Here is a 223317-nt window from a genome sequence, read left to right as displayed (position 1 = left end):
CGTGCCGAGTTGCCCGGGGTGGACGGTGCGTGACCTGGTGATCCACACGGGCGCCGCGAACCGATGGGCCACCATGTTCCTGCAGGCGGGTGCCGATTCCACGGATCGATTCGTGCCGGACGTCTCCGACGCACCCGACGGTGCTGCCGTGCTCGGCTGGTACGCGGGAGTGGTCGCGGCTCTGCTCGACGAGCTGCGCAGGCACGATCCCGACGAGCCGGCCCGGGCCTTCGTCGGGCGGACGAAGGCCAGGTTCTGGATGCGCCGCATGACGCAGGAGGTATCCGTGCATCGCTGGGATCTGCAGAACTCCCTGCCCGACGGGGCGGAGGCCATCGCTCCGGCGGTCGCCGCCGACGGCATCACCGAACTCACGCAGATGCAGATGCCGCTGATTCTCGGGAGGCAGGGGCTCGCGCCCGAGCTGGCGGGCAGGGTGATCGCGATCGTGGCCACCGACACCGGCGACGAGTGGGTCGTGCGGCTGCGTGCGGACGGCGTCGATGTACTCGGCGGTGAGGACGCTCTCGCGCCCGCCGACCTCACTCTGCGCGGCACCGCCTCGGATCTGGAGCTGGTGCTGTGGCGTCGATTGCCCCTCGACACGGTCGAGGTGCGTGGCGAGCGCGCCGTGATCGAAGGCCTGCTGGCGACCCTGGTGATCTGACCGGGGCGGTGGTGGGACGTGCCGCGACACGCCGAACAGGCTCGATGACACAACACCTTGCGTTGCCGGGAACTGTCAGACCCAAGGGGTAGTGTCATGCACGTTGAAATCCAGATCTGCGAAAACAGAGGTGTCATGTCTGAAACCGCCGCTCACAGCCCCGCCGACGGCGCGCCCATCAAGCTCGTCAGCCGGGTGTCGGCGATCAACTGGAACCGGGTTCCGGATGAGAAGGACGCCGAGGTCTGGGATCGCCTGACGGGCAACTTCTGGCTGCCCGAGAAGGTGCCGGTCAGCAACGACATCCCCTCGTGGGGCACGCTCACCGACTACGAGAAGCAGCTCACCATGCGGGTCTTCACGGGCCTCACGCTGCTCGACACGATCCAGGGCACCGTCGGCGCCGTCAGCCTGATCCCCGACGCCACCACTCCGCACGAGGAGGCGGTGCTCACCAACATCGCGTTCATGGAGTCGGTGCACGCCAAGAGCTACAGCTCGATCTTCTCCACGCTGTGCAGCACGCGCGAGATCGACGACGCCTTCCGTTGGTCGGAGGAGAACGAGCAACTGCAGCGCAAGGCGCAGATCGTCATGGACTTCTACCGGGGCGACGATCCGCTCAAGCGCAAGGTGGCCTCCACCCTGCTCGAGTCCTTCCTGTTCTACAGCGGCTTCTACCTGCCGATGTACTGGAGCTCGCGCGCCAAGCTCACCAACACGGCCGACATGATCCGCCTGATCATCCGCGACGAGGCCGTGCACGGTTACTACATCGGGTACAAGTACCAGCGCGGCCTGGAGACACAGAGCCCGCAGCGCCGCGAGGAGCTCAAGGACTACACCTTCGAGCTGCTCATGGAGCTATACTCCAACGAGGAGGACTACACCGAGTCGCTGTACGACGAGGTGGGTCTCTCGGAGGATGTCAAGAAGTTCCTGCGCTACAACGCCAACAAGGCCCTGATGAACCTGGGCTACGAGGCGCTGTTCCCCAAGGACGCCACCGACGTGAATCCGGCTATCCTGTCGGCTCTTTCGCCCAACGCAGACGAGAACCACGACTTCTTCTCCGGCTCCGGCTCGTCGTACGTGATCGGCAAGGCCGTCAACACCGAAGACGAGGACTGGGACTTCTGAGTCCTTTCGTAGCGAAGCAGCGGCTCACCATCGGTGTGCTGCTGCTTTACTTCGTCGTCGTCCCACTGGCGGCATTCGTCGCGCTCGCCATGATCGGATCACCCGATTCCGAGATCCGTGGGCCGTTCTCCGCGCCGGTGATGGGGTGGATCGTTCTGGTCTTCTGCGCGGTGTGCTTCGTCTTCGTTCTGGCGACGTTGACTGTGCGCCGCACCGCGCTGATCGTCGACGAGCAGGGGATCCGTTCGCCCAGAAGTGGGTTCGCGTTCGCATGGTCAGGCGTGGAGGCCATCTACGTCGGCAGCTACCAGGGCGGACGATTCGGCCCCACGATCCACGTGCTGGGGGTGAAGGGTGTGCCGGTGAAGCCCGGATTGCCCCGACTGCCTCTCGCCGGCCTGAACGCTGCCTCGATGGGGCTGCCGTCCACGGCCCGGCGCTACCGCGTGACCTGGCAGATCGGGACGCGCCCCAAGTTCGACGAGGCACTCCGAGCCATCCGCCGAGCATCGCCCGGCACGCCGATCTTCTAATGGCCACAGGACGCGGGGACGACAGCACAGTTTCTGCCCTGATTCGACGGCCGCCGGTCGCGATCGGAATCGCCGCATTCCTCACGTTCTGCTTCCTGGTCGCGCCACGGCAGATCGTCGGGACGGGCTTCGATGCGCGAGCGGGACGCGAGTTCCCGCCGTACATCGCCGGAGGCACCGCGGATCTCACGCCGGGCCTGCGAGCACTCGTGGACGACTGGTCGCGCTATCACCTCGTCAAGGCGGTCTTCGCGGGACTGCTCGTGGTGCTCGCACTGTACCTCGGACATCGTGCGCTAGCGCTCATCCCGGCCGTGCTCCTCATCGCCAACGTGCAGGGATCGCTCGCACCGCTGTCGTCGGCGTTCTCGCTGCTCGGCAGTCGCGTCTCCGAGTCCGACGGTCCGCTCGCGGAAGCCCTTGGCCTGATGCGGCGCCAGCTCACGGCAGGCGAGTTGTCTCCCCCGATCGACGCCCTCGTGAATGACTTCGCCTGGTACCACCTCGTATTGGTGATCATGGCCGGCGCGCTGACGATCGTGGTGCTCACCTGCGCGGTGCGCGATTGGCGACAGGATCGACGGGGCTGGGCGCTCGCGACGCTGGTCGTGGCAGTCGGGGCGGGGATCGTCGCCGCAGCCAACGTCTCCACGGCGCTGGAACCCGCCCGGGGCCTGCTCGATTTCCTCGGGGTGCCCTAATCCGTCGCGGGTACTGCGGTTTCGGAGACGACACGCCGGGGTTTCGCCGCCGAAACCCGAGGACTCTGGGGCGGCATTGAACGAGGACGGCCGCTAGCCGGCGGCGACCTCGTGCAGGCGTCCCGTGGCGACGTCGAAGACGAAACCGCGGAGTGACGTGGTCGCCGGGATGAACCGACTGGACGAGATCCGCTTGATGGACTGCCGCACATCGGCTTCCAGATCGTCGAAGGCCTCGGCGGCCCAGGCGGGCTTGATGCCGGTATCGGCCAGGATGTCGGCCTTGAACTGATCATCTGTGAAGGTGAGCATCCCGCAGTCGGTGTGATGGATCAGGATGATCTCGGTGGTCCCCAGTAGTCTCTGGCTGATCGCCAGCGACCGGATCTGGTCCTCGGTGATCACGCCGCCCGCGTTGCGGATCACGTGCGCCTCACCTTCTTTCAGGCCGAGGGCGCGGTAGACGTCCAGTCGCGCGTCCATGCACGCGACGACGGCGACGTGCTTGGCCGGAGGTAGTGGAAGCGGCCCCGAGAAACTCGCGGCGTAGGCGGCGTTGTTCGCAAGCAGTTCGTCGGTGACGGTCATGCACTCATGCTCGGCTCCGCATGAGCTGCTGCCCACCGTTCCGATCGGGTTGATCGCAGCCGCCGCGCGTCAGTGGCCAGCAGTACCGGTCAACGGGCACCGGTTCTCGTGCCGCGAGTGCCGCTGTGCGGCGGCGCGTGCGTTACGCGAGGACACCGATCACGTTGGGAGTCGGGGTCTCGTTGACGCCGAGCGGATGCGGTCCGTCGACCTTCGCGCCGGTCTTCGTGTCCCACGATTCGACCATCAGATGCTGGCGCATATACGCGACATAGAGATCGAAGGTCTTGCCTGTCAGCTCGGGTTGCAGGGCTACGGCGGCGCTGCACTTCAGGTACAGGGTGAAGCTCACGGAGACGTCGTTCCCGTTGCGGGTGCGCGGCGTGAACGTAGGGCCCTGATCCGTGTCCACAGTGCCGGGTTCACAGCGTCGTGCCGGCTCGTCGCCCTGCTTGCGGACGTGCTCCTCTGTTCGGGCGGTCCAGACTCGATAGGTGACGTCGGGTACGCACCGGCCGTAGATGCGGATCGGGCTCGTCGAATGGAATCCGGCGTCGCACGGAAACAGCCCCTGCTCCCACGTGGCCTCGGTGACGATCTGATCGGGAATGAAGCCGCCATTCACGGTGCAGCCGTCGCACAGTCCCGTGGCCTCCGCGATCGGCAGGCCGTTCGGTACGCGATCAGCGGGGCGATGGGTAGCCCATACGGCACCGGTCACCGCGAGGACGACGGCGCCGCACGCGAGAATCGACACCGCCTTCCGCGATCTTGGCCTGAACACACTGTGAGTTTACTGAAACAATGCGCGCAGCGCTGTCCCTACTCGTCCGGGAGACCATCGCGGTCGGCCCATGCGATCAGGGTGTCCAGTGAGAACGCCTCGTCATCGATCTCGGCGTGCAGGTCGCCGAGCTCGGCGAAGCGGGCGGGGAGCGTGCGGAGGGTGAAGTCGTCGGGGTGCACGTCCGGCACCTCGTCCCACGTGATCGGGGCGGAGGCGGTGGCGATCGGGGTGCCGCGCAGCGAGTACGCGCACGCGATGGTGTGATCGCGGGCGTTCTGGTTGTAGTCCACGAACACCGCCGCGGGATCGCGTTCCTTGCGCCACCACGCCGTCGTCACATCGTCCGGAGCGCGGCGTTCCACCTCCTGTGCGAAGGCCAGCGCGGCACGGCGCACCTGCGAGAACGTCCACAAAGGCGAGATCCGCACGTACACATGCAGGCCCGAACCGCCCGAGGTCTTGGGGAAGCCGCGGATGCCCAGTTCATCGAGCACCTCGTGAACGACGCCGGCCACGCGCTGCACGCGCTCCCACGGGCAGTCCGGCATCGGGTCCAGATCGATCCGCCATTCGTCCGGGCAGTCCAGATCGGTGCGCCGGCAGTTCCACGGATGGAACTCCACGGTGGACATCTGCGCCGCCCAGATCACGGAGCCGAGCTCGGTGACCACCACCTCGTCGGCGGTCCGGCCGAACCGCGGGAAGTAGATCTCCACGGTCTCGAGCCAATCGGGCGCACCCGCGGGAATCCGCTTCTGATGGACCTTCGGCCCGTCGACGCCCTTCGGATACCGGTGCAGCATCGTCGGACGATCACGCAGCGCGCGAACGATTCCCGGGCCCACGGCCTCGTAGTACCGCACCACGTCGAGCTTCGTCGCCCCGATCTGCGGGTAGTACACCCGATCCGGGCTGGAGATCCGCACGGTGCGATCACCGACGGTCACGTCCACCGGTTCGCCGTGCTCGGAGCGGGAAGCCACGGCCCGAAGACTACGCGCCCAGGAAGCGGCCCAGGGTGCGCTTGCGCTTGCCCGCCGGGCGGCCCTTGACGACCCCGCTCATCACGTCTTCCGCGAACTTCTCCACCGTCTCCTGCGAGTCGGTCTTGTTCGTACCGATGAAACCGTTGGGACCGCGCTTGATCCAGCCCGTCACGTATACGCCGGGCAGCGGCGCACCGTCGTCCCCGAGCACCCGGCCGGCCTCGTTCGGCAGCACCGCGCGGCGCTCGTCGAAGGGCAATCCCTCGACCGGCACACCGCGGTAGCCCACCGAGGTGAACACCATGCCGACGGGCAACTCGATCGCCTCGCCGGTCTCGGTGTGCTTGGCGTGCAGCACCAGGCCGTCGCCCGTGTCCTCGATCGACTCGGGCGTGGTGAGGAACCGGAACCGGATGCGGCGCGGCGCTTCCGACTGGGTCTCCATCGACTCCAGCAGCTGCAGCTTGTGCGAGACCAGCTCCGAATCACTCCCCGCGACCAGGGTCTCGGCGACATCCGGATCCGGGTGCACGATCACGGTGCGCTCGTCCGCGAGGCCCAGCGCCTCGGGCAGCGTGAAGGCGGCGTGCTCGGGGCCGCGACGGGCCACGATCACCACCTCCTCGACCTTCGAGTTCTTCAGTGCGGCCAGCGCCGCGGGGGAGATGGTGGTGCCCTCCAACTCCTCCGGCTCGGCGGTGAGGATGCGGGCGGCGTCCAACGCCACGTTGCCGTTGCCGATGATCACGATGCGGTCGTGCGACAGGTCCACGTCGTCGCCGCGATGCTCGGGGTGGCCGTTGTACCAGGCCACGAAGTCGGTGGCGCTGCGCACGTTCGGCAGGTCCTCGCCCTCGATGCCCAGCTTCTTATCGGTGCTCGCCCCGACCGCCACGATGATCGCGTCGTGCCGGCGGCGCAGCTCCTCCAGGGAGACGTACTCGCGCGCGGCGTTCGCGGCGCTCCCGGTGCCGGGCCGGCCCACCTCGGTGTTCAGGTGGATCGTGAAGTTGGGATCGGCCGCGACCTTGTCGAACAGGCCGGAGACCTTGCGGGTGCGGGTGTGATCCGGAGCCACGCCGAACCGGGCCAGGCCGTAGGGCGTCGACAGCTTCTCGTAGACGTCGACGGTGACGCCCTCCCAGCGCAGCAGCTCATCGGCCGCGTACATCGCGGCCGGGCCGCTGCCGATCACGCCCACGCTCACGACGGTGCCATCGGGGATGGGGAGCTGCTTCGGGGGCACGGTGTGCGCCATCGGAGGCCGGCTGCGCTCCTGCGGGTTCGGCCCGCCGAGCGACGAGTTCGCCGGATCCGCCGCGGCCAACGAGCGGTTGATCTCGATGTAGACCTTGTGCTCCTCGGGAAGGCGGTGCGCGGGTCCGATCGCGTCCACCGGGCACGCCGTCACGCAGGCGCCGCAATCCACGCACGTCGTCGGGTCGACGTACAGCATCTCGGCCGTCGCGAAGCCCGGCTCATCGGGCGTCGGATGGATGCAGTTCACCGGGCACGCGAAGGTGCACGCCGCATCGCTACAGCAGGACTGGGTGATCACGTGGGGCATGGTTCGCCTCTCCGGTTTTCTCCGGTCATACGGGTCCGGCTCGGCGGATGACCGCCGAGCCGGATTGTTGGGGCTGAGTCGGGCTACTGAGCAGCGTAGGACGGCTCGCTACGGAAACGCGAGGACCGACCGTTGATGCCCAGTACGCGCCACAGCACACGCGAGACCGGATTCATCAGGCCCGTGCGATCCGCGAGCATCCGAACGTCGCCGAAGACCTCCCGCTTGAGGTTCTTCGACTCGGGCGAACGCCAGAAGATGTCCTTCTTCACCGAGCGCGGGATGTCGAAGGTGTCCCAGAACTGCCTCGGCGGCACCATGATGGCGCCGAGCAGGATGCGCATCACCAGCGGCAGCGCCAGCGAGAGCAGGAAGCGGGGGATGGGGCCGCGGGTGGGGATCTTGTGCTCGAGCAGCTGGTGCGCGAAGCCGATGTGCCGGGCCTCCTCGGCCACGTGGATCTGCATCACCGAGGTCATCACCGGGTGCTGCGTATCCGCGGAGCGCAGGAACTGCTTCTGCAGGTGGTCGATCGGCTCCTCGCCGGCGAGCACGCCCATGTAGAAGATGTTCGGGAAGGTGGTGGCCGCCAGCGGGATGATGGGCGAGAGGCGGCGGAACCACCACGCGCCACCGGGGACGTCCATGCCCACGCGGTTGACGAACTCCTGGAACATCAGCGTGTGCTGGCACTCCTCCTTCGCCTCGTGCGTGGCGTACCGGAACTCGGGCGAGTTGTTCGGCTGCACGGCGGTGTACTGCATGATTCCGCGGATCAGGATCGACTCGAACTGGAGGCCGACCTTGGCGACATTGGCCTGGCGCCACATGCCGATCTCGATCTGCTTCTCCAGCGGCTGCGCCTGGTACCAGGGGTGCCGGCCGATCGGATCGAAGCGCGGGTTGCACACCCAGCGCGGATCGTTCGGGGTGATCGCCAGCTCGGGATCGTCCCAATCGATGTCGACGTACGGGTCGAAGTTGCGCCGTACCGACGCCTCCGACAGGTCGTTGAGCGTCTGCTCGTACTCGGTCTGACCCGGGAACGAGCGGCCACGCATACGGGCCATGTGGGTAACTCGCGGCATGTTCAGCAGAGCCATGATCGGTCCTTTCCGATACACGCGGGCGGCCGTTGACCTGCGCTTCCCTTCGATCCCTGTGGGAAATGCCACAAGAGTTTCTGCAGGTAGAAGCCGTGCGTGAGATTGAACTGCCCTCAGGCTATCACTTGCGACAAGCATGAATGAAGGGTCTTGCGCGCCGAATCCGTGAACAGGTGTACACCGAGCGTCGGGCCAGGGGTTTTAGCGCACCCGTGTGAGGCGCGTCACGGTGAAAGTGTGACGAGTCGCGGCGTCAGGACGACGCTTTGATGGTGTTCGTGACGTCGTGCACCACGATCCCGGCGGCCACCGGGCCGCCGGCCGAGAACCAGGACGAGTCCTCGACGAGCAGCTGCCGCTTCGCGGTCACCGCGCGCAGGTCCTTCCAGCTCGACGAGGTCATCGCCGACATACCGAAGTCGCGTCCCTGGTCGCCCTGGTAGCCCACGTAGATGAGGTCGCCCTCGGCGGCCGAGTAGTCACCGTCGCGCATGAGGACGGGTTCGGCCTTGCGCTGCGGTTCGGGCCGCGCGACCTGGAGCTCCGCCAGGACCTGCGCCGCCAGCGGCGCCGTCCCCTCGGCGAGAGCCCGCTTGTCGGCCGTGAACCGCACCAGCGAGACCACGTTGTGGATGCCGTCGACCTTCGGCACGGCCTCGGCCACGTCCTTCTGATAGCGGTCCAGCACGCCCCGCGCCTCCGCGGGCAGGCGCACCGCGTCCGCGAGCGCGAGGAAGCTGCGCCGCCAATCGGCGCCGGGGGAGGGCACGATCACCGGGCGGCCCGCCCGACGGTTAGCGTCCGCCGAGCGATCGGTGCCGATCACGAGATCGGCCTGCGCGCCGTCACCCAGCTGCGGGACCTTAGCCAGGGCGCCGCCCAGGTACGACGGGACCGCGCCGCCGACCGCCTTCACGCGGTTCTGCAGGCCGAGGGCGCACAGCCCGTCCAGGAGGTCGGGGTCGGTGACCACGATCGTGGCCGGGGCCGCGGTGCCCGCCAGCGGCGCCGCGCACGCCTGGTCGGGCTTGCGGTCGAGGCCGATGATGTTGGCCGAAGCGAGCCGGGTGGTGGTCGTCGCGATCGACGCGAAGGGCTGCTGGATCGGCTCGTTGCCGCCGCACGCGGTCAGTCCGGCCACCGCGACCGCCGCGATCGCGACCATCCGCATCGAACTACTCGCCCTGCTCACGGCACCGTCCTCACCTGTCGTCCCGAATCAGCGCCACGCTAGCAGGAGCAGGCCGGTTCCCCCGTCCCGCGACGCGAGTACGACGCAGAGTAGGACCGCGGGGACAAGTGCGGGGGCGAGGGGCTACGCTTACCCACGAAGCGTGGCGTCCGCCGTGAGCGAACGTCCCGCGATAGACCTGAATGAAGAGGCTTCAGGCCGGTACCGACAGCCGCGGTGCCGACCGGCCCAGGGCAGGAGGATTTGTGACCGCGCAAGCGCATCGTCCGGCAGTCGAGGTGACCGCCGAGCGTCCGTATCCGCAGCGGACCGGGCCCAAGGGGTCGTTCATCTACAAGCTGGTGACGACGACCGATCACAAGACGCTGGGCATCATGTACATCGTCACGTGCTTCGCGTTCTTCCTCATCGGTGGCCTCATGGCCCTGCTGATGCGCGCCGAGCTCGCCGCGCCCGGCCTGCAGTTCCTCTCCACCGAGCAGTTCAACCAGCTGTTCACCATGCACGGCACCGTGATGCTGCTGCTGTACGCGACGCCGATCGTGATCGGCTTCGCCAACTTCGTGCTGCCGCTGCAGATCGGCGCGCCCGACGTGGCCTTCCCGCGTCTCAACGCGTTCGGCTACTGGCTGTTCGTGTTCGGCGCGATCATGGTGATCTCCGGCTTCATCACCCCGGGTGGCGCCGCCGACTTCGGCTGGACCGCGTACACCCCGCTGACCGATGCGCTGCACTCGCCCGGCCCCGGTGCCGACCTGTGGATCATGGGCCTCGCCGTCGGTGGTCTCGGCACCATCCTCGGCGCCGTCAACATGGTGACCACCGTGGTCTGCATGCGCGCCCCCGGCATGACGATGTTCCGCATGCCGATCTTCACCTGGAACATCCTGGTGACCTCGATCCTGATCCTGCTGGCCTTCCCGCTGCTGACCGCGGCGCTGATGGGCCTGGAGGCCGACCGCCAGTTCGGTGCGCACATCTACGACCCCGCCAACGGCGGCGTCATCCTGTGGCAGCACCTGTTCTGGTTCTTCGGTCACCCCGAGGTGTACATCATCGCGCTGCCCTTCTTCGGCATCGTCTCGGAGATCTTCCCGGTGTTCAGCCGCAAGCCGATCTTCGGCTACAGCGGCCTGGTGCTGGCCACGCTCGCGATCGCCGCCCTGTCCGTGGCCGTGTGGGCCCACCACATGTACGCCACCGGCGCCGTGCTGCTGCCCTTCTTCAGCTTCATGACCTTCCTCATCGCCGTGCCAACGGGCGTGAAATTCTTCAACTGGATTTTCACGATGTGGAAGGGGCAGATAACGTTCGAATCGCCGATGCTCTTCTCGATCGGCTTCGTCGTGACCTTCCTCTTCGGTGGTCTGACCGGTGTGCTGCTGGCCTCGCCGCCGCTCGACTTCGCGGTGTCCGACACCTACTTCGTGGTGGCGCACTTCCACTACGTGCTCTTCGGCACCATCGTTTTCGCGACCTACGCCGGTATCTACTTCTGGTTCCCGAAGATGACGGGCCGCCTGCTGGACGAGGGCCTCGGCCGCTGGCACTTCTGGCTCACCTTCATCGGCTTCCACATGACCTTCCTGGTGCAGCACTGGCTGGGCGCCGAGGGCATGCCGCGCCGCTACGCCGACTACCTGGCCAGCGACGGTTTCACCACGCTGAACCAGATCTCGACGGTGGGCGCGTTCATCCTGGGCGCCTCGACGCTGCCCTTCGTGTGGAACGTGTTCAAGAGCTACCGCTACGGCGAGGTCGTCACGGTCGACGACCCGTGGGGCTTCGGCAACAGCCTCGAGTGGGCCACCAGCTGCCCGCCGCCGCGGCACAACTTCACCGAGCTGCCCCGGATCCGTTCGGAGCGCCCGGCGTTCGAGCTGCACTACCCGCACATGATCGAGCGGATGCGCTCCGAGGCCCACATGGGCCCGGGCCACTCGTCCGAGGTCGACACCGAGCGTGTCAGCAGCGGCAAGGGCGACATCTAGCCCCACGCACTCGACGAACGGCGTCTCCCGCGAGGGAGGCGCCGTTCGGCGTTTCCGCGGACGCCACCCACGTGTCACCCGGTGCCGCTAGCGTCCGCATCGTGCGCATGCAGAAGCTTCTCGCCGTCCTCGCCGTCACGTCCCTGGTCGCCGCCTGCGGCTCCGGTTCCGACGGTGCCGCCGGCGCACCGTCGTCGTCCGCGAGCGCGCGCAGCGACGGCACGGTGCGGATCGCGACCTTCAACGCCAGCCTGAACCGCACCAAGCCCGGCGAGCTGCGCAGCGACCTGAGCACCCCGGGCAATCGGCAGGCCCAGGTGATCGCCGAGATCATCCAGCGCACCAACCCCGACGTGCTGTTGATCAACGAATTCGACTACTACGCCGACAACGCCGCGGCCGACCTGTTCCGCAGCAACTACCTGCAGGTGGCGCAGAACGGGCAGCGCGCCGTCGAGTACCCGTACGCCTGGTCGCCCCCGGTCAACACCGGCGTACCGTCGGGCCGCGACCTGAACGGCGACGGCCGGACCGACGGGCCCGACGACGCCTACGGCTTCGGCCAGTTCCCCGGACAGTACGGCCTGCTGGTGCTCTCGAAGTTCCCCATCGACACCCCGTCGATCCGCACCTTCCAGAACTTCCTCTGGAAGGACCAGCCCGGCAGCATGCTGCCCCGCGACTACTACGGTGCCAACGCCGACATCCTGCGGCTGTCCTCCAAGACGCACGCCGACGTGCCGATCACCGTTGACGGGAAGACGATCCACCTGTGGGTCTCGCACCCCACGCCACCGTCCTTCGACGGTCCCGAGGACCGCAACGGCCGCCGCAACTTCGACGAGATCCGGCTGTCCGCCGACTACCTCGCCGGCGGCGACCGCGCCTCCTACCTCTACGACGACAAGGGGCAGCGCGGCGGCCTCCCGGCGGGCGAGTCCTTCGTGCTGCTGGGTGATCAGAACAGCGACCCCGACGACGGCGATTCGGTGCCCGGTGCGATCGCGCAGGTACTGAGCCTCACCCAGGACCCCCGGCCCACCTCCGAGGGCGCGGAGAAGGCCGGGGAGGGCTCGAACCACCGGACCCCGTCGCGGTACGACACCGCCGACTTCAGCAAGCCCACGCCCGGCAACCTGCGCGTGGACTACGTGCTCCCGTCGAAGGACCTCACGGTGGCCGGGACCGGCGTCTTCTGGCCCGCACCCGGACAGCCCGCCGCCGAGCTGATGCCGCCCAAGACGAGCTCCGATCACCGGCTCGTATGGCTGGACCTGAAGACCTCGTGAGCGTCGTCCTCGACGGCGCCGTCTACGCTTCTCGCGTGCACGATTCCACGGCTCCCACGATCCTCATCACCGTGACCGGCGGCGACAAGCCCGGCGTGAGCTCCGTCCTGTTCGGGGTCCTGGCCCGAAACGCGGTCAGCATCCTGGACGTGGAGCAGACGGTGATCCGCGGCCGGTTGACCCTGGGCGTCCTGGCGTCCGTCGACGGCGACCCCGAGCACGTGCAGGAACTGGTCGAGCAGTCCATGGCCACCGTCGGCATGGACGTGGCGGTCGAGATCTCCGGCGAGCAGCCCCCGCGCCCGCGGGTGGCGACCCACGCCGTGGTGCTGCTCGGCGCGCCGATCACCGCCCGGGCCCTGTCCGCGGTGGCCTCGACGCTGGCCGCGGGCAATGTGAACATCGAGTCCATCTCCGGGATCGCGGACTACCCGGTGACGGCGCTGGAGCTGCTGGTCACGGTTCCCGACGAGGCCACCGGCGACACCCGTCTGCGTGCCGATCTCGCCGCGGTCTCGAAGGAGCAGGGCGTCGACATCGCCATCTCGCGCGCGGGCATCGCGCGCCGCTCGAAGCGGCTGATCTGCTTCGACGTCGATTCCACGCTGGTGCAGGGCGAGGTGATCGAGATGCTCGCCGCCCGCGCCGGCAAGGAGGCCGAGGTGGCCGCCGTGACCGAGGCGGCGATGCGCGGTGAACTCGATTTCGAGCAGTCGCTGCACGCCCGAGTGAAGGCCCTGGAGGGGCTGCCGGCCTCGGTGATCGATGAGGTGGCGGCTGAGCTGCAGCTCACTCCCGGTGCCCGCACCACCATCCGGACCCTCAAGCGGCTCGGCTATCGCTGCGGCGTGGTCTCCGGCGGCTTCACCGCGGTGATCGAGCCGCTCGCGGCGGAACTCGAACTCGACTTCGTGCGCGCGAACACGCTGGAGATCGTCGACGGGGTGCTCACCGGCCGCGTGATCGGCGAGGTCGTCGACCGCCCCGGCAAGGCGCGCGCGCTCGGTGAGTTCGCCGCGGCCTTCGGCGTGCCGGTCGACCAGACCGTCGCGGTGGGCGACGGCGCCAACGACATCGACATGCTGGCCGCCGCCGGACTGGGCGTGGCCTTCAACGCCAAGCCCGCGCTCCGCGAGGTGGCCGACACCGCGCTCTCGCACCCGTACCTGGATGCGGTGCTGTTCGTGCTCGGCGTGACCCGCGACGAGATCGAGGCGGCCGACGCCGTCGACGGCCACGTGCGGCGCGTCCCCCTGGCCTAGCGGCAGGGCCCGCTGCCCGTTAGGCCTCCTGGAAGACCAGCACCGTCGGGCCGGTGAGCGTGACCTCGGCGCGTGCCCCGAACCGGGATTCGCCGGACGGTTCTCCGGTCGGCTGGGTGCTGTCCACGACCAGTTCCCAGCCGTGTGCGCACGATGCGGGCGCGCCGAGCGTGACCGTGGTGGTCTCGTCGCCGGAGTGCCACACGATGAGCGCGTCCTTGTCGGGGATCGCGCGGTCATGGCTGGGGGAGCGGACATCGGAGCCGTCCACCCAGGCCTGCAGCGTGCGCACGTCGGGCGACTGCCAGGCGTCACCGGCCATCTGCGCACCGTCGGCACCGAACCACGCGAGGTCGGGTTCGCCGCTGCGCGTGAGCCTTCCATCGAAGAACTCGTGCTGCCGCAGCACCGGCGTGGCCCGGCGGACCGCCGCCGCCCGCGTCACGAAGGCGGTCAGATCGGTATCGGCGGAGTCCCAGTCCAGCGCGTAGGCATCGGCCGCGGCGGCGTCCTCGGGCACGCAGTAGGCGTTGTTGTTGCCGTACTGGGTGTGCCCCATCTCGTCGCCGCCGAGCAGCATGGGGGTGCCCGTGGACAGCAGCAGCGTGGCCAGCAGGGCGCGCACGTGCCGGGCCCGCGCCGCGAGGATCACCGGATCGGTGGTGCCGCCCTCGAAGCCGTGGTTCACCGAGTGGTTGTTGTCGGTGCCGTCGCGGTCGTTCTCGCCGTTCGCCTCGTTGTGCTTGCGCTCGTAGGAGACCAGATCGCGGGCGGTGAAACCGTCGTGGGCGGTGACGAAGTTTATCGACGAGAAGGGCGTGCGGCCGGGCGCCCCGAACAGATCCTGGCTGCCGGACACCCGCGACGCGAGATCGCCCACGGTGGCACCGCCGGCGAAGAAGGCGCGCACCGTGTCCCGGTAGCGGTCGTTCCACTCCGCCCACACCGGCGGGAAGCCGCCCACCCGGTAGCCCTCGCCGGTGGCGTCCCAGGGCTCGGCGATCAGTTTGCGCGTGGCCAGCACCGGATCGGCGGCGATCGCGGACAGCAGCGGCGCGCGGTGATCGAACGGGATCGCCGGACCCTGCGGCCCCGTCGCCGTGCGGCCCCGGCCCAGCACGCTGGCGAGATCGAACCGGAAACCGTCCACGCCCAACGACTCCGACCAGTACCGGAGGCTGTCGAGCACCATCCGCAGTGCGGGCGGGGAGGCGCAGTCCACGGTGTTGCCGCAGCCGGTGTAGTCGAGGTCCTCGCCGCTGTCCAGCAGGTAGTACCCGGGGGCGTCGAGGCCGCGCCAGGACAGCGACGGGCCGTCGGCCGAGGACTCGGCCGTGTGGTTGTAGACCACGTCCAGCAGCACCTCGAGGCCGGCCGCGTGCACTGCGGAGACCATGGCCGCGAACTCCTCGACCTCCCGGCCCGGTTCGGCGGCGAACCGCGGATCCGGGGCGAAGTAGGCGCCCGTCGAGTAACCCCAGTGGTTGCGCATGCCCCGTGCCCGGACGCCGGGCTCGGTGAGGCAGGCCTGGACCGGCAGCAGCTCGAGGGCGGTCACGCCGATCCGCCGGAGGTGATCGAGCACCGCGGGCTGGGCGAGGCCGAGGTAGGTGCCGCGCAACTCCTCGGGGACGCCCGGGTGCCGTGCGGTGTACGAGCCCACGTGCACCTCGCAGATCACGGTCCGGTCCCAGGGCACGCGCGGTCCACCCTCGGGCGGCGTCGGGGTGCCCGTGACCACGGATCGCGGGATGTCGGGCAGCGAGTCGACCTTCGACGGTGCGCCGTCCGCATCGTGGGGGAGCAGCGCCGCGGCGTCACCGAGCGGGCCGCTGATCCGGCGGGCGTACGGATCGATGAGCGCCTTGTGCTCGTTGAATCGCCGTCCGTGTTCGGGCTCCCACGGTCCGGCCGCGCGCAGGCAGTACTGCGCGCCCTCGCCGATGCCCGCGACGAAACCGTGGTGGATGCCCGCGGTCTGCGCGGGGAGGCGCAGGCGCTGTTCGGCACCGTCGTCGTCGATCAGGCAGACCCAGACGTCGGTGGCGTCGGGTGCGTGGACGGCGAAGTTCACGCCGCCGGGCTGCGGGGTGGCGCCCAGCGGGGTGTGCGCGCCGGGGGACGGGTGTTGGTCGGTGGACACGGCACCATCCTGCCCGTCCGGGGCGGCGGCCGTGGGGCAGGATGGAGATGTGTCCGACCCCACCGCATTCGCCGCCACCGCCGCAGACTCCGTTCCCGATCAGGACCTGCTGATCGACTTCACCGATGTCTCGCTCACGCGAGACGGCCGCACGCTGGTGGGGCCGATCGACTGGCGCGTCGAACTCGACGAGCGCTGGGTGGTGATCGGGCCCAACGGCGCCGGCAAGACCTCCCTGATGCGGCTCGCGTCGGCGCAGGTCTTCCCGACCGCGGGCACCGCGCACATCCTCGGCGAGGTGCTGGGCAAGACGGTGGTGCAGGACCTCACCGCCCGGATCGGCGTGTGCTCGGCCGCGCTCGCGCAGCGCGTCCCCGACGACGAGCTGGTGACCGACCTCGTGGTCTCCGCCGGGTACGCCGTCCTCGGACGCTGGCGGGAGAAGTACGACGAGGTCGACATCGGCCGCGCCGTCGACGTCCTGGAATCGATGGGCGCCGAGCACCTGGCGAACCGGCGGTTCGGGACGCTGTCCGAGGGGGAGCGCAAGCGGGTGCTCATCGCCCGCGCGCTGATGACCGACCCCGAACTCATGCTGCTCGACGAGCCGGCCGCCGGACTCGACCTCGGTGGCCGTGAGGAGCTGGTGGCCCGGCTCGACACGCTCGCGCACGATCCCGACGCCCCGGCCACCGTGCTGGTGACGCACCACGTGGAGGAGATCCCGCCGGGCTTCACACACGCACTGTTGCTCAAGGAGGGCGGCGTGGTGGCGCAGGGACTGCTGGAGGACGTGCTCACGGCGGAGGTGCTCTCGGAGACCTTCAGCCAGCGCATCCTGTTGGACGAGGTGGACGGCCGGTACTTCGCGCGCCGGGCCTCGCGTCCCGGTCGGCGGAGGCTGCAGGCATGAGCGGCAACGGGGCCGACCACCGGCGCGATCTTCCCGATGTGCCGATCCGGCCGGCGGCCACCGTCGTGCTGCTGCGCACCGCACCGTCGGGCCTGGAGGTCTTCCTGCAGCGCCGCGCCAGCGGGATGGAGTTCGCGCCGGACGTGACAGTGTTCCCCGGCGGCGGTATCGAACCCGGTGACGACGGCGACCTCACGGTGACCGCGGCGCGCGAGACGCAGGAGGAGTGCGGTGTGCGTCTCGACCCGGACGCCTTGGTGCCGCTGTCGCGGTGGGTCACACCGCCCGGTCGGCCCCGCCGGTACGACACGATGTTCTACCTCGCGGCCCTGCCCGCGGGGCAGGAGGCGGACTGCCGCACCACGGAGGCGGTCTCGGCCGGCTGGTCGAGCCCGCGCGCCGCGATCGAGGCGTGGTCGGCGGGCGAGCACAAGCTGATGGCGCCCACCTATTCGCAGCTGTTCCAGTTGCTGCCCTTCGATACCGCGGAGGACGCGCTCGGGTGGGCCGCGGAGGGCGCTGACCTGACCCCCGTCGAGATGATCAAGGGACGCCCGGACGACCGCAGGTTCCCGGGCTGGGCCGAGTACGCGGCTGGCTCCACCCACTATTGAGCGGCACGGTAACGTCCGGTGCATGACTGAATTCGTGACCCTGGACACCAGCGACGAGCACCCCGGCATCGGCACCATCCGGCTCAACCGGCCGCCGATGAACGCGATCAACTCGCAGGTGCAGGACGAGCTCATCGCGCTCGCCGCCGAGGTCAACAAGCGCGACGACATCAAGGCCGTCGTGGTGTACGGCGGTCCCAAGGTGTTCGCCGCCGGCGCCGACATCAAGGAGATGCAGGCGATGGGCTACACCGATATGAGCGAGGCCATCGCCCGCCTACAGGGCGGCCTCTCGGCGATCGCGTCGATCACCAAGCCCACCGTCGCGGCCATCACCGGCTACGCGCTCGGCGGCGGCCTGGAGGTGGCGCTCGGCGCCGATCGCCGCATCGTGGGCGACAACGCCAAGGTGGGCGTCCCGGAGATCCTGCTCGGCGTGATCCCGGGCGGCGGCGGCACCCAGCGCCTGGCGCGCCTGGTGGGCCCCGCGAAGGCCAAGGACATGGTCTTCACCGGCCGCTTCGTGGACGCGGAGGAGGCGCTGCAGATCGGCCTGGTCGATCAGGTGGTGGCGCCCGATGACGTCTACAACGCCGCCCTGACCTGGGCGAAGCAGTTCACCGGGGCCGCCTCGCAGGCGCTGCGCGCCGCCAAGCAGGCCATCGATCAGGGCCTGGACACGGATCTGAACACCGGCCTGGCCATCGAGCGGCACCTGTTCGCCGGCCTGTTCGCCACGGAGGACCGCACCATCGGCATGACCTCCTTCGTCGAGAACGGGCCGGGTAAGGCGAAGTTCGTCGGTAAGTAGCGGGGGAGGACCGCCCGGCGGAACGGTTTGGGCCGTACCTGACCGGGCGGTAACCTTGCCTGGAAATTCTTCGAAAGGCTCGTATGACCGACCAGCAGCCGGCCCCGAACCCGCACGCCACGGCGGACGAGGTTCAAGCCGCATTCTCCGATACGAAGCTCGCCCAGGTGCTGTACCACGACTGGGAGGCCGAGACCTACGACGAGAAGTGGCACATCAGCTTCGACGAGCGGTGCATCGACTACGCCCGTGAGCGCTTCGAGGCGGCCACCGGCGGGGAGAACGAGAAGCCCTACGGCCGCGCCCTGGAGCTGGGCTGCGGCACCGGCTTCTTCCTGCTCAACCTGATGTCGGCGGGCGTGGCCGAGACCGGTTCGGTGACCGACCTCTCGCCCGGCATGGTGAAGGTGGCGCTCCGCAACGGCGAGGCCCTGGGGCACCAGGTGGACGGCCGCGTGGCCGACGCCGAGACCATCCCGTACGAGGACGACACCTTCGACCTCGTGGTGGGCCACGCGGTGCTGCACCACATCCCCGATGTGGAGCAGTCGCTGCGCGAGGTGCTGCGCGTGCTCAAGCCCGGCGGCCGGTTCGTCTTCGCAGGCGAGCCCACCACCATCGGCGATTTCTACGCACGCTGGCTGGGACGCCTCACCTGGGCGGCCACCACCAACCTCACGAAGCTGCCCTTCCTCGCCGATTGGCGCCGCCCGCAGGCCGAGCTCGACGAGTCCTCGCGCGCCGCGGCGCTCGAGGCCGTGGTCGATATCCACACCTTCGACCCGGACGAGATGGAGGCCATGGCGGCCCGCGCCGGCGCAGTGAACGTGGAGGCCACCACCGACGAGTTCACCGCCGCCTTCCTGGGCTGGCCGGTGCGCACCTTCGAGGCGGCCGTGCCGCCGGAGAAGCTGGGCTTCGGCTGGGCCGGGTTCGCCTTCGGCGGCTGGAAGAAGCTGTCGGCGTTGGATGAGAACGTGCTGCGCCGCGTGGTGCCGCGCAAGTTCTTCTACAACCTGGCGATCACGGGTACCAAGCCCGAGTAGGTGGACAGGGCGGGCCTCGACTTCCTGCGCACGCCGGACGGTGCCGCAGCGCTCGCGGCGGCGGACCGCCTGGCTCTCTCGGATGCCTCGCTGATCGGGGATGTGGCCACGGTCCGCGGTATCGCGGGCGAGCACGCCCCGGCGGTGATCGAGCAGGTCCGCGCGCGCCGCCGCGCCGCGGCCAAGCTCGGCGATGTGGCGGGCTGGCTACTCACCGATGAGGCGGTGCAGCAGGCCACGCCGTCGGCGGTGGCCGAGCATCGCGCGCGCCGCTTGGCGTGGCTGTCGGTGCACGATGTCACGTGCTCGATCGGCACCGAGCTGCACGCGCTGGTGCAGGTGTGCCCCCGGGTGGTGGGCAGTGATCTCGACCCGTTGCGGGCACGGATGGCGCAGCACAACGTGCCGCGCGCCCTGGTCTTCGTGGCCGATGCGCTCACCCCGTCCTCGACCGCCGATGTGGTGATCGCCGATCCGGCACGGCGCGCGGGCGGCCGGCGGATCGTGGATCCGGAGCAGATGTCGCCGGCGCTCTCGGAGCTGCGCGCGGCGTACGCGGGCCGGTCACTGGCGGTGAAGACGGCGCCCGGGATCGACTACGAGGGATTGCGCCGCAAGGGTTTCGACGGCGAGGTGGAGATCGTCTCGCTCGACGGCGGTGTCCGCGAGGCCTGCCTGTGGTCGGGTCCGGTCGCGGTCCCCGGGCTCACCCGTGCGACGGTGCTCCGCGGTTCCGGCGGCTTCGAGGTCTTCTCCAACGACCCGCACGATGTGGATCCGGGGGAGCCCGGGCGGTTCCTCATCGAGCCCGACGGTGCGGTGATCCGGGCCGGCCTGGTGCGGCACTACGCGGCCAAACACGATCTGTGGCAGATCGATCCGCACATCGCCTATCTCACCGGCGATGCGGTGCCCGACGGTGAGCGGGGCTTCGAGATCCTCGACCGGCTCAAGTTCACCGAGAAATCGCTGCGCGCCGAGCTGCGGGCGCGCGATGTGGGCGCCGTCGAGATCCTCACCCGCGGAGCGGGAGTCGATCCCGATGTGCTGCGCAAGAAGCTCAAACTCGAGGGATCGCAGTCGATCACGGTGGTGATCACGCGGATCGGCCGCGAGGTGGTCGCGTTCCTGACCCGGCCGACGCGTTAGAGCACGCGGAGCTGCGGGAAGGCGAGCATATCGTCGAAGATGTTCATCGCCACCGGATCCACTGTGACGGTCGCCGCGTCGCCGGTGAACAGCTCCAGGACCTTCTTCTCGAGCGCCTGGGACTCGGCATTCTCGTCGGCGGCCTGCTCGACCAGCCGATAGCCCAGGGTCGAGTGAAAGGTGTACGTGTCGAAGCCCTTCGTCGACATCTGCAGCAGGTCCTGCATGCGGCGCCGGAAGTCGCGCAGAGCGGTCTCGGTGGCGGCGTCGACGCTCGCGAGTTTGAGGCCGAAGCCCTTGGAGAGCGGCTGGACGAGGCCGTCCACGCGCATCGTGATCGGCCGCGGCGCAGTGATGTTCGCGCGGGAGACCGCGTCGAGAACCGCGAGGTGCGCCGCCTGCATGTCTTTTCCGGCGAGCCATGCGGGCCAGTCGGGCGTACCCAGCTGGCTCTGGTTGACGCCCTCGAACACCGTCATGTGCATGCTGTTGTGCGGTAGCAGCGCGAAGTGGTCGCGGAAGCGGGATTCGCGGACGAGGCGCTGCGCCTGGTTCTCGGCGCGGAAGAAGGCGGAGTTCTGCGGGATCGGGCTGACGAAGGTGTTGCCCGTGAACCGCTGGGCATTGCCCTCGATGTCCCATTTCTTGCCGGGACCGGCGGCCAGCGGGGTGCGCCCGTCCACGGGGTACGGGGCCTCCGAGGCGGCGGAGGGGGTCGATTCCTTGCCGCCGCCGCAGCCGGCGAGGGTCGCTCCGGCGCCGGCGACGAGGAGCCCCGCGAGCGCTGTTCGTCGGTCGATTCCAGGCGTATGGGTCCGCATGCGATCGCACACTACGACCTTTCGATGTGGCGCGTGCCAATACGTGGGGCCGCCCAGGTGAAGTGTGAGTGCCGGGCGGAGGTCCGAAGAACAGCCGGGGATGCCACGATGGACCGCATGCACGAGTCGCGCCGCTCCGATGTCGAGATGTTCCACGTCATGGACGTGCTGGCCGCAGCGGCACGGCGGCGGGAGACCCACGGCGATGTGATCTCGCTGGCGGCGGGACAGCCCAGTGCGGGCGCGCCGAAGCCGGTGCTCGCAGCCGCGCATGCCGCGCTCGACGCCGGATCGCTCGGCTACACCGAGTCGATGGGTATCGCGCCGCTGCGGGAGACCATCGCCGCGCACTACGGGCGCACCTACGGCGTGGACGTGGCGCCGGAGGCGGTGGCCGTGACCACCGGATCGTCGGGCGCCTTCACGCTGGTCTTCCTCGCGGCCTTCGACGCGGGCGACACCGTGGTGATGGCGCGGCCGGGCTACCCCGCCTACCGGAACACGTTGAAGGCCTTGGGCTGCACCGTGGTCGAGCTCGATTGCGGCGCGGATACGCGCTATCAGCCCACCGTCGCGATGCTGGAGGCCCTGCCCGAGCCGCCGAAGGGGCTCATCGTGGCCAGCCCCGCGAACCCGACCGGGACGATCCTGGCACCGTCGGAACTGGCCGATCTGGCGCGCTGGTGCGAGGCGCACGGCACCCTGCTCATCTCCGATGAGATCTACCACGGCATCAGCTACGGCCGGCCCACCTCGTGCGCGTGGGAGACCTCGCGCGAGCAGGTGGTGATGGGGTCGGTGTCGAAGTACTTCGCGATGACCGGGTGGCGGCTGGGCTGGATGCTGCTGCCCGAGTATCTGCGCCGGCCGGTCGAACGGCTCACCGCGAACATGACCATCTGCCCGCCCGCGATCAGCCAGTACGCGGCAGTGGCGGCCTTCTCCGACGAGTCGCGAGCCGAACTCGACGCACATGTGGCCGGGTACGCGCGCAACCGGGAACTGGTGCTCGCCGGGCTCGCGGACCTCGGTGTCACCGAGCTCGCGCCCCCCGACGGTGCGTTCTACGCCTACGCCGACATCGGCCACCTCACGGACGATTCCCTCGCGTGGTGCGCGGCCGTGCTCGACGAGACGGGGGTGGCGATCACCCCGGGCCTGGATTTCGATACGGCCCGGGGTGATCGCACCATCCGGCTCAGCTTCGCCGGTGCGACTTCCGAGATCGAAGAGGCACTGCGCCGGCTGCAGCCGGTGTTCCGGCGCTGAGCGCGATTACGCCGTGAGCGCGCGGCGCAGGGCGAGCACAGCGAGATCGATGCCCGCCTGGGCGCCGTGGGTGGGACGGAGGTCGTTGAGCATCAGGAAGTCGTGGATGACGCCGCCCACGCGCACGGCGGTCACCTCGTTGCCGGCCTCACGGAGCTTGGCGGCGTAGGCCTCGCCACCGTCGCGCAGCACATCGGCCTCGGCGGTGATGACGGTGGCCGGCGGCAGGCCGGTGAGCTGCTCGATCGTCGCGTTCAGCGGTGAGGCGAAGATCTCGGCGCGCTGGGCCTCGTCGGTCGTGTACTGATCCCAGAACCACTGCATGGCATCCCGGCGCAGGAAGTAGCCCTCCGCGAACTCGTGATACGACGCGGTCTCGAAGTTCGCGTCCACCACCGGGTACAGCAGCACCTGTGCGGCCAGCTTCACGTCACCGCGGGCCTTGGCCTGCAGGGCGAGCACGGCGGACATGTCGCCGCCCACCGAATCGCCGGCCACGGCGATCCGCGTGCCGTCGAGGTTCTTCTCGGCACCGGAGTTCACGACCCACTGCGCCACCGCGTAGTTCTGCTCGATCGCGATCGGGTACCGCGCCTCGGGGGAGAGGTCGTACTCCGGGAAGACCGCGGCCGCTCCGGTTCCCACGACGAGCTCGCGAACGAGGCGGTCGTGCGTGTGGGCGTTGCCGAACACCCAGCCGGCGCCGTGGATGAAGAAGATCACCGGCAGTACACCGGTCGCGCCCTTCGGACGCACGATGCGGGTACGCACCTCGCCGGTGGGGCCGCCGGACACGGTGATCCACTCCTCGTCGACCTCGGGGAGGACGACGCCCTCACCGGACTGCACCTGGTCGACGGTCGCGCGGCCCTCGACGGGGCCCAGGTCGAACAGGTAGGGCGGGTTGGCCGTGGCCTCGGAGAAGGCGCGGGCGGCGGGCTCGAGGGTGACGCTCATGGTGGGTCCTCCTTGTCGGTGACGTTGAGAACGATCGTTCTCAGCGATGTCTGCTACTGTAGGGGAACGATCGTTCTCGCGCAAGGGGTGGATACGAATGGACGCGCAACTGCAGCGTGACGCCGTTCTGGAGGCGGCGGAGAAGCTGTTCTACGGCAAGGGAATACAGGCCGTGGGCATGGACGAGATCCGCACCGCCGCAGGCGTCTCCCTCAAGGCGATCTACAAGCTCTTCCCCTCGAAGGACGTGCTCGTGGCAGAGGTGCTCGCCATCCGCGATCGGCGGTGGACCGACGGCCTGCACAAGTACGTCGCCCGTGCGTCCGACTCCGAGGCGAAGGTGCTCGCCGTCTTCGACTGGCTCGACGAGATGTTCGCCGAGAACGACTTCCGCGGGTGCTCGTTCATCAACAGCTACGGCGAGCTCGGTGCCACGTCACCGACGGTGGCCCAGGCGGCGCAGCACAACAAATCCTGCTACCAGGACGAGGTCAACGCATTGGTCGCCGATGCCGGACTGCCGCGCAGCGTCGCGGTGCAGATCGGCCTGCTCACCGAGGGTGCGCTGGCCACCGCCGCCATCCTCGGGCCGGACGGCGTGGCCGACGGTGCGCGGCAGGCCGCGAAGGTGTTGATCGACGCGCAGCGCTGACTATCCCAGCGTGTAGTCCTGGAAGTCGCCCTTCGATCCGACGGTGGCCACCGTGAACCGGGAGGCGCCGTTCGGGTCCCGCACCGGAGTGTGCAGCGTGACGCCGACGGTCCGCGTCTGGGTCCCGCCGCTCGCGCAGTCGGGCTCGCAGGTCTTCGTCGTGAGCGTGCCGGAACCGGTGGCGGTGTCGTTGGCCCAGCTGTCCCAGGTGATCCCCGAGACGACGGCGCCCGCGTCCGCGCAGGCGAGGACGAGTTCGCTCGGCCGCACGGCCGGGCTGCCGTCGCAGGTCTTGATCGACGTGGTCTGAGGCGCGGGGGCCGCGCCGCCCGTCGCGCCGCCCGTCGCGCCGCCCGCCGCGGTGGCCGTCCCGGGCTTCGCCGTGCCCGTGCTCGCCTGGGTCGCCTGCGACGAGGTGGCGTTCGCCGGGGTGCTATCGCCGGCTGAGGAGTCCTTGTTCGAGCATCCGGCCACGATGAACAGTGCGGTGATCAGGCAGAGAATTCGTCGCGACATCGGCAGCCTCCTGATGGCTCGGATCGCGGCCCGGGCGGGACGCATTGCGGGCCACGGTATCGCGGGATTGCACACCCGCTATGCCCTCAGCGGCCTTCCTTACCGTGTTGCGGCCATTGCGACAAAGCGGTGGCTAAGCCGGGGCGGTGAGGATGCGCGGACCGTCTTCGGTGATGGCCACGGTGTGCTCGCTGTGCGCCGCGCGGGAACCATCGGCGGAACGCAGCGTCCAGCCGTCCGCATCGAACTTGATCTGATCGGTGGTGGCGCAGAACCAGGGCTCCAGCGCCAGGGTGGTGCCGGTCTGCAGCAGCATCCCCTTGCGCGGCTTGCCGACGTTCGGCACGTGCGGGTCCTCGTGCATGGTGCGCCCCAGGCCGTGCCCGCCGAACTGGGTGTTCACCGGGTAGCCGTACTTCTTGGCCACCTGCCCGATGGCGGCGGAGACGGTGCCGAGCCTGGTGCCCGGGCGCATCTCGTCGATCGCCGCGTCGAGCGCCACCCGGGTGGCCTCGATCAGCCGCGTGTCCTCCTCGCGGGCGGTGCCCACGCTCACGCTGCGGGCGGCATCGGCCACCCAGCCGTCGATCGACACGGCGATGTCCACGGTGAGCAGATCTCCGTCCTCGAAGACGTACTCGTGCGGAAGGCCGTGCAGGCAGGCGTCATTGACCGACAGGCAGGTGACGTTGCGGAACGGGCCGCTGCCGAACGACGGTGCGTAGTCCCAGTAGCAGGACTGTGCGCCGCGGTCGTCGATCATCTTCCGGGCCCGGTACTCCAGCTCCATGAGATTCATGCCGGGTTCGGCCATCGTGGTGAGCTGCTCCAGCAGTTCCGCGATGAATGCGCCCGTGGTGCGCATCTTCTCGATCTCGGCCGGGGTCTTGAGCTCCATCATGGTATTAAAATACCACGGGTTATCCGGTGCGGCCGAACCGCTCCGCGCCCACGTACTCCTCCGCCAGCGCGGCGAGCGGCTCGTCCAGCACTGCGGCGAGCGCGACCACGGTGCCGAAGGCGGGGGTGGCCATCCGGCCGGTCTCGATCTTGCGCAGCGTCTCCGGGGAGATCCCGGCAGCGCCGGCCACCTCGTCGAGCCGACGAGCACCACGCGCCTCCCGCAGCCGCGCCCCGAGGCGCCGACCTGCGGCGATCTGTTCGGGGGTGAGGGGCTGCCGGACCATGTGTCCAGCTTAAACCCCCGTGGGCGGATCAGTTCTTGGCGACGCTGTCGCCGGTGCGGCGACCGGAGGTGAAGGCGTACACCTCGCCCTGATTGCCGACCGTCACCAGCTCACCGTCGGGCCCGATCGAGACGCCGGAGGTGGACTTGACGCCGTCCGGCAGATCGAAGGTGCGCAGCGTGGTGCCGGTGTCGGTGCGGAACTCGACGAGCTTGGTCTGCACGCCCGCCCACGAGCGGGTCACCGCGTAGCCAATGCCGCCGCGGATCTGCGTGACCGGAGAGACCATCGCGACATCGGTGCGCTTGAACACTTCACGCACACCGTCGCCCTGGTCCTGGAGCGCCACGAAGGGGGTGCGCTGCAGGCCGGGGGCCGCGGGGATGATGGTGCCGTCGGGGGAGACCGAGGGTGGCACCGAGGTCTGATACCCCAGATCGTGCGTCCACTTGGTGGCACCGGTCTGCGCGTCCAGCGCGGCGAGCTTCTTCGAGCGCAGATTCACGTACAGGGTCTTACGGTCCGCGGACAGCGCGGGGGAGCCGATCACGCCGTCGGCGATGTCCTTGCGCTCCCAGGCGTAGCGCAGATCGTGCCGGGAGCCGCCGTCCTTGCCGTAATCGACCGCCATCACCTTCGACGGTGCGCCCGCGGGCGAGACCACGATGTAGGCGCGCTGGGCGGCGGTGTCCACGGCGGGCGGCCCGGAGACCGGGCAGCCGGGGCCACTCGTCGGGCAGTCGGCGAGCCCGCCGCCGTTGTCGTCGGCCGAGACCTTCGGGACCAGGCCGATCGAGGCGCCGGCGGCGACACCGTCGTGCGAGTTCACCAGCACCATCTGGCCGAGGTGGGTCACGGCCAGCACCGTGTTGTCGCCGGCCAGCTTGATCCACAGCGGGGTGCCCGCGGTGGGATAACGCCAGCGCACCTGGTTGTCGGGGTTGAAGGTGTACAGCCAGCCGGGGACACCGAGGTAGGTGTACTCGAACTGATCGACCACCGGCGTCTGCAGATCGGCACCCGGGGCGTCACGGCGGCAGTAGGTCTTGCGGCCCACGGTCAGTTCCAGGCTGAACGTGGTGCACCCGGTCTCGGGCCGGGCAGTCACCGAGACCACGCCGCGGTTCGAGATGGCGGCCTGCGCGAGGTTCGGCCCGGCGAGCGGACGGTTCCACGCCGGGACCAGGCTCTCCGCGGCGGAGCGATCGGCGTAGGAGTTGTTCCGGGAATCGCCGTACATGCCCGGCCACGCGGCCGAATCGTCGGCGAAGACCCAGGTGTTGTCGGGTGCGCAGGACGCGAGGACCGCGGTGGCAGCCACCGTCGCGCCCAGCATCAGGGCGCGCCTACCCAACCGCATGTCTCTCCTTCTCGCCGGCGTCTCGCCGACCGTGGCACCGTCAATCGCCCCACAGACTATCGCGGTGGCCGTGCGGGACCGCCGGGACGCACCGCCCGATAGGCTTCCCCGTTATGACGAGCATGTGGAACGCCCCGTATCGGACGCGCTGGCGGCACGCGCGATCGGCCGACACGCAGGCACGGTTCCTGACCCTCGCCTCGCTGCGCTGGGTGTTGAAGAACAAGGCGTACACCCCCTGGTACCTGGTGCGCTACCTCCGCCTCGCGAAGTTCCGGATCGCGAACCCGCACATCATCCTCAAGGGCATGGTCTTCCTCGGCAAGAACGTGGAGATCCATGCCACGCCGGGCCTCGGCCGGATGGAGATCGGCCGCTGGGTGCACATCGGCGATTCCAACAAGATCCGCTGCCACGAGGGTTCGCTGCGGATCGGCGACAAGTCGGTGTTCGGCCGCGACAACGTGGTCAACTGCTACCTCGACATCGAATTCGGCCCCGCCTCACTGGTGGCCGACTGGTGCTACATCTGCGATTTCGACCACAAGATGGACGACATCCACATCCCGATCAAGGACCAGGGCATCATCAAGGGCCCGGTGCGGATCGGCGGCGACACCTGGGTGGGGACGAAGGTCACCGTGACCCGCAACACCCTGATCGGCCACGGCAGCGTGCTCGGCGCGCACGCCGTGGTGCGCGGGGAGATTCCGCCCTACTCGATCGCCGTCGGTTCGCCGGCCAAGGTGGTCAAGAACCGCAAGGAGATGTGGGACGCGAGCGTGGCCGAGCGAGCGGAGCTCGAGCGCGCCTTGGCCGATATCGAGCGGAAGAAGGCCGAGGCCCGCGGCCTGCCCCAGGACGACTAGAGCTCGTAAAAGGGCTGCGCGTAGCGGAACTCGCCGGTGAGGTCGTGCGAGTACGCCGTGAGGGCGCGCGCCATGAACGCCTCGCCCGCCCACTCGGCCACATCCGGCCGGATGCCCAGCCCCTCGGCGGGAACGAAGCCGAACCGCGGGTAGTAGTCCGCGTGCCCGAGCAGCACCACGAGGGCCTCGCCGAGCGCATCGGCGGCCCCGAGCGCGGCGTGCATGAGCGCCGAACCGGTGCCGCTCGCCTGGACGTCGGCGCGCACACCCAGGGGGCCGAGCGCCAGCACGGGACGCCCGTCGACGGTGCCGCGGGTGAGGCAGACGTGCCCGGTGACGGCGCCGTCGGCCTCCGCGACGAGTGAGAGTTCCGGGATCCATGCGGTCGAATCCCGCAGTGCGGCGACCAGTCCCACCTCGACCGGCTCGGCGGAGCCGGCGGGAGCCATCGATGCGAAGGCGCTGCGGTGGACATCGCCGATCGCGCTGATATCGCCGGGCAGCTCCTGCCGGATCAGCACGCGATCACGCCTCGTCGACGATGGCCCGGATGCGCGGCGAGACCGGCGCGAAGACATCGAGCACACCGATGGCGCGCAACTGAGGAACCGCCTCGGACAGTGCCTGCTTCAGCTCGGCAGCCTCCGGCGCGTCGTCCGGGAGCTCGTCGAAGCGCTGCGCGTTCCGCACGAACGCGGCGACGGTGCCCTTGCGGAGCGCCATACCGCCGAAATCGGCCGTGTTCTGATCATCGGGGAGAACGTCTTCCGGGCGAACACTCATGCCGCCCACGCTACACCGGGTTGGTGGGGTCCCGTTCCGGCAGCGGACGCTCGTCGATCACGCGGCGGCCCAAGGGGTTCCGGGGCCGGCGCTTCGCGGCGAGGTAGACCTGCGCGGTCTCGGAGGCGACCGCCTCCCAGGTGAGGGCCTCCACCTCGGTGCGTGCCGCCGCGGCCCAGCGATGCGCCGACAACGGATCGTCGAGCACCCCGCGGATGGCGGCGGTGAGACCGGCCACGTCGGCGGGGTCGACGGAGACGCCCGTCTCGCCCGGCCGGATGAAATCGGCCAGGCCGCCCGCGGTGGTGGCGATGATCGGAATGCCCGTCGCGGCGCCCTCCAGCGCGACGATGCCGAAGGGCTCGTACCGCGAGGGGATCACCAGCGCATCGGCCGAATGCAGCTGTGCGACCAGCTCATCGTGGTCGAGCGCACCGGTGAACTGCACGGCCCGCATCACCTTCTGCTCACGCGCCACCTCGCGCAGCCACTCGGCCTGGGTACCGTCGCCCGCGATGGTGAGGGTGGTGCCGGGGTGCGTGCGCCGCACCCGCGCCAGCGCGGCGACCAGGTCCTGCACGCCCTTCTCGTACTCCAGCCGGCCCACGTACAGCAGCCGCGGCGGACCGGGCCGGGCGGCGATCGTGGCGCGGTCGCGGTACGGCCACAGCTCCACGTCGATGCCGTTGGCGATGGTGTGCAGCTGCGCGATCCCGGGGCCGAACAGGCGGTTCACCTCGTCGGACATCGACCGCGAGCAGGTGATCACGGCGTCGGCCTCGTTGGCGAGCCACCACTCCGTGGAGTGCACCTGACGGTTCACCGGCCCCGATACCCAGCCGCTGTGCCGGCCGGCCTCGGTGGCGTGGATGGTGGCGACCAGCGGCGCGTCGAAGGCCTCGGCGAGCCCGACCGCGGCGTGCGCGGCGAGCCAGTCGTGCGCGTGCACCACGTCGGGCACCCAGGGACGCCCGACGGTGCCCGCGCCGTGCCCGGCGTCTTCGCCCGCAGTGGGATTGAACCCGGCCAGGCGGAGCCCGGCGCGCAGCATCGAGTGCCCCATCGAGAGCACCCACGGCATCATGTCGGTGCCGAACTCCAGCGCGAGCGGGTCCTCGGCGGCCATGATCACGCGGATCCCGTCGAGGCGCTGATCAGTGGTCGGGTTGCTGCGCGGGTCGGTGCCGGTGGGCTGGCGCGAGAGCACCACCACGTCGTGGCCCTGGTCGCGCAGTTGCAGCGCGAGGTGGTGCACGTGGCGGCCGAGGCCGCCGACCACCACGGGCGGGTACTCCCAGGAGACGAGCAGGACACGCATCAGAATCCTCCCAGCGGCGCCGGGAGGCGCCGGGCGTCGAGGCCGGGGAACGGATCGTCGGCCTGTCGCCAGCCCCGGGCCAGCGATTCGGCGCGCGCCTCGTCGCCGCGCTCGGCGGCCTCGGCGATCTCACGCAGGGCGTGCGCGTGCTTGTAGGCCCGATCACGGGCGTAACCGGCCGCCGTGTCCTTGGAGACCATGAAGGGCCAGTCGGACTGCAGGCACATCAGGGCCTCGGTGAGCACCTGATCGCTGACTCGGTCGCGCTGGCGGCCCGCGCGCTTGTCCAGGACCCGCAGCGTGGTGGTGGTGATGTCCTCGTTGAGCTCGACGAACTCACGGACCTGCGGGCCCTCCCAGACCCGCCAGTCCTTACCGGAACCCCACGAGCTGGCGGCGATCTCACGGGGCTCGCCCACGTAGCCCGCCGCCATGGCCGAACGCAACGTGCCCACCCGCACGCCCGCCTCGGGCAGGGCCCGTAGGACGCGCTCCAGCCAGATCGGGCCCTCGTACCACCAGTGCCCGAACAGCTCGGTGTCGAAGGCGGCCACCACCAGCGCGTCGCGCCCGATGCGCCCGCTCTCGGTGCGCAGCCGGGCGACCACGGTGTCCACGAAATCGGCGACGTGCTTGTCGATCGCGGCGTCCGCGAGCTCCGGGTCGTACGGCGCCTTGTCCTTCTCCGCCACGTTCTTCCCGGTCACCCGGCTCGGCTTGAGACCCGTCGAGTGGTCGTGCGCGTAGAAATCGCGGTAGGCGGCGTGACCGGGATAGCCGGACTTGGGCGACCACACCCGGTAGCTCACCGGCAGATCGCGCCCGAAGGCCAGCACCGTGGAATCGCCGACCGGACGGGCGAGAGCGGTATCGCCGCCCAGCGTGGGCCCGTCGACCATGAAGTGGGTAACGCCCGCAGCCTGGTATCCCCGTTCCATACCGGGCGCGTACGCGCATTCGGGCGCCCAGATGCCGCCGGGCTCCTGGCCCAGCCGCGACCGGCCGTACGCCAGGCCCTCGCGGAGCGAGAGCTCGCGCAGGCGCGGGTGCAGCAGGGGCTGGAACGGGTGCGCCAGGGGACCGCCGAGCAGTTCGACGGTGCCCGCGTCGGCCAGGCGGCGCAGCACCGGGGTGCCGCCGTGCCGCCACTGCGTCTCGAACAGCTCCAGCGCGTGCGCGGAGTTGCGGTGTTCGCGCGCACCGAGTTCCGCTGCTGCGGGCCGGCCCGAGAGCGCGGCCTCGTGCGAGCGCAACTGCCAATCGCCGAGCCACTGGTGCATGGCGTGCAGGCAATAGGGATCGTCGAGCTGGGCGGCCAGGATCGGGGTGATGCCCAGGGTGAGCTGGTCGGTGCGTCCCTCCGCGGCGAGACGGTCGAGCACCTCGGCGACCCGCAGATAGGACGCCGCCCAGGACTGGTACAGCCATTCCTCGCCCACCGGCCACGCGCCGTGGTGCGCGAGCCAGGGCAGGTGCGAATGCAGGACGAAGGCGATCATCCCGGGTTCGCGGCTGCTGGTCACGGCGTGGGCTTCCGGGCGTAGAAGAACAGGTCGAGGCTGTCGGGGGCGTCGGCGCGCAGGTCGAAGTCGGTGGCCGCCACCGCGGCCACATCGCGCGAGAGCTCCTCGGGCCAGGGCTCGCCCGCCAGCGACCGCTCGATCTGGGCGTCGATGAAGCTGCCGCCGTGGCGGCGGTCCAGTTCGGCCAGCCGCTCGCCGTGGTACACGCCGAGCTTCTCGGTGACCTCGAGGCCCGCGTCCTCCAGCAGCTCGACGAGCTCGGCGGAGTTCAGTTCCCGGGTGTGGAAGGGGTTGAGCGGGGTGTCGCGGCCGGGGGAGAAGGTGACCCGGTTCGGCGTGGAGATCGCGAGCTCGCCTCCGGGGCGCAGGATGCGGGTCACCTCGCGGAGGAACTGCGGCTGGTCCCAGAGGTGTTCGATCACCTGGAAGTTGACCACCGCGTCGACGGAGGCATCGTCCAGCGGGAGCTCGGCGAGATTGCCGTGCAGCATCGTCACCTGCGGGTAGTTCGAGCGCACGTGCGCGACGGCCGCCTCGTCGTAGTCGAGTGCGGTGACCGTGGCGCCGGCGTCGGCGAGCATCGCGGCGCCATAGCCCTCGCCGCTCCCGGCCTCGAACACGGTGCGGTCCGCGTACCGGTCGGCGATCGCCAGGTACGCGATCTCGTGCCGGCGGAACCAGTAGTTCTCCTCGGGGATGCCGGGAACCGTCCGCTCGCCGGTCAAGGGCAGCGCGTCACACATTCTGTCGAGCCTAGTCTTCTTCGTCGGGTGGGCCAGCCCACATGGACAGTTACTGTCCGGTAACTTACTCTGGCGTTAAACAGTGCCGTGAGGCGGTGCTAAGTTCGAGTGGCTTAGCCTGCGGTGGGGCGAGGTTCTGATGCCCCGACGGCAGTGTGAGAATGTGCCCTACGAGTATCCGATGATCCAGGAGGTCGACGAAGACCAATGACGAACGTAGTCGTACTGATCAAGCAGGTCCCTGACACCTACTCCGAGCGCAAGCTCACCGACGGTGATTACACCCTCGATCGCGAGTCGGCCGACGCCGTCCTCGACGAGATCAACGAGCGCGCCGTTGAGCAGGCGCTCCAGATCAAGGAGGCCGACGGCGGCGAGGTGACCGTGCTCTCGCTCGGCCCCGCCAGCGCGACCGACGCGATCCGCAAGGCGCTGTCGATGGGTGCCGATAAGGCCGTTCACGTGCAGGACGACGCCGCGCACGGCTCGGACGCCATCCAGACCGCGTGGATCCTGGCCCGCGCGCTCGGCACCATCGAGGGCGTCGAGCTCGTCATCGCCGGCAACGAGGCCACCGACGGCCGCGTCGGCGCCGTGCCCGCGATCCTGGCCGAGTACCTCGGCCTGCCGCAGCTCACCCACCTGCGCAGCCTGACCGTCGACGGTCAGAGCCTCAAGGGTGAGCGCGAGACCGACGAGGGCGTCTTCGAGGTCGAGTCCTCGCTGCCCGCCATCGTCTCGGTGAACGAGAAGATCAACGAGCCCCGCTTCCCCTCCTTCAAGGGCATCATGGCCGCGAAGAAGAAGGAAGTGAACGTGCTCACCCTCGCCGAGATCGGCGTGGAGAACGACGAGGTGGGCGGCGCCAACGCCGGCAGCCAGGTTTCGGGTGTCACCCCGAAGCCGCCGAAGGCCGCGGGCGAGAAGGTCACCGACGAGGGCGACGGCGGAAGCAAGGTCGCGCAGTTCCTCATCGGCCAGAAGATCATCTAAGACCCCCTCACACTAAGGAGAGAATCCGATATGGCAGACGTACTCGTTCTCGTCGAGCAGGCTGAGGGCAAGATCAAGAAGGTCACGGCCGAGCTGCTGACCGCCGCCAAGGCGCTGGGTGAGCCCGCCGCCGTCGTCGTGGGCGCCCCCGGCACCACCGACGCGATCGCCGACCAGCTCAAGGCCGCCGGCGCCGCCAAGATCTACCGCGCGGAGTCGGCCGACGCCGACAACTACCTCGTGACCCCCAAGGTCGATGTGCTCGCCGCACTGGCCGAGAACGGCGCCGCAGCCGTGCTCACCGCCGCGACCTTCGAGGGCAAGGAGGTGTCGGGCCGCCTCGCCGCGCGCCTCGGCTCCGGCCTGCTGGTCGACGTCATCGAGGTCAAGCCCGCCGGTGCCGGCGTCCACTCGATCTTCGGTGGTGCCTTCACCGTCGAGGCTCAGGCCGGCGGCGACGTCCCGGTGTACTCGGTGCGCCCCGGCGCCATCGAGGCCGACGGCCAGGCCGGTGCCGGTGAGATCGTCGACGCGGAGGTTCCGGCCCCCGCCGAGAACGCCGTGAAGATCACCGCCAAGCACCCCGTGACCGGCGGCAGCCGCCCGGAGCTCACCGAGGCCTCGATCGTGGTTTCCGGTGGCCGTGGTGTGGGCTCGGCCGACAAGTTCTCGGTCGTCGAGGAGCTCGCCGACGCGCTCGGTGCCGCCGTGGGCGCCTCGCGTGCCGCGGTCGACTCGGGCTACTACCCGGGCCAGTTCCAGGTCGGCCAGACCGGCAAGACCGTGTCGCCGCAGCTGTACATCGCCCTGGGCATCTCGGGCGCCATCCAGCACCGCGCCGGCATGCAGACCTCGAAGACCATCGTGGCCGTCAACAAGGACGAAGAGGCCCCGATCTTCGAGATCGCCGACTACGGCATCGTGGGCGACCTGTTCGACGTCGCCCCGCAGCTCACCGAGGCCGTCAAGGCTCACAAGGGCTGACACCCGCTGCACGTCGACGAGCCCCGTCCGGTACGCCGGACGGGGCTCGTTCGTGCCGTGCCCCCACCGATCGGCCGGGGTATTGCATCCGATCGGGTCCGAGTCGTCGCTCCCCGACGGATGCGGCTGCACGCCGCGGGCAACCAGGATTGATCGCATCACCGACATCGGTTCGGTGGGCGACTTCCGATTGGGGCTGACGATGCACGCAGAGGACTCCGACCTACACGGCACTCCCGGTGGACCGGACCGCCGGGACCGACGCGGCGTGGACCGTCGCCGCTTCCTCCTCGGCCTGGGCGTCGTGGCTGGCGCCGGCGCGCTCGCCGCATGTGGGGCCTCGGGAACGTCCGGCGGACCGTCGACCGCGCGGAAGCCGTACAGCGCGCTGACCGGGCCGGACATGTCGGGATCCGCGCCGGGCGTGCGTGCGCAGGACGATCTCTTCCGCCACGTCAACGGCGGGTGGTACGACCGCTATCAGCTTCCCGCGGACAAGGTTTCGACCGGCGCCATGGAGGAGTTGGGGGACAAGGTCGAGCAGCAGCTCAAGGAGATCATCGAGTCGATCCGCGACCCCAAATCGGGCAGCGAGGAGGCGAAGATCCGCGACGTCTACCGCGCGTTCATGGACGTCGGCGCGATCGACTCGGCGGGGATCGAGCCGATCCGGCCGATGCTGGCGGCGATCGACTCCGCCGCAGACAAGACGGCGCTGTTCGATGTCGTCGGAGCGCAACAGCGGACCGACGGCGGGTGGGGTGTGGTCACGCTCATGATCGGGCCGGACTCGAAGAACTCGTCACGGAACATCGTCACAGTGGCTCCCGGTGGGGGCGGGCTGGAAAAGGTGCAGTACACCGATCCGAACAGTCAGAAGGTCCGCGACGACTACCGCGCCTACCTCCGCAAGATCGCCGAGTTGGCGGGGCTGCCCGATCCCGAGGGCGCGGCCAACCGCGTGTTCGCCTTCGAGACCAGGATGGCCGCCGCGCTCTGGGACAACGAGAAGTACCGCGACGTGGACGCCACGTACAACGTGTACCAGTGGCCGCAGCTCACGGACCTGGCACCGGGCTTCGACTGGGCCCGCTGGCGTGATCTCCAGGGCGTCAAACCGGAGGCGTCGAAGGATCTCGTGGTGATGCAGCCCAGCTATCTCACCGCGGCGGCGCAGGCCTGGGCGGAGACGGATATCGCGACGCTCAAGGACTGTGCGCGGATCGGCATCGTCGGCTCGTACAGCGTGGTCCTGCCGCAGACCTTCGGCGATGCCCGGTTCGAGTTCACCAAAACCCTCCAGGGCACCGAGAAGCAGCCGGATCGGTGGAAGACCGCCGTGTCCATGGTCGATCAGATGGTCGGCGATGCGCTCGGCAAGCAGTACGTGAAGAAGCACTTCTCCGCCGATGCCAAGCGGCAGGTGGAGAAGCTGGTCGAGAATCTCAAGGCCGCGTATCGGGCGAGCCTCGAACGATCGACGTGGATGACACCGCCCACCCGCAGCGCGGCGATCGCCAAGCTGGACCAGATCACCACCAAGCTCGGTTACCCGGACAAGTGGGAGGACTACTCCGCGCTCCAGACCGATGGGAAGTCGGCGGCGGCCAACCTCCGGGCCGGAAGGAACTTCTACACCGCGCAGGATCTGGACTCCCTGACCAAGCCCGTCGACCGCTCCAAATGGGGCATGCTGCCGCAGACCGTGAACGCCTCGTACAACCCCACGAACAATGAGATCTGTTTTCCCGCAGCGATTCTGCAGGTGCCCTTCTTCTCTGCCGACAATCAGGCGGCCGTCAACTACGGCGCCATCGGCGCGATCATCGGTCACGAGATCGGCCACGCCTTCGACGACCAGGGATCGAAGTACGACGGGCAGGGCAACGTGAAGGACTGGTGGGCCCCCGCCGATCGCGCCGAATTCGATAAGCGCACCCAGGCCTTGATCGCCCAGTACAGCCAGCTGGTGCCGATCGGGCTCAGTCCGGAGAACAAGGTCAACGGGGCGATGACCGTCGGCGAGAACCTGTCCGATCTCGGTGGTCTGTCCATCGCCATCGACGCCTTCCGGATCGCGGTGCGCAATCGCGATGAGGGAACGGAGTTCGCGGACGCCACCAGCACCGCACCGTCGTCGGGCGCACCGTCGGGCGCGCCGTCGCCGGAGCCCTCCCTGGCTCCCTTGTTCCTCAGCTACGCCCGGTCCTGGCAGGGCAAGACCCGGCCCGAGGCGGCCAAGGAGTCGCTCACCTCGGCCGTGCACTCCCCGCCCGAGTTCCGGACCAACCAGGTGGTGAAGAACATCGACGCCTTCGCCGACACCTTCGGCGTCAAACCGGGCGACGGCGAGTGGCTTGACCCGAAGGACCGCGTCAAGCTCTGGTAGCCGCGGAATCGGTTGCGGCGCGGGCGAGGAGACTGCGCAGTGCCGCGGCCTCGTCGACGGACAACCGGGTACTGAGGTAGTCGTCCTCGGCGGTGCGGACCGCGAGCCGCACGCGGCGCTGGACGTCTTCGCCCGCCGCGGTGAGTGTGACAATCCGCCGGCGCGCATCGGCGGACTGCTCCCTGGCGACCAGCTCGCGGGCCTCCAAATCGCCGAGGTGCTTGCCGAGTCGGGTGGTGTCGCGGCCCGTCCGTCGCGATAGTTCCACCTGCGATACCGCGCCCCCGCGGGCGAGGGTGGTGAGGATCGCGTACTCCCACATCGATACCCCCGCCTCGCGCAGGATCGGCTCCTCGATGGCCATCAGCCGTCGGCCGAATAGCCCGGTGGACTCCGCGAGGTCCGGCTCGGGCGCGGTCTCCTCGGCTGCCATGAATCCTCCAGTTCGTCTACCGTGGTGCATTAAAATGCTCTACCGTGGTGCATGATGGTGTGCGGAACGCCGCACCGTCGGAACTCGAACCTACGGGGGTGTGCCATGGAATCGTCGGAACTGCAGCGTGCAGCGCAGGAATTCGCGGCGGTGGTATCGGAGGCGACCGATGCGGACCTCGCTGTTCGGGTGGGGGATCGCACGATCGGGGAGCTGCTTGAGCGCCTGTCCGACCGATCGGAGGCGCTCGCCGCGGAACTCGGTGCCCACGTGCCGCCGTCGGGTGGTGCCGTCGCGCCAGACCATTTCTACGGCGGCGGCCACGAGCGTCGATACCGGAGGGCAGCGCGACTGCTCGAGTCCGCGGCTGCGCACGCGGGCGCCGAGGGCGGAGAGAAGACCGCCGAGCTCGCCCGGGAGACGGCGTGCACCGCGGCCGCGGTGGCGAGCGCACTCGGACTGGGGGACTGACGCGGGACCGGGCGAACCGGACACCGGCGGAAGAGGTTCGGATACGGTAACCGGATGGTCTCGAACATCGAATCACCCACGGCCCCGCCGCAGCCCAAGGATGCCGCCACCGTCGTCCTGGTCCGCGACGGCGCGGACGGGATCGAGGTCTTCCTGCAGCGCCGGGTGCAGCAGATGGCCTTCGCGGGTGGGATGACGGTGTTCCCCGGCGGCGGTGTCGACGCCCGCGACGGCGACGCCGATATCGCCTGGGAAGGACCCGATGCCGGGTGGTGGGCCGAGCGCTTCGGTGCCACGGAGCGCGAGGCACGCCAGCTCGTGTGCGCCGCGGTGCGGGAGACCTTCGAGGAGTGCGGCGTCCTCCTCGCCTCGAAGGCCGACGGGGGCGCACTCGACGTGCAGGCCCTCACCCCGGCCCGCGCCGCGCTGGAGGCCCGCGACCTCGGCCTCGCCGAGTTCCTGCGCGCCGAAGGGCTCGTGCTGCGCGCCGACCTGCTGCGGCCGCTCGCGCACTGGATCACCCCGGAGAATGAGAAGCGCCGCTACGACACCCGCTTCTTCCTCGCCGCGCTGCCGGACGGACAGCGGGCCGACGACCGCACCAGCGAGGTCGACGAGGCGTTCTGGCGCACCGCATCCGGGGCCATGGCGGACTGGTCCGCGGGCGAGTGTTTCCTGCTGCCGCCCACGTGGTCGCAGTTGCGGGCGGTGGCGGCCGCCGCCACCGTGGACGAGCTGCTCGCCGCCGAACGCGTCATCGAGCCGATCCAGCCCGATCTGCCGGCCGGCGGTGGAATCGAGTCGCTGACCTTCGGCGACGCCGCCGAGTACTTCGCCTCCATGCCGTCGAACGTGCCTCGCCCCAATCTGTAGCCCGTTATTCATCCTCGTTCCTAAAGGGTTCACCAACGTGCTCAGGCGGGGTTCACCGGCGAGTCGCCTGACGGGCGGACCGTGAGCCCCATGAGTACACCGGGAACACTGGTCACAGGCCGCCACCCCGCAATCGAGACACTCATCCACGGCGACGAGTACGAGGTCGTCCTCACCACGCGGGCCGAGGACATCGACACCGTCCAGCGCCTGCGCTACGAGGTCTTCGGCACCGAACCCGGCTTCGAGGCATCGATGGCCGCCGTCACCGACGGTCGCGACGCCGACGAATTCGACGGCTGCTGCGACCATCTGGTGATCCGGCACAAGCCCAGCGACCGCATCGTCGGCTGCTACCGGATCCTGCCGCCGCCCGGCGCCATCGCCGCCGGCGGGCTGTACCTGGCCACCGAGTTCGAGCTCGGCGAGCTCGACCACCTGCGCCCGCACATGCTCGAGATGGGTCGCGCCTGCGTGCACGCCGACCACCGCACCGGCGGCGTCCTGTGCCTGATGTGGGCGGGCCTGCTGGCCTACAGCGATCTGCGCGGCATCCGTTACGCGGTGGGCGCCGTCAGCGTGCCGATGCAGTACGAGGGCCACGACCGCGGCGCGACGGTGCGCGCGGTGCGCGAACTCGTCGATGCCAAGCACCGCGCCCCCTGGACGGTGAGCCCGCGCAACCCGGTGGAGGAGATCACCGCCGAGCCCGCCTCGCGGCGCACCTTCCCGCCGCTGGTCACCGGCTACCTGCGGATGAACGCGCAGATCCTCGGCGCCCCGAGTTTCGATCCGGTCTTCGATGTGGCCGACTTCCCGATGATCATCGACCGCACCAAGTTCAACGTGCGGTACCTGGAGCGGTTGCAGCAGGCCGCGGGGGCGGTGGACTGACGATGATCCCCGTCGGCACGCTGCCGCGGCACGACTGGCAGCAGCAGTCCGCGTGCGACGCGGTGTGTTCTGTGGACGAGCCGCAGACCACCGCGCGCTGGCTGCGGATCGTCCGGTGGACCGCGTTCGTCGTGGTGGCGCTCAGCGGAATCCTGGCACTGGCACTGGTGTATCCGTTCGGGGCCCGCGCTCGCCGCGTGGTGATACGGGGCGGCGCCCGCTCGCTGCTGTTCGCGCTCGGCGTCCGCGTGGAGCCGGTCGGGAACGTGCCGCTGCGCGCCCTGGTGGTGGCCAACCACCAGTCGCTGCTCGACATCGTGGCCATCGCCTCGATCGCTCCGGCCGCCTTCGTGGCCAAGGCCGACATCTTCGACGCCCGCGCCGTTGCCCTCCTGATGCGCGCCTTCGGCGCCATCCCGCTGCGCCGGGAACGGCTGCACGAGCTGCCCGCCCGGGTGGACGACGTGGCCGAGCGGCTTCGCCGCGGCCACACCGTGGCGGTCTTCCCCGAGGGCACCACCTACTGCGGATTCCACCGCGGCGACTTCCGGCCGGCGTTCTTCCAGGCCGCGATCGACGCCCGGGTGGACGTGGTCCCCGTCTCGCTGCGCTACTCGATGCGGCTCCCGGGGCCGGTACGCGGCGCCCGGCAGAGTGCCGTGGCCGCCTACGTGGGGGCCGACACCGAGCTCGACACCCTGGCCCGCGTGGTCGGAGCCCGCGGCGTCGCCGTCCGCGTGCACGCCACGGAGACCATCGCCGCGCAGGAGTGGGCGCGCGCGGGCCGCAGGGCACTCGCCGCACGGGCGGAGGCCGCCGTCTTCGCGGACAGCGAGTTCCTCGCCGAGCAGGTCGGGCTGCCGCTCGCCGCCTGACGGTCCGCGGATCGGCGGACGCCCCGGCCGGGCGTATCCTTGGGACGCGATGAGTCCTGACCGTGAGAACCCCGTCTACCTCGACCACGCCGCGGACACCCCCATGGTGCCCGAAGCGTTGGCCGCGATGGCGCAGGCCTCCGCACGTCCCGGGAACGCCGCGTCGCTGCACGGCTCGGGCCGCCGCGCCCGCCGCATCCTCGAGGAGTCCCGCGAATCGATCGCGCGCGACCTGGGGGCACGGCCGTCGGAGGTGGTGTTCACCGGCGGCGGCACCGAATCGGTGAACCTCGCGGTCAAGGGCATCTTCTGGGCGCGCCGCGAGGCCGATCCGGCCGCGACCACCGTGATCGCCTCCGCCGTCGAACACCACGCCGTCCTCGACGCCGTGAACTGGCTGGGCGAGCACGAGGGCGCGACCGTGGTCCTACTGCCCGTCGACGCCCTGGGCCGCGTCGATCCGGCCGACCTGCGCGCCGCCCTCGACGAGGCCGCAGGCACCGTCGCCCTGGTCACCGTGATGTGGGCCAACAACGAGGTGGGCACCCTGGAGCCCATCGCCGACCTGGTCGCCGAGTGCGCCCGCGACGGCGTGCCCCTGCACTCCGACGCCACCCAGGCGGCCGGCCACGTGCCGGTCGACTTCGACGGCAGCGGCCTGGCCGCCCTCACCGTGGCCGCCCACAAGTTCGGCGGGCCGCAGGGAGTGGGCGCCCTGCTGATCGGGCGGAACGTGGCCTGCGTGCCGATGGCGCACGGCGGCGGACACGAGCGCGACCTCCGCTCCGGCACCCCGAACGTGGCCGGCGCCGCGGGCATGGCGGCCGCGCTCACCGTGGCCACCGCGCGGATGGACGAGGAGTCCGTCCGCCGCGCAGCGCTGCGCGATCGGCTGATCGAGGGCGTCCGCGGCATCGAGGGCGCCGTCGTCAACGGCGGCGCCGGACACGGGGCGCCAGCGCTCCCCGGCATCGCGCACGTCTCCTTCGTCGGCTGCGAGGGCGATTCGCTGCTCATGCTGCTGGACGCGCGCGGCATCGAGGCCGCCACCGGGTCCGCGTGCAGCGCCGGTGTGGCCCGGCCCAGCCACGTCCTGGAGGCCATGGGCACCGCGCCCGACGCCGCTCGCGGCTCGCTGCGCTTCTCGTTCGGACCGGAATCCACCGAGGCCGACGTCGACACCGTGCTGGACGCCCTGGGCCAGGTGGTCGAGCGCGCCCGCGCCGCCGGACTCGCCTCGTCGGGGGCCCGCTGATGCGCGTCCTGGCCGCGATGAGCGGCGGTGTCGACTCGGCCGTGGCCGCCGCCCGCGCCGTGGAGGCCGGACACGACGTGGTGGGCGTGCACCTGGCGCTCTCCGAGGCACCGGGCACGCTGCGCACCGGCTCGCGCGGCTGCTGCTCCAAGGAGGATGCCGGCGATGCCCGCCGCGCCGCCGATGTGCTCGGCATCCCGTTCTACGTGTGGGACTTCGCCGAACGGTTCCGCGAGGACGTGATCGACGATTTCGTCGCCGCCTACGCCGCGGGCGAGACCCCGAACCCGTGCCTGCGGTGCAACGAGAAGATCAAGTTCTCCGCGCTCGCCGAACGCGCCTACGCCCTCGGTTTCGACGCCGTCGCCACCGGCCACTACGCGCGCCTGTCCGGCGGCGAGCTGCGCCGCGCCGTCGACGCCGATAAGGACCAGTCCTACGTGCTGGCCGTGCTCACCGCGGATCAGTTGTCCCGGGCCATGTTCCCCGTCGGCGACACCCCGAAGCCCGCCATCCGCGAGGAAGCCGCCCGGCGTGGCCTGGCCGTGGCCGACAAGCCCGACAGCCACGACATCTGCTTCATCCCCACCGGCGACACCCAGGCCTTCCTCGGCGCGCGCATCGGCGTGCGGCCGGGGGCGGTGGTCGACGCCGAGACCGGCGAACGCCTCGGCGAGCACTCCGGCGTGCACGAATTCACCATCGGCCAGCGCAAGGGCCTGGGCCTTCCCGGACCGGGACCCGACGGTGCGCCCCGCTACGTGACCGGCATCGACGCCGCGACCGGCGAGGTCCGGGTGGGACGCGGCGAGCAGCTCGACGTCACCCGGATCGTGGCCGACAGTGCCGTGTGGACCTCCGGCGCCGCGCCCGCCGGGCCCGTCGAGGCCATGGTCCAGGTGCGTGCGCACGGCGGGCTCGCCCCCGTGACCGCCCGGGCCGAGGGCGAGACCATCGTGATGGATCTCGCCGAGCCGCTGCGGGGCGTTGCGCCCGGCCAGGCCGCGGTGCTCTACGCACCCGACGCCACCCGCGGGGACTTGGTGCTGGGCTCCGGCACCATCCGTTCCACCGCGCACGCCCCGGCGAATGTCTGAGGCCCTCGCGCCGCTCGCCGGATCCGTGACGGGCATCGGCTCGCACCCCGGGACCGATCCGCGCGAGGCGTCCGCCACCGTCGTCGGCGAACTGAGCGTCCCGTACCTCCCCGAACTGCCGAACCGCGGCCTCGGCGCCGACATGATCGGGCGGTCGGCCGGAATGCTGGTGGGCATCGGCGTGGACGTCTCCACCACCGGATACCGCATCGGCGTGCCCGACGGCCGGGCGGCGCGGTTGATCGACGACTACCTGCAGCGCGACCTCGACGCCTTCGAGGAGGCCTACGAGGTGGCGGGCCGCCGCGGGTCCGGCGTGGTGAAGACCCAGGCCGCGGGGCCGCTCACGCTGGCCGCCGGGCTGGAGCTGCCGAACGGCCACCGGGTGCCCCGCGACCGCGGCGCGCTGCGCGACATCGCCGACTCGCTCGCCGAAGGACTGGCCCAGCACGTCGCGGATCTGCGCCGCCGCTGCGGCGCCGAGGTGATCGTGCAACTCGACGAGCCGTCGATGTCGGCGGTCGTGGGTGGCACCGTTCCCGCGCTCACCCGCCTCGACCCCATCCGAGGGGTGCCGGCGCCGGAGGCCGCGGAGCTGCTGGCGCGGGTGTGTGCGGCCGTCGACGCTCCGGTGCTGCTGCACCTGTGCGGTCCGATCGAGTGGGACGTGGTGCGCCGCGTGCCGATCGACGGGGCGCTGCTCGACGTGACCCGGCTCGGCGTGGCCGACTACGAGGGCTTCGGGACGCTGGCGGAGGCGAGCACCGTTGTCGGACTCGGTCTCGTGCCCGCCACCGGGACGCAGCGGCTCGATCCCGAATCACTTGCGCGAATAGCGATCCGGCTCTACGACGAGATCGGCCTGCCGCGCCGCGCCCTGGCCGGTGCGACGGTGACCCCGGAGTGCGGCCTGTCCGGGGCACCCGACGACCGGGTGCGCCCGATCCTCGGCGCCTGCAAGACGATTGCGGGTGTCCTGGGGGAGGCCTCGGAGGAGTAGGGCGGTCGCCGCTCGAAGTCGAGCGATGAGCGTCGGACGGGCGTAATGTCCGCAATATGACCGTTTTCCTTCGTCATTGCACAGTCGCCGTCGCGGTGCTGATCATGGGCGGCGCCGCCGCGGGCTGCTCCAGCGGATCGGACAGCGGCTCGAGCGCCGGTACGGTCGCGACCACGGCCGCAGTGTCCTCCGCGCCCGCCGGGTCCTCCGCCGCGTCGGCGGCGGCAGCGCCGATCCCGGCGAACGTCCCGGGCACCTACAGCAACGGCGACTGGGTGGTGCGGCTCAAGGCCGACGGGACGTGGGAGGAGGACCTCAACGGCCGCACGAACGCCTACGGCGGCAACTACACCGTGGACGGCGGCACCATCGTGCTGCGCGATCGCGGCGGGTCCAGCGAGACCGCCACTCTCAGCGGCGACGAGCTGAAGCTCCCGTCGATCACCCTGCGCCGCCAGTAGCGGCGTCGAGGGCCGCGATCGCCCGCTTCGGGGCGATCCGGCGGTAGCTCGCGTCCAGGAGCTCGCGCACCTCGTCCCAATCGACGGTGCCGATCGTGAGATCGAGCCCCAGCCATCCTGCGCCGGCCAGGTATGCGGGCAGGTAGATCCGTTCGTCCTGGACGAGCGCCTCACGGTCGGACGGGTCGGCGATGAACAGCACGCTGGTGTTGATCTGACGGTGCGGCTGCGTGGCGGTCTTCTTGGTGCCGCCGCCGTACATGCCGAACATCTTGCCGCAGCGGAAGGTCGGGCGGCCGTGGGCGATCTGCTCGGTGGCCTCGGGGAACGCGAGCGCCACGTCGCGCAGCCGTGCGAGCACCGGATCGTCGTCGGAGAACATGATCGGATGAGGCATGCCGCCGAGCCTAACGCTCGGCGGCATGCCTCATCGGGGTGTTCGCGACCGCTACGCGGCGCCCTTGTCCGTGGTGCTCGCGGAATCGGCGGACTCCGTCTTCTCCGTGGTCGACGATGCTCCCGAGGTGGAGCTCGACGTGGACGAGGATTCGGCCTTCGGCTCGGGCGTGGTCTCGGTCTTCGACTCCGTCGCCGGGGTCTGCGAGGTGGTCTCCTCCGCGGGCTTCTGCGGCTCCGGCGTCGACGTGGTGGTCGTCTCGGCCTTCGGCGCCGTCGTCTTCTCCTCGACCGGCGCGTCGGGCACCGACCGGGCCGAGCGTGCGGCGCGCGGCTCGGAGGCGACGGCGGCCACGTCGGACGCGGAGGTTCCGGCCGTCACGGCGGTGACCGGCACGGCACCGTCGGTCTCGGGCTTGGGGGCCGGGGCCTTCGGCAGCGCGGCCGTGACCGCGGGCAGCGCCTCGCGGATGCGGTTCACGTCGTCCTTGAGCGTGATGCTCTTGGTCCACGAGCTGAACGCGCCCAGCGGATCGAAGGGCAGGATCGGCAGCGTGCCGAGGCCGAACGGGTTGTCCAGCTCGATGAGCCCGACCTTGGGCAGCAGGCTCGGCGTGCCGTCCGTGATCTTGGTGATCGTGGGCAGGCCGAAGTAGTTCGGCCGCACGGTGCCGTTGACCTCCACCGACGGGAACACGGTGAGGCGGTAGCCCAACCAGTCCAGCGTGATCGGCGACCGCAGGCCGTAGTCACTGGTCAGCAGGTAGTTGGTCTTCGAGGTCGACGAGGTCTGGAACTTCGGCTTGCCGTTCTCGTCGAGCACGGCGTTGCCGTTCTCGTCGATCACCGGGTGCTGGGTCTCGGTGGTCTTGACGTCCTTGGTGAACCGGACGAAGTCCTTGGTCAGCTTGAGGCGCTTGTCCTCGGAGAGCAGCGCGGCGATCGCGTCCTTGACGAAGGGGTTCTCCATCAGGCCGGTGAGCTCGTTGAACGGGACCTTGCTGAGGTCACCGCCGGCGACCGCGGTGAGCAGCTGCAGCACGCCGGGGGTGAGCACCTGGCCGAGCGCGTTGCCCTGGCCGAGGAACAGCGACGTGGGATCCGTGAGGCCCCACTGGGTCTGGCGGCTCTGGCCGTCCTTGGCGGTGCGCAGATCCTTGTAATAGTCGAACAGGCCGAGGGTGTTGCCGCACTCGCCGAGGCCGGACGAGGATGCCGAGGTGCCCACGCCGAGGCAGCTGACCTCCTTGACGTCGGGCAGCTTCAGGGTGTCGATCGTGTCCATGAACTTGTTGATCGACGCCGGGTCCAGGCTCATACCGGCCGGCAGCATGTTGAAGTTCTTCGCCAGCTTGAGGACCTTCTCGATCACCTGCGAGTCCTGGAGCTTGTCGAAGCTCAGCGGCGAACCGAACCAGTCGAGGCCCACCTTGCTGGTGTTCATGTTCAGCGCCAGGGCCAGGCCGAGGTTCGCGTGCGCCTTGGAGACCACGTCGGACCCGTCCGCTCCGGCGATCGCGAGGGCGAGCTTGCTCGCCGTCTGGGCGAGGGAGGTACCGCCGTTCATGGCGAGCGCGAAGTTGTACCCGTCGCCGAGGATCGTCGACTTGCCGTTGAGGGTCGGCAGGGCGGCGTCGATCACCGTCGGCTTCGTGTAGTCGTAGGTCTTGCCGGTGAGAAGGCTCGCGATCTTCAGCGCCTCGGTGCGCGCCGCCAGGTTCTTGTCCTTCTTGATGAGCCAGCCCTCGATGACCACGGGCAGGGCCGCCGCGGCTTTGAGCTGGTCCAGCGTCTGGTAGCGGCCCATGGCGAGCGGGTCGATATCACTGAGACCGAAGGCGCCGAGGGCCAGGTTCAGGGGGAATCCGGGCGTCGCGCCGAGCACGCTGAGCAGTCCGAACGGAGTCTGCTGGCCCATCGGGACGTAGATGCCCAGTATTCCGACGCGCGGGCCGAGGTTGATGGTCACCTGATCGGCGATGCCGGCGAGGTCGATGCGGCCGGGGAGGATCACCGCGGCGCCGGTGCCGGTGGCTCCGCCGCAATCCACGTTCGCGCCGCCGCCGCCCGCACCGAGGGCGCCGGTGCGGCAGGATTCGACGATCTTGGCGACGGCGGGATTGTCGAGGAGGCCGAGCACCTTCTGGAAGTCGATGCCGCTGAGGTCGGGGTTGGCGAGGTCGAGCTTGGTGATGTCGATACCCAGATCGCGGAGGTTCGTGCCGCCGATGGTGATGTCACCGAACTTGCCCGCGGTATCCGCCGCCGAGGCCATCGGGGCGGCGGCGGTGCCCACCAGCGCCGCGGTGGCGGCGAGGGACACGAGCCCCGTGCGCCACGCGGTCGACGTGCGGCGGGTGGTGCGACGGGGTGTCCGTGCTTGGCGGCGCGCGGCCCGGTTCGCGGGCGCGGAGGACGACGGCGACGGCTCGAATTCGATCGGCATAGTGGGGTTTCCTTGACTCGACGTACCCAGGGGATATGCAGTGACAGCGCGCGCTGTCGAATTTGCGATCGAAGAGTATCATGTGATCTTCATCACGGTGAATCTTTGCGATCGATTTACTGCGATCGGATTTACCGAAGTGGGACGCACCTCTGAAACATGTTCTACTTTGGGGTGGTGGACCATGGCGTGAGCATTGGAATAGTGCAGTTCACCTCCGATCGCGGGCTCGCACCGCAGCGGCTGGCACCGCTGATCGAACGGGCGGGGTTCGCCTCCTACTTCGTGCCCGAGCACGGCCACATCCCCACGCGCCGCGATGCCGCACACCCCGGAACGGGCACCGCGGAGCTGCCCGACGACCGCTACCTCCGCACGCTCGATCCCTGGACTGCGTTGGCCGCCGCAGCGGCCGTCACCGAGAAGATCGAGCTCGCCACCGCCGTCGCGCTGCCGGTGCAGGCCGATCCGATCACCCTCGCCAAGACGATCGCCACCGTCGACCACCTCTCCGGCGGCCGGGTCGCACTCGGGGTGGGATTCGGCTGGAATCTTGACGAACTCGCCGACCACGGCGTTCCGGCGGGGAGGCGGCGCACGATGCTGCGCGAGTACCTCGAGGCGATGCGCGCGCTCTGGCGCGACGAGGAAGCCGAATACCAGGGCGAGTTCGTCTCCTTCGGGCCCAGCTGGGCCTGGCCGAAACCGCCGGGAACGGTGCCCGTCCTCGTGGGCGCGGGCGGAACCGAGAAGAACTTCACGTGGGTCGCGCGGCACGCCGACGGGTGGATCACCACGCCGCAGGATCGGGGGATCGCGGAGGCGGCGGGCCGGCTCACGCAGGTGTGGCGTGAGCACGGGCGCGACGGTGCGCCGCGCATCGTCGCGCTGGACGGCCGCCCCGACCCGGACCGGTTGGCCCGCTGGGGGGCGGCGGGGGTGACGGATGTGCTGTATCCCGCGGTCGATTCCAGCGAACAGGCGGCCGCCGAGTATCTGGAAGGGCTGGCCGGAGTCCTTAGCGTGCGTTAGATTCGGTTCATGAATCGGAAATTCTGGTCAGTGGCCGTGGCGGTCGCAGTGGCGATCGGCGGTTCCGGGCTCGCCTCGGCCGAACCGTCGCCGAGTCCGACTCCGAAGCCGCCCGTCGCCGACCAGCCGATCACCGTGGCCCCGGGGGTCACCATCAGTCCGAAGGAACTGGAGGAGGCTCGCAACCGGACCACCACGGTGTACGTGGAGAACCTGACGGGGAAGTCCGTCGCCGATACCCGCCGCGCGCTTCGGATCGGGGTGCGGACGCCGGCCCTGCTCGATGGCAACCCGCCGATCCGGCTGCGCGTGCTACCGAAGTATCCCGGCAGCGAGCAGGTGAATCCCGCGGCCGTTCCACCGGAGGACCTGGTGGTGGTCACGTCGGTGGTGTATCGCGGCACCCTCGAACTCGCCGTCGTCCCGCGCTCAGCCGTGCCGCAGGTCCGGTACCTCGCCGAGGCGGTCGAGGCGTCCCGCAGCGTGCCACTCGATGTGCAGCTCACGATGGCCGACGACAAGTACAGCGCGGCCTACTTCGCCCTGTATCGCGCGGCGGGCGAGGGCTATCGCCCGCTCTACGACGCCGTGGGCATCCGCTTCGACGCGCGGGGCGTCCCGCAGATCCCAGAGGGAATGGTCGTCGGCATCGCGGTGGAGAAGAACTGAGTCGGTAGCGTCGCGGTATGACTGAGTTCGGCGGACCGGCGATTCCGGTACTGCGGATGTTCGAGCGTGATCAGGCGCTTGCCTTCTACACCGGCTACCTGGGTTTCACCGTCGAGTGGGAGCACCGATTCGAACCCGAGCTTCCCGCGTACGTGGAGGTCCGGCCGGGCGATGTCGTGTTGCACCTGTCCGAGCACTTCGGCGACGGCAGCCCGAATTCGGTGGCCTGGATACCGATTCGGGACGTGGCCGCCTTCCATGCGGAGCTCGCGGCGCACCGTCATCCCCGGTCCCGGCCCGGCCTCGATCCGGATGGGCCCGGCGGTCCCACCGTGACGGTGACCGATCCGTCGGGCAACCAACTGAGGTTCGCTCAGGCTATGTGAACGGAATACGAAGAATTACTTCGCTTTCTCGAATTTTGCGATTGAACATGGCAGGCTCGTCACATGAATTTCACAAGCACTCGTAACGTACTCAAGACCGCCGGCGTGACCTTGGCGGCCGGTGCGTTGGTGTTCGTCGGGGGATGCGGCGGCGGTGACAAGGCATCGACCACGTCGACGTCGTCGAGCGCCAGTGCGGCGGCCGTCACTCCCGTGGCCGGCACCACCGCCCAGCAGCGTGGCACCACCGTCACGGTGACCCCGAAGCCGACCAACGCGCAGACTCCGGCCAAGACTCCGGCGAAGACTCCGGCCCCGGCGCCGAAGCCCGCGAGCCCCGGCTGCTACGACAAGGACGGCCACGGCCCCGACGGTGCGAACCGCCCGTGCGAGCCGACGCAGGCCCCGGCGCCCGCGCCGGCCACCGATGCACCCTGCACCGATGAGAACGGCTCCGGCCCCGACGGCGCCACCGGCCCCTGCCCCGGAGTCATCCCGCGCCCGTAGTCGTCATCGCTCGTCAGTGCCTCCGACTAATCTGAGCGCATGTCGAAGGAGCTGACCGAAGACGATCGCAGGGCGTGGCAGGAGCTCGCGGAGGAGGTCCGCGGGCACCAGTTCCGCTACTACGTGCAGGATGCGCCGGTCCTCTCGGACGGCGAGTTCGACGCACTGCTCAAGCGGCTCCAGGCGATGGAGGACGCGTTTCCGGAACTGGCGGTTCCGGATTCGCCCACCAAGCTGGTCGGCGGCGGTTTCTCCACGGAGTTCACCGCCGTCGACCACCTGGAGCGCATGTACTCGCTCGACAACGTCTTCGACGAGGGCGAGTTGCGCGAGTGGATCGCCCGCGTCCAGCGCGATGTGGGGGAGTCCGTCACCTTCCTCACCGAGCTCAAGATCGACGGTGTCGCGCTGAACCTCGTCTACGAGGACGGCGTGCTGGTGCGGGGCGCCACCCGCGGCGATGGTCGCACCGGCGAGGACGTGACGCTCAACGCGCGCACGCTGCGCGATATCCCGCACCGGCTCACCCCGTCGGACGAGTTCCCGATCCCCGCCGTGCTCGAGGTGCGGGGCGAGGTCTTCTTCCGCCTCGCCGATTTCGAGGAACTCAACGCGGGGCTGGTGGCGGAGGGCAAGCCGCCCTTCGCGAATCCGCGTAACTCCGCCGCGGGCTCACTGCGGCAGAAGAATCCCCAGATCACCTCGCGGCGTAGGCTCGGCATGATCTGCCACGGCCTCGGGCGCATCGAGGGCGGCTGGTCGCCGTCGTCGCTGCACGACGCGTACCGCGCGCTGGCGGCCTGGGGGTTGTCGGTCTCCGACCACACCAAGCAGGTGGTGGGTGCCGACGCCGTGGTCGATCGCGTCTTCTACTGGGGCGAGCACCGGCACGATCCCGAGCACGAGATCGACGGCCTGGTGGTGAAAGTCGACGAGATCGCGCTGCAACGTCGCCTCGGCGCCACCTCGCGCGCTCCGCGCTGGGCGATCGCCTACAAGTACCCGCCCGAGGAGGTCACCACCAAGCTCCTCGACATCCGCGTCAACGTGGGGCGCACCGGCCGGGTTACGCCCTACGCGTACATGGCGCCGGTCACCGTGGCGGGGTCCACCGTCGAATTCGCCACGCTGCACAACGCTTCCGAGGTGCAGCGCAAGGGCGTGCTGATCGGCGACACCGTCACCATCCGCAAAGCCGGCGATGTGATCCCCGAGGTGCTCGGCCCCGTGGTCGATCTGCGGGACGGCACTGAGACGCCCTTCGTCATGCCCACGCAGTGCCCGGAATGCGGTGCGGAACTGGCTCCCTCGAAGGAGGGCGACGCCGATATCCGGTGCCCCAACACCGAGACCTGCCCCGCGCAGTTGCGCGAGCGCCTGTTCTATCTCGCGGGCCGCACGTGTTTCGACATCGAGGGCCTGGGCTACGAGGCGGCGTCGGCGCTCACCGCTTCGCCGGTGCTGCACAACGAGGGCGATGTCTTCTCGCTCACCGAGGAGCAGCTCGCGCAGGTGCCGCTGTTCACCAACGACGGCGGCGCGCTGTCGGCGAACGCGCAGCGATTGCTGACGAATCTGCAGGTGGCCAAGAACAAGCCGCTGTGGCGGGTGCTGGTGGCACTGTCGATCCGGCACGTGGGACCGTCGGCCGCGCGGGCGCTCGCACAGGAACTCGGCAGCCTGGATGCCATCGAGGCCGCGGACGTCGAGCAACTCGCCGAGGTCGACGGTGTGGGCCGCGTGATCGCCGAGGCCGTGGTCGAGTGGTTCACCGTGGACTGGCACCGCGAGATCGTCGCGAAGTGGCGCGCCGCGGATGTCACGATGGAGGACGAGCGCGACGAATCGGTGCCGCGCAATCTCGAGGGCCTGTCGATCGTGGTCACCGGTTCGCTGCAGAACTTCTCGCGTGACGGCGCCAAGGAGGCCATCCTGATCCGCGGCGGCAAGGCAGCCAGCAGCGTGTCGAAGAAGACGGCCTTCGTGGTGATCGGCGAAGCACCCGGTTCCAAGGCCGACAAGGCCGAGCAACTCGGCGTGCCGATCCTCGACGAGGCCGGATTCGAGAAGCTGCTCGCTGAAGGCCCGGAGGCGTTCGCCGCGCCCGACGCTACTTGACGAGTACCGTCGCCACGATGCCGGCGAGGTAGCCCAGGCGGGCCACCTCGGACGGACGGAAGTCGGGGCCGCCGGGCCGCCCGACCACCACCACCTTGCCGATGGCCCCGAGCGGTGCGCCCGCGAGCTTGGTGTCGAGCTGCTGCCAGGTGTCCGGCACCCACTGCGCCTCCGCGTCGAGGGCCACGGGGCCGCTGAGCGGCAGGAAGCCGAGGTCCGCCGGCGCCGTCTCCGGCAGTCCCGAGGAGCCGAACACCGGCCACGGCGAATCCGGGGTGTTCGAGAGCACTGCGCACCAGCCCACCCGCAGCACGCGCGGCACCTGATCGACCAGCATCTGCAACTGGTCGTGGCCCGCGCCCGCCACGTGATCGATGAGTTCGAGCTCGCGATGCGTGTCGAGGACCCCCGAGTACGGGCGGATCGAATCGACCTTGATCCCCTCCAGGGCCTCGGCCGCGGTGATCAGGGTGTCGGGGAGGGACTGCGGTCCGAGATCGACCACCAGATCGTCGACGGCGTAGCCCTCTCCGCGCTCCACGACGTCGAGCGACAGGATGTCGGCACCCACCGTGCCCAGAGCCACGGCGAGGGAGCCCAGGCTGCCGGGCCGGTCCGTCAGGCGTACACGCAGGAGATAAGACACGCACCGATTGTGGCACCAGGCCCCGGCGGGTGCAGATCGCGGTGCGCCGACCGTGACGAAGCCGTGAAGACTTTGCAGCCGCACTGGCGGAGGGGTCGCTTCTTCGGAGAATGGAGCGGGTGCCCATCCGGGCGATGGATGAACTGCTGGAAGGCGGAAACGACATGACCATTTCAGGATCTGCTCGCGTGATCGGGCTCCTCGTGGCAGCCACGGCCCTCACCGCCCCCGCCGTCGCGACTGCGGCGCCCGGCAAGCCCGCACCGAAGTCGCCGGTGATCCGCAACTGCCTCAGTGAGCCCACCGTCAAGCCGAAGACCATTGATCTGTCGTGTGCCGACGCGAACTCGCGGATCGTGGGGATCACCTGGGATGAGGCGTGGGGCCCGGAGATGGCGACCGGTGTCGGCACCATCGAGGAGAACACCTGCAAGCCCGACTGCGCGCGCGGGAAGCAGACCGCCCGCAAGGTGACGATCAACGTGCACACGCCGGTCGGCAAGGGCGCCGACCGTCGGTTCACCAAGGTGACCTACGGCTCCTCGGGCTCGTGGGGCAACAACTTCAAGGATGCGGAGCTGCCCCGCTGATCCGACGTCGGCAAGATCACACCGCCCCGGTTGGTGCGACGGGACATCGGCGCCGACACTGGTACGCATGCCTCACACCGACACCCGGGCGGAGGCAGGAGCGGCCCACAAGGCCTCGCTGACCTCCGTCGCCCGACGTATCGAGCCCGGCCGCGAACACGACTTCGTCGCCTGGACCGATGCGGGAATCGCCCTGGCTCGCACCTACCCGGGATTCCTGGGCGGCGGATGGGTGCGATCCGCCCACCAGGCCGACGAGTACTTCGTGATCTACCGGTTCGCCTCCGAGGAGCACCTCGCGGAATGGCAGCAGTCGCGGGTGCGCAAGCACTGGCTCGAACGCGGCGAGGGGATGGCGGTGGAGACCGCCACGCACCGGCTCTCGGGGATCGAGGGCTGGTTCGATCCACAGCCGCACGGCACCGGACCGGTCGCCGCGCCGGTGGTGAAGGTGCCGCCGCGGTGGAAGCAGGCCGTGGCCATCTGGCTCGGTTTCTTCCCGCTGTCGCTGCTGATCAACTTCCTGGTGCTGCCGCACCTGAACTTCCTGCCCGCGCACGGCTGGGGCCTGGTGGGCCGCACCCTCATCGCGACCCTGATCAACACCCCGCTGATGGTCTTCCTCGTGCTGCCGTGGATCACCGCGCGGCTCAAGCCGTGGTTGGAGCGGCGCTGATCGTCGGCTGAGCAAGAACGGTCAAGCGGGACGGGGCGGTTGCGATCGATACTGATCGCATGCCCGAACCGCTCGACCCGCTCCGCCGCCTCCTCGAGGCGGTCCTCGCGGAACGCCACGGCAGCCTCGACGAGATGGCTGCGGGCGCGTACAGCTCGCCCTTCCACTTCGCCCGGCAGGTGAGTGCCGGTGCCGGGGAATCACCCGTGGCACTACGCCGCCGGATACTCCTGGAACGAGCCGCCTGGCACCTGCAGCGCGGATCGACGGTGACCGATGCGGCCTTCGCCGCCGGGTACGAGTCGGTGGAGGGGTTCAGTCGGGCCTTCACCCGCGCCTACGGGCACGCGCCCTCGGCGCTGCCGCGCGCCGTCGGGCATTGGCTGCCCGCACCCAACGGCCTGCACTTCCATTCGCCCACTGTGCTGTACGTCGATGCGGCGGAAGGGCGAGCCGGCCATGAGGAGTCGGCGGGCAACGTGGTGGCGCTGCAGGTGCAGCACGACGCGGCGGACACGGTGGCTCTGCTGGACGCCGTCGCGGAGCTGCCGGCCGAGGAGTACCGCAAGGTCCGGCTGCCCGGCTCGCATCCCCGCCGGTGGGACGGTCCGGACGAATCGCTGTCGCAGATCATGTGGCATCTGGTGCACAGCACGGAGCCCTGGCGCGCGACCATCGCCGGTGAACCCGAACCGAACCGCGATCCCGACTCCGATCCCGCGGTGCTCCGCGCGCACCACGCGGCGAACTCGTCGCGGTGGCTGGCGATGGTCCGCGACATCGATCGTCGCGGCGCGTGGGCCGACCGGGTGATCGACGCCCTGTGCGATCCGCCCGAGTCCTTCCTGCTGTCCCAGATCGTGGCCCACGAACTGACCTTCGCGGCGCACCGTCGGCTGCTGGCGCGATGGATGCTCGCCGATGCCGGAGTCGACACCACCGCAACCGAACTCGATCCCGACCCCATCATCTGGCACCGACGCATCACCGGAGGAACCCGTGACTGACTACCGCTACTACACCGCGTCCACGCTCGACGGCTTCCTCGCCGACGAGAACGACAGTCTGGACTGGCTGCTCAGCCAGCCGATCGATCAGGAAGGGCCGCAGAACATCACGGAGCTGATGAAGCGGACCGGCGCGATCGTCATGGGCTACACCACCTATCAATGGGTGGTCGACCACATCGCCGAGACCGGCGATCCGTGGATGTACGCCGAGTGGCCCACCTTCGTGTTCACCCATCGCGACATCGCCCCGGTGCACGAATCGGTGTCCGTCGTTGCGGGATCGCCCGCGGAGCACCGCGCGAGACTGGAGAGCGCCGCGGGGGACAAGGGCGTGTGGGTGGTGGGCGGAGGCGACCTCGCCACCCAGTTCGCGTCGGACGGGATGCTGGACGAGCTGATCGTCAGTTACGCGCCGGTCACCGTCGGCGCCGGCCGGCCGCTGTTCACCGGCCCGTTCGACTTCGAACTCATCGAGTGGGCCCGCAATCGGGCCTTCCTCATCGGCCGCTACCGGGTGGTGGGCCCGCGTACGTGAGCGCCGCCTAGGATTGGGGGCATGTCTGCCATCTCTCGTGATGAGGTCGCCCATCTGGCGCGACTGTCGCGCCTCGCCGTGACCGACGACGAGCTCGACGTGTTCGCCACGCAGCTCGATTCGATTCTCGAGCACGTCAAGGTGGTGACCGAGGTGGGTGACGCCGACGTCGCGCCGCTGACGCTGCCCGTGGGCAATGTGAACGTCAATCGCGCGGATCAGCCGGTCCCGAGCCTCACTCCCGAACAGGCGCTGTCCGGTGCCCCGAACCGCGAGGGCGACCGCTTCGCGGTGCCGCGCATCCTGGGGGAGGAGTGACCGTGACCGATCTGCGCGCATCCACCGAGATCACCGGTGCCTCCGCCGCCGACCTGGCCGCGAAGATCGCCTCGGGTGAGCTGAGCTCCGTCGAAGTCACCCAGGCCCACCTGGACCGGATCGCCGAGGTCGACGGCGAGCTGGGGGCCTTCCTGCACGTCTCCGGCGAGCAGGCACTGTCCGCGGCGCGCGCCGTCGACGAGGCCCGCGCCCGCGGGGAGCAACCGGCGTCGGCCCTGGCCGGCGTGCCCTTGGCGCTCAAGGACGTCTTCACCACCACCGACGCGCCGACCACCTGCGGATCGAAGATCCTCGAGGGCTGGACCGCGCCCTACGACGCGACTGTCACCACGAAGCTGCGTGCCGCGGGCATCCCGATCCTCGGCAAGACCAACATGGACGAGTTCGCCATGGGCTCGTCCACCGAGAACTCGGCCTACGGCGTGACCCGCAACCCCTGGGCGCCCGACCGCACCCCGGGTGGATCCGGCGGCGGCAGCGCCGCGGCGTTGGCCTCCTACGAGGCGCCGCTGGCGATCGGCACCGACACGGGCGGTTCGATCCGCCAGCCCGCCTCGCTGACCGCCACCGTCGGCGTCCGGCCGACCTACGGCGCCGTGAGCCGTTACGGCCTCGTCGCCTGCGCCTCGTCGCTGGACCAGGGCGGGCCGTGCGCACGCACCGTCCTCGACACCGCGCTCCTGCACGAGGTGATCGCCGGGCACGACCCGCGCGACTCCACCTCGCTCGACGCCGCGGTGCCCGATGTGGTGGCCGCGGCCCGCGCCGGTGCCACGGGTGACCTGAAGGGCGTGAAGATCGGCCTGGTCAAGGAGTTCGGCGCCGACGGCACCGAGCCGGGCGTGCAGGCCTCCTTCGAGAAGGCGGTGCAGCAGCTGCGCGATCTGGGCGCGGAGACCGTCGAGGTCTCGCTGCCCACGCTGCAGTACTCGCTGGCGGCGTACTACCTGATCCTCCCGTCGGAGGTCTCCTCCAACCTCGCGCGGTTCGACGCCATGCGGTACGGCCTGCGCACGGGCGACGACGGCTCGCACTCCGCCGAGGAGGTCATGGCACTCACCCGCGAGGCAGGCTTCGGCGCAGAGGTCAAGCGGCGCATCATGATCGGCACCTACGCGCTGAGCTCCGGCTACTACGACGCCTACTACGGCAGCGCGCAGAAGGTGCGTACGCTGCTGGCGCAGGACTTCGCCAAGGCCTACGAGCAGGTCGACGTGATCGTCTCGCCCACCACTCCCACCACGGCGTTCAAGCTGGGGGAGAAGGTGGACGATCCGCTAGCGATGTACCTGTTCGACCTGTTCACGCTGCCGACGAACCTCGCCGGTCACTGCGGCATGTCGGTGCCCTCCGGCCTGTCCACGGACGACGGGCTCCCCGTCGGCCTGCAGATCCTGGCGCCCGCCCAGGGCGACGACCGGCTGTACCGGGTGGGCGCCGCCTACGAGGCCGCCCGCGGCCCCGTCGTCGCCTGATTCCCTGACTTAACTGCGTTAGCCCACACTGTTTCCCCAGGAAGCGGTGTGGGCTAACGCTGTTAAGTCGAAGCGGGAGGCTATGCGGCGGGGTGCAGGTGGGTGGTGATGCCCAGCATGTTCCAGGTGTTGATGGTGCCGACGGCGATCAGCAGATCGGTGCGGCGCTCTTCGCCGAGCAGGCGACCGGCCTCGTCCCACAGCTCGTCGTCGATCGCGTCGATCCCACCGGTGAGGCGCTCGGCGAAGGCGAGGCCCACGCGCTGCGTCTCGTCGAAGAACGGGCTCTCCTCCCAGGCCGCAACGCCGTAGATGGTGCGGGTGGGGACGCCGCGCTTCTCCAGGTCGGTGCTGTGCATGTCGACGCAGAAGGCGCAGCCGTTGATCTGCGAGGCGCGCAGCTTCACCAGGTCGTAGAGCACGTGGCCGAGGGACTTGCCCAGGCGCCCGTCCAGGGCGATCAGGGCCTTGTAGGTCTCGGGCGACGACGTGGCTCCGTTGGTGCGGGTCATGATGGTTCCTCTCAATAGTTGGATATTCAATGTCCAGGTTTTGGTCTGTTTTCGCGACGCGCCGGTGGATCAGGCTCCGCGGAAGTGTCTGCGCGCCGCCTCGGCCACGTGCCGCGGCGTGCTCGCCGCGAGATCGGCGATCGACGTCGCGGCCAGCTCGCGCCGCCAGCTCAGCTCGGCGCCCCGCATCGCGTGCGCGATACCGCAGGGCTTGGTGAAATCGCTCGCCGGATTCTCCGAGTTCATTCCGCGCTGGCGGATCTCGGTGCACGCGAAGGCCTCCGACGGCCCCTCGATCGCCGCCACCACGTCCATCAGGGTGATGTCGCCGGTCGAGCGTGCGAGCCGGATGCCGCCGCGCCGCCCGGGGAGCGACTCGGTGATACCCGCACGCGCCAGGGCTTGCAGCTGCTTGCCGAGGTAGGCGGGAGGCAGGTCGTAGGACTCGGCCAGGCGGGAGGCGGGAACCGGGGTGAGATCGCCCTCGTCGAGCCAGTGCAGCAGCACGCACACGTGCGCCGCCCACTCGACACCCTCGTTCATCCGCACGGCCGCCTCCTTAACCTGGACACAATGTATCCGGTTAAATTCGGGTCCGCAAGCCGGCGTCCCGCACCAGATCCGAGCCCTGGTGCTCGTCGTAGCGGTGGCCGAGCCCGGGCGGTGGTGCGGTCGCTCCGAGCAGATCGACCGTCGCCTGCAGGAACCCGACCACCGGCAGCCAGGGCGGCCGAGGCGTCGCGCGTCCCGGAGTCGTGGCGGCGCGGTCGGGCGGCGCGACCAGCAGTCGCGGCGACCAGATCCCCACCGGATCGGAGGCGTTCAACAGGGCCGGGCCGGTCACCGGAACATCAGCGGGGGTGCCCGATTGGAGGGTGTTCACCGGTGGCCGTCCGAACGCGATCGCGCGTCGCTGCGCCGCCACCACTCCGACGGTGCCCAGGCTCTGCCCGTAGAGGTACACCCGCGCCGACGGTGCCCGGCGGTGCAGCACCTCGATCAGGGCCACGGTGCTCTCGGCGGCCGCATCGCGGTGGAACAGGAAGGACTGCCAGCTCGGCTGCTCCGTGTACTGCGTCACCACGATCGCGCTGTCGCCGCCCAACTCCGACTCGACGCCGCGCACGAAATGCGGGTCCACCCAGCCCGATCCGGTGGGCACCGCGATCACCACCGCGCGCCGGTCCAGGCCGCCCGCGGTGAGCAGCCGGTCGACGGCGATCTCGGCGCGCACCGCGGGCGACGAACCGTCGGAGAGCGCCGAATACACCCGCAGCCCCGGTGTGGGGGAGTCGATCCCGAGGAAGCGGGCCTGATAGGACTGCTGCGCGGCGGCATCGGCCGTGGTCACCGGCAGCGCCAGAGCCGACGCCGCCACCACTACCGCCAGCGCCGCCGCGCGCGCCCCCACGCGAAGAGTCCGCACCACGGCGACGACATACGGAGCGCCGATCGTCGCGATCGCCAGCACCGCGAACTCCGCCGGCGACACCGCGGCCACATCCGCCGCGTCCCGCACGGCGCCCTGCCACAGCAACCACACCGCCAGCGCCACCGCCGTGACCTGACCCGTCACCCGGCACACCGCGCCCGACGGTGCCCCGCCTCCCGCGAAACGCTGGGCCGCCAGCGCGCCGAGAAGGGCCCCGAACAGACCGAAGACGGCGATCACCGCCAGCTGCATCGGTACCGAGCGCGGGAGCAGGTTGGGGTACAGCGCCAGAACGACGCCGGCGGTGTAGCCGACGAGCGGGCCCGCGGCCGGGCGCGCCGCGATCACAGCCGGCCCCCGGCGCTGATCCAGCTGGCCGCGAGCTCCGTACCCGACTCGGCCCGAGGCGGACCGTCGTGCTGGCGCCAGGTGTTCGCGCGCACCGCGAGCATCGCGATCGTGGCCACCTGGCCGCATTCGCGCCGTTGCGCCGCGGGCCGGTGCGCGCACACGGCCCCCAATCGGTCCGCGAGGGTCTCGTCGATCCGCAGCCGCGCCCACCCGCCCAGCGGTCGCCCGGCCGAATCGGCCAGCCGCAGAACGTCGTACCCGAGGTCGTGCGCCTGGCACGGCGCGGTGAAGTCCGCGGGCAGGCGCACCAGCGAGGAGCAGTCACCGTGCGGGTTCAGCGCGTAGCCCGGGCCGGCCGCCGCGCGATAGTTCAGCCCCGCGGGGACCGCCGCGAGCTGCCGCGACGACGAGGCCGACGGATCGGTCAGAGTGCGCACCGCGGCGGCCGAAGCGGAGTCCTCGACCGGTGCGACGGTCCGGGCGGATTCGACGGTGACGGCGGGGGCCGGAGCGGCGGTGGCGGGGATCGCCATCGCCAGGGGGAGCGCGATCGCCGTGGCGGCGAGGAGGGTTCGGCGGTTCATGAGGGCGACGCTATGAACCGGTCGCGCGGCGCCGGATCGGCCGCGCGAGTGGACCGATATCACTCGAAAGTATGAGGACAGTGCGCGCGCAGCACCCCTAGCGTTCACTGCATGTCGAAGACCAGCAAGATCGAGCGGTTCGGCCGGGCGACGGTACGCGCCGGCCGCTACCTCGACCAGCAGAGCGCGCTGCACATCCAGGACCCGAACGGCACCCTGCACGACACCCCGCTGGGGGTGTACCTCTCGCGCAAGGCGAACTGGCTGTTCCTGTTCGTCGCCCTGATCATGTGGGCGGTGGCCTGGCCCACGCTCAATGAGCAGTTCACCGTTCCGGCCGCGCTGCTGCCCATCATCAGCGGGTTCTCGGTGCTGCCGCTGGCCATCGCCTGGGCGCACCCGAGGGCCGCCTGGGGCATCATCGCCGCGACCGCCGCGATCTTCCCGCTCCTGTGGTTCGACGCCAAACAGGACTGGCAGTGGAACTGGCAGGTGTCCCTGATCATCGCCATGCTCGTGTCCACCGTGCTGGTGTACCTGCGCGGCAAGCCGCTCGACGCCATCGCGGTGGCCGCCGCATCGTCGATCCTGTTCTGGGTCAACGCCCAGGAGGGCACCGGCGGCGGCTGGGTGGCCGGACTCCTGGTGACCCTCGCCGTGTGCCTGCTGCTGCGCCTCGCGCTGCAGTCCCGCACCCGCCTCGAGGAGCAGACCGAGGTCAGCGAACTCGAACGCGGCCGGCGCGCCATCCTCGAGGAGCGCACCCGCATCGCCCGCGACCTGCACGACATAGTGGCCCACCGGATGTCGCTGGTGGTGGTGCAGGCGCAGACCGCGCAGTACCGGGTGCCCGATGTCTCCGAACGCGCCCGCGCCGAATTCGACGGCATCGCCGTCTCGGCCCGCGAGGCGCTCAACGAGGTCCGCGCCCTGCTCGGCGTGCTGCGGCTCGACGACGCCTCCGCCGACCTCGCGCCCGCCCCCGGCCTCGGCGGCGTCGACGAGCTCATCGACGGCGCCCGCGCCGCGGGTGTCACCGTGGACTATCTGCCACTGTCCGATCCGACGGCGGTGGGCGAGACCACCGCGCTCGTCGCCTATCGGATCGTGCAGGAATCGATCGCCAATGCCACCCGGCACGCGCAGGGCGCGGCGATCACCGTCGCCCTCACCCTGGAGACCGGAACCCTGAACCTGCGCGTGGAGAACGGACCCCGCACCTCCGACGCCGACCTCGGCGGACCCGGACTCGGACAGGGCATCCCCGGAATGATGGAGCGCGCCCGCACCGTCGGCGGTTCGCTCGCGGCGACCCCCGTGGCCGGCGGCGGATTCGCGGTGCGTGCGTCGCTGCCCGCCCGCACTGACGCCGCGGCCTAGGCTGGAGCGGTGCCGATCACCGTCTTCATCGCCGACGATCAGGCCATGGTGCGCCAGGGCTTCGGCGCCCTGCTCGGCGCCCAGCCCGACATCTCCGTGATCGGCGATGCGCCCGACGGCAGGGCCGCCGTCGCGGAGGTCGCCCGGCTGCTGCCCGATGTGGTGCTCATGGACGTCCGCATGCCCGAGATGAACGGGTTGCAGGCCGCGGAGGAGATCCTGCGCCGCCACGACGGTGTGCGGGTGCTCATGCTCACCACCTTCGACATCGACGACTACGTTTACGAGGCGCTGCGCGTGGGTGCTTCCGGATTCATGCTCAAGGACGCCCCCGCGGAGGAACTCGTGCGCGCCGTCCGCGTGGTGCACGAGGGCCAATCGCTGCTCGCACCGTCGGTCACCCGGCGGATGATCGCCGAGGTCACCGCCGCCCGCTCCCGCCGTCGCCCGGCCCCCGCCGAGCTGAGCACCCTGACCCCGCGCGAACGGGAGGTGCTCGAGGCGGTGGCCGCCGGACGGTCCAACGCCGAGATCGCCGAGGCCCTGTTCGTCTCCGAGCAGACGGTGAAGACCCACGTCAGCAAGGTCCTGCAGAAGCTGGCGCTGCGCGATCGCGCGCAGGCCGTGGTCTACGCCTACGAGACCGGAGTCGTCACGCCCGGGTGAACGCGGGTGAACTCCTCGTGAGTTGTCATGACAGGTTGGGGTCGGCCCGGGAAGAATGGACCCCATGAGTCTGCGAATCGGAGTCCTGACCGGCGGTGGCGATTGCCCCGGCCTCAACGCGGTGATCCGCGCCGTGGTGCGCACGTGCGATTCCCGCTACGGTTCCTCGGTCGTCGGCTTCCAGGACGGATGGCGCGGCCTGCTGGAGAACCGGCGCATCCACCTCGCCAACGACGACCGCAACGATCGCCTGCTCACCAAGGGCGGCACCATGCTCGGCACCGCCCGCACCCATCCGGACGTCCTGCGCAACGGGCTCGACAAGATCACGGAGACCCTCGACGACAACGGGATCGACGTGCTGATACCGATCGGCGGCGAGGGCACGCTCACCGCCGCGTCCTGGCTCGCCGACGAGGGGGTGCCGGTGGTCGGCGTCCCCAAGACCATCGACAACGACATCGACTGCACGGATGTCACTTTCGGCTTCGACACCGCGCTGACCATCGCCACCGACGCGATCGACCGGCTGCACTCCACCGCCGAATCCCACCAGCGCGTGATGCTGGTGGAGGTGATGGGCCGGCACGCCGGCTGGATCGCCCTGAACTCGGGCCTGGCCTCCGGTGCGCACATGATCCTGATCCCCGAGGTGCCCTTCGACGTCGAAGAGCTCTGCGCGATGATCAAGCGCCGGTTCCAGCGCGGCCACTCCAGCTTCATCGTGGTGGTCGCCGAGGGTGCCAAGCCCGCCGAGGGAACCATGGAACTGCGGGTGGGCGGGCTCGACGAGTTCGGCCACGAGCGGTTCACCGGCGTCGCGCACCAACTGGGCGTGGAGATCGAGAAGCGGATCAACAAGGAGGTCCGCACCACGGTGCTCGGCCACGTGCAGCGCGGCGGCACCCCCACCCCGCACGACCGGGTGCTGGCCACCCGCTACGGCGTGAACGCCGCCGACGCCGCACACGCGGGCAAGGTGGGCAACATGGTCTCGCTGCGCGGCACCACCGTCGGGCTGGTGCCCCTCGCGGACGCGGTTCAACAGCTCAAGCGCGTGCCCCGCGAACGCTACGACGATGCCGCGGAGTTCTTCGGCTGACCCCGCCGGATCGGCACTGGCCGTCCAGAAGCGACCGTTAAGCGCCCGGCCGCACGCTGATCGGCATGAACCAGAATCCTCCCTCGAACCCGGGCTTCCCGGGAGCGGACCCGTACAACCCCAACGAATCGACCCAGCTGCGTCCCACCTGGCAGTCGGGCGAGACCCCGCAGTACGCGCTGCAGCCGCCGTACGGCGCCCCGGCACAGATGCCGCCGCAGTACCCGATGCCGGGACCCGCCGCACCCAAGGCACCGCGCCCGCGCTGGCTCCTGCCCAGCCTCCTCGGTGGCGGCGCCGTGCTGCTGGTGATCATCCTCATCGCGGGTGTGGCGATCGTGCGGAGCGCCAGCGGCTCGTCCGATTCGCCCGGCGATACGGTCAAGGCCTACTTCGCGGCGCTGCAGGCCGGGGACGCGAAGAAGGCGTTGAGCTACGGCAAGGAGGCGCCCGCCACCACCGATCTGCTCACCGACGAGGTGCTCCGCAAGCAGACCGCGCTGGCCCCGATCAAGGACGTCACCATTGTCAGCTCGTCGGCCGACACCTTCGGCAAGGTGCACCTCACCGTGACCATCGGCGAGGTCGCCTACGACGAGGAACTCATGATGGAGAAGGCCGGCAGCGATTGGAAGCTCAAGACCGCCGCCGTGAAGATCGAGCCCTCCGTCTCCTCCGACGCCGATAAGAAGGCCCTCACCATCCTCGGCAAGCCGTTGCCCGCGTCCGGCGTCGCCTACGTCTTCCCGGGCGCGCTCGACCTCGGCACGTCGAACAAGAACCTGCAGGCGCAGTCGTCGAAGTACAGCATCGACGGCGGCACCGGGCAGGCCTCGGTCAAGGGACTCTCGGCGTTCTCCATCGGCGGCTCCGTGCGGATCGCGTTCGGGCTCAGCGAGGCCGGCAAGAACTCCGCCCGGCAGCAGATCGCCGCCACGTACGCCGGGTGCGCCGCCTCGAAGGACGGGATGCCGGCGGGCTGCCCGCAGTCCGACTTCTTCGGCGCCGACGGCTCCTACACCTGGACCGCCCCGAACGCCGACGGGATCGACCTCAGCGACGAGGTCAGCAACGGCACGATGACCTTCCGCGACAACCGGCCCTGGGCGTACACCGCCACCTCCCGCGACGGTCGCCCGCTGACCGGCACCGACACGGCCTTCACCACCGGCACCATCACGGTGACCCCGGACGCGGTGGCCGTCTCCGTGCGATGACCGGCGGACGATTAGGCTGAAGGGCATGAGTGCCCAGCTTTCCGAGATCGACCTTCCCGAGTACGCGGACGTGGTGGACCGCTACGAGCCCGTGATGGGCATGGAGGTCCACGTCGAGCTCGGCACCGCCACCAAGATGTTCTGCGGTTGCCGCACCGAGTTCGGTGCCGAGCCCAACACGCAGGTGTGCCCCACGTGCCTCGGGATGCCGGGCGCGCTGCCCGTGGTCAACGAGGAGGCGGTGCGCTCGGCGATTCGCATCGGCCTGGCCCTGAACTGCTCGATCCGGCCCTCGTCGCTGTTCGCCCGGAAGAACTACTTCTATCCGGACCAGCCGAAGAACTACCAGATCAGCCAGTACGACGACCCGATCGCGCACGACGGCTACGTGGACGTCCCGCTCGAGGACGGCACCGTCTGGCGGGTCGAGGTCGAGCGCGCCCACATGGAGGAGGACACCGGTAAGTCGACGCACATCGGCTCGGCCACCGGCCGCATCCACGGCGCCTCGCACTCCCTGCTCGACTTCAACCGCGCCGGCGTCCCGCTGGTCGAGATCGTCACCAAACCCATCGAGGGCGCGGGGGAGCGGGCACCCGAGATCGCGCGTGCCTACGTCACCGCGCTGCGCGACCTGCTGGCCGGGCTCGACGTCTCCGACGTCCGCATGGATCAGGGCTCGATGCGCTGCGACGCCAATGTCTCGCTGAAGCCGAAGGGCACCACCGAGTTCGGCACCCGCACCGAGACCAAGAACGTCAACTCGCTCAAGTCGGTCGAGGTCGCCGTGCGGTACGAGATGCGCCGCCAGGCCGCGGTGCTCGACGCCGGCGGCGAGGTCACCCTCGAGACCCGCCACTTCCAGGAGGGCGACGGCACCACCACTCCCGGCCGCCCCAAGGAGAGCGCCGAGGACTACCGCTACTTCCCGGACCCGGATCTCGCGCCCGTGGCGCCTGCCGCCGAGCTGGTCGAGGAGCTGCGCGGCACCATCGGCGAACTGCCCTGGCTGCGCCGTGCCCGGATCCAGGCCGACTGGAACCTGTCCGACGAGGTGATGCGCGACCTGGTGAACCTGGGCGCGATCGACAAGATCATCGCCACCGTCGACGCGGGCGCCACCCCCGATGCGGCGCGCTCGTGGTGGGGCAGCTTCCTGCCGCAGCAGGCCAATACGCGTGAGGTCGAGCTCGAGGCGCTGGCCATCTCGCCCGCCCAGGTGGCCCGCGTGATCGCCCTCGTCGAGGAGGGCAAGCTCACCAGCAAGCTGGCGCAGCAGGTGATCGTGGGCGTGCTCGACGGTGAGGGCGAGCCCGACGAGGTGGTCGCCGCCCGTGGCCTCGAGGTGGTCCGCGACGACGGTGCGCTGCAGAAGGCCGTCGACGAGGCGCTCGCCGCCAACCCCGACATCGTGGACAAGATCAAGTCCGGCAAGGTGGCTGCCGCCGGCAAGATCGTGGGCGATGTCATGAAGGCCACCCGCGGCCAGGCCGATGCGGCCCGAGTCCGCGAGCTGGTGCTCGCCGCCTGCGAGTAGCCCGTCAGTCCTCGCCGCCGGTGGCATCGCCACCGGGGAGCGGGAGCAGCACGATCCGGTCGTCCGTCGGCGCGACCGGTCCGGTGACCTTGTTGGTCGTGAGCCCCTGCGGCAGTCCCTTCGGTCCCGTCGCGAGGCGGCCGAAGACCCCGTAGCGCTTGCGGTCGAGCATCGGGATCGGTTCGCGATCCGCGGCGGTGGCGCCCTTCGGCAGCAGCACCAGTTCGACCTTCCCGGCCCGGCTCTCACTGACCACCACGCCACCGTCGACCGCGGCGCAGCCCTCCAGGCCCGGCCGGTCGGGCCAGGACCAGGCCACCGTGGCGGGGGAGCCCGGCGTCACCACGCGCAACCGGTCCTGCGTGACGCCCTGGTCGGCCACGAAGACCGGGCCGCCCTCCGGATTCCGGCACAGCGATGCGCGGACCCCGCCGTCGGTGGCGAGCACCTTGGGCGGCACCGGCGTGCCCGGGGTCGGCGAGGGGAGCAGGAGCACCTTGCCGGCCAGCGACTGCGGGTCGCGCGCGGCGTTCGGATCGCCCGCGTTGCCGGTGGCCACCACCAGATCGCGGCCCACGAACAGGAGAGAACCGGCATTGCCGATGGGGCCCTTGGGGATCCCGGCCAGGATCACCTTCGGCTCGTCGCCCGGCGTCACCCGCACCACCCGGTTATCGGTGGGCGTGCTGACGTACGCGAACATCAGGCGGTCCTCGGCGTAGGTGGGCGAGAGGACGAGCGAGGTGAGCCCGCCATCGCCCGCGGTGTCCACGCCGATCCGCAGGACCTCGCGGTTGGGCATGTCGGTGGTCGTGTACTGGACCGCCCCGCCCCGCTCGGCGACGTACCCGTTCTCCAGCTCGTCCGTGGGGATCACCGCGGTGGGATCGGTGAGGCAGGTGGCCAGCACCAGCGGGTCCTGATCGATGCACGGGCCGGGCGGCTTCGGTGGCCGGCTCGTGGGGAGCGCCTGCGGTGTGGTCGTCTGGGCGCCGCCGGTGGGCAGGCCGGTGAACGGCGCCGACTCGCTCCCGCTGAAATCGGCGCACGCCGAGACCAGCAGCACCGCGGCGACCGACGCGGCCAGCGTGGCGCGCGCCGCCCGGGACCCCTCACTCATGCCGCCACCCTACCGATCGGGGGTGAGCGCGGTTCGCTCCCGGCTCGGACGGCCCGCGCACTCTACGCTGGGTGACGTGAGCGACAAGGACGGAACCGAGAAAGAGTCGACCGACGCCCCGCAGGCCCCGTTGGACACCTCGTCCACCGGCGATCTGCCGCGGTTCGGTGAGCGACACCCGACCGGTGGGTTCGTGCTCGACCCCCACGACGATTCGGATACCGGCATCGGCCCGGTGCTGCCGCGGTACCGCGACGAGCCGACGGCCGCCGGGGACGACAGCGCGCCGCCGACTGCGGCCGCCGCCGTGACCCCACCCGCCGCCGTGACCCCGCCCGCCGGGGACACCCCCGCGGTGCCGGACACGAGCGACCTCGCCGCGGCCATCGCGGCGGCGAACGCCGCCACCGAGGCCATCTCCACCAGCGGCACGACGCCGGCCGACGGCGCCGCGCTGTCCAGTGAGGAGCGCGACGAGTTCGGCAAGCGGTACAACCGCCGCGCCGGCCGCGAGCGCGCGGCGCAGGCGCGAGCCGAGGCCGAGGGCGTCCCGGTCGAGGCCGCCGCCACCGATGTCATCGAGCCGCCGCGCGGCCGCCGCTTCGGCAAGCCCGTGGGCGACGAGAGCGAGGAGCTGCGGGCGGCCAAGCAGGCCGCCAAGCGCGGCACCACCGACCTCGGCCTGCTCGTGCTGCGGGTGGCCGTCGGCGTGATCCTCGCGGCGCACGGCGCGCAGAAGCTGTTCGGCATCTGGGGCGGCCCGGACATCGACGGCTTCGCGAAGTACCTGCAGAACAGCCCCGACCCGTCGCTCGGCTTCGAACGGTTCACCAAGGTGATCGCCGTCGCCACCGGCGTGGTCGAACTGGGTGGCGGCGCCATGCTGGTGCTCGGCCTGCTCACGCCGATCGCCGCCGCCGGCGCCGTGGGCGTCATGCTCTCGGCCACGCTGTTCAAGCTCACCACCCTGGGACAGGGCATCGTCTTCTTCGCCCCGAAGGGCGTGGAGTACGAGCTGCTGCTCATGTTCGCCTCGGTCGCGATCCTGCTCACCGGGCCGGGCAAGCTCTCGCTCGACTTCAACCGCGGCTGGGCGCGCCGCCCCTACATCGGGTCGGTGGTGTGGCTGATCATCGCGATCGCCGCGGCCGTCACGGTGTGGATCCTGCTCAACGGCGCCAACCCACTGGTCAAGCGCTGACCCCACGCAACGAAGAAGCCCCGGTCCACGAGGACCGGGGCTTCTTTCGACTATCGGGTCACGGCACGTGCCGCACCGCACCCTTGTCGGCCGAGGTGGCCAGGGCGGCGTAGGCGCGCAGCGCGGTGGTCACGGTGCGCTGCCGGTCCTTCGGCTGCCACGGGCGTTCCGAGGCCTCCATCTTGGCGCGGCGCCGCTCCAGCTCGTCGTCGTCCACCAGCACCTCGAGGGCGCGGGTGTGCACGTCGATGCGGATCCGGTCGCCGTCCTCGACCAGGCCGATCACGCCCCCGGCCGCGGCCTCGGGGGAGATGTGCCCGATCGACAGGCCCGATGTGCCGCCGGAGAAGCGGCCGTCGGTGATCAGCGCGCACACCTTGCCCAGTCCCCGGCCCTTGAGGAAGGACGTGGGGTGCAGCATCTCCTGCATGCCGGGGCCGCCCTTGGGGCCCTCGTACCGCACCACGATCACGTCGCCCGGCGTGATCTGCTTGCCCAGAATCTTCGAGACCGCCTCCTCCTGCGACTCGACCACCACGGCCGGGCCCTCGAAGGTGAACAGGTCCTCGTCGATGCCCGCGGTCTTGAGGATCGCGCCGTCCACGGCGATGTTGCCGCGCAGCACGCACAGCCCGCCCTCCACGGTGTAGGCGTGCTCGATGTCGCGGATGCAGCCGCCCGCCTGATCGGTGTCGAGGCTCTCCCACTGGTTCTTGGTGGAGAAGGGCTCGGTGGTGCGCACTCCGCCGGGTGCCGCGTGGAACAACTCGAGCGCCTCGTCGGTGGCCTTGCCGGAGCGGATGTCCCAGTCGTCGAGCCACTTGTCGAAGGACTGCTCGTGCACGGTGTGCACGTCGGTCTCCAGCAGGCCGCCGCGGCGCAGCTCGCCCAGGATGGCGGGGATTCCGCCGGCCCGGTGCACGTCTTCCATGTGGTAGTCGCTGTTCGGCGACACCTTGGACAGGCAGGGCACCTTGCGGCTGATCGCGTCGATGGTCTCCAGGTCGAAGTCGACCTCGCCCTCCTGCGCGGCGGCCAGCGTGTGCAGCACGGTGTTGGTGGAACCGCCCATCGCCACGTCCAGCGCCATCGCGTTGCGGAAGGCGGCCGGGGTGGCGACGTTGCGGGGGAGCACCGACTCGTCGCCGTCGCGGTAGTAGCGCGTGGCGGCCTCGACCACCACGGTGCCCGCGCGCTCGAACAGGGCGCGGCGCGCGGCGTGGGTGGCGAGTGTGGAGCCGTTGCCCGGCAGGGCCAGGCCGAGGGCCTCGGTGAGGCAGTTCATCGAGTTCGCGGTGAACATGCCCGAGCAGGAACCGCAGGTGGGGCAGGCGGACCGCTCGACCTCGCTGAGCCCTTCCTCGTCGATCGCGTCGTTCGCGGACGCCGAGATGGCGGTGATGAGGTCGGTGGGCGCCTTGGCGATCCCGTCGACGATCACGGCCTTGCCGGCCTCCATCGGCCCGCCGGAGACGAAGACGGTGGGGATGTTCAGCCGCATCGCGGCGTTGAGCATGCCCGGGGTGATCTTGTCGCAGTTGGAGATGCACACCAGCGCGTCGGCCGTGTGGGCGTTCGCCATGTACTCCACGGAGTCGGCGATGATCTCGCGGCTGGGCAGGCTGTAGAGCATGCCGCCGTGGCCCATGGCGATGCCGTCGTCGACGGCGATGGTGTGGAACTCGCGGGCCACGCCGCCGGCGGCGCGGACCGATTCGGCGACGATCTCGCCCATGTCCTTGAGGTGCACGTGACCGGGGACGAACTGGGTGTACGAGTTGGCGATCGCCACGATGGGCTTGCCGAAGTCGCTGTCGGTGAGGCCGGTGGCGCGCCAGAGCGAGCGAGCGCCCGCGGCGTTGCGGCCGACGGTGGTGGTGCGTGAGCGGAGCGGTGGCATTGGACGTGAGCCTCGGATCTTGAACTAGTGGCTGAGAAACGGATTCCCTCTACAGGAATGAGCCTGCGCGAGGGTGATTTATTCCCCGGTGATGTCCGGAATGCGTCCCCCGGAGGCGGTTGCGACGCGGGGGAGCTGGCTCAGGGTCACGGCGGGTAGGCGCACCTCGGAGCCGTCGGTGCGGACTGCGTAGACCGCACCGTTGTTCCCCAGTCTAATCCCCGACAGGTCGTCCCAGTCGATGGAGTCGCTGCTCGTGACGCGCACCGAGCGGATCCCGCTGGGGCCGATCACGGTGCGTACGCGCAGGATCCAGAGCGCGGCCAGGATCGGAAGCAGCAGCAGTAGCCAGCCCAGGACCTGCAGGCCCACGCTCGCCGCGCCCCCGTCCATCGCGCGGCCCACGGTCCACGGTCCGACGATGGGCGCCAGGCACACCGCGAACAGTGCGACGCCGAGCAGGGCGATGCCGGGGTGCTTGAAGACCACACGATCGCCCGCGTTGATCGGCACCTCGGTGTCCGAGGTGTGATCGGTGGTCACGATGCGGGTCGAGTCCTTGGTGGCGGGGCTGTCGCTCATAACATGCATTGTCGCATGCGGCAGCAACATCCCAGAATGTGAGACGCACTGACTCGCCGGTTTGACTCAGGCGCACGTGGAGGCCTACTTTCACTGTTGTGAAGCACAGCTACCAGCTCCTCGTAATCGGTCGGCGCGTCGCCGCCTGAACCGGTTACATCCGTTTCACACCAGCATCGACGCGCCACCCTCGCTCAGCTACCGCTGACGGGGGTTTTTTGTTGCCCGGATGGACTTCCGGACAGCGCCGCGCGTCGAACCGTCCATAACGCAGAAGATCTCCACGAGCACGAGAAGGTCAAGCCGTGAGTGCACCTACCGCTCGGCCCCACCCAGGGCAGAAGCCCGGGGCCCGCAAGCCCGGCGCCGGAATCCCCGGCGCGCACCCCGCCGCCTCGAAGTCGAACGTCGCCGACGTCGCGCACAGCACCCTCGACGGTGCCCGCACCGTAGCGCCCGAGCGCGTCACGGGCGCGCAGTCCGTGGTCCGGTCGCTCGAGGAGATCGGTGTGGACACGGTCTTCGGCATTCCCGGCGGCTGCATCCTCCCGGTCTACGACCCGCTGCTCGACTCCAAGAAGGTGCGCCACGTCCTGGTGCGGCACGAGCAGGGCGCCGGCCACGCCGCCACCGGCTACGCCCAGGCCACCGGCAAGGTCGGCGTGTGCATGGCCACCTCCGGTCCCGGCGCCACCAACCTGGTGACCCCGCTCGCGGACGCCCAGATGGACTCGGTCCCGATCGTCGCGATCACCGGCCAGGTGGGTCGCCCCCTGATCGGCACCGACGCCTTCCAGGAGGCCGACATCTCGGGCATCACGATGCCCGTCACCAAGCACAACTTCCTGGTGTACGACGCCGCCGACATCCCGCGCGTGATCGCCGAGGCCTTCTACCTGGCGCAGAGCGGACGCCCGGGCGCGGTGCTCGTCGACATCCCGAAGGACGTGCTGCAGGAGGACACCGTCTTCTCCTGGCCGCCGCAGATCGACCTGCCCGGCTACCGCCCCGTGACCAAGCCGCACGGCAAGCAGATCCGGGAGGCCGCGCGCCTCATCGCCGCGGCGAAGTCGCCCGTGCTCTACGTGGGCGGCGGCGTGCTCAAGGCCGAGGCCTCCGAGGAGCTGCTGAAGCTGGCCGAGCTCACCGGGATTCCGGTGGTCACCACCCTGATGGCCCGGGGCGTGTTCCCGGACAGCCACCCGCAGCACATGGGCATGCCCGGCATGCACGGCACCGTCGGTGCCGTGGCCGCCCTGCAGCGCTCCGACCTGCTGGTCACGCTCGGCGCGCGGTTCGACGACCGGGTCACCGGCAAGCTCGACTCCTTCGCGCCGGATGCCAAGGTGATCCACGCCGATATCGACCCGGCGGAGATCGGTAAGAACCGGTTCGCGGACGTCCCGATCGTGGGCGACTGCAAGGAGGTCATCACCGAGCTGATCGCGGCGATCTCCGAGGACCGCGCCACCATCGCGGCCCCCGACCTCGCCACCTGGTGGAGCTACCTGGACGGGATCCGCGAGACCTACCCGCTGGCGTACAACAAGCCCTCCGACGGTGCGCTGAGCCCCGAGTTCGTGATCGAGCGCCTCGGCGCCGCAGCGGGTCCCGACGCGATCTACTGCGCCGGCGTGGGCCAGCACCAGATGTGGGCGGCGCAGTTCGTCAAGTACGAGAAGCCGCGCACCTGGCTGAACTCGGGCGGCCTCGGCACCATGGGCTACGCGGTTCCCGCGGCCCTCGGCGCCAAGATGGGCGCTCCCGAGAAGGAGGTCTGGGCGATCGACGGTGACGGCTGCTTCCAGATGACCAATCAGGAGCTCGCCACCGCCGCTATCGAGGGCGCACCGATCAAGGTGGCCATCATCAACAACGGCAACCTGGGCATGGTGCGGCAGTGGCAGACGCTCTTCTACGAGCAGCGCTACTCCAGCACCGACCTGTCCACGCACTCGATGCGCATCCCCGATTTCGTCAAGCTCGGCGAGGCCCTGGGCTGCGTCTCCTTCCGCTGCGAGCGCGAGGAGGACGTCGACGCGATCATCGCGCAGGCCCGCGAGATCAACGACCGCCCGGTGGTCATCGACTTCATCGTGGGCGCCGACGCCCAGGTGTGGCCGATGGTGGCCGCCGGCACCAGCAACGACGAGATCATGGCGGCGCGGGACATCCGTCCGCTGTTCGACGAGGACGACGCGGCCGACGAGCCGGCCGTCATCCACGCCGTGATGGAGCGTTCGGAGGAGCAGAAGTGAGCACCACGCACACGCTGAGCGTTCTGGTCGAGGACCGTCCGGGCGTGCTCGCCCGCGTCTCGTCCCTGTTCTCCCGCCGGGGATTCAACATCGAATCCCTCGCGGTGGGCGGTACCGAGCTCAAGGGCGTCAGCCGCATGACGATCGTCGTGACGGTCGACGAGCTGCCCCTGGAGCAGGTCACCAAGCAGCTGAACAAGCTGGTCTCCGTTCTCAAGATCGTCGAACAGGATTCGACGACCTCGGTGGCGCGCGAGCTCATGCTCATCAAGGTGCGCGCCGACGCCACCACCCGTGGCCAGGTCACCGACACCGTCGACCTGTTCCGGGCCAAGATCGTCGATGTCTCACCGGATTCGGTGACCATCGAGGCCACCGGCACGCCGGACAAGTTGGATGCGCTGCTGGCCGTGCTGGACCCGTTCGGAATCCGGGAGATCGCCCAATCGGGTGTGATCGCCCTGGGCCGGGGTCCGAAGTCGATCACGGCAACGCGATAATCATCACAAGTTTCTAGGAACCGAAGGGATACCGAACCAAGTGGCAGTCGAAATGTTCTACGACGAGGACGCCGACCTCTCGATCATCCAGGGCCGGAAGGTGGCCGTGATCGGCTACGGCTCGCAGGGCCACGCGCACTCGCTGAGCCTGCGTGACTCGGGCGTCGACGTGCGGATCGGCCTGCAGGAGGGCTCGAAGTCGCGCGCCAAGGCCGAGGAGCAGGGCCTCACCGTGGACACCCCGGCACACGTCGCCGAGTGGGCCGACGTGATCATGGTGCTCGCACCCGACACCGCGCAGGCGTCGATCTACACCAATGACATCGAGCCCAACCTCAAGGACGGCGACGCGCTGTTCTTCGGCCACGGCCTCAACATCCACTTCGACCTGATCAAGCCGCCGGCGAACATCACCGTCGCCATGGTCGCGCCGAAGGGCCCGGGCCACCTGGTCCGCCGTCAGTTCGTCGACGGCAAGGGCGTTCCCGCGCTCATCGCCGTGGACCAGGACCCGAAGGGCGAGGGCCAGGCCCTCGCGCTGAGCTACGCCGCCGCCATCGGTGGTGCGCGCGCCGGCGTCATCAAGACCACCTTCAAGGAGGAGACCGAGACGGATCTCTTCGGTGAGCAGGCCGTGCTGTGCGGCGGCACCGAGGAGCTCGTCAAGACCGGTTTCGAGGTCATGGTCGAGGCCGGGTACGCGCCGGAGATGGCCTACTTCGAGGTGCTGCACGAGCTGAAGCTGATCGTCGACCTCATGTACGAGGGCGGCATCGCGCGCATGAACTACTCGGTGTCCGACACCGCGGAGTTCGGCGGCTACCTCTCGGGCCCGCGCGTCATCGACGCCGGCACCAAGGAGCGCATGAAGGAGATCCTGTCCGACATTCAGGACGGCACCTTCGTCAAGCAGCTCGTCGCGAACGTCGAGGGCGGCAACAAGCAGCTCGAGGCGCTCCGCAAGGAGAACGCCGAGCACCCGATCGAGGTCACCGGCAAGAAGCTGCGCGACCTGATGAGCTGGGTCGACCGGCCGATCACCGAGACCGCGTAACCGGGTCTCCCCACACGCCGGAGCCCCGTCGAACCGCTGAGGTTCGACGGGGCTCTTGTGTGTCCGGGCGAGAAGGAATACCGTACTGAACATGTTCAGTGAACGTGTTCAGTCGCGGTCCGAGGCGAAGGCCGACACCCGGGCCCGGGTGCTCGCGGCGGCGGATCGGTCGTTCCGGGCGCACGGTTTCACCGGGACGACGGTGCGCGCCATCGCCGCGGACGCCGGCGTCAGCGTGGGGACCGTGATGGCGGTCGGTGACAAGGATGCGCTGCTCATCGCGATCGTCGACGACTGGATCGCGGCGGTGCACGCCGAACGCCCCGGGGGTGAGCCGCTGCCCGCGCTGTCGGTCGACGAGGCCGTCGCCCGGCTGGTGGGCAGCGTCGCGCCCTTCGTCACCTACTTCAACGCCGACGGTGACCTCTCGCGCGAGTACGCCGCCGTGCTCGCTCGGGGCGTTCATCGCTCGCGGACCTTCGGCGATCTGGCGGACGAGCTCCGCGGGGACTTCGCGCGGATCTTCGCGGCTGCGGGGCATCGCGATCCCGAGGCCGCGGCCCGCACCCTCTACTTCGTCTACATCGGCCTGTTGTTCACCACGTCCGGGGTCGCGATCACGCGGGAGAAAGCCGGTGCGGGTCTCATTGAAGCCATCGAACAGATTCTCGGACAAGGAGTTCCGCAATGACCACCGGATACATCGATACCCCGCACTGGCCCTGGCTCACGGTGGCGCTCGCCGTCGTCCTCCTCGGCGACGCCCTGCTCTCGATCCGGCCGCCGCAACTCATCCAGGACTGCCTCGACGGGGTGCGGTTCCCGCGTGACTGGTGGTGGACGCTCATCGTGATCAAGGTGTGCGCCGGTGCCGGGCTCCTCGCAGGGCTGCAGTTCCCGGGCGTCGGCGTCGCGGCGAACGCCGGCGTGGTCGTCTACTTCGTCTGTGCGGCCGTGGCGCACGTGCGCGCGAACTTCATGGGCTCGACCTTCTGGGTGAACTGCCTGGGGATGCTCGCCTTCTCGACGATCGTGCTGATCGCGTCCTACGTCTAACGCGTCTCGAAAGAAACCAGCGCTGCTGATTGATAGTGATAGTCTAGGGCCAATCGGCTATCACCAGGGTGGGGCCGCGGACGAAAGCGAGACGTGAGATGCGACTGGCACTGACGCACATGAGCCGGACCATGAACGACCCGTTCCCGGGACAGGCGGAGTACGAGGAGACGCTCCAGGATCTCTCGGAGGCGTCGGTGCGGCGCAACTTCGACCCGTACATCGACATCGACTGGGACAACCCGGAGCTGGCCATCGTCCCGGACGATCCGCGCTGGGTGTGCGATCCCCGCTTCGATCCGATCGGTCGGCACCCCTGGTACCAGGCGCAGCCCCTGGCGAAGCAGATCGAGATCGGCATGTGGCGCCAGGCCAATGTCGCCAAGGTCGGCCTGCAGTTCGAGTCCATGCTGATCCGCGGTATCATGCAGTACACCGCCGCGCTGCCCAACAACTCGCCGGAGTTCCGGTACGCCACGCACGAGGCGAAGGAGGAGTGCCAGCACACGCTGATGTTCCAGGAGTTCGTCAACCGCGTGGGCGTGGACGTCCCCGGCGGCAGCTGGTTCCTGCGCCGCATCTCGCCGATCGTGCCGCTGTCCGCCACGATCACGCCGCTGTACTTCTACATGATGGTGCTGGGCGGTGAGGAGCCGATCGATCACCTGCAGAAGCAGTTCCTGCGCTCGGGTTCCGAGCAACATCCCGCGATGAGCTCGATCATGCAGATCCACGTGGCCGAGGAGGCCCGGCACATCGGCTTCGCGCATCAGTTGCTGGAGCACCGCATTCCGGCTCGCGGATGGTTCCCGCGCCTGGTGCTCTCGTTGATGCTGCCGATCACCATGCGGGTGATGGTCACGATGATCATGATGCCGCCCAAGCAGTTCTGGGAGACCTTCGACATCCCGCGGTCGGTGAAGAAGGACATCTTCTGGCGTTCGCCCGAATCGCAGCAGATGAAGCGCGACGTCTTCGGCGATGTGCGGATGATGGCCGAGAAGGCCGGCCTGTGGAATCCGCTGGCCCGGCTGATGTGGCGGATCTGCGGTATCGACGGCCGCGTCTCGCGCTTCCGCAGCGAGCCCGCTTACGCCGCGCAGTAATCTCTCTGTCATGGGTGAGGACAATCGAGTTCCGGGTCCGGCGTGGGAAGGACGTGCGCTGAGGTTGCCCGCCGCGCCGGTGGCCGCGAACGCTGCAGAACTCGCGGTCGTCGCGGTCGACGCGGCGCGGTCCGTGGCAGGACTGGAGCTCGACTACACGCCGGGCTCGCTGCGAGCAGTGGACGAGGTCCTCGACGGCTTTCGTGAGCCGGGGTCCGACGCGATGGCGGAGACGATCTTCGTCTTCGGCTGCTACGTCGGCGAGGTGCTGGTGCGGCACGCGGGCTACCGATGGATCGACACTCCGAATGACGGAGTGCAGTTCGTGGGGCCGCTGAGCGTGGTGTCCGGTGGACAGTACGCGTCACCGATCAACAAGGCCTTCAAACGTGTGGACGAGGGCGAAGTCGACAGCGTCGCCCATTTTTACGAGGTGTTCAGCGCCCCGAACTCCTGAGCCGGATCACAGTCGCGCGATCGCCCGGGTCGCGGCGTGGAAGCCGCACATACCGTGCGCGGCCGGACCGGGCGGCGTCGCGGCGGAGCAGATGTACATCCCCGGCACGCCGAGGTCGTAGGGCTGCAGCGTGATCCGCGGGCCGAACACCAGCTGCATGGGGTCCTTGGCGCCGGTGTTGATATCGCCGCCCACGAAGTTCGCGTTGTAGCGGGACATCTCGGTGGTCGAGCACACCGCGGTGCCCACGATCCGGTCGCGAAACCCGGGGGCGAAGCGCTCGATCTGCGCGATGATCGCCGCCGTGGCGTCGCCGGTGAAACCCGCCGGGACGTGCGCGTACGACCACACCGGATGCACATCGCCCGAACTGCGCGAGGGGTCGGCCAGGTACTGCTGGCCCACCAGCACGAAGGGCCGCTCGGGCATCCGTCCGGCCGCGATCTCCCGCTCGGTGGCGGCGACCTCGGCGAACTCGCCGCCGAGGTGCACCGTGCCGGACCGTCGCGCATCGGGATTGGTCCAGGGCACCCCGCCCTGCACCGCGAAATCCACCTTGAACGCGCCGGGACCGTGCCGGAACCGGCTCAGCGCACGCCCGATCCGCCGCGGGAGGCGGTCGCCGAGGATCGCCGCGACCTGCCCCGGATCCAGGTCGAACAGTGTGACATCGGACGCGGGTAGGTTCGCCGCGCTCACCCGGGCCCCGGTCTCGATCTTCCCGCCCAGATCCTCGAACTCGGCGGCCAGCGCGGCGGCGATGCTGCCCGATCCGCCCTCGGCCACCTGCCAGCCGTACCGGTGGCCGGCGGTGATGAGTCCCAGGCCGATGGCCGAGGTCATCGGGCGATGCAGCGGCTGGAAGGTGTGCGCCGCGATGCCCGCCCACAGGCCGCGGGCCTGCGGGGTGCGGAAGGCACGCCCCAGCGCCGCAGCGGGGAGCGGCGTCGGCATCCCGAACTCCGCCAGCGCCACCGGATGCCGCGGCACCCGCAGCATCGGCCCCATCATGGTGGGGGAGATCGCGTCGAAGTGCCGCACCGACCGGTCGAACAGCCGGCGCCACACCGCGCCGTCGGGCCCCAACCCGGCGGCCGTCTCGGCCACACCGCGGTGCAGCACGCCGCCACTACCGCCGTCGAGGGGGTGCACGCAATCCAGCTCCGCCGAGCGCCACCGCAGCCCGCGCCGCTCGATGTCGATCGAGGCCAGGAACGGCGAGCCCACCGCCATGGGATGGATCGCCGCGCAGTGGTCGTGGATCAGGCCGGGGGCCAGCGCCTCGAAGGAGCGCACGCCGCCGCCCACGGTGTCGGCCGCTTCCAGCAGCGTGGTCTCGATCCCCGCGCGGGCCAGGGTGATCGCCGCGGCGAGCCCGTTGGGTCCGCCGCCGACGACGGTGCCGGTTGTCATACCGACGAGCCTACGGGGAACCGCACCGGGTCGGTCGTCCACGTGATCTCGCAGGAGACCGGACCGTCGGGCAGCCAGGGCTGGCTGTTCACGCAGTCGATCACGCTCCACCGTCCCCGCGAGATCACGCCGAGGGCGGCGTCGATGATCTTGAAGTCCTGGCTCATCCGGGTGATCGGCTGCGATTCCGCCCACACCACGATCACCTCGCCGGGCTCGAACCGCGCCTGCTCCTGCACCGCGGCGATCAGCCGCTCGTCGTGCAGGTGCCCGTCGCCGAAGTTGAAGCCGATCAGGGTGTTGCACACCAACTCGCCCTCGCGCAGCGTGCGCTGCTCCACATCGGGCACGTGCCGCAACATCATCGAGAACAGGCCCCGACCGTTGCTGTGCAGCGCCCGCCAGCCGAGCCCCTTCTCCAGCAGCACCTCCGCCCACTTCCGATCGATGCCGAAGGCCACGAACTGATCGACGGTGTTGTGCACCGGCCGCTGCACCCGATTCAGCTTCTCCTCGGCGCCCGGCGCGAAGGCCCACATGCCCGTCGCCCAGTTACCGGCGTACTGCCGCAGGGAGGGTAGGAACGAGACCTTATCGGGCCGGATGTTGCCGAGCACCGGGAAGAAGGCGAGCGCGGCCAGTGTGGGCAGCACCAGCCAGGCCGGCGACATGTCCAGCACCGAGAACCCCTCCTGTGCGGGGAATCCCACGAACAGGAAGACGGCGGTGTACGCGAACAGCAGGTTCCACTCCAGCGGCACCGCCAGCGGGAAGGTGGAGATGATGAACAAGTGGTAGCACACCATGAACACGGCGCACACCACGGTGAGCGTCCGGTTGGTGGAGAAGAGCAGCACCAGGGGAGCGGCGATCTCCACGAACGTGCCCAGCCCCTCGGCCATGAACCGCGACAACTTCGAGGGCAGCAGATCGTGGGGCGCGTTGCGGTAGTGCGCCCGCCGCAGTCCCTTGAACGGCATGCACGGCGAATTGGACACCATCACCGGGATCACCATGATGAAGTGCCGGCCGATCTTGGACAGTCCGGCGCCCACCCACACCGACACGATCAGCAGCTTGAGCCCCACGATCAGGGTGGCGAAGGAGAGCAGCGGGAACAGCGCGAACATGATCAGGGCGGGTAGGTACTGCTCGCCGCGCGCGCCGAGGAAGATCGTCTTGTCGCGCAGGCCGATCAGGATCAGCAGTGCGATCGGCGCGAGCATCGACACCGGCGGCAGCAGCGGCCACGGCGAATCGCCCACCGCGCCGCCGGGCAGCGCGATACCGACGACCAGACTCGCGAGCAGGGCGAGGTACAGCGCCACGTCGAGACCGGTGCGCCGGTTGCCGGCCGTGAACGGCACCCAGGTGTATGGGCGCAGTCGAATGGTCCCGGTGCGGGCCCAGAACCGGATCCCGCCCGTCATCGGCTTGATCTTGAAGGTCAACGGTCCCCACGCGCCCGCGATCCCGATGGCCTCGAGCAGCACGGTCCACAGCACCAGCTTCTGGTAGACGATCGGCTTGTTCCACCACTGGCCGACATCCCAGAAGTGCAGGCCCGATGTGGCCGTGGCGGCGAGCACTCCACCGAAGGCGAACAGCACCGCGAGTTTCGCGATGTACACCAGGTAGATGCCCCAGGCGCTGCCGAAACCGTTGTCCACCCAGTGCTGCGTGGCGAACTTGGTGCGCTCGCGAATGGGGCGGGCGAGGAATTCGTCGGGGTCGACGGGCGGGAAGGCGGGTTGCAGGAATCCCATGGCGGTCTTCTTCTCTCTTCGCTTCGGGACGGAGGTCAGTGGGCGGCGTCGAGGCGGCGCAGGGCGGGCTTGTCGATCTTGCCGACGGGGTTCTTGGGCAGCTGATCGACGATCGTGACGGCGGTGGGCTGCTTGTACTTCGCGAGATGCTCGCCGGTGTGGGCCAGGACCCGCTCGGCCGCGAGCGAGGCGCCGGGGGCGGCCACCAGGTAGAGCACGGGCACCTCTCCGTACTTCTCGTCCGGGCGGCCGATCACGGCGGCCTCGGCCACCCCGTCCAGCGCGTACACCGCGGTCTCGATCTCCTTGGGGTAGATGTTCTCCCCGCCGCGGATGATCATGTCCTTCGCGCGGTCCACCAGGACGAGGTAGCCGTCCGCATCGAGGAATCCCACATCGCCGGTGTGCAGCCAGCCGTCGACCAGTGTCTTCGCCGTCTCCTCCGGCCGATTCAGGTAGCCGCGCATGATGTTCGGTCCCGCGAGCAGCACCTCGCCGGCCTCGCCCGCGGGCAACTCGGCACCGTGGGCGTCGACGATCCTGATCCGCTGCTCCGGGAGCGGCAGGCCCACGGTGCCCACCTTGCGGACACCGTCGAGCGGGTTGCAGGTGGCGGCGCAGGTGCACTCGGACAGGCCGTAGCCCTCGATGAGCGGGAAGCCGTACCGCGCCTCGAAGCCCGTCAGCAGCTCGCGGCTCGCCGGTGCGGCGCCGCACACCGCGAACCGCACCCGCGAGGTGTCGGGGCGCACCTCGGGCGGCAGGCCCGCCAGCATGGTGTAGATGGTCGGCACGGCCGAGAAGTACGTGGCCCCGGTGCGTTCGACGATGTCGAAGAAGGTGCGCGGATCGAATCGGCCCACGATGGTCACCCGGCCGCCGGCCCGCAGCGGGTTGAGGGTGGAGACCACGATCGCGTTCACATGGAACAGGGGCAGGATCAGCAGGCTGTGCTCGCCGGGCTCGAACTCGAAGGCCGCACTCGACATCTCGCTCATCGCGATCAGGTTCGCGTGATCGAGCATGACGCCCTTCGGCCGCCCCGTGGTCCCGGAGGTGTAGATCAACAGCGCCAGGTCCGACGGTGCCGCCACCGCCGCGCCGTCGTCGGGCGCGTTCTCCAGCAGGGACTCCGGGCGCAGGACCGTCACTCCGGCGGGGGCCGCGTCGTCGGCCGCGATGAGCACGCGCGCCCCGGCGTCGCTGATCTGATAGCCCGATTCGTTCGGTGTGAGATAGGGATTGATCGGGGTGGCGGCGGCGCCGAGCCGCCACGCCGCGAACAGGCCGACCACCAGGTGTGCGGTGTTGGGCAGCCGGATCGCCACCACATCGCCGCGTCCGACTCCCGCCGCCCGCAGCCCTGCGGTGGTGCGCCGTACCGCGTCGAGGAAGGCGGTGTTGTCGAGATCGAGCGCGTCGTCGGCGACGGCCAGATCGTGCGGCGCGGCCCCGGCGCGGGTGTCGGGGACGGTGGCGAAGGTGAGGTCGGTGGACACGGCGACTCCTATTCGTTCGGTGAGGAGAACCCTAGGCGTGATGTGATGCCGGTCACTCCGTCCCGCGGCGACCAAATCGGCGCGGGATTTCGTCGTGGGAAGACAAAGGAATCGCCTCACGAGACGTCGGCGGAGCCCTAGCCTGACCTCATGAGACAGTCGTCGGGCAGTCCCGAACTCGGCTCCGATCCCATCGGGTCCACCGTGGCCGGCGTGCTGACCTCGTTGGAACCGCACACGGTTGCCGATCGGATGACCGCGCTGATGCTGGCCGAGATCCCGGAGCTGCGCGGTGATCACGCCCTCGAACTCGCCCTGGCCGCGAGTGTCGCGGGCAACGTCGACACCGTGCTGCACGCCATGGTGCTCGGCGTCGATCCGGCCTCCATCGAGGCGCCGCTCGCCGCGATGGAGTACCCGCGGCGGCTCGCCCAACGCGGCCTGCCGGTGACCGCGCTGGTGCGCGCCTACCGTCTCGGCCAGGCGAGCATGGTGCGGCAGATGCACGACGCCGTTCGCGCCACCGGCCTCGCCGCGGAACAGAAACTCGCCGCGCACGAATGGATCACCGACTGGTCCTTCGCGTACTCCGACACCGTGATCGAGACCGTCATCACCGCCTACCAGCGCGAGCGCGACCGGTGGATGCAGGCCCGGTCCGGGGCCCGGGTGGCGCGCGTGCGCGAGCTGCTCGCGCACGACGGCCCCGTCGACATCGACGCCGCCTCGCTCGCCCTCGGCTATCCACTGCGCCGCCACCACCTCGCGCTGATCGCCTCGTACCCCGACGAGACCGACCGCGTGGAGCGGCTCGAGTCCTACGTTCGTGAGCTCGCCACCGCCGTCGGCCCCGTGGAGGCGCCGCTGCTGCTGGCCGCCGATCAGCGCACCGTCTGGGGCTGGCTGCCGGTGGCCGACCCGGTCGAGGCGATCGACCGGGCGCGGGCCTTCGCCGCACCGTCGGGCGACGGTCCGCGGGTGGCCTTCGGAGCCGTGCGCCCCGGCGTGGAGGGCTTCCGCCGGTCGTACGCCGAGGCCGCCGCGGTGCGGCGCAGCGCGGGGGAGCGTCCCGTGGTCTTCGCGGGCGACCCCGGGGTGATGGTGGCGGCGCTCATCGGTGCGGACCCGGCCGCGGCGGGGCGATGGGCGCGGGACGTCCTGGGACCGCTGGCCGACGACACCGAATCCGACGCCCGCCTACGCGGCACCCTCGCGGTGTACCTGCGGCACGGCGGAGGGTTCAAGGCCGCGGCCGCGGAACTGAACCTGCACCCGAACTCGGTGAAGTACCGGGTGCAGCGCGCCCTGGAGCGGCGTGGCCGCGGCATCGGTGCCGATCGCCTCGATGTGGAGGTCGCGCTGCTCGTGTGCGACCCGGCGGCAGGTGGGCGCCCCGCAGGTCACTAAGCTTCAGGCCACAACCGGCACCCTGATTGAGGAGCGCAAGTGAGCCGTCCCGTGGTATTGATCGCCGACAAGCTGGCACCGTCGACAGTGGAGGCGCTCGGCGACGGCGTCGAGGTGAAGTGGGTCGACGGTCCGGACCGTCCCGCACTGCTGGCCGCGGTCCCCGAGGCCGATGCGCTGCTGGTGCGCTCGGCGACCACCGTCGACGCCGAGGTCCTCGCGGCCGCCACCAAGCTGAAGATCGTGGCCCGCGCCGGCGTCGGCCTGGACAACGTCGACGTTCCCGCCGCCACCGAGCGCGGCGTTCTCGTGGTCAACGCGCCCACGTCGAACATCCACACCGCCGCCGAGCACGCCGTCGCGCTGCTGCTGGCCACCGCCCGGCAGATCCCCGCCGCCGACGCCACGCTGCGCGAGCACGAGTGGAAGCGCAGCAAGTTCAACGGTGTCGAGATCTTCGGCAAGACCGTCGGCGTGGTGGGCATGGGCCGCATCGGCCAGCTCGTCGCGCAGCGCCTGGCCGCGTTCGAGACCAAGATCATCGCCTACGACCCCTACGTGAGCCCGGCCCGCGCCGCGCAGCTCGGCATCGAGCTGGTGACCCTCGACGAGCTCGTCGAGCGCGCCGACCTGATCACCGTGCACCTGCCGAAGACCCCGGAGACCAAGGGCCTCATCGGTCGCGAGCTGCTGGCCAAGACCAAGAAGGGCGTCATCATCGTCAACGCCGCCCGCGGCGGCCTCGTCGACGAGCAGGCGCTCGCCGACGCCATCACCTCGGGCCACGTCTTCGGTGCCGGACTCGACGTCTTCGAGACCGAGCCCTGCACCGACAGCCCGCTGTTCGAGCTGCCGCAGGTCGTGGTGACCCCGCACCTGGGCGCCTCGACCTCGGAGGCCCAGGACCGCGCCGGCACCGATGTCGCCAAGAGCGTGCAGCTGGCGCTCGCCGGCGAGTTCGTTCCCGACGCCGTGAACGTCAAGGGCGGCGCCGTCGACGAGGAGGTCGCGCCCTGGCTCGAGCTCACCCGCAAGCTCGGTGTGGTGCTGGGCGGCCTGCCCGGCCCGCTGCCCGAGAAGGTCGGCGTCACCGTGCGCGGCGAGCTGGCCAGCGAGAACGTCGAGATCCTGCAGCTCTCGGCCCTGCGCGGCCTGTTCTCGGCCGTCATCGAGGACGCCGTCACCTTCGTCAACGCCCCCGCCCTCGCGGAGGAGCGCGGCGTGAGCGCCGAGCTGGAGAAGCTCTCCGAGAGCCCCAACCACCGCAGCCTCGTGGACGTGCGCGCCGTGTACGGCGACGGCACCGTGCACAATGTCTCCGGCACCCTGTCGGGCCTGGGCCAGGTGCAGAAGGTCACCAACATCAACGGCCGCAACTTCGACCTGCGTGCCGAGGGCCTGAACCTGTACGTCGCGTACCCGGATCAGCCGGGCTCGCTGGGCAAGCTGGGCACCGTGCTCGGTGACGCCGGCATCGACATCCAGGCCGCGGCGCTCAGCCAGGACGCCGAGGGCGACGGTGCCACCGTGCTGCTGCGCGTGAGCCAGCCGGTGCCGGCCGATGTGCAGCAGAAGATCAGCGACGCCGTCTCGGCCACCACCGTGGTGCAGGTGGACCTGTCGTGAAGCTCGCGGTGATCGGCGGGGACGGTATCGGCCCCAAGGTGGTGGCGGAAGCCCTCAAGGTGCTCCGCGTGGTGGTCGGCGAGTTCGAGACCACCGACTACGACCTGGGTTCGCGTCGCTATGAGCGCAATGGCGAGCTGCTGACCGACGAGGATCTGGCGTCGCTGCGCGAGCACGACGCGATCCTGCTCGGCGCCATCGGCGATCCGCGCAAGGTGCCGCCGGGCGTGCTGGAGCGCGGCCTGCTGCTGAAGATGCGGTTCGCGCTCGACCATCACGTGAACCTGCGGCCCTCCAAGCTGTTCCCCGGCGTCGAATCGCCCCTGAAGAACCCGGGCGAGATCGATTTCGTGGTGGTCCGCGAGGGCACCGAGGGCGCGTACACCGGCAACGGCGGCGCGATCCGCGTGGGCACCCCGCACGAGGTGGCCAACGAGACCTCGGTGAACACCCGCTTCGGCGCGGAGCGCGTGGTGCGCTACGCCTTCGCGCTCGCGCAGACCCGCCGCAAGAAGCTCACGCTGGTGCACAAGACCAACGTGCTCGTCTACGGCGGCGGCCTGTGGCAGCGCACCGTCGACGAGGTGGCGCGCGAGTTCCCCGATGTCGCCGTGGATTACAGCCACATCGACGCGGCCACCATCTACCTGGTGACCGACCCGTCGCGGTTCGACGTGATCGTCACCGACAACCTGTTCGGCGACATCCTCACCGATGAGGCCGGCGCGGTCTCGGGCGGCATCGGCCTGGCCGCATCGGGCAACATCGATGCGACGGGCACCAACCCGTCGATGTTCGAGCCCGTGCACGGCAGCGCCCCCGACATCGTGGGCCAGGGCATCGCGGACCCCACCGCGGCCATCCTGTCCGCGGCGATGCTGCTGCGTCACCTCGGCAACGAGGAGGGCGCGCAGCGGATCGAGACCGCCGTCGCGGCCGATCTCGAGGCCCGTGGCGACGCCCCGATCCGCACCGTCGAGGTCGGCGACCGCATTGCCGCCGCCCTCCGCTAGGCCCCGTTCTCTGACTTAACGTCGTTAGCCCACGCTGTTTCCCCAGGAAGCGGTGTGGGCTAACGCTGTTAAGTCAGGAGGGGGTGGTCGACGGTGCCGGCTCCCGTTCCCGTTCCCGCGGTTGCGCATCGCGGGGGACGAGGGGGTAGGCGAGCAGCGGGGCCAGGGCGACGATGCCGAACGCGGCGGCGAAACCGGTGGCGTGGATCAGCGTTCCGAGGATCGGTCCCGCCGCCGTGGTCACGATGAACTGGCCGGTGTTCTGGATGCCGAGGGCGCGCCCGCTGTAGTACGGGCCGGCCTTCTCGGCGATGGCGGTGAAGGCCAGGCCGTTGTCGGCGACGGTGACGACCGAGGCGATCAGGAAGACCGCCACCGCGACCGGTGATCCGATGGCGGTGAGCGCGCCGAGTGCGCCCATCGACGCGGCGGCGCCCAGGGCGATCCACTTGATGGGCGCGGTGCGCGACCCGAGCCGGTCCGACCAGGCGCCCGCGGCGATCCGCCCCAGCGCGCCGCAGAGCTGGCTGGCGGAGACCAGCAGGCCTGCGGTGGCGGGCGTCCAGTGCAAGCCGATGATCAGCCAGGTGATGCCCCACGTCCACACCGCGCCCTGCGGCAGCACCAGCAGCAGGGAGACCGCGTGGATGCGGGCCAGGAAGGAATCCTCGCGGTACGGATTGGCGCGGGCCTCCGCGGCGGCGGGACCGCTCTCGGGCCGCGGCGGGTCGATGATGAACGCCCACACCAGGATCAGGGAGATCGCGGCCACGGTGAGCGGGACCAGCATGGCGGCGGTCAGGCCCACCCGGTTCGCGAGCAGCGGCATCGTGAGTGAGAGCAGGGCGATGCCCAGCGGCTGCGAGGTCTGGCGGATGCCCATCGCGGTACCGCGACTGGAGGCGGGGAACCAGCCCACCACGATCCGTCCGCTGGCGCCGTTCCCGCTCGCCGCCATCGCCGACGACATGAACAGACCGATCGCGACCACCGGCAGCGGTGCGTGCGCGGCGAAGGCGACGACGGTGCCCGCGAGACCGGCGGTGGCACCGGCGAGGCTCACCAGGAGCACGTGCCGCTCGCCGTAGCGATCGATCATCGCACCCCACAGGATGGTGGTCAGCAGGAGTCCGGCGGGCGCAGCGGCGGCGAACAGTCCCGCGCGCTGCGGGCTGAGACCGTCCTGGATGAGCTGGGGGAGGAGGAAGGCGGTGCAGTTCACAGTGGCGGTGGTGGTGATCGCGGCGGTCATGGAGACCGCCAGGATCCACCAGCGGCGGGCGGCGGACATCTCCATCGCGACTCCCAACTAGTGAGATTGCATGCTTAACATCTGAGACGAAGCCTAGCGGATCGAAGTAACCCGGCCAAACGGTAGGCTCGCGGCATGCGCCTTGCACGAATCGCCAGCAGTGACGGAGTCGCGTTCGCGGCCATCGAGGGAGACCCGGACGACGGTGCGCGGGCACGCGAGATCTCCGAACACCCCTTCGGCACACCGGAGTTCACCGGGCGCAGCTGGGCTCTCGACGATGTGCGGCTGCTCGCGCCGATCCTCGCCAGCAAGGTGATCTGCATCGGCAAGAACTACGCGGCGCACGCCGCGGAGATGGGTGGCGAGGCACCCAAGGATCCGGTGATCTTCATCAAGCCCAACACCTCGATCGTGGGCCCGCTCGCGCCGATCAAGCTGCCCCGGAACTCACAGCAGGTGGACTACGAGGGCGAGCTCGCCGTGGTGATCGGCCAGCCGTGCCGCGATGTGGCCGCCGCACGCGCCAAGGACGTCATCCTCGGCTACACCGTGGCCAACGACGTGACCGCCCGCGATCAGCAGGCGCACGACGGCCAGTGGACCCGCGCCAAGAGCTACGACAGCTTCTGCCCGCTGGGCCCCTGGATCGAGACCGATTTCGACCCCTCGGACGCCCGGATCTACACCGAACTCGACGGCGAGATCAAGCAGGACTCCCGCACCTCGCTGATGATCCACTCGATCGGCGACATCGTGGAGTGGATCTCCTCGGTGATGACCCTGCTCCCCGGCGATGTGATCCTCACCGGCACCCCCGAGGGCGTCGGACCGATCCGCGCCGGACAGCACGTGGCCGTCACCGTCGAGGGCATCGGCACGCTCACCAGCCTCGCCGAGGACCGCTGATTACTCCCGGTCGATGATGCGCACCGTCCCCGGCTCGCCGGGGCGGTACGCCTCCCACGCGGGGTGCGCGGGGCGTCCCGTGGCCACGAATCCCGCGACGGCGCGGCGGATCCGCTGTGCCAGCGCGCGCGCTGCAAACGTCCGACTGTCGTCACTGAAGGTCCGGCGCCGAGCGCTCGAACCTCCGCGTGTGCACGGCGACTACGCTGGTAGCCGTGACTGAGCTCTCCTCGAACCCCGCCGTCCGCGTGCGCTTCTGCCCGTCGCCCACTGGTATCCCGCACGTGGGCATGGTGCGCACCGCGCTGTTCAACTTCGCGCACGCCCGCCATACCGGCGGCACCTTCGTCTTCCGCATCGAGGACACCGATGCCGCCCGCGACAGCGAGGAGAGCTACGCCGCGATCCTGGAATCGCTGCGCTGGCTGGGCCTGAACTGGGACGAGGGCCCCGAGGTGGGCGGCCCCTACGGCCCCTACCGGCAGTCCGAGCGCAAGGACCTGCACCTGGACGTGGTGCGCAAGCTGCTGGACGCGGGCCTGGCCTACGAGGCCTTCTCCACCCCCGAGGAGGTGGAGGCGCGGCACGTGGCCGCCGGCCGCAACCCGAAGCTGGGCTACGACAACTTCGATCGCGACCTCACGCAGGAGCAGCGGGCGGCGTTCGTCGCCGAGGGTCGCAGCCCCGTGGTGCGGCTGCGGATGCCCGATCGCGATCTCGCGTGGAACGACATGGTGCGCGGTGAGACCAGTTTCGCCGCGGGCAGCGTGCCCGATTTCGCGCTCACCCGCGCGAACGGCGACCCGCTGTACACCCTGGTCAACCCCGTCGACGACGCGCTGATGAAGATCACCCACGTGCTGCGCGGTGAGGACCTGCTCAGCTCCACCCCGCGGCAGATCGCCCTGTACGAGGCGCTGCAGCAGATCGGTGTGGCCGATTTCACCCCCGAGTTCGGGCACCTGCCGTTCGTGATGGGCGAGGGCAACAAGAAGCTCTCCAAGCGGGATCCGGAGTCGAACCTCTTCCACCACCGCGACCGCGGCTTCATCCCCGAGGGACTGCTCAACTACCTCGCGCTGCTCGGCTGGGGCATCTCCGCCGACATCGACGTCTTCAGCCTCGACGAGATGATCGCCGCCTTCGACGTGCACCGGGTGAACTCGAATCCCGCCCGCTTCGACCAGAAGAAGGCCGATGCGATCAACGCCGAGCACATCCGCCTGCTCACCGCCGAGGACTTCGCCGCCCGCCTGCGCGCCTTCCTCATCGAGCGCGGGCACGTCACCGATGCGCAGCTGGGACCGGAGTTCGCCACGGCGGCCGATCTGGTGCAGACCCGCATCGTGGTGCTGGGCGACGCCTGGGACCTGCTGAAGTTCCTCTACGTGGACGAGGCCGAGTTCACGGTCGATCCCGCCGCGGCCGCGAAGAACATCAAGGCCGATGCCGGCCAGGTGCTCGACGCCGCCTCCGAGGCGCTCGCCGGACTCGACGCGTGGACCACCGAGGCCATCGAGGCGGCGCTCAAGGGCAAGCTGATCGACGAGCTGGAGCTCAAGCCCCGCAAGGCCTACGCCCCGATCCGCGTGGGCGTCACCGGCTCGCCCGTGAGCCCCCCGCTGTTCGAATCGCTGGAGCTGCTGGGGCGCGAGCGCACCCTGGGCCGGCTGGCCTCGGCGCGTGCGCTGGTGCCCGCCGACGGTGCCGCGGGCCAGTAGGGGTTGACCAGCCGATTTGGCGTATCCGTTTCCGGTGGGTACGCTGAATCGCGGCTCAAAACGGGGTTGGAAACATCCCCGAGGCGAGTCATTGGCCTATGGTGTAATTGGCAACACAGCTGATTCTGGTTCAGCCATTCTAGGTTCGAGTCCTGGTAGGCCAGCGTGACAACGCTTCTGCGCGAGTGGAAGCGTGTCCTAGCCCCCGTCGTCTAGCGGCCTAGGACGCCGCCCTCTCACGGCGGTAGCGTGGGTTCGAATCCCATCGGGGGTACGTTCGATGTCGGTTGTGCTACCTTCATCGGCAGTTCTAGCCCCCGTCGTCTAGCGGCCTAGGACGCCGCCCTCTCACGGCGGTAGCGTGGGTTCGAATCCCATCGGGGGTACGCAGACGGATGGCCCGGACCACACGGTCCGGGCCTTCCGCGTTCTCCAGGAGTGCTCATGGCCGACACCGACTTCTTCGCCGCACTCGACGGCCTGCTCGCCTCGAGCACGGTGGTGATCGACCGCCCGCGCGGTACGGGGCACCCGCGATACCCGGCGATCGTCTACCCCGTGGACTACGGCTACCTCAACGGCACTGTGTCGGGCGACGGGCAGGGCATCGACCTGTTCCGCGGCACCGCCTCCGGACGGGGCGTGGTGGGCGCCTTCGTCATCGTCGATCCCGGCAAGCGGGACACCGAGATCAAGCTCCTCGTGGACTGCTCCGCCGCCGAGATCGATGCCGTGGACGGCCTTCTCGGCCGGCTCTTGCTGCCCCGGGCGTACCTCGCCCGGTGAGATCAGCGGTCGCGCAGCCGCTGCACCGCGGGGGCCATCGCATCCATCAGCTCCGAGCTCACCGTGAAACAGGAGATGCCGAACCGGTCACGGCGCTCGATCAGCTTGGCGCACAGGTCGTCGGGGTCGCCGGGGAGCCAGGCGAGGGAGTCGCGTTCGGCCAGACCGTCGGCGTGCGGGCCGAGGAAGTGTCGCGCGAAGGGCGGAACGTCGTCGCCGATCGCGAAGATCGACGAGGCGATCTCGACCCGGTCGGGCAGCGCCGAGGTGATCGCCTCGGCCTCGTCCGGCGTGGCCCCGGGGCTGATCGCCAGGGCGATGGTGTCGGCGCGGTCGGCGGCCAGGCGCAGGGCCTTGGGCCCGCCCGCCGCGACGAGAACCGGTGTGTGCGGCCCGGAGCCGTCCGCGGCGTCGAGGGCGTCGAGGGTGGCCGCCACCCGGGCCAGGCGCTCCGAGCCGGTGCCGAAGGGCACGCCGAGCGCCTCGGCATCCGCCGCCACATCCGGTCGTCCGGTGCCGATGCCGAATCGGAAGCGCCCGCCCGAGGTGGTCGCGAGGGAGTGCGCCTGCCAGGCCACATGCCGGGGATCGTGGAGCGGGGAAGCCAGCACGAAGGTGCCCACCTCCAGGGTGACGGTGGCGCCCAATGCCACCCCCGCGGAGGTCATCCCGTCGGGCAGCGGGTGGTTCTCGGGGAGGAACAGGCGGTGGAACCCCGCGGCCTCCACCGCGCGGGCCACATCGGGCCACGGGCCCTGGCCGGGAACGGGCATGGCGGTGACGCCGAAACGGAACGGATGCGGCATGAGGAGACCTCCGGGGCGGACGAATGTGCTCGCGTTCCACGCTACGCCCGCGGGACCGCTCCGCGCCGGTGGTCAGAGCCTGCGCTGCAGCGCTTCCGCGGCCTGGAGGAGGTCGGCCGCCCAGCGGGCGCCGGGGCGCCGTCCCATGCGGTCGATCGGCCCCGAAACGGAGATCGCGGCGATCACCTCGCCGCGGGCGTCCCGTACGGGGGCCGAGACACTCGCGACGCCCGCCTCCCGCTCGCCGGCGCTCTGCGCCCAGCCGCGCTTGCGGACCTCGGCGAGGGTGCGGTCGCTGAACGGCGCCTCGGTGGTGTCCGTCCACGCCGTGAGCACCTTCGCGCCGGATCCGGCGGTCATCGGCAGGCGGGTGCCCACGGGGACGGTGTCGCGCAGACCCGACGGAGGTTCCGCCGCCGCCACGCACACGCGGTGGTCGCCCTCGCGTCGGTACAACTGCACCGATTCGCCGGTGATCTCGCGCAACCGCGGCAGCACCATCACGGCGGCGTCGACGAGGGTGTCCGTGGTGCTGGCGGCCAACTCCCGCAGGGCGGTTCCGGGGCGCCAGAGCCCGTCTCCGTCGCGTGCGAGCAGGCCGTGCAGCTCCAGTCCCACCGCCAGACGGTGCGCCGTGGCCCGGGGGAGTCCGGTGCGCGCGCAGAGATCGGCGAGGCTCGCGGGCTCCTCGGCGGCGGCTCGCAGTACGGCCACCGACTTGTCGAGCACTCCGATGCCGCTCACCGGGGCGTGAGCCGGACTTTCGGTAGCGTCGGCCAGTGAGCTATTCTGTCCCATAGTTCGATACTAAGCTCTCGCATGGTGGGATTCAACGCGCAGCCCGCGTCCACCGGCGGAGCCCGATCGTAGGAGCAGGTGGAACCATGCAGCCGCGCACCATGGCCGAGAAGGTCTGGGACCAGCACGTCGTCGTCAAGGGAACGGGCGAGGGTGCCTCGCGTGAACCCGATCTCATCTACATCGACCTGCACCTCGTGCACGAGGTCACCAGCCCCCAGGCCTTCGACGGACTGCGCCTGGCCGGGCGGAAGGTGCGCCGGCCGGACCTCACCATCGCCACCGAGGACCACAACGTGCCCACCGACACGCTGGTCCAGCCCATCGCGGACGAGGTCTCCCGCACCCAGGTCGAGACCCTGCGCCGCAACTGCGCCGAATTCGGCGTGCGCCTGCACTCGATGGGCGACGGCGAACAGGGCATCGTGCACGTGATGGGACCGCAGCTGGGACTCACCCAGCCGGGAATGACGGTGGTGTGCGGCGACAGCCACACCTCCACCCACGGCGCCTTCGGCGCGATCGCCATGGGTATCGGCACCTCCGAGGTCGAGCACGTGCTCGCCACGCAGACGCTGCCGCTCAAGCCCTTCAAGACGATGGCGATCAACGTGACCGGCGAGCTGCAGCCCGGTGTCACCTCCAAGGACCTGATCCTGGCGATCATCGCGAAGATCGGCACCGGCGGTGGTCAGGGCTACGTCTTGGAGTACCGCGGCAGCGCCATCGAGAAGCTCTCGATGGAGGCCCGGATGACCATCTGCAACATGTCGATCGAGGCCGGTGCTCGCGCGGGACTGATCGCCCCGGATCAGATCACCTACGACTACATCCAGGGCCGCGAGCACGCGCCCAAGGGGGAGCTGTGGGACGAGGCCGTCGCGGCGTGGGACGCCCTGCGTACCGATGAGGGCGCCGTTTTCGACGCCGAGGTCGACATCGACGGCAGCGCGCTCACCCCGTTCGTCACCTGGGGCACCAACCCCGGTCAGGGCCTGCCGCTGAGCGGTTCGGTGCCCGATCCGGAATCCTTCGGGTCCGACGGTGAGCGGGAGACCGCCGCGAAGGCACTGCAGTACATGGGGCTCGAGCCCGGCACGCCGCTGCGCGAGATCGCCGTGGACACCGTGTTCGTGGGATCGTGCACCAACGGCCGGATCGAGGATCTGCGCGCCGTGGCCGAGATCCTGCGTGGGCGCACCATCGCCGAGGGCGTCCGAATGCTGGTGGTACCGGGTTCGATGCGCGTGCGCGCACAGGCCGAAGAGGAGGGCCTGGGGCAGATCTTCCTCGACGCGGGCGCCGAGTGGCGCCAGGCCGGATGCTCGATGTGCTTGGGAATGAACCCCGATCAGCTGGCACCGGGGGAGCGCTCCGCGTCCACCTCGAACCGCAATTTCGAGGGGCGGCAGGGCAAGGGCAGCCGCACGCACCTCGTCTCACCCGCGGTGGCCGCGGCCACCGCCGTGCGCGGCACCCTCTCCGCGCCCGCCGATCTGGCCCCCCTCGACCTCGCGGCCGCCGGCGCCTGACCGCCGCCACCGCCCGAGACCTCAGTCGTACCTAGGAGACACCCCCGATGGAAGCCATCGTCACCCACACCGGAATCGGCGTCCCCCTGCGCCGTACCAACGTCGATACCGACCAGATCATCCCCGCCGTGTACCTGAAGCGGGTCACGCGCACCGGATTCGAGGACGGCCTGTTCTCGGCCTGGCGCACCGATCCGAACTTCATCCTCAACACCGCTCCCTACGACCGCGGCTCCGTCCTCGTGGCAGGGCCGGATTTCGGCACCGGCAGCTCCCGCGAGCACGCCGTGTGGGCCCTGATGGACTACGGCTTCCGCGTGGTCATCTCATCCCGCTTCGCCGATATCTTCCGCGGTAACTCGGGCAAAGCCGGTCTGGTGGCCGCTCTGGTCGAGCAGGAGAACGTGGAACTGCTCTGGAAAGCCCTCGAGAACGAGCCCGGTTTGGAGGTCACAGTGGACCTCGAGGACCGCACGGTGACCGCTGGGGACCTTGTGGTCCCGTTCACCATCGACGATCCGGTTCGCCATCGGCTGATGGCCGGATTGGACGATATCGGCATCACTTTGCAGCAGGTCGACGCCATCACGGAATACGAAAACCACAGGCCTGCATATAAACCCGTCACTATTTAGTGTGACTCAATTGCGTGCGGCGGCCCCGGATCGAACCGGTGCCGCCGCACGCGATTCCGACACACCCTGGATCAAATATGGCGTGGCACTTGGATTGAATGCAATCCTGCGTTTACGGTATCCGTAGTTGGCTCAGCGGTGAGCCACCGACTGCAGAGGAAAAGCGTTCATGAACAAGGCAGAACTCATTGAGGAGCTCACCGAGAAGCTGGGCACCGACCGACGCACCGCCGGTGCCGCCGTCGAGGCGATCGTGGACACCATCGTCCGCGCGGTCCACGCCGGTGACTCGGTGACCATCACCGGTTTCGGCGTCTTCGAGCAGCGCAAGCGCGCCGCTCGGGTGGCTCGTAACCCGCGTACCGGCGAGACCGTCAAGGTCAAGCCCACGTCCGTGCCCGCCTTCCGGCCGGGTGCGCAGTTCAAGGCCGTGATCTCGGGTGCCGCCAAGCTCCCGGCCTCCGGCCCGGCCGTGCGCCGCAGCTCCGCCACCGCGACCCCCACGAAGGCCGCGAAGAAGACGGCGGCGAAGAAGGCTCCCGCCAAGAAGGCCGCACCGGCGAAGAAGACCGCCGCCAAGAAGGCCGCTCCCGCGAAGAAGGCTCCGGCCAAGAAGGCTCCCGCCAAGAAGGTCGTGCCCGCGAAGAAGGCTCCGGCCAAGAAGACCGTGACCAAGGCCGCACCCGCGAAGAAGGCTCCGGCCAAGAAGACCGTGACCAAGGCCGCGCCCGCGAAGAAGGCTCCGGCCAAGAAGGCTCCCGCCAAGAAGGCCGCGCCCGCGAAGAAGGCTCCGGCCAAGAAGGCCGCGACCAAGGCTCCGGCCAAGAAGGCGCCTGCCAAGAAGGCTCCCGCCAAGAAGGGCAAGAAGTAACGATTCCCGCCCACTGCCCCTGGACGCCTCAGTGCTCCAGGGGCAGTGGCGTGTCTATGTGATCCGCGGTGAGCAGCACGCCGTCGGCCGTGGTCACCACCCAGACGCTGGCCTTACGGTTGCGGGCGGCGGGCAGGCGCACATCGTCGGCTCCCGCCCACCAGGCGGTGAGGTCCGGGATCACCCCGCCCTGGCTGCACACCACGGGCACGATCCCCGAACGCTCGCCCTCCCGGGCGATCTCACGGATGCGTCGGTGCGCCGCGGCCGGATCCCGTGCATAGGCCTGTTCGGAGACGGTGGGCTCCTCGACGATCGGCAGGACCGATTCCTCAGCGAGCGGCTCGAGCGTCTGCTGGCACCGCACCGGCGGGGCCGACAGCAGCCTCCCGGGGCCGAAGGCGCCGCACAGGTCCACCAGGGCCTCGGCCTGGGCCCGCCCGTGCCGATCCAGCGGTCGCGCGAGATCGTCGCCCTGGTAACCCTGTTTGCGGCCCGCCTTGGCGTGCCGCACGATCAGCATCGTCGCCGTCGACGACGGTTGCTTGCCGAACTCCCGCAGGATGCGTTGGTCCATCGAGTAGGTGAGCAGCTTGCCGCCCTCCTTCACCGAGACCCAGCGCAGCTCGTCGGTCTCCTCGTTCGGGACGAACTCACCCGTGCCCGCCAGAGCGGACCAGTACACGACCCGCTTGCGCGCGGTGGCGCCGCTGCCGCCGTGCCGCTTGCGCCGGGGCACGTCGTAGGCCACCTTGCCCACGGCGCGCACGAACCGGGCCCGGAAACCGGTCTCCTCGACCACCTCCCGCAGCCCACCCACGACGGGATGCTCGTCGGCCTCCACGTGCCCCTTGGGCAGCGACCAGTCGTCGTAACGCGGACGATGCACCAGGGCCACCTCGGGCCCCGCCGGGCCGGGGCGCCACAGCACGCCCCCGGCCGCGTGCACCACCGGGCGGGTGTCCTTGCCGCGACCGCTCATCGGCGGCCGGCGCGGTGTGCGCGCATGAGCTCCCGCTGATGATCTCGCACGGGGTCGCCCGGGGTGGGGGAGGCGTTCCAGTTGCCGTCGGCGTCCAGCACCCAGCACCGGGTCGCGGGATCCAGTGCGGAGTCGAAGATGTCACCGAGTTGCTGGGTGAGGCGCGGATCCTTGACCTGGGCCATCACCTCGATGCGCCGGTCCAGGTTGCGGTGCATCATGTCGGCACTGCCGATCCAGAACTCGCCCGCGCCACGGAAGTGCAGGATCCGCGAATGCTCCAGGAACTGCCCCAGAATCGACCGTACGGTGATGTTCTCACTCACCCCCGGCATACCCGGCCGCAGCGCACAGATCCCGCGCACCACCACCTGCACGGGCACGCCCGCCTGGCTGGCGCGGTAGAGCGCATCGATCACCTGCTCGTCGACCAGAGCGTTGGCCTTGAGCCGGATTCCGGATTCCTTACCCGCCCGGTGCAGCTCGATCTCGTCGTCGATCCGGTCGATGATCCCGGACCGCACACCGTGTGGTGCAACCAACAGGTTCCGGTACTCCTCCTTGCGGGAGTAGCCGGTGAGCCGGTTGAACAGGTCCGTGAGATCGGCGCCCAGATCGGGATCGGCCGTCAGCAGGCCGACGTCCTCGTAGAGCCGCGCCGTCTTCGGGTTGTAGTTGCCCGTACCGATGTGGCAGTACCGGCGGATGTGCGATCCCTCGCGGCGCACCACCAGGCAGGTCTTGCAGTGCGTCTTGAGGCCGACCAGACCGTAGACCACGTGCACGCCCGCCTGTTCCAGCTTCCGGGCCCACTTGATGTTGGCCTGCTCGTCGAACCGCGCCTTGATCTCCACCAGCGCCACCACCTGCTTACCGGCCTCGGCGGCGTCGATCAGCGCATCGACGATCGGCGAGTCGCCCGAGGTGCGGTACAGGGTCTGCTTGATGGCCAGCACCTGCGGATCGGCGGCGGCCTGTTCGATGAAGCGCTGCACGCTCGTCGAGAACGAGTCGTACGGATGGTGCACCAGGACATCGCCTTCCCGGAGTGTGGAGAACACGCTCTTCGGCGTCTCCCGCTCGCCGAAGGCGGGGTGCGTGACCGGGACGAAGGGGGCGTCCTTGAGCGCCGGACGATCCACGCCGTACAGCTGGAACATGCAATTGAGATCCAGCAGTCCCGGCACGGTGATCACATCGGCGGGGTCCACGTCCAATTCGCGCAGCAGCAGCTCCAACATGTGCTCGGACATGTCCTCGGCCACCTCGAGGCGCACGGGCGAACCGAACCGGCGGCGTGCCAGTTCCCGCTCCAGGGCCTGCAGCAGGTCCTCGTCGCGGTCCTCCTCGACCTCGAAATCCGCGTTGCGCGTGATGCGGAAGACGTGATGCTCGACCACGGTCATCCCGGGGAACAGCACATCGAGATGTGCGGCGATGAGGTCCTCCATCGGGAGCACCGCGTTGTCCATCCGGTCGGCCCGCACGGTCACGAGCCGATCGACGTTGTCCGGCACCTTGATGCGGGCGAAGTGCTCGCCGCCAGACGTGGCATCGCGCACCGCCACCGCCAGATTCAGCGACAGTCCGCTGATGTACGGGAAGGGATGCGCAGGATCGACCGCGAGGGGAGTCAGCACCGGGAAGACCTGCGTGTGGAAGTACTCCGCGAGCCGCTCGCGTTCCTCCGCCGACAGATCGTCCCACCGCAGCACCGAGATGCCCTGCGCCGCCAGCTCCGGGCGCACGGCGTCGCTGAAGACCAGGGCGTGCTTGCGGGAGAGCTCCTGCGTGCGCTGCGAGATGAGCCGCAGCTGCTCGCGCGGCGACATGCCGTCGGCCGACCGCACCGACAGCCCCATCTGGTCGCGCCGCTTGAGCCCGGCCACGCGCACCATGAAGAACTCGTCCAGGTTCGAGGCGAAGATCGCCAGGAACTTCGCGCGCTCCAGCAGTGGCTGCGAGGCGTCCTCGGCCATCGCGAGCACGCGGGCGTTGAAGTCGAGCCAGCTGAGTTCGCGGTTGAGGTACCGGTCCTCGGGAAGATCACTGGCGGCCTCCGTGGGGGCCGCCGGCGGCGCCGCGGGGATGGCGGTGATCCGCCCGGGCAGAACCGAGGCCGGCTCGGATTGCGGCGCCGGTTCGGGCGCGGGATCGGGGGACTGCGGCTCGTTGGTCACCGCCCCATTCTGTCGTATCAGCAGCGCGAGTTCGACGCGATGCCGGGATCGCACGCGGCGATCGCCGCGGTGGTGTGAACTCCCAGCGCCGTGGGGGCCTTCAGATCGGCCGGGGTGTCGATGTCGGTGCGCAGGCCGGGCCACGGTCCGGCGAGGGCGAGTGCCCCGCCACCGGCGTGCGCGGACGCGGAATCCGGTCCGAACGCGGGGCGCAGCGCGTCGCCGGCGGGACTGAACAGCGCGGCCGTCCCGGTCCCGGCACGGTCGGGAACGAAGGCTCGGCGGCCACCGGCCGCCGCGAGGAAGGCCCGCAGCTCGTCGACGCTGACGCCCGGCAGGTCGGGCTGCAGGGCCAGCACGGCCACCTCGCCCTCCGCCCGCGCCGCCGCCGCCCCCGCGGACAGGGCGGCGTTCAGCCCGCCCGGAGAGGGCTCGGGCACCGAGCGGGCACCCGCGTCGTCGGCGGCGGCCCGCACCGCGGGATCGGGCGAGACCACGTACGCGGCAGTGATCTCCGGCACGGCGAGCGCCGCGGCGAGCACATCGCGCAGCATCGCCAGCACCAGCCCCGGCACCGCCTCGCGGTGGCCGTCGCCGGGCGCGGCGAACCGCGATTTCGCGGTGTCCAGCGCCTTGACGGCGGTGACGACCACGAGGGCGGGAGGCGCATCGGCGCCACGCGGTGCGGTCATGACCACCAATCTAGGCGGGCCGAACCCGGCCTGCCGACTGCGGGCGGGAGATACGCTCAACGTCGGGCTTCCGTCGCGGCAGGGCGGGATGCGGAACGTGATGCGAGAAGGGTGGGCCGAATGGTCGACGTTGCAGTGATGGGCGCCGGATCCTTCGGCACCGCGATGGCGAAGGTCTTCGCCGAGGCCACCCGTCCGGAACCGCACCGCGTCACCATGTGGTGCCGCCGCCAGGAGGTCGCCGATCAGATCAACGCGACCCGCATCAACGCGCAGTACCTGCCGGAGGGCGTGCTCCCCGAGAACCTCACCGCCACCCACGATCCCGAGGAGGCGATGCGCGGCGCGGGGCTGGTGGTGCTCGCCGTGCCCTCGCAGACCTTGCGCGCCAACCTCGCGGACTGGGGCCACCTGATCCCGCCGGACGTCACGGTGCTCAATCTCGCGAAGGGCATCGAGATCGGCACGCTGAACCGGATGAGTGAGGTGGTCGCGGAGGCGGCCGACATCGACCGCGATCGGATCGCCGTGCTCACGGGACCGAATTTCGCGAAGGAGATCGCCAAGCGCCAGCCGACGCTGGCCGTGATCGCCTCCACCAACGAGCGGCGCGCCCAGCACACCCAGTACCTCGTGCGCACCGACTACTTCCGGCCGTACACCAACGACGACGTGATCGGTTGCGAGATCGGCGGCGCCACCAAGAACGTGATCGCCCTGGTGTGCGGCATCGCCTCGGGCATCAACCTCGGCGAGAACTCGCGCGCGGCCATCATCACCCGCGGCCTGGCCGAGACGCTGCGGCTCGGCACCGCCCTGGGCGCGCAGCCGCTCACCCTCGCGGGGCTCGCGGGTGTGGGCGATCTGGTGGCCACCTGCAGCTCACCGCAGTCCCGCAACTTCAGCTTCGGCGCGCGGCTCGGCCAGGGGATGACCGTCGACCAGGCGCAGGCGGCCGCGCACGGCCAGGTGGCCGAGGGTGCCAAATCCTGTATCTCCATCGCCGATCTCGCACGCAAGGTGGGCGTCGAGATGCCGCTCACGGAGGCGGTGCGCGCGGTCTGTTACGACGGTGTGCCCGTCTCCCGTGCCATCGACGACCTGCTCAATCGCGATGTCGGTGGGGAGTGGCATCACCCGACCAGTGCGTAACCACGTGGCCCCGGCCGGGGCGCACCCGTAAGGTGGTCTGCCGTGACGGACTCGCGGATCAAGGTGGCAGTGGTTTTCGGCGGACGCAGCAGCGAGCACGCTGTCTCGTGCGTCTCGGCGGGCAGCATCCTCGGTCACCTCGATCCCGAGCGCTACGAGGTGGTGCCGGTGGGCATCACCTCGTCCGGTTCGTGGGTGCTCTCCGATGCCGACGCGCAGAGCCTGCGGTTCGCCGACCGCGCGCTGCCGAGCGTGCCCGAGGGGCCGACCGATCTGGCCCTGCTCCCCGGCGCCGAGCTGGTCTCCGTCTCGTCCGATGCGGCCGGCTCCGTGCTCGGTTCGGTCGATGTGGTCTTCCCTGTGCTGCACGGCCCGTACGGCGAGGACGGCACCCTGCAGGGGCTGTTGGAGATGGTGGGCGTGCCCTACGTGGGGGCCGGTGTGCTGGCCTCCGCGGCGGGCATGGACAAGGAGTTCGCGAAGAAACTCCTCGCCGCCGACGGCTTGCCGGTGGGCGACTTCCACGTGCTGCGCCAGCGCGACACCGAGGTGCCCGCCGACGTCCTGCATCGGCTCGGCCTGCCGCTGTTCGTCAAGCCCGCGCGGGGAGGATCGTCGATCGGCATCACCCGGGTCACCGATCTGGCGGCGTTGCCCGCCGCGATCGCCGAGGCCCGCCGGTGGGATCCGAAGGTGATCATCGAGGCCGCCGTGATCGGCCGTGAGGTGGAGATCGGTGTGCTGGAGCGCCCCGACGGCACCGTGCACGCGTCCGCGATCGCCGAGATCGAGATGGCCGCCGACGCGGAGCACTCGTTCTACGACTTCGAGACCAAGTACCTCGACGACCGGGCGCAGTACACCGTGCCCGCGAATCTCACCGACGACGAGGCCGCCGCGATCGGCGACCTGGCGGTGCGGGCCTTCCACGCCTTCGACGGCCAGGGCCTGGCCCGCGTGGACTTCTTCCAGACCGCTGACGGTCCGGTGATCAACGAGGTCAACACCATGCCGGGATTCACCTCCACCTCGATGTACCCGCGGATGTGGGCCGAATCGGGTGTGGGCTACGCCGAGCTGCTGAGCCTGCTGATCGACACGGCGCTCGCCCGCGGCACCGGCCTGCGCTGACTAGCGGCCCAGGTCGAGCGACGCGGCCTGGAGGTTCGCCCGGATCGCATCGGAGACGGCCTGGATCGCGGCGGTACCGGCGCTGTCCGGCACCCAGAGCGCCACGTAGGGCCGGTGATCCACCGCGACCCAGTAGGCGCCGCCGTTCGGGGCGGGCGCGCCCGCGGGCGTCGACTGCAGCCATTGGACCCCGTTGACCACCTGCAGCTTCGAGGTGTTGGTCAGGTCGGCCGGGCGATCGGTACCGCAGCGCACCTCGACGGCGCCGGCCTTATCGCTGGTCCAGCGGGCGAAGCCCGTGGGTTCGGTGGTGTCGTCGCGGCGGAAGACGCCCAGCTCCGCGGGGATCGCCGCGAGCAGTTTCCCGCACGCGGGTTCGCCGGCGGCGGGAGCCGAGACCGACTTCAGGTGGCCCGCCTCGGCGGTCGCGCGCAACTCGCCCTCCTTCTGCTGGGCGAGCACGAGGAAGACGGCGAAGCAGACGATCACCGCCACGGGGAGTGCCACGACCGTCGCCAGGAGGGCGGGGCTGCGGCGCTGGCGGGGCTCGGGGGCCTTGGTCTCGTCTGCGTTGTCCACGTTCGATACGGTAGCCGCGATGACATCTACGGGCCCGGGCCGGGCCGGGCAGCCGCCCGCGCGCACCGTCGCCGAACTGGGCGAGGAGGGCGTGATCGCGCTCGCCACGGCGCCGATCGGTCCCGATCCCCGGGTGCTCCTCGGCCCCGGTGACGATGCGGCCGTCGTGGCCGCCCCGGACGGCCGAGTGGTGATCTCCTCCGACGCCCTCGTCGAGGGGCGACACTTCCGGTTCGAGTTGACCACGGCGGAGCACGTGGGGCGCCGCGCGATCGCGCAGAACGCGGCCGATATCGCGGCCATGGGCGCGGTGTGCACCGGCTTCACGGTGACGCTGGGCTGCCCGCCCGCGACTCCCGAGCACGTCGTGGCCGGCATCTCGCGGGGGATCGCGCGCGGCGCCCGCGATGCCGGCGGCGCGGTGGCGGGCGGAGACGTGGTGCGCACCGAGCAGGTGCTGCTGGCGATCACCGCGCTGGGCGATCTGCAGGGCCGCGCGCCGGTGCTGCTGTCGGGTGCCCGCGCCGGCGATGTGGTGGCGGTGTGCGGAACCCTGGGGCGATCGGCCGCCGGCCTGGCCGCCCTGGATGCCGGGCGCGCGGACGATTTCCCGGAGATCGTCGAGATCTACCGCTGCCCGGTGCCGCCGCTCGCCGCGGGGCCGGGCGCCGCCGAGGCGGGGGCCACCGCGATGACCGACGTCTCCGACGGGCTGCTCCGGGACGCCCGCGCCCTGGCCGCGGCGAGCGGCGTCCGGATCGAGCTCGACGGTGCCGCCCTGCGCCCGGACCCACTGCTGCTGGCCTGCGCGTCCGCGCTCGGCGCGGACGCCGACCACTGGATTCGCACCGGCGGCGAGGATCACGCCCTGCTGGCGACCTTCCCGCCCGCGACGGTGCCGGACGGGTGGCGCGAGATCGGTACCGTCCGGGACGCCGACGGTGCGTCGGGCACCGTCACCGTCGACGGTGCGGCCGGGCCCGAGCGGGGCGGCTGGAACACCTTCGACAGCGACACCGAGGACGGCGGAGAGGGACTGTGATGACGGCGAGACCACTGGCGGAGACCGTCGAGGCGGGCTGGGCCCGGGCGTTGGAGCCGGTCGCCGGCGACATCGCGGCGATGGGGGAGTTCCTCCGGGCCGAGATCGCCGCGGGCCGCAGCTACCTGCCCGCGGGCGAGAACGTGCTGCGCGCCTTCACCCAGCCCTTCGAAGAGGTGCGGGTGCTCATCGTGGGCCAGGATCCGTACCCCACGCCGGGACACGCTGTGGGCCTGTCTTTCTCGGTCGATCCCGCGGTGCGGCCGGTGCCCCGCAGTCTGCAGAACATCTATCAGGAGTACACGGCCGATCTCGGCCTGCCCGCGCCGGCGAACGGCGATCTCTCGCCGTGGGCGCAGCAGGGTGTGCTGCTGTTGAACAGGGTGCTGACGGTGCGCCCGGGCGAGCCCGCCTCCCATCGGAAGAAGGGATGGGAGAAGGTGACCGAGTGCGCCATCGATGCGCTCGTGGCGCGGGACGCGCCGCTCGTCGCGATCCTGTGGGGCCGTGACGCCGCTTCGCTGGGGCCGCGGCTGGGCGACACCCCGCGGATCGAGTCGGTGCATCCGTCGCCGTTGTCGGCCTCGCGTGGGTTCTTCGGCTCGCGCCCGTTCTCCCGGGCCAACGAGGCGCTCGCCGGACTGGGCGCCGAGCCCGTCGACTGGCGCCTACCGCACCTCGCCGAGGTGCGCTGAAACGAGAAAGAGGGCCCGCGACCGGTTGGTCGCGGGCCCTCTGTCAGTCTTGTCGCGGAATCAGCCGCGGACGACCTTGCCGGCCTTGATGCACGAGGTGCACACGTTCAGGCGCTTGGTCTGACCGGGCGCCACCTGGGCACGCACGGTCTGGATGTTCGGGTTCCACCGGCGATTGGTACGCCGATGCGAGTGCGACACCGACTTACCGAAGCCGGGGCCCTTGTCGCAGACGTCGCAGACGGCAGCCATGTCGTGTACTCCTCGCAATAGATGTATCTGTCGTTCCGCCTCGGTGGTCGGGTCTCGATGGACACGCCCGGACGCGAGGCAACCCTGCAATCATAGACCCATAACGGTCCACGCGACAAACCGCTCCGGCAGCCCTCGGCTGTGGGACGGCCCACTAGGCTGGGAGCCGTGACGGGACCGATGGAGCCGGACGGCCGCGTGGTGGTGGCCTGGCTGCGGCGCGCGGTGCTCGGACTCGAGCGTTCCGTCGACGAGATCAACGCTCTCAACGTCTTCCCCGTGGCTGATGCCGATACCGGTACGAACATGCTGGTCACGCTCCGTGCCGCTGCCCGCGCGGCGGAGGAGGCCGACCGCTCGGAGGGGCCCCATGCGGTGGCCCGTGCCACCGTTGCCGGCGCCGTCTCCGGTGCCCGCGGCAACTCCGGGGTCATCGTCTCGCAGATCATGCGCGGCGTGGTGGGAGAGCTGGGGCCGGAGGCCGATCTCACCGCGGCGGGCCTCGCGGCGGGCCTGCGCACCGCCACCGACCTGGTGACCTCCGCGGTCGCTGCACCCGTCGAGGGCACCATCCTCTCGGTGCTCCGCGGGGCCGCCGACGGTGCGGGAGCCGCCCTCGCCGCCGGTGGCGATCTTCCCGTGTGCGTGCGCGCGTCCGCCGACGCCGCCTTCGACGCCCTGCTGCGCACCCGCGACCAACTCGATGACAACGCCCGGGCCGGTGTGGTGGACGCGGGCGGCCGCGGCCTGCTGGTACTGCTCGACGCCTTGGTCGAGGTGACCGCGGGTGCGCCGCCCGAACGTCCCCGCTTCACCCGGCAGGTGGCACCGCACGTGCAGGTCCAGGTGGAACCCGGGGGCGCCGCCCACGGCCACGATCACGACGATCCGCCGCGCGGCCCGCACGTGGACTACGAGGTGATGTACCTCCTGCCGGAGGCGACCGAGGCGTCCGCGAACCGGCTCCGGGACGAGCTGCAGACCTTCGGTGATTCCGTGGTCGTGGTCGCCGCGTCCGACCCCGATCCGGTGGCCACCTGGTCGGTGCACACGCACACCACCGAGCCCGGACGGGCCATTCAGGCCGGACTCGCGCTGGGCAAGCTCCGCGGCATCGCGGTGAACGTGCTCCAGGAGGCCGGCCACGGCGAGACCCCGCTGCAGGCGCTGCTCGACGCGCCGCGCGCCATCGTCGCCCTGGTCTCGGGTGAGGGGGCGGCCGAGCTCTTCGCCGCCGAGGGGGCCGAGGTGATCCGCTGCGACGAGGGCATCACCCACGCCGCGCTGCTCGCGGCGCTGCACCGGTTCGAGGGCCGCGAGGTGCTGCTCATGCCGAACGGAGCGCTGCCCACCCCGGAGCTGCTGGCCGTGGCCGCCCGCTCCCGGGAATCCGGGGTGCTGGTGACGCTGCTCCCCACCTCGTCGATGGTGCAGGCCATCGCCGCCCTCGCAGTGCACGATCCGCGCGGCCACGCCGCGGACGACACCTTCTCCATGGCCGAGGCCGCCGCCGGCGCGCGCTGCGGCTCCGTGGTCGCGGTCACCGAGGACGCACTGACGATCCTCGGCCCGTGCGGGCCCGGGGACTACCTCGGCATGGTCGGCGGTGAGGTGGTGGTGCTGGAGGAGGATCAGTACTCCGCCGGTGAAGCGCTGGCGGAGCTCTTGCTCGCGACCGGAGGCGATATGGTGACCGTCTTGCTCGGTGACGCCGGCGACGGCGACTTCCCGGACCGGGTGGGCGCGGCGCTGCGGCCCGACCGGCCGGAGGTCGAGGTGGTCGGTTACCGCGGAGGGCAGACCGGCAGCGTGATGGAGATCGGCGTCGAATGAGCCCAGCCGCGGACCTCACACTGCAGACTCCGCTGGTCGATGCGATCGATCCCGAGATCGCCGATCAGATGACCTCCGAACTGGGGCTGATCACCGTCGGTGATCTGCTGCGGCACTTCCCGTTCCGGTACGAGGGCGGCGCCTCGATCGACGAGGGGACGCGGGCCACCGAACCCAAGATCGGCGACGACGTGGTGGTGATCGGCACCGTCACCGCGGTGACACCGCCCCGGGCCCACCACCGCGGCAAGAAGATGTTCAAGGTGCAGGTGGTCAACAAGGTTCGCGCCTACGACGTGACCTTCTTCAACTACCTGCCCAAGCCGATCCAACCCGGCCGGCAGATGCTGCTGATCGGCCGGCTCGGCGAGTTCAATCACAAACTGCAGCTGACCCATCCGGACTGGCTGGTGCTCCCGGACGACGATATGAACTCCGCGCAGGCCCTGGCGGCCAACGAGACCGGCGCCACGAAGGCGGGCTCCAAGCGTCTCAAGCTGGCCAATCTCGCGCTGCTCACCGGTCCGGTGGTGCCGATCTACCACGGCACCAAGAACATGCCCACCTGGCTGATCGCCTCGATCGTCGACGCCGTGCTGGGCCGGCTGGCTCCCGTCCCCGAGTCCTTGCCCGCCGAGTTCCGGACGCTGCACGGGCTCCTCGACCTCGACCAGGCGCTGCGAGTCGCACACTTCCCGAAGCGGCGCACCGAGGCCGACGCCGCCCGGCGGCGCCTGGCCTTCGACGAGGCGGTGGCCATCGAGACCGCGCTCGCCCGGCGGGCGCACGACGTGGGCACGGTGCCCGCACCCTCGCTCGCCGCGCCGGACGGTCCGCTGCAGACCGGTCTGCGGGAGCGGCTTCCGTTCCAGCTCACCGACGGTCAGGAGGAGGTGCTCGCCGAGATCCTCGGTGACCTGTCCCGTGACCATCCGATGACCAGGTTGCTGCAGGGCGAGGTGGGCTCGGGTAAGACGCTCGTGGCGCTGCTGGCGATGCTGGCCGCGGTCGATGCGGGCTACCAGGCCGTGCTGCTCGCGCCCACCGAGGTGCTCGCCACCCAGCACATGCTCTCGATCACGAAGATGCTCGGCGACCTGGGGGAGGCGGGCCAGCTCGGTGCGGCGGAGGCCGCCACCACCGTCACCCTGCTCACCGGTTCGATGAACACCAAGGCCCGCCGGGCGGCGCTGCTGCGCATCGTGACCGGCGAGGCGGGGATCGTGATCGGTACGCACGCGCTGCTGGAGGACACGGTCGACTTCTTCCGGCTCGGCCTCGTGGTGGTCGACGAGCAGCACCGGTTCGGTGTGGAGCAGCGGGACCGGTTGCGACGCAAGGGGCCCGACGATATGACGCCGCACCTGTTGGTGATGACGGCGACGCCGATCCCGCGCACCGTCGCGCTCGCGCAGTTCGGCGACATGTCCACCTCGGTGCTGCGCGAACTGCCCCGTGGCCGGCAGCCGATCCAGACCTCGGTGGTGCCGCAATCGCGTCCCGGTTGGATCGAGCGCGCCTGGGCGCGGGTCGACGAGGAGGTCCGGGCCGGGCGGCAGGTGTACGTGGTGTGCCCGCGGATCGGCGACGATCCGACCGGCGAGCAGGCGAAGTCCTCGTTCACCGATGAGGACTACCAGTTCGAGCAGGTCGCGGCGCCGTCGCGGGGGAAGTCGGCCCGGGCGGAGGTCGCCGAGGAGACTGAGCCGCAGGACGATCAGCCCCGGATGACCTCCGCGATCGACATGTACGCGCAGTTGGTCGGCGGCGAGCTGGCGGAGCACCGGATCGCGCTGCTGCACGGCCGGCTGCCCGCGGAGGAGAAGTCCGAAATCATGGCGGAGTTCGCCGCGGGTGACGTGGACGTCCTGGTGGCCACCACCGTGATCGAGGTGGGTGTCGATGTGGCGAACGCGACCACCATGGTGGTGATGGACGCCGAGCGATTCGGCATCAGCCAGTTGCACCAGCTGCGTGGTCGTGTCGGACGAGGCGGCCTACCCGGGCTGTGCCTCCTGGTCACCGACACCCCGTCGCCCCGCACGATGGAACGGCTGGAGGCGGTTGCGGGCACGGTCGACGGCTTCGCCCTCGCGCAGCTCGACCTCGAACACCGCGGCTTCGGCGACATCCTCGGCGTGGACCAGTCCGGCCTGGCGCGGCGCCTGAGCTTCCTCGATCTGGCCAACGACGGCGACGTTCTGGACGCCGCGCGGGCCCTCGCCTTCGAGGTGATCGATGCCGATCCGGAGCTGGAAGATCATGTGGCGCTGCGCGAGATGAACGCGGTGATCCTCGGCGGCAGCCGCGAGGACTACCTCGACAAGGCCTGACTAGCGCGCGGCGGCGAGGGCGGCGAGTTGCGCGCCCCAGAACTCGACGACCTGCTCGCGGCGCTCGGTGTCATCGGACAGCAGGTCCGCGAGCCCCAATCCGCGCGCCAGATCCAGGGTGGCCTGCACGGCGCGACGGCCCTGCTCGTCGTCGCGATCGAAGCCCAGCAGTGTCATCGCGAGCCCGAAGACCTCACGGGAGTGCCGATTCTCGAAGGGCAGCATGCGCTCCCGCAGCGCATCGTCGCTCGCGGCCGCCGTCCACACGTGGAGCGCCGCCTTGAACAGATCGTCGGTGTAGTACTCGACGATCAGCCGCGCCACCGCGTAGGGGCGCTCCGGGCCGTCGGGGACCGCGGCGCCGGCCTGCCGGGCGTGCTCGATCCGCTGCTCGCCCATGTACTCCAGCGCGGCGGTGATGAGGTCCTCGCGGGTGGGGAAGTGGTGCTGGGCGGCCCCGCGGGAGACCCCCGCCTGCCGCGCGACACTGCCGACGGTGGTCGCCCCCCAGCCGCGGGCGGCCAGGGAGGCGATCGTCGTCTCCAGCAACCGCTGCCGGGTCTCCCGGCTGCGGGACTGCTGCGGCGCCCGGATGGGCGGTCGGAGGGCACTCATTCGGGCCAGCTTAGTGCGCGGCCACGGGCTCGGCCCAGCTCGGCGCGCGTTTCTGCAGGAATGCGGTGATCCCCTCCACCGACTCCGGTGAACCGAACAGCCGGGCCGACTGGTCGGCAAGCGCCTCGGCGCGGGTGTCGAACGAGGCGAGCACGTCGTGCCACAGGATCTGCTTCGTCTCGCGCAGGCCCTGCGGGCTGCACAGCCGCAGCTCCGCGAGCTGCGCCGCCACCGCGGCTTCGGGATCGTCGACGGCAGCGGTGATCAATCCGTGGCCCGCCGCCTCGGCCGCGTCGAACTTCCTACCGGTCAGCAGGAGTGACGAGGCCACGCGCGAGGGCAGGTGCGGCAGCAGCACGAGCGAGACCATCGCCGGTGCCACGCCGATCCGGGTCTCGGTGACGGCGAAGGTCGACTCCGGTCCGGCGAAGACGAAATCGCAGGAACCGATGAGGCCGAAGCCGCCGGCCCGGACGTGGCCGTTCACCTGTGCGATCACCGGCTTGGGGGATTCGATGACGCCCCGCATCGCCTCGATCATCGCGAGCGTGCGCGACTTCGGGTCCGCTCCCGCACCGTCCGCCGCCGCTTCCTTGAGATCGGCACCGGCACAGAAGGTGCCGCCGGTGTGGGTGATCACCACGGCGCGGACGGTGTCGTCGATCCCCGCGCGATCGATCCCGGCCCGCAGGTCGGTCAGTAGCCGCTGTGAGATCGCGTTGCGGTTGTGCGGGCTGTCGATCGTGAGGTGGGCGGCACCGTCGCGGGCCTCGTACCGCACCAGGGGCGCGCCCTCGGATCGCTCGGTCACGATGCCTCCTAGTAGCTCTTGGGCAGGCCGAGCGTGTGCTCGGAGATGAAGTTGAGCACCATCTCCCGGCTCACCGGGGCGATGCGGAACAGGCGCGAGGCCACCAGCATCTGGGCCAGCCCGTACTCGGTGGTGAGCCCGTTGCCGCCGAGCGTGTGGATCGCCCGGTCGACCGACTTCGCGCCGGCCTCGCCGCCGGCGAACTTCGCCATGTTCGCAGCCTCGGCCGCGGCGAACTCCTGGCCGGCGTCGTACAGCGTGGCGGCCTTCTGCAGCATCAGCTTCGCCAGCTCGGTCTCCACCTTGAGCTCGGCGAGGGGATGGGCGATCGCCTGGTGCGCACCGATCGGGACCTTGAAGACGGTGCGGCCCTTGGCGTAGTCGACGGCCCGGTCCAGGGCGAACCGCGCCGAGCCGACGGATCCGGCGGCGGCCATGATCCGCTCCGGGTTCAGGCCGGCGAAGAGCTGCGCGATGGCGGCGTCGGGCTCGCCGACGAGGGCGTCGGAGGGGAGCCGCACATCGTCGAAGAACAACGTCCACTGCGACTCGGGAAGCCCCACCTCCATGGGGATCTTGGTCTTCTGCAGGCCCGGTGAATCGGTGGGCATCAGGAACAGCGCGGGGCGCAGCTTGCCCGATTTGGCGTCCTCGGTGCGCGAGACCACCAGGATCACGTCGGCCAGCTCGATACCGGAGATGAAGGTCTTCTGCCCCGAGATGATCCAGTCGTCGCCGTCCCGGCGCGCGGTGGTGGTGATCCGGTGGCTGTTGGAGCCGGCGTCGGGTTCGGTGATGGCGAACGCGGCGATGGTCTTGCCGGACGCGATCCCGGGAAGCCAGCGCTGCTTCTGCTCGTCGGAGCCGAACTTGGAGATGATGGTGCCGTTGATCGCCGGCGAGACCACCAACATCAGCAGCGACGAGCCGACCGCGGCCAGCTCCTCGCCGACGATGCCCAGTTCGTACATCCCGGCTCCGCCGCCGCCGTACTGCTCGGCGATGTTCACGCCGATCAGGCCGAGGTCGCCCGCGGCCTTCCACAGTTCGGTGGGGCCCTCGCCCGAGGCGATCTTCTCGCGCATGTACTCGGGCCCGAACTTCTTGCCGAGCTCGGACACGGTCCGGCGGAGGGCGATGCGCTCCTCCGACTCGATGACGTCCATCGATACGGTCATGGCTACTCCTGCTCCTCCAGCACGGCGACCACTGCGCCGGCGTCGATGTTCTGGCCCACCTCGACCGCGATCGTGGTGAGGACTCCTTCTGCGGGGGCGCTGATGGCGTGTTCCATCTTCATGGCCTCCATCCACAGCACCGGCTGCCCGGCGGTCACGGTGTCGCCCACCGCCGCGCCGATGCGGGTGATCACGCCGGGCATCGGCGCCAGCAGCGATCCCGCCGCCGCGGCCGCCTCACCCGAGGGCAGCGGGTCGATCAGGGCGAGCGTGGCACCGCCACGGGCGGAATCGATCTCGACCACGGTCCTATCGCCGGGGTAGGCGGTCACCACGACGGTGCGCCGTACACCGTCGCGTTCCACGGCCACCGTGGCCGTGGAACCGTCGTCGCTCACGGTCGCGACGGCGCCGGAGTCGGCGGTGAACCGCTTCTCGGCGGCGTCCTCGAACTCGGGGACCAGCGTGCGGGCACCCACGTTGCGCCAGCCGGGCGCCACGTGCGGCAGCGGGCTCGCGGCCGCGGCCCGGCGATCGAGCACGGCTCCGGCGGCGTCCGCCGCCACCGCGAGATCGTCGTCGTCGAGCAGGGGCGCAGCGAGCCGATCGAGGCGGTCACCGGTGAGGAAGTCGGTGGCGAAATCGCCCGCCTTGAAGTCGGCGTCGGCCAGGATGCGCACCAGCAGATCGCGGTTGGTGGTGAGGCCGTGGATCGTGGCCTTGCGCAGCGCCGCCTCGGTGATGGCGAGCGCCTGCGCCCGGGTGGGGGCGTAGCCGATCACCTTGGCGAGCATCGGATCGTAGAACACCTCGACCACGCTGTCGGTGGGCCACAGCGCGCTGTCGAGCCGGATGCCCGGGCGATCCGGGCCGGCGAACTCGCTGACCACACCGGGGACCTCGAACTTGCGGACGGTGCCGGCGGCGGGCCGCCAATCGTTCGCGGGATCCTCGGCGTACAGCCGGGCCTCGATGGCCCAGCCACGCGTCGCGGGAGGCTCCGGCGAGGGCAGCGGCAGCCCCGCCGCCACGTCGAACTGCAGCCCCACCAGGTCGAGGCCGGTGGTGGCCTCGGTGACCGGGTGCTCCACCTGGAGTCGGGTGTTCACCTCCAGGAAGAAGAACTCGCCCGCGTCGGTGGCGAGGAACTCCACGGTGCCGGCGCCGGTGTAGCCGATGGCCTTGGCCGCGTTGGCGGCCGCCTCGTACAGGGCGGTGCGCATGGCCGGATGCCGCTCCACGAGCGGCGACGGTGCCTCCTCCAGGACCTTCTGGTGCCGGCGCTGGATGGAGCACTCGCGCTCGCCCACGGCCCACACGGTGCCCTGGGAGTCGGCCATCACCTGGACCTCGATGTGCCGTCCGCGTTCGAGGTAGCGCTCGCAGAAGACGGTGCCGTCACCGAATGCGGACTTCGCCTCGCGCTCGGCGGCGTCCAGGTTGTCCTGGAGCTCGGCGCGGGTGCGGACCACGCGCATGCCGCGGCCGCCGCCGCCCGCGGAGGCCTTCACCAGCACGGGGAAGTCGCTGTCGGAGACCTGGTCCGGGGTGAGGTTGGTGAGCATCGGGACGCCGGCCTCGGCGAGGCGCGCCTTCGCGGCGACCTTCGAGCCCATCGCGGTGATGGCCTCGGGGGACGGCCCGATCCAGACGATGCCGGCGGCCTGCACGGCGGCGGCGAAATCGGCGTTCTCGGAGAGGAAGCCGTAGCCGGGGTGGATGGCCTGGGCGCCGGTGGCCTTGGCTGCGGCGATGATCTTCTCGCCCTGCAGATAGGTGTCGGCGGGGCTCTCGCCGGGCAGCCGCACCGCGTCGTCGGCCTCGGCGACGTGCGGGGCGTTCGCGTCGGGGTCGGAGAACACCGCCACGGCGCGCAGGCCGCGGGCGTGGGCCGCGGCGATCACGCGCCGGGCGATCTCGCCGCGGTTCGCGACGAGGACGGAATCGAAGGGGGTCGATGCAGAGTCGGTCACGTCTGTTCCTTACATCCGGAAGACGCCGAAGGCGTCGGTGCCGTGGACGGGGCCGTTGTGGATGGCCGAGAGGGCCATGCCGAGCACGGTGCGGGTGTCGCGCGGGTCGATGATGCCGTCGTCGTAGAGCATTCCCGACATGAAGGCGGGCAGTGACTCCTTGTCGATCTGCGTCTCGATGGCGGTGCGCATGCCGTCGACGAAGGCGGGGTCCATCGCCTGGCCGCGGGAGGCGGCGGAGGCGGCGGCCACCTCGGTGACCACATCGGCGAGCTGCTTGGCGCCCATCACCGCCGACCGCGCGCTGGGCCAGGTGAACACGAACCGCGGGTCGAAGGCGCGGCCCGCCATGCCGTAGTGGCCGGCGCCGTACGAGGCGCCCGCGATCAGCGAGAGGTGCGGCACCTCGGAGTTGGAGACGGCGTTGATCATCATCGAGCCGTGTTTGATCATGCCGCCGCGCTCGTACTCCGCGCCCACCATGTAGCCGGTGGTGTTGTGGATGAACAGCAACGGCGTGTTGTAACGGTTGGCCAACTGGATGAACTGCGTGGCCTTCTGCGCCTCCTCGGAGAACAGCACGCCGCGGGCGTTGGCGAGGATGCCGATGGGGTAGCCGTGCAGGTTCGCCCAGCCGGTGGTCAGCGAGCCGCCGTAGAGCGGCTTGAACTCGTCGTAGTCCGAATCGTCCACGATGTGCGCGATGATCTCGCGGGGATCGAAGGGGATCTTCAGATCGTCGGGCACGATGTCGAGCAGGCCCTCGGCGTCGTACCGCGGGGGCAGGACGGTGGCTGCCGGCACCGGCCCCTGCTTGCGCCAGTTCAGTCGTTTGACGATGGAGCGCGCGATCCGCGCGGCGTCCAGCTCGTCGTTCGCAAGGTAGTCGCCGAGACCGGAGGTGCGCGAGTGCATCTCGGCGCCGCCGAGAGTCTCGTCGTCGGAGATCTCGCCGGTCGCGGCCTTGACCAGGGGAGGTCCGGCGAGGAAGACCTTGGAGCGCTCCTTGATCATCACCACGTGATCACTCATGCCGGGGATGTAGGCGCCGCCCGCGGTCGAGTTTCCGTACACCACGGAGATGGTGGGGATTCCGGCCTTCGACAGCTGCGTGAGGTTGCGGAACATCGCGCCGCCGGGGACGAAGACCTCCTTCTGCGTGGGGAGGTCGGCGCCGCCGGATTCCACCAGGGAGAGCACCGGAAGCCGGTTCTCCCGAGCGATGTCGTTGAGGCGCAGCGATTTGCGCAGCGTCCACGGGTTCGAGGTGCCGCCCTTGACGGTGGGGTCGTTCGCCACCACCATCACCTCGACGCCCTCCACGACACCGATGCCGCCGACGAGGGAGGCACCCACCTGGAAGTCACTGCCCCAGGCTGCCAGCGGCATCAGTTCCAGAAACGGGGATGCGGGGTCGAGCACGCTGTCGATCCGCTCCCGCGCGGTCAGCTTGCCGCGTCCCCGATGCCGCGCCACGTACTTCTCGCCGCCGCCGGCGAGGGCCTTGTCGAACTCGGCGGTGAGATCGCCGAGCTTGCCGATCATCGCCTCGCGGTACGCGGGCGCGTCGGGTGAGGGGGTGCTGCGGAGCACCGTCATGGTCGTGTTCCTTTGCCTTCGTGGGTTCCGGAGTGGGGGATCACTTGTAGCCGAGGCGATTGGCCGCGAGCGTGGTGAGGATCTGGTTGGTGCCGCCGCCGATGCCGAGGATGCGCACATCACGGTAGTGCCGCGATACCTCGTACTCGGACATGTACCCGTGGCCACCGAACAGTTGGACCGCCTCGTTCGCGACCCATTCGGCGCATTCGACCGCGGTGTTCTTCGCGAAGCAGGCCTGCGGCACCAGCTCGGCCGCGGCCGCGGGACCGCCGGTCTCGAGGGCGACGGTGTACTGGTCGGCCACGTGCCGGCTGTACACGCGGGCGACCTCGATCCTGCGCCGCATCTCGGTCACGGTGTTCTGCACGGCCTGACGTTTGATCAGGGGCTGGCCGAAGGTCTCCCGCTGGCGCACCCAGTCGAGCGTCAGGTCCAGGCAGCGCTGCGCATGCGAGTACCCCTGCACGGCGAGGGCCAGGCGCTCGGTGACGAAGGCGGCGCCGATCAGCAGGAAGCCGCTGCCCTCCGGGCCGATCAGGTTCTCCGCCGGAACGCGGACGTCGGTGAACGAGAGTTCGGCGGTGTCGGAGGCGTGCCAGCCCATCTTCTTCAGCGGTGCGCTCACCTCGAAGCCCGGCAGCCCCTTGGGGATCACCAGCAGGCTGATGCCGGAGGCGCCCTCGCCTCCGGTGCGGACCGCCGTGACCACCCAATCGGCGCGGATGCCGGAGGTGATGAAGGTCTTGGCGCCGTTGACGATGTAGCTGTCGCCGTCCTTGCGCGCGGTGGTCTTCAAGTGCCCGACATCCGAGCCGCCGCTGGGTTCGGTGATGCCCAGCGAGCTGATCTTCTCGCCCGCGAGCACCGGTGCGACCCACTGCGCCTTCTGCTCATCGGTGCCCGCGAGGATGATGTGCGGCACCGAGATCCCGCAGGTGAACAGGGATGCGAACAGGCCGCCGGAGCCGCCCGCCTCGTGCATCGCCTCGCACACCACGAGCGCGTCGCGGGGATCGCCGCCCCCGCCGCCCACCGATTCGGGGAAGGAGACGCCGAGCAGGCCGAGGTCGCCCGCCTTGCGGTGCAGATCGCGGGGGAGCAGGCCCTCGGCCTCCCACTGATCGAGATGCGGCAGGATCTCCCGCTCGGTGAAGGCGACCACGGTCTCGTGCAGCGCGCGGCGCTCCTCGGTGTCCCAGGCGGTGATGGTCATGCGTTCTCCTCGGGCTGGGCGGGCAGCAGTGCGGTGGGCAGGTCGACGGTGCGGGCGCGCAGCCATTCGCCCAGGCCCTTCGCCTGCGGATCGAAACGGTAGCCGTGCGCGACGCCCTTGCCCAGGAGGTCCTCGATGACGAAGTTCACCGCACGCAGGTTCGGCAGTTCGTACCGGCGAACGGGGAGGTTCGCGGTCTCCGGGAGCAGTGCGCGCAGCAGGGCCTCGGTGAGGTTCGTGCGGAGCCAGGCGTAGGCCTCATCGGTCTCCGCCCACACGCCGATGTTGGCGCTGCCGCCCTTATCGCCGCTGCGCGCGCCGAACAGGGCGCCCAACGGCACGGAGGCGGTCGCGCCCTGCGCGGGCGCCGGCGTACCCGGCTGTGAGGGATCGGCCGGAAGTTCCTGCGTCACCGTCGGGGGCGCGATGTCGACGACGGTGCCGTCCGGGCGGTGCGCGCGGTGCGGCACGTCGGCGTTGGGCACGTACACGGCCTGGTAGACGCCGTAGGGCCCGCCCTTGCCGGGGGGTGCCATCGGCGAGGCGCCGGGGTAGGTGGCGAGTGCGAGTTCCACGGCGGCGGAACTGAAGGCGCGGCCCACCCGGTTCGGGTCCGAATCCCAGGCGACGGCGGTCAGGGTCGCCGATGCGGCGGCCTCGGTATCGGCATTGGGATGGTCGGTGCGGGCCAGCCGGAACTGCAGGTCCGACGGTGCCGGATCCAGCGCGGCCCGCAGCTGGGCCTCCAGGAGGGCGGCCTTGCGCTCGATGTCGAGGCCGGTGAGCAGGAAGGCGATCTCGTTGCGGAACCCGCCGAGTGTGGTGGTGGCCACCTTGGTGGTGGTGGGCGGCGCCTCGCCGCGCACGCCCGTCACCGCCACGCGATCGTCGCCGTCCTGGGCGAGCGACATCGAGTCGAGCCGCAGGGTGACATCGGGATTGGCGTACCGCTGCCCCGTGACCTCGTAGAGCAACTGCGCGGTGACGGTCCCCACCTCGACCACGCCGCCGGTGCCCGGTTGCTTGGTGATGACGAAGGAACCGTCGGCCGCGATCTCGGCGATGGGGAAGCCCGGGTGCAGCAGCTTCTCGATCGGATGCCGGTCGAAGAAGGCGTAGTTGCCGCCGGTGGCCTGGGTGCCGCATTCGATGATGTGCCCGGCGGCGACGGCGCCGGCGAGCGCGTCGAAGTCGGTGCGCTGCCAGCCGAACTCGGCGATGGCCGGGCCGAGGATCACCGAGGCGTCCGTGACGCGGCCGGTGATCACGATGTCGGCTCCGGCGGTGAGGCAGTCGGCGATGCCGAACGCGCCGAGGTAGGCGTTGGCGGTCACGGCGTTCGGGACGCCCAGATCGCCTGCCCGCGCGAGCAGATCGTCACCGTCGACCCAGCCCACCCGGAGGCTCCGGCCCCGGCCGTCGGTGTTCTCGATCTCCTTCTGCACCGCGGCCGCGAGGCCCTGCGGGTTGAGGCCGCCCGCATTGACGACCACCTTGGTGCCGCGGTCCGCGAGGGTGTTCAGGTGCGGGGTGAGGTGGCGCAGGAAGGTCTTCGCGTAGCCGAGGTCGGCGTCCCGGAGCCGGTCGCGGCCCAGGATCAACATGGTGAGCTCGGCCAGGTAGTCGCCGGTGATGTAGTCCACCCGCGGCCCGTCGAGGATCTCGCCGAGGGCGGCCGCGCGATCACCGTAGAAGCCGGATATGTTCGCGATGCGGATGCTGCGGTTCTCGGTCACTTCGACGATTCCTCCTGCGGCGCACGGCCGCTGCCGGGTGCGCCGGCGAAACATTGTGCGATGGTCAGCCAGTGGGTGGCATCGTCGCCGGTGGCCACGAGGTCGGTGTCGGCCACGTTCACACGCTGGGTGGCGAGGCGGCAGAAGTCGACGAGCGAGCCGGTCACGCGCTGGGTGGCGTCGCCCGGGCCGAAGGAGATCACCTCGCCGTCGGGCGCGGTGAGCACCACGTCGAAGGGCTCGGCGGGCGGTGTCTCGCCGTTCACCGTGTAGGCGAAATCGCGGGTCTTGTAGGCGATCTTGGCCACATGCGGCAGGGCGGCCGGAACGTCGAAGGCGATGCCCGCCGCGTCGGCGATGTCGAGGCCGTGCGCCCAGGTCTCCATGAGTCGGGCGTTCGCCATGGTGGCCGGCCGCATCGGCGGGCCGAACCAGGGGAGCGGGGTGCCGGGATCGGCGGCGCGCAGCGCCTGGGCGAGGGCGACCCTGCTCCGGTCCCAGCGGGCGCGCAGGTCCGGATCGGCGGCCAGCTCCTCGGCGCCGGCGTCGACGAATCCCATCGGGTCCTGCATCGCCTCCTGCAGGATTGCGGTGAAGCCGTCGGGATCGGTCGCGGCGACGAGGGAAACCTCGTCGGTCCACGCCAGGTGGGCGACCTGATGGGCCACCGTCCAGCCCTGCGCGGGGGTGGGCAACGACCAGTCCGGGAGCGAGTCCGCGATCTCGGCGACCGCGTTCGAGGTGGCTTCGAGCGCGTCGAAGACGGGGGCTGAGGTGGGCACGGCCCCACTCTGGCATTCGGCGGCGAAAAAAACAAGCAGCAATGCTTGTTTAAGGGCTCGGGCGTCGGAGTGAAACGCCCGCGCTGTCCTGCTGGGCCCACGCGGCCGCTTCGCTCAGGCGCTCACCGCGCCCCGAATCGCTTCCAGGCGGACAGTCCCGCGGTGAGTGCAGGTGCCCAGAACCGCCACGGAATCCCCGCCGGCGGATAGAAGTTGAGCCGGGCCTGGTGGGCGATCGTCTGCGCCTCGGTGTACTTCAGGAGCCCGTCCACCCCGTGGCGCCGTCCGAGGCCCGAATCGCCCATGCCGCCCATCGGGGAGTCGATGCTGCCCCAGGCTGCGGCGAAGGCATCGTTGATGTTCACCGTTCCCGAATGCAGCCGCGCCGCCACCTCCCGCGCGCGCTTGGTGTCCGAGCCCCAGACGCTGCTGTTCAGGCCGTACACCGTGTCGTTGGCCCGACGCACGGCCTCCTCGTCGTCGGCCACCGGGTAGATCGAGACGACCGGTCCGAAGGTCTCATGCGCGTAGAGGGTCATCTCGGGCGTGACGCCGGTCAGGATCGTGGGCTCGTAGAACAGGGGGCCTATATCGGGGCGGGCGCGGCCGCCCGCCAACACGGTCGCGCCCTTGCTGACCGCGTCCTCCACGTGTGCCGTCACCGTCCGCAACTGCTTCGCCGTGGTGAGGCTTCCGACCTCCGGGCGGTAGTCGAACGCCGCCCCCACATTCAGGGCTCGCGTCCGCTCGACGAACTTCGCCACGAACTCATCGCGCACCGACTCCGCGACGTACATGCGCTCGATCGAGACGCACAGCTGACCCGCGGACGGGAACGCCGCGGCGACGGCTCCGGTGGCGGCGCGGTCGATATCGGCGTCGTCGAGGACGAGCATTGCGTTCTTCCCGCCGAGCTCGAGCGACGCGCCGATGAGGCGCTCGCCCGCATCGCGGGCGATCTGTCGACCGGTGGCGGTGGAACCGGTGAACATCATGTAGTCGGCGCCCTGCATGAGGGCATCGCCGATGGAGCTGCCGCGGCCGATAACCATCTGCCACACGTCCTTCGGCAGGCCGGCCTGATACATCAGGTCCATGGCCCACAGTGCGGTGAGGGCGGTTTGTGTATCCGGCTTCTGCACGACAGCGTTGCCCGCCATGAGTGCGGCGATCGCGTCGGTGGCGGCCATCGACAGAGGGTAGTTCCACGGCGAGATGATGGCCACGACACCCTTGGGGTGGTGCAGTTGCGTCGTGTGGGTGAGGAACGGGAGTGCCCCGCGCCGGCGCTCCGGGGCGAGAAGCTTCGGGCCGGTGCGGGCGTAGTAGCGCGCAGCGATCACGGCATCGGCGATCTCGAAGAAGGCGTCACGGCGGGTCTTGCCGTTCTCGGCCTGCATGAGGTCCAGCCCCGTGTCCTGGTTCTTCAGTACCAGATCGTGAAAGCGCAGCAGGATCTTCGCCCGCTCGGCCGCGGGCGTTGCAGCCCACCCGGCCTGCGCCCGACGGGCCCGGTCGAAGGCGAAGTCGACTGCGTCCGGGGTCGAGACGGGGAAGTCGCCGAGGGGCTCGCCCGTGTACGGCGCGGTGGTGGCGGACCGGTCCGCGTCGGTGGTAGCGGTCACCCGTCCGGCGAGCCGGCGCAGCAGCGCGGGGGTCAGGGACGCCGGAAGTGCGGCGTCGACGCCGACGGTGGCTGTGGTGGGAGTGTCTGTGGTGATGGTCATTTCGGCGTCCTTCAGCGAACTGAGAAGGGGACCGGCATGTGCAGCGCGGCCTGGGCGGAGGTGTTGACGTCGAACGAGATCGCCCGGATCGTCTTGAGCGAGCGCAGGTCGTCGGCCATGCGCCCCTCACCGAGCTGGAGGTCGAGGCCGCGCGGGAGGACGGAGCTGCCGCTCGCGAGGATGTTGGTCTGGTTGAGCGTGGAGTGCCACGCACCCTCTCGCTTCGTGTACGAGGTGAGGGCCGAGACCTTCTCCCCGCTCGCGAAGCGGCGCTGCTTCGGGGTGGCGGCGGAGAGGGCGACGTCGATCCCGCCGTCGGCGTTCGCGATCCGTGCGCTGGTGCTGGTCTCGTCGATGTCGACGTCGAGTCCGGTGACCCACTTGGGGAAGCCGTAGCCGTCGTGGCCGCGGACCTGGGCGATCTCGGTGTTCACCGGCAGCGAGAGCACGTACGAGTGCAGGTGGTCGTCACCGAGGGCGGAGACGGCATCGGCGACCGCCGTGCGCCGGCCGCCGTTGCGGGCGGGTCGCACCGCGACGCCCACGGCCGCCTCCGTGTAGAAATCGATGTCGCACACGTCGTACCGGAAGAGCATCAGCGAGACCACGCCGACTCCCGGAGCGATCTCCAGGGGCGAGAGCTCCTCGGGGAGTCGCTTGCGGATCGCGCTGCTCGGGGCCAACAGGGTGAGTCGCGCCGAGGACATCGCGTAGTAGAAGTTGGGCGTGCGCGTCGAGCCGATCGGCGACTGCACCTCCGTCTTCGGGAGGGTGCGGAAGAAGTCGACGCCCGGCACCCGCGGGTCGGCGGCCACCTCGTCGAGGGGGACGTCCATCCGATACCGGTCGAACAGGCCGGCTTTCGGGACCGAGACGGTCCGTCCGCCCAGGTCGACAGTGACAGTTGCTGCGGTCCCAGTGCTCATGTGCGTGATCCTCACTCAATGTATGCGTTGCTTACATGTCGACAGTAGGCTCGCGGTGTAAGCACTGTCAACATGTGTGAGCCACCTCGCAGGATGTCGGCTCCGAGGCGTTGTTGACACTGCTTACATCGACGCCTACTGTGGAACTGCCGCGGCGGTCGTCGCAAGCTTCACGACAACGAAAGGTCCTCAGGTGCAAACGATCCTCGGCGCGAACGGCCAGATCGGGACCGAGCTCGCTCGGGAACTCCACGCTCGATACACCACCGACATCCGCCTCGTCAGCCGCAATCCCAAGCCACTGCATCCGACAGACGAGCTGGTGGCGGCGAACCTGCTCAGCGCCGAGGAGACGGACGCCGCCGTCGCCGGCAGCGAGATCGCCTACCTGACCGTCGGCCTGCCGCCGGACTCGCAGATGTGGGCGGATCAGCTCCCGGTGATGATGCGCAACACCATCGAGGCGTGCGCCAAGCACGGCACGAAGCTGGTGTTCTTCGACAACACCTACATGTATCCGATGACGGACGTGCCGCAGACCGAGGACGCGCCGTTCCGGCCCGCCGGTAGCAAGGGGCGGACCCGGGCGCAGATCACGACCATGCTGCTGGAAGCCATGGCAGCCGGGCGCGTGGAGGCCGTCATCTGCCGCGCCCCCGAGTTCTACGGCCCCGGCAAGACCCAGGGCTTCACCAACACGATGGTCTTCGATGCGATCGCCGCCGGTAAGAAGGCACGCGTCCCGCTCCGTGATGATGTCCGCCGCAGCCTGATCTGGACGCCGGACGCCAGCCGCGCCATGGCACTGATCGGCAACACCCCCGCGGCGTACGGGCAGACCTGGCACCTGCCCGTCGACGACGCACGGCCGACGTACGCCGAGCTCATCAGCATCGCCTCGGCGGCCTGGGGTCGGGAGATCGACTACTCGGTCGTGCCGAAGGCCGCCTTCTTCGTGGCCCGGCTCTCCAACAAGGGCGTTCGCGAACTGTGGGAGCTGCTGCCGCGCTACGAGGTGGACAACATCTTCGTCTCGGACAAGTTCAAGGCAGCGTTCCCCGAATTCCGCGTGACCACCTTCCAGGAGGGGGTGGCCACCATCCACCACGAGCACGACGCCTGACCAGATGAACGAACTCGACCACCCAGAAGGGGGCACCATGTCCAAGCGCATCCTCACCGTCGTCACCAATGTCGGTCACTACGACGACCCGTCGCACAAGACCGGCCTGTGGCTCTCCGAGCTCACCCACGCCTGGCACGTCTTCGAGGAGGCGGGGTTCGAGCAGGTGCTCGTGAGCCCGAGCGGCGGCCCTGTGCCGCTCGAGCCGCGGTCGCTGAAGTTTCCCAACTACGACAAGACGGCCAAGGCCTGGCGTGCGGACCCCGCGCGGATGGCCCTGCTGGAGACCACGAAGAGCCCGGACGAGATCGACTCCGCCGAGTTCGACGCGATCTTCTTCACCGGCGGACACGCCGTGATGTACGACTTCCCGGACAGTGAAGGCCTGCAGCGGATCAGCCGCGAGATCTTCGAGCGGGGCGGCATAGTCTCGTCGGTGTGCCACGGGTACTGCGGCCTGCTCAACACGCGCCTCTCGAGCGGCGAATATCTGGTCGCGGGCCGCAAGGTCACCGGCTTCGCCTGGCAGGAGGAGGTTCTGGCGCGGGTGGACAAGCTCGTGCCGTATAACGCCGAGGCGGAGATGAAGAAGCGAGGCGCACGGTACGAGAAGGCGAAACTGCCGTTCGTCTCATACGCCGTCGTCGACGGGAACCTCGTCACCGGGCAGAACCCGGGCTCGGCGAAGGAGACAGCGAAGAAGGTCGCCGCACTCCTGTGACGCGGCGCGACAGCTAGTCGCAGGTCGACGCCGCCCGGTCGATGACCGCCGCTGACGCCCGATCCACCGACACTCCGTACTCCCGGGCCACGAAGGCGAACTGCCGCGCGTACTGGCAGTGGAACCGCTCGTTCGACGGCATCCACCGGCCGGGCGGGCTGTCGCTCTTGTTCTCGTTCGCCGGACCGTCGACCGCCACCAGGTTGCGCGGATCGTTGGCGAACCGGGTGCGCTTGTCGTCGTCCCACGACCACGCGCCCATGTCCCAGGCGTAGGCGAGCGGAATCATGTGGTCGATCTGCACCTTCGCCGAGGTCTTGGCGCCCCGCTCGAACCGGACGGTGCTGCCGCTGTACGGATCGGCGAGCGTGCCGGTGGCGACGGCCCTCGGGCAGGCGGAGGTGCGGGCATAGGTCTTGTCGATCAGATCGCGGTCCAGCACGTCGTTGCGGGTATCGCACCCGTTGTGGCCCAGGGGCGCTGCCTGATCGTCGGTCCAGGCCTTGCCGAAGGAGGCACGCCGATAGGGCTGCGGAGCCCGCACTCGGGACTCCACGATCGTCACCCCGGCCAGCGGAGCACCGTCGGCAACCGTGCCCGGTGCGGGGGAGGGGGCGGCACCGTCGGACCGATCCCGGACCGCGCCGACCGCCACGACGATGGCCGTGAGCGCCGCGAGGACGAGCGCCACCCACATGCGCCGCGACAGGCGCCGGCTCCTCCCCCGAGTAGTCACCGCCGGAACGTAACACCGCGCCCTGACACACAGGGCCGGACACGTATTCTCGGGTGATGAGCACGCCCACCACGCAGGACGCCGATCTCACCGCCGCGACCGAGGCGGTCCAGGACGCGGCCCGCGCTGCGCGCGCCGCGTCCAAGCAGCTGGTCACCCTGACCACCGAGCAGAAGAACGCGGCGCTGCACGCCGCGGCCGACGCCCTGCTCGCGAACAAGGACCGCATCCTGGCCGCCAACGCGGAGGACGTGGAACGCGCCCGCGCCGCCGGCACCGAGGAGTCGCTCGTCGACCGGCTCGCGCTCAACGCCTCCCGCGTCGACGGCATCGCCTCCGGTCTGCGCCAGGTGGCCGGCCTGCCCGATCCGATCGGCACCGTCCTGCGCGGTTCCACCCTCCCCAACGGTCTCGAGCTGCGACAGGTCGCCGTGCCGCTCGGCGTGGTGGGCATCGTCTATGAGGCCCGGCCCAACGTCACCGTCGACGCCTTCGGCCTCACCCTCAAGTCCGGCAACGCCGTGCTGCTGCGGGGCTCCAGCTCGGCCGCGTCCAGCAACGCCGCGCTGGTCGCCGTGCTGCGCGAATCGCTCGCCGCGAGCGGCATCACCGAGGACGCCGTCGCGCTGCTCTCCGCCGAATCCCGCGCCAGCGTCACCGCCCTGATCCGCGCCCGCGGCCTCGTCGACGTGGTGATCCCGCGCGGCGGCGCGGGACTCATCGCCGCCGTGGTCCGCGACGCCACCGTGCCCACCATCGAGACCGGCGTGGGCAACTGCCACATCTACGTGCACTCCGCCGCCGACCTCGACATGGCCGAGCGGCTCGTGGTCAACGCCAAGACCCGGCGCCCCAGCGTGTGCAATACCGTCGAGACCGTGCTCGTCGATGCGGCGCTCCGCGACACCTTCCTGCCCCGCCTGCTCGGAACCTTCCAGGCCGAGGGCGTCGTCGTGCACGGCGACGAGGCCGAGATGGTGCCCGCCACCGAGACCGACTGGGCCGACGAGTACCTGAGCCTGGACGTCGCGGTGAAGGTGGTCGACGGGCTCGACGCCGCGATCGAGCACATCGACCGCTACGGCACCGGGCACACCGAGGCCATCGTGACCGGAGAGCTCGCCGCCGCCCGCGAGTTCAGCACCCGCGTGGACGCGGCCGCCGTCATGGTCAACGCCTCCACCGCCTTCACCGACGGTGAGCAGTTCGGCTTCGGCGCCGAGATCGGCATCTCCACCCAGAAGCTGCACGCCCGCGGCCCGATGGGTCTCCCGGAGCTCACCTCCACCAAGTGGGTGGCCTGGGGTGACGGACATGTCCGACCCCGCTAACAGGCGGCCTCCGCGGAGGTAGGTTGTCGCCATGGCTATCAACGAGTCCCTCGAATTCGACATCGACGCCCCGGTCTCACTGGTGTTGGACACGCTGGCCGATGTCGACGCCCTGCCGAACTGGTCGTCGGCGCACAGCAACGTCACCGTCGTCGAGCGCGACGCGAACGGCCGGCCCAGCGTGGTGGATGCCTCCGTGGGCCTGCTCATGTTCAGCGACGATCTGACCTTCGACTACGTCTTCACCGACACCAGCTGCAAGTGGGACACCCGCAACGAGGGCACCGCCGTCCGCAGTCAGGGCGGCATCTACGAGCTGTCCCCGAAGGGCGACGATCAGACGCACGTCAAGGTCACCATGTACCTCGACCCCAAGGTCAAGGCGCCCGGCTTCGTGGTCAAGAAGGGCATCAAGATCGCGATGGACATCATCAAGAACGGCCTGACCAAAGAGGTCATGGCACGCAAGGCCGCCGCCTGACCTACCTCTTTCGGTGCACGCGGCGCGGCTACCCGTGAACGGGTTCTCGGAGCGGGGGTAGGTTGGCGCCATGACAATCAACGAGAAGGTCGAGTTCGAGATCGACGCGCCCGCCTCGCTCGCCTACGCGACGCTGCTGGATGTCGAGTCGCTCCCCGAGTGGTCGTCCTCGCACAAGAGCGTGGAGGTGGTCGAGCGCGACGCCTCCGGCAACCCCAGCCTGGTCAAGGTCGAGGCCGGCCTCATGGGCATCAGCGACAGCCTCACCTTCCGCTACGAGTTCACCCCCGAGACGAAGGTGGCCTGGCAGTCCGAGGGCGAGGGCCTGGCGGTGAAGTCGCAGGGCGGCTACTACCAGCTGACCCCGATCGGCGACGACAAGGTGCACGTCCTTGTCGACATGAACATCGACCTCAAGGTCAAGCTGCCCGGCTTCGTGGTGAAGAAGGGCGTGAAGATGTCGGCCGAGATCGCGTCGAAGGGCTTCACCAAGGAGGTCCTCAAGCGGAAGGCCGCGCAGTGACCAGTGCCGTCGCGCCGGCTCCCACTGCCCTGTTCAGCAGCGTGGACGATGTCGCCGCCGCGCTGCGGGAGACGGGCTACATCCCCTCGACCGCGACCGCCACGGCCGTCTTCCTCGCCGACCGGCTCGGTAAGCCGCTGCTGGTCGAGGGACCGGCGGGCGTCGGTAAGACCGAGCTCGCCCGCGCCTGCGCCCAGGCGCGGGAGGCCCGCTTCGTCCGCCTGCAGTGCTACGAGGGCATCGACGAGGCCCGCGCCCTCTACGAGTGGAACCACGCCAAGCAGATCCTGCGGATCCAGTCCAGCGGGAACGACGGCGACTGGGACGACACCAAACAGGACGTCTTCTCCGAGGAGTTCCTGCTGCCCCGCCCGCTGCTGCAGGCGGTCCGGGAGAGCGGACCGTCGGTCCTGCTGATCGACGAGGCCGACAAGGCCGACCTCGAGTTCGAGGGCCTGCTGCTCGAGGTCCTCTCCGACTACGCGGTCACGGTGCCCGAGCTGGGCACCATCGTCGCGCAGCGCAAGCCGCTGGTGTTCCTCACCAGCAACGCCACCCGCGAGCTGTCGGAGGCGCTCAAGCGGCGCTGCCTGTACCTGCACATCGACTTCCCGGACGCCGAGCTGGAGCTGTCGATCATCCGCAGCCGGGTGCCGGAGCTCTCGTCCGAGGTGGCGCAGCAACTGCTCCGCGTGATCGCCACCCTGCGCGGGCTCGACCTGAAGAAGAAGCCCTCGGTCTCGGAGACGCTGGACTGGTGCCGCACCCTGCTCGCGCTGGGCATCACCGGATCGGCCAACGGCTCCATTGACAAGGCCGCGCTCGCCGCCACGCTCGGTGTGGTGCTCAAGCACCAGGCCGATATCGAAACCGCCTCGGCCGCACTGGGACTGTAGCGATGACAGCGCCCACCGGGACCCCGCTCGACGGCCACCTGCACGCCTTCGTCCGCGCACTGCGCGGCAAGGGCATGTCGATCGGGCCCGGCGAGGCGATCACCGCCGCCGAGGTGCTGACGGTGCTCGACCTCACCGATCGCAGCCAGCTCCGCGAGGGGCTCGCAGCGGTACTGCTGCGGGAACAGATGCACCGCAAGTCCTTCGACGTGATCTTCGATCTCTACTTCCCGGTGCGCGGCGGCCTGGGCCTGCCCGGATCCTCGTCGGGCAGTGGGACCGGTGGATCCGGCGGCTGCCAGGGCGTGCCCGGCGAGGTCGACCCGCTCACGATGCCCGCCGCCGACACCCCGCCGGACCCCGATGCGGCGCGCGAGGCCCTGCGCCAGGAGGCCGTCGCCGCGCTCGTCGCCGGCGGCGACCACGACGGCATCGCCAGCCAGATCGTCGAGCAGCTCGGCGAGTACAACTCCGCCACCGGCACCGCCTTCTCCTCGTACCAGGCGCTCAAGGCCCTCAACCCGCAGACGCTCATCGCCGCGATCGCCAACGGCCTGCTCTCCGCCGCCGGCGAGGACGGGGCGCAGCCCGGCAGCTTCGAATACGAATCGGCGCGCCGCGTCGCGCGGGCACGGGTGGCCGAGCTCAGCGAGCGGGTCCGGGAGCTCACCTCCGTCGCGATGGCGGCCCGGCGGGGCCCCGAGGCCGTCGTCGAGTACGCCGCACCGCAGTTGCCGGAGAACGTGGCCTTCTTCGCCGCCACCCGCAGCGAACTGCATCGGATGGAGCAGACCGTGCGGCCCCTGGCCCGCCAGCTCTCCACCCGGCTGCTGGTGCGCCGTCGCCGCGCCCGCCGCGGACCCATCGATCTGCGCCGCACGCTGCGCAAGTCGATGTCCACGGGCGGCGTCCCGATCGATCTGGCGCACCGTCGGCCCCGGCCCACCAAGCCCGAACTCGTGCTCCTGTGCGACCTGTCCGGTTCGGTCGCGGGCTTCTCGAACTTCACGTTGCTTCTCACGCACGCGCTGCGGGCCGAGTTCTCCAAGATCCGCGTCTTCGGCTTCGTCGATTCGGTGGACGAGATCACCGACTACATCGACACCAGCCGCACGCTCACCGTGGACACGGTGGTCGACATGTTCGACCGGGTGATCCGGGAGACCAAGGTCGCCCGGTTCGGCGGCTCCGACTACGGCAACATGCTGCGCACCTTCCTGCGCGACTTCCCCGACGCCGTCACCCACCGCGGCACCCTGCTGATCCTGGGTGACGCCCGCAGCAACCACACCGATCCCGCGCTGGCCGAACTGAACGAACTCGTCGAGAGCGCGCGGCACGCGTTCTGGCTCAACCCCGAGCGGAAGGTCTCGTGGGGAACGGGCGACTCGGTGGCCGACAAGTACCGCCGGGTGATCGACATGTACGAGTGCCGCACCGCCGGGCAGCTCGCCGATGTGATCGGGCGACTGCTGCCGGTCTGACCCGGCGCGCACGCACACCATAGGATCAACTCCCATGCCCACCGCACGCGAGTCCCGCGCCGCCGGCCGCAGCCGCGCCAGTGACACTGGACGCGGCCGCATCGGTAACACCAGACGCCGCCGCGTCGGCGTCATGGGCGGGACCTTCGATCCGATCCACAACGGTCACCTGGTGGCCGCCAGCGAGGTGGCCGACCGGTTCGACCTCGACGAGGTGGTCTTCGTCCCCACCGGCAAGCCCTGGCAGAAGAGCGGCGTCACCCCCGCCGAGGACCGGTACCTGATGACGGTGATCGCCACCGCCTCGAACCCGCGGTTCTCCGTGAGCCGCGTCGACATCGACCGCGGCGGCGACACCTACACCGTGGACACCCTGCGCGACCTGCGCGCGCAGGCCCCCGACACCGACCTGTACTTCATCACCGGCGCCGATGCGCTGGCCTCGATCCTGAGCTGGCAGGACTGGGAGGAGCTGTTCGGCCTCGCCACCTTCGTCGGCGTCTCCCGGCCGGGGTATCAGCTCGCCGCCGATCACCTGACGAACGTGCCGCGGGATAGATTGTTCCTCGTGGAGGTGCCCGCCCTGGCCATCTCGTCGACCGAGTGCCGCGCGCGGGCCGATGCCGGACGTCCTGTCTGGTACCTCGTCCCCGACGGCGTCGTGCAGTACATCGCCAAGCGCCGGCTGTACGAGAGCCACCCGGAGACCCCGGGCAGCACCCTGAACCCAGGAGGATCATGACCGCATCCGAGAACGCCCGCCGACTGGCCACCGTCGCCGCGCTGGCCGCCGACGACAAGCTCGCGACCGACGTCGTGGTGCTCGACGTGTCCGAGCAGTTGGTGCTCACCGAGGCCTTCGTGATCGCCTCGGCGAGCAACGAGCGCCAGGTGAACGCCATCGTCGAGGAGATCGAGGACAAGCTCCGCGAGATCGGCGTCAAGCCCACCCGTCGCGAGGGCACCCGCGAGGGCCGCTGGGCACTGATCGACTTTCTGGACATCGTGGTGCACGTCTTCCACCAGGAGGAGCGCGAGTTCTACGCGCTCGAGAAGCTGTGGAAGGACTGCCCGCACATCGAGGTCGAGGGACTCGGCGAACGCTCCGCTGACGGGGACGCCGGAGACACGCCCGAGGGCGAGTGATGCGGGTCGAGGACGGGCTCGACTCGTCGGTCGAGCGGCTCACCCCGACGGTGCGCCGGCTGATCCTGCTGCGGCACGGCCAGACCGCGTCGAACGCCGAGGGCCGGATGCAGGGGCAGCTCGACACCGACCTCACCGACCTCGGCCGCCGGCAGGCGCTGGCCGCCGCCGATGCGCTCGCCGACCGGGAGCCCCTGGCGATCCTCAGCTCGGATCTGCGGCGCGCCCGCGATACCGCGGAGGCGCTGAGCGTGGCGACGGGCGTGCCGGTGGAGACCGACCCGCGGCTGCGCGAGACGATGCTGGGCGACTGGCAGGGCCTGACCCATACCGAGGTCGACGCGTACATGCCCGGCGCCCGCCTGCGCTGGCGCGACGCACCGGAGTGGGCACCGCCCGGCGGTGAGGCCCGGGTCGATGTGGCCGCCCGCTCCTATCCCGTGGTCACGGAGCTGATCGACCGCTTGCCCGAATGGGGCGATGCGGAACGGCCCGTGGTGCTGGTGGCCCACGGCGGCCTGGTCGCCGCGTTGACGGCCCGCCTGCTCGACCTGCCGGTGTCCTCGTGGCCGGTGCTCGGCGGCCTCGGCAATTGCAGCTGGGTGCAGCTCAGCGGTCACGGCGATGCGCCCCGCTGGCGCCTGGACGTGTGGAACGCCTCCGCGGACGTGGCCCCCGAGGTCCAATGACGGAACCGACGTCGACGCTGCTCGTGCTCAGCGATTCGCTGGGCTTCTACGGTCCCGAGGGCGCGCTGCCCACCTCCGATCCGCGGATCTGGCCCAATCTCGTGGCCGCCGCGCTCGGTCAGCGCTGCGAGCTGTTCGGCCGCGTCGGCTGGACCACGCGCGACGGGTGGTGGTGCGTGAGCCAGGATCCGCGGGTCTGGGCGACGATCCCGAACGTCGACGCCGTGGTGCTCGCGCTCGGCGGCATGGATTCGCTGCCCTCGCCCGTGCCCACCGCGCTGCGTGAGCAGATCCGGTACCTGCGGCCGGCATCGCTGCGAGCGCGGGCCCGCGACGGCTACGCGGTGCTGCAGCGGGTCTTCGCACCCGTCGGCTGGCCGATGGCGCTGCCCCCCGCGGTGACCCGGGACTACCTCGATCGCACCCACGCCTCGATCGCGGCGCTGCGGCCGCACGCGGCGACCGCCGTGCTCGGACCCGCGGTGCACCGCACGCGGGCGTACGCCTTCGCGCAGCCCGGCTGGGCCAGGACCGACGCCGCCATGCGCGGCTGGGCCGAGGAGGCCGGGGTGCCCTACGTGCCGGTCCGTGACCTGTGCGAGTGGTCGTTCGACCTGGGGATCAATAACATCGACGGGATCCACTGGTCGTTCGAGATGCACGAGCAGGTCGCGCAGCGCGTGCTGCGCGCCCTGCGCGCGGAGGGGAGGTAGTCGTGAGCGTGGTCGTGGTGACCGATGCCTCGGCGGCGATCGCGCCGGAACGCGTGCGGGAGGCGGGGATCCGCATCCTGCCGTTGCACGTGCTCTCGGCCGACGGCGAGTTCATCGATCGCGGTACCGGCTACGAGGCCGAGCGCTTCGTCAAGGAGGGCGTGACCACCTCGGGCCCCTCGGTCGGGGAGGTCCGCGAGGTGCTGGAGGCGGCGGTCGCCGAGGCGGACGGTGACGGGGTCGTGGTGATCACCATGAGCTCGCACCTGAGCTCCACCTACTCGACCGCGGTCTCGCAGGCGGCCCTGATCGACGACTCCATCCGGGTGATCGACTCGCGCTGCATCGATATGGCGATGGGCTTCGGCGTGCTGGAGGCTGCGCGCCTGGCTGCGGCCGGTGCCACCGCGGACGAGGTGGCCGAGGCCGCGCACGAGGTGCTGGGCTCCGCGGAGGGCTTCTTCTGCGTGGCCAAGCTTGACCACCTGCGTGCCGGAGGCAGGGTGAGCGCGCTGGCCGCACTGCTCGGTGGGGCCCTGCAGATCGTGCCGGTGCTGCGTCTGGCGGATGGCCGGATCGTCTCCGAGCGGAAGACCCGGACGGTGAGCCGTGCGCGGGATCAGTTGGCGCCCTTGGCCTCGGAGCATCTGGGTGACCGTCCGGCCCGGGTCGCCGTACATCATGTGGAGGCCCCCGAGGCGGCGGCGAAGGTGGCCGAGCAGGTGCGCGCGGCGTTCCCGCAGCTGGTGGAGCTGGTGATCGGCCCGTTCGGTGGCACCATCGCCGCGCACCTCGGTCCCGGCGCGGTCGGCGTCGCCGTGGCCCCGGCGCTCGGCGACTAGCACGCGCCGCTGACGGGCTGCCCCGCTGGCGGGCGGTTCTCCACAGGTTCGGGGTTATCCACAGGCACGCCGTATCCGCGGTTCTCCGCGGCTTCCGCGCCGGATCGCGGGCCTAGCGTGCGGGCATGGACGGCACACGGAATTCCCGCGACGACCGCGACGACGGCGCTCGCGACCAGGCGTACGCGCGACCCGAGTGGCTCGACGACTTCGCCGAGCCGCCGCGCGGGTCCCGCGCCGACGACGAACTCTGGGATCGGGAACCGACGGGGTGGCGCTCCACGGTCGACCGCGTGCGCACCACGCCGCGGGCGGCGGTCGCGCTGTGCGCCGTCGGGGTGATCGCGGCGATCGTGGCCGCCGTGGCGATCTTCGGATCGTCCGGCTCCAACGACGCGGGGCAGTACCCGGTGGTGAACTTCGCCGGGACATCCTCCACCGCTTCGGCATCCACGTCCGCGGGTGCTGTGTCGTCCAGCCCGGCCGTGCCGCGGGAGTTGGTGGTGGCCGTGGTGGGCCTGGTCCGCGCCCCTGGTCTGCATCGGCTCGCCCCCGGATCGCGGGTCGCTGATGCCCTGACCGCCGCCCGCGGCACCCTCGGCGGCGCCGACACCGCCGGTCTCAATCTGGCGCAGCCCCTGCGCGACGGCGACCAGGTGGTGGTGGGTGTGGCCGAGGGGAAGTCGGCGGTGAAGCTGCGCAGCTCGGTGGTCTCGGCGGGGCCGGGAGCCGCCGGCGCCTCCGGGGCCGCGAGTGGTTCCTCGGCCGTGCCCGGGGCGCAGGTGAACCTCAACACCGCGGGAGCCTCGGAGCTCGACCGGTTACCCGGCGTGGGCGCGGCGACCGCTGCCGCGATCATCTCGTACCGGGAACAGAACGGGCCCTTCAAGACCGTCGAGGATCTGGGCAAGGTCGCGGGGATCGGCGACGCGAAGCTCGCCAAGATCAAGCCTATGGCCACGGTGTGAGATGCAGGAGCGCGTCGATCTGCGGTTGCTCCCGGCGGCTGCCGTGGCGTGGGCGGCCACCGCCCTCGCGCTGCGCTCCGCGGCCGCCGCGTGGTCGATCGCTGCCGTGCTGATCCTGGTGGCCGTCGCCGCCACCAGGATCGGCGGATCGTCGCCGACGGTACGGGCCGTGAGCATCGCGCTGGCCGCGGCGGCGGGCCTCGGAGCCGGAGTCGCCGTCTCGGTGGCCGTGCGTGTGCACGACAGGGAACGCGCACCGATCGCCGATTTCGAGGGTGCCGGCCGCGTGCTGGTGGTGCTGGAGGTGAACGAATGGCCGCGTCAGCGCAGCGGCGACCCGGGTGGCCACCTCGACGCCTCGCGGGTGCTGGTGCCGGCCACGGCACTGGCGGTGCAGGCAGTGGAGACGGTTCCCGCACACGGCTCGGTGCTGCTGCTCGGCTCCACCTTCGATCTGGGTTCGGTGGTGCCGGGGGAGCGGATCGCGATGCGCGCCACCGTGCTCCGCAGCACCCGCCCCGGCCTCGTCGCGGCGGTCCTCGTCGGATCGGGCGATCCCACGGTGCTCGAACGCGCACCGCCGCACTTCCGTGCCGCCGCACAGGTCCGCCGGTCGTTCGCGGCGGTGTCCGCGGACGCCCTGCCCGTCGACGCCGCGGGGCTGCTCCCCGCACTGGTGCTGGGCGACGAATCGCACACGCTCCCGACGGTGCGCGGCGACTTCCAGGACTCCGGACTCACCCACCTGACGGCCGTCTCCGGCGCCAACTTCGCCATCGTGGCGCTGTGCGTGCTGGGGCTGTGTGCGGCGCTAGGTTTGTCGATCACGGCGCGGGCGGTGGTGACGGCGGTGGCGATCATCGCCTTCGTCGGGCTGGTGGGTCCGACGGGGTCGGTGGTGCGGGCGGCGGTGATGGGCCTGCTCGGTGTGGGGGCGCTGGCGCTGCGACGCGGGCGGCAGCCCTTCTCGGCGTTGCTGGCGGCGATCGTGGTGTTACTGGTCGTGCGGCCGCAGTTGGCGCTGGACCTCGGATTCGCCCTATCGGTGGCGGCCACGGCGGGACTGATCCTGTGGGCACCGGTGGTGCGGGATCGGTTGGTGATGCGGAGGGTTCCGGACACGCTGGCGGGGCTGCTGGCCGTCACGGTGGTGGCGCAGGTGGTCACGCTGCCCTTGGTGGTGGCGCTGTCGGGTCGAGTGCCGTTGGGTGCCCTGCCGGCGAATCTGTTGGCGGGGCCGGTGATTCCCGTGATCACGGTCGTGGGAACGCTGGCGGCGATGTCTTCGCCGGTGGCGCCCGTGCTCGCGGAGGTGGGGGCGCGGGCGACGGGGCCGGAGTTGTGGTGGGTGCTGATGGTGGCGCGGTGGTGTGCGCGGCTGCCGGTGCTGGTGGTGCCGGGCGGTTCGGTGGCGGGGCTGTTGCTGGTCGCGGTGTGCGTCGTCGTGTTCTTTCTCAGATCGTCGGCGCGACACCGTGGCTCTACTCCTTGCGTACGAACGCGTCGCTGACCTGCTCTGGTGATCTGCTTTCAGCGAACCGGAAGTAGGCGACAGCGTCTTCCCCTTCCAACTGCGCGACGGCATAGCCCTTGCTGGCTTCCCATCGTGCAGGTCCTCCAGGTACTGAAGACATCGGGCGCCATTCGAAAGTGCTCTCGTCGTGTGCGGGCGGAACGAGGTGTGCTTGCGGCGTGGAACGTGCCGCCACAGCCGCGAGGAGCCATCGCTCGGCGAGCGGTAGCGGGCGGATCGAAGCGAGTGAAACGTCGTCGACGTAGATGCCGAACATCGAATCGTTTCGTTTGAAGACCCACCGGTGACCGAGTAGTTCGAATCGGAGTAGCCGGTCGTTGTGGAGATCGATGCTCGCGCCGAGCCTTTCGAAGGCCGTAACGTAATCGCTACTGACGCATCGCTCTTCGATGTCGAATTCTCGTCGACGTTCCTCACGTTCTTGCTTGGCCCGCCCTATGGACTTGTACTCATCGTGGAGGTGCTTCAAATTTGCCGACGCTCCGCCGGAGAGTCTTCCATGCAACCAGGCCGGGTCGATCTGCTGGCAATACACCCAGTACACGCTCTTCGGTGCAGTGCGTCGGGTGATCGGATAGTCCTCGACGAGTAGTTGAACTCCGTGATCGATCGACCACACGGCGGTGACCACGTCATCGACGCGCGCCAACCACGACCACCCGGTGGAGCCGACGTCAGGGTTCGCCGCAGCCAGGAATGCGCTGAGCCTCGTTCCGGGTTCAACCTTCTCGGTCGATGCGTGACTATGGACGTCGTCGCCCATGCATACGCTGCTCCGATCGACCGCCACTGGAATGCGTCGCGTCACGTAGCCCATCCTAGAAGGGCGCACTCGCCGGCGGGGGCATCCGCGCTCGCCGTGGCTCAGCGGGGTCGTCGGTGGGATCTGGCAGCATGTGGGGTGTGGCAGAGAGCGCGCGGGTACACGTGGTGGTGGGGACCGAGGACCTCCTGGTGGAGCGGGCCGTCTCCGCGATCGTGGAGGACGCGCGGGCGAACGCCGGTGACGCGAGCGCGCTGGGCGGTGAAGCGGTACCGGTGACTCGCTTGCGCGCGGGCGACGTCGACCAGTCCGAGCTCGCCGAACTGCTGAGTCCGTCGCTGTTCGCGGAGGAGCGGATCGTGGTGCTGGAGTCGGCGGCCGAGGCAGGGAAAGCGCCCGTCGACCTCATCGTCGAGGCGGCGCAGAACCCGCCGGACGGCATCACGCTGGTGATCGAGCACAGCGGTGGCGGCCGCGCGAAGTCGATGGTGGCCGCGCTTAAGAAGGCCGGCGCCGCTGTGGTCGAGGTGCCCACCATCAGCAACGCGCGCGACCGCACCGATTTCGCGAAGTCCGAGTTCCGGGCGCAGAAGGTGCGGGTCTCCGACGAGCTGGTCGAGCTCCTGGTGGATTCGGTCGGCAAGGATCTGCGCGAGCTGGCCGCGGCCATCGCGCAGCTGGTGGCCGATACCGGCGGCCGGGTGGATCTGGCCGCCGTGAACCGCTACTACGCGGGCCGTGCCGAGGTCACCGGATTCGAGATCGCCGATAAGGCCGTCGCCGGACAGGTCGCCGCTGCGCTGGAGTCCCTGCGCTGGGCCCAGCACCGCGGTACGCCGCACGTGCTCATCGCCGACGCGCTGGCCGACGCTGTGCACTCGGTGGCCCGCATCCGTGGCCTGGGACGTACCCCCGATCAGTACCGGGATGCGGGGGAGCTGGGAATGGCGCCGTGGAAGGTCAAGAAGATGACCCAGGTGGCCCGCCGTTGGCGCGCCGAGAACGTGGCGCTGGCGCTGGCCGCTGTGGCCGCGGCGAACGCCGACGTGAAGGGCCAGGCGGCCGATCCGGACTACGCGCTCGAACTCGCTGTCCGGAAGGTCGCCACGCTCGCGAGCTGACGGCCTCGGCCGCACCCGGATACGCGAAAACCGCGCCGATCCGGTTCCGGCTCGCGTGGTGCCGGGGGACGGTTCGGCGCGGTGATACGCGCGTCTAGCGGAGGATCAGAGCTTGTTCAGCGCCAGGGCCAGGGCCGACTTCTTGTTGGCAGCCTGGTTGGTGTGGATGATGCCCTTGCTCGCGGCCTTGTCCAGCTGCTGGCTGGTGCTGGCGAGGAGGGTGGTGGCCTTGTCCTTGTCGCCCGCATCCACGGCCTCGCGGAAGTGGCGGATGGCGGTACGCAGCGACGACTTCGCCGACTGGTTGCGCAGGCGGTTGCGCTCGTTGGTCTTGATCCGCTTCATCTGGGACTTGATGTTGGCCACGCGTCAAACTCTCTTGTCACTCGAAAGGCATAAGAACAGTCGGTACTGACTGCCGACGTACCAGGTTACCAGCGCGGCGGGGACAACCCAAATCGCAGTGCTGCCCGGGCGAACATCACCTGGCCCACACCTTGCCACCGCCTGAACGAGTGCGCTGCCGAATCGCGGCCGGTACGGCACGATATAGCGAGTGACCCCGCAGAAACAGGCCAAGTCCCACACCCGGCGGCCGGCCGTTCCCCGACTGTCCGACGATGCGCGGCTGTTCGCGGGATACGACGACGCCCCGTCGTTCGGTGCCGCCTACGACGAGATGTTCGCCGAGGACGGCACGGTCCGCTCCCCGTACAAGCGGGTCTTCGAGGCGCTCTCCTCGGCCGACGAATCCGATCTCGCCGCGCGCGTCGACGCGCTCGGCGCCGCCTTCATCGACCAGGGCGTGACCTTCTCGCTGGAGGGCCGCGAGCGGCCCTTCCCCCTCGACCTGGTGCCGCGCGTGATCGCCGCAGGCGAGTGGAACCGACTCGAGAAGGGCATCAAGCAGCGGGTCCAGGCGCTCGAACTGTTCCTCGACGACATCTACTCCGAACAGGAGATCCTGCGCGATCAGGTGGTGCCCAAGCGCCTGGTCACCTCGTGCGCGCACTTCCACCGCCAGGCGGCCGGCATCCGCCCGCCCAACGGCGTGCGCATCCACGTGGCCGGTATCGACCTGATCCGCGACGCCGAGGGCACCTTCCGCGTGCTGGAGGACAACCTGCGCTCCCCGTCGGGTGTGAGCTACGTGATGGAGAACCGCCGGACCATGGCGCAGGTCTTCCCCGACCTGTTCCTGCGCCACCGCGTGCGGGCCGTGGGCGACTACAGCTCGCACCTGCTGCGGGCGCTGCGCCGGTCGGCCGCCTCCAACGAGGCCGACCCCACCGTCGTGGTGCTCACACCGGGCATGGCGAACTCCGCGTACTTCGAGCACTCGCTGCTCGCCCGCCAGATGGGCGTCGAACTGGTCGAGGGCCGCGACCTGTTCTGCCGCGACAACGTGGTCTACATGCGCACCACCGGTGGTGAGCAGCAAGTGGACGTGATCTACCGCCGCATCGACGACGACTTCCTCGACCCCATGCAGTTCCGGCCCGATTCGGTGCTCGGCGTGGCCGGGCTGCTCAACGCCGCCCGCGCCGGCAACGTGGTGATCAGCTCGGCGGTGGGTAACGGCGTGGGCGACGATAAACTCACCTACACCTACGTGCCCGAGATCATCGACTACTACCTCGGCGAGAAGCCCCTGCTGCAGAACGTGGACACCCTGCGCTGCTGGCTCGACGAGGAGTGCGAGGAGGTGCTCGACCGGATCGACGAGCTGGTGATCAAGCCGGTCGAGGGGTCGGGCGGCTACGGCATCGTCTTCGGGCCCGACGCCAGCGAGAAGGAGCTCGCGGCCATACGCCGCAAGGTCGCCGCCGATCCCCGCGGCTGGATCGCGCAGCCGGTGGTGCAGCTCTCGACAGTGCCCACCAAGATCGGCGAGAGCGCCCGTCCGCGGCACGTGGACCTGCGTCCCTTCGCGGTCAACGACGGTGACGACGTGTGGGTGCTGCCCGGCGGCCTCACCCGCGTCGCGCTGCCGGAGGGCTCGCTCGTGGTGAACTCCTCGCAGGGCGGCGGCTCCAAGGACACCTGGGTGCTCGCGGCACGATCCTCCGTCGCGGAGGCCGAACTGGAGGGCGAGGCGCTGGTGCCCTCGCGCGATCTGGCGGAGCAGCCCCAGGTGGAACTGGGGCCCGATCTGAGCCAACAGGATCAGCAACAGCAACAGGCGACCTGGACGGAGGCACCGCATGCTCGCGCGTAACGCCGAGGCGCTGTACTGGATCGGCCGGTACTCCGAACGCGCCGACGACACCGCCCGGATGCTCGACGTGACGGCCCACCAGTTCCTGGAGGACGCCACCGTCGACGAGGACCGCGTCTCGCGACAGCTGGTGCGGGTCTTGGGCATTCCGGAACCGCCCGCCGATCAGCCGCTCGACCTGCGGTCGGTAACCGAGGTGGTGGCCTACAACCGGGATCCCGGCAGCGGTTCGATCGCGGCCACCATCTACGCGGCGCGGGAGAACGCCCGCGGTGCCCGCGAGGTGACCTCGTCGGAGATGTGGGAGTGCCTCAACTCCACGTACAACGGCCTCGCCGAACGCGAGCGCGCGGCGCGCCGCCTCGGCCCGCACGAGTTCCTCAACTACATCAAGAACCGGGCGGCGATGTTCTCCGGCCTCACCGATTCCACGCTGTCGCGGGACGAGGGCTACCGGTTCCTGTTGCTGGGCCGCTCGATCGAGCGGATGGACATGTCCATCCGATTGCTGCTCTCCCGCGCCGGCGATCGGGCGAGCTCGCCCACCTGGGTCACGGTGCTGCGCGCGACCGGCGCGCACGACACCTACCTGCGTACCTACCGCGGTGTGCTCGACGCCGCCCGCGTGGTCGAATTCATCCTCGTCGACCGGCTCTTTCCGCGGTCGGTGATCCACGCGCTCACCACCGCCGAGGACTGCCTGAACGCGATCGAGGGTGGTCGCGAGGGCCGCCTCGGCACCCGCACGGAGGCGCAGCGCCTGCTGGGCCGCGCCCGTGGCGAGCTCGAATTCCTTGCTCCCGGTGAGCTGCTCGACGATCTGCAGCGCCGCCTGGTCGCGCTGCAGGAGCTGGGACACGAGGCGGGCGAGGCCATCACCGCCCGCTACTTCCACGTGACGCCCTACGTCGCCTGGACCGATGCCCGCGCCCGCGGCGATATCGACACCATCCTGGAGGGGGAGCTGTGAGCTGGCGTCTTCGAGTCGTGCACTCCACCGGATTCGGCTACAACGCGCCGGTCACCTCGTCGTACAACGAGGCCCGGCTCACGCCCCGCAGTGACCAGCGGCAGAACGTGATCCTCAACCGCGTCGAGACCGTCCCGGCCACCCGTGCATACCGGTACACCGACTACTGGGGCACCGCGGTCACCGCTTTCGACCTGCACGCGCCGCACACCGCACTCGAGGTGACCGGTGCCTCGGTCGTCGAGACCGAGGCTTCCGAGCCTCCGGAGGAGATCGTGAGCTGGGAGGAGCTCGACTCGGCGCGCGTGCGCGACCGCTACGACGAGCTCCTGGGTTTCACCGATTACGTTCCGCGGCACCGCAAGCTGGGTTCGCAGGCGAAGAAGCTCGTCAAGGACCTCGGTCCCGACGAAGCGGTGCTCGAGTTGTGCCGCTGGGTGCACGGCGAGTTGGACTACGTGCCCGGCACCACCGGCGTGCATTCGTCCGCGATCGACGCGTGGGACGAGCGCAAGGGCGTCTGCCAGGACTACGCGCATCTCACGCTGCTGATGCTGCGCAGCGTGGGCATCCCGGCCCGATACGTCTCCGGGTATCTGCATCCGCAGCGTGACGCCGAGATCGGCTCGACGGTGGCGGGCGAGTCGCACGCCTGGATCGAGGCGTGGACCGGCCACTGGAACGGCTACGACCCCACCAACGACGTGCCGATCGGTGAGCGGCACGTGTCCGTGGGCGTGGGCCGCGATTACGCCGATGTGCCCCCGCTCAAGGGGATCATCGCGGGCGGCGGGGCCTCCGATCTCGACGTGGTGGTGGAGATCACCCGCCTCGCATGACATTCGACGTCCCGCTGCAGATCGCCGTCCGGGGTGCCCGGGTGCACAACCTCCGGGACGTCGACGTCGATGTGCCGCTGCGTCGTCTGGTGGCCATCGCGGGCGTCTCGGGTTCGGGTAAGTCCTCGCTCGCGATGGGGGTGCTGTATGCGGAGGGCTCGCGCCGTTACCTGGAGGCGCTGTCCACCTACACCCGGCGGCGGATGGCGCAGGCGCCGCGGGCCGCGGTCGATTCGGTGGAGCACGTGCCCGCGGCGCTCGCCCTGCGCCAGCGCCCCGGTGTCCCCGGTGTGCGCAGTACCTTCGGCACATCCACGGAGCTGTTGAACGTGGTGCGGCTCATGTTCTCCCGGCTCGCGTCGCACCGCTGTCCGAACGGGCATTACCTGGCCCCGACGATCGACGTCGCGGCCGGGATGGACCTCACCTGCCCGGAGTGCGGAGCAGGTTTCACCCCGCCCGGCGCGGAATCGCTCGCGTTCAACTCCGACGGCGCCTGCCCCACCTGCGCGGGCACCGGCATCGTCCGCGAGATCGACGGTGCCACACTGATCCCCGACCCGTCGAAGACGATCGCCGACGGCGCCGTCGCACCCTGGTCGATGTTCGGCTTCTCCTTCATGCCCCAGGTCGTGGCCGACCTCGGCGTCCGCATCGACGTGCCCTTCGCCGAGCTCACCGACGCCGAGCGGGAGATCGTGCTGCACGGCCCCGCGGAGAAGCGGAATGTCGCGGTCTCCAGCAAGAGCGGCAAGCTGTTCGAGGTCAATTTCACGTATCGGAGCGCGAACGCCGCCGTGCAGGAGGCACTCGACAAGGCCACGACCGAGGCGGGACTGGGGCGGGTCAACCGATTCGTGCGCTCGGGGCCCTGTTCCGACTGCGGTGGCACGCGCTTGAGCCCGCAGGCGCGGGCGCCCCGGATCGGTGATCTCGGGCTCGCCGAGGTGACGGCGATGCCGCTCGACGAGGTGGTCGCCTGGGCGCCCGGCACCGTTGAACCGCTCCCGGCGGACATGCGCGAGATGGCGGCGATCCTCATCGACTCGCTCCTGTCCATCGCGCGGCGGTTGCGGGAACTCGGGCTCGGCTACCTCGGTCTCGATCGGGCGGCCGGCACGCTGTCCACCGGTGAGCGGCAGCGGGTTCAGCTCGCCCGCGCGGTCCGCAATCGCACCACCGGCGTGCTGTACGTGCTCGACGAACCGTCGGTCGGCCTGCACCCGGCGAACGTCGAGGGCCTGGTCGGCGTGATGCGCGATCTCCTCGCCGACGGCAACTCCGTCGTGGTCGTCGATCACGACCTGGACGTGCTGCGCGAGGCCGAGTACCTGATCGAGATCGGCCCCGGCTCGGGCGGCGAGGGCGGTCGCGTGATCGCGACGGGGACCGTGGCCGAGTTGGAGTCCGATGCGGCGTCGCTGCTCGGCGGATTTCTGGCCGGTCGGGAAGCGGTCCGCGTGCGCCCGCGTCTCGCCCCCGACGAGGTCTTCGCGCCGGGCCGGATCCACCTGGAGACGGCGCCGCTGCACACCGTGCAGGCGCTCACCGTCGACGTCCCCGTCGGCCGGATGACCGCCGTCACCGGCGTCTCCGGCTCGGGCAAGACGACGCTGGTGCTCGAATCCCTCGTGCCGGCGATCTCGGCGCACGCCGCGGGAGAGCCGCTGCCGGAGCACGTCAGCGTGCTGGAGGCCCCGTCCATCGGGCGCGTGAACCTGGTGGACGCAACACCGATCGGGATCAACGTGCGCTCCACCGTCGCCACCTACAGCGGCGTGCTCGACGACCTGCGGCGTGAGTACGCCAAGACCGATGCGGCGAAGGTCCGCGGCTACAAGACGGCCGACTTCTCCTACAACACCGGATCGCTGCGCTGCCCCCGCTGCGACGGCACCGGACAGGTATCGCTCGACGTGCAGTTCCTCCCGGACGTCGACATCGAATGCCCGGCGTGCGGCGGACGCCGGTACGCCCCCGCGGCGGCGGACGTGCGCTGGCCGGAACCCGACGGCCTCGCGCTCCCCGAACTGCTCGCCCTCACCGTCCGCGAGGCGGCGGACCGGATCGCCTTGCCGCGCATCGCGAAGAAGCTGCGCACCCTGGTGGACCTCGGGCTCGGGTACCTCACCCTCGGTGAATCCACCCCCGCGCTCTCCGGCGGCGAGGCGCAGCGGCTCAAGCTGGGCAACGAGCTCGGGCGCGACCAGTCCGACGCGGTGTTCGTGCTGGACGAGCCCTCGGTGGGCCTGCACCCGAAGGACGTCCGCGTGCTGCTGGACGTGGTGCAGCGGCTCGTGGATCGCGGCGCCACGGTGATCGTGGTCGAACACGATCTGGACATGATCGCCAATGCCGACCACGTGATCGACCTCGGTCCCGGAGGCGGCGCCGCGGGCGGAACCGTCGTCGCCACGGGCACACCCGAACAGGTGGCCGCAGCCGCCGGGAGTGTCACCGGGCGCTACCTGCGTCCGCATCTGGAGGCGTGACGGCGCTGCCGACGAGGAGATGAAGAAGCGGGGTGCCGCTTCCAGAAGGCCGAGCTCCTCTGACCCGCCTGCCGTGTGCCACGCTGAGGGCATGCCGAGTCGGGTCGAACTGATCAGGACGGCGGCCCTGAGCGGCGTCGCCGAATACGCCTACGCCGCGACGGCGCCGAAGGAGGCGCGGCTGATCTTCCTCGCCGGATCCTGCCCGCTGGAACTGGACGGCAGCACCGCCGCCTGCGGCGACTACGCGGGCCAGGCGGCGAAGTGCGTCGAGAACCTGCGGATCGCGCTCGGCGCCGCCGGGGCTACGATGGCTGATGTGATCTCCACCCGCGTGCTGGTCGCATCGTCGCGCCAGGCGGACCTCGTCACCGCGTGGGAGGTGGTGCGCGCCGCCTTCGGCGAGCACGACGCGCCCAGCACCCTGTTCGGCGTCACGGTGCTCGGCTACGACGATCAACTCGTCGAGATCGAGGCCGTGGCCGCCGTCGTCGACTGAATCAGCTCCAGCCGTAATCCGCGCGGAGCCGCGCGGCCACGAGCTCGAACCGAGCACGGTCGAGCACCGAGCCCTCGCGGCGGATGCCGTCCTCCGGCACATCGAGTACCCGGTCCAGGCGCACCCAGGACGGGCGGCGGTCCTCGTCCCAGGTTCCGGCCCCGATCGCCAGCCACTCGCGGTCACCGTCGTGCTTGGCCTGGCTGGACAGCATCAGTCCCAGTAGCGCCGCACCGGACCGCCCCACCACGAGCACCGGACGGTCCTTGCCCTGTCCGGCGTTCGGGCCGGTGGTCTCCTCGAACTCCACCCAGGTCCACACCACCTCGCCCGGATCGGCCCGGCCGTCGAGCTGCGGGGCGTAGGCGATGGCGCGCGCCATCAGTTCCGTGCGGGTCGACGTCCGGGTGACCGGGCGGCCCGGTGTGAACTCCTTGGCCGGTGCGGCGGGTTGTTCCAGGCCCAGTGCCTGCGTCACCGTCTGCGTCACGACCTGGGTGAGCGCCTCGCGTCCGGCCCGTACGGGCGCGGAGTCGAGGACCTGGCCCGCGAGCCGGGGCCCGTGCTCGCGCGCGAGCTTGCGGGCCACGGCCGCGAACCGCGTGAAATCGTTCGCCATGTTCCCCAGGATAGGACCAATCAGCCCGCGGTGATCAGCTCCGCACACCGCTCGCCCACCAGCATCACGGTGATGTTCGGGTTCACCGTGGTGTGTTCCGGGAACACGGAGGCGTCCGCCACGCGCAGCCCGGCGGTGCCCTTCACCCGGAGTTCGGGGTCGAGCGGCGACATCGGATCGTCGACCGCACCCATCCGCACCGTGCCGACCGGGTGGTAGACGGTGTTGTGCGTACGGCGGATGTAATCGGCCAGCTCGGCATCGGTCTGGGCGGCGGGACCGGGGTACAGCTCCCGCGCGACCCACTCGGTGAGCGGAGCCGCGGCGGCGATCTCCCGCGCCTTCCGGATTCCGGCGATCATGACGCGCAGGTCGTGGCCCTCGGCGTCCGTGAAATAGCGCGGGTCCACCTTGGGCTTGTCCCGGAAGTCCCGGGAACGCAGCCGGACGGTGCCGCGCGAACGTGCGTGCGTCACGTTGGGCGTGAGGCAGAAGGTGTTCTCCGCCGTGGGATAGCCCTGCCGCACCGTGTGCATGTCGAACGGGACGCTGCCGTAATGCATCATCAGGTCGGGGCGGTCCAGGCCCTCCTCGGTGGTGGTGAAGATGCCGATCTCCCACCACTGGGTGGACTCGCGGACCATCGGCATGGTGGTCTCGAAGCCGATCACGCCCTCGGGGTGGTCCTGCAGGTGCTCACCGACGCCGGGGGAGTCGACCAGGACGTCGATGCCGTGCTCGCGCAAGTGGTCCGCCGGCCCGATCCCGGAGAGCATCAGCAGTTTCGGGGAGTCGATCGCGCCCGCACTGAGTACCACCTCGCGGGTCGCGGTGATGCGGGTGGTGCGGCCGAAGGCGTTGTCGGTGATGTCGACTCCGACGGCCCGGGGTTCCTCGCCCGTGGTGTCGAAGACCACCTGCTTGGCCCAGGCCCCGGTGCGGATCGTGAGATTGGGCCGGTCCATCACCGGATGCAGGTAGCTCACCGACGATGACGACCGCGTGCCGTCGGCGCGGCGGTTGATCTGGAAGAAGTTGGCGCCGTTGATCACCGTGTGGTCGTCGTTGAAGGTGGTGCGCGGAATGCCCACCCGTTCACAGGCGTCCAGCAGGGCGACACCGCACGGATCGTTCGGCGGCACCGTCATGATGTGCACCGGGCCCGAGCGGCCGTGGTGCTCGCCCGGCGCGTCGTTGGTCTCGATCTCCGGGTACAGCCGGTACACCGAATCCGAGCCCCAGCCGGAGGCGCCGTGGTCGTGCTCCCACGAATCGAGATCCTCACGCGGGGCCCAGAAGGCGATGCAGCTGTTGTGGGAGCTGCAGCCGCCCAACACCTTCGCGCGGGCGTGCCGCATGAACGAGTTGCCGTTCTCCTGCGGCTCGATGGGGTAGTCCCAGTCGTAACCCGATTCGAGGAGTTCCATCCACCGGTCCAGCCGCAGGATCGCGTCGTCGCCCACATCGGAGGGGCCGGCCTCCAGCAGGCACACGGTGACCGTCGGGTCCTCCGACAGGCGGGAGGCCACTGCGGCGCCGGCCGATCCGGCGCCCACCACCACGTAGTCGTAGGTCTCGTTGTCGGCGGTCGAGCTCACTGATCATCCTTCCGATCGGCGAACCATCCGGTCACGGACGGTCGCAGGTTCTCGTACACGTGCTTGGCCTCGAGGTACTCCCCGAGGCCCGTGGGGCCCAGCTCCCGGCCGATGCCCGAGGCGCCGAAGCCGCCCCACTCGGCCTGCGGCAGATAGGGGCCGAAGTCGTTGATCCACACGGTGCCGTGGCGCAGCCGGCGCGCCACCCGGCGGGCCCGGCCGCCGTCGGCGGACCACACCGCCCCGGCGAGGCCGTACTCGGTGTCGTTGCCGATGGCCACCGCCTCGTCCTCGGTGCGGAAGGTCTCAACGGTGACGGTGGGTCCGAAGGCCTCGTCGTGCACGCAGGCCATCGACGGATCGCACCGATCGAGCACCGTCGGCAGGTAGAAGAAGCCGTCGTCGAGCGAACCGGAGCCCTGGTCGCCGGTGGCGAAGGCGCCGCCCGTACGGACCACCGCGCCATCGGCACGGGCCTGCTCGACATAGGCGTGCACCTTGTCGCGGTGCGCCGCCGAGATCAACGGGCCGGTCTCGGTGCCCTCCGCGAAGGGCAGTCCCTGCCGGATGCCCTCGGCGCGGCGCACCAGCTCGTCGACGAAGACGTCGTGCACCGACTCCTCGACCACCAGACGCGCACCCGCGGAACAGACCTGACCCGAGTGCAGGAAGGCGGCGTTGAGTGCATTGTCGACCGCGGCGGCGAGACCCTCCGGCGTCGCGCAGGCGTCGGCGAAGATCACGTTCGGGTTCTTGCCACCCAGCTCCAGCGCGACCTTCTTCACCGTGGTCGAGGCGTTGGCCGCGATGAGGCGGCCGGTGATCAGGCCGCCGGTGAACGAGACCAGGTCGACATCGGGGTGGGTGGACAGCGGGGCGCCCGCTCCGGCACCCGCGCCGAGCACCAGGTTCGCCACGCCGTCGGGCAGGCCCACCGCCTGCAGGACCTGCATCAGCAGGATCGAGGTGTGCGGGGTGAGCTCCGAGGGCTTGAGCACGAAGGTGTCGCCGGCGGCCAGCGCGGGCGCCACCTTCCACGCGGCCTGCAGCAGCGGGTAGTTCCACGGTGTGATGAGCCCGCACACGCCCACGGGCTCGTACACGATCTGCGAGCTCACATCGGCCGATCCGGCGTCGACCACCCGACCGGCGTCCTGCGCCGCGAGCTTGCCGAAGTAGCGGAAACAGGCGGCGATATCGGCCATGTCGATCTCCGACTCGGACAGCCGCTTGCCGGTGTCCAGCGTCTCCGCGCGAGCGAAATCATCCTGCCGGCGGTCGATCTCGTCGGCGACCCGGAGCAGCAGATCGCCGCGTTCCGCGGCCGGTGTGTGCGGCCACGGGCCGGTGTCGAAGGCGCGCCGGGCGGCCGCGATCGCGGCCTCGGTATCGGCGGCGGTGGCCTCGTCGACGACGGCGACCGCGGTGCCGTCGGCGGGGCAGACGATGGTGCGGGTGCCGCCCTCGGCGGCGTTGCGCCATCGTCCGTCGATGAAGAGGGTCGGTTCGGTCATGCGGGTGTCCCTTCCGGTTCGGTGGATGCCTCGGGGGTGGATTCGGGGTGTGCGTGATCGGCGGCCGAACGGCGCAGGTGAAGGTAGCCGAGGTGCCGCTCGTACTGGTCGAGGATGTCGCCGATGATCTGCTCACGGGTGTATCCGTTGAGCGTGTAGCCCTGCGAGCCCTCGGCGAGGTACACCTCGCAGCGGAAGTACCGATCGCCCGACCGCTGCGCGAGAACCGCGTAGCTCGGCGCCGGCGCCGAGACGGGCCACACGCAGTACTCGAAGTGCGGCTCGCCGGCGAGATCCACCCGGAGCGTCGGCGAGGGCAGGGATTCACTGCGGCCGGATTCGTCGACGGTGGCCGTCATCCCCTCCGAGGCGAACACCGCCGACACCTCGCGCATCGCGGGGGCGACCGTGTTCTCCAAGAACCGTTGGGTGGCGGCGCGACCCGGGTAGTGGATCGTCGAGAGCAACCGCCGGCGCCAACTGCCCGGCTCGGTGGGACCGCGGCCGGCGGCCAGCGATTTCGGCAGTGCCGCACGGTAACTGTCGAGCTTGTACGACTCCGTGTGCAGTGCCCGCAGGAGCGACAGACCCACCAGGCCCAGCACGAAGGAGAAGGGCAGACCCATGATGATCGTCGCCTTCTGCAGCGTGACGATCGAACCCTCGTTGCCCGCGAACAACATCGAGAGCGTGAGCAGGCCGATGGCGAAGGACCAGAAGATGCGGATGCTGCGAACGCAATCGGCCATCGGATCGGGCAGCTTCGAGGTGAAGTTGCCCATCACCAGCGAGCCGGAATCGGCACTGGTGACATAGAACAGCAGGCCGGTGAACGTGGCGATCGCCAGCAGGATCGGTGCGCCCGGGTACTTCTCGAGCAGCGAATAGAAGCCGATCTCCGGGGCCGATGCGGTGGCCTCCGCGAAGGCCTTGTCGCCGCGGGCCACCTCGAGTGCGCTGTTGCCGAACACCGAGATCCACACCAGGATGAAGCTGAAGGGCACCACCATCACACCGAAGATGAACTGGCGCAGGGTGCGCCCGCGGGAGATGCGGGCCAGGAAGAGCCCGACGAACGGGGCCCACGCCACCCACCAGGCCCAGAAGAACAGTGTCCACGAATCGAGCCAGCCGCTGGGATCGCTTCCGGGAGTCTCGGTGTGGGTCTGTTCCCAGGCGAAGGTGTCCATCGTGCGATCGAGGAAGGTGGCCAGGTAGTCGCCGGTGTTCTGCACGACGCCGTTGAGCAGGAAGTCCGTGCGCCCCGCCACCAGGATGTACACCAGCATCGCGATCGCCATGATCACGTTCAGCTCGCTGAGCCGCCGGATGCCCTTATCGACGCCCGTCGTGGCGGAGATGGTGGTGATGATCACCGACAGGACGATCAGCCCGATCTGCGCGGCCTTGCCCTGGGGGATGCCGAAGAGTTGGTGCAGGCCGTAATTGAGCTGCACGATGCCGATGCCCAGCGAGGTGGCGATGCCGAAGATCGTGCCGAGCACGGCAGCCACGTCGACCGCGTCGCCGAAGCGGCCGTGCACCCGCTTGCCGAGGATCGGGTACAGCGCCGCGCGAATGGTGAGCGGAAGGTTGTGGCGGAACGCGAAGTACGCCAGGGCGCCTCCCATGAGCGCGTACATCGCCCAGCCGGTGAGGCCGTAGTGGAAGACCGTCCAGGTGACCGCCTCGCGGGCTGCGTGATTGGTCTCGCCGGGGCCGACCGGCGGCGTGAGGTAGTTGCTCACCGGCTCGGCGACGGAGAAGAACATCAGGTCGATCCCGATGCCCGCGGCGAAGAGCATCGCGGTCCAGGTGAACAGGTTGTATTCGGGGCGTGATTCCTCGGGGCCCAGGCGGTATCGGCCGTACCGGCTCACCGCGATGAACACCACCACGCCCACGATCACCGTGGCCAGCAGGAAGTACCACCAACCGAACCAGGTGGTGATGAATTCGACCACGCCGCTGATCACGCCCTCCGCGGTCGCCGGGGAGGCGAGCGCCCACAGGGCGAAGGCCAGAACCGAGCCCGCGGCGGCGAAGAAGACTCGGCGGTTCAAGGAGCTCGTCGGTGTCGAATCGTCGTCTACTGGTTTCGATATTTGTGAGGATTCAGAATCACTCATGTCGTTCAACGCTACCGTGGTTGTCGTGCAGCCGTACCCGGTCGGGGGTTCTCCCCACAGTTCAGGCGGCGAGTCGTGACCGAGATCCGCAGCTACCGCGAATCCGATCGCGACGCCCTCCGGGAGCTCTTCGAACGCGCCGGTGAGGGCTCACCGTCGGGGGAGTTGTGGGGCCACCCGCAGTCCGAGCGCGCGGTCTACCTCGACCCGTACATCGAGCACTGCCCGGCGAGTCTGTTCGTGGCGGAAACCGGCGGTGAGCTGGTGGGTTACCTCACCGGATGCCCGCCGGGATCCTCGTTGCCCTCCGAGGACGACCGGATCGTCCGCGCCCTGTCCAGGCCCTCCGTGCTGGTGCGTCCGGCCACGTGGCGGTTCGTCGGCCGCGCGGCGATCGACACCGTCCGGGCGCGCGCGGAGACCGGATCGTCCGGCGAGCTGCGGGACCCGAGGTGGCCCGCGCATCTGCACATCGACGTGGCGCCGCAGGCGCGCGGCACCGGCGCCGCGGACGGGCTGATGGACGCCTGGCTCTCCCGGCTCGACGGTGCCGGGTGCTACCTGCAGACGCTGGTCGAGAACCCGCGGGCGATCCGGTTCTTCGAGCGATTCGGTTTCCTGCCGCACGGACCCACGCCGACGGTGCCGGGGGTGCGGTACCGCGGCGGACGCGTGCACCAGCTCACCATGGTGCGGCCTTTGCGCGCGGCATGAGAAACTGGAGGGTGACGTGTGCCGGGACCCCGGCCAGCCGCCCGAGGAGTGAGACCGATTCCCAGCTTCGCCGACACCACCTTCACGGATCCCTCACGGATCCGTAACTTCTGCATCATCGCGCACATCGACCACGGGAAGTCCACCCTGGCCGACCGGATGCTGCAGCTCACGGGTGTGGTCGAGGAGCGCGCGATGCGGGCCCAGTACCTCGACCGGATGGACATCGAGCGCGAACGCGGCATCACCATCAAGGCGCAGAACGTGCGGCTCCCGTGGACGATCAAGGGCGAGGACGGCTCCGACGAGGAGTACGTCCTGCACATGATCGACACCCCCGGTCACGTGGACTTCACCTACGAGGTCTCACGCGCGCTGGAGGCCTGCGAGGGGGCGATCCTGCTGGTGGACGCCGCCCAGGGCATCGAGGCGCAGACGCTCGCCAACCTCTACCTCGCGATGGACAAGGACCTGGAGATCATCCCGGTCCTCAACAAGATCGACCTCCCCGCCGCCGATCCCGATCGGTACGCCGAGGAGATCGCGCACATCACCGGCTGTGAGCCGGAGGACGTGCTGCGGGTCTCGGGTAAGACCGGCGTGGGTGTGGACGCCCTGCTCGACCGCGTGATCGAGAAGGTCCCGCCGCCCGTCGGCGACGCGGACGCGCCGGCTCGCGCCATGATCTTCGACTCGGTCTACGACACCTACCGTGGCGTGGTCACCTACATCCGCGTGGTGGACGGCAAGATCGTGCCGCGCGAGAAGATCCAGATGATGTCCACCGGCGCCACCCACGAGCTGCTGGAGGTGGGCATCGTCTCGCCCGAGCCGAAGCCCTCGAAGGGCCTCGGCGTGGGCGAGGTCGGCTATCTGATCACCGGTGTGAAGGACGTGCGCCAGTCGAAGGTGGGCGACACCGTGACCACCGCGCGCAAGGGCGCTGAGGAGCCGCTCACCGGCTACGAGGAGCCCCGCCCGATGGTGTACTCCGGCCTCTACCCGGTGGACGGCTCGGACTACCCGGACCTGCGCGAGGCGCTCGACAAGCTGCAGCTCAACGACGCCGCGCTCACGTACGAGCCCGAGACCTCGGTGGCGCTGGGCTTCGGCTTCCGCTGTGGCTTCCTGGGCCTGCTGCACATGGAGATCACCCGCGAGCGGCTGCAGCGCGAGTTCGGCCTCGACCTGATCTCGACCGCGCCGAACGTGGTGTACCGCGTGGTCGGCGAGGACGGCAAGGAACAGATCGTCACCAACCCGTCCGATTGGCCCGAGGGCAAGCTGCGCGAGACCTACGAGCCGATCGTGAAGACCACCGTGATCGCGCCCAGCGAGTTCGTGGGCACGATCATGGAGCTGTGCCAGTCGCGGCGCGGCGAGCTCGGCGGCATGGACTACCTCTCGGAGAGCCGCGTGGAGCTGCGCTACACGCTGCCGATGGCCGAGATCATCTTCGACTTCTTCGATTCGCTGAAGTCGCGCACGCGCGGCTACGCCTCGCTCGATTACGAGGAGGCCGGCGAGCAGCTGGCCGATCTCGTCAAGGTCGACATCCTGCTGCAGGGCGAGGCCGTGGACGCCTTCAGCGCCATCGTGCACCGCGACGGCGCCCAGGCCTACGGCAACAAGATGACGGTCAAGCTCAAGGAGCTGATCCCGCGCCAGCAGTTCGAGGTGCCGGTGCAGGCCGCGATCGGCTCGAAGATCATTGCCCGCGAGAACATTCGCGCGATCCGCAAGGACGTGCTGGCCAAGTGTTACGGCGGCGACATCAGCCGAAAGCGCAAGCTGCTCGAGAAGCAGAAGGAGGGCAAGAAGCGGATGAAGACGATCGGTCGGGTCGATGTTCCGCAGGAGGCCTTCGTGGCCGCGCTCTCGTCCGACGCGTCCGGCGATAAGCCGAAGGGCAAGTAGCTCGCCGGGAGGCCGTTCGCCCTCCCGATGAACCTCAGGACTGCAAACCATTCCTCATGTTTGCAGTCGTAACGATCCGTTCTCGCTGTGCGACAAGGAGATCAGCGTCACACGACGCGGGTCGCCGTACTTCGGCGGCCGTCCGAGATCGACGGGAACGGGGAGTCATCATGAGGAAGATTGCATTGGCGGCAGCATCGCTCGCGGTTGCGGGTGCCGCATCGCTGGTCACCACGCCCACGGCGGGTGCGTTCGTGTCCTTCGTCGACCTGCAGGTGACGGGCGGGATCTCGTGCAGCGGACCGCTGCCCGGCCGCGCGGAGACCAACTCGCAGACCGATCACGGCTACGTTCGCAACAACGGCAACGTGCCCGCGCAGAACGTGTGGTTGGGTTTCGGCGGCGGAGGCGGCGAGGGGCGCGCGACGCTCGCACCCGGCCAGGGCTTCGCCGTCACCCGAACGGTGCCCACCTGGGGTTGTCCGTTCCGGGTCACCTGGGTGCACACCGCCACCAGCTCGTTCGACATCAACTACACGAACAACTTCTTCGTGGCGCGGAACTGACGTCTCAGCCGAAGTATTGGAATCCGCAGGTCGGGCGCGGCTGGCTGACCAGAGCGACCAGCATCTCGCCCATCATGATGATGCAGGTCAGTTCCGCGTCTCCGCCATCGGCGGTGAACTGCGTCGGCATCCTGTCGCGGACCTCGAAGGTCTGCTCCCCCAGGGCGTCGTCGCGGTCACCGTCTGCTCGGGTCCGCCGTTGATCCGGAACCGGATGGTGACGGCCCCGGCCCCGCCGATCAGTCGCATGACGGCGGTGCCGACCACCGCCCCCGGCGGTGGAGCGCTCGTTGTGGTGCCCGGCGCCGGGACGGTGTCCGTGGAGGTGGGTATCGCTGTCGCAGAAAGTGTTTCGGGAGCAGTCGCCGTACCGGAGACGGTCTCGGAGCAACCTGTGATCGCCAGGCACGCGGCAAGGGCGACGGTGACGGGCAGCACGGGCCTCATGGCCGAACGGTAGCGAGCCCGGACCGGTTCCGGAGGCGAATGCGGAAACACCGCGGAGCCGGCTAGGACAAGGTCGCGTCGAGGCCGAGGAATGTTCCGTACGCGCGCGCCGCCCTGCCCAGCCGCCGGGTGTTCGCCACGGTGATCTTCGTGAAGGGCTCGATCGTGACCGCCACCTGCTTGGCGGTCGCCTTGCGGCTCCAGGTGCCCACGATCTCGCCGTCGACCACCACGATCGGCTTGAAGACGCCGTTGCGGCCCGGCACGATCCGGCTGAAGAAGGTCTCGTCGAGTTGCGGAGACCGCGAGCCGTATCCGATCACGTACTCGTCGAACGCGGGGAGCAGCAGGGGCGTCGCGAGCGCCTCGTCCACCTCGGCCGCGGTGATATCGGACGACCCGGCCGCCACCAGATAGGTGGTGCCGGCGAGCGTGATCGTCTCCAGCGCCGGCCCGGCCGCTTCGAGCCCGGCGTCCACGCTGCCCATCGCCAGGTAGCACCACTTGCCGATGTCCTGGCGGGTGACCGGGCCCCGTCCCGCGACGAATCGCGATACCGCCTCGCCCAGAGTGTGTTCCGGTTCGCGGCGGTCGGCGATCCACTCATCGGCCAGGGCGAAGGAGTCGGCCTTCGAGCGCGGATCCGCGAAGACGATCGCCATCAGCTCAGTGAGGTCGCGCAGCACATGGCCCGTCTGCGTCCCGTCGAGCGCGATGCCCGCGGCGGCGCAGGCCTCGACCAGCTCGGGCCGGGTGCGGCTGCGGCCCCCGATGAGTTCGGCGCGGATCGCCCGCTCGGCGTCCGCCATCATCGCCTCGGTGATGCCGAGATCCGGGCGTCGCTTCGCGGCCTCGGCGCGGGACCGCTCGGTGAGGAGGGCGCTGAGCCAGTGCAGATCCTCGGGCGCCGCCACCTGGAGCGTGCCGCGGGCGGGCCGGTTGCGCACGATCCGCCGCTCCGCGAGATCGCTGAGCACCGCCGCCTCGTCGGGATGCTCGGCGGCGCGGAGCGACAGCGCGAACCGCACGGCGGCAGCGTCCTGGGCCTGCATCGCGAGCATGCCCCGCGCCACATCGGGTGCGGTGCGCCAGTCCCGGACGCCGGGCACGAGGCCCTGTGCGCGCAGCCGCAGGGCGCGGATCAACCGGATCTCGGGGTCGACGGTGGCCATGGGTCCGGATCATGCCACGGCGCCGGCCGGGCGTAGCGTGATCTGTGTGTGGAACACCTGGCTGACGCGCACGCTGAACATCGACCTGCCGATCCTCGGAGCCCCGATGGGCGGACGGGCCGGCGGAGAACTCGCGGGGCAGGTGACCGCCGCCGGAGGCCTCGGCATGATCGGCGCCGCGCGGTACGCGACGCCCGAATGGATCGACGAACAGCTGCGGGTGATCCGCGCAGCGGCCGGTGCCGACGCTCCGTTGGCATTCGGGCTGCAGACCTGGTCGCTCGGCGACGGCGAACTGCTCGATGCGGTGCTGGCGGCGAAGCCGAAGCTGGTCTCGCTGTCCTTCGGTGATCCGGCTCCGTACGTGCAGCGCGTGAAGGACGCCGGGTCGGTGGTGATCTCGCAGATCAACTCGATCGAGGATCTCCGCGAGGTGGAGGCCGCGGGCGTCGACGCGGTGGTCGCTCAGGGCGGCGAGGCGGGCGGGCACACCGGCCGGATCGCCACGCTCCCGCTGTTGCAGGAGGTGCTGCGCGCCACGGACCTTCCGGTGCTCGCCGCGGGCGGCATCGGCACCGGTGCTGGCCTCGCCGCGGTGCTCGCGGCGGGCGCGCAGGGAGCCTTGATCGGCACCGCGCTGCTGGCATCGCCCGAGACCGTCGGGCCCGATTACGCGATCAAGGTGCTCCTCGAGGCGCGCAGCACCGACACGGTGTACACCGACGTCTTCGACAAGGCGCGACATCAACCCTGGCCCACCCGGTGGTTCGGGCGAGCACTCACCAACGACTTCACCGACCGATGGCACGACGGCGACGGGGTCGAGGCCTCGTCCGGCACCGAGCAGGAGATCAGCGCCAGCTACGACGGTGACGATCCCCGCGGCGGTGTCGTCTACGCCGGTCAGGTTGCGGGGCTGGTCGACTCGGTGCGGCCCGCACGCGAGGTGGTCGAGTCGATCGCCGCCGACGCCGAGGTCCGGCTGCGGGCCACCGCTGGATTGTTCGACGCGTGATCAAGCTGGTGGCGCCGAAGGTGCCCGCGTTGAAGCTGGCGGCACTCGACGACGGCGATGCCGCGGATCTGGTTCCGGGGGAGACCTACGACCGATTGCGGTTCGCGGACGCCGTGGTCGAGGACCGCGATCTCGGCGGGATCACCTTCAGCGAGTGCGAGCTCGCCGACTGGGAGCTGCGCGAGACCGCGCTCGCCGACGCGGCGCTGTTGGAGACGCGCATCGCGCGGATGTTCGCGACCGGCTTCTCGGCGCCGCGGGCATCGTTGCGGCAGGTGGAGTTCGACGGTGCGCGAATCGGCGCGATGGAATTGTTCGATGCCAAGATCCGGTCGGTCACGGTGCGGGACAGCCGACTCGGATTCGTGAACCTGCGCGGCGCCGACATCCGCGATGTGCGGTTCGTCGACTGCGTGCTGGACGGGCTCGATCTCGGCGACGCCACCGCGATCCGGGTGGCCTTCGACGGCTGCTCGGTGGGCGACCTGGACGTGACCCGGGCGAAGCTGCAGCACGTGGATCTGCGCGGTCTGCGGATCGAACGGATCCGCGGCGTGGAGGGCATCGCCGGTGCCACGATGTCGCAGATGCAGGTGATGGGGCTCGCCGAATCCTTCGCCGCCCACCTCGGCATCGCAGTCACGGATTGAGCCCTACGCCGATGCGCCACGCTGCGAGCTCCGCGAGCGTGGCCCCAGCGAGGATGATCACGGGGCGAGGGCCACGTGCGGGTCCGGCCAGGAAGCCGACGGTGCCCGCGGCGACCGCCGCCACCGGACCCAGCCCGAGCAGCACCGTGCCGCCGAGCGCGCGCCGAAGCTGCCGCTGCGTGTAGTGCGGCGCGGCATCGGCGGTGATGATCACGGCGCCGCCGAAGTGGCTGAGCGACTGTCGCAGCAGGGTCAGCTGGGTGCGCTGGAGACCGACGGCGAGGATAGCGAGACCGCGCTGCCGGCAGCGGTCGATGAATCAGTTCATGGCAGCAGCCTCCCGCGGATCGGGCGCAGCGGGATCCGTGGAACTACTCACCTCGGCCCGGGTACTTTCGAAGGGTGACCGTCGATGCCGTTCTCGCCCCCAGCACCCTTCCGTTCGCGCTCCCGGACTTCGCGGCGTTCGCGGACGTCGACTACGAAGCCGCCTTCTCCGAGGGCTTCGCGCGGCACCGCGCGGAGATCGACGCGATCGCGCAGAACCCCGAACCAGCGACCTTCGCGAACACGGTCGAGGCGATGGAACGTGCGGGACAGGATCTGGGACGGGTTGCGGCCGTGTTCTTCTCGATCACATCGACCGACCGCACCGATGCCCTCGAAGAGATCCAGGCGAATGTCTCGCCGGCCTGGTCCGCGCACTACGACGCGATCCTCATGGACGCCGCGCTGTTCGGCCGCATCGACGCGCTGCACGCGAGCCGCGACACCCTGGGCCTCGATGCCGAATCGCTGCGTCTGCTGGAGCGCTACCACCTGCGCTTCACCCGCGCCGGTGCCGCTCTCGACGCATCGGCCCAGGATCGGCTCAAGCAGATCAATACCGAGTTGGCCGAGCTCACCACTGAATTCTCCCGCCGCACACTCGCCGACACCAACGCTTCTGCCGTCCACTTCGATTCCGCGGAGGAGCTCGACGGCCTGGACGCCGACGCTGTGGCCGCCGCTCGGACCGCGGCCGAGTCGGCCGGACGGGACGGTTACCTCCTCGCGCTCGGGTACCCGCTCAATCAGCCCAATCTCGCCCGCCTGACCGACCGGGCCTCTCGGCGACGCGTGTACGAGGCATCGTCGGCCCGCAACACCCGCGGAGGCGCTAGCGACACCCGTGCACTGATCACCCGGATCGCCGGACTGCGCGCCGAGCGCGCCGCCCTCTTCGGCTACCCGCACCACGCCGCGTACCAGATCGCCGATCAGACCGCCGGGACCGCGGAAACCGCGCAGGCGATGCTCCGCGACCTCGCGGCGCCCGCCGCCCGCAACGCCGCCGCCGAGCGCGCGGAGCTGCAGACCCTCGCCGGCCACGACATCGAGGCCTGGGACTGGCCCTTCTACGCCCGCATCGCCGAACAGCGCGCACAGGCGGGAGACGGCGATGCCGGTGCCCTCAGCGACTACCTCGCACTCGACGCCGTGATCAGCGACGGCGTCTTCGAGGCCGCGCACCGCATGTACGGACTCACCTTCACCGAGCGCACCGACCTCGCGCTGCACAATCCGGCCGCGCGTGCCTGGCAGGTGGACGGGCCCGACGGTGCGCCGGTCGGCCTGTTCGTGGGCGACTACTTCGCTCGGCCCAGCAAGCGCGGCGGCGCGTGGATGACCAGCTTCGTCGATCAATCGCACCTGCTGGACGCGCTGCCCGTGGTGATCAATGTGTGCAACTTCGTCGCCCCGCCCGCCGGCCGTCCGGCTTTGCTCAGCCGCGACGAGGTGCGCACCGTCTTCCACGAGTTCGGCCACGCCCTGCACGGCCTGCTCTCGGACGTGACCTACCCGTACTTCTCGGGCACCAGCGTGCCCCGCGACTTCGTCGAATTCCCCTCGCAGTTCAACGAGATGTTCGCGGCCTGGCCCACCGTGCTCGACGGCTACGCCCGGCATCACGAGACCGGAGCGCCGCTGCCGCAACAGCTCCGGGAATCGATTCTCGAACCGGGCACCCGCGGTGAGGGATTCGGCACCGTCGAATACCTCGGCGCCGCCATCATCGACCTCGCCTGGCACACCCTCGCGCCCGGCACCGTGATCGACGACGTCGCCGCCTTCGAAGCGGCAGCGCTCGCCGACGCGGGACTCGATGTGCCCGGCGTGCCGCCCCGCTACCGCGGCCCGTTCTTCAACCACATCTTCTCGGGCGGCTACAGCGCCGGCTACTACAGCTACATCTGGTCCGAGGTGCTCGACGCCGACGCCGCGGCCTGGTTCACGGCGCACGACGGTCCCACGCGGGAGAACGGCGAGCGCCTACGCGCCGCCGTCCTGTCCCGCGGCGGTAGCGTGGACGCCTCCCAGGCCTACCGCGACTTCCGGGGCGCCGATCCGGAGATCGGGCCGCTGCTGGAGCGGCGCGGACTCACCGGATAGCCCCTCCGCTACGGCGTGTGGTGCGCCGGGAGGAAGGCCGACGCGTCGTGCTCGGACTCCTCCGCCCGGATCACGTGCACCACGGCGTTGATCAGCGCCAGGTGCGTGAACGCCTGTGGGAAGTTGCCCAGGTGCTTACCCGACTTGGGATCGATCTCCTCGGCGTACAGCTTCAGCGGCGACGAGTAGGCCAGCAGTCGCTCGCACAGCGCCCGTCCGCGTGCCACCTCGCCGATCTCCACGAGCGCGGACACCAGCCAGAACGAACAGATCGTGAAGGTGCCCTCCTCGCCGGACAGGCCGTCGTCGGTCTCGTCGACGCGGTACCGCAGCACGAGGCCGTCCTCGGTGAGCTCGTCGGCGATGGCGATCACCGTGGCCCGCACCCGCGGATCGTCGGACGGCAGGAACCGCAGCAGCGGCACCAGCAGGAGTGAGGCGTCGAGCGAATCGCTGCCGTAGCGCTGGGTGAACACGCCGCGCTCGTCCACACCGTGCTCGAGGATGTCGGCCTTGATCACGTCGGCCTGCTCGGCCCACTTCGCGGCGTAATCGTCCTCGCCGTGCATCGCGGCCAGTTTCGCGCCGCGATCGAGGGCCACCCAGCACATCACCTTCGAGGAGGTGAAGTGCTGCGGCTCGCCGCGCACCTCCCAGATGCCGCGGTCGGGCTCGCGCCAGTACTTCAATGTCTCCTCGACCTGCTCCTTGAGCACCGGCCACAACGTCTCCGGGATGCGCTCGCTGGACTTGGTGTTCAGGTACACCGAGTCCAGCATCGTGCCCCAGATGTCGTGCTGGCGCTGGTTGTAGGCGCCGTTGCCGATCCGGACCGGCCGCGCACCGTCGTACCCCGACAGGTGGCCCAGCTCCTCCTCGATCAACGTGCGCTCACCACCCACGCCGTACATCACCTGGAGCGGGTGCCGCTCGCCGTTGTTCGCGCCGGAGACGTCCGCGATGAACGAGAAGAAGTCCTCGGCCTCCCGGTCCAGGCCCAGCGTGTACAGACCCCACAGCGCGAAGGTGGAGTCGCGCACCCACGCGTACCGGTAGTCCCAGTTCCGCTCGCCGTGCGGAGTCTCCGGGAGCGAGGTGGTGGACGCCGCGAGCAGCGCGCCGGTCGGCGAGTACGTGAGTCCCTTGAGCGTGAGCGCGGAACGCTGTAGGTAGGAGCGCCACGGATGGTCCGGGAACTGGCCGCGGTTGATCCACTGCCGCCACGACTCCGCCGTCGACCACATCTTCTTCGCGGCCTCGGCGAAGGTCTGCGGGACCGGGTGCTTGCTCCACGACAGCGCGACGAAGACCTCGTCGCCCTCCTGCATACGGGTGTGCGCGCGGGCCTCGCGCCCCTCCAGCCCCAGCCGCATGTTGGTGGTCAGCTTGAGCTCGGGGTGCAGGTCCGTCTCCGACCGCGCCTTGGCGACCGCCTCGCCGTACCCGTCCGACGAGTACTCCCACTTCGCGCCCGCCCGGTTGTAGTCGAAGGCCGGCTCGCAGTTCAACTGCAGCTCGACGGTGCCCGAGACGCAGCGCACGGTGCGCAGCAGGATGTGCTCGGCGTCCCAGTCGGTGGGGGTCCGACGGTGCGTGCGCGAGCGGGTCTGCGTGTCGTGCCACGGGCCCATCACCAGCGCGTCCCGCACGATCATCCAGCCCGTGGACGTCTGCCAGGTGGTCTCGAGCATCAGGCTGCCCGGCAGGTACCGACGGTCCACCGGCACCCGCACGCCGTACGGCGCGAGCCGGAACGAGCCGGCCCCACGATCGAGGATCGCGCCGAAGACGCTGGGGGAATCCGGGCGGGGGATGCACATCCACTCCACGCTGCCGTCGCGGGCGATCAGGCAGGTGTTCTCGCAGTCGGAGAGGAAGGCGTAATCGTGGATCGGCGGGAAGGCGCTATCGCTGACGGCCGCCGCCGAGACTTCGGCCGCCGCGGCCGCCACCACGGCATCAGTCGGCTCCACTGCTGGGTTCTGCTTCGAGGCCATGCAGACCATGATGAGGCACGACCACGGTGATGTGCGCGCTGGGCGCTAGGCTGGCGTGGTGAACGTGCTGGCGCAATGGGTCGATGCGGTGGAGCTGTGGCTCACCGGTCTGCCCTTCGTCCTGCAGGTTTCGCTGGTGCTGGTTGTACTCTCGATGATCGCAATGCTGGTGGTTCGCGTGCTCACCGCGCTCATCAATCGGGTGGCCGACGCGCTGCACGGCCCGCTGGAAACGGCGGACGATGAGGAAGACGCAGGTCAGGTCCCTGCGGAAGAGGAGCGAAGTGGTGTCTGACAGCGGTGGCGGGTGGCGCGCCTACGTGCCCAAATCGAAGGTCACTCTCGCGCTGATCGGGCTGCTCATCCTGTTGGTCGTCGTCTGGGCATTCACGCGCTGACCTGACTCCGTACGATTCTCGCCTGTCCAGCCCGACGACGAGAACGGCGAGCATGATCGACAAGACCCGCCGCGGCACTGCCGCGAGGTCGCATCGCGGCCGTGCCTCGAGCATCGTCGTGATCGCCCTGAGCCTGCTGCTGGCGGCGTGTGGGGGCGGCTCCACGGACGTCCCCAACGGTGCCGACATCTCCAGCGGCCGCTACCAGGTGAATCTGGTCGGCTTCGCCGCCGCCAAGCCGGCCTTCGACGTGGCCATCCCGCTGTTCCGCAAGACCAACCCCGACGTGGGGTTCTCGCAGTCTTACGGCGCCTCGGGCGACCAGAGCCGCAAGGTGGCCCGGCACGTGCCCGCCGACGTGGTGAACTTCTCGGTGCAGCCCGATGTGACCCGCGACGTCAAGGCGGGCGTGATCGACAAGACCTGGGAGAAGACCTACCCCTACGATTCCGTGCCCTTCACCTCGCTCGTGGCAGTGGTGGTGCGCCCCGGCAATCCGAAGAACATCCGGGACTGGAACGACCTGCTCAAGCCGGGCGTGGAGGTGGTCACCCCGAACCCCGCCAGCTCCGGCTCCGCGAAATGGAACCTGCTCGCCCCGTACGCCGCGCTCTCGGACGGCGGGAAGAACCCGAAGCAGGGCCTCGACTTCGTCAAGGAACTGATCCGCGATCACACCACGGTGAGCCCGGGATCCGGCCGCGACGCCACCGCCGCCTTCGACTCCGGGCAGGGCGACGTGCTGCTGAGCTACGAGAGCGAGGCCGTGCTCATGCAGCGGCAGAACAAGGCCGATGGGAAGCCGCCGGTCGAGTACTTCTTCCCGCCGCAGACCTTCCGCATCGAGCTGCCGGTGGCCGTGGTGAACACCGCGCAGGACCCCGAGGCCGCCGAGCGCTTCGTGAAGTTCCTGTTCTCGCCGGAGGCGCAGCGCGCTCTCCCGGACTCCGGCTTCCGCGCCTCCGACCCGACCGTGGCCGCCGAGACCACGGGGCTCTTCAGCGCCCAGCCGCAGCAGGTGTGGACCATCAAGCAGCTCGGCGCCGAGCTTGGCAAGGGTACCGCCGCCAAGAACAACGGCAAGGACCTCGCCGGATGGTCGGCTGTGGACGCGGCACTGTTCGGCGACAAGGGCACCATCGCGGCCGCGTACAAGACGGGGGGCAAGTGATGCGCACGATCAATCCGCTGCGCATCGGCGTGGCCTGGCTGTGGGTCTCCCTGATCGTGCTGCTGCCCATCGCGGCGATCACCGCCACCGCCTTCGACGACGGCTGGTCCGGATTCTGGGCCGCGCTCACCGCCAAGAACGCGGTCTCCACGCTGGGGATCACCATCTGGGTATCGCTGATCGTCACGCTGATCAACGTGGTGATGGGCACGATCATCGCCTGGGTGCTGGTGCGGGACGACTTCCCCGGCAAGGGCGTGGTCAATGCACTCATCGACCTGCCCTTCGCGCTGCCCACCATCGTCGCGTCCATCGTGCTGCTCTCGCTGTACGGTCCGGACAGCCCGATCGGACTGACGCTCAACGCGACCCAACCCGCCCTGGTGATCGCGCTGGCCTTCGTGACGCTGCCCTTCGTGGTGCGGCAGGTGCAGCCGGTGCTCATCGAACTCGACCGCGAGGTGGAGGAGGCGGCCGCCTCGCTGGGCGCCCCGAACCGGGTGATCGTCCGCAAGATCATCATCCCCACCCTGCTGCCCGCGATCCTGTCCGGAGCGGGACTCGCATTCACCCGCGCGATCGGCGAATTCGGCTCCGTCGTGCTGGTGGGCGGCAACATCCCGGGCGAGACGCAGGTGGCCTCGCAGTACATCCAGCAGCAGCTCGAGGTCGACAATCAGACTGCGGCGTCGGCCGTCTCGGTGGCGCTGCTCGCCATCGCCTTCGTGCTGCTGGCCGTGATGCGGTTCTTCGGCGGGCGCAGCGCCAAGCGGGAGGAGACGGCCGAATGAGACTGTCCAGGAAGTCCGTCCTGAGCCTGCGCACGGTGGCGCTGGTGTACCTGTTCCTGCTCCTGGTGCTCCCGATCGCGATCATCCTGTACCGCTCCTTCGAGCGCGGCTTCGGCCAGTTCTGGGACTGGATCACCACCCCCGCGGCGATCTCGGCGCTGCAACTGTCGCTGCTGATCGTGGCGATCGTGGTGCCGCTCAACGTGATCTTCGGCGTGTTCACCGCCCTGGCCCTGGCGCGCGGGAAGTTCCGCGGCAAGGCGGCGCTGCAGGCCGCGGTCGATCTGCCCTTCGCGGTCTCGCCGGTGGTCGTGGGCGTTGCGCTGATCATGCTGTGGGGCGTCGGCGGGTGGTTCGGCGGCATCGAATCACTCGGCTTCCGAGTGATCTTCGGTCTCCCCGGCATGGTCCTGGCCACCGTCTTCGTGACGCTGCCCTTCGTGGTGCGCGAGGTGGAGCCCGTGCTGCACGAGATCGGCACCGAACAGGAGCAGGCCGCGGCCACTCTCGGCGCGAACGGCTGGCAGACCTTCTGGCGGATCACGCTGCCCGCCATCCGTTGGGGCCTGACCTACGGCGTGGTGCTCACCGTGGCCCGCGCGCTCGGCGAATACGGTGCGGTGCTCATGGTGTCGTCCAACTTCCCCGGCATCTCCCAGACGCTCACCCTGCTGGTGAGCTCGCGCAACCACGACGACTACAACACCTTCGGCGCGTACGCGGCGGCGACGCTGCTGATGGGCCTCGCGCTCATCACGCTCGTGGTGATGACCCTGCTCGAAGCGACCCGGCGGAGGAACCGAGATGACGATTAACGTGCGGGGCGCGAACAAGCACTACGGTGACTTCGCCGCGCTCGACGATGTGACCCTGGAGATCCCCGACGGTTCGTTGACCGCTCTGCTCGGCCCGTCGGGGTCCGGCAAGTCGACGCTGCTGCGGTCCATCGCGGGCCTGGATCGGCTCGATTCCGGGCGGGTGGAGATCAACGGTGTCGACGTGACCGATTCATCGCCGCAGCAGCGCGACATCGGCTTCGTCTTCCAGCACTACGCCGCCTTCAAGCACATGACGGTGCGGGAGAACGTGGCCTTCGGCCTGAAGATCCGCAAGCGTCCCGCCGCCGAGGTCAAGGCCAAGGTCGACGAGCTACTCGAGGTGGTGGGCCTGGCCGGCTTCCAGCAGCGGTACCCCGCCCAGCTCTCGGGCGGTCAGCGGCAGCGCATGGCGCTCGCTCGCGCGCTCGCCGTCGACCCGCAGGTGCTGCTCCTCGACGAGCCCTTCGGCGCGCTCGACGCGAAGGTGCGCGACGAGCTGCGGGCCTGGCTGCGGCGCCTGCACGACGAGGTGCACGTGACCACCGTGATCGTGACCCACGACCAGCAGGAGGCGCTCGACATCGCCGACCGCATCGCCGTGCTCAACCAGGGCCGGATCGAGCAGGTGGGTACCCCGGAGGACGTCTACGACCGTCCCGAGACGCCCTTCGTGATGTCCTTCCTCGGATCGGTCGCCAGGCTCAACGGGGTGCTGGTGCGCCCCCACGACATCCGCGTGGGCCGTACCCCCGAGCTGGCCCGGCAGGGGGAGCAGACCTCCGAGGAGGCCGGCGTGTTGCGCGCTGAGGTCGAGCGCGTGGTGTACCTCGGCTTCGAGGTACGCGTTGAGCTGAAGAACTCGGCCACGGGGGAGCGGTTCCACGCGCAGATCACCCGCGGTGACGCCTCCGCCCTGGACCTCTCCGAGGGCGACATCGTGTACGTCCGCGCCACCCACGTCCCGGAGATCTCCTCCGCCTCGTAACCGCCGAAATCCGTTTGCGGGCGCAGGTAACGTGGGCGGTATGACCGGATCCAATGCCATCGAGTTCCAGCGTGTGACCACCCGTGAGCAGCTCGAGGGGTTCCAGCAGTGCGCTTCGATCGGCTTCCAGGCCCGGCTGCCGGACGCCGAGCAGTGGCTGGAAACGGTCTCGGGACAGCTCGATTCGCTCGATCACCGGATCGCGATCGACGGCGGCCGCACCGTGGGCACCTTTCTCTCCTTCGATCAGGAGCTGACCGCCGTGGGCGGCGCGACGGTGCCGGTCCGGGCCGTCTCCGCCGTCACCGTGCTGCCGACGCACCGGCGCCGCGGCATCCTCGGCACCCACATGCGCGGCTGCCTCGACGAGGCCCGCGCCAACGGTGCCGCCGCCGCAACTCTCATCGCGGCCGAGTACGCGATCTACGGCCGCTACGGCTTCGGGCAGAGCACTGAGACCGTCGACTACCGGATCTCCGTGGACCGCGCCACGCTCCCGCAGCCGCCCGTCGATCAGGTGCGATACGTGGACAGCGCGGAGTACCTGGAGGCCTCCACCCGCATCCGCGAGCTGATCGACTTTCCCGGCCGCGTCTCCAAACTCGACATCAATCTGCGTCGCACCGCGGGAGTCATCTCCGGCGGTGGCCCCGATGAGACGCTGCGCGTGGTGCTCCGCCGCGGCGGAGCCGTTGCCGGAGTCCTGGCGTACACGATGGCACCGAAATGGACGGACAGCCGGCCGGAGTCGACCCTGAAGGTGACCGAGCTCCTCGGTATCGACGCCGCGGCCGAGCGCGATCTGTGGGCCTTCGCGATGAGCATCGACTGGGTGATGTGGGTCGAGGCACCGCAACGCCCGCTCGACGATCTGGTGACCACCGTGCCCGCCGATCCCCGAGCGGCGCAGGTATCCAATCGCACCGACTTCCTGTGGATCCGGCCCTTCGATGTGCCCGGGCTGTTCTCCGCGCGCACGTACGCGACGCTCGATCAACTGGTGCTGGACGTGACCGACCCCGGATACGACGGTGCCGGACCCGGCCCGGCGCACGGCCGCTTCCTCATCGACGGCGCCACCGGGGAATGCACGCCCACCGACGATCCCGCGGACCTCGCCGTGGACATCGCCGACCTCGGCCGCCTCTGGCTCTCCGACGAGCCGGTGTCCCGGCGCGTGGCCATCGGTGCGATTCGTGAGCTGACCGACGGTGCGGCCGCTCGCGCCGACCGTCTGCTGGTGAGCCCGCGCCGCCCGTGGGCGGTCGAGATGTTCTGATGCGTGATCCGTCGACCTCGCCGGAGTACCTGCGAGTGGAGCGTGACATGCACGTGAGCGGGCTTCACTACGAATTCGCATCGCCGAGCGCTGACCGTCTGCCATGGAAATCGATGCTCGCCGAGGATTTCCCGGCCGGCGATCTATGGCTGTCACTGAAGGGAGCGGGATCCGTAGCGATCCGCTTCGCGGACGCCGGCGACGAGGAGGAGCGGACCCACCTGGTCGCGGACCAGGTTCAGGACGCCGTCCTCGACTCCGCGCAGGTCGTCAGACCCGCCCGCACGTGGCCTCGTGCCGAGCGCGGCGGGAGCCCGTTGTGGGCACGGCTGCGTGACGGCATGGCCGTGTGGGAGAGCGTGGATGGCAGCGAGATTCACCGGGTGGGAGAGCTGCCCGCGGGACGGTAGCGGGACACTCGGGACGGGACGTGAGGCTCACGTCGTTGGTGCCGCCGTGGCGCTCGGGCCGGCCACCTCTCCCTCGACGAAGTCCGTCCGCGTCCCGAGCCGGTTCCACGCGAGAAGCACCGTGCCGGCGGCGATCACCGCGCACACGACGAAGGCCGCGGACACCGGCCAGGGGTCACCGCCCGTCGAGGCGACGAGTGCGGCCGCGACGGCGGGCGCAGGGCCCGCGATCAGGGCGGCGGTGGGCTCCCGGACGAGGATCACGCCGCTGAGGCGGTGCTGGGGTTCGAACAGGGTGGTGAGAATGGCGCCCTGCGTGGCGTAGAGGGTGGCGAGGCCGACCGAGATGCCCAGCACCATCACGGCGACGATCACGAACTCGTTCCCGGTTCCCAGGGCGGGGAAGACGAGGAGGCCGAACACCGCGAATACGGCGCATCCCACGAGCCACACCTGCCTGCGCCCGTACCGGTCGCCCAGATGCCCCGCGAGGGGCGTCATCCCGATCGCGCCGGTGGAAGCGACCAGATTGGCCAGCAGGCCGAAGCTGGCCGGGAGATGCAGCGTCTTGGTGATGTAGGAGAGCAGGAAGACCTGGGTGAGCGAGGAGAACGCGAGATACGGCCCGTTGATGCCGAAGCCGACGAGGATCTCCCGCCACTGGGTGCGCAGGGCCTCGACCACCGGGAAGCGGGTGATCCGGCCCTCGTCCTTGAGCTCCCGGAACTCCTCGGTCTCCATGACACCCGTGCGGATCCAGAGGCCGACGCCCAACGTGACCACACTCATCAGGAAGGGCAGGCGCCAGCCCCAGCTCATCAGCTGATCGTCGGGGAGCAGCGAGATGAGGGCGAAGACCGCAGTGGCGATCACGATGCCCGCGAAGACGCCCATGCCGGGGAGGGAAACGCGCAGGCCGAGGCGACGCTTATCGCCGTTCTCCGCCATCATCACCAGAGATCCGACGTATTCGGCGCCGGCGCCCATGCCTTGGAGCACCCGGCAGGCGGCGAGCAGGATTGGCGCTGCTATCCCGATCGACTCGTACGTGGGCAGCAGGCCGATGGCCAACGTGGCGACGCCCATGACCAAGAGGGTGATCACCAGCATCGGCTTACGTCCGACGCGGTCGCCGAAGTGGCTGAATAGCAGCCCGCCGATGGGGCGGCCGAAGTAGCCGATGGCGAAGGTCAGGAGAGAGCTGATGACCTGCGTCGTCGGGTCAGCGGACGGGAAGAACAGCGGCCCGAAGACCAGCGCCGCGGCGAGCCCGAACAACGTGAAATCGTAGTACTCGACGACGCTGCCGATGATGCCCGCCCAGGCGGTGCGGGTGATGTTTCGCTGACGCGACTGGCCGGATCCGGGCATGGGTGAACTCCTGCAAACGAGACGAGCTCCGGTGGACGACCGGGGCGACGCGAGGTGATCCGACAGGGGAATCGGACCTGCGATCTGCGCCACACCAGTTAAACATCCGATGTATAGATCGTCGTAGGAATTCACGAAAAAGCCCGCCGCCTCCGAGCGGGAGGCGGCGGGCTCGTTGTCCGAGTGATCAGACCAGATGCGCCAGCGCGTCGCCCACCAGGCCGGCGGCGAGCGTGTTGCCGCTCTGCGGGTCGATCAGCAGGAAGCTGCCCATCTCCCGGTTCTTGTCGTAGTCGTCGGCGACGATCGGCTCCGCTGTCTGCACCGAGATCCGGCCGATCTGGTTGAGCTCCAGACCGTCTCCCGGAGCGACCGTGAGGTTCTGCTCGTCGAAGACCGCGTCGACGCCGCCGATGATGGCCTGCGTGGTCCTCGTGCCGTGCTTGAGCAACAGGCGCGCACCGATGCGCAGCGGCTTCTCCGCCAGCCAGCACACGGTGGCCTCGAACTGCTGCCGCGGCTCGGGAGCATCTGCGGCCGAGACGATCACATCGCCGCGGGAGACGTCCACATCGTCGGCGAGGATCACCGTGACGCTGCGCCCGGTGTGGGCGGAAGCGAGCTCACCGTCGGGCGTATCGATCCGCTCGACCCGGCTGCGCGTTCCCGCGGGGAGCACCAGCACCTCGTCGCCCACGTCCACGGTGCCCGCGGCCACCTGTCCGGCGTACCCGCGGTAGTCGGGGTACTCGGGCGTGCGCGGCCGGATCACGTACTGCACCGGGAACCGGAACCCGATGGGCTTGATGTCCGGATCGGTCGGGATCGACTCCAGGTGCTCGATCAGCGACGGACCGTCGTAGTACGGCGTCTGGTCCGATCGGGAGGCCACGTTGTCGCCGTGCAGCGCCGACACCGGAATCGCGTGGACCGCATCGTCGGCCCAGCCCAACGAGCCGGTCAGCGCGCGGAACTCGGCCGAGATCTCCTGGAAGACCGCGGCCGGGTCTTCGACGAGGTCGATCTTGTTCACCGCCAGAACCAGGCGCGGCACGCCCAGCAGCGACAGCACGGCGGCGTGCCGACGGGTCTGCTCGATGACGCCCTTGCGCGCATCGGTCAGCAGGATGACGACCTGCGCGGTGGACGCGCCGGACACGGTGTTGCGGGTGTACTGCACGTGCCCGGGGGTGTCGGCCAGGATGAAGGACCGGTTGGGCGTCGCGAAGTAGCGGTAGGCCACGTCGATGGTGATGCCCTGCTCGCGCTCGGCGCGCAGGCCGTCGACCAGCAGCGACAGATCAGGAGTGTCGAGACCCTTGTCGACCGACGCGCGCGTCACGGCGTCGATCTGGTCGGCCAGCACCGACTTCGTGTCGTACAGCAGGCGGCCCACCAGCGTGGACTTGCCGTCGTCGACCGAACCGGCGGTGGCCAGGCGGAGGAGTGCGGGGGCGCTGCTCATCAGAAGTAGCCCTCTTTCTTGCGGTCTTCCATCGCGGCCTCGGAGACCCGGTCGTCGCCGCGGGTGGCGCCGCGCTCGGTGAGCCGCGACGCCGCGACCTCGGCCATGATCTGCTCGTTGTTCGCCGCGGTCGAGAGGATCGCGCCGGTGGTGGAACCGTCACCCACCGTGCGGTACCGCACCGACAGGGTCTGGACGTCCTCGCCCTCGCGGGGGCCGCCCCACACGCCCGAGGTCATCCACATGCCGTCGCGGTCGTACACCTCGCGCTGGTGTGCGTAGTAGATCGAAGCCAGCTCGATGTCCTCACGGGCGATGTAGCGCCAGATGTCGAGCTCGGTGAAATTGCTGATCGGGAACACCCGCACGTGCTCGCCCGGTGCGTGCCGGCCGTTGTACAGATTCCACAGCTCGGGACGCTGACGCTTCGGATCCCACTGGCCGAAGGCGTTGCGCAGGCTGAAGATCCGCTCCTTGGCGCGGGCCCGCTCCTCGTCGCGGCGGCCACCGCCGAAGACGGCATCGAACTTGTTCTCGGTGATCGCATCGAGCAGCGGCACCGTCTGCAGCGGGTTGCGGATGCCGTCGGCCCGCTCCTCCAGCCGGCCGTCGGCCAGGTAGTCCTCGACCTTGGCCACGTGCAGGCGCAGGTTGTACTTCTCGACCATGCGGTCGCGGAAGTCCAACACCTCGGGCAGGTTGTGGCCGGTGTCCACGTGCAGCAGAGCGAAGGGCAGCGGCGCCGGCCAGAAGGCCTTGACCGCGAGGTGCAGCAGCACCGTCGAATCCTTGCCGCCGGAGAACAGGATCACCGGGCGCTCGAACTCGCCCGCTACCTCGCGGAAGATGTGAATGGCCTCGGACTCGAGCGCGTCGAGGGTGCTGAACTCCGCAGTGGTGGCCGGAGGGTTCTCGGAAATGGTCATGAGGCGTGGAGTCCGCATTCTGTCTTGGTCGAACCGGCCCAGCGGCCGCTTCGAGGATCGGAACCGGGGGCTGGCTTCTTCGTGCAGGGCTGGCAGCCGATCGACGGGTAGCCCTCATCGACCAGGGGGTTCACCAGAACGCCGTTCTCGGCGATGAACCGCTCCATGTCCTCATCGGACCAGTCGACGATCGGATTCACCTTGAGCAGGCCGAAGCCCTCGTCGAAGGAGATGAACGGAGCGTTCGCGCGCGTCGGCGACTCCACCCGGCGGATTCCGGTGACCCACGCGCGGTAGCCGCTCAGCGTCTCCCGCAGCGGCACCACCTTGCGCAGGTTGCAGCACTGCGCGGGATCGGAGGCGAACAGGTCCTTCCCGAGCAGCGCATCCTGCTCGCCCACGCTGTGCTCGGGCGTCACGTTCAGCAGCTCCACGTCGTAGATCGCCTCGACCGCATCGCGCATGCCGATGGTCTCGGGGAAGTGGTAGCCGGTGTCCAGGAACAGCACCTTCGGCCGGTCCTGGACCTGCTTCGCCAGGTGCACCAGCACGCCGTCCTGCATGTTGGAGGCCACCACGAAGTCCTCGCCGAAGGTGTCCAGTGTCCATCGCAGCAGGGTGAGCGCGTCGGCGCCCTCCAGTTCCTTCGAGGCGCGCTCCGCGAGCTCGCGCAGTTCGTCGGCGGTCGCGCCGGTCAAGGGATTCGACGGGGCAGTCATCGCAGGTCCTCCTCAGCGGCCCGGAGCGTCCACTGCGCGAAGCGCTCATCGCCCTCACGCTGTGCCAAGAAGTTCCGCACCACTCGCTCGATGTAGTCCCCGAGCTCCGTCGACAGCACCTTGTGCTGGCGCAGCTTGCGGCCGAACCCGCTGTCGAGCCCGAGGCTTCCACCAAGGTGAACCTGAAAGCCCTCGACTTGATTCCCCTCGTGATCGTCCACGAGCTGTCCCTTGAAGCCGATATCGGCGATCTGGGACCGCCCGCACGAGTTCGGGCAGCCGTTGATGTTCACCGTGATCGGGACGTCCAGCTGGGCGTTGATATCGGCCAGCCGCTCCTCCAGATCGGGCACCAGCACCTGCGACCGCTTGCGGGTCTCGACGAAGGACAGCTTGCAGAACTCGATACCACTGCAGGCCAACAGGTTCCGTCGCCACTGCGAGGGGCGGCCGTGCAGTCCCAACGGCTTCAGCTCATCGATCAGCGAATCGACCTGATCATCGGGGACGTCCAGCACGATGAGCTTCTGGTACGGCGTGAACGAGGCCCGGTCCGAGCCCACCCGCTCCATCGCCGCGGAGACCTTGGTCAGCACCGATCCCGAAACACGGCCCGCGATCGGGGTGAAGCCGACGGCGTTGAGCCCGTTGCGCAGCTTCTGCACCCCGATGTGGTCGATCGGGCGCTCGGGCTTCTCGGGGGCGGGACCGTCGATCAGCTTGCGGCCCAGGTACTCGGTTTCGAGGACCTCACGGAACTTCTCGATGCCCCAGTCCTTGATGAGGAACTTCAGCCGCGCCTTCGCGCGGAGCCGGCGGTAGCCGTAGTCGCGGAAGATCGAGACCACGCCCTCCCACACATCGGGCACCTCGTCGAGGGGGATCCAGGCGCCCACGCGCTGGGCGAGCATGGGGTTCGTGGAAAGGCCGCCGCCCACCCACAGGTCCAGACCGGGGCCGTGCTCCGGATGCACGACGCCCACGAAGGCCACATCGTTGATCTCGTGCACCACGTCCTGCTGGCCCGAGATGGCGGTCTTGAACTTGCGCGGCAGGTTGGAGTACTTCGGGTCGCCGATGTAGCGGCGCACGATCTCGTCGATCGCGGGCGACGGGTCGAGCACCTCGCCGAAGGACTCGCCGGCCAAGGGTGAACCGAGCACCACGCGCGGGCAATCGCCGCAGGCCTCGGTGGTCTTCAGGCCCACCGCTTCGAGTCGCTTCCAGATCTCGGGAACGTTCTCGATCTCGATCCAGTGGTACTGCACGTTCTCCCGGTCGGAGAGATCGGCCGTATCGCGCGCGAACTCGGTGGAGATCTCGCCGAGCGTCCGCATCTGCTCGGCATTGAGCTTCCCGCCGTCGCACCGCACCCGCATCATGAAGTACGGGGCCTCGAGCAGGTCGATGTTCTCGTCACCGGTGTAGGTGCCGTCGTAACCCTGCTCGCGCTGCGTGTACAGGCCCCACCAGCGCATCCGGCCGCGCAGATCCGACTTGTCGATCGAGTCGAAACCCTGCTTGGAGTAGATGTTCTCGATCCGGGCCCGCACGTTGAGCGGGTTGTCGTCCTTCTTGGTCTGCTCGTTCGCATTCAGCGGTTCGCGGTAGCCCAGCTTCCACTGGCCCTCGGACTTCCGCTGTACCGGGCGCTTGCGAGCGGGCCGCGCGGCAGCGGCCTCAGCGGAGGAAACGGGGGCGTCGGCAGTCGACGTCATGGAGACTCCTGGGATTCACGAAGATGGCGCGCCGGGCTGTGGCGCAAGAGCGGTGCGGCGCGCAGAAACGCCGGAATCAGGCCTGACAGCTGCTGCTGCAGACCCGCAGGTAATCAATGTGCCGGCGCGAAGCCAGCAGCTCACCCTGTCCATCCATCGAGATCATTGTGCCACCGGCTGGGCGAAAGTTGGAATCGGGGTGGTTCGAACCACATCGCGGTTCCCGCCGCCGACCGGTTCGGACCCGGCAGCCGCGACTGCCAGACTGGAGGAGTGACACAGTCCCTCGCCGCCCCCGCCCTGCCCTCACTGGAGGGCGGCTCCGCGCCGTTCGGGCTGTACCTGCACGTCCCGTTCTGCGCCACACGCTGCGGATACTGCGATTTCAACACCTACACCGCCGGTGAGCTGGGCGGATCGTCGTCCCCGCAGGCGTGGGCCGAGGCGATCGATGGTGAGCTGGCCCTGGCGCGCGCCACCGTCGGCGATGTGCCCGTGCGGACCGTGTTCGTGGGCGGCGGGACACCGTCGCTGCTGGGTGGCGACGGTCTGGCAGCCCTCCTCGACACCGCCCGGCGGCACTTCCGGTTCGCCGACGACGCCGAGATCACCACCGAATCGAACCCCGAATCCACCTCACCCGAGTTCTTCGGGCGGTTGCGTGACGCCGGATTCACCCGCGTCTCACTGGGCATGCAGTCGGCCGCCGCACACGTGCTCAAGGTGCTCGACCGCACGCACACCCCTGGCCGGGCGGTGGCCGCGGCGAAGGAGGCCCGCGCCGCGGGCTTCGAGCATGTGAACCTGGATCTGATCTACGGCACGCCGGGGGAGACCGACGCCGATCTCGCGGCCTCGCTCGACGCGGTGCTCGACGCCGGCGTCGACCACGTCTCCGCGTACGCGCTCATCGTCGAGGACGGCACGGCGCTGGCGCGCCGCATCCGCCGCGGCGAACTCCCCGACACCGACGACGACGTGCTGGCCCGCCGCTACGAGCAGGTGGACGCCGCGCTGCGCGGCGCCGGCTTCGACTGGTACGAGGTGTCGAACTGGGCGCGCAGCGGCGCCGGACGGTGCCACCACAACGAGCTGTACTGGGAGGGCGCGAACTGGTGGGGCGCCGGCCCGGGCGCCCACGGGCACATCGCCGGGACCCGCGTGTGGAACATCAAGCACCCCGCCCGCTACGCCGATGCCGTCGGCCGCGGCGAACTGCCGTTGGCCGGGCACGAGACACTCACCGCGGAGGAACAGCACGTCGAGGACGTGATGCTGCGGGTGCGGATGCGCTCGGGCCTGCCGCTCACGGTGCTCGGTCCGGATGAGCGTGCGCGCGCCGACGCCGAGGTCGCCGAAGGCAACCTCGTCCGCGACGGGGCGGCCTACGTGCTCACCGACGCGGGGCGGCTCCTCGCCGACGGCGTGGTGCGCCGCATCCTCGACTGACGATCAGGCCAGCGACCACACCACGGTGACGGTCACACTCAGCGACTGCTCGCCGGATTCGATCGGGACCGGCGCCGCGGCCGCGCCCTGGACGCCTCCCGGTGCCGAGAAGTCCCGGGTGCTCGGCGTGCGCGCCGACGGGACCTCGCTCACCGTCCGGACCTCGCCGAGCTTCCCGCCCGCCAGCTTCGCGTACTGCTCCGCGCGGGTCTTCGCCGCGGCGAAGGCCTTATCGCGGGCGGTGGCCTTGAGGGCGTCGTCGTTCTCGATGTCGAAACCCACCGAGTTGATGCGGGTGCCGTTCCCGCCCGCGGTGGCGAGATCGCCGAGCAGCTTCGACGCGGAGTCGAGCTTGCGCACCTTGATCGTGAGCGACTGCGTCGCCTCGTAGGAGGTGATCGACTGGTCCGGGCCCGTGCGCGCGGAGACGTCGACGTTCGCGGTGGCGATGTCCTTGCGGTCCACGCCGTTCGCGGCGGCCGCATCGATCACCTTCTGCGCGCCCGACGACGACTGGTTCAGTGCCGTGCTCACGTCCGCGGCCTGTTGCTGCACCGCCATCTTCACGGTGAGCACATCGGGTTTGCCGGAGGCCTCACCGGTGCCGACCGCCGTGATCTCACGCGGAGAACCGTTGGGATCGGACGAGGAGCAGGCGGACAGCGCTCCCACGGCGAGCGCGGCGGCCGCCAGTGCGCCGGCGGCCCGCCGGCGCAGCGGAGTGGACTTCGGCTTCGTCATGCCCCGATGGTGCCAGCGTCGGAAGGCCGCCGGGCCGAATCGGTCGTTACCTCAACGCACCTTTCAGTGCGACAACTCCCATTCCACCGTCACCTGCGCACTCACCGAGCGCTCGCCGACGGCCATCGCGGGACCGCTGTCGCTCTGCTTCGAGGCGAACATCACGCCCGGCATCGGGCCGGGACCCGCGGGTTCGTCGGCGATCGACCGCACCGGACCCAGCGCGGCGCCGGCCAGGCGCGCGTACTGCTCCGCCCGGCGCCGCGCATCGGCGAACGCGGCCTCCCGGGCCCGTTCGAGCGGACCGTCACCGTCGGACACCGCGAAGGTGACCGACTCGATCCGGGCGGCGTCGCCCGCGGCGGCCGCCGCGGCCTGCAGCACCGCCGCCGCTCGACCGGTGTCGCGGACGGTGACGGTGAGCGACTCCGACGCCGCGTACCCCTCCAGTCGCCGGTCCTCCCACGGCCCGGTCTCGACGGCCTGCAAGCCGACGTCGGTGGTGGCGATGTCCCCGTCGGCGACGCCCGCCGCGCGGACGGCCGCCACGACCGCGTGTGCCGCGGCCGAGGCGCCGGTGAACGCCGCGGCCACATCGCTCGCGCGGGTCTGCACGCCGATCCGCGCGATCACCACATCGGGGACCGCGGGGGCGGAACCGGTACCGGTCTGGCGGATGGTCGAGGTCATGAGGAGTCCCTTTCAGTCACGCCGCGCGTGTTTGCCCTGCCTGACCGAGGATGCCGCACGCGGCGGGGTACCGGGGGCGAGCGCATGCACCCGGCAGTGCAGGACCTGCCGCCCGCGGAGTGCGGAGCGCACGGCGCGGTGCAGGCCGTCCTCGAGGTACAGGTCGCCGTTCCACTGCACGGCGTGCGGGAACAGGTCACCGAAGAAGGTGGAGTCCTCCGAGAGCAGCCGGTCGAGGGCGAGGACCGCGGTGGTGGTGATGAGCTGGTCCAGGCGCACCTGCTGCGGCGGGATCTTGGACCACTCCCGATGGGTGAGGCCGTGATCGGGGTACGGCTTTTCGTCGAGAACGCCCTTGAAGATCACCGTTCGACTCTAGCCCGCGTAAACTGGACCTTCGAGGATGAACCAGGCCGATCGGAGGTGACGCGCTCGATGTCGAGCACCGAGGACCGTCGTTTCGAGGTACTGCGGGCGATCGTGGCCGACTACGTCGAGACGCAGGAGCCCGTGGGGTCGAAGGCGCTCGTGGACCGGCACCAGCTCGGAGTGTCCAGCGCCACCGTCCGCAACGATATGGCGGTGCTGGAGGCCGAGGGCTACATCACCCAGCAGCACACCAGCTCCGGGCGTATCCCCACGGAGAAGGGCTACCGGCAGTTCGTCGACCGGATCGCGCAGGTCAAGCCGCTGTCGACGGCGGAGCGCCGGGCGATCCTCCAGTTCCTGGAGACCGGCGTCGATCTCGACGATGTGCTGCAGCGCTCCGTCCGGCTGCTCGCCCAGCTCACCCGTCAGGTCGCGGTGATCCAGTACCCGGTGATCAGCTCGGCGCGGGTGCGGCACCTCGAAGTGGTGGCGCTGGCCCCCACGCGGCTGCTCCTCGTGGTGATCCTGGACTCCGGGCGCGTGGAGCAGCGGCTCGTCGAGCTGGGCGGCCCCGCGTCCGACGAGGAGCTCTCACGGTTGCGTGAGCTGTTCGGCGCGGCCGTGCACGGCAAACTGATCCCCGACGCCTCGATGGCCGTGGCCGATCTCGCGCCGCTCGCGCCGCGGGACATGCGCGACGCGGTCATCCGCATCTCGACGGTGCTGGTCGAGACCCTCGTCGAGCGGGCGGACGACCGCCTGGTGCTCGGCGGCACCGCGAACCTCACCCGCAACGCCGGAGATTTCGACGCCGTCTCCGGATCGCTGCGCAGCGTCCTGGAGACGCTGGAGGAGCAGGTGGTGGTGCTCAAACTGCTCACCGCGCGACAGCACCCGGGCACCGTCTCGGTGGCCATCGGCTCGGAGACGCAGGACGAGAACCTGCGCGGTGCCTCGGTCGTGTCCACCGGCTACGGCTCGTCGGGCGCGGTCTTCGGCGGCGTCGGCGTGCTGGGCCCCACCCGGATGGACTATCCGGGGACGATCGCGTCCGTCGCCGCGGTCGCCCGCTATGTCGGCGAGGTGTTGGGGGCTCGCTGACCAGGCCGAATGGCCGCATCGCCATACGTGGTGGAATCATGAGTTGAGCGGAGCGCTATCAGGTCTCCGCGCCCGAAGTTCGAGTACCGAGTTCGTTGTGAGGAATTAGCTGCTGTGGCCCGTGACTACTACCGCATCCTGGGCGTCGATTCGAAGGCCTCCGATCAGGAGATCAAGCGTGCCTACCGGAAGCTGGCCCGCGAGCTGCACCCGGATGTGAACCCCGACGATGCGGCCCAGGAGAAGTTCCGCGACGTCTCCGACGCCTACGAGGTGCTCAGCGATCCGGACAAGCGCCGCATCGTCGATATGGGCGGCGATCCGCTCGACAGCTCGCCCGGCGGCTTCGGCGGCGGCGGGTTCGGCGGCGCGAGCGGCTTCACCGGCGGCCTGGGCGATGTCTTCGAGGCCTTCTTCGGCGGCGGCATGGGCGGCGGGGGCGGTCGAGGCCCGCGCGGCCGCGTGCGCCCCGGCAACGACGCGTTGATCCGCATGGAGCTCGATCTCGAGGAGTGCGCCACCGGCGTGAGCCGGGAGATCACGGTCGATACGGCGGTGCTGTGCGACAAGTGCCAGGGAGCCGGGACCGAGGGCGATTCCAAGCCCACCACCTGCCCCACCTGCCAGGGTGCGGGCGAGGTGCAGTCCGTGCAGCGCTCCTTCCTCGGCCAGGTCATGACCTCGCGACCCTGCCCCACCTGCTCGGGGGCCGGCGAGGTCATCCAGAACCCCTGCACCAAGTGCGCCGGCGACGGCCGCGTGCGCACCCGCCGCACGCTCACGGTGAAGATCCCCGCCGGTGTCGGTGACGGCATGCGGGTGCGGCTCGCCGGACAGGGCGAGGTGGGCCCCGGTGGCGGTCCCGCCGGCGACCTGTACGTGGAGGTCAGCGAGCGCGAGCACGAGGTCCTGGTGCGCGACGGCAACACGCTGCACGTGACCGCCCGGGTCCCGATGTTCGACGCCGCGCTCGGCGCCTCGGTCACCGTGCCCACCGTGATCGACGGTGAGCTCACGGTCGAGATCCCGGCGGGTACCCAGCCGGGTGACACCAAGGTGCTCCGCGGCCACGGCATGCCCCAGGTCAACTCGCAGAACCGCGGCAACCTGGTGGTGCACTTCGACGTGGTGGTCCCCTCGCGGCTGGACAAGAAGCAGGCCGAGAAGCTGCGCGAGTTCAAGGCGCTGTTCCCGGGCGAGGAGCCGCAGGTCGCCGGTCGCGGCGGAGCGGACCAGTCCAGCGGGCTGTTCTCGCGCCTGCGCGACACGTTCGCCGGGCGGTAACCGCAGGTGGCGGCCACCGTCTTCCTCGCGGAGTCGTTGCCCGCGCCCGGCGCGGAGTACCTGCTCGACGGTGACGAGGGCCGGCACGCGGCGGCGGTGCGACGGATCCGGGTGGGGGAGGAGCTCGTGCTCTCCGACGGTGCGGGCGGTTTCGCCCGGTGCACGGCCGAGTCGGTCGGCAAGTCCGATGTCACGCTGCGCTGCACGCAGACGTGGACGGTGCCGGAGCCCTCGCCCCGGGTGATCGTGGTGCAGGCGCTGCCGAAGTCGGATCGCGCGGAGCTGGCGGTGGAGCTCGCGACCGAGGCCGGCGCCGACGAGATCGTGCCCTGGCAGGCCGCGCGGTGCGTGTCGCGGTGGGACGGTGCGAAGGGCAAGGCCGACAAGGGCGTCGCCCGGTGGCGTGCGGTGGCACGGTCGGCCGCGAAACAGGCTCGCCGAGCGTATGTTCCGCGTGTGCACGATCTGGTGACGACGCGGGAACTCATACCGCTACTCACCAGTATGGATGCGAATGTAGTTGTCTTGCATGAAGGTTCAGCGGTGCCGATCGGGCAAGTTGACTTCTCAGTAACAACAACCGTCGTTATTGTAGTGGGACCGGAGGGTGGAATCAGCCCCGAGGAACTGGATGCCCTGGTCACCATGGGTGCGCAGCCCGCGCTCCTCGGTCCCACGGTGTTGCGGACGTCGACGGCGGCGGCCGTGGCGCTCGGGGCCCTCGGCGTCCTGACCGACAGGTGGGAGCAGACCCCACCGGCTTAGTGCCCGACTGGGAAGGCTTCAACACGATGGCGCGTCGCATCTTCTACGGCAGCGAGGAATCGCAGCACGGGCACTTCTACCCGGGTGACGACTCGAAGCCGCTGATCACCCTGGTACACGGCGGATACTGGCGGAACCTGTACTCGATGAGCATGGAGTCGAAGGTCGCCAAGGACCTCAACGACCGCGGCTACCCGGTGTGGAACGTGGAGTACCGCCGGGTCGGCGAGCCCGACGTGAAGTGGCCGATCCCGGGTGACGACGTGCTCGCCGCGATCGACTACGGCACGGAGAAGCTCGCCAATAACGGGCATATCGTGGCGGCGCACAGCGCCGGGGCCACGCTCGCGGTCTGGGCCGCGGCGCAGCGTCCCGACCTGCTGGGTGTGATCTCCCGCGGCGGCGTACTCGACCTGATCGAGCGCGGCGACGGCGATCAGTCGATGCGGCTGCTCTTCGACCTGGGACCGAACGCCAATCTGCGGCTGATCAAGCGCACCTTCGCGCAGGCCAGCCCGGTGGCCCAGATGCCCTTCAAGACGCCCGTCCGCGCGCTCCACGGCCGCTTGGACGAGCAGGTTCCCTACCAGCTCTCGGAGTGGTTCCTCTCGCAGGCGCAGGAGAACGGGATGGATGCCGAGCTCACCATGATCGAGGGCGAGGGTCACGACGACTTCCTCGAACCGGGCTCGAAGGGGCACGCGGCCACTCTCGCCGCCATCGAGGAACTGTCTGTGCGCTGAGTAACCAATCTGAGGTGGGCGGCGATTTATCGATCGTGAATCTTCCGCACGACAGATTGGAGAGCACGATGAACACCCGCACTCGCACCCTCCTCGGAGCCGCTGCTGCAGGAGCGATCGGACTGGGAGCCCTCACCGCAGGAGCGGGCGCCGCCGGCGCCGCCCCGGGAGCGACCCCGCAGATCTGCTCGCAGGGCGCTGACCTCGTGGTTTTCGGAGGCAACCAGGCCGGACAGTATCCCAACATCGACCAGCGCGTTCCGGGCGTCGGGTACGCCCTCGCCAATCTGCCGGCCGGCGCCAAGGACTGGACCGGAAGGCTGCAGTGGCGCGATGTGGTGACCGGGAAGTCCGGATCCGCCGGCCCCGTCGCACAGCCCTGGATCGGTACGAACACCATCCAGTTCTCGCAGCTGCGCACGGGTCCGGGGACCAAGGCCGTCACGATCACGGTGAAGGGACCGGAGGGCCAGACGCTGAGCTGTTCGGGCCGATTGGTCGTCACCTAGGCCGGACACCGGAATCTCAGAGGCGGTACCACCCTCCGGGGGACTAAACTGGAGATATCCACCCCGGGAGGGATGGTGCCCCACCTCTTCGACGAAGGATCGACGCACCGCGTGCCAGACCGCAACAGTTCCGAAAACCGCGCCCAGGCAGTGACCCCGGCGCGGTCCACCATCGAGATTCCCATCGAGCTGACCTTCGGACTCCTCGGCCCCGCGGACGCCAACCTGCGCGCCCTCGAAGGAGCGCTCGACGCCGACATCCACGCCCGCGGCAACGTCCTCACGCTGTCCGGTGCGCCGGCCGACGTGGCGCTCGCGGAGCGGGTGCTGGCCGAGCTGCTGGCCGCCGTGCGCAGCGGCGTGGCGGTGAGCCCCGAGGAGGTGCGCCGTTCGGTCGGCATGATGACCGACGGTTCCGGCGAGTCGCCCGCCGAGGTGCTCACGCTGGACATCATCTCGCGCCGCGGTAAGACGGTGCGCCCGAAGACCGTCAACCAGAAGAAGTACGTCGACGCGATCGACCAGCACACCATCGTCTTCGGTGTGGGCCCCGCCGGTACCGGCAAGACCTACCTCGCGATGGCCAAGGCCGTGCAGGCCCTGCAGTCCAAGCAGGTCAGTCGCATCATCCTGACCCGTCCCGCCGTCGAGGCCGGTGAGCGCCTGGGCTTCCTGCCCGGCACGCTCAACGACAAGATCGACCCGTACCTGCGGCCGCTGTACGACGCGCTGCACGACATGATGGACCCGGAGGCGATCCCGAAGCTGATGGCCGCGGGCGTCATCGAGGTGGCGCCGCTGGCCTACATGCGCGGCCGCACCCTCAACGACGCGTTCATCATCCTCGACGAGGCGCAGAACACCACCGCCGAGCAGATGAAGATGTTCCTCACCCGCCTGGGCTTCGGTTCGAAGATCGTGGTGACCGGCGATGCGACCCAGGTCGATCTGCCCGGTGGCGCCACCAGCGGGCTGCGGGCCGCGGTGAACATCCTGCGCGGTATCGACGACATCCACATCGCCGAACTGTCGAGCGCCGATGTGGTGCGGCACCGCCTGGTGGCCGAGATCGTGGACGCCTACTCCGAGTTCGAGGAGCAGCTCGCCTCCAGCAAGGTCCGCCCCACCTCGGGTGCGCGCCGGATGCCGGGCCGCCGATGAGCATCGAATTCGCCAACGAGTCGGGGTTCGACGTCGACGAGTCCGAGTTGGTCGCGGTGGCGGCCTTCGCCATCGCCGCGATGGACGTGCACCCGGGTGCCGAGCTGAACATGCTCGCCGTCGATCTGGACACCATGGCCGACCTGCACGTGAAGTGGATGGACCTGCCCGGCCCCACTGATGTGATGAGCTTCCCGATGGACGAGCTCACGCCCGGCGGGCGCCCCGACATGCCCGAGGCGGGCCCCGCCACGCTCGGCGACATCGTTCTGTGCCCCCAGTTCGCGGCCGAACAGGCCGAGGCTGCGGGACATTCCACCGCGCACGAGCTGAACGTGCTCACCGTGCACGGCGTGCTGCACCTGCTCGGCTTCGATCACGCTGAGCCGGAGGAGGAGCGCGAGATGTTCGGCCTGCAGGACAGCATCCTCGCCGAGTACTACGCCGAGCTGCGCGAGAACGAGCGCCGCGCCAAGCAGGCCGCCCGCGACGAGAAGCTGCTGGGCCGCACCGGATTCCTCGGCCGGCGGGACTGATCCGTGAGCTCGTCGATCCTGCTGGTCGTCGGCGTCGTGGCACTCGTCCTGCTGGGTGGGCTGTTCGCCGCAGTCGACGCCGCTCTGCTCACCGTCTCGCCCGCCCGAGTCGAGGATCTCGTCGAGGACAACCGGCCGGGCGCGAAGCGGCTGCAACGCGTGCTGCAGAACCGTCCGCTCTACGTCAACCTCGCGGTGCTGCTGCGCACCGCCTGCGAGATCTCCGCCACCGTGCTCATGTTCATGGTGATGGACCGCTACCTCTCCACGGCGTGGACGGCCGTGATCACCGCCGTCACGATGACCGTGGTCAGCTACGTCCTGATCGGTGTGGGGCCACGCACCCTCGGCCGCCAGCACGCCTACTCACTGGGTTGCGCTGCGGCGCTGCCGATGCAGGTGATCGCCACCCTGATGGGGCCGATCACCCGCTTGCTCATCCTGCTCGGTAACGCCGTCACACCCGGCCGCGGCTTCCGCAACGGCCCTTTCGCGACGGAGGTCGAGCTGCGCGAGCTCGTGGACATGGCGCAGCAGCGCGGCGTGGTCGACGAGGACGAGGGCAAGATGATCCAGTCGGTCTTCGAACTCGGCGACACCGCTGCCCGCGAGGTAATGGTGCCGCGGCCCGAGATCGTGTGGATCGAATCGGATAAGACGGTGTCCCAGGCGATCCGGCTCGCCGTGCGCTCCGGTCATTCACGCATCCCCGTGATCGGCGAGAACGTCGACGATGTGCAGGGCGTGGTGTACCTCAAGGACCTCGTGGCGCTGCCCGACGGCGTGGACACGCACGCGATCGAGGTGGGTACGCTCGCCCGCGCCGCGGTCTTCGTGCCCGATTCCAAGCCCGTGGACGCCTTGCTCCGCGAGATGCAGCTCACCAACAACCACATGGCCGTGCTGGTGAACGAGTACGGCTCCATCGCAGGCTTGGTGACCATCGAGGATGTGCTGGAGGAGATCGTCGGCGAGATCACCGACGAGTACGACGCCGACGAGATCGCGCCGGTCGAGGACCTCGGCGACGGGATCTACCGCGTGTCCGCGCGCCTGGACCTCGAATCGCTGGGAGAGCTGTACGACGAGGACATCGAGGAGGACGAGGTCGACACCGTCGGCGGTCTGCTCGGACTGTCGCTCGGGCGTGTGCCGCTGCCCGGCAGTGAGGCGCGCGCGCACGGCCTGCTGCTGGAGGCTGAGGGATCCACGGATCGCCGTGGGAGGATGCGGATAACCACCGTCGTGGTGCGCCGCGCCGACGACGACAACGAGACCACCGCCGCCGAGGCGGACGAGAAGGAGACCGTGTGAGCGACCTCAGCGAGGAGGACCGCAAGCTCGTCACGCTGGCGCGCGGCGCCATGGGCCGGGCGGGTGCCGATCACGGCGCCGCGGTGCGGGATGCGGACGGCCGGAGCTACGCCGGTGCGCCCGTGGCCCTGTCGTCGCTGTCGCTCACCGCCCTGCAGGTGGCGGTGGCCTCCGCGGTCAGCTCCGGCGCGCAGGGGTTCGAGGCAGCGGTGCTGATCGGCGAGGTCGACGGTGCCGACCCCGGCGTGGCCGCCCTGCGCGAGGTGACGCCGCAGGCGCACGTTCTACTGGTGGACGCGGCCGGGGAGGTCCGACGATGACCGACGCTCCTGATGCGGTCGAGCAGGAAGACGGCGACGAGACGGAATTCCGTTCGGGGTTCGTCTGTTTCGTGGGACGGCCGAACACCGGCAAGTCGACGCTGACGAACGCGCTCGTGGGGACCAAGGTGGCGATCACCAGCTCGCGGCCGCAGACGACGCGTTCCACCATCCGCGGCATCGTCAACCGCCCGAACTGCCAGCTGGTGCTGGTGGACACGCCCGGTCTGCACCGGCCCCGCACGCTGCTGGGGCAGCGGCTCAACGATCTGGTGCGTGACACCTACTCCGAGGTCGACATCATCTGCCTCACGATTCCCGCGGACGAGAAGATCGGTCCCGGTGACAAGTACATCCTCGATCAGGTGCGGCACATGGCGCCGCGCACGCCGCTGCTGGGCGTGGTCACGAAGATCGACAAGGTGGGCCGCGACAAGGTGGCCGAGCAGCTGCTGGCGGTCTCGAAGTTCCTCGGCGAGGGCAGCGATGTGATCCCGGTGTCGGCCGCATCGGGGGAGCAGGTCGAGGACCTGGTCCAGTTGCTGGCGTCGAAGATGCAGCCCGGTCCGGCGTTCTACCCGGACGACGAGGTGACCGACACCGACGACGACACCATGATGGCCGAGCTGATCCGCGAGGCCGCACTGGAGGGCGTGCGCGACGAGCTCCCGCACTCGCTGGCGGTGGTGATCGAGGAGGTGCTCGAGCGCGAGAAGACCGACGCGCAGGAGAAGTCCGGCAAGCCGGGGATGCTCGATGTGCACGCGCTGCTCTACGTGGAGCGGCCCTCGCAGAAGGCCATCATCATCGGCAAGGGCGGCTCGCGCCTGAAGGCCGTGGGCACCGAGGCGCGCACGGAGATCGAGAAGCTGCTGGGCCGCAAGGTGTTCCTATCGCTGCATGTGAAGGTCGCCAAGGACTGGCAGCGCGACCCGAAGCAGCTGGGCCGCCTGGGCTTCTAGCGGGCGAGCATCTGGGCGACGGGGATCTCGACGAGCTCCGAGTAGCCGGTTCCGCTCCAGCGGTAGAGGGCAGAGACGGTCGCCACGAGGAAGTCGTCGCCGTGGCGCGCCACCGTCGGATGCTGGAAGGGAACGGGCGCGATCGCGACGGGCTGGAGCGTTTCGGGGTGCAGCCGGACGAGGAGTCGGGCGTCCTCGTCCTCGGGGTGCGGGCACGGCTCATCGAACTCCCACCACTGGCTCCGATCTCGGTCGCCGGGCACCCAAACGACGGTCCATGGCTCGCCATCGAGTGCTGCGTAAGTGCGCGGTGGTTGCGGCTCGCCGCTGATGAGCTGCACCGTGAGATCGCGCTGAACCTCGTAGCCGTCGACCCATTGCACACGTGGGGATCCATCGCGGTCCTCGACAGCCGCGAGCCCCGCATGGGAGCCGTTGATCCGTACCGGCCGCCCGGAGAGGCCGCCGGGGTTGGGGCCGAGCTCGTGCAGGACGGGGCCGACATCGACGGACCCGCTGGCGCCGACCCGGACGAGCCGATGATTCCGGTCCTCGGGGTCCGTCGCGCCGTTCGACATCAGCAGCAGGAAGCCGTCGGCGGCAGTGATCGCCGATTCCATCCATCCGCCCTCGAAGAGGAAGGGAGGCAGCTCATCTGCGCCATCAGGAAGCAGGTGCAGGCGTGAACTCTCCCTCCGGTTGATCACCAGGAGTCGCCCGCCGTGCCCGCGCAACACCTGATCCGGTGGCTCGTCGCAGACCTTTCGCACGTCGTCGCCGGCGATCCGATAGAGGCCGGTGGGCCTGCCGATCCAGCAGGTGCGGCCGTCGCACCAGATCGGCGGCGCGCCGCTGAAGCCGCCGACCGGTTCGGGGAGGACGTACTCGCGGATGTCGTTCGTGCTCAGGTCCAACCGCACGACGATCGGGCGTGACCAGTCGGCGATCCATGCGACGTCACCGTCGACCGCTACGGCCCCCGGTAGAAGCCTGGGGGTCAGGTCCGGCGGGGGCACGGCGAGGTCGAGGTCGACGATGGCTGCCCACTCCTCCCGAGCCTCGTCCGGGCCGGTCGTCTCGCGCCCGCCGAACCACTGCGGGCAGGTTTCCACGTCCCTGTACTCGTACGTTCCCGGGATCGCCTCCCACCGACCCAGTTCGTGGTTCACCCGCATCAGAACCGATTCGATCTGAACGCGAAGGATCCTGCCGCGCACGGATTTCGGTTTCCCGTAGTAGACGTGGTCCGCGTAGACGGAGCCGCGTACACGTTCGACGCCGCCGGGCGGTCGCGGCGACATCCAGGAGACCTCCCACCCGGGTCCCTGCAGCGTCGTCGGCCAGCACAACTTCTTCGTCTCGCCCCGGCGGCCGAACGGGGTGGGTTCACCCTCTGATGTCGCGGTGCCGATGAGTTCGCTCACGGCGGCGTCACTGGGGTCGTGATCGGCCTCCTCGCGGAAGCCGATCCGGTATTCGCCGATCTCCCCGACGACGGGCGGCTCGGGGGAGCCGTCGCCGAGCATCCAGCTCGCGATGCTGAGCCGCAGGGGGAGTGCCGCGTGCGGGCGGTCGTGGGGGCTGATCACGCCGACTCCGGCGCGTCGACCTTTCCGTTCGAGTTCGTCATGTCGTATCTCCTCGTGACGTTCCACCGCCCAGTCTGCCATGGGCGCCGCGACACGAGCGGCACACGGGACCGATGTCGGTCCGAGGTGGGATGATGGAGGGTATGAGGTCGTACCGGGACAGCGCTGTGGTGCTGCGGCAGCACAAGCTGGGGGAGGCCGACTACATCCTCACGCTGCTGACCCGGGAGAACGGCCTGGTCCGGGCGGTCGCCAAGGGGGTGCGCCGTCCGCGGTCGCGGTTCGGTGCCCGCCTGGAGCTGTTCGCCCACGTCGATCTGCAGCTCTACCCCGGGCGCAGCCTGGACACGGTGACGCAGGTGCATTCCATCGCCGCCTACTCGGGTGATCTGGCCGGCGACTACGGGCGGTACACCACGGCGTGCGCCGTGATCGAGACCGCGGAACGGCTCGCGGGTGAGGAGCGCGCCCCGGCACCGGAGCTGCACCGGCTCACCGTCGGTGCACTGCGGGCGATCGCCGGGGGCATGCGCGACCGCGAGCTGATCCTCATCTCCTTCCTGCTCCGCGCGATGGACGCCGCGGGCTGGGCCCCGGCGCTCACCCTGTGCGCCCGCTGCGGCGACGACGGCCCGCACCGCGCCTTCCACGTGGCGGCCGGCGGCGCGGTGTGCGTGCACTGCCGCCCCGCGGGGTCGGCGGTTCTGGCGCAGGGCGTGCTGGACCTGTTGGTGGCTCTGGCCAGGGCAGATTTCGATTTCGCCGAGACCACGGGGGATCGGGTGCGTCGCCAGGCGAACGGTCTGGCCGCGGCGCACCTACAGTGGCATGTAGGACGGCAGTTGCGATCGCTGCCCATGATCGAGCGGCATGCGCCGCACAGTTCGGCCTCGGCGACGGGAGCCGGGGGAACGGAGGTAGACGGTGCCGGGATTGCGACGGGCTAAGGCCAAGGCCGCCCCCACCGCCACGTCGAGCACCGTCCGGCCGCCGGACCCGCATCCTTCGGGTGCCACACCCCCGGAGATCCCCGCGGAGCTGGTGCCCAACCACGTGGCACTGGTGATGGACGGCAACGGCCGCTGGGCGCAGGACCGCGGTCTGCCGCGCACCAAGGGGCACGAGCAGGGCGAGGCGGTGCTCATGGACACCGTGTGCGGGTGCATCGAGCTGGGGGTGAAGAACCTCTCGGCGTACGCCTTCTCGACCGAGAACTGGTCGCGCAGTCCCGACGAGGTGCGCTTCCTCATGGGCTTCAACCGCGATGTGATCCGCCGCCGCCGCGATGAGATGAACGAGATGGGCGTGCGCGTGAAATGGGCCGGACGCCGTCCGCGCCTGTGGCGCAGCGTGATCAAGGAGCTCGAGGTCGCGGAGGAGCTCACCAAGAACAACACCGTGATGACGCTCACGATGTGCGTCAACTACGGCGGCCGCGCCGAGATCGTCGACGCCACGCGTGAGATCGCCCGCCGTGCGGCGGCGGGGGAGATCAAGCCGGAGGGCATCACCGAGCAGACCTTCGCTCACTACCTGTACCAGCCGGACATGCCCGATGTGGACCTGTTCCTGCGGCCGTCGGGCGAGAAGCGGTCGTCGAACTTCCTGCTGTGGGAGAGCGCCTACGCCGAGTACGTGTACCAGGACACGCTGTTCCCCGATTTCGATCGCCGCAACCTCTGGGAGGCGTGCCTCGAGTACGCCAAGCGGGACCGGCGATTCGGCGGCACCAAGTGACGGACCCCACCGCGCGCTTCGACGTATTGCGCCGGCGGCTGGAGGCGGCCCTCGGGACCGTCGTCCCCCTCCGCCGGGACGCCGAGGGGACCATCCGCATCGAATTCGGCGAAGCACCGGCCTCCGTGCAGGTCGACGAGTTGTCGGAGGGGCTGGACTTCTACTCCGTGACCCAGGTGATCGCTTTGGACCTGCCGCTGTCCGACCGGTTGGTCGCCGATGTGGAGGCGGCAGGTGAGTCGATTCAATTCGGGACGCTGCGGTTGATGCGGCGCGAGGTCTCGGCCGATCTGGTGCTCCAGTACTCGTTCCCGGCAAGCGAACTCGGCGGCGATGCGCTCCGAGACTTCGTGGCCTTCCTGCTGTCGCAGGGTTTGAACACCCGCAAGCGCCTCCTCGGCTGAGTCAGGGCAGGCGCGCTGCAGTGGTCACGATCAACTGCGGCGCCACGTGCACGGCGGGATCGTCCGCGGCGGTGAAGAACTCGTCGAGATCCGCGCCCGCCACGCCGCCCTCGCGCAGCCGGTCGGCGACCGGCCGGATGAGCGCCGCCCAGCGGTCCACACCCGGCCCGCCGCCGAACCGCGAAATCCGGGTCTCGACGGTGATGTCCGTGCCGCCGGCCGCTGCGATGAGTCCGGCTGCGGCGGTGGCGAAGCTGAGCGACATGCCACCGCGCTCCGCCCAGGAGTGATAGCCGTCGAACACCCGCCGCACCGCCTGCGGTGTCACCGGGTCCAGGTGCAGGGCCAGCGGTTCGGTGATCACGATGTGTCCGTGCGGTCGTACCCAGGAGCAGATCCGCGCGAGCGCCGCAGCGGGATCGGGCAGGTGGGCGAGCACGTACCGCGCATGCACCACGTCGTAGGCGATGCCCTCGGTGGGCGACCAGGTCGACAGATCGGCAGTCACCACGGCGAGGCCGCCGGTGTCGGCGCCGATCGCGGAAACGTCCCGGTCGAGGGCGGTGACGGTGCCCTCGGGCACCACCTCTCGTGCCAGGCGGCGGGCGAGATCGCCCGTGCCGCAGCCCACATCGAGGATCGATCCGTTCGACGGTGGGCACAGCCGGGCGATCGTCGCCACGGAGAAATCGTCCGACGAGGCGCCGATCGCCGCCAAGCGGGAACGGTCACCGGCGCCGCCTTGGCCGAGAGTCACGGGCGGAGCAGGATCTTGCCCGAGCGCCCGGGGCGCCCGTTCGCGGTCGCCGCGTCGGCGATCCGGTCGAAGTCGTAGATCCCGTCCACGGGCAGCTTCAGGGTGCCTGCGGCGGCGCCGCGCACGATCTCCTCGACCAGTTCGCGACGTTTCGCGGGCGCCATCTCCTGGCTCACCGTGCGGCCCCAGAAGCCCTTGATGGTGAGCTCCTTGAAGATCACGTCGTTCACGGGGATCTCCAGCAGTGCGGTCTGTCCCGCGCCGGCCGCGCTCATGGCGCCGAAGGAGACGAGGGTGCCGCGCTGTCCGAGCAGCCGGGCCAGGTCGGTGCTCGCGGAGCCGCCCACCGAGTCGACCGCGGCGGCGTATCCCGTGTCGCCCGGGAGGGCGGCGGCGCGCTCGCGCCAGTCGGGGGTGTCGGTGGCGATCACGTTGGAGATGCCGAGCGCTGCGAGTTCCTCGACCGCCGCCGACCGCCGGACCAGACCAGTCACGTTCACGCCGCGGGCCGCGGCGAGCTGCGCGAGGAGGCCGCCGACCATACCGTTGGCGGCGTTCTGCACGATCCACCCGCCGGGCTGCACCTGGAGGTACTCCAGCAGCGATGCGGCGCTGAAGGGCATCGCGAACAGTTGGGCCGCAGCCTCGTCGGGGATGGCGTCGGGAACGGGCAGCACGGTGTCGGCGTTGGCCACGAAGTACTCGGCCCAGGTGCCGAACGCGCCGCCGGTCATCACCCGCTGGCCCACGGACAATCCGGTGACGCCCTCGCCGAGCGCCTCGATCACGCCGACGGCCTCGGAGCCGCTGCGGGCGGGGAGGGTGGGCTTGTAGCCGTAGTCGCCCTTCACGGTCCACAGGTCATGGTTGTGGATGGAGGCGAGCAGGGTACGGATCAGTACCTGACCCGGACGGGGCTCGGGCGCCGGGATCTCCTTGACGCTGAGCACGGTTGCGGGATCGCCGAATTCGTCGTGCATGAGTGCGCGCATGATGGTCTCCTCAGAGGGTTTCGAAGGTCAGTCGTCGGCGACGGTCACGGTGACGTCGACATTGCCGCGGACGGCATTGGAGTAGGGGCACACCTGGTGCGCGGCATCGGCGAGCTCTTGCGCGGTGGCCGTATCCAGCTCGGGAATGATCACTTCGAGCGTCACGACGAGCGCGAATCCGCCGTCACCGTTCGGGCCGATGCCCACGCGCGCACCGACACTCGATCCGTCGATCGCGACCTTGCGGGTACGTGCCACGAGCTGCAGTGCGGAGTGGAAGCAGGCGGCGTAGCCGGATGCGAAGAGCTGCTCGGGGTTCGAGCCTTCGCCGCTGCCGCCCATGCCGACGGGGATCGCGAGATCCAGGTCGACCCGGCCGTCGTCGGTGCGGACGTGGCCGTCGCGGCCGGCGCCCGTGGCGATCGCCTCGGCGGTGTACTTGACGTCGATCATGCTGTGACTCCTCGTGATGGGGGATGAATGAGATCAGTCGTGGACCGCGCAGAAGCGCTTGGCGAGGTCGCGGAGGGTCTTCGCTTCGTCGGGGGACAGGTTGAAGCGTTCGCGCACCTCGCGCTGCACCGCCGCAACCCGGGGCTGCATCGCGCGCCCGGAATCGGTGACGTGCACGGTGACCATTCGCTCGTCCTCCTGGTCGCGGCGCCGCTCCACCAGCTCCATCGCCTCCAGTCGGCGCAGGAGGGGCGACAGTGTTCCGCTGTCCAACCGCAGGCGCTCGCCCAGGGCGGAGACGGTGATGCCGTCCTGCTCCCAGAGCGCCAGCAGCGTGACGTACTGGGTGTAGGTCAGGCCCAAGGTCGACAGTCCCTCGCGGTACGCGTTGGCGGCGACTTTCGAGGCCGAGTACAACGCGAAGCAGACCTGTGAGTCCAGCAGCTCCTCGTGTTCCACTCCTCGAATATTGCACACAACTGGATTGTGCGCAATCGAAATCGGCCGATGTTCGCGGTCGCTCCACGCTCGCCGACCAGCGACTTTACAAATCAGCGAGATATGTCCACGAATTGCTTGACAAACGACTCTAATGTGTCAAATACTGAGCGCAGAGCTTATGACCTCAGTCACAGCCCCGCGAGGGGCGATCAGTAAGGAGGGCACCGTGAAGGGCCTCGCTTATATCGACGCCGACGGCAAAGAGGCCGTCTGGACGGACCACAAGAAGCGACTGTGGCTGTGGGGACTCTTCGTTCCCACCGCGCTGTTCTTCGCCGTGGGCCTGATGTGGCTGCTCGGCCTCGGGCAGACCCCGCTGATATACCTGGCCCCGGTGCTCTGGTGGATCGGGCCGCTCCTGCTGTACGTGATCCTCCCGATCGTCGACATCAAGGCCGGTGACGATGGCGAGAACCCGCCGGAGGAGGTGATGGAGGCCCTGGAGGATTCCAAGTACTACCGCTGGCTCACCTACATCTTCCTGCCCTTCCAGCTCGCCTCCCTGGTGGCCATGTGCTACTTCCTCACGGCCGACAACCTCACCTGGCTCGGCGGCGTCTACGCCGCCGGCGGCGGGCTCAGCCTGATCAGCAAGATCGGCCTCACCCTCAGCCTGGGAGTCGTTGCCGGTATCGGCATCAACACCGGCCACGAGCTCGGCCACAAGAAGCCCGAGAACGAGCGCTGGATCGCCAAGCTCACCCTGGCGCCGGCCATGTACGGCCACTTCTTCATCGAGCACAACCGCGGCCACCACGTGCGCGTCGCCACCCCCGAGGATCCGGCCAGCGGCCGGTTCGGCGAGACCTTCTGGGAGTTCCTGCCGCGCAGCGTGTGGGGCAGCCTGAAGTCCTCGTGGGAGCTGGAGAAGACCCGCCTGAAGCGGCTCGACAAGAGCCCGTGGACGCTGAAGAACGATGTGCTCAACGCTTGGCTCATGACCGTGGTCCTCTACGGAGTGCTCACCGCGATCTTCGGCTGGTACGTGCTGCCCTTCCTGATCATCCAGGGCGTCTACGGCTTCAGCCTGCTCGAGTCGGTCAACTACCTGGAGCACTACGGCCTCATGCGGCAGAAGCTGGCCTCCGGCCGCTACGAGCGCTGCGCCCCGCGGCACTCGTGGAACTCGGACCGCATCATCACCAACGTCTTCCTGTACCACCTGCAGCGGCACAGTGATCACCACGCCAACCCCACGCGTCGGTACCAGACGCTGCGCTCCTTCGAGGAGGCACCGTCGCTGCCGCAGGGCTACGCCACGCTCATCGGTCTCACCTACTTCCCGCCGCTGTGGCGCCGGATGATGGACCACCGCGTGCTGGAGCACTACGACGGCGACATCACCAAGGTGAACATCCACCCCCGTGTCCGCGACAAGGTGCTCGCGCAGTACGGCGCCACCGCCACGGGAGAGCAGGCCGCCGCATGAGCGCCTTCAAGTGCCCCATCTGCGACTACGTGTACGACGAGGCCGCCGGCGCACCTCGGGAGGGATGGCCGGCGGGCACCGCCTGGGCCGATATCCCGGACGACTGGAACTGCCCCGACTGCGGGGTCCGCGACAAGATCGACTTCGAGCCCGTCTAGAGCGGGGGATTGGAACCATCATGAGCGACGCACCCTTCAAGCTGTTCCGTTGCCTGCAGTGCGGATTCGAGTACGACGAGGCCGAGGGCTGGCCCGAGGACGGCATCGAGCCCGGTACCCGCTGGGACGACATCCCCGACGACTGGTCCTGTCCCGACTGCGGTGCCGCTAAAGCCGACTTCGAGATGGTCGAGGTGGCGCGGGGATGAGCGACGGCGTGGTGATCGTCGGCACGGGCGTCGCGGGCGCCACCGCGGCCCTGGCGCTGCGGTCCGGCGGATACGACGGAGCGGTCACGCTCGTCGGGCGCGAACCGCACCTCCCGTACCGGCGTCCCACGCTCAGCAAGGACGTTCTCCTGGCCGGCATGGAGGTCGAGAAGGCCCTGCTGAAGCCGGCAACGCACTGGGACGAGGCCGGCATCGCCGTGCGGACCGGAGTCACCGTGACCGGCGGGGACACCGGGTCCCACACCCTGGAGCTGTCCGACGGTGCCGCCCTCGGCTACGACTCGCTGGTGCTGGCCACCGGCGGCGCGGCGCGCCACCTCCCCGGCCTGGAACCGGGACCGCGCGTGAAGTACCTGCGCGACTACGCGGACGCGGTCGGACTGCGCGACGAGCTCGGCCGGGCCGGCTCCGTGATCGTCCTCGGTGCCGGACTGATCGGCTCCGAGGTCGCCTCCGCCGCAGCCAAACTGGGGGCCACGGTCACCGTGATCGAGCGGGCGCCGCTGCCGCTCGCCCGGGTGGTCCCGCCGGCGATCGGCCGGCGGCTGGGCGCGCTGCAGCGCGGCGCCGGGGTCGACCTGCTACTCGGTGTGCGGCCCGGGGCGATCACCGTCGATCCCGACCAGGTGGCCGTCACGCTGCCCGACGGTGCAGCGGTGGTCGCGGACCTGCTGGTGGTCGCGGTCGGCAGCGCACCCGACACGGGACTGGCCGAGCGCCTGGCCCTGCGGGTGGACGACGGTATCCTGGTCGATGAGCGGTACCGCAGTTCCGCCGAGGACGTCTACGCCATCGGCGACTGCGCGCGGGTGCCCAACCCGATCGAGGGCGGCACCTACCGCGCCGAGAACTGGTCGGCGGCACAGGATCAGGGCACGGCGGTGGCGCAGGTCCTCCTCGGTGGAGCGCCGGCGCCCACGGTGCCCTGGGGCTGGTCGAACCAGTTCGGGGCGGTACTGCAGTTCGCGGGATGGCCCGCGGCAGACGACGCGCTGGAGGTGGACGGAACCGTGGAAGCGGCTGAGGGCGGCACCTTCGTGGCGCGATGCAGCAGGGACGGCGCCCTCGTGGGCGCGGTGGCGATGGGCCGCCCGAAGGAACTGCGCGCCGTCCGCGGCGAGCTCGCCGAGAAGATCACGGGGGCGAGGGTGCCATGACCGCCGTCGCGACCGGGAACGATCTGCCCGCCGCCGCCAAGCCCACCGTGCGCGATCAAGCGCTCGACGCGGTGAGCACGGTGCTGCGCGGTAAGGACTGGTCGGCGGTCACCATGGCCGCGGTCGCACGGCAGGCCGGCGTCAGCCGGCAGACGCTGTACAACGAGTTCGGGTCCCGCAAGGGACTGGCGGTCGCGTACGTGACCCGGTTCGTCGACGGGCTGCTGGCGTTCGTCCAGCAGCGCGTCGACGCGCACCCGGGCGATATCGACGCCGCGATCGAGGACGCCATGCGCGGCGTCTTCGAGATCGGAATGGGAGACCCGGTGGTGGTCAACATCGCCGGTCCGAACCCGCACCGCGACCTCGTGGGAATCGTCACCGTGGACGGCACCCCGATCCTCAAGCGCGCCTCCGCAGGCCTCGCCGAGATCCTCGCCCTGAGCTGGGCGCAGGTCCGCCGGGCCGATGCTCAGGTGGCCGCCGGTGTGCTGGTGCGCCTGGCCTTCAGCCACCTCACCATGCCGCTGGAGGGGCCGGAGGAGGCCGCCACCGAGGTGGCCACCGCGCTCTCGCCCTTCTTCGACCGGGCCCTGCGCGACTGAGCCGGGGTCAGCCGCGGCAGTCGGCGCAGCGCCCGAAGATCTCCAGTGTGTGCGTGACATCGCTGAAGCCGTGGGCAGCAGCGGTTTTCGCGGACCACGATTCCACCGCGCGGTCGGTGACCTCCACCGTGCGGCCGCACTCGCGGCATACCAGATGGTGATGGTGATGCTCGCCCGAGCAGAGCCGGAACAGCGCCTCGCCACTATCGGTGCGCAGGGTGTCGACCGCGCCGGCCTCCGCCATCGCCTGCAGGTTCCGGTACACCGTGGTGAGCCCGATCGACTCCCCGTTGGTGCGCAACTGCTCATGCAGTTCCTGGGCCGACTTGAATTCCGAGACCGAGCGCAGCGCCTGCGTGATGGCGCCGCGCTGTTTGGTGGCGCGCACCCCCGTCGCCTTCGCGGTGTTGCCCGTCATCGTCATGCCCCCTGCCGTTCCGTGGCGTGCGCCACGGCGTCGACCACGATGTGGGCGAGGTGGTCGTCCACGAGCCGGTAGGTGATCTCGCGGCCGTTGCGCTCGCCGCGGACCACTCCCGCGGATTTGAGGACCCGCAGATGCTGGCTCACGAGGGGCTGGGTGACGCCGAGCATGTCGACGAGCTGATGTACGCACAGGTCGGTGCGCATGAGTTCGAGCACGATCGAGATCCGCACCGGCGCCGCGAGGGCGCGAAGCAGGTCTCCGGTGGCGGCGAGGATCTCGGGCTCGGGTTGTGCGCTCGCCTCGTCGACCGAGCAGTCCGCGATGTCGGTAGGAATGGGGACACCTCCTGTTATCGCCAACCATTTTCATATGCGAAGTCGGCTACGTCAAGCCGCCCTGGTGGAGGCCTCCCATCGCGGCATTGCGGGCCGGTCGACCGGTAGAGTCGACACGTTCGTACCTGCCTGTCGAGACGTCGGAGATGAAGCGCGCCGTGGCCAAAGCAACCAAAGTCGATACCGTCGCCAACCTGTGCAAGCGCAGGGGACTGGTCTTCCAGTCGGGTGAGATCTACGGCGGCACGAAGTCGGCGTGGGACTACGGGCCGCTGGGCGTGGAGCTCAAGGAGAACATCAAGAAGCAGTGGTGGCGCAACATGATCACCTCGCGCGACGACGTGGTGGGTCTGGACAGCGCGATCATCCTGCCCCGACAGGTGTGGGTCGCGTCCGGCCACGTCTCGGTGTTCAACGATCCGCTCGTCGAGTGCCTGAACTGCCACAAGCGGCACCGTCAGGACCACTTGCAGGAGGCCTTCGCCGAGAAGCGTGCCGCCAAGGGTGAGGAGATCAACCCCGACGACGTGCCGATGACGGAGATCGTGTGCCCCGACTGCGGCACCAAGGGCCAGTGGACCGAGCCCCGCGACTTCAACATGATGCTCAAGACCTACCTCGGCCCGATCGAGTCGGAGGAGGGCCTGCACTACCTGCGGCCCGAGACCGCACAGGGCATCTTCGTGAACTTCAAGAACGTGATGACCACCGCGCGCAAGAAGCCGCCCTTCGGCATCGGCCAGATCGGCAAGAGCTTCCGCAACGAGATCACGCCCGGCAACTTCATCTTCCGGACCCGCGAGTTCGAGCAGATGGAGATGGAGTTCTTCGTCAAGCCCGGTGACGACGACGAGTGGCACCAGTACTGGATCGACTACCGCCTCAAGTGGTACACGGATCTGGGTATCGATCCGGAGAACCTGCGCCTGTTCACGCACCCGCAGGAGAAGCTGAGCCACTACTCCAAGGGCACCGTCGACATCGAGTACCGCTTCGAGTTCACGGGCAGCGAGTGGGGCGAGCTCGAGGGCATCGCCAACCGCACCGACTTCGACCTCAGCACCCATACGAAGCACTCGGGCGAGTCGCTGGAGTTCTTCGACCAGCAGTCGGGCGAGCGGTACACGCCCTACGTCATCGAGCCCGCAGCCGGCCTCACCCGCTCGCTGATGGCCTTCCTCGTGGACGCGTACACCGAGGAGGAGGTGCCGAAGGCCAACGGCGGCACCGACACCCGCGTGGTGCTCAAGCTCGACCGCCGCCTGGCGCCGGTCAAGGTGGCCGTGCTGCCGCTCTCGCGCGACGAGAAGCTCTCGCCGAAGGCTCGTGAGCTGGCCGCCGAGCTGCGTCAGTTCTGGAACGTCGACTTCGACGACGCGCAGGGCATCGGCAAGCGCTACCGTCGCCAGGACGAGATCGGCACGCCGTTCTGCATCACCGTGGACTTCGACACGCTCGAGGACGATTCGGTGACGGTGCGCGAGCGCGACACCATGGCGCAGGAGCGTGTGCCGCTGGCGCAGGTGCGCGAGTACCTCGCCGCCCGCCTGCTGGGCTGCTGAGCCCTACCGGCCGGTCGCCAGTGCGGCGCTGATCAATTCGGGCGAGGGTCTCGCCTAGGGGGTTTGTCGGCGGTGGTCTCATGGCGCCATTCGCCGATCACCCCGGGGCCCACGAGCGGGTTGGTGCCGATGATCTCCTCCCCGTTGGTCCGATTGACCAGGTAGCCCGGTGTCCGGTGCCGTCCGTCGCCGGCGCCGCGCTGACCGCCCGCCGCGCCGGGCGTTCCGCCGAGGGGCGTGGAAGTCGCACGCGCACCCGAGGCGGACGGCCCGGACACCGCTGCGGTGGATGTGGCGGACCGCAGCGCTGAGCCCTCCGACCGCAGCCCGAGCGGCGATGGGCCGCCTCCGGCGCGCAGGCCGCCGGCGCCGCCGCCAGGTGAACGGCCCCCGCCTATCGCGGCGCTCGCGGCCGGCGAGAACAGTGGAGTCAGATTCGAGCCACCGCCGTCATAGCGGTCGGTCCGTACGGTGCCGTTCTCACCGGCGGCCGGGATACCGTCGGTCGATCCGGCGGACTCGGGCGTCCAGGCGGGGCTGGTCCCGGGAGGCTGCCCGGTTCCCGAGGTCGACGGTGCGCCAGGGGCTCCTGCAGCGCTGTTCGTCTCGTCCGCAGTGACGCCGTCGGCCGTGACGCCGTCGGCGGAGGGGTCGGACGGAGTCGACGCGGCCGTGTCCGTGCCGGCCCCGCCGGACGACGGCCCGCTCGCCGGGGTTCCGCCGGACGCGGATCCGCCGGGTGCGCTGATCGGTGCCGGCCCCTGCGGGCCGGAGGTGCCGGTGTCCCCGTCGAACGTCGGCTTCTTCACCTCGTCGCCCAGCGGGAGCGTCGAGGCATCGGCCTGTACGGGCGAGGTGTAGATGGAGCGGAGCTGCGCCGCCAGTTCCCCACCGACGCCGCCGGAATCGGTGTCCCGCACAGAGCAATCGCGGAACTGCTCGTTGGTCCTCGTGGCCGTGTCGGAGAGGCCGTTGACCTGATTGATCACTCCGGCCGCCGATACGGCCGATTCATAGGAGGCCGTCACATAGTTGCCGACCACCTCGAACGAGCGCGGAGCCGGGTCACCCAGCCACTTGGACGTCTGTGAGGCGACATCGCGTTCCAGCTCGGCGATGCTGTCCATCTGGGCGAGGGAGGCGGCGAGGATCGCCTCCTTATCGGCGGCGATCCCGGCCCCCGACAGGCTTTGGGCGAACAGGCGGATCTGGAACCGCGACCACCCGTCGAAAGGAGTTGCACCTACCGTTTGGAAGTCCGCCATATTGATTGGACGCATGTGCGCGTCGATCGGTTCCCGATCTCCGCCCGGACGCTACGGCGCTTTCGAGATCGCGAGGGTGGCGAACGCGATGGCGGCGTCACACTCACGCGTCAGCCCGGGGGACGCACGGAGAGGGAGCGCGCCGGTGATGACGACAGCCGCCTCAGAGAGGAAGACGGCGGTGCAGTCGGTGGGCGTGGTCGCGACCGCCAGGCGGCGGCCCTGCACCATCCGGTCTGGCTGCCAGGAGCGGAAGTTCTGATCGCGCTTGTAACCATCCAGGGTGTCCTGATTGCCGACGATCTGCGAGAAGTTCAGGTATTCGCGATCGCTAGTGCTCGACCTGACGCCACTCCAATGGCATCCGCGAAAGTTGGGCGATCGAGATTTGCCAGCATCTCTGATCGTGGTCGGATCAATGTTGAGGACGCGGAGTTCCTGCGAGGTGTAAGCGATGCACGGTTCGAATCGAGTCCCGTCGTTGCGCTCGTTGGTCCGGCCCTCGACAGTAGTCGCGAACGGCAGTGGTGCCGTCGGCGCTGCCGTTCGGCTTGGAGTTGCTGGTGCGGCCGTCACCTGGACTTGACTGTGTCGACCGGCGCTCACGGGATTGCCCGGAACGGACGTCGTGCAGCCGCTGAGCGCGAGCGTGCACGCGATGCCGACAGCAGGAATCCAGCGCCTAGTGCTGGTGTCAGCGCACCTGCGATTCCGGCGCAATGCATGGCCCGCCCGGTTACCGTCTGCCACGGTGTTCTACGGGGCTTTCGAGATTGCGAGGGTCGCGAAGGCGACCGCTGCATCGCACTCTCGTACCAGCCCAGATGAAGGGTACGGCGTGATTGTTCCGGTGATGACCACGGCGGCCTCGGAAATGAAGGCGGCTGTGCAGTCGTACTTCGTCGGTGCGACAGCTAGTCGCCGCCTCATGACGATACGGTCGGGCTGCCATGGTCGGAAGCTCTGCTCGCGCTTGTAGGCCTCCAGGGTGATCCGCTTGCCCACGATCTGGGAGTAGTTGAGGTAGTTCCGGTCGGTCGGGTTCGCCTTGACGCTGATCCAGTGGCAGCCGCGGAAGTTCGGTGAATTCGAGATGGCAGCGTCTTTGACCGAAGCGGGGTCAATGTTGAGTGCACGTATCTCTTGAGATGTGTAGGCGGTGCAGGGCTCGAAGCTGGATCCGTCGTTGCGTTCGTTCGTTCGGCCCTGGATCGCCGGTGTGAACGGCAGTGGTGCCGTGGGCGGGCCTGTCTGGCTCATCGTTGGCGGCGCATCTGTCTCTTCAGCTTGGCTGTCTCGATCGGCGCTCACGGGTGCGCCCGGAACGGAGGTCGTGCAGCCGCTGAGCGCGAGCGTGCACGCGATGCCGACAGCAGGAATCCAGCGCCAAATGCTGGTGTCAGCGCACCTGCGGTTCGGACGCAATGCATGGCCCGCCCGGTTGCCGTCTGCCACGGTGTTCTACGGGGCTTTCGAGATTGCGAGGGTCGCGAAGGCGACCGCAGCATCGCATTCACGTGTTAGTCCAGGTGATGGGGAGAGGGCTATTGCCCCGGTGGTCACGACCGCGGATTCGGATATGAATGCGGCGGTGCAGTCGTATTTCATTGGTGCGACGGCGAGGCGTCGTCCCATGACGACTCGGTCAGGCTGCCAAGCGCGGAAGTTCTGTTCGCGTTTGTAGGCGTCGAGAGAGATCCTCTTGCCGACGACCTGCGAATAGTCGAGGTAGGTCCGGTCAGCAGGGCCAGCCTTGATGCTTGTCCAGTGGCAGCCGCGGAAGTTCGGTGAATTGGACTTAGCGGCGTCCTGCAGCGAGGCTGGCTCGATGTTGAGGTCGCGGAGCTCCTGCGCTGAGTATGCGGTGCAGGGTTCGAAGCTGGACCCGTCGTTGCGTTCGTTAGTTCGACCCTGGATCGTCGGCGTGAAGGGCAAAGGCATTCTCGGCACTCCGGTCAGGACCTGTGCTGATGGCACCGCTGTCGCCGTGTTTCGGCTGTCGCCGCTGGCGCTCACGGCTTCGCCGCGCAGGGATGTCGTGCAGCCCGTGATTGTTAGGACAAGCACGACGCCTGCGGCATAGCTTCTGCGCATTCAGCCGCCCGCCTGTTGAGCGACCTGGCTTATGTTGTCGGTCCCCTCACTCTCGCGCCTCTCCAGATCGCGCCGGAGTCGTCGCATTCCGTCGGCCATTCCCTCTGCGGCGCTAGCCTGCGCCATCATTCGGTTGTAGATCGAGTGTTCGTGCGTCACCACAGCCACGCGGACGTTGTTGGTCGCCGCAACGCCTTCGACTGTGTCGCCCAGGTAGTTGTGGGTGCCCACGTCGTACACATCTCTCGCAGCAGTTCGTAGGCGCTCGGCATGCCGTTCGAGAGCCCTCGCGATCTCTTCCTGCGGGTTTCCGTCGACCACCATCATCGGGCGAGCCTTGGCCCGCTCGCGGGCGATCGCGATCATCGCTTCCATCTCCGGGTCCACGCACGCCTCCGCCAGTCGAGTCCTCATGTATTGGACGCGCCAGCTCAGCGATCGGTTCCCGATCGGTTGGTCATAGTCAGCTACAGGTGACCTCGACGCGGAACTTCTTGGTGCTCAGGTCTGCGGCACGTGCTTCGCCGGTGATCGTGTAGCGGTTGCCGGCCCGCGAGGTGGTGGCCGAACCGATTTGTCCGAGGGGCGTGTTCGTCACCGTCATCACGTTGCCGCCGGTCGCGATGAACAGAGTGTTCACCCGCGGCGGGTTGCCGTCGGTGATCATCGCGCCCACGCCCCGCGCGGTCTGCACGCTGCCCGAGCCGATCGAGATCGAATCGCCCACCCGCTGGCATCCCGCGTTCACGTACTCGGCGGCGTCCTGCCGCTTCCCGTCGACCTCGACCACCGTGCTGGAGTCGATGTTGGGGGAGGTGCACGCCGATGCGGCGACGAGGGCGCCGGCGATGGTGGCGCAGGCCGCCGCGCGGGCGGTCAGGGGACGGATTCGCATGGACACAAGGTACCCGTGGGATACTCATTCCCATGACGAGCGGCAAGGTTGTTCATTTCGACACGCAGCGTGGCTTCGGCTTCCTCGCCCCGGCGGACGGCGGCGAGGATGTCTTCCTCCACGTCAACGACATCGACTTCGACGAGTCGGCGCTCCGTCCCGGTACCGAGGTGACCTTCGAGGTGGAGAAGGGCGATAAGGGCCTCAAGGCCGTGAACGTGGCCGTGGTCGGCGGCGCGCCCGCCGCCGCTCCCCGTCGGGACCACCGCGACTCGCGCGATCACCGCGACTCCCGCAACGACCGGGGCGATCGGCCCGAGCGCCGGGAGGCTCCGCGCCGCGAGGCCGCGCCGCGCGCCGCCGCTGCCGGGGCGCTGGGCATGCAGGCCTTCCTGGACGAGATCACCGAGCAGCTGCTCGACTCCTCCGATGACCTGACCGCCGGCCAGATCATCGCGATCCGGCAGCGCTTCGCGGACTTCGCGTTCGTGCGCGGCTGGGTCACCGAGTAGCCGGTGCCGCTGCTACCCGGCCCCGCCGCGTACCAGCCCGCAGACGTCGAGCGCATCGTCTCCGAAGCGCCGAAGACGGCGGGCCTGGAGACGGATTCGGAACCCACGCTGTTCTCCGGCCCGCAATGGGAGGCGCCGCGGTGGGAGGGGCACAGTTCCGCCTTCGCCCGCGACCGGGCCCGCGTACTGCACTCGGCGGCGCTCCGCAGGCTCGCGGACAAGACCCAAGTGGTGGGTCCACGCGAGGGCGATACGCCGCGCACCCGTCTCACCCACTCGCTGGAGGTCAGCCAGATCGGCCGCGGCATCGCCCTCGGCATCGGCTGCGACCCCGACCTCGTGGACCTCGCCGGACTGGCGCACGACATCGGCCACCCGCCGTACGGGCACAACGGCGAGCGCGCCCTCGACGAGCTGGCCACCGACATCGGCGGCTTCGAGGGCAATGCGCAGAACCTGCGCATCCTCACCCGGCTCGAACCGAAGGTGCTCGACGCGAACGGCGAGTCCGTCGGCCTGAACCTGACCCGCGCCGCACTCGACTCGGCCACCAAGTACCCGTGGCTGCGCCGGGAGCCGGGCGGAAAGTTCGGCGTCTACGACGACGACGCCCACATCCTGGACTGGATGCGCGGTGGTGAGGACGGACCGCACGGCCGGCGCCAGTGCCTCGAATCCCAGGTCATGGACTGGTCGGACGATGTGGCCTACTCGGTGCACGACGTGGAGGACGGTGTGCTGTCGGGCCGCCTGGATCTGCGCGCACTGGCCTCCGCCGAGGAGGTCCGCAACCTGTCCGGGTTCGGCGCCACCAGCTTCCGCGGCGTGGACGCCGCCGAGCTGGAGGAGGCGGGAGCGCGGTTGGCGGCCTTCGACGTGGTCGCCGACGCCACCCGCTACGACGGCAGCCTCGCCTCGTCGGTCGCGCTCAAGCGGATGACCAGTGAGCTGGTCGGGCGGTTCGCCTCCGCGGCGATCAACGCCACGCGCACCGCCACCGGCGACCGACCGGTGTGCCGTTACCAGGCCGATCTCGAAGTGCCGCGCACCGTCCGTGCCGAGGTGGTGCTGCTCAAGACGATGGCGCTGCAGTACATCTACTCCAACCAGAAGCACCTCGCGATTCAGCAGGGGCAGCGGATGCGGATCCACCGCGTGGCCGATTGGCTGATGGGGGCGTCACCGTCGAACATCGACCCGCTGTACTCGCCCGCCTACCTGGCCGCGGACACCGACGCCGCCCGGCTGCGCGTGGTGGTCGATCAGATCGCCTCGATGACGGAGACGCGCCTCGAGCGCATCGACGAGGCCATCGACTGAACCGGTCCGGACTCCGAACGACTAGACTCGTCTCGTGGTCGGCAGAATCCCGGAGCGTGACATCGCGGCGATCCGCGACCGCGCGCGCATCGAGGACGTGGTCGGCGAGTACGTAGCACTGCGCCCCGCCGGCGTGGGGTCGATGAAGGGCCTGTGCCCGTTCCACGACGAGAAGACCCCCAGCTTCCACGTGCGCCCCACGCAGGGCTTCTTCCACTGCTTCGGCTGCGGCGAGGGCGGCGACGTCATCTCCTTCCTGCAGAAGATCGAGCACGTGCCCTTCGTGGAGGCCGTGGAGCAGCTCGCCGACAAGGTGGGCATCCAGATCAGCTACGAGGGCGGCACCCCCGGACCGAAGCAGGACCGTGGCACCCGGATGCGGCTCGTGGCCGCCAACGCCGCCGCGCAGAAGTTCTACGCCGAGCAGCTCCGCAGCCCCGAGGCGGAGATCGCCCGCACCTACCTCAAGGACCGCGATTTCTCCGAGGAGGACGCGGCGTTCTACGGCTGCGGCTACGCGCCCTCGGGCTGGGACACCATGACGAAGGCGTTGCTGCGCCAGGGATTCGACGTCAAGGAGCTGGAAGCCGCCGGCCTGTCGAAGCAGGGACAGCGGGGTCCGATCGACCGCTTCCACCGCAGGCTGCTGTGGCCGATCAAGAACCTCGGCGGCGACGTGATCGGCTTCGGAGCGCGCAAGCTGTTCGACGACGACAACCTCGGCAAGTACATGAACACGCCGGAAACCATGCTGTACAAGAAGTCTCAGGTGCTGTTCGGTCTCGACCACGCCAAGAAGCACATCGCCAAGGGGCATCAGGTGGTGGTGGTCGAGGGCTACACCGATGTGATGGCCATGCACGCCTCGGGCGTCGAGACCGCCGTTGCCTCCTGTGGTACCGCCTTCGGCGAGGACCACGTCTCGTTGGTACGGCGACTCATGATGGACGACAGCTACTTCCGCGGCGAGGTGATCTACACCTTCGACGGTGACGAGGCCGGTCGCGCCGCCGCCATGAAGGCCTTCGAGGGCGACCAGAAGATCGCCGGACAGTCGTTCGTGGCGATCGCCCCGGACGGTATGGACCCGTGCGAACTGCGCCAGCGCCACGGCGACGAATCCGTACGCGACCTGATCGCGCAGCGGGTGCCCATGTTCGAGTTCGTGGTCAAGACACTGATCGCCGAGTTCGATCTCGATACCGCCGAGGGCCGCGTGCACGCCCTGCGCCGGTCCGTGCCCGTGGTGGCCCGGATCAAGGACATGTCCCTGCGCGACGAGTACGCCCGGCAGCTGGCCGGCTGGGTCGGCTGGGACGATGTGGCCCAGGTGCTGCGCCGGGTGCGCGAGGAATCCGCGAGGATCCGACGGGGTGAGGGGCGCCCCGCCCCGGGTGCGCCGGCACCGTCGACCAACCGGGTGCGTGACGTTCCGGCCGCCCCGGTCCCGGAGACCCGTCCCGCCGGGCCGCAGCGGCCCAATCCGGCCGACCCGGTGCTCTGGGTGCAACGCGAGGTGCTCAAATGCGCCCTGCAGGCCCCGGCGCTGGCGGGCACCGTTTTCGACGCGCTCTCCGACGACATGTTCACCGACCCTGCGTACCGGGCCATCCGGCTCGCCATCGAGGGCGCGGGCGGTATCGCTGCGGGTCTGGGCGGCGCGGAGTGGGTCGACACTGTGGTGCGGCACGCCGACGGTCCGGTGCTGGAGGCACTGGTCACCGAGCTCGCGGTGGAACCGCTCGAGGTACAGGGCGAGCCCTCGCCGCGGTACGTCGAGGGGGTGCTCGCGCGCCTGCAGGAGGTGTGGGTCGGCGGCCAGGTGGCCGATCTGAAGTCCAAGCTCAAGCGCATGTCGCCCAACGCCGACGACGATTACAACCGGCTGTTCGGCGACCTCGTGGCGCTCGAGTCCTACCGGCAGAGCCTGCTCAAGCTGGCCGTGGGCGACACGGGCTACTAGTCAGCCGCTAATCGAGGTCGGTTTTGGGGGAGTAGACCACCGTATCGGCGTCGATCTCGCGCATCGTGCGCATCTTCGGATCGGGGTGCAGCGAATCGGCGAGCTTGCGGCGGCCCACCTCGACGGCCTTCTTCGTCACCGGGCTGGTGGCGATGGCCTTCGCGGTGCGGTTGATCTGCTCGTACCGACGACGCCCGGCCTTGGTGCCCAGCACGTAGCCGGCACCTGCGGCGATAACCAGACGGATCATGAGGCCACTGTACCCGCCGGATACCCTGCCCTCATGACCTCGTACCCGCCCGCGCAGACCGTCGAGGAGTTCGCGGCGAACCTCGCCGCGGTCCGCGCCCGGATCGACGCGGCAGCGGCGCGAGTGGGGCGCGCACCGTCGGACGTGCGACTGCTCCCGGTGAGCAAGACGGTGCCGCAGGAGCGGCTCCGGCTCGCCGTCGCGGCCGGCTGCCGGGAGCTGGGGGAGAACAAGGTCCAGGAGGCCAAACGGAAGTCGCAGGAGATGGCCGACCTCGACGTGGCGTGGGCGGTGATCGGGCACCTGCAGACCAACAAGGCCAAGGACGTGGCGGCCTTCGCCGCCGAGTTCCAGGCGCTCGACAGCGTGCGGGTGGCCGAGGCGCTCGACCGCAGACTCCAGCTCGAAGGGCGCGGCCTGGATGTGTACGTGCAGGTGAACACCTCGGCCGAGGAATCGAAGTACGGGCTCGCACCCGACGCGGTGCCCGGCTTCCTGCGTGAGCTGCCCGCGTTCACGGCCCTGCGGGTGCGCGGGTTCATGACGCTCGCGGAGTTCTCGTCCGACGAGGCGCGGGTGCGCGAGTGCTTCCGCAGACTGCGGGGCATCCGCGATCTTGCCCTGGACGTCGAACCCGGTCTGACGGAACTGTCGATGGGGATGTCCGGCGACTACGAGGTCGCGATCGAGGAGGGTGCCACCTGTGTTCGGGTGGGGCAGGCCATCTTCGGTTCACGGGCGCTCCCGGACAGCCATTACTGGCCGTCCGGGGGTTAGCCGGCGGCGGTGTCCGCCGTCGCGGCGGAGCGATCGCGCAGGATGCCCTCGATGAGGTCGGCGGCGCGGTCGGTGCCGCCCAGTTCGGCGGTGTCGCGCTGCCATTCGCGCACGCGCTCGGCGACCGCATCGTCGGCGACGAGATCGAGGAGGGCGGTTCGTAGCGCCGCGGGGGTGGCGTCCGCGGTGTCGAGGCGCCGGCCCACCCCTAGCTCCACGAGACGATCGGCGTTTTGGAACTGGTCCGCCGCCTGCGGCACCGCGATCATCGGCACCCCGTTGATCAGCGCCTCGCTGCACCCGCCCATGCCGGCGTGGGTGATGAAGGCATCGGCGCGGCGCAAGACCGCACGCTGCGGCACCCACGAGCGGATCTCGACCGAATCGGGGACGGCGCCGAGATCGGCGGGGTCGACGAACGGGCCGATCTGAATGATGGTGTGCCAGCCCGGAAGATCGCCGAAGGCGGCGATGCAGGAGCGGTAGAAATCGGGGCGGCGGGTGAAGGTGGACCCGAGCGAGACCAGCAGTAGCCGATCGCCGTCTGGGACCTCGACCGGCTCGTCCGCGGTGCGCGTCGTCGCGAAACACGGTCCCACGAAGGTGACTCGCTCCTGATCCACCCGATCCAGGTGGGGTTGCATCGCGCGGGTCAGCGCGGCGATGGCGCGGTCGGACGCTCCGGCGAAGTCCGTCGGAGCGCCGGAGTCGTGGCCCTCCGCGCGCAGCCATGCGGCGAACCGCTCGTGCCACTCGTCGGCGCCGGGGAGCGCGCGCATCGCGGCTCCGACCTCCTCGTGATAGCCGTCCCAGGCGATCGTCGACGACGCCATCATGACGGCGGGCAGGCCGCGCGACGCGGCGTACACGCGGCCCGCGAACGCTGCGCTGTCGAACAGGAGCAGATCCGGCGGGTCCGCGTCGAACGCCGCGCGCAGCTGCGGAAGCATGTGGATCGCGTCGTCGAGGAAGACGTTCATGGCGCCGAGGGGCCCCCCGGGGAACTTCGCCTCGTCGTCGGGGATGAGCGATCCGTAGTCGATGAGGTCGGCACCGGTGCCAATGATGGGGTCCGCCGTACGGGAGTCGTTGACGTACGAGACCCGGTGGCCGCGGTCCACCAGTTCTCGGATCACCTCCAGGCTGGGCATGATGTGCCCCATTGCCGGTATTCCGACCATTACGATGTGCGCCACGGCGATTCGATCCCTCCCATGTACCAGGTGATCCGATCCTGGCAGGGGCGGTTTGCAGTCCGCAATGGGAGATGTCACAGAACGAGCCGCCGGGCCGCCCAGGGCGGGGGAGCGCGCCGAGTACGATGTCCACGCCGACGGTGACCGTCGGAATCGGGGGCAGTAGCTCAGTCGGTTAGAGCCGCGGACTCATAATCCGCTGGTCGTGGGTTCGAGCCCCACCTGCCCCACTACATCAGTACTTCGCGCAGTTGGCGGCGACCAGGTTGATGCGCTTGTTGATCTCGCCCTGATGCGTCTTGTACAGCGACGCCAGCTGCGGGTTCTGCGCGGCGAGCTGCTGGATGCGAGCGTTGCGCTCGGCGGGCGGGAGCGTGAGCACCTCGTCGGCGGTTGCGCGTCCACCCGGGACCTGATTGAGCAGGGGCAGGGCCTCGGGGGCGAGATCGGCCACGGCCCGCTCCACCTGCCCGACGTTGCACTGGGTCCCCGGAACGGGATCGGCGGGTGCTGCGGCGGCGGTGGCGACGGGGGCAGCGATGAGGGCGCCGATGAACGCGGTAGCGGTGGCGAATTTCCAAGTCTGCATGGTGTTTTCCTTTCGTCATGCGACGACTCCGGATGAGGTGTCGCCACGAAGCTACCGACGCGCGGCTGAGGAACCCCGGAGAGATTTCTCAGGCATTCACAGGCCAATCCGGTAACGCCGGGGATTCGACAGCCCGCACCTGCAAGGACCGCATGTGGGCTGCGCACATGTTTGCGGGACCAATGTCGGGGTCCGGCTGTGGTGAGGGCGTGCGCCCGGCACTATCGCCCCAGCGTGTCGTTGGCGAATCCGCGACGGTGGGCGAGAACACGTCCTAACGTGTGTTCTAGATCACTGATCGGTCGAGGAGGGTGACGTGCTGGATCATTACGACGTTCGCAGCGGGGAATTCCACCTGGGGATTCGCCCACCGGCCGCGCGGCGCGCGAGTCTCGGGATATGGCGCGCCGTGAAGGCCGTTCTCAACGCGGCGGCCGACCTCGACGCCACCGTGTACGGGGCACGCCTGCACGCCCGGATGAGCTGCGAGCTACGGCCCTAGCCTCACCGTCGGCGACTACTGTTACGTTGCGGGAAGACCGCGACGGGAGAACATCTGCCATGGCCGACGATCCACTCGACGTGCTCGCCCACGATTCCGAGAGGGTGGCGCCCGAGCCGAAGAAATCCGTCTTCGCCGCGGGTGCCCGCGCTGCTCGCGCCGCCAATCACAGCAAGACCGCGACCAACCTCGTCCGGGTCGCGCGCGAGAGCCTGCCGGGCGGCCCCAAGAAGGACCTCTTCCACCCCGACGCCGAATCGACCGAGCGCCTGTCGAGCCTCATCGACCGCATCGTCGGTGACGAGCCGACGGTGACCCGCGAGCTCGGGAACCTCGCCACCGCCACCTGGCAGGCCCTCATCAGCCGGCGCGACCGCGACTACCTCCCGCCGCAGCCGATCACCATCCTGTTCACCGATCTGGTGAGCTTCTCGACCTGGGCGCTGCACCGCGACGACGACGACATCGTCCGCCTGCTGCACGACGTCAACAAGACGACCAAGGATCTCGTGGAGCGGCACGGCGGCGTGATCGTCAAGACCATGGGCGACGGTGCGCTGGCCGCGTTCGACGGCGATACCGCCATCGAAGCGGCGTACGAGGTGATCGAGGCAGTCGGAACCATCCACGCCGCCGACGGCTATCGCCCCACCCTGCGGGCAGGCCTGCATACCGGCACGCCCCGCCGGGTGAAGGGCGATCTGATCGGCGTCGACGTGAACATCGCCGCCCGCGTCGCGGAGGCGGCGAATGGGGGAGAGGTACTCGCTTCGGAGACGGTTTTCACCGTGGCCGATCGGAGCAAATACCAGGTGCGACCTCGGCGTTTCAAGGCCAAGGGTGCTCCCCAGAAGCTACAGGTCTTTTCTGTACGCCCCCTGTATTGAGCCTGCGGGAGAACCCTGAGTTTCGATTCATTCGCGACATCTTTGTAACGAACGGTGTCATCGTCGAGATACAGCGTGTGACTTGAGTCGAAGACAACAGGGGCAGCATCGCGGCCCCGTCGCAACCCAAGGATGGGAACCGCATGAACAAGAAGAAGATCGGCGCCGCCTCGTTCGCCGTGGTCGCCGCTGCCGGGCTCCTCGCGGGCTGCAGCAAGTCGACCGACGGCGATAGCAGCCCCGTTGCCTTTTCCCCGGTGACCGGTGATCAGTTCACCGCCAACCCCGGTGCCTTCCAGACCGACGGCATCGCCGTCCCGCCGTCCGGCGTCACGATGGTGGGCAACCCCGTCGCCGCGCAGGCCGTCGCGAACTCGGGTCTGCCGCAGGGCACGATCACCTCGACCACCAAGAACACCACGGTGTACTACCCGCCGGCCCCGGCCATCCCGGGCCTGCGCCCCAAGCCGCAGCCGGCTCCGCCCGCGCCGATGGTGCGCCCGGTGGACTACCGCCCGTGGCAGTACACCCCGCAGGAGATCGCGGTCTACCAGCAGATCTGTGAGACCGGTCGCTGGAACGACTACCGCGCGGGCACCGAGGTGCAGAGCCAGACCTGCTACACCCTGTACGGCCGTCAGCTCGGTGTGAAGCCGTGGACTCCCGGCCAGCCCAAGCCCTGGCAGCGCCCGGACTACCCGAAGCCGTGGTTCGAGGCGAACTTCAAGGTCGACGTGCCCGTCATGTGGATCTACCCGCCGAGCTGGACCCAGCCCAAGCCGCAGCCGCTGATCTCGGTGTCGATCGGCATCAACCTGCCGGGCAACCCCTACGTCCGGGTGAACCCGCGCTACAACGAGCCCTTCTACCCCGTGTGGGCGGTCACCCCCGGCCGCGTCGTCGAGGTCCGTGACCAGGCCCGCATCGTCGCGCCGGTCTACACGACCACCACGACCACGACCACCACCACGACGACCACCACGACCACCGCTCCGGTGGCCCCCGGTGTCGTGCTGGCGCCGCTCCCGACCTCGGCCAAGGTGACGGCTCTGACGGCCGTTCCGGGCGCCCAGGTGGCCGGCAACGTCAACACCGACGCCTCGGTGACCGTCCCGACCGCTGCCGCGGTCAAGGGCGCCACCATCCAGGCGGGCACCAAGGCCTCGCTGGACGCCGGTGTGGGTTCGAAGGTCGACGCGACCGTCGCCAAGCCCGACGTGGCCGCGGGCAACGCCGGTGCGACGGTGAGCGCCGGTGCCGGTGCCACCGTGGGCAACGGCGGCGTGACCGGTGGCGCCAACGGCGGCGCGACCGCCACGGTGCCGGGTGCGACCGCAGGTGCGACGGCGACCGGTGGTGCCACCGCCGGTACCACCGCTCCGAAGGCCACCGAGACCCAGGCTCCGACGCAGACGCAGACGAAGGCCCCGACGCAGACGCAGACCGAGGCTCCGGCCCCGACGCAGACGCAGACCAAGGCCCCGACGCAGACGCAGACCGAGGCTCCGGCCCCGACGCAGACGCAGACGCAGGCTCCGGCCACCACCACGACCCCGCCGGTGACCCCGCAGGCGACGGTCTCGACGGTGGCTCCGAAGCAGACGGCCCGCACCACTGCACCGGCTCAGGAGCCGACCGTGACCAAGCCCGCCACGGGCACGACCACGGCCGCCACCTGCACCCCTGAGCAGGCTGCCGAGGGCACCTGCAAGCTGTAACCCGCTAGCGCCTCGGGGAGACCTTCGGCAGGCCTCTGACCTGCTGATTGGTCTCCCCGAGTGCGTTGCGCTAAAGTTCTCTCTCGGTCAATCCCCCATAGCTCAATTGGCAGAGCATTCGACTGTTAATCGAAGGGTTACTGGTTCGAGTCCAGTTGGGGGAGCAAAGAAACCCGCAGGCGACTGCGGGTTTTTCTGTATCTAGAACGACACCGTCGGGGCGGCGTCCCCGCCATCCATTTCGCGGTGGCCGAACGGGCTTCCATCAATCTCGGGGCCCTCTTCGGTGTGCGGTCCTCCCCGTGCTCCTGAAGTGAGCCGGTTCACGAACGGCCGCAATTGAAGTACACTCGTAATATTATGAACGTAATGCCATCCGTGCTACGAGGAGGAGGCCCACATGGCGAGGTACAGTCCCGAACACAAGGAGGCGACTCGGCGCCGGATGGTCGAGGCGGCCGGGCGGCGGTTCAAGAGCAACGGGATCGACGGCTCGGGCATCGCGACCCTGGTCGCGGACGTCGGCCTGACGAACGGCGCCTTCTACGGTCACTTCTCGTCGAAGGACGATCTGGTCGCGACCGTCGTGGCGCAGCAGCTCGCCCAGCAGACCGCTGTCCTGAACGCGTTGCCAGCAGGGCGCGAGTCGGTCGAGACGTTCGTCGGCCAGTACCTGTCCGGAGCGCATCGTGACGACCTGGCAGGCGGCTGCCCCTCTGCTGCGCTGCTGGATGAGATCGGCCGGTGTGACGCCTCGGTCCGGGAGGCTTACACCGACGGAGTCACGGCGATGATCGAGGCGATCGCACGCCATCTGGACGATGGAGATTCGAGACGAACCGAAGCGCGTGCGATCGGACTGCTCTCGCTCCTGGTCGGCGCGCTCCAGACCGCCCGCGCGGTCACCGATCCGGAAGTCTCCGAGCAGATCCTGGCCGCTGCCTTCAGCAACGCCATGATCATCGCCGGTCTCTCGAGTAACCCCGCACCGCCGACGCGACAGGAACAGCAATGAAGGCCTTCGTCGTCACTCACTACAGCCCCGACGGGCTTGAAGCAGCTGTCGTCCCCGCGCCCAGTGTCGGGCCTCGCGACGTCCTGATCGATGTCCGAGCGGCGAGTATCAACCCGCTCGACACGATGATCCGTAACGGCGAGTTCAAGCAACTCCTCAAGTACAAGCGGCCCTTCATACTCGGCCACGACCTATCCGGGGTCGTCACCGAGGTCGGCGCGAGCGTTCGCGAGTTCAAGCCCGGCGACGAGGTGTACGCCCGACCGCGAGACCTGCGCATCGGCGCCTTCGCCGAGCAGATCGCGGTCGCCGTCGATGACATCGCGCTCAAGCCCGCCTCCTTGTCGTTCGCAGAGGCTGCAGCGGTGCCGCTCGTTGCACTCGCCGCTTGGCAAGCCCTGGTCGACGTGGCGGACGTCCGACCCGGACAGAGGGTGCTCGTTCACGCAGGGGCCGGCGGGCTCGGCTCTACCGTCATCCAGATCGCCAAATACCTGGGAGCGCATGTTGCGACGACCGTGAGCACCAAGGATCTCGACAGGGCCCGGGCGCTCGGCGCAGACGAGGTCATCGACTACAAGACACAGGACTTCGCCGACGTGCTGTCCGATTACGACGTCGTGCTGGACTCCCTCGGCGAAGAGAATCTCGAGAAGTCACTGACCGTCTTGCGCCCAGGGGGTCTCGCGATCAGCGTTGTCGGCCCACCTGATCCGGCCTTCGCCGCCCAACTAGGGCGACCGCTCTTCAGGCCGGTCATGGCTCTGCTCAGTCGCAAGATCCGGCGCCGAGCGAGCAAACTCGGCGTGCGCTACTCGTTCTTCTTCATGCGCGCCAGCGGCCCCCAACTCGCCGCACTCGCCGCTCTGTACGACGCGGGAAGCCTACGTCCCGTCCTCGATCGGACATTTCCCTTCGCCCAGACACTCGACGCCATCGCCTATGTGGAGCAGGGAAAGGCCAACGGCAAGGTCGTGGTGACCCGATGACGGCCCCCGTGTCCCGCCCTTCGTGATCACCGATCAGCACTAACCATCCCTACGACACCTCCGCCGCACCCTGAAGGAACCCCATGAGCGAGAACATGAACGAAGCAACGAACACGTCGTACACACGGGCGCCGAACCGAACCGTCAGCGTAGGCGACACCACGTACGCCCATCGCGAGCTCGGCCCGAAGGGCGGCGTACCCGTCGTCTTCTTCGTCCACCTCGCGGCGACCCTCGACAACTGGGACCCGCGCATCGTCGACCCCATCGCCCAGAACCGGCACGTGATCGCCTTCGACCAACGTGGCGTCGGAGCCTCCACGGGACGCGTGCCCAGCACTCTCGAAGAAGCCGCCGACCACGCCTTCGAATTCATCACAGCCCTCGGCCACAACAAGATCGACATCTTCTCCTTCTCAATGGGCGGCATGATCGCCCAGGACCTGATCGTCAAACACCCCGACCTCGTCCGCAAACTCGTCCTGACCGGCACTGGACCGCGCGGTGGCAAGAACATCGACAAGGTCGTCGGAGTGACCTACTGGGACATCCTCCGCGCCACCCTCACACGCTCGGACCCGAAGGAGTTCCTCTTCTTCAACCGCGACGCGACCGGGAAGGCCGCTGGCAAGGCGTTCATCAAGCGGCTCAACGAACGCACCGTCGACCGGGACCAGGAGATCAGCCTGACGGCACTGCGAACCCAGTTGAAGGCCATCCAGAAGTTCGGTCGCTCCGCTCCTTCCGACCTGTCGGCCTTCACTCAGCCGACACTCATCGCCAACGGTGACCATGACCGGATGGTCCCCACCGTCCTGTCGGAAGACCTGCACAACCGCATCCACGGCAGTCAGCTGCTCATCTACCCCGACTCCGGCCACGGAGGCATCTTCCAGTTCCATGAGAAGTTCGCACCCGCTGCCGCCGAGTTCCTGGCCGGCTGAGGTCACCGGGGCCGCGTCGTCGGAACCGCCTCGGCGGCGGGTCCTGGAGAAGGCGGGCATGGAACAGGAGGGGACACTGCGCTCGTATCGGGTGGTGCGCGGGCAGCGGCGCGATCACCACCTGTTCGCGTACGTCACCGAGTGAGAGCCGCAGCCGCGCCCAGCGCCGCCAGAAGCCCGATGTCGAGACGTTTCACCTGCTCCAGCCGTGGCCCCGCCCCGATCGACTGGGCGAGAGCCAGGTACGAGCCCAGCGACACCGCTCCCGCGACCACTGCCGGCTTTCGGTGGTCGGGCCGCAGAGCCGCGTGGATCAGGCCCGTCCCGAGCAGTCCGAAGAACGTGGCGCGATGCCGCAGGAGCAGCTCGGTATCGGTGTCCGCGACTGCGACGCCGTACGTGCTCTCAACGCGGTCGCGGGAGAGCACAGCGACGCTGGGGATGAGATGGGCGATCCCGACTCCGGCGAGCAGGGTCCGTCCGAGAGTGTCTTTCAGCACGAGTACCTCCGTTGGTGAGTGCGTGCCACCTAGCATCGGCTCATGACCGCCACCGCGCTTCCAGAAACGTGCGCCGCCGTGAGCACCCTCTGGGTCTCGCCGGCGACCGCGGTCTACCTGGGGGCGCCACTGGGTCTGGCGCCGCATTCGACGTCGGTGCACTGTCTGGTACTCGGCGTCGACGGACCGATCACGGTGCGGGTACCCGGACGAGGCGACATCGTCGGCCGCAGCGTTCTGGTGCCACCGCGCGAGGTCCACCAGGTGATCTCGACAGATGAATCACGAATCCTGTTCTGTTACAGCGATGCCACGGCCGGCCGTGGCCGCGATCTGCTCGACGCGATGGGGGAGCGCACCGGGGGGTTCGGCGTGCGGCACCGGGCCGAGAGCGCGCTGATCGACCTCTGCGCAGGAGACGCGCCCGGCGGGGCGGACATCCTCCGCACCGCCTTCCCCGCCCCCGACAGGCCGCTCGACGCGCGGATCGCGCGCACCGTCGAGCGGATCCTGCGGGAGCCGACACGGTCGGCGGACGAACTGGCGCAGGCCGAGAGCCTCTCGCGCGCGCACTTCCTGCGCCTGTTCGGTGCGCAGACCGGTACCAGCTTCCGGCGCTACCGGTTGTGGGCGCGGATGCTGCACGCCGCGGCCGCCATCGCCGACGGTGCCGACCTCACGCGCGCCGCCGCGGACGCGGGCTTCGCCTCACCCTCGCACTTCAGCGACTCGTTCCTCCGGATGTTCGGGCTCACCGCGACGACGCTCACCCGGTCGGGTGCGACGCTCGTGGTGAGCGACGACCCGTCCGGGTGGGCGGAAGTAGCGGCCTAGGCCGCCTTGTCGGTGGTGCTGGCGCCGGACGAGGCCGTGTCGCCGGCCGAGGTGTCCGCCTTGGCGGGCGCATCCGACTTCTCGACCTTCGACGCGGAATCGCTCGATGAGGTCGTGCTCTTGGATGCCGACGTGTCGTTCGATCCGGTGGTCGTGCCGGTGCCGGACCCGGTTGTCGGGGAGGCGGTTTCCGCCGAGGTCGACGGCGTCTCGACGGGAGTGCTGGGCGTGGACGGCGCCGTCGTGTCCTTCGGCGCGGTCTCCTTCGGCGTAGTGACCGTCGTGTCCTTCGGGGCAGTGGTCCCGAAGGCGGCCGCCGGGGCCTTCTCCTTGCCCTGATCCGCGCCCAGCCGAGATGCGATCGATGCGACCGATTCGCCGCCCTTCTCCAGCGAGTGCGCGCCGGTGGCCGGCGCGTCCGCCTTGAGCGCGGTGGCGGTGGATCCCGCAGTCGAGGTCGACGGTGCGGTGGTGTCGGCGAGCCTCTTGGACAGATCGAGAATGCCCGACGCGGTGCCGTTCACGGCCGGGCCGTACTGGCTGGTGGCGAAATCGGAGATCGGCTTGAGCAGCAGATCGGAGAAGCCCTTGTAGACCGGCGTCAACAGCCCGGTGAGCGGGTTGAGCACCAGCGCGTCGATGCCGAGGATCTGCGTGAGCGATCCCACGCCCAGACCGCCGGTGATGGTCGAGATGATGCCGTTCATGGGGTCGGTCGGGAGCAGGCCGGTCGGGATGAGGCCGGCGCTGGAGTTCGGGCCTACGGTGTCGCCGATCTTGAGGTCGGTGAACAGCTTGATCCCGAACAGCGACGGCGAGGCGATGCCCATGCCCGCGGTGCCGAAGCTGAGTCCGCCGAGGCCGTAGATCAGCGGCAGGGGGATGCCGAGCGGGTTCTGCAGCAGCATCAGGTTCTGGCCGTTGTTGATGTTGAAACCGTTGGTGCCGATGTAGTTCCCGGTCGTCACGTTGAGATTGGTGAGGCCGAAACCGATCGGGGTGTTGATGTTGTTCAGCGTGAAGCCGATGGGGTTGTAGATGCCGTTCTGCGTGGGCAGCAGCACATTCGCTCCCAGCGTGCCGGCCGAGAGCAGGTTCAGCGGAAGCTTGAAGCCGGCCGCGCCGATCGGCACCGAGATCACCGTGTCGGTACCGCCCAGCGCGGCGGGCAGCTTCAGCGCGGCAGTGGGGGCGGCACCCCACCAACCGATCTGGCCGCCGAGCGGGAAGTTGTAGGTTCCGTCGCCCTGCGGCACCCAGATGGTGCCGCTCGGCAGAGAGCCAGTGGGCATGATCGGGATGTCGGGCAGCGTGACCGGCGGGATCAGCGGCGGGAGGCCGGGAAGGGTGATCCCGTTCAGCTTCAGGCCACTGGGGGTCTTGACGAAGGTATTGAGGAAGTTGGTCTGCCCCGACATTCCGAGCAGGCCCCAGTTGTAGGCGCTGGTGTACTTGCTCTGCGTGGCCTCGAGCCCGTCGATGAGCTGGCTGAGCGGCGGAAGCTGATTGAGAACACCGCCCAGGACCGGCAGATTCATGACGCCCTCGATGGCATTGCCGGCGCCGATCAGCAGATCCCCGCCGGGAAGCTTGCTGGGCAGGGGGAGCGCCACCGTCTGGCCGCCGGGCAGGACGATGTTCGGCACCACACCCGGCACACCGGTGGGCAGCGTGAGTCCGCCGATGTTCCTGAGGATCTGGGGAAGCTCGGTGATCTTGGTAGCGTCCGACTTCACGAAGCTGGAACCGAAGGTGGGGAGGAGTCCACCGCTGCCGGCGCTGATCGGACCCCACACGCTGTTGATGTTCTTCTGCGCGCCGTCGGACGCCTTGAGGAAGTTGTCGAGCGCATGCGAGTAGTCGCTGATCGCCTGGCTGTAGTTCGGAGCGGTCGCGGCCTGCGCGGGCGCGCCCATCATGCTGATTCCGGCAGTGGCGCCGACGGCGCCCGCTGCCAGCGCGGCGCGCCTGGCGGCCAGCTTCTTCGACGACTTGCGGTGCTTCGCTGACATGGGTCGGTCCTTCCAAGGCAAATGCAGACGCGAACGGTGCGTCCACGGGGCAGCCTAGGTCTGTTGAATTCTGAACAAACGCCAAATGTGCAGCCGCAAAGGAATTGTCATATTTGCAGGTGAGGTGCGGTGCTCAACTAACGATCGGATCGTCTGTCTGGTGTGGCCGGCGGGTAGGGTGACCACGTCGATCTGAGGAGGGAAATGAGTCTCGCGGAACTGGCCGAGTGGCCCGTCGAGAACGCGGCCGGAGCGCTGCTGCGCACCGACGAGGCGCGCACCGTCGACACCTACGGCGACCTCGACGCGGAATACGAACTCGCTTCGGTCACCAAGCTTCTCGTCGCCTACGGCGTCCTGGTGGCCATCGAGGAAGAGGCGATCACGCTCGATCAGTCCGCCGGACCGCGGGGGAGCACCGTCGAGCATCTGCTCGCGCACGCCTCCGGCATCGCCTTCGACTCCGCCGATGTCCAGGCCCCGCCGGCCACCCAACGGATCTACAGCTCGTACGGCTACGAGCTGCTCGCCGACCTCATCGCCGCCGAGACCGACATTCCCTTCCCGGACTACCTCGACGAGGCCGTCTTCGCTCCACTCGGCATGACGAGGACGCGACTCGCCGGGCCCGCCGGACACGGTGCCCGATCGACGGTGGCCGATCTGAGCCGCTTCGCCGCCGAGATCGCCGCGCCCACGCTGCTCGATCCGCGCACCGTCGACCGCGCGCAGGCGGTCCACTTCCCGGGCCTGCCGGGCTTCGTTCCCGGCTATGGGAAGTTCGCGAACAACACGTGGGGTCTGGGCTTCGAGGTCAAGGGGGACAAGCGCGCCCACTGGACCGGCACCCGGAACTCGCCGCGCACCGTCGGGCACTTCGGGCAGGCGGGCACGTACCTGTGGTTCGACCCCGATCTGCGGCTCGCGGCGGTGGTGCTCACCGACCGTCCCTTCGGCGCCTGGGCCAAACCGCTGTGGTCGGAGTTCAACGACCGGCTGATTTCTCAGGAACTTCCAGGCGAGTAACTGGCGCAACACGCGCATCATGGTGCACAATGGCTTCATAACTACATCGGTGTGATAAAGCGCAGCTGGTAGCTCCGCGGTTCGACAGACGGCTTGGGGAAGACGTTCTCGTCGAAACGAAGAAGGTGGCAACCATGCAGCAGCTGAGTCAGTTTGCAGAGGTGACGACTGGAGTCGTGTGGATCCACGCGGCACCTGCTGCTCTATGCCCACACGTCGAGTGGGCACTGTCGAGGACCCTCGACGCGCGGGCCACGCTCAAGTGGACCGCGCAGGAGGCCGTCCCCGGCATGCAGCGCGCCGTCGTCGACTGGGTAGGCCCGGTCGGCTCCGGTGCGCGGATGGCGAACACGCTCCGGGAGTGGAACTCCCTGCGGTTCGAGGTCACCGAAGACCCCTCCGAAGGGGTCGACGGTGAGCGGTTCTGCTATGCCCCGGGCCTGGGCCTGTGGCGCGGCACGATGAGCGCGTCGGGCGACACCCTGCTCGGCGAGGCCCAGCTGCGCTCGCTCATGCTCGAACAGGGCGGCGAGGGCCTGCAGACCGCCATCGACTCCCTCCTGGGCACCGCCTGGGACGACGCGCTCGAGCCCTTCCGCATGGGCGGCCAGGGCGCCGAGGTCACCTGGCTGTCCCAGGCCGTCGGCTAGATCACCAGACCTGCCTGATACCCGGCCCGGGCGGGCGAGCGCGGCGCGAAAGCGATGGCGCCCCGCCGGGACCGGGACACCGGCCGAACCGACCGCCGCGTGTCGGGCCCCTCTGCCACCATGGGGTCATGGCACTCACAACGTCGGAGAAGCAGCAGTTCCTCGCACAGCCCCACGTCGCGGCCTTCTCGGTCGCCGAACCCGGCCGCGGCCCGCTCACGGTGCCGGTCTGGTACGCCTACGAACCCGGCGGCAAGCCGTGGATCACGATCAGTCCGCAGTCGCGCAAGATGCGCGCGATCGAGTCGACCGGCCGGTTCACGCTGATGGTCGACACCGTGACCCCACGCACCATGTACGTCAGCGTGGAGGGCCCGATCTCCGAGATCCGTGCCTCCACCGAGGAGGAGATCCACTCGATGGCCTCGCGCTACCTCGAAGGCGCCGAACTCGAGGGCTACCTGCAGTTCTCCCAGCAACTGGGGGAGCACGCCACCGTGGTCCTCGAACCGGAGCACTGGCTCGCCGCCGACCTCACGATGTAGTCCGGGGTAGTCCGGGCGACAACAGAAAACCGGCCGCCGGGAAAATCCCGACGGCCGGCCTCTGGAGTGAAGCTCAGTACTTACCGAACGCCAGCGCCACGTTGTGGCCGCCGAACCCGAAGGAGTTGTTCAGTGCGTAGTTGATCTCGCCCTTGCGTGCCGAACCGTGCACGACGTCCAGGTTGATCTCGGGATCCTGGTTGTCGAGGTTCAGGGTCGGCGGGATGATGCCGTCGCGGATGGACAGCACCGTCAGTGCCGCCTCCAGCGCGCCCACGGCACCGATCGAGTGGCCCAGCGCGCCCTTGGGCGCGTAGACCGCCGCGTCGGTACCGACGACCGCGTTGATGGCCTTCGACTCCGCAGCGTCCCCGATGGGCGTCGCCGTGGCGTGCGCGTTGATGAAGTCGATGTCGGTCCGGGACAGGCCCGCGATCTCCATCGCACGCTTCATCGCACGAGCGGCTCCGCCACCCTCCACATCGGGCGACACCATGTGGTAGCCGTCCGAGGTGATGCCGGCGCCGAGCAGCCGGGCGATGGGCTTCGCGCCGCGCGCCAGGGCGTGCTCCTCGGTCTCGATGACCAGCAGCGCCTGGGCCTCGCCGAAGACGAAGCCGTCGCGGTCCTTGTCGAAGGGACGCGACGCCGCGAGCGGATCGTCGTTGCGGGTGGAGAGGGCGCGCATCATCGAGAACGGTGCGATGACCGGGCTGTCGATGCGTCCTTCGATGCCGCCGCAGACCGCGATGTCGGCGTCGCCGAGCACGATCTGTCGCCAGGCGTGGGCGATGGCCTCGTTGCCGGTCGAGCACGCCGAGACCGGTGCGATCGCTCCGGCGCGGGCGCCGATCTCCAGGGCCGCGACGGCCGCGGGGCCGTTGGGCATGGACATCTGCACCGCGAAGGGCGAGACCTTGCGGACGCCGTGATCGCGCAGGGCGTCCACGGCTTCGACCATCGATTCGCCGCCGCCGAGGCCGGTGCCCACGACCGCTGCGAGGCGGAGCGGGTCGACATCGGGGCGTCCGGCCTTGTCCCACAGGCGCTTGGTCATCACGTGCGAGGCCTGCTCGACGTAGGACATGCGGCGCTTGGAGACGTGCTGCTTGCTCACGTCACCGGCGTACTGACGGTCGGGACGCTCGGGCACCTCGGAGGTCGGATCCTCGAGCAGCTGGCCGCCGAAGCGGACCGGCAGATCGGGGATCTGCACACCGATGAAGTCGCCCTCGAGCGGACGGATACCGCTCTTGCCCTCGAGCAGACCGCTCCAGGTGGACTCGGTATCGGTGCCGATCGAGGTGGTCAGCTCAATGGCTGTGACGACGACGCTGGGGAACTGTCCGCCGAGCGTCGAGAAATTCCTCAGCGAAGACAAGGGCTTACTTGCCCTTCTCGGCCTCGTACTTGCCCTTGAGCTCGGCAGCGAGGTCGGCGTTCTCGGCCTCGAGCTTCTGGATGTAGCCGACGGCGTCGCCCACGGTCTTCAGGCCGGCGAGGTCCTCGTCCGGCACCTTCACGCCGTACTTGTCCTCGAGCTGCACGGCGATCTCAACCATCGACAGCGAGTCGATGTCCAGGTCGTCGATGAAGGCCTTGTCGGGGGTCACCTCAGAAGGCTCGATGCCGGTGACCTCTTCGATGATCTCGGCGATGGCGGCGACGATTTCGTCCTGGCTGGTGGCCACAGTGGGTCCCTTTCCTTGAGTGACCCGACCCGCGATTTCGCGGAGACGGGAGTCTAGATGTCGCGACGATGACGTCGCTGGTTTCGACGATGCCGGACGGCACCGTCGGTGGTCTGAGTGGTTCTAGCGCGCCGCGGCGAGCAGCTCGGCCAGATCGGCCGGGGTCTTCACCGCAACCTGCGGCACACCCTTGAGCTCGCGCTTGGCGATGCCCACCAGGGTGCCGGCCGGCGGCAGCTCGACGACGGTCGAGACCTCGGCCTCGCGCATCGTGGCGGTGCACAGGTCCCAACGCACCGGCAGGGTGACCTGCGCGATGATCTGCGACAGCGCGGCCTCACCGGTGGTGACGGGGCGGCCGTCCCGGTTCGACAGCAGGGTCAGCTGCGGGTCGCGCGGCGTGATCTCCGCGGCGGCGGCCGCGACGGCCTCCTGGGCGGGCGCCATGAACGCGGTGTGGAAGGCGCCGGCCACGGCCAGCGGGCGCAGACGCACCTTCTCCGGCGGGTTGTCGGCGAGCTTCTGCAGGTTCTCGACGGCACCGGCGGCCACGATCTGGCCCGCGGCGTTCATGTTCGCCGGAACCAGGTCGTAATCGGCGAGGCGCTCGAGCACCTCGGCCTGATCGCCACCGAGTACGGCGGTCATCGACGTGGGGACCAGCGCGCAGGCAGCGGCCATGGCGCGGCCACGGATCGCGGCCAGGCGCACGGCCTCGTCGGAGGTGATGACGCCCGCGACCGCAGCGGCGGCGAGCTCTCCCACGGAGTGCCCGGCGACGATGGTGTCGGCCGGCTGTGCGCCCATCTGCTCGAAGGCGAGCAGTGCGGCGGCGACCACGAGGGGCTGGGTCACGGCGGTGTCGGTGATCTCGTCGGCCTCGGCAACGGTGCCGAGGCGGACCAGGTCGAGATCGGCGATCTCGGACCATGCGCGCAAACGGTCCACGGCAGCCGGCTGGTCGAGCCATGCCGTCAGCATGCCGGGCTTCTGGGAACCCTGTCCGGGGGCGAGCAATGCAATCACGTGTTCCAGGAAACACTGCCGGAACCTGAAAAGAAGGTGTTGCGGGCTGAGAAGCTTCCTCATGTCTTTTGTGGGGTTCCCACAAAAGCCCAGCTCAGCGAAGAGGCGCTGTTACCGGAGTGTTACCTGTTACGGGGTTAGTTCAGTGTGACATCTGTGGTTCTGGCCATCGGAGCCGGGGTGAACCGCTCTGGATTCGCCGCCGCCAGACGTCCGATCGTGGCCGCCACGCGCAGTACGAAGGCGTCGCGCGGGTCCTGCGGATCCCGTCCGGTGATCTCCGCGATCTTCTTCAGGCGATAGCGCACGGTATTGGGGTGCACGAAGAGCTCGCGTGCACACGACTCCACGGCGCCGCCCGAGTCGATGTAGGCGTCGAGGGTGTCCGACAGCGCCGAGCCCGCCTCCTCGAGCGGCTGCACGAGCAACTCGTACAGCGTGCGCCCGGCATGGGTATCGCCGATGAGGGCGCGTTCGGGCAGCAGCTCCCAGCTGTGTACCGGCCTGGGCGCGCCCGGCCAACCGGCGACCGCGTTGACTCCCGCGATCGCCTCGACCGCGGAGGCGTGCGCATCCTCCAGCGTGGGCGTGGTGTGGCCGATCACCACCGGGCCGTCGGCGAAGTGCCGCATGAGCGACTCGGTGAACGGATGGCCGGTGTCCAGCGTGCCGCTGGCGATGACCACCAACTTGGTGCCCTGGACAACGGCCAGCGCCGACCGGCCGTGCGACCGCGCCGTGTCGTGGACCGATCCTGCGACCGAGACGTTCTGGTCGGGCGGCGGCGATCCGATCACGACGGTGGCCGTCGCGATCGGATCCCAGTTCAGCGCGGCCGCCCTGGACAGGAGGTTGGCGCCGGTGTCGCCGCGGACCACCGCGTCGACCACCAGCGCCTCCATCCGCGAGTCCCAAGCGCCCCGGGCCTCGGCCGCCGAGGCGTAGATCGCCGCGGCGCCGAAGCCGATCTCCCGCCCGTAGCGCAGCACCGCCTCGGTGAGCGCGATGAGCTGGTCCTCGTTCCGGGCCAGCAGCGGCAGCCACTTCTCGAAGAACTCCATCGCCACCCGGACCATCTCGACGGTCTGCAGCAGCGATACCCGCCGGGCCAGGTCCTGCGGCACCGATTGGAACGCGGCCACGGTGTACTGCGTCTCGTCCGGGTTCTCGATCCATTCGGCGAAGTTCACCACGGCCGTCTGGACGATCAACTGGATCGACGACCGCTGGCTCGCCTCGAGATCGGCGAAATAGGGGAGCTGTACCTCCATGGACCGCACGGCCTCCGTCGCGACGCGCCCCGAGTACTGACGGATCCGATTGAGGATCGACTCGGGGAGCACGTCGCGAGGCTCGGGGCGCTTCCTGGTGAAGCTGCCCTTGCCCGGTCTCCCGGGCAGGGGGAACGAGCCCGTATCGGCGGTCATGGATCCCTAGGCTACGCCGGGGTCCGATGTCTGCTTCGGCGCGGCGAGCACGTCGTCGATCCGGTACCGCTTCGCGGCCTCCGCGGCGACGGAGAAATCGAGCTCGCCGTCCCGGGCCAGGGCCAGCAGAACGCCCACCACGATCGACTGCGCGTCCACGTTGAAGAAGCGGCGTGCGGCCGGACGGGTGTCCGAGAAGCCGAAGCCGTCGGTCCCGAGGGTGAGGTAGGTGCCCGGGACCCACGCGCGGATCAGGTCCTGCGTGCCGCGCATGAAGTCCGAGGCGGCCACCGTCGGGCCCTGGGCGTCGGCGAGCACCTTCGTCACGTGCGGCGTGCGGGCCGGGGCGGCCGGATCGCGCAGCGCCGCCTTCTCCGCCTCGATGCCGTCGCGGGAGAGCTCCACCCAGCTGGTCACCGAGTACACCGAGGCGTCCACGCCCCACTCCTGCGCGAGCAGCTCCTGCGCCACCAGCGCGTCCGGCATCGTCACTCCGGAGGCCAGGATGTTGGCCTTCTTCTCGTGACCGCTGGTGCCCGGCCGGTAGAGGTAGAGGCCCTTGAGGAGGCCGTCGACGTCCAGGTCCTCCGGCTCGGCCGGCTGATGGATCGGCTCGTTGTAGACGGTGATGTAGTAGTAGATGTTCTCCGGGTTCTCCCCGTACATCCGCCGCAGACCGTCGATCACGATGTGCGAGAGCTCGTACGCGAACGCCGGGTCGTACGCCGCCACTGCGGGGTTGGTGGACGCCAGCACGTGGCTGTGCCCGTCGGCGTGCTGCAGGCCCTCACCGGTCAGGGTGGTGCGGCCTGCGGTGGCGCCGAGGACGAAGCCGCGCGCCATCTGGTCGGCGGCCGCCCACAGGCCGTCGCCGGTGCGCTGGAAGCCGAACATCGAATAGAAGATGTACAGCGGGATCATCGGCACGTCGTGCGTGGCGTACGAGGTGCCGACCGCGGTGAACGACGCCGTCGATCCCGCCT

Annotated in this window: 225 protein-coding genes and 5 tRNA genes (2 of these 230 cut by a window edge); 138 read left to right on the top strand and 92 right to left on the bottom strand. The window is 69.7% G+C overall.

The annotated features are described in order from the left end of the window. The 4 genes from TTY48_RS03055 to TTY48_RS03040 all read left to right on the top strand — a co-directional run. Nucleotides 1-667, top strand: the 3' portion of a protein-coding gene (locus TTY48_RS03055; RefSeq protein WP_220656109.1) for a maleylpyruvate isomerase N-terminal domain-containing protein. Its footprint begins 83 nt before the window's first position; only the last 667 of its 750 coding nucleotides appear in the window; its start codon lies off the left edge, out of view; it ends in the stop codon at nucleotides 665-667. A 135-nt stretch (nucleotides 668-802) separates the two neighbouring features. Continuing rightward, nucleotides 803-1807 (top strand): class 1b ribonucleoside-diphosphate reductase subunit beta, encoded by a 1005-nt coding sequence (gene nrdF, locus TTY48_RS03050; protein WP_220656108.1) that lies wholly within the window; start codon nucleotides 803-805, stop codon nucleotides 1805-1807. A 35-nt stretch (nucleotides 1808-1842) separates the two neighbouring features. After that, nucleotides 1843-2340: a hypothetical protein gene (locus TTY48_RS03045; RefSeq protein ID WP_220656107.1), complete on the top strand. Its 498-nt coding sequence runs from the start codon at nucleotides 1843-1845 to the stop codon at nucleotides 2338-2340. Continuing rightward, nucleotides 2340-3041: a hypothetical protein gene (locus tag TTY48_RS03040; protein WP_220656106.1), complete on the top strand. Its 702-nt coding sequence runs from the start codon at nucleotides 2340-2342 to the stop codon at nucleotides 3039-3041. The genes TTY48_RS03045 and TTY48_RS03040 overlap by 1 nt, the downstream gene beginning before the upstream one ends. Before the next feature lie 93 nt (nucleotides 3042-3134). Here the strand turns inward: TTY48_RS03040 and TTY48_RS03035 are convergent, their stop codons facing one another. The 6 genes from TTY48_RS03035 to TTY48_RS03010 all read right to left on the bottom strand — a co-directional run bounded on the left by TTY48_RS03035 (nucleotide 3135) and on the right by TTY48_RS03010 (nucleotide 9267). Next, complete coding sequence (locus TTY48_RS03035; protein WP_220656105.1) at nucleotides 3135-3629, bottom strand: carbonic anhydrase; 495 nt, start codon at nucleotides 3627-3629, stop codon at nucleotides 3135-3137. Nucleotides 3630-3771: 142 nt separating this feature from the next. Next, a complete protein-coding gene (locus TTY48_RS03030) occupies nucleotides 3772-4413 on the bottom strand; it encodes a hypothetical protein (protein ID WP_220656104.1) in 642 nt (213 codons plus the stop codon). A 38-nt stretch (nucleotides 4414-4451) separates the two neighbouring features. Further along, entirely contained in the window at nucleotides 4452-5399 is a 948-nt protein-coding gene (gene ligD, locus TTY48_RS03025) for a non-homologous end-joining DNA ligase (protein ID WP_220656103.1), read from the bottom strand. A gap of 10 nt (nucleotides 5400-5409) precedes the next feature. Continuing rightward, nucleotides 5410-6969, bottom strand: a complete 1560-nt coding sequence (locus TTY48_RS03020; protein ID WP_220656102.1) for an FAD-dependent oxidoreductase — start codon at nucleotides 6967-6969, stop codon at nucleotides 5410-5412. Nucleotides 6970-7052: 83 nt separating this feature from the next. Continuing rightward, nucleotides 7053-8057 (bottom strand): diiron oxygenase, encoded by a 1005-nt coding sequence (locus TTY48_RS03015; RefSeq protein WP_255585714.1) that lies wholly within the window; start codon nucleotides 8055-8057, stop codon nucleotides 7053-7055. 271 nt (nucleotides 8058-8328) lie between these two features. Further along, complete coding sequence (locus TTY48_RS03010; RefSeq protein WP_220656100.1) at nucleotides 8329-9267, bottom strand: ABC transporter substrate-binding protein; 939 nt, start codon at nucleotides 9265-9267, stop codon at nucleotides 8329-8331. Nucleotides 9268-9512: 245 nt separating this feature from the next. Between TTY48_RS03010 and ctaD the strand changes: the two genes are divergently transcribed. The 3 genes from ctaD (at nucleotide 9513) to serB (ending at nucleotide 13809) form a co-directional block, all read left to right on the top strand. After that, nucleotides 9513-11258, top strand: a complete 1746-nt coding sequence (gene ctaD, locus TTY48_RS03005) for a cytochrome c oxidase subunit I (RefSeq protein ID WP_255585474.1) — start codon at nucleotides 9513-9515, stop codon at nucleotides 11256-11258. Nucleotides 11259-11365: 107 nt separating this feature from the next. Next, the gene (locus TTY48_RS03000) at nucleotides 11366-12547 is read left to right on the top strand and encodes an endonuclease/exonuclease/phosphatase family protein (protein WP_220658421.1); all 1182 of its coding nucleotides are present in this window, start codon (nucleotides 11366-11368) and stop codon (nucleotides 12545-12547) included. Next, entirely contained in the window at nucleotides 12523-13809 is a 1287-nt protein-coding gene (gene serB, locus TTY48_RS02995) for a phosphoserine phosphatase SerB (protein WP_374758676.1), read from the top strand. Before TTY48_RS03000 ends, serB begins: the two co-directional genes overlap by 25 nt. Before the next feature lie 19 nt (nucleotides 13810-13828). Here the strand turns inward: serB and glgX are convergent, their stop codons facing one another. Beyond that, nucleotides 13829-15952 (bottom strand): glycogen debranching protein GlgX, encoded by a 2124-nt coding sequence (glgX, locus tag TTY48_RS02990; RefSeq protein WP_220656098.1) that lies wholly within the window; start codon nucleotides 15950-15952, stop codon nucleotides 13829-13831. Nucleotides 15953-16001: 49 nt separating this feature from the next. Here glgX and TTY48_RS02985 point away from each other — a divergent pair, with 49 nt between their 5' ends. From TTY48_RS02985 to TTY48_RS02965, 5 genes are all read left to right on the top strand, one after another. Then, nucleotides 16002-16865: an ABC transporter ATP-binding protein gene (locus TTY48_RS02985; protein WP_220656097.1), complete on the top strand. Its 864-nt coding sequence runs from the start codon at nucleotides 16002-16004 to the stop codon at nucleotides 16863-16865. After that, nucleotides 16862-17479, top strand: coding sequence for an NUDIX domain-containing protein (locus TTY48_RS02980; RefSeq protein WP_220656096.1), 618 nt, complete (start codon nucleotides 16862-16864; stop codon nucleotides 17477-17479). Before TTY48_RS02985 ends, TTY48_RS02980 begins: the two co-directional genes overlap by 4 nt. Before the next feature lie 22 nt (nucleotides 17480-17501). Continuing rightward, on the top strand, nucleotides 17502-18290 hold the full coding sequence (locus TTY48_RS02975; RefSeq protein ID WP_220656095.1) for an enoyl-CoA hydratase/isomerase family protein: 789 nt from the start codon (nucleotides 17502-17504) through the stop codon (nucleotides 18288-18290). 83 nt (nucleotides 18291-18373) lie between these two features. Continuing rightward, nucleotides 18374-19336: a class I SAM-dependent methyltransferase gene (locus tag TTY48_RS02970; protein WP_220656094.1), complete on the top strand. Its 963-nt coding sequence runs from the start codon at nucleotides 18374-18376 to the stop codon at nucleotides 19334-19336. Further along, nucleotides 19337-20485, top strand: a complete 1149-nt coding sequence (locus tag TTY48_RS02965) for a class I SAM-dependent methyltransferase (protein ID WP_220656093.1) — start codon at nucleotides 19337-19339, stop codon at nucleotides 20483-20485. It abuts the gene before it with no gap. Here TTY48_RS02965 and TTY48_RS02960 read toward each other — a convergent pair. Then, nucleotides 20482-21306, bottom strand: a complete 825-nt coding sequence (locus tag TTY48_RS02960) for a DUF1868 domain-containing protein (RefSeq protein WP_220656092.1) — start codon at nucleotides 21304-21306, stop codon at nucleotides 20482-20484. The genes TTY48_RS02965 and TTY48_RS02960 overlap by 4 nt on opposite strands. Before the next feature lie 108 nt (nucleotides 21307-21414). Between TTY48_RS02960 and TTY48_RS02955 the strand changes: the two genes are divergently transcribed. After that, complete coding sequence (locus TTY48_RS02955; RefSeq protein ID WP_220656091.1) at nucleotides 21415-22575, top strand: pyridoxal phosphate-dependent aminotransferase; 1161 nt, start codon at nucleotides 21415-21417, stop codon at nucleotides 22573-22575. 6 nt (nucleotides 22576-22581) lie between these two features. On the opposite strand, the gene TTY48_RS02950 is transcribed toward TTY48_RS02955, so the two are convergent. Then, on the bottom strand, nucleotides 22582-23532 hold the full coding sequence (locus tag TTY48_RS02950) for an alpha/beta hydrolase (RefSeq protein WP_220656090.1): 951 nt from the start codon (nucleotides 23530-23532) through the stop codon (nucleotides 22582-22584). 97 nt (nucleotides 23533-23629) lie between these two features. On the opposite strand from TTY48_RS02950, the gene TTY48_RS02945 reads away from it, so the two are divergent. Further along, a complete protein-coding gene (locus tag TTY48_RS02945; protein ID WP_220656089.1) occupies nucleotides 23630-24184 on the top strand; it encodes a TetR/AcrR family transcriptional regulator in 555 nt (184 codons plus the stop codon). On the opposite strand, the gene TTY48_RS02940 is transcribed toward TTY48_RS02945, so the two are convergent. The 4 genes from TTY48_RS02940 to TTY48_RS02925 form a co-directional block, all read right to left on the bottom strand. Then, on the bottom strand, nucleotides 24185-24700 hold the full coding sequence (locus tag TTY48_RS02940; protein ID WP_220656088.1) for a hypothetical protein: 516 nt from the start codon (nucleotides 24698-24700) through the stop codon (nucleotides 24185-24187). Nucleotides 24701-24833: 133 nt separating this feature from the next. After that, nucleotides 24834-25601, bottom strand: a complete 768-nt coding sequence (map, locus tag TTY48_RS02935; RefSeq protein WP_220656087.1) for a type I methionyl aminopeptidase — start codon at nucleotides 25599-25601, stop codon at nucleotides 24834-24836. Nucleotides 25602-25620: 19 nt separating this feature from the next. After that, nucleotides 25621-25887 carry a helix-turn-helix domain-containing protein gene (locus TTY48_RS02930; protein WP_220656086.1) on the bottom strand — a complete coding sequence of 89 codons (267 nt, stop codon included), beginning with the start codon at nucleotides 25885-25887 and terminating at the stop codon, nucleotides 25621-25623. 28 nt (nucleotides 25888-25915) lie between these two features. After that, nucleotides 25916-27247, bottom strand: a complete 1332-nt coding sequence (locus tag TTY48_RS02925; protein WP_220656085.1) for a PQQ-binding-like beta-propeller repeat protein — start codon at nucleotides 27245-27247, stop codon at nucleotides 25916-25918. 113 nt (nucleotides 27248-27360) lie between these two features. Here TTY48_RS02925 and TTY48_RS02920 point away from each other — a divergent pair, with 113 nt between their 5' ends. After that, complete coding sequence (locus TTY48_RS02920; protein WP_220656084.1) at nucleotides 27361-28116, top strand: acyltransferase; 756 nt, start codon at nucleotides 27361-27363, stop codon at nucleotides 28114-28116. On the opposite strand, the gene TTY48_RS02915 is transcribed toward TTY48_RS02920, so the two are convergent. Genes TTY48_RS02915 through TTY48_RS02895 form a run of 5 tightly spaced genes read right to left on the bottom strand, consistent with a single transcriptional unit; the run spans nucleotide 28113 to nucleotide 32483 of the window. Further along, nucleotides 28113-28637, bottom strand: a complete 525-nt coding sequence (locus TTY48_RS02915; protein ID WP_220656083.1) for a GNAT family N-acetyltransferase — start codon at nucleotides 28635-28637, stop codon at nucleotides 28113-28115. The two genes, TTY48_RS02920 and TTY48_RS02915, sit on opposite strands and share 4 nt — an antisense overlap. A gap of 4 nt (nucleotides 28638-28641) precedes the next feature. Continuing rightward, a complete protein-coding gene (locus TTY48_RS02910) occupies nucleotides 28642-28899 on the bottom strand; it encodes a hypothetical protein (protein WP_220656082.1) in 258 nt (85 codons plus the stop codon). Nucleotides 28900-28909: 10 nt separating this feature from the next. Continuing rightward, the gene (locus TTY48_RS02905; protein ID WP_220656081.1) at nucleotides 28910-30217 is read right to left on the bottom strand and encodes a glycosyltransferase family 4 protein; all 1308 of its coding nucleotides are present in this window, start codon (nucleotides 30215-30217) and stop codon (nucleotides 28910-28912) included. Beyond that, the gene (locus TTY48_RS02900) at nucleotides 30217-31716 is read right to left on the bottom strand and encodes a glycoside hydrolase family 57 protein (RefSeq protein ID WP_220658420.1); all 1500 of its coding nucleotides are present in this window, start codon (nucleotides 31714-31716) and stop codon (nucleotides 30217-30219) included. The genes TTY48_RS02905 and TTY48_RS02900 overlap by 1 nt, the downstream gene beginning before the upstream one ends. Nucleotides 31717-31736: 20 nt before the next feature. After that, nucleotides 31737-32483 (bottom strand): bifunctional 2-polyprenyl-6-hydroxyphenol methylase/3-demethylubiquinol 3-O-methyltransferase UbiG, encoded by a 747-nt coding sequence (locus tag TTY48_RS02895; RefSeq protein WP_220656080.1) that lies wholly within the window; start codon nucleotides 32481-32483, stop codon nucleotides 31737-31739. Nucleotides 32484-32690: 207 nt separating this feature from the next. On the opposite strand from TTY48_RS02895, the gene TTY48_RS02890 reads away from it, so the two are divergent. The 3 genes from TTY48_RS02890 to TTY48_RS02880 all read left to right on the top strand — a co-directional run bounded on the left by TTY48_RS02890 (nucleotide 32691) and on the right by TTY48_RS02880 (nucleotide 36849). Beyond that, nucleotides 32691-33476, top strand: coding sequence for an electron transfer flavoprotein subunit beta/FixA family protein (locus TTY48_RS02890; RefSeq protein WP_220656079.1), 786 nt, complete (start codon nucleotides 32691-32693; stop codon nucleotides 33474-33476). A 30-nt stretch (nucleotides 33477-33506) separates the two neighbouring features. Further along, a complete protein-coding gene (locus TTY48_RS02885) occupies nucleotides 33507-34460 on the top strand; it encodes an electron transfer flavoprotein subunit alpha/FixB family protein (protein WP_220656078.1) in 954 nt (317 codons plus the stop codon). A 202-nt stretch (nucleotides 34461-34662) separates the two neighbouring features. Further along, nucleotides 34663-36849 (top strand): M13 family metallopeptidase, encoded by a 2187-nt coding sequence (locus TTY48_RS02880; protein ID WP_220656077.1) that lies wholly within the window; start codon nucleotides 34663-34665, stop codon nucleotides 36847-36849. On the opposite strand, the gene TTY48_RS02875 is transcribed toward TTY48_RS02880, so the two are convergent. Then, nucleotides 36836-37282 carry a MarR family winged helix-turn-helix transcriptional regulator gene (locus TTY48_RS02875; RefSeq protein WP_220656076.1) on the bottom strand — a complete coding sequence of 149 codons (447 nt, stop codon included), beginning with the start codon at nucleotides 37280-37282 and terminating at the stop codon, nucleotides 36836-36838. The genes TTY48_RS02880 and TTY48_RS02875 overlap by 14 nt on opposite strands. A gap of 105 nt (nucleotides 37283-37387) precedes the next feature. Between TTY48_RS02875 and TTY48_RS02870 the strand changes: the two genes are divergently transcribed. The 8 genes from TTY48_RS02870 (at nucleotide 37388) to TTY48_RS02835 (ending at nucleotide 44208) form a co-directional block, all read left to right on the top strand. Beyond that, complete coding sequence (locus TTY48_RS02870) at nucleotides 37388-37753, top strand: hypothetical protein (RefSeq protein WP_220656075.1); 366 nt, start codon at nucleotides 37388-37390, stop codon at nucleotides 37751-37753. A 54-nt stretch (nucleotides 37754-37807) separates the two neighbouring features. Further along, nucleotides 37808-38626 carry an NUDIX hydrolase gene (locus tag TTY48_RS02865; protein WP_220656074.1) on the top strand — a complete coding sequence of 273 codons (819 nt, stop codon included), beginning with the start codon at nucleotides 37808-37810 and terminating at the stop codon, nucleotides 38624-38626. A gap of 90 nt (nucleotides 38627-38716) precedes the next feature. Next, nucleotides 38717-39520 carry a GNAT family N-acetyltransferase gene (locus tag TTY48_RS02860; protein ID WP_220656073.1) on the top strand — a complete coding sequence of 268 codons (804 nt, stop codon included), beginning with the start codon at nucleotides 38717-38719 and terminating at the stop codon, nucleotides 39518-39520. Between the two features lie 2 nt (nucleotides 39521-39522). Beyond that, nucleotides 39523-40395 (top strand): 1-acyl-sn-glycerol-3-phosphate acyltransferase, encoded by an 873-nt coding sequence (locus tag TTY48_RS02855; protein WP_220656072.1) that lies wholly within the window; start codon nucleotides 39523-39525, stop codon nucleotides 40393-40395. Nucleotides 40396-40444: 49 nt separating this feature from the next. Then, nucleotides 40445-41650 carry a cysteine desulfurase family protein gene (locus TTY48_RS02850; RefSeq protein ID WP_220656071.1) on the top strand — a complete coding sequence of 402 codons (1206 nt, stop codon included), beginning with the start codon at nucleotides 40445-40447 and terminating at the stop codon, nucleotides 41648-41650. Further along, nucleotides 41650-42747, top strand: a complete 1098-nt coding sequence (gene mnmA, locus TTY48_RS02845; RefSeq protein WP_220656070.1) for a tRNA 2-thiouridine(34) synthase MnmA — start codon at nucleotides 41650-41652, stop codon at nucleotides 42745-42747. Before TTY48_RS02850 ends, mnmA begins: the two co-directional genes overlap by 1 nt. Continuing rightward, a complete protein-coding gene (locus TTY48_RS02840; RefSeq protein WP_220656069.1) occupies nucleotides 42740-43747 on the top strand; it encodes a hypothetical protein in 1008 nt (335 codons plus the stop codon). The genes mnmA and TTY48_RS02840 overlap by 8 nt, the downstream gene beginning before the upstream one ends. Before the next feature lie 56 nt (nucleotides 43748-43803). Further along, nucleotides 43804-44208 (top strand): Atu4866 domain-containing protein, encoded by a 405-nt coding sequence (locus TTY48_RS02835; protein ID WP_220656068.1) that lies wholly within the window; start codon nucleotides 43804-43806, stop codon nucleotides 44206-44208. Here the strand turns inward: TTY48_RS02835 and TTY48_RS02830 are convergent. Together TTY48_RS02830 and TTY48_RS02825 are read right to left on the bottom strand one after the other, a co-directional pair. Next, nucleotides 44189-44605, bottom strand: a complete 417-nt coding sequence (locus TTY48_RS02830; RefSeq protein WP_220656067.1) for an MmcQ/YjbR family DNA-binding protein — start codon at nucleotides 44603-44605, stop codon at nucleotides 44189-44191. The two genes, TTY48_RS02835 and TTY48_RS02830, sit on opposite strands and share 20 nt — an antisense overlap. 51 nt (nucleotides 44606-44656) lie before the next feature. Continuing rightward, the gene (locus TTY48_RS02825) at nucleotides 44657-47050 is read right to left on the bottom strand and encodes a hypothetical protein (protein ID WP_220656066.1); all 2394 of its coding nucleotides are present in this window, start codon (nucleotides 47048-47050) and stop codon (nucleotides 44657-44659) included. Nucleotides 47051-47239: 189 nt separating this feature from the next. On the opposite strand from TTY48_RS02825, the gene TTY48_RS02820 reads away from it, so the two are divergent. From TTY48_RS02820 to ligA, 5 genes are all read left to right on the top strand, one after another. Then, nucleotides 47240-48082, top strand: coding sequence for a TIGR03619 family F420-dependent LLM class oxidoreductase (locus TTY48_RS02820; protein WP_220656065.1), 843 nt, complete (start codon nucleotides 47240-47242; stop codon nucleotides 48080-48082). A 9-nt stretch (nucleotides 48083-48091) separates the two neighbouring features. After that, nucleotides 48092-48751, top strand: a complete 660-nt coding sequence (locus TTY48_RS02815; RefSeq protein WP_220656064.1) for a hypothetical protein — start codon at nucleotides 48092-48094, stop codon at nucleotides 48749-48751. A 17-nt stretch (nucleotides 48752-48768) separates the two neighbouring features. Beyond that, complete coding sequence (locus TTY48_RS02810) at nucleotides 48769-49137, top strand: glyoxalase superfamily protein (protein ID WP_220656063.1); 369 nt, start codon at nucleotides 48769-48771, stop codon at nucleotides 49135-49137. A 63-nt stretch (nucleotides 49138-49200) separates the two neighbouring features. Next, a complete protein-coding gene (locus TTY48_RS02805) occupies nucleotides 49201-49644 on the top strand; it encodes a hypothetical protein (protein WP_220656062.1) in 444 nt (147 codons plus the stop codon). A 39-nt stretch (nucleotides 49645-49683) separates the two neighbouring features. Continuing rightward, a complete protein-coding gene (gene ligA, locus TTY48_RS02800; RefSeq protein WP_220656061.1) occupies nucleotides 49684-51762 on the top strand; it encodes an NAD-dependent DNA ligase LigA in 2079 nt (692 codons plus the stop codon). On the opposite strand, the gene TTY48_RS02795 is transcribed toward ligA, so the two are convergent. Beyond that, entirely contained in the window at nucleotides 51755-52408 is a 654-nt protein-coding gene (locus TTY48_RS02795; protein WP_220656060.1) for an amino acid-binding protein, read from the bottom strand. The two genes, ligA and TTY48_RS02795, sit on opposite strands and share 8 nt — an antisense overlap. Nucleotides 52409-52572: 164 nt before the next feature. On the opposite strand from TTY48_RS02795, the gene TTY48_RS02790 reads away from it, so the two are divergent. The 6 genes from TTY48_RS02790 to gatA all read left to right on the top strand — a co-directional run bounded on the left by TTY48_RS02790 (nucleotide 52573) and on the right by gatA (nucleotide 57033). Beyond that, nucleotides 52573-52998: a hypothetical protein gene (locus TTY48_RS02790; protein ID WP_220656059.1), complete on the top strand. Its 426-nt coding sequence runs from the start codon at nucleotides 52573-52575 to the stop codon at nucleotides 52996-52998. A gap of 67 nt (nucleotides 52999-53065) precedes the next feature. Further along, complete coding sequence (locus tag TTY48_RS02785; RefSeq protein ID WP_220656058.1) at nucleotides 53066-53674, top strand: antibiotic biosynthesis monooxygenase; 609 nt, start codon at nucleotides 53066-53068, stop codon at nucleotides 53672-53674. A gap of 59 nt (nucleotides 53675-53733) precedes the next feature. Next, nucleotides 53734-54681, top strand: coding sequence for a helix-turn-helix domain-containing protein (locus tag TTY48_RS02780; protein WP_220656057.1), 948 nt, complete (start codon nucleotides 53734-53736; stop codon nucleotides 54679-54681). Further along, nucleotides 54674-55219: a dihydrofolate reductase family protein gene (locus TTY48_RS02775; protein ID WP_220656056.1), complete on the top strand. Its 546-nt coding sequence runs from the start codon at nucleotides 54674-54676 to the stop codon at nucleotides 55217-55219. The genes TTY48_RS02780 and TTY48_RS02775 overlap by 8 nt, the downstream gene beginning before the upstream one ends. A gap of 21 nt (nucleotides 55220-55240) precedes the next feature. Further along, nucleotides 55241-55537 carry an Asp-tRNA(Asn)/Glu-tRNA(Gln) amidotransferase subunit GatC gene (gene gatC / locus TTY48_RS02770; RefSeq protein ID WP_220656055.1) on the top strand — a complete coding sequence of 99 codons (297 nt, stop codon included), beginning with the start codon at nucleotides 55241-55243 and terminating at the stop codon, nucleotides 55535-55537. Between the two features lie 2 nt (nucleotides 55538-55539). Beyond that, entirely contained in the window at nucleotides 55540-57033 is a 1494-nt protein-coding gene (gene gatA / locus TTY48_RS02765; protein ID WP_255585473.1) for an Asp-tRNA(Asn)/Glu-tRNA(Gln) amidotransferase subunit GatA, read from the top strand. A gap of 80 nt (nucleotides 57034-57113) precedes the next feature. Here the strand turns inward: gatA and TTY48_RS02760 are convergent, their stop codons facing one another. The 4 genes from TTY48_RS02760 to TTY48_RS02745 form a co-directional block, all read right to left on the bottom strand. After that, nucleotides 57114-57545 (bottom strand): carboxymuconolactone decarboxylase family protein, encoded by a 432-nt coding sequence (locus TTY48_RS02760; RefSeq protein ID WP_220656053.1) that lies wholly within the window; start codon nucleotides 57543-57545, stop codon nucleotides 57114-57116. Nucleotides 57546-57614: 69 nt separating this feature from the next. Beyond that, nucleotides 57615-58088: an Rrf2 family transcriptional regulator gene (locus TTY48_RS02755; RefSeq protein ID WP_255585713.1), complete on the bottom strand. Its 474-nt coding sequence runs from the start codon at nucleotides 58086-58088 to the stop codon at nucleotides 57615-57617. 40 nt (nucleotides 58089-58128) lie between these two features. Next, complete coding sequence (locus tag TTY48_RS02750; RefSeq protein ID WP_220656051.1) at nucleotides 58129-59325, bottom strand: alpha/beta-hydrolase family protein; 1197 nt, start codon at nucleotides 59323-59325, stop codon at nucleotides 58129-58131. After that, nucleotides 59322-59912, bottom strand: a complete 591-nt coding sequence (locus TTY48_RS02745; RefSeq protein WP_220656050.1) for a phospholipase — start codon at nucleotides 59910-59912, stop codon at nucleotides 59322-59324. The genes TTY48_RS02750 and TTY48_RS02745 overlap by 4 nt, the downstream gene beginning before the upstream one ends. A 111-nt stretch (nucleotides 59913-60023) precedes the next feature. Between TTY48_RS02745 and TTY48_RS02740 the strand changes: the two genes are divergently transcribed. The 5 genes from TTY48_RS02740 (at nucleotide 60024) to gatB (ending at nucleotide 65814) form a co-directional block, all read left to right on the top strand. Beyond that, nucleotides 60024-61292, top strand: a complete 1269-nt coding sequence (locus TTY48_RS02740; RefSeq protein WP_220656049.1) for a sensor histidine kinase — start codon at nucleotides 60024-60026, stop codon at nucleotides 61290-61292. A 9-nt stretch (nucleotides 61293-61301) separates the two neighbouring features. After that, a complete protein-coding gene (locus TTY48_RS02735) occupies nucleotides 61302-61958 on the top strand; it encodes a response regulator transcription factor (RefSeq protein WP_220656048.1) in 657 nt (218 codons plus the stop codon). Nucleotides 61959-62028: 70 nt separating this feature from the next. Beyond that, entirely contained in the window at nucleotides 62029-63060 is a 1032-nt protein-coding gene (locus TTY48_RS02730) for an ATP-dependent 6-phosphofructokinase (protein WP_220658419.1), read from the top strand. 65 nt (nucleotides 63061-63125) lie between these two features. Continuing rightward, nucleotides 63126-64277, top strand: a complete 1152-nt coding sequence (locus TTY48_RS02725; RefSeq protein WP_220656047.1) for a hypothetical protein — start codon at nucleotides 63126-63128, stop codon at nucleotides 64275-64277. 25 nt (nucleotides 64278-64302) lie between these two features. Further along, nucleotides 64303-65814: an Asp-tRNA(Asn)/Glu-tRNA(Gln) amidotransferase subunit GatB gene (gene gatB / locus TTY48_RS02720; protein WP_220656046.1), complete on the top strand. Its 1512-nt coding sequence runs from the start codon at nucleotides 64303-64305 to the stop codon at nucleotides 65812-65814. Between the two features lie 4 nt (nucleotides 65815-65818). On the opposite strand, the gene TTY48_RS02715 is transcribed toward gatB, so the two are convergent. Then, nucleotides 65819-66934: a PQQ-dependent sugar dehydrogenase gene (locus tag TTY48_RS02715; protein WP_220656045.1), complete on the bottom strand. Its 1116-nt coding sequence runs from the start codon at nucleotides 66932-66934 to the stop codon at nucleotides 65819-65821. 76 nt (nucleotides 66935-67010) lie between these two features. Here TTY48_RS02715 and TTY48_RS02710 point away from each other — a divergent pair, with 76 nt between their 5' ends. Continuing rightward, nucleotides 67011-68135 carry a DoxX family protein gene (locus TTY48_RS02710; protein ID WP_220656044.1) on the top strand — a complete coding sequence of 375 codons (1125 nt, stop codon included), beginning with the start codon at nucleotides 67011-67013 and terminating at the stop codon, nucleotides 68133-68135. 58 nt (nucleotides 68136-68193) lie between these two features. Here the strand turns inward: TTY48_RS02710 and ilvD are convergent, their stop codons facing one another. Further along, the gene (ilvD, locus tag TTY48_RS02705) at nucleotides 68194-70035 is read right to left on the bottom strand and encodes a dihydroxy-acid dehydratase (RefSeq protein ID WP_220656043.1); all 1842 of its coding nucleotides are present in this window, start codon (nucleotides 70033-70035) and stop codon (nucleotides 68194-68196) included. A 78-nt stretch (nucleotides 70036-70113) separates the two neighbouring features. Beyond that, a complete protein-coding gene (locus TTY48_RS02700) occupies nucleotides 70114-70617 on the bottom strand; it encodes a PH domain-containing protein (protein WP_220656042.1) in 504 nt (167 codons plus the stop codon). A 305-nt stretch (nucleotides 70618-70922) separates the two neighbouring features. On the opposite strand from TTY48_RS02700, the gene TTY48_RS02695 reads away from it, so the two are divergent. From TTY48_RS02695 to TTY48_RS02665, 7 genes are all read left to right on the top strand, one after another. Beyond that, nucleotides 70923-72875, top strand: a complete 1953-nt coding sequence (locus TTY48_RS02695; RefSeq protein ID WP_220656041.1) for an acetolactate synthase large subunit — start codon at nucleotides 70923-70925, stop codon at nucleotides 72873-72875. Next, nucleotides 72872-73375 carry an acetolactate synthase small subunit gene (gene ilvN / locus TTY48_RS02690; RefSeq protein WP_220656040.1) on the top strand — a complete coding sequence of 168 codons (504 nt, stop codon included), beginning with the start codon at nucleotides 72872-72874 and terminating at the stop codon, nucleotides 73373-73375. The genes TTY48_RS02695 and ilvN overlap by 4 nt, the downstream gene beginning before the upstream one ends. Before the next feature lie 52 nt (nucleotides 73376-73427). Next, on the top strand, nucleotides 73428-74429 hold the full coding sequence (gene ilvC / locus TTY48_RS02685; RefSeq protein ID WP_220658418.1) for a ketol-acid reductoisomerase: 1002 nt from the start codon (nucleotides 73428-73430) through the stop codon (nucleotides 74427-74429). Nucleotides 74430-74520: 91 nt separating this feature from the next. Next, on the top strand, nucleotides 74521-75120 hold the full coding sequence (locus TTY48_RS02680; protein ID WP_220656039.1) for a TetR/AcrR family transcriptional regulator: 600 nt from the start codon (nucleotides 74521-74523) through the stop codon (nucleotides 75118-75120). Next, nucleotides 75117-75485 carry a DoxX family protein gene (locus TTY48_RS02675; protein ID WP_220656038.1) on the top strand — a complete coding sequence of 123 codons (369 nt, stop codon included), beginning with the start codon at nucleotides 75117-75119 and terminating at the stop codon, nucleotides 75483-75485. The genes TTY48_RS02680 and TTY48_RS02675 overlap by 4 nt, the downstream gene beginning before the upstream one ends. Nucleotides 75486-75583: 98 nt before the next feature. Next, nucleotides 75584-76591 carry a diiron oxygenase gene (locus tag TTY48_RS02670; protein ID WP_220656037.1) on the top strand — a complete coding sequence of 336 codons (1008 nt, stop codon included), beginning with the start codon at nucleotides 75584-75586 and terminating at the stop codon, nucleotides 76589-76591. 10 nt (nucleotides 76592-76601) lie between these two features. Then, nucleotides 76602-77048: a hypothetical protein gene (locus TTY48_RS02665; RefSeq protein WP_220656036.1), complete on the top strand. Its 447-nt coding sequence runs from the start codon at nucleotides 76602-76604 to the stop codon at nucleotides 77046-77048. Nucleotides 77049-77054: 6 nt separating this feature from the next. Here TTY48_RS02665 and TTY48_RS02660 read toward each other — a convergent pair whose 3' ends face one another. The 3 genes from TTY48_RS02660 to TTY48_RS02650 are packed head-to-tail and all read right to left on the bottom strand — an operon-like array spanning nucleotide 77055 to nucleotide 81726. Continuing rightward, nucleotides 77055-78461, bottom strand: coding sequence for an NAD(P)/FAD-dependent oxidoreductase (locus tag TTY48_RS02660; RefSeq protein ID WP_220656035.1), 1407 nt, complete (start codon nucleotides 78459-78461; stop codon nucleotides 77055-77057). After that, nucleotides 78458-80227 (bottom strand): DUF3556 domain-containing protein, encoded by a 1770-nt coding sequence (locus tag TTY48_RS02655; RefSeq protein WP_220656034.1) that lies wholly within the window; start codon nucleotides 80225-80227, stop codon nucleotides 78458-78460. Before TTY48_RS02655 ends, TTY48_RS02660 begins: the two co-directional genes overlap by 4 nt. A gap of 35 nt (nucleotides 80228-80262) precedes the next feature. Further along, the gene (locus TTY48_RS02650; protein WP_220656033.1) at nucleotides 80263-81726 is read right to left on the bottom strand and encodes a class I adenylate-forming enzyme family protein; all 1464 of its coding nucleotides are present in this window, start codon (nucleotides 81724-81726) and stop codon (nucleotides 80263-80265) included. Nucleotides 81727-81876: 150 nt separating this feature from the next. Between TTY48_RS02650 and TTY48_RS02645 the strand changes: the two genes are divergently transcribed. The 3 genes from TTY48_RS02645 to TTY48_RS02635 are packed head-to-tail and all read left to right on the top strand — an operon-like array spanning nucleotide 81877 to nucleotide 85772. Continuing rightward, nucleotides 81877-83133: a CdaR family transcriptional regulator gene (locus TTY48_RS02645; protein ID WP_220656032.1), complete on the top strand. Its 1257-nt coding sequence runs from the start codon at nucleotides 81877-81879 to the stop codon at nucleotides 83131-83133. 39 nt (nucleotides 83134-83172) lie between these two features. Then, entirely contained in the window at nucleotides 83173-84759 is a 1587-nt protein-coding gene (serA, locus tag TTY48_RS02640; RefSeq protein WP_220656031.1) for a phosphoglycerate dehydrogenase, read from the top strand. After that, nucleotides 84756-85772, top strand: coding sequence for a 3-isopropylmalate dehydrogenase (locus TTY48_RS02635; protein ID WP_220656030.1), 1017 nt, complete (start codon nucleotides 84756-84758; stop codon nucleotides 85770-85772). The genes serA and TTY48_RS02635 overlap by 4 nt, the downstream gene beginning before the upstream one ends. Nucleotides 85773-85845: 73 nt before the next feature. On the opposite strand, the gene TTY48_RS02630 is transcribed toward TTY48_RS02635, so the two are convergent. Next, nucleotides 85846-87069 carry an MFS transporter gene (locus TTY48_RS02630; protein WP_220656029.1) on the bottom strand — a complete coding sequence of 408 codons (1224 nt, stop codon included), beginning with the start codon at nucleotides 87067-87069 and terminating at the stop codon, nucleotides 85846-85848. A 90-nt stretch (nucleotides 87070-87159) separates the two neighbouring features. On the opposite strand from TTY48_RS02630, the gene TTY48_RS02625 reads away from it, so the two are divergent. From TTY48_RS02625 to TTY48_RS02600, 6 genes are all read left to right on the top strand, one after another. Further along, the gene (locus TTY48_RS02625) at nucleotides 87160-87933 is read left to right on the top strand and encodes a fumarylacetoacetate hydrolase family protein (protein ID WP_220656028.1); all 774 of its coding nucleotides are present in this window, start codon (nucleotides 87160-87162) and stop codon (nucleotides 87931-87933) included. A gap of 215 nt (nucleotides 87934-88148) precedes the next feature. After that, nucleotides 88149-89654 (top strand): glutamate--tRNA ligase, encoded by a 1506-nt coding sequence (gltX, locus tag TTY48_RS02620; protein WP_220656027.1) that lies wholly within the window; start codon nucleotides 88149-88151, stop codon nucleotides 89652-89654. A 92-nt stretch (nucleotides 89655-89746) separates the two neighbouring features. Then, a tRNA-Gln gene (locus tag TTY48_RS02615) sits at nucleotides 89747-89818 on the top strand. 37 nt (nucleotides 89819-89855) lie between these two features. After that, nucleotides 89856-89928: transfer RNA gene (locus TTY48_RS02610), tRNA-Glu, on the top strand. A gap of 39 nt (nucleotides 89929-89967) precedes the next feature. Continuing rightward, nucleotides 89968-90040 (top strand) — tRNA-Glu (locus TTY48_RS02605). A 58-nt stretch (nucleotides 90041-90098) separates the two neighbouring features. Next, a complete protein-coding gene (locus TTY48_RS02600) occupies nucleotides 90099-90440 on the top strand; it encodes an inorganic pyrophosphatase (protein ID WP_220656026.1) in 342 nt (113 codons plus the stop codon). A gap of 2 nt (nucleotides 90441-90442) precedes the next feature. On the opposite strand, the gene TTY48_RS02595 is transcribed toward TTY48_RS02600, so the two are convergent. Together TTY48_RS02595 and TTY48_RS02590 are read right to left on the bottom strand one after the other, a co-directional pair. Further along, nucleotides 90443-91246, bottom strand: coding sequence for an LLM class flavin-dependent oxidoreductase (locus TTY48_RS02595; RefSeq protein ID WP_220656025.1), 804 nt, complete (start codon nucleotides 91244-91246; stop codon nucleotides 90443-90445). A gap of 72 nt (nucleotides 91247-91318) precedes the next feature. After that, nucleotides 91319-92044 (bottom strand): IclR family transcriptional regulator, encoded by a 726-nt coding sequence (locus TTY48_RS02590; RefSeq protein WP_220656024.1) that lies wholly within the window; start codon nucleotides 92042-92044, stop codon nucleotides 91319-91321. A gap of 86 nt (nucleotides 92045-92130) precedes the next feature. Between TTY48_RS02590 and leuC the strand changes: the two genes are divergently transcribed. From leuC to TTY48_RS02575, 3 genes are all read left to right on the top strand, one after another. Then, nucleotides 92131-93576, top strand: a complete 1446-nt coding sequence (leuC, locus tag TTY48_RS02585; RefSeq protein WP_220656023.1) for a 3-isopropylmalate dehydratase large subunit — start codon at nucleotides 92131-92133, stop codon at nucleotides 93574-93576. Between the two features lie 47 nt (nucleotides 93577-93623). Next, entirely contained in the window at nucleotides 93624-94211 is a 588-nt protein-coding gene (gene leuD, locus TTY48_RS02580) for a 3-isopropylmalate dehydratase small subunit (protein WP_220656022.1), read from the top strand. Nucleotides 94212-94380: 169 nt separating this feature from the next. Next, entirely contained in the window at nucleotides 94381-95082 is a 702-nt protein-coding gene (locus TTY48_RS02575) for an HU family DNA-binding protein (protein WP_220656021.1), read from the top strand. Between the two features lie 28 nt (nucleotides 95083-95110). On the opposite strand, the gene TTY48_RS02570 is transcribed toward TTY48_RS02575, so the two are convergent. The 3 genes from TTY48_RS02570 to cofC form a co-directional block, all read right to left on the bottom strand. Beyond that, nucleotides 95111-96064, bottom strand: coding sequence for an NUDIX hydrolase (locus TTY48_RS02570; RefSeq protein WP_220656020.1), 954 nt, complete (start codon nucleotides 96062-96064; stop codon nucleotides 95111-95113). Further along, entirely contained in the window at nucleotides 96061-98175 is a 2115-nt protein-coding gene (locus TTY48_RS02565; protein WP_374758701.1) for an RNA degradosome polyphosphate kinase, read from the bottom strand. The genes TTY48_RS02570 and TTY48_RS02565 overlap by 4 nt, the downstream gene beginning before the upstream one ends. Nucleotides 98176-98261: 86 nt before the next feature. After that, nucleotides 98262-98936, bottom strand: a complete 675-nt coding sequence (cofC, locus tag TTY48_RS02560) for a 2-phospho-L-lactate guanylyltransferase (protein WP_220656018.1) — start codon at nucleotides 98934-98936, stop codon at nucleotides 98262-98264. Nucleotides 98937-99056: 120 nt separating this feature from the next. On the opposite strand from cofC, the gene TTY48_RS02555 reads away from it, so the two are divergent. Both TTY48_RS02555 and TTY48_RS02550 read left to right on the top strand, forming a co-directional pair. Next, on the top strand, nucleotides 99057-100088 hold the full coding sequence (locus tag TTY48_RS02555; protein WP_220656017.1) for an NAD(P)H-dependent glycerol-3-phosphate dehydrogenase: 1032 nt from the start codon (nucleotides 99057-99059) through the stop codon (nucleotides 100086-100088). A gap of 42 nt (nucleotides 100089-100130) precedes the next feature. Beyond that, nucleotides 100131-101219 carry a D-alanine--D-alanine ligase family protein gene (locus TTY48_RS02550; RefSeq protein ID WP_220656016.1) on the top strand — a complete coding sequence of 363 codons (1089 nt, stop codon included), beginning with the start codon at nucleotides 100131-100133 and terminating at the stop codon, nucleotides 101217-101219. On the opposite strand, the gene TTY48_RS02545 is transcribed toward TTY48_RS02550, so the two are convergent. Further along, entirely contained in the window at nucleotides 101220-101798 is a 579-nt protein-coding gene (locus TTY48_RS02545; protein ID WP_220656015.1) for a DUF3515 domain-containing protein, read from the bottom strand. Between the two features lie 19 nt (nucleotides 101799-101817). Between TTY48_RS02545 and TTY48_RS02540 the strand changes: the two genes are divergently transcribed. Then, entirely contained in the window at nucleotides 101818-102840 is a 1023-nt protein-coding gene (locus TTY48_RS02540; RefSeq protein ID WP_220656014.1) for a thiamine-phosphate kinase, read from the top strand. Then, nucleotides 102840-103535 carry a uracil-DNA glycosylase gene (locus TTY48_RS02535; RefSeq protein ID WP_220656013.1) on the top strand — a complete coding sequence of 232 codons (696 nt, stop codon included), beginning with the start codon at nucleotides 102840-102842 and terminating at the stop codon, nucleotides 103533-103535. Before TTY48_RS02540 ends, TTY48_RS02535 begins: the two co-directional genes overlap by 1 nt. A gap of 60 nt (nucleotides 103536-103595) precedes the next feature. Here TTY48_RS02535 and rpmB read toward each other — a convergent pair whose 3' ends face one another. After that, nucleotides 103596-103787: a 50S ribosomal protein L28 gene (gene rpmB, locus TTY48_RS02530; protein WP_013127447.1), complete on the bottom strand. Its 192-nt coding sequence runs from the start codon at nucleotides 103785-103787 to the stop codon at nucleotides 103596-103598. A gap of 168 nt (nucleotides 103788-103955) precedes the next feature. Between rpmB and TTY48_RS02525 the strand changes: the two genes are divergently transcribed. Both TTY48_RS02525 and TTY48_RS02520 read left to right on the top strand, forming a co-directional pair. Then, entirely contained in the window at nucleotides 103956-105620 is a 1665-nt protein-coding gene (locus tag TTY48_RS02525) for a DAK2 domain-containing protein (protein ID WP_220656012.1), read from the top strand. Next, the gene (locus TTY48_RS02520; RefSeq protein ID WP_220656011.1) at nucleotides 105617-107953 is read left to right on the top strand and encodes an ATP-dependent DNA helicase RecG; all 2337 of its coding nucleotides are present in this window, start codon (nucleotides 105617-105619) and stop codon (nucleotides 107951-107953) included. Before TTY48_RS02525 ends, TTY48_RS02520 begins: the two co-directional genes overlap by 4 nt. On the opposite strand, the gene TTY48_RS02515 is transcribed toward TTY48_RS02520, so the two are convergent. The 10 genes from TTY48_RS02515 to TTY48_RS02470 form a co-directional block, all read right to left on the bottom strand. After that, the gene (locus tag TTY48_RS02515) at nucleotides 107954-108568 is read right to left on the bottom strand and encodes a TetR/AcrR family transcriptional regulator (protein WP_220656010.1); all 615 of its coding nucleotides are present in this window, start codon (nucleotides 108566-108568) and stop codon (nucleotides 107954-107956) included. It lies immediately after the preceding gene. 10 nt (nucleotides 108569-108578) lie between these two features. Next, complete coding sequence (locus TTY48_RS02510) at nucleotides 108579-109379, bottom strand: enoyl-CoA hydratase family protein (RefSeq protein ID WP_220656009.1); 801 nt, start codon at nucleotides 109377-109379, stop codon at nucleotides 108579-108581. An 8-nt stretch (nucleotides 109380-109387) separates the two neighbouring features. Next, nucleotides 109388-110545, bottom strand: a complete 1158-nt coding sequence (locus tag TTY48_RS02505) for an acyl-CoA dehydrogenase family protein (RefSeq protein ID WP_220658417.1) — start codon at nucleotides 110543-110545, stop codon at nucleotides 109388-109390. 14 nt (nucleotides 110546-110559) lie between these two features. Continuing rightward, nucleotides 110560-112530: a biotin carboxylase N-terminal domain-containing protein gene (locus TTY48_RS02500; RefSeq protein WP_220656008.1), complete on the bottom strand. Its 1971-nt coding sequence runs from the start codon at nucleotides 112528-112530 to the stop codon at nucleotides 110560-110562. Between the two features lie 9 nt (nucleotides 112531-112539). Next, nucleotides 112540-114129: an acyl-CoA carboxylase subunit beta gene (locus tag TTY48_RS02495; protein WP_220656007.1), complete on the bottom strand. Its 1590-nt coding sequence runs from the start codon at nucleotides 114127-114129 to the stop codon at nucleotides 112540-112542. Between the two features lie 40 nt (nucleotides 114130-114169). Next, complete coding sequence (locus TTY48_RS02490; protein WP_220656006.1) at nucleotides 114170-115345, bottom strand: acyl-CoA dehydrogenase family protein; 1176 nt, start codon at nucleotides 115343-115345, stop codon at nucleotides 114170-114172. Beyond that, on the bottom strand, nucleotides 115342-117081 hold the full coding sequence (locus TTY48_RS02485) for an acyclic terpene utilization AtuA family protein (protein ID WP_255585472.1): 1740 nt from the start codon (nucleotides 117079-117081) through the stop codon (nucleotides 115342-115344). Before TTY48_RS02485 ends, TTY48_RS02490 begins: the two co-directional genes overlap by 4 nt. After that, nucleotides 117078-117863 (bottom strand): TIGR03084 family metal-binding protein, encoded by a 786-nt coding sequence (locus tag TTY48_RS02480; protein ID WP_220656004.1) that lies wholly within the window; start codon nucleotides 117861-117863, stop codon nucleotides 117078-117080. The genes TTY48_RS02485 and TTY48_RS02480 overlap by 4 nt, the downstream gene beginning before the upstream one ends. A gap of 122 nt (nucleotides 117864-117985) precedes the next feature. Next, the gene (locus TTY48_RS02475; RefSeq protein WP_220656003.1) at nucleotides 117986-119590 is read right to left on the bottom strand and encodes a succinic semialdehyde dehydrogenase; all 1605 of its coding nucleotides are present in this window, start codon (nucleotides 119588-119590) and stop codon (nucleotides 117986-117988) included. 11 nt (nucleotides 119591-119601) lie between these two features. Continuing rightward, a complete protein-coding gene (locus TTY48_RS02470) occupies nucleotides 119602-120516 on the bottom strand; it encodes an acetoacetate decarboxylase family protein (RefSeq protein ID WP_220656002.1) in 915 nt (304 codons plus the stop codon). Between the two features lie 193 nt (nucleotides 120517-120709). Here TTY48_RS02470 and TTY48_RS02465 point away from each other — a divergent pair, with 193 nt between their 5' ends. Further along, entirely contained in the window at nucleotides 120710-121639 is a 930-nt protein-coding gene (locus TTY48_RS02465) for an NAD-dependent epimerase/dehydratase family protein (protein WP_220656001.1), read from the top strand. Nucleotides 121640-121676: 37 nt separating this feature from the next. Continuing rightward, entirely contained in the window at nucleotides 121677-122360 is a 684-nt protein-coding gene (locus TTY48_RS02460; RefSeq protein WP_220656000.1) for a type 1 glutamine amidotransferase domain-containing protein, read from the top strand. Nucleotides 122361-122373: 13 nt separating this feature from the next. Here the strand turns inward: TTY48_RS02460 and TTY48_RS02455 are convergent, their stop codons facing one another. Next, nucleotides 122374-123069: an HNH endonuclease family protein gene (locus tag TTY48_RS02455; protein WP_220658416.1), complete on the bottom strand. Its 696-nt coding sequence runs from the start codon at nucleotides 123067-123069 to the stop codon at nucleotides 122374-122376. 83 nt (nucleotides 123070-123152) lie between these two features. Between TTY48_RS02455 and TTY48_RS02450 the strand changes: the two genes are divergently transcribed. The 12 genes from TTY48_RS02450 (at nucleotide 123153) to TTY48_RS02395 (ending at nucleotide 133679) form a co-directional block, all read left to right on the top strand. Next, nucleotides 123153-124427 carry a glutamate-5-semialdehyde dehydrogenase gene (locus TTY48_RS02450; protein ID WP_220655999.1) on the top strand — a complete coding sequence of 425 codons (1275 nt, stop codon included), beginning with the start codon at nucleotides 123153-123155 and terminating at the stop codon, nucleotides 124425-124427. Between the two features lie 31 nt (nucleotides 124428-124458). Next, nucleotides 124459-124908 (top strand): SRPBCC family protein, encoded by a 450-nt coding sequence (locus TTY48_RS02445; protein ID WP_220655998.1) that lies wholly within the window; start codon nucleotides 124459-124461, stop codon nucleotides 124906-124908. Nucleotides 124909-124978: 70 nt separating this feature from the next. After that, the gene (locus tag TTY48_RS02440; RefSeq protein WP_220655997.1) at nucleotides 124979-125431 is read left to right on the top strand and encodes an SRPBCC family protein; all 453 of its coding nucleotides are present in this window, start codon (nucleotides 124979-124981) and stop codon (nucleotides 125429-125431) included. Continuing rightward, the gene (locus TTY48_RS02435; protein ID WP_220655996.1) at nucleotides 125428-126327 is read left to right on the top strand and encodes a MoxR family ATPase; all 900 of its coding nucleotides are present in this window, start codon (nucleotides 125428-125430) and stop codon (nucleotides 126325-126327) included. Before TTY48_RS02440 ends, TTY48_RS02435 begins: the two co-directional genes overlap by 4 nt. 2 nt (nucleotides 126328-126329) lie before the next feature. Continuing rightward, nucleotides 126330-127811 (top strand): VWA domain-containing protein, encoded by a 1482-nt coding sequence (locus TTY48_RS02430; RefSeq protein ID WP_220655995.1) that lies wholly within the window; start codon nucleotides 126330-126332, stop codon nucleotides 127809-127811. Nucleotides 127812-127845: 34 nt separating this feature from the next. Then, nucleotides 127846-128553 (top strand): nicotinate-nucleotide adenylyltransferase, encoded by a 708-nt coding sequence (gene nadD / locus TTY48_RS02425; protein ID WP_220655994.1) that lies wholly within the window; start codon nucleotides 127846-127848, stop codon nucleotides 128551-128553. After that, complete coding sequence (rsfS, locus tag TTY48_RS02420) at nucleotides 128550-128957, top strand: ribosome silencing factor (protein ID WP_220655993.1); 408 nt, start codon at nucleotides 128550-128552, stop codon at nucleotides 128955-128957. Before nadD ends, rsfS begins: the two co-directional genes overlap by 4 nt. Continuing rightward, a complete protein-coding gene (locus TTY48_RS02415) occupies nucleotides 128957-129646 on the top strand; it encodes a histidine phosphatase family protein (protein WP_220655992.1) in 690 nt (229 codons plus the stop codon). The genes rsfS and TTY48_RS02415 overlap by 1 nt, the downstream gene beginning before the upstream one ends. Then, entirely contained in the window at nucleotides 129643-130359 is a 717-nt protein-coding gene (octT, locus tag TTY48_RS02410) for a diglucosylglycerate octanoyltransferase (RefSeq protein ID WP_220655991.1), read from the top strand. The genes TTY48_RS02415 and octT overlap by 4 nt, the downstream gene beginning before the upstream one ends. A 2-nt stretch (nucleotides 130360-130361) precedes the next feature. Beyond that, nucleotides 130362-131201, top strand: coding sequence for a DegV family protein (locus TTY48_RS02405; protein ID WP_220655990.1), 840 nt, complete (start codon nucleotides 130362-130364; stop codon nucleotides 131199-131201). A gap of 125 nt (nucleotides 131202-131326) precedes the next feature. Then, nucleotides 131327-132169 (top strand): ComEA family DNA-binding protein, encoded by an 843-nt coding sequence (locus TTY48_RS02400; RefSeq protein WP_220655989.1) that lies wholly within the window; start codon nucleotides 131327-131329, stop codon nucleotides 132167-132169. A 1-nt stretch (nucleotide 132170) separates the two neighbouring features. Then, complete coding sequence (locus TTY48_RS02395) at nucleotides 132171-133679, top strand: ComEC/Rec2 family competence protein (protein ID WP_220655988.1); 1509 nt, start codon at nucleotides 132171-132173, stop codon at nucleotides 133677-133679. On the opposite strand, the gene TTY48_RS02390 is transcribed toward TTY48_RS02395, so the two are convergent. Continuing rightward, entirely contained in the window at nucleotides 133651-134466 is an 816-nt protein-coding gene (locus tag TTY48_RS02390; protein ID WP_220655987.1) for a hypothetical protein, read from the bottom strand. The two genes, TTY48_RS02395 and TTY48_RS02390, sit on opposite strands and share 29 nt — an antisense overlap. Before the next feature lie 131 nt (nucleotides 134467-134597). On the opposite strand from TTY48_RS02390, the gene holA reads away from it, so the two are divergent. After that, entirely contained in the window at nucleotides 134598-135587 is a 990-nt protein-coding gene (holA, locus tag TTY48_RS02385) for a DNA polymerase III subunit delta (protein ID WP_220655986.1), read from the top strand. Between the two features lie 105 nt (nucleotides 135588-135692). On the opposite strand, the gene rpsT is transcribed toward holA, so the two are convergent. Next, entirely contained in the window at nucleotides 135693-135953 is a 261-nt protein-coding gene (gene rpsT, locus TTY48_RS02380; RefSeq protein WP_220655985.1) for a 30S ribosomal protein S20, read from the bottom strand. Between the two features lie 313 nt (nucleotides 135954-136266). Between rpsT and TTY48_RS02375 the strand changes: the two genes are divergently transcribed. The 5 genes from TTY48_RS02375 (at nucleotide 136267) to TTY48_RS02355 (ending at nucleotide 142605) form a co-directional block, all read left to right on the top strand. Further along, a complete protein-coding gene (locus tag TTY48_RS02375) occupies nucleotides 136267-137805 on the top strand; it encodes a circularly permuted type 2 ATP-grasp protein (protein WP_255585711.1) in 1539 nt (512 codons plus the stop codon). Continuing rightward, nucleotides 137792-138775, top strand: coding sequence for an alpha-E domain-containing protein (locus TTY48_RS02370; RefSeq protein ID WP_220655984.1), 984 nt, complete (start codon nucleotides 137792-137794; stop codon nucleotides 138773-138775). The genes TTY48_RS02375 and TTY48_RS02370 overlap by 14 nt, the downstream gene beginning before the upstream one ends. After that, nucleotides 138772-139614: a transglutaminase family protein gene (locus TTY48_RS02365; protein ID WP_220655983.1), complete on the top strand. Its 843-nt coding sequence runs from the start codon at nucleotides 138772-138774 to the stop codon at nucleotides 139612-139614. The genes TTY48_RS02370 and TTY48_RS02365 overlap by 4 nt, the downstream gene beginning before the upstream one ends. Next, nucleotides 139611-142106: an excinuclease ABC subunit UvrA gene (locus TTY48_RS02360; protein WP_220655982.1), complete on the top strand. Its 2496-nt coding sequence runs from the start codon at nucleotides 139611-139613 to the stop codon at nucleotides 142104-142106. The genes TTY48_RS02365 and TTY48_RS02360 overlap by 4 nt, the downstream gene beginning before the upstream one ends. 91 nt (nucleotides 142107-142197) lie before the next feature. Beyond that, entirely contained in the window at nucleotides 142198-142605 is a 408-nt protein-coding gene (locus tag TTY48_RS02355; protein ID WP_220655981.1) for a RidA family protein, read from the top strand. A 1-nt stretch (nucleotide 142606) separates the two neighbouring features. On the opposite strand, the gene TTY48_RS02350 is transcribed toward TTY48_RS02355, so the two are convergent. From TTY48_RS02350 to betT, 4 genes are read right to left on the bottom strand one after another with little or no spacing between them, the layout of a single operon-like run. Then, nucleotides 142607-143224 carry a type II toxin-antitoxin system PemK/MazF family toxin gene (locus TTY48_RS02350; protein WP_220655980.1) on the bottom strand — a complete coding sequence of 206 codons (618 nt, stop codon included), beginning with the start codon at nucleotides 143222-143224 and terminating at the stop codon, nucleotides 142607-142609. Nucleotides 143225-143244: 20 nt separating this feature from the next. Then, entirely contained in the window at nucleotides 143245-144822 is a 1578-nt protein-coding gene (locus tag TTY48_RS02345) for a GMC family oxidoreductase (RefSeq protein ID WP_220655979.1), read from the bottom strand. Continuing rightward, nucleotides 144819-146336 carry an aldehyde dehydrogenase family protein gene (locus tag TTY48_RS02340; RefSeq protein WP_220655978.1) on the bottom strand — a complete coding sequence of 506 codons (1518 nt, stop codon included), beginning with the start codon at nucleotides 146334-146336 and terminating at the stop codon, nucleotides 144819-144821. Before TTY48_RS02340 ends, TTY48_RS02345 begins: the two co-directional genes overlap by 4 nt. Beyond that, entirely contained in the window at nucleotides 146333-148465 is a 2133-nt protein-coding gene (betT, locus tag TTY48_RS02335) for a choline BCCT transporter BetT (RefSeq protein WP_255585469.1), read from the bottom strand. The genes TTY48_RS02340 and betT overlap by 4 nt, the downstream gene beginning before the upstream one ends. 75 nt (nucleotides 148466-148540) lie before the next feature. Between betT and TTY48_RS02330 the strand changes: the two genes are divergently transcribed. The 3 genes from TTY48_RS02330 to TTY48_RS02320 all read left to right on the top strand — a co-directional run bounded on the left by TTY48_RS02330 (nucleotide 148541) and on the right by TTY48_RS02320 (nucleotide 151662). Further along, on the top strand, nucleotides 148541-149179 hold the full coding sequence (locus TTY48_RS02330) for a GNAT family N-acetyltransferase (protein WP_220655977.1): 639 nt from the start codon (nucleotides 148541-148543) through the stop codon (nucleotides 149177-149179). A 48-nt stretch (nucleotides 149180-149227) separates the two neighbouring features. Beyond that, nucleotides 149228-151096 (top strand): translation elongation factor 4, encoded by a 1869-nt coding sequence (gene lepA / locus TTY48_RS02325; protein WP_220655976.1) that lies wholly within the window; start codon nucleotides 149228-149230, stop codon nucleotides 151094-151096. Nucleotides 151097-151266: 170 nt separating this feature from the next. Then, the gene (locus TTY48_RS02320) at nucleotides 151267-151662 is read left to right on the top strand and encodes a hypothetical protein (RefSeq protein WP_220655975.1); all 396 of its coding nucleotides are present in this window, start codon (nucleotides 151267-151269) and stop codon (nucleotides 151660-151662) included. 4 nt (nucleotides 151663-151666) lie between these two features. Here TTY48_RS02320 and TTY48_RS21220 read toward each other — a convergent pair whose 3' ends face one another. Together TTY48_RS21220 and TTY48_RS02315 are read right to left on the bottom strand one after the other, a co-directional pair. Next, a complete protein-coding gene (locus tag TTY48_RS21220) occupies nucleotides 151667-151792 on the bottom strand; it encodes a hypothetical protein (protein ID WP_255585467.1) in 126 nt (41 codons plus the stop codon). 379 nt (nucleotides 151793-152171) lie between these two features. Beyond that, entirely contained in the window at nucleotides 152172-153281 is a 1110-nt protein-coding gene (locus TTY48_RS02315) for a winged helix DNA-binding domain-containing protein (protein WP_220655974.1), read from the bottom strand. Between TTY48_RS02315 and TTY48_RS02310 the strand changes: the two genes are divergently transcribed. Both TTY48_RS02310 and TTY48_RS02305 read left to right on the top strand, forming a co-directional pair. Further along, nucleotides 153280-154296, top strand: coding sequence for an NAD(P)H-dependent flavin oxidoreductase (locus TTY48_RS02310; RefSeq protein WP_374758700.1), 1017 nt, complete (start codon nucleotides 153280-153282; stop codon nucleotides 154294-154296). The genes TTY48_RS02315 and TTY48_RS02310 overlap by 2 nt on opposite strands. After that, complete coding sequence (locus TTY48_RS02305) at nucleotides 154293-154946, top strand: pentapeptide repeat-containing protein (RefSeq protein ID WP_220655972.1); 654 nt, start codon at nucleotides 154293-154295, stop codon at nucleotides 154944-154946. The genes TTY48_RS02310 and TTY48_RS02305 overlap by 4 nt, the downstream gene beginning before the upstream one ends. On the opposite strand, the gene TTY48_RS02300 is transcribed toward TTY48_RS02305, so the two are convergent. Further along, a complete protein-coding gene (locus tag TTY48_RS02300) occupies nucleotides 154936-155160 on the bottom strand; it encodes a hypothetical protein (RefSeq protein ID WP_220655971.1) in 225 nt (74 codons plus the stop codon). The two genes, TTY48_RS02305 and TTY48_RS02300, sit on opposite strands and share 11 nt — an antisense overlap. Nucleotides 155161-155348: 188 nt before the next feature. On the opposite strand from TTY48_RS02300, the gene TTY48_RS02295 reads away from it, so the two are divergent. Beyond that, entirely contained in the window at nucleotides 155349-157379 is a 2031-nt protein-coding gene (locus TTY48_RS02295) for a M3 family metallopeptidase (protein ID WP_220655970.1), read from the top strand. An 8-nt stretch (nucleotides 157380-157387) separates the two neighbouring features. Here TTY48_RS02295 and TTY48_RS02290 read toward each other — a convergent pair whose 3' ends face one another. Next, on the bottom strand, nucleotides 157388-159376 hold the full coding sequence (locus tag TTY48_RS02290) for a glycoside hydrolase family 15 protein (RefSeq protein WP_220655969.1): 1989 nt from the start codon (nucleotides 159374-159376) through the stop codon (nucleotides 157388-157390). A gap of 58 nt (nucleotides 159377-159434) precedes the next feature. On the opposite strand from TTY48_RS02290, the gene TTY48_RS02285 reads away from it, so the two are divergent. The 7 genes from TTY48_RS02285 (at nucleotide 159435) to TTY48_RS02255 (ending at nucleotide 165228) form a co-directional block, all read left to right on the top strand. After that, complete coding sequence (locus TTY48_RS02285; protein ID WP_220655968.1) at nucleotides 159435-159671, top strand: hypothetical protein; 237 nt, start codon at nucleotides 159435-159437, stop codon at nucleotides 159669-159671. Between the two features lie 155 nt (nucleotides 159672-159826). Continuing rightward, a complete protein-coding gene (locus tag TTY48_RS02280) occupies nucleotides 159827-160945 on the top strand; it encodes a sulfate ABC transporter substrate-binding protein (RefSeq protein ID WP_220655967.1) in 1119 nt (372 codons plus the stop codon). After that, nucleotides 160945-161736 (top strand): sulfate ABC transporter permease subunit CysT, encoded by a 792-nt coding sequence (gene cysT / locus TTY48_RS02275; protein ID WP_220658413.1) that lies wholly within the window; start codon nucleotides 160945-160947, stop codon nucleotides 161734-161736. Before TTY48_RS02280 ends, cysT begins: the two co-directional genes overlap by 1 nt. Next, the gene (gene cysW, locus TTY48_RS02270) at nucleotides 161733-162551 is read left to right on the top strand and encodes a sulfate ABC transporter permease subunit CysW (RefSeq protein ID WP_220655966.1); all 819 of its coding nucleotides are present in this window, start codon (nucleotides 161733-161735) and stop codon (nucleotides 162549-162551) included. Before cysT ends, cysW begins: the two co-directional genes overlap by 4 nt. Next, nucleotides 162541-163539 (top strand): sulfate/molybdate ABC transporter ATP-binding protein, encoded by a 999-nt coding sequence (locus tag TTY48_RS02265; protein WP_220655965.1) that lies wholly within the window; start codon nucleotides 162541-162543, stop codon nucleotides 163537-163539. Before cysW ends, TTY48_RS02265 begins: the two co-directional genes overlap by 11 nt. A 40-nt stretch (nucleotides 163540-163579) precedes the next feature. After that, nucleotides 163580-164818 (top strand): GNAT family N-acetyltransferase, encoded by a 1239-nt coding sequence (locus TTY48_RS02260; protein ID WP_220655964.1) that lies wholly within the window; start codon nucleotides 163580-163582, stop codon nucleotides 164816-164818. Further along, nucleotides 164818-165228, top strand: coding sequence for a hypothetical protein (locus tag TTY48_RS02255; RefSeq protein ID WP_220655963.1), 411 nt, complete (start codon nucleotides 164818-164820; stop codon nucleotides 165226-165228). The genes TTY48_RS02260 and TTY48_RS02255 overlap by 1 nt, the downstream gene beginning before the upstream one ends. Nucleotides 165229-165255: 27 nt before the next feature. On the opposite strand, the gene TTY48_RS02250 is transcribed toward TTY48_RS02255, so the two are convergent. The 5 genes from TTY48_RS02250 to TTY48_RS02230 all read right to left on the bottom strand — a co-directional run bounded on the left by TTY48_RS02250 (nucleotide 165256) and on the right by TTY48_RS02230 (nucleotide 171427). Next, nucleotides 165256-166599 carry an MFS transporter gene (locus TTY48_RS02250; protein WP_220655962.1) on the bottom strand — a complete coding sequence of 448 codons (1344 nt, stop codon included), beginning with the start codon at nucleotides 166597-166599 and terminating at the stop codon, nucleotides 165256-165258. 187 nt (nucleotides 166600-166786) lie between these two features. Continuing rightward, nucleotides 166787-168064 (bottom strand): sulfate adenylyltransferase subunit 1, encoded by a 1278-nt coding sequence (locus tag TTY48_RS02245; RefSeq protein WP_220655961.1) that lies wholly within the window; start codon nucleotides 168062-168064, stop codon nucleotides 166787-166789. Then, on the bottom strand, nucleotides 168064-169008 hold the full coding sequence (gene cysD / locus TTY48_RS02240; protein ID WP_374758675.1) for a sulfate adenylyltransferase subunit CysD: 945 nt from the start codon (nucleotides 169006-169008) through the stop codon (nucleotides 168064-168066). Before cysD ends, TTY48_RS02245 begins: the two co-directional genes overlap by 1 nt. Further along, nucleotides 168987-169709 (bottom strand): phosphoadenylyl-sulfate reductase, encoded by a 723-nt coding sequence (locus TTY48_RS02235; protein WP_220655959.1) that lies wholly within the window; start codon nucleotides 169707-169709, stop codon nucleotides 168987-168989. Before TTY48_RS02235 ends, cysD begins: the two co-directional genes overlap by 22 nt. Then, on the bottom strand, nucleotides 169706-171427 hold the full coding sequence (locus TTY48_RS02230; protein WP_220655958.1) for a nitrite/sulfite reductase: 1722 nt from the start codon (nucleotides 171425-171427) through the stop codon (nucleotides 169706-169708). The genes TTY48_RS02235 and TTY48_RS02230 overlap by 4 nt, the downstream gene beginning before the upstream one ends. A 273-nt stretch (nucleotides 171428-171700) precedes the next feature. On the opposite strand from TTY48_RS02230, the gene hemW reads away from it, so the two are divergent. Then, the gene (gene hemW, locus TTY48_RS02225; protein WP_220655957.1) at nucleotides 171701-172876 is read left to right on the top strand and encodes a radical SAM family heme chaperone HemW; all 1176 of its coding nucleotides are present in this window, start codon (nucleotides 171701-171703) and stop codon (nucleotides 172874-172876) included. Between the two features lie 3 nt (nucleotides 172877-172879). Here the strand turns inward: hemW and TTY48_RS02220 are convergent, their stop codons facing one another. The 3 genes from TTY48_RS02220 to TTY48_RS02210 all read right to left on the bottom strand — a co-directional run bounded on the left by TTY48_RS02220 (nucleotide 172880) and on the right by TTY48_RS02210 (nucleotide 174673). Continuing rightward, nucleotides 172880-173617: an SIMPL domain-containing protein gene (locus TTY48_RS02220; RefSeq protein WP_220655956.1), complete on the bottom strand. Its 738-nt coding sequence runs from the start codon at nucleotides 173615-173617 to the stop codon at nucleotides 172880-172882. A 63-nt stretch (nucleotides 173618-173680) separates the two neighbouring features. Further along, nucleotides 173681-174307: an SIMPL domain-containing protein gene (locus tag TTY48_RS02215; protein WP_220655955.1), complete on the bottom strand. Its 627-nt coding sequence runs from the start codon at nucleotides 174305-174307 to the stop codon at nucleotides 173681-173683. Between the two features lie 12 nt (nucleotides 174308-174319). Next, nucleotides 174320-174673: a type II toxin-antitoxin system VapB family antitoxin gene (locus tag TTY48_RS02210; RefSeq protein ID WP_220655954.1), complete on the bottom strand. Its 354-nt coding sequence runs from the start codon at nucleotides 174671-174673 to the stop codon at nucleotides 174320-174322. Between the two features lie 69 nt (nucleotides 174674-174742). Here TTY48_RS02210 and hrcA point away from each other — a divergent pair, with 69 nt between their 5' ends. The 10 genes from hrcA (at nucleotide 174743) to era (ending at nucleotide 183371) form a co-directional block, all read left to right on the top strand. Further along, nucleotides 174743-175777 carry a heat-inducible transcriptional repressor HrcA gene (gene hrcA, locus TTY48_RS02205; protein WP_220655953.1) on the top strand — a complete coding sequence of 345 codons (1035 nt, stop codon included), beginning with the start codon at nucleotides 174743-174745 and terminating at the stop codon, nucleotides 175775-175777. Nucleotides 175778-175891: 114 nt separating this feature from the next. Next, nucleotides 175892-177061 (top strand): molecular chaperone DnaJ, encoded by a 1170-nt coding sequence (gene dnaJ, locus TTY48_RS02200; protein ID WP_220655952.1) that lies wholly within the window; start codon nucleotides 175892-175894, stop codon nucleotides 177059-177061. 6 nt (nucleotides 177062-177067) lie between these two features. Beyond that, nucleotides 177068-177826, top strand: coding sequence for a 16S rRNA (uracil(1498)-N(3))-methyltransferase (locus TTY48_RS02195; protein ID WP_220655951.1), 759 nt, complete (start codon nucleotides 177068-177070; stop codon nucleotides 177824-177826). A gap of 26 nt (nucleotides 177827-177852) precedes the next feature. Further along, on the top strand, nucleotides 177853-178569 hold the full coding sequence (locus TTY48_RS02190) for a S9 family peptidase (RefSeq protein ID WP_220655950.1): 717 nt from the start codon (nucleotides 177853-177855) through the stop codon (nucleotides 178567-178569). A gap of 68 nt (nucleotides 178570-178637) precedes the next feature. Next, nucleotides 178638-179078 (top strand): hypothetical protein, encoded by a 441-nt coding sequence (locus TTY48_RS02185; protein WP_220655949.1) that lies wholly within the window; start codon nucleotides 178638-178640, stop codon nucleotides 179076-179078. Between the two features lie 75 nt (nucleotides 179079-179153). After that, on the top strand, nucleotides 179154-180239 hold the full coding sequence (locus TTY48_RS02180) for a PhoH family protein (protein ID WP_374758699.1): 1086 nt from the start codon (nucleotides 179154-179156) through the stop codon (nucleotides 180237-180239). After that, complete coding sequence (ybeY, locus tag TTY48_RS02175) at nucleotides 180236-180775, top strand: rRNA maturation RNase YbeY (protein ID WP_220655947.1); 540 nt, start codon at nucleotides 180236-180238, stop codon at nucleotides 180773-180775. Before TTY48_RS02180 ends, ybeY begins: the two co-directional genes overlap by 4 nt. A gap of 3 nt (nucleotides 180776-180778) precedes the next feature. After that, nucleotides 180779-182089 carry a hemolysin family protein gene (locus tag TTY48_RS02170; RefSeq protein WP_220655946.1) on the top strand — a complete coding sequence of 437 codons (1311 nt, stop codon included), beginning with the start codon at nucleotides 180779-180781 and terminating at the stop codon, nucleotides 182087-182089. A 50-nt stretch (nucleotides 182090-182139) separates the two neighbouring features. Then, nucleotides 182140-182409 carry a cytidine deaminase gene (locus TTY48_RS02165; protein ID WP_255585710.1) on the top strand — a complete coding sequence of 90 codons (270 nt, stop codon included), beginning with the start codon at nucleotides 182140-182142 and terminating at the stop codon, nucleotides 182407-182409. Further along, the gene (era, locus tag TTY48_RS02160; protein ID WP_220655944.1) at nucleotides 182406-183371 is read left to right on the top strand and encodes a GTPase Era; all 966 of its coding nucleotides are present in this window, start codon (nucleotides 182406-182408) and stop codon (nucleotides 183369-183371) included. Before TTY48_RS02165 ends, era begins: the two co-directional genes overlap by 4 nt. On the opposite strand, the gene TTY48_RS02155 is transcribed toward era, so the two are convergent. After that, nucleotides 183368-185041 carry a hypothetical protein gene (locus TTY48_RS02155; protein WP_220655943.1) on the bottom strand — a complete coding sequence of 558 codons (1674 nt, stop codon included), beginning with the start codon at nucleotides 185039-185041 and terminating at the stop codon, nucleotides 183368-183370. The two genes, era and TTY48_RS02155, sit on opposite strands and share 4 nt — an antisense overlap. A 62-nt stretch (nucleotides 185042-185103) precedes the next feature. Here TTY48_RS02155 and recO point away from each other — a divergent pair, with 62 nt between their 5' ends. The 3 genes from recO to TTY48_RS02140 are packed head-to-tail and all read left to right on the top strand — an operon-like array spanning nucleotide 185104 to nucleotide 187101. Next, nucleotides 185104-185907, top strand: a complete 804-nt coding sequence (gene recO / locus TTY48_RS02150) for a DNA repair protein RecO (protein WP_220655942.1) — start codon at nucleotides 185104-185106, stop codon at nucleotides 185905-185907. Continuing rightward, nucleotides 185885-186697 carry an isoprenyl transferase gene (locus tag TTY48_RS02145; RefSeq protein WP_220655941.1) on the top strand — a complete coding sequence of 271 codons (813 nt, stop codon included), beginning with the start codon at nucleotides 185885-185887 and terminating at the stop codon, nucleotides 186695-186697. The genes recO and TTY48_RS02145 overlap by 23 nt, the downstream gene beginning before the upstream one ends. Then, nucleotides 186694-187101, top strand: coding sequence for a hypothetical protein (locus TTY48_RS02140; protein ID WP_220655940.1), 408 nt, complete (start codon nucleotides 186694-186696; stop codon nucleotides 187099-187101). The genes TTY48_RS02145 and TTY48_RS02140 overlap by 4 nt, the downstream gene beginning before the upstream one ends. Before the next feature lies 1 nt (nucleotide 187102). Here the strand turns inward: TTY48_RS02140 and TTY48_RS02135 are convergent, their stop codons facing one another. From TTY48_RS02135 to TTY48_RS02120, 4 genes are read right to left on the bottom strand one after another with little or no spacing between them, the layout of a single operon-like run. Continuing rightward, nucleotides 187103-187858, bottom strand: coding sequence for a bifunctional 2-polyprenyl-6-hydroxyphenol methylase/3-demethylubiquinol 3-O-methyltransferase UbiG (locus tag TTY48_RS02135; protein WP_220655939.1), 756 nt, complete (start codon nucleotides 187856-187858; stop codon nucleotides 187103-187105). Beyond that, the gene (locus TTY48_RS02130; protein WP_220655938.1) at nucleotides 187855-188850 is read right to left on the bottom strand and encodes a zinc-binding dehydrogenase; all 996 of its coding nucleotides are present in this window, start codon (nucleotides 188848-188850) and stop codon (nucleotides 187855-187857) included. Before TTY48_RS02130 ends, TTY48_RS02135 begins: the two co-directional genes overlap by 4 nt. Before the next feature lie 27 nt (nucleotides 188851-188877). Then, on the bottom strand, nucleotides 188878-189300 hold the full coding sequence (locus TTY48_RS02125; RefSeq protein WP_304941252.1) for an organic hydroperoxide resistance protein: 423 nt from the start codon (nucleotides 189298-189300) through the stop codon (nucleotides 188878-188880). A 36-nt stretch (nucleotides 189301-189336) separates the two neighbouring features. Continuing rightward, complete coding sequence (locus TTY48_RS02120) at nucleotides 189337-189762, bottom strand: MarR family winged helix-turn-helix transcriptional regulator (RefSeq protein WP_220655936.1); 426 nt, start codon at nucleotides 189760-189762, stop codon at nucleotides 189337-189339. A 208-nt stretch (nucleotides 189763-189970) separates the two neighbouring features. Here TTY48_RS02120 and TTY48_RS02115 point away from each other — a divergent pair, with 208 nt between their 5' ends. The 5 genes from TTY48_RS02115 to TTY48_RS02095 are packed head-to-tail and all read left to right on the top strand — an operon-like array spanning nucleotide 189971 to nucleotide 193383. Beyond that, complete coding sequence (locus TTY48_RS02115) at nucleotides 189971-191233, top strand: alkane 1-monooxygenase (RefSeq protein ID WP_220655935.1); 1263 nt, start codon at nucleotides 189971-189973, stop codon at nucleotides 191231-191233. Beyond that, a complete protein-coding gene (locus TTY48_RS02110; RefSeq protein ID WP_220655934.1) occupies nucleotides 191230-191391 on the top strand; it encodes a rubredoxin in 162 nt (53 codons plus the stop codon). The genes TTY48_RS02115 and TTY48_RS02110 overlap by 4 nt, the downstream gene beginning before the upstream one ends. A 20-nt stretch (nucleotides 191392-191411) precedes the next feature. Beyond that, nucleotides 191412-191600 (top strand): rubredoxin, encoded by a 189-nt coding sequence (locus TTY48_RS02105; protein WP_068529986.1) that lies wholly within the window; start codon nucleotides 191412-191414, stop codon nucleotides 191598-191600. Further along, nucleotides 191597-192778 carry an NAD(P)/FAD-dependent oxidoreductase gene (locus TTY48_RS02100; protein ID WP_220655933.1) on the top strand — a complete coding sequence of 394 codons (1182 nt, stop codon included), beginning with the start codon at nucleotides 191597-191599 and terminating at the stop codon, nucleotides 192776-192778. The genes TTY48_RS02105 and TTY48_RS02100 overlap by 4 nt, the downstream gene beginning before the upstream one ends. Further along, the gene (locus TTY48_RS02095) at nucleotides 192775-193383 is read left to right on the top strand and encodes a TetR/AcrR family transcriptional regulator (RefSeq protein WP_220655932.1); all 609 of its coding nucleotides are present in this window, start codon (nucleotides 192775-192777) and stop codon (nucleotides 193381-193383) included. The genes TTY48_RS02100 and TTY48_RS02095 overlap by 4 nt, the downstream gene beginning before the upstream one ends. 7 nt (nucleotides 193384-193390) lie before the next feature. Here the strand turns inward: TTY48_RS02095 and TTY48_RS02090 are convergent, their stop codons facing one another. Continuing rightward, a complete protein-coding gene (locus TTY48_RS02090) occupies nucleotides 193391-193807 on the bottom strand; it encodes a Fur family transcriptional regulator (protein ID WP_220655931.1) in 417 nt (138 codons plus the stop codon). After that, nucleotides 193804-194145, bottom strand: coding sequence for a metalloregulator ArsR/SmtB family transcription factor (locus tag TTY48_RS02085; RefSeq protein WP_220658412.1), 342 nt, complete (start codon nucleotides 194143-194145; stop codon nucleotides 193804-193806). Before TTY48_RS02085 ends, TTY48_RS02090 begins: the two co-directional genes overlap by 4 nt. 158 nt (nucleotides 194146-194303) lie before the next feature. Between TTY48_RS02085 and TTY48_RS02080 the strand changes: the two genes are divergently transcribed. Further along, on the top strand, nucleotides 194304-195707 hold the full coding sequence (locus tag TTY48_RS02080; protein WP_374758674.1) for a glycine--tRNA ligase: 1404 nt from the start codon (nucleotides 194304-194306) through the stop codon (nucleotides 195705-195707). A 32-nt stretch (nucleotides 195708-195739) separates the two neighbouring features. Here TTY48_RS02080 and TTY48_RS02075 read toward each other — a convergent pair whose 3' ends face one another. The 6 genes from TTY48_RS02075 to TTY48_RS02050 form a co-directional block, all read right to left on the bottom strand. Next, a complete protein-coding gene (locus TTY48_RS02075) occupies nucleotides 195740-196972 on the bottom strand; it encodes a hypothetical protein (RefSeq protein ID WP_220655929.1) in 1233 nt (410 codons plus the stop codon). A gap of 51 nt (nucleotides 196973-197023) precedes the next feature. Beyond that, nucleotides 197024-197632, bottom strand: coding sequence for a DUF3558 family protein (locus tag TTY48_RS02070; protein WP_374758698.1), 609 nt, complete (start codon nucleotides 197630-197632; stop codon nucleotides 197024-197026). Between the two features lie 96 nt (nucleotides 197633-197728). Further along, complete coding sequence (locus TTY48_RS02065) at nucleotides 197729-198427, bottom strand: DUF3558 family protein (RefSeq protein ID WP_255585465.1); 699 nt, start codon at nucleotides 198425-198427, stop codon at nucleotides 197729-197731. Nucleotides 198428-198433: 6 nt separating this feature from the next. Further along, on the bottom strand, nucleotides 198434-199066 hold the full coding sequence (locus tag TTY48_RS02060) for a DUF3558 family protein (protein WP_220655928.1): 633 nt from the start codon (nucleotides 199064-199066) through the stop codon (nucleotides 198434-198436). Continuing rightward, nucleotides 199067-199453 carry a hypothetical protein gene (locus TTY48_RS02055; protein ID WP_220655927.1) on the bottom strand — a complete coding sequence of 129 codons (387 nt, stop codon included), beginning with the start codon at nucleotides 199451-199453 and terminating at the stop codon, nucleotides 199067-199069. It abuts the gene before it with no gap. Nucleotides 199454-199529: 76 nt separating this feature from the next. Continuing rightward, the gene (locus TTY48_RS02050; RefSeq protein ID WP_220655926.1) at nucleotides 199530-199961 is read right to left on the bottom strand and encodes a lipoprotein LpqH; all 432 of its coding nucleotides are present in this window, start codon (nucleotides 199959-199961) and stop codon (nucleotides 199530-199532) included. 32 nt (nucleotides 199962-199993) lie between these two features. Here TTY48_RS02050 and TTY48_RS02045 point away from each other — a divergent pair, with 32 nt between their 5' ends. From TTY48_RS02045 to dnaG, 3 genes are read left to right on the top strand one after another with little or no spacing between them, the layout of a single operon-like run. After that, complete coding sequence (locus tag TTY48_RS02045; RefSeq protein WP_220655925.1) at nucleotides 199994-200473, top strand: cold-shock protein; 480 nt, start codon at nucleotides 199994-199996, stop codon at nucleotides 200471-200473. A gap of 3 nt (nucleotides 200474-200476) precedes the next feature. Next, nucleotides 200477-201793 (top strand): deoxyguanosinetriphosphate triphosphohydrolase, encoded by a 1317-nt coding sequence (locus tag TTY48_RS02040; protein WP_220655924.1) that lies wholly within the window; start codon nucleotides 200477-200479, stop codon nucleotides 201791-201793. 34 nt (nucleotides 201794-201827) lie between these two features. Beyond that, nucleotides 201828-203756 carry a DNA primase gene (dnaG, locus tag TTY48_RS02035; RefSeq protein WP_220655923.1) on the top strand — a complete coding sequence of 643 codons (1929 nt, stop codon included), beginning with the start codon at nucleotides 201828-201830 and terminating at the stop codon, nucleotides 203754-203756. Between the two features lie 7 nt (nucleotides 203757-203763). Here the strand turns inward: dnaG and TTY48_RS02030 are convergent, their stop codons facing one another. Then, nucleotides 203764-204006 carry a hypothetical protein gene (locus tag TTY48_RS02030; protein WP_220655922.1) on the bottom strand — a complete coding sequence of 81 codons (243 nt, stop codon included), beginning with the start codon at nucleotides 204004-204006 and terminating at the stop codon, nucleotides 203764-203766. 33 nt (nucleotides 204007-204039) lie between these two features. On the opposite strand from TTY48_RS02030, the gene TTY48_RS02025 reads away from it, so the two are divergent. Beyond that, on the top strand, nucleotides 204040-204783 hold the full coding sequence (locus TTY48_RS02025) for a YggS family pyridoxal phosphate-dependent enzyme (protein WP_220655921.1): 744 nt from the start codon (nucleotides 204040-204042) through the stop codon (nucleotides 204781-204783). Here TTY48_RS02025 and TTY48_RS02020 read toward each other — a convergent pair. Next, complete coding sequence (locus TTY48_RS02020; RefSeq protein ID WP_255585464.1) at nucleotides 204780-205946, bottom strand: macrolide family glycosyltransferase; 1167 nt, start codon at nucleotides 205944-205946, stop codon at nucleotides 204780-204782. The genes TTY48_RS02025 and TTY48_RS02020 overlap by 4 nt on opposite strands. A gap of 189 nt (nucleotides 205947-206135) precedes the next feature. Here TTY48_RS02020 and TTY48_RS02015 point away from each other — a divergent pair. Next, a tRNA-Ile gene (locus TTY48_RS02015) sits at nucleotides 206136-206209 on the top strand. A gap of 5 nt (nucleotides 206210-206214) precedes the next feature. Here TTY48_RS02015 and TTY48_RS02010 read toward each other — a convergent pair. Then, nucleotides 206215-206568 carry a hemophore-related protein gene (locus TTY48_RS02010; protein ID WP_220655919.1) on the bottom strand — a complete coding sequence of 118 codons (354 nt, stop codon included), beginning with the start codon at nucleotides 206566-206568 and terminating at the stop codon, nucleotides 206215-206217. A 316-nt stretch (nucleotides 206569-206884) separates the two neighbouring features. Here TTY48_RS02010 and TTY48_RS02005 point away from each other — a divergent pair, with 316 nt between their 5' ends. From TTY48_RS02005 to TTY48_RS01970, 8 genes are all read left to right on the top strand, one after another. Next, on the top strand, nucleotides 206885-207070 hold the full coding sequence (locus tag TTY48_RS02005) for a hypothetical protein (RefSeq protein WP_220655918.1): 186 nt from the start codon (nucleotides 206885-206887) through the stop codon (nucleotides 207068-207070). A 59-nt stretch (nucleotides 207071-207129) separates the two neighbouring features. Next, nucleotides 207130-207957, top strand: a complete 828-nt coding sequence (locus tag TTY48_RS02000) for an adenylate/guanylate cyclase domain-containing protein (RefSeq protein WP_220655917.1) — start codon at nucleotides 207130-207132, stop codon at nucleotides 207955-207957. A gap of 143 nt (nucleotides 207958-208100) precedes the next feature. Continuing rightward, nucleotides 208101-209675: a hypothetical protein gene (locus TTY48_RS01995; RefSeq protein WP_220655916.1), complete on the top strand. Its 1575-nt coding sequence runs from the start codon at nucleotides 208101-208103 to the stop codon at nucleotides 209673-209675. A gap of 91 nt (nucleotides 209676-209766) precedes the next feature. After that, nucleotides 209767-209839 (top strand) — tRNA-Asn (locus TTY48_RS01990). Between the two features lie 236 nt (nucleotides 209840-210075). Next, entirely contained in the window at nucleotides 210076-210690 is a 615-nt protein-coding gene (locus tag TTY48_RS01985) for a TetR/AcrR family transcriptional regulator (RefSeq protein ID WP_220655915.1), read from the top strand. Further along, entirely contained in the window at nucleotides 210687-211679 is a 993-nt protein-coding gene (locus TTY48_RS01980) for an NADP-dependent oxidoreductase (protein ID WP_220655914.1), read from the top strand. Before TTY48_RS01985 ends, TTY48_RS01980 begins: the two co-directional genes overlap by 4 nt. 95 nt (nucleotides 211680-211774) lie before the next feature. Next, a complete protein-coding gene (locus TTY48_RS01975; RefSeq protein ID WP_220655913.1) occupies nucleotides 211775-212623 on the top strand; it encodes an alpha/beta fold hydrolase in 849 nt (282 codons plus the stop codon). Further along, complete coding sequence (locus TTY48_RS01970) at nucleotides 212580-212768, top strand: GNAT family N-acetyltransferase (RefSeq protein WP_220655912.1); 189 nt, start codon at nucleotides 212580-212582, stop codon at nucleotides 212766-212768. Before TTY48_RS01975 ends, TTY48_RS01970 begins: the two co-directional genes overlap by 44 nt. Here TTY48_RS01970 and TTY48_RS01965 read toward each other — a convergent pair. Then, nucleotides 212758-213123 (bottom strand): hypothetical protein, encoded by a 366-nt coding sequence (locus TTY48_RS01965; RefSeq protein WP_220655911.1) that lies wholly within the window; start codon nucleotides 213121-213123, stop codon nucleotides 212758-212760. The two genes, TTY48_RS01970 and TTY48_RS01965, sit on opposite strands and share 11 nt — an antisense overlap. 42 nt (nucleotides 213124-213165) lie before the next feature. Here TTY48_RS01965 and TTY48_RS01960 point away from each other — a divergent pair, with 42 nt between their 5' ends. Continuing rightward, nucleotides 213166-213957, top strand: coding sequence for an AraC family transcriptional regulator (locus TTY48_RS01960; protein WP_220655910.1), 792 nt, complete (start codon nucleotides 213166-213168; stop codon nucleotides 213955-213957). On the opposite strand, the gene TTY48_RS01955 is transcribed toward TTY48_RS01960, so the two are convergent. Beyond that, nucleotides 213954-215969 carry a hypothetical protein gene (locus TTY48_RS01955; RefSeq protein WP_220655909.1) on the bottom strand — a complete coding sequence of 672 codons (2016 nt, stop codon included), beginning with the start codon at nucleotides 215967-215969 and terminating at the stop codon, nucleotides 213954-213956. The two genes, TTY48_RS01960 and TTY48_RS01955, sit on opposite strands and share 4 nt — an antisense overlap. Before the next feature lie 204 nt (nucleotides 215970-216173). On the opposite strand from TTY48_RS01955, the gene TTY48_RS01950 reads away from it, so the two are divergent. From TTY48_RS01950 to TTY48_RS01940, 3 genes are all read left to right on the top strand, one after another. Continuing rightward, on the top strand, nucleotides 216174-216995 hold the full coding sequence (locus tag TTY48_RS01950; RefSeq protein ID WP_220655908.1) for a serine hydrolase: 822 nt from the start codon (nucleotides 216174-216176) through the stop codon (nucleotides 216993-216995). A gap of 134 nt (nucleotides 216996-217129) precedes the next feature. Then, nucleotides 217130-217645, top strand: a complete 516-nt coding sequence (locus tag TTY48_RS01945) for a DUF3145 domain-containing protein (protein ID WP_013127340.1) — start codon at nucleotides 217130-217132, stop codon at nucleotides 217643-217645. 128 nt (nucleotides 217646-217773) lie between these two features. Then, a complete protein-coding gene (locus tag TTY48_RS01940; protein ID WP_220655907.1) occupies nucleotides 217774-218190 on the top strand; it encodes a pyridoxamine 5'-phosphate oxidase family protein in 417 nt (138 codons plus the stop codon). Between the two features lie 73 nt (nucleotides 218191-218263). Here the strand turns inward: TTY48_RS01940 and TTY48_RS01935 are convergent, their stop codons facing one another. The 5 genes from TTY48_RS01935 to aceE all read right to left on the bottom strand — a co-directional run. Continuing rightward, nucleotides 218264-219571 carry a KasA/KasB family beta-ketoacyl-ACP synthase gene (locus TTY48_RS01935; RefSeq protein WP_220655906.1) on the bottom strand — a complete coding sequence of 436 codons (1308 nt, stop codon included), beginning with the start codon at nucleotides 219569-219571 and terminating at the stop codon, nucleotides 218264-218266. A gap of 4 nt (nucleotides 219572-219575) precedes the next feature. Next, on the bottom strand, nucleotides 219576-219881 hold the full coding sequence (gene acpM / locus TTY48_RS01930; RefSeq protein WP_220655905.1) for a meromycolate extension acyl carrier protein AcpM: 306 nt from the start codon (nucleotides 219879-219881) through the stop codon (nucleotides 219576-219578). 123 nt (nucleotides 219882-220004) lie between these two features. After that, the gene (locus TTY48_RS01925) at nucleotides 220005-220907 is read right to left on the bottom strand and encodes an ACP S-malonyltransferase (protein WP_220655904.1); all 903 of its coding nucleotides are present in this window, start codon (nucleotides 220905-220907) and stop codon (nucleotides 220005-220007) included. A 137-nt stretch (nucleotides 220908-221044) separates the two neighbouring features. Beyond that, a complete protein-coding gene (locus TTY48_RS01920) occupies nucleotides 221045-222307 on the bottom strand; it encodes a helix-turn-helix domain-containing protein (RefSeq protein WP_220658409.1) in 1263 nt (420 codons plus the stop codon). Between the two features lie 33 nt (nucleotides 222308-222340). After that, nucleotides 222341-223317 carry the 3' end of a pyruvate dehydrogenase (acetyl-transferring), homodimeric type gene (gene aceE, locus TTY48_RS01915; protein WP_255585708.1) on the bottom strand. Its footprint extends 1747 nt past the window's final position, so 977 of the gene's 2724 nt are visible here — the last part of the coding sequence; its start codon lies off the right edge, out of view — the gene reads right to left on this strand; the stop codon is at nucleotides 222341-222343.

It is taken from the genome of Tsukamurella sp. TY48, assembly GCF_019656655.1.
In the GTDB taxonomy this organism is placed as follows: domain Bacteria; phylum Actinomycetota; class Actinomycetes; order Mycobacteriales; family Mycobacteriaceae; genus Tsukamurella; species Tsukamurella strandjordii.
This window is presented reverse-complemented; position numbering and strand designations above follow the sequence as displayed.

Excerpts from the sequence above, each read along its gene's own strand:
- nrdF (WP_220656108.1), top strand. The coding sequence starts at position 803 with ATGTCTGAAACCGCCGCTCACAGCCCCGCCGACGGCGCGCCCATCAAG.
- TTY48_RS03040 (WP_220656106.1), top strand. The coding sequence starts at position 2,340 with ATGGCCACAGGACGCGGGGACGACAGCACAGTTTCTGCCCTGATTCGA.
- TTY48_RS03035 (WP_220656105.1), bottom strand. The coding sequence starts at position 3,629 with ATGACCGTCACCGACGAACTGCTTGCGAACAACGCCGCCTACGCCGCG.
- TTY48_RS03020 (WP_220656102.1), bottom strand. The coding sequence starts at position 6,969 with ATGCCCCACGTGATCACCCAGTCCTGCTGTAGCGATGCGGCGTGCACC.
- TTY48_RS03015 (WP_255585714.1), bottom strand. The coding sequence starts at position 8,057 with ATGCCGCGAGTTACCCACATGGCCCGTATGCGTGGCCGCTCGTTCCCG.
- TTY48_RS03000 (WP_220658421.1), top strand. The coding sequence starts at position 11,366 with ATGCAGAAGCTTCTCGCCGTCCTCGCCGTCACGTCCCTGGTCGCCGCC.
- serB (WP_374758676.1), top strand. The coding sequence starts at position 12,523 with ATGGCTGGACCTGAAGACCTCGTGAGCGTCGTCCTCGACGGCGCCGTC.
- TTY48_RS02980 (WP_220656096.1), top strand. The coding sequence starts at position 16,862 with ATGAGCGGCAACGGGGCCGACCACCGGCGCGATCTTCCCGATGTGCCG.
- TTY48_RS02975 (WP_220656095.1), top strand. The coding sequence starts at position 17,502 with ATGACTGAATTCGTGACCCTGGACACCAGCGACGAGCACCCCGGCATC.
- TTY48_RS02970 (WP_220656094.1), top strand. The coding sequence starts at position 18,374 with ATGACCGACCAGCAGCCGGCCCCGAACCCGCACGCCACGGCGGACGAG.
- TTY48_RS02960 (WP_220656092.1), bottom strand. The coding sequence starts at position 21,306 with ATGCGGACCCATACGCCTGGAATCGACCGACGAACAGCGCTCGCGGGG.
- TTY48_RS02955 (WP_220656091.1), top strand. The coding sequence starts at position 21,415 with ATGGACCGCATGCACGAGTCGCGCCGCTCCGATGTCGAGATGTTCCAC.
- TTY48_RS02950 (WP_220656090.1), bottom strand. The coding sequence starts at position 23,532 with ATGAGCGTCACCCTCGAGCCCGCCGCCCGCGCCTTCTCCGAGGCCACG.
- TTY48_RS02945 (WP_220656089.1), top strand. The coding sequence starts at position 23,630 with ATGGACGCGCAACTGCAGCGTGACGCCGTTCTGGAGGCGGCGGAGAAG.
- TTY48_RS02940 (WP_220656088.1), bottom strand. The coding sequence starts at position 24,700 with ATGTCGCGACGAATTCTCTGCCTGATCACCGCACTGTTCATCGTGGCC.
- map (WP_220656087.1), bottom strand. The coding sequence starts at position 25,601 with ATGATGGAGCTCAAGACCCCGGCCGAGATCGAGAAGATGCGCACCACG.
- TTY48_RS02930 (WP_220656086.1), bottom strand. The coding sequence starts at position 25,887 with ATGGTCCGGCAGCCCCTCACCCCCGAACAGATCGCCGCAGGTCGGCGC.
- TTY48_RS02925 (WP_220656085.1), bottom strand. The coding sequence starts at position 27,247 with ATGCGGTTGGGTAGGCGCGCCCTGATGCTGGGCGCGACGGTGGCTGCC.
- TTY48_RS02920 (WP_220656084.1), top strand. The coding sequence starts at position 27,361 with ATGACGAGCATGTGGAACGCCCCGTATCGGACGCGCTGGCGGCACGCG.
- TTY48_RS02910 (WP_220656082.1), bottom strand. The coding sequence starts at position 28,899 with ATGAGTGTTCGCCCGGAAGACGTTCTCCCCGATGATCAGAACACGGCC.
- TTY48_RS02905 (WP_220656081.1), bottom strand. The coding sequence starts at position 30,217 with ATGCGTGTCCTGCTCGTCTCCTGGGAGTACCCGCCCGTGGTGGTCGGC.
- TTY48_RS02900 (WP_220658420.1), bottom strand. The coding sequence starts at position 31,716 with ATGATCGCCTTCGTCCTGCATTCGCACCTGCCCTGGCTCGCGCACCAC.
- TTY48_RS02895 (WP_220656080.1), bottom strand. The coding sequence starts at position 32,483 with ATGTGTGACGCGCTGCCCTTGACCGGCGAGCGGACGGTTCCCGGCATC.
- TTY48_RS02890 (WP_220656079.1), top strand. The coding sequence starts at position 32,691 with ATGACGAACGTAGTCGTACTGATCAAGCAGGTCCCTGACACCTACTCC.
- TTY48_RS02885 (WP_220656078.1), top strand. The coding sequence starts at position 33,507 with ATGGCAGACGTACTCGTTCTCGTCGAGCAGGCTGAGGGCAAGATCAAG.
- TTY48_RS02880 (WP_220656077.1), top strand. The coding sequence starts at position 34,663 with ATGCACGCAGAGGACTCCGACCTACACGGCACTCCCGGTGGACCGGAC.
- TTY48_RS02875 (WP_220656076.1), bottom strand. The coding sequence starts at position 37,282 with ATGGCAGCCGAGGAGACCGCGCCCGAGCCGGACCTCGCGGAGTCCACC.
- TTY48_RS02870 (WP_220656075.1), top strand. The coding sequence starts at position 37,388 with ATGGAATCGTCGGAACTGCAGCGTGCAGCGCAGGAATTCGCGGCGGTG.
- TTY48_RS02865 (WP_220656074.1), top strand. The coding sequence starts at position 37,808 with ATGGTCTCGAACATCGAATCACCCACGGCCCCGCCGCAGCCCAAGGAT.
- TTY48_RS02860 (WP_220656073.1), top strand. The coding sequence starts at position 38,717 with ATGAGTACACCGGGAACACTGGTCACAGGCCGCCACCCCGCAATCGAG.
- TTY48_RS02855 (WP_220656072.1), top strand. The coding sequence starts at position 39,523 with ATGATCCCCGTCGGCACGCTGCCGCGGCACGACTGGCAGCAGCAGTCC.
- TTY48_RS02850 (WP_220656071.1), top strand. The coding sequence starts at position 40,445 with ATGAGTCCTGACCGTGAGAACCCCGTCTACCTCGACCACGCCGCGGAC.
- mnmA (WP_220656070.1), top strand. The coding sequence starts at position 41,650 with ATGCGCGTCCTGGCCGCGATGAGCGGCGGTGTCGACTCGGCCGTGGCC.
- TTY48_RS02840 (WP_220656069.1), top strand. The coding sequence starts at position 42,740 with ATGTCTGAGGCCCTCGCGCCGCTCGCCGGATCCGTGACGGGCATCGGC.
- TTY48_RS02835 (WP_220656068.1), top strand. The coding sequence starts at position 43,804 with ATGACCGTTTTCCTTCGTCATTGCACAGTCGCCGTCGCGGTGCTGATC.
- TTY48_RS02830 (WP_220656067.1), bottom strand. The coding sequence starts at position 44,605 with ATGCCTCATCCGATCATGTTCTCCGACGACGATCCGGTGCTCGCACGG.
- TTY48_RS02825 (WP_220656066.1), bottom strand. The coding sequence starts at position 47,050 with ATGCCGATCGAATTCGAGCCGTCGCCGTCGTCCTCCGCGCCCGCGAAC.
- TTY48_RS02815 (WP_220656064.1), top strand. The coding sequence starts at position 48,092 with ATGAATCGGAAATTCTGGTCAGTGGCCGTGGCGGTCGCAGTGGCGATC.
- TTY48_RS02810 (WP_220656063.1), top strand. The coding sequence starts at position 48,769 with ATGACTGAGTTCGGCGGACCGGCGATTCCGGTACTGCGGATGTTCGAG.
- TTY48_RS02805 (WP_220656062.1), top strand. The coding sequence starts at position 49,201 with ATGAATTTCACAAGCACTCGTAACGTACTCAAGACCGCCGGCGTGACC.
- ligA (WP_220656061.1), top strand. The coding sequence starts at position 49,684 with ATGTCGAAGGAGCTGACCGAAGACGATCGCAGGGCGTGGCAGGAGCTC.
- TTY48_RS02790 (WP_220656059.1), top strand. The coding sequence starts at position 52,573 with ATGACCATTTCAGGATCTGCTCGCGTGATCGGGCTCCTCGTGGCAGCC.
- TTY48_RS02785 (WP_220656058.1), top strand. The coding sequence starts at position 53,066 with ATGCCTCACACCGACACCCGGGCGGAGGCAGGAGCGGCCCACAAGGCC.
- TTY48_RS02780 (WP_220656057.1), top strand. The coding sequence starts at position 53,734 with ATGCCCGAACCGCTCGACCCGCTCCGCCGCCTCCTCGAGGCGGTCCTC.
- gatC (WP_220656055.1), top strand. The coding sequence starts at position 55,241 with ATGTCTGCCATCTCTCGTGATGAGGTCGCCCATCTGGCGCGACTGTCG.
- TTY48_RS02760 (WP_220656053.1), bottom strand. The coding sequence starts at position 57,545 with ATGACCCGCACCAACGGAGCCACGTCGTCGCCCGAGACCTACAAGGCC.
- TTY48_RS02755 (WP_255585713.1), bottom strand. The coding sequence starts at position 58,088 with ATGAACGAGGGTGTCGAGTGGGCGGCGCACGTGTGCGTGCTGCTGCAC.
- TTY48_RS02745 (WP_220656050.1), bottom strand. The coding sequence starts at position 59,912 with ATGAACCGCCGAACCCTCCTCGCCGCCACGGCGATCGCGCTCCCCCTG.
- TTY48_RS02740 (WP_220656049.1), top strand. The coding sequence starts at position 60,024 with ATGTCGAAGACCAGCAAGATCGAGCGGTTCGGCCGGGCGACGGTACGC.
- TTY48_RS02725 (WP_220656047.1), top strand. The coding sequence starts at position 63,126 with ATGAACCAGAATCCTCCCTCGAACCCGGGCTTCCCGGGAGCGGACCCG.
- gatB (WP_220656046.1), top strand. The coding sequence starts at position 64,303 with ATGAGTGCCCAGCTTTCCGAGATCGACCTTCCCGAGTACGCGGACGTG.
- TTY48_RS02715 (WP_220656045.1), bottom strand. The coding sequence starts at position 66,934 with ATGAGTGAGGGGTCCCGGGCGGCGCGCGCCACGCTGGCCGCGTCGGTC.
- ilvD (WP_220656043.1), bottom strand. The coding sequence starts at position 70,035 with ATGCCACCGCTCCGCTCACGCACCACCACCGTCGGCCGCAACGCCGCG.
- TTY48_RS02700 (WP_220656042.1), bottom strand. The coding sequence starts at position 70,617 with ATGAGCGACAGCCCCGCCACCAAGGACTCGACCCGCATCGTGACCACC.
- ilvC (WP_220658418.1), top strand. The coding sequence starts at position 73,428 with ATGTTCTACGACGAGGACGCCGACCTCTCGATCATCCAGGGCCGGAAG.
- TTY48_RS02680 (WP_220656039.1), top strand. The coding sequence starts at position 74,521 with ATGTTCAGTGAACGTGTTCAGTCGCGGTCCGAGGCGAAGGCCGACACC.
- TTY48_RS02675 (WP_220656038.1), top strand. The coding sequence starts at position 75,117 with ATGACCACCGGATACATCGATACCCCGCACTGGCCCTGGCTCACGGTG.
- TTY48_RS02670 (WP_220656037.1), top strand. The coding sequence starts at position 75,584 with ATGCGACTGGCACTGACGCACATGAGCCGGACCATGAACGACCCGTTC.
- TTY48_RS02665 (WP_220656036.1), top strand. The coding sequence starts at position 76,602 with ATGGGTGAGGACAATCGAGTTCCGGGTCCGGCGTGGGAAGGACGTGCG.
- TTY48_RS02660 (WP_220656035.1), bottom strand. The coding sequence starts at position 78,461 with ATGACAACCGGCACCGTCGTCGGCGGCGGACCCAACGGGCTCGCCGCG.
- TTY48_RS02655 (WP_220656034.1), bottom strand. The coding sequence starts at position 80,227 with ATGGGATTCCTGCAACCCGCCTTCCCGCCCGTCGACCCCGACGAATTC.
- TTY48_RS02645 (WP_220656032.1), top strand. The coding sequence starts at position 81,877 with ATGAGACAGTCGTCGGGCAGTCCCGAACTCGGCTCCGATCCCATCGGG.
- TTY48_RS02630 (WP_220656029.1), bottom strand. The coding sequence starts at position 87,069 with ATGGAGATGTCCGCCGCCCGCCGCTGGTGGATCCTGGCGGTCTCCATG.
- TTY48_RS02625 (WP_220656028.1), top strand. The coding sequence starts at position 87,160 with ATGCGCCTTGCACGAATCGCCAGCAGTGACGGAGTCGCGTTCGCGGCC.
- TTY48_RS02600 (WP_220656026.1), top strand. The coding sequence starts at position 90,099 with ATGGCCGACACCGACTTCTTCGCCGCACTCGACGGCCTGCTCGCCTCG.
- TTY48_RS02595 (WP_220656025.1), bottom strand. The coding sequence starts at position 91,246 with ATGCCGCATCCGTTCCGTTTCGGCGTCACCGCCATGCCCGTTCCCGGC.
- TTY48_RS02590 (WP_220656024.1), bottom strand. The coding sequence starts at position 92,044 with ATGGGACAGAATAGCTCACTGGCCGACGCTACCGAAAGTCCGGCTCAC.
- leuC (WP_220656023.1), top strand. The coding sequence starts at position 92,131 with ATGCAGCCGCGCACCATGGCCGAGAAGGTCTGGGACCAGCACGTCGTC.
- leuD (WP_220656022.1), top strand. The coding sequence starts at position 93,624 with ATGGAAGCCATCGTCACCCACACCGGAATCGGCGTCCCCCTGCGCCGT.
- TTY48_RS02575 (WP_220656021.1), top strand. The coding sequence starts at position 94,381 with ATGAACAAGGCAGAACTCATTGAGGAGCTCACCGAGAAGCTGGGCACC.
- TTY48_RS02570 (WP_220656020.1), bottom strand. The coding sequence starts at position 96,064 with ATGAGCGGTCGCGGCAAGGACACCCGCCCGGTGGTGCACGCGGCCGGG.
- cofC (WP_220656018.1), bottom strand. The coding sequence starts at position 98,936 with ATGACCGCACCGCGTGGCGCCGATGCGCCTCCCGCCCTCGTGGTCGTC.
- TTY48_RS02555 (WP_220656017.1), top strand. The coding sequence starts at position 99,057 with ATGGTCGACGTTGCAGTGATGGGCGCCGGATCCTTCGGCACCGCGATG.
- TTY48_RS02540 (WP_220656014.1), top strand. The coding sequence starts at position 101,818 with ATGACATCTACGGGCCCGGGCCGGGCCGGGCAGCCGCCCGCGCGCACC.
- TTY48_RS02535 (WP_220656013.1), top strand. The coding sequence starts at position 102,840 with ATGACGGCGAGACCACTGGCGGAGACCGTCGAGGCGGGCTGGGCCCGG.
- rpmB (WP_013127447.1), bottom strand. The coding sequence starts at position 103,787 with ATGGCTGCCGTCTGCGACGTCTGCGACAAGGGCCCCGGCTTCGGTAAG.
- TTY48_RS02520 (WP_220656011.1), top strand. The coding sequence starts at position 105,617 with ATGAGCCCAGCCGCGGACCTCACACTGCAGACTCCGCTGGTCGATGCG.
- TTY48_RS02515 (WP_220656010.1), bottom strand. The coding sequence starts at position 108,568 with ATGAGTGCCCTCCGACCGCCCATCCGGGCGCCGCAGCAGTCCCGCAGC.
- TTY48_RS02505 (WP_220658417.1), bottom strand. The coding sequence starts at position 110,545 with ATGGACGTCATCGAGTCGGAGGAGCGCATCGCCCTCCGCCGGACCGTG.
- TTY48_RS02495 (WP_220656007.1), bottom strand. The coding sequence starts at position 114,129 with ATGACGGTGCTCCGCAGCACCCCCTCACCCGACGCGCCCGCGTACCGC.
- TTY48_RS02490 (WP_220656006.1), bottom strand. The coding sequence starts at position 115,345 with ATGACCATCACCGCCTGGGACACCGAGGAGCGCCGCGCGCTGCACGAG.
- TTY48_RS02475 (WP_220656003.1), bottom strand. The coding sequence starts at position 119,590 with ATGACCATCACCACAGACACTCCCACCACAGCCACCGTCGGCGTCGAC.
- TTY48_RS02470 (WP_220656002.1), bottom strand. The coding sequence starts at position 120,516 with ATGAGCACTGGGACCGCAGCAACTGTCACTGTCGACCTGGGCGGACGG.
- TTY48_RS02460 (WP_220656000.1), top strand. The coding sequence starts at position 121,677 with ATGTCCAAGCGCATCCTCACCGTCGTCACCAATGTCGGTCACTACGAC.
- TTY48_RS02450 (WP_220655999.1), top strand. The coding sequence starts at position 123,153 with ATGAGCACGCCCACCACGCAGGACGCCGATCTCACCGCCGCGACCGAG.
- TTY48_RS02445 (WP_220655998.1), top strand. The coding sequence starts at position 124,459 with ATGGCTATCAACGAGTCCCTCGAATTCGACATCGACGCCCCGGTCTCA.
- TTY48_RS02440 (WP_220655997.1), top strand. The coding sequence starts at position 124,979 with ATGACAATCAACGAGAAGGTCGAGTTCGAGATCGACGCGCCCGCCTCG.
- TTY48_RS02430 (WP_220655995.1), top strand. The coding sequence starts at position 126,330 with ATGACAGCGCCCACCGGGACCCCGCTCGACGGCCACCTGCACGCCTTC.
- nadD (WP_220655994.1), top strand. The coding sequence starts at position 127,846 with ATGCCCACCGCACGCGAGTCCCGCGCCGCCGGCCGCAGCCGCGCCAGT.
- rsfS (WP_220655993.1), top strand. The coding sequence starts at position 128,550 with ATGACCGCATCCGAGAACGCCCGCCGACTGGCCACCGTCGCCGCGCTG.
- TTY48_RS02415 (WP_220655992.1), top strand. The coding sequence starts at position 128,957 with ATGCGGGTCGAGGACGGGCTCGACTCGTCGGTCGAGCGGCTCACCCCG.
- octT (WP_220655991.1), top strand. The coding sequence starts at position 129,643 with ATGACGGAACCGACGTCGACGCTGCTCGTGCTCAGCGATTCGCTGGGC.
- TTY48_RS02400 (WP_220655989.1), top strand. The coding sequence starts at position 131,327 with ATGGACGGCACACGGAATTCCCGCGACGACCGCGACGACGGCGCTCGC.
- TTY48_RS02395 (WP_220655988.1), top strand. The coding sequence starts at position 132,171 with ATGCAGGAGCGCGTCGATCTGCGGTTGCTCCCGGCGGCTGCCGTGGCG.
- TTY48_RS02390 (WP_220655987.1), bottom strand. The coding sequence starts at position 134,466 with ATGGGCGACGACGTCCATAGTCACGCATCGACCGAGAAGGTTGAACCC.
- holA (WP_220655986.1), top strand. The coding sequence starts at position 134,598 with ATGTGGGGTGTGGCAGAGAGCGCGCGGGTACACGTGGTGGTGGGGACC.
- TTY48_RS02375 (WP_255585711.1), top strand. The coding sequence starts at position 136,267 with ATGTTCGCCGAGGACGGCACGGTCCGCTCCCCGTACAAGCGGGTCTTC.
- TTY48_RS02370 (WP_220655984.1), top strand. The coding sequence starts at position 137,792 with ATGCTCGCGCGTAACGCCGAGGCGCTGTACTGGATCGGCCGGTACTCC.
- TTY48_RS02360 (WP_220655982.1), top strand. The coding sequence starts at position 139,611 with ATGACATTCGACGTCCCGCTGCAGATCGCCGTCCGGGGTGCCCGGGTG.
- TTY48_RS02355 (WP_220655981.1), top strand. The coding sequence starts at position 142,198 with ATGCCGAGTCGGGTCGAACTGATCAGGACGGCGGCCCTGAGCGGCGTC.
- TTY48_RS02350 (WP_220655980.1), bottom strand. The coding sequence starts at position 143,224 with ATGGCGAACGATTTCACGCGGTTCGCGGCCGTGGCCCGCAAGCTCGCG.
- TTY48_RS02340 (WP_220655978.1), bottom strand. The coding sequence starts at position 146,336 with ATGACCGAACCGACCCTCTTCATCGACGGACGATGGCGCAACGCCGCC.
- betT (WP_255585469.1), bottom strand. The coding sequence starts at position 148,465 with ATGAGTGATTCTGAATCCTCACAAATATCGAAACCAGTAGACGACGAT.
- TTY48_RS02320 (WP_220655975.1), top strand. The coding sequence starts at position 151,267 with ATGAGGAAGATTGCATTGGCGGCAGCATCGCTCGCGGTTGCGGGTGCC.
- TTY48_RS21220 (WP_255585467.1), bottom strand. The coding sequence starts at position 151,792 with ATGCCGACGCAGTTCACCGCCGATGGCGGAGACGCGGAACTGACCTGC.
- TTY48_RS02310 (WP_374758700.1), top strand. The coding sequence starts at position 153,280 with ATGGGTCCGGATCATGCCACGGCGCCGGCCGGGCGTAGCGTGATCTGT.
- TTY48_RS02315 (WP_220655974.1), bottom strand. The coding sequence starts at position 153,281 with ATGGCCACCGTCGACCCCGAGATCCGGTTGATCCGCGCCCTGCGGCTG.
- TTY48_RS02290 (WP_220655969.1), bottom strand. The coding sequence starts at position 159,376 with ATGGCCTCGAAGCAGAACCCAGCAGTGGAGCCGACTGATGCCGTGGTG.
- TTY48_RS02280 (WP_220655967.1), top strand. The coding sequence starts at position 159,827 with ATGATCGACAAGACCCGCCGCGGCACTGCCGCGAGGTCGCATCGCGGC.
- cysT (WP_220658413.1), top strand. The coding sequence starts at position 160,945 with ATGCGCACGATCAATCCGCTGCGCATCGGCGTGGCCTGGCTGTGGGTC.
- cysW (WP_220655966.1), top strand. The coding sequence starts at position 161,733 with ATGAGACTGTCCAGGAAGTCCGTCCTGAGCCTGCGCACGGTGGCGCTG.
- TTY48_RS02265 (WP_220655965.1), top strand. The coding sequence starts at position 162,541 with ATGACGATTAACGTGCGGGGCGCGAACAAGCACTACGGTGACTTCGCC.
- TTY48_RS02260 (WP_220655964.1), top strand. The coding sequence starts at position 163,580 with ATGACCGGATCCAATGCCATCGAGTTCCAGCGTGTGACCACCCGTGAG.
- TTY48_RS02255 (WP_220655963.1), top strand. The coding sequence starts at position 164,818 with ATGCGTGATCCGTCGACCTCGCCGGAGTACCTGCGAGTGGAGCGTGAC.
- TTY48_RS02250 (WP_220655962.1), bottom strand. The coding sequence starts at position 166,599 with ATGCCCGGATCCGGCCAGTCGCGTCAGCGAAACATCACCCGCACCGCC.
- TTY48_RS02245 (WP_220655961.1), bottom strand. The coding sequence starts at position 168,064 with ATGAGCAGCGCCCCCGCACTCCTCCGCCTGGCCACCGCCGGTTCGGTC.
- cysD (WP_374758675.1), bottom strand. The coding sequence starts at position 169,008 with ATGCGGACTCCACGCCTCATGACCATTTCCGAGAACCCTCCGGCCACC.
- TTY48_RS02235 (WP_220655959.1), bottom strand. The coding sequence starts at position 169,709 with ATGACTGCCCCGTCGAATCCCTTGACCGGCGCGACCGCCGACGAACTG.
- TTY48_RS02230 (WP_220655958.1), bottom strand. The coding sequence starts at position 171,427 with ATGACGTCGACTGCCGACGCCCCCGTTTCCTCCGCTGAGGCCGCTGCC.
- TTY48_RS02220 (WP_220655956.1), bottom strand. The coding sequence starts at position 173,617 with ATGACGAAGCCGAAGTCCACTCCGCTGCGCCGGCGGGCCGCCGGCGCA.
- TTY48_RS02215 (WP_220655955.1), bottom strand. The coding sequence starts at position 174,307 with ATGACCTCGACCATCCGCCAGACCGGTACCGGTTCCGCCCCCGCGGTC.
- hrcA (WP_220655953.1), top strand. The coding sequence starts at position 174,743 with ATGTCGAGCACCGAGGACCGTCGTTTCGAGGTACTGCGGGCGATCGTG.
- TTY48_RS02190 (WP_220655950.1), top strand. The coding sequence starts at position 177,853 with ATGGCGCGTCGCATCTTCTACGGCAGCGAGGAATCGCAGCACGGGCAC.
- TTY48_RS02185 (WP_220655949.1), top strand. The coding sequence starts at position 178,638 with ATGAACACCCGCACTCGCACCCTCCTCGGAGCCGCTGCTGCAGGAGCG.
- ybeY (WP_220655947.1), top strand. The coding sequence starts at position 180,236 with ATGAGCATCGAATTCGCCAACGAGTCGGGGTTCGACGTCGACGAGTCC.
- TTY48_RS02165 (WP_255585710.1), top strand. The coding sequence starts at position 182,140 with ATGGGCCGGGCGGGTGCCGATCACGGCGCCGCGGTGCGGGATGCGGAC.
- era (WP_220655944.1), top strand. The coding sequence starts at position 182,406 with ATGACCGACGCTCCTGATGCGGTCGAGCAGGAAGACGGCGACGAGACG.
- TTY48_RS02155 (WP_220655943.1), bottom strand. The coding sequence starts at position 185,041 with ATGGCAGACTGGGCGGTGGAACGTCACGAGGAGATACGACATGACGAA.
- recO (WP_220655942.1), top strand. The coding sequence starts at position 185,104 with ATGAGGTCGTACCGGGACAGCGCTGTGGTGCTGCGGCAGCACAAGCTG.
- TTY48_RS02130 (WP_220655938.1), bottom strand. The coding sequence starts at position 188,850 with ATGCGCGCACTCATGCACGACGAATTCGGCGATCCCGCAACCGTGCTC.
- TTY48_RS02110 (WP_220655934.1), top strand. The coding sequence starts at position 191,230 with ATGAGCGCCTTCAAGTGCCCCATCTGCGACTACGTGTACGACGAGGCC.
- TTY48_RS02105 (WP_068529986.1), top strand. The coding sequence starts at position 191,412 with ATGAGCGACGCACCCTTCAAGCTGTTCCGTTGCCTGCAGTGCGGATTC.
- TTY48_RS02100 (WP_220655933.1), top strand. The coding sequence starts at position 191,597 with ATGAGCGACGGCGTGGTGATCGTCGGCACGGGCGTCGCGGGCGCCACC.
- TTY48_RS02095 (WP_220655932.1), top strand. The coding sequence starts at position 192,775 with ATGACCGCCGTCGCGACCGGGAACGATCTGCCCGCCGCCGCCAAGCCC.
- TTY48_RS02090 (WP_220655931.1), bottom strand. The coding sequence starts at position 193,807 with ATGACGATGACGGGCAACACCGCGAAGGCGACGGGGGTGCGCGCCACC.
- TTY48_RS02075 (WP_220655929.1), bottom strand. The coding sequence starts at position 196,972 with ATGGCGGACTTCCAAACGGTAGGTGCAACTCCTTTCGACGGGTGGTCG.
- TTY48_RS02060 (WP_220655928.1), bottom strand. The coding sequence starts at position 199,066 with ATGCGCAGAAGCTATGCCGCAGGCGTCGTGCTTGTCCTAACAATCACG.
- TTY48_RS02050 (WP_220655926.1), bottom strand. The coding sequence starts at position 199,961 with ATGCGAATCCGTCCCCTGACCGCCCGCGCGGCGGCCTGCGCCACCATC.
- TTY48_RS02045 (WP_220655925.1), top strand. The coding sequence starts at position 199,994 with ATGACGAGCGGCAAGGTTGTTCATTTCGACACGCAGCGTGGCTTCGGC.
- TTY48_RS02030 (WP_220655922.1), bottom strand. The coding sequence starts at position 204,006 with ATGATCCGTCTGGTTATCGCCGCAGGTGCCGGCTACGTGCTGGGCACC.
- TTY48_RS02025 (WP_220655921.1), top strand. The coding sequence starts at position 204,040 with ATGACCTCGTACCCGCCCGCGCAGACCGTCGAGGAGTTCGCGGCGAAC.
- TTY48_RS02020 (WP_255585464.1), bottom strand. The coding sequence starts at position 205,946 with ATGGGGCACATCATGCCCAGCCTGGAGGTGATCCGAGAACTGGTGGAC.
- TTY48_RS02010 (WP_220655919.1), bottom strand. The coding sequence starts at position 206,568 with ATGCAGACTTGGAAATTCGCCACCGCTACCGCGTTCATCGGCGCCCTC.
- TTY48_RS02000 (WP_220655917.1), top strand. The coding sequence starts at position 207,130 with ATGGCCGACGATCCACTCGACGTGCTCGCCCACGATTCCGAGAGGGTG.
- TTY48_RS01995 (WP_220655916.1), top strand. The coding sequence starts at position 208,101 with ATGAACAAGAAGAAGATCGGCGCCGCCTCGTTCGCCGTGGTCGCCGCT.
- TTY48_RS01985 (WP_220655915.1), top strand. The coding sequence starts at position 210,076 with ATGGCGAGGTACAGTCCCGAACACAAGGAGGCGACTCGGCGCCGGATG.
- TTY48_RS01980 (WP_220655914.1), top strand. The coding sequence starts at position 210,687 with ATGAAGGCCTTCGTCGTCACTCACTACAGCCCCGACGGGCTTGAAGCA.
- TTY48_RS01975 (WP_220655913.1), top strand. The coding sequence starts at position 211,775 with ATGAACGAAGCAACGAACACGTCGTACACACGGGCGCCGAACCGAACC.
- TTY48_RS01970 (WP_220655912.1), top strand. The coding sequence starts at position 212,580 with ATGAGAAGTTCGCACCCGCTGCCGCCGAGTTCCTGGCCGGCTGAGGTC.
- TTY48_RS01960 (WP_220655910.1), top strand. The coding sequence starts at position 213,166 with ATGACCGCCACCGCGCTTCCAGAAACGTGCGCCGCCGTGAGCACCCTC.
- TTY48_RS01955 (WP_220655909.1), bottom strand. The coding sequence starts at position 215,969 with ATGTCAGCGAAGCACCGCAAGTCGTCGAAGAAGCTGGCCGCCAGGCGC.
- TTY48_RS01950 (WP_220655908.1), top strand. The coding sequence starts at position 216,174 with ATGAGTCTCGCGGAACTGGCCGAGTGGCCCGTCGAGAACGCGGCCGGA.
- TTY48_RS01945 (WP_013127340.1), top strand. The coding sequence starts at position 217,130 with ATGCAGCAGCTGAGTCAGTTTGCAGAGGTGACGACTGGAGTCGTGTGG.
- TTY48_RS01940 (WP_220655907.1), top strand. The coding sequence starts at position 217,774 with ATGGCACTCACAACGTCGGAGAAGCAGCAGTTCCTCGCACAGCCCCAC.